This is a genomic window from Alkaliflexus imshenetskii DSM 15055, assembly GCF_000517065.1.
Lineage (GTDB): Bacteria > Bacteroidota > Bacteroidia > Bacteroidales > Marinilabiliaceae > Alkaliflexus > Alkaliflexus imshenetskii.
Map to the genome: position 1 here is coordinate 1,628,104 of NZ_KI912105.1, position 230,686 is coordinate 1,858,789.

General features: G+C 43.3%; 203 protein-coding genes, 6 tRNA genes and 3 rRNA genes (2 of these 212 running past the window's edge). 78 read left to right on the forward strand and 134 right to left on the reverse strand.

Annotated features, from left to right (window positions below):
• The 3 genes in view from ALKIM_RS0106600 to ALKIM_RS0106610 are tightly spaced (at most 57 nt apart) and all read right to left on the reverse strand, a layout consistent with a single transcriptional unit that may run on beyond the window.
• Positions 1-344, reverse strand: the 5' portion of a protein-coding gene (locus ALKIM_RS0106600; protein ID WP_026473952.1) for a lysozyme. 88 nt of this gene lie to the left of the window's left edge; only the first 344 of its 432 coding nucleotides appear in the window; its start codon is at positions 342-344; the stop codon falls past the left edge of the window.
• Between the two features lie 57 nt (positions 345-401).
• Complete coding sequence (locus ALKIM_RS0106605) at positions 402-1,307, reverse strand: P22 phage major capsid protein family protein (RefSeq protein ID WP_026473953.1); 906 nt, start codon at positions 1,305-1,307, stop codon at positions 402-404.
• Positions 1,308-1,359: 52 nt separating this feature from the next.
• On the reverse strand, positions 1,360-2,328 hold the full coding sequence (locus ALKIM_RS0106610; protein ID WP_026473954.1) for an HK97 family phage prohead protease: 969 nt from the start codon (positions 2,326-2,328) through the stop codon (positions 1,360-1,362).
• A 140-nt stretch (positions 2,329-2,468) separates the two neighbouring features.
• Between ALKIM_RS0106610 and ALKIM_RS0106615 the strand changes: the two genes are divergently transcribed.
• From ALKIM_RS0106615 to ALKIM_RS0106640, 6 genes are all read left to right on the forward strand, one after another.
• Positions 2,469-2,915, forward strand: a complete 447-nt coding sequence (locus ALKIM_RS0106615) for a helix-turn-helix domain-containing protein (RefSeq protein ID WP_026473955.1) — start codon at positions 2,469-2,471, stop codon at positions 2,913-2,915.
• Positions 2,915-4,450, forward strand: coding sequence for a hypothetical protein (locus ALKIM_RS0106620; RefSeq protein ID WP_026473956.1), 1,536 nt, complete (start codon positions 2,915-2,917; stop codon positions 4,448-4,450). Before ALKIM_RS0106615 ends, ALKIM_RS0106620 begins: the two co-directional genes overlap by 1 nt.
• A 3-nt stretch (positions 4,451-4,453) precedes the next feature.
• On the forward strand, positions 4,454-4,864 hold the full coding sequence (locus tag ALKIM_RS0106625) for a phage protein Gp36 family protein (protein WP_026473957.1): 411 nt from the start codon (positions 4,454-4,456) through the stop codon (positions 4,862-4,864).
• Between the two features lie 2 nt (positions 4,865-4,866).
• On the forward strand, positions 4,867-7,371 hold the full coding sequence (locus ALKIM_RS0106630) for a phage head morphogenesis protein (RefSeq protein WP_026473958.1): 2,505 nt from the start codon (positions 4,867-4,869) through the stop codon (positions 7,369-7,371).
• Positions 7,372-7,506: 135 nt separating this feature from the next.
• The gene (locus ALKIM_RS0106635; RefSeq protein ID WP_044117786.1) at positions 7,507-7,968 is read left to right on the forward strand and encodes a phage virion morphogenesis protein; all 462 of its coding nucleotides are present in this window, start codon (positions 7,507-7,509) and stop codon (positions 7,966-7,968) included.
• 12 nt (positions 7,969-7,980) lie between these two features.
• Positions 7,981-8,406 (forward strand): hypothetical protein, encoded by a 426-nt coding sequence (locus ALKIM_RS0106640; RefSeq protein WP_157363814.1) that lies wholly within the window; start codon positions 7,981-7,983, stop codon positions 8,404-8,406.
• Here ALKIM_RS0106640 and ALKIM_RS0106645 read toward each other — a convergent pair.
• The 15 genes from ALKIM_RS0106645 to ALKIM_RS0106715 all read right to left on the reverse strand — a co-directional run bounded on the left by ALKIM_RS0106645 (position 8,403) and on the right by ALKIM_RS0106715 (position 16,841).
• Entirely contained in the window at positions 8,403-8,609 is a 207-nt protein-coding gene (locus tag ALKIM_RS0106645) for a hypothetical protein (protein WP_026473961.1), read from the reverse strand. The two genes, ALKIM_RS0106640 and ALKIM_RS0106645, sit on opposite strands and share 4 nt — an antisense overlap.
• An 88-nt stretch (positions 8,610-8,697) precedes the next feature.
• On the reverse strand, positions 8,698-9,159 hold the full coding sequence (locus tag ALKIM_RS0106650; protein WP_026473962.1) for a hypothetical protein: 462 nt from the start codon (positions 9,157-9,159) through the stop codon (positions 8,698-8,700).
• Positions 9,160-9,268: 109 nt separating this feature from the next.
• The gene (locus ALKIM_RS0106655) at positions 9,269-9,529 is read right to left on the reverse strand and encodes a hypothetical protein (RefSeq protein WP_026473963.1); all 261 of its coding nucleotides are present in this window, start codon (positions 9,527-9,529) and stop codon (positions 9,269-9,271) included.
• Positions 9,530-9,579: 50 nt separating this feature from the next.
• Positions 9,580-10,026, reverse strand: a complete 447-nt coding sequence (locus ALKIM_RS0106660; protein ID WP_026473964.1) for a hypothetical protein — start codon at positions 10,024-10,026, stop codon at positions 9,580-9,582.
• A gap of 82 nt (positions 10,027-10,108) precedes the next feature.
• The gene (locus tag ALKIM_RS17835) at positions 10,109-10,375 is read right to left on the reverse strand and encodes a hypothetical protein (RefSeq protein WP_052345451.1); all 267 of its coding nucleotides are present in this window, start codon (positions 10,373-10,375) and stop codon (positions 10,109-10,111) included.
• Positions 10,365-10,625 carry a hypothetical protein gene (locus ALKIM_RS0106670; RefSeq protein ID WP_026473965.1) on the reverse strand — a complete coding sequence of 87 codons (261 nt, stop codon included), beginning with the start codon at positions 10,623-10,625 and terminating at the stop codon, positions 10,365-10,367. Before ALKIM_RS0106670 ends, ALKIM_RS17835 begins: the two co-directional genes overlap by 11 nt.
• Entirely contained in the window at positions 10,622-10,816 is a 195-nt protein-coding gene (locus ALKIM_RS0106675) for a hypothetical protein (protein WP_026473966.1), read from the reverse strand. The genes ALKIM_RS0106670 and ALKIM_RS0106675 overlap by 4 nt, the downstream gene beginning before the upstream one ends.
• 77 nt (positions 10,817-10,893) lie before the next feature.
• Entirely contained in the window at positions 10,894-11,037 is a 144-nt protein-coding gene (locus ALKIM_RS19840; protein WP_157363816.1) for a hypothetical protein, read from the reverse strand.
• The gene (locus ALKIM_RS0106685) at positions 11,034-11,717 is read right to left on the reverse strand and encodes a DUF3164 family protein (RefSeq protein WP_026473967.1); all 684 of its coding nucleotides are present in this window, start codon (positions 11,715-11,717) and stop codon (positions 11,034-11,036) included. Before ALKIM_RS0106685 ends, ALKIM_RS19840 begins: the two co-directional genes overlap by 4 nt.
• 368 nt (positions 11,718-12,085) lie before the next feature.
• Positions 12,086-12,508, reverse strand: coding sequence for a hypothetical protein (locus tag ALKIM_RS0106690; protein ID WP_026473968.1), 423 nt, complete (start codon positions 12,506-12,508; stop codon positions 12,086-12,088).
• Between the two features lie 4 nt (positions 12,509-12,512).
• Positions 12,513-12,950, reverse strand: coding sequence for a phage protein GemA/Gp16 family protein (locus tag ALKIM_RS0106695; RefSeq protein ID WP_026473969.1), 438 nt, complete (start codon positions 12,948-12,950; stop codon positions 12,513-12,515).
• 15 nt (positions 12,951-12,965) lie between these two features.
• A complete protein-coding gene (locus ALKIM_RS0106700) occupies positions 12,966-13,577 on the reverse strand; it encodes a DNA repair protein RadA family protein (RefSeq protein WP_026473970.1) in 612 nt (203 codons plus the stop codon).
• A 27-nt stretch (positions 13,578-13,604) separates the two neighbouring features.
• Complete coding sequence (locus ALKIM_RS0106705) at positions 13,605-14,459, reverse strand: AAA family ATPase (RefSeq protein WP_218916678.1); 855 nt, start codon at positions 14,457-14,459, stop codon at positions 13,605-13,607.
• Positions 14,460-14,525: 66 nt separating this feature from the next.
• A complete protein-coding gene (locus ALKIM_RS17840; protein WP_052345452.1) occupies positions 14,526-16,544 on the reverse strand; it encodes a DDE-type integrase/transposase/recombinase in 2,019 nt (672 codons plus the stop codon).
• Positions 16,545-16,631: 87 nt separating this feature from the next.
• Positions 16,632-16,841, reverse strand: coding sequence for a hypothetical protein (locus ALKIM_RS0106715; RefSeq protein ID WP_026473972.1), 210 nt, complete (start codon positions 16,839-16,841; stop codon positions 16,632-16,634).
• A 55-nt stretch (positions 16,842-16,896) separates the two neighbouring features.
• Between ALKIM_RS0106715 and ALKIM_RS19190 the strand changes: the two genes are divergently transcribed.
• Positions 16,897-17,358 carry a helix-turn-helix domain-containing protein gene (locus ALKIM_RS19190; protein WP_052345453.1) on the forward strand — a complete coding sequence of 154 codons (462 nt, stop codon included), beginning with the start codon at positions 16,897-16,899 and terminating at the stop codon, positions 17,356-17,358.
• A gap of 568 nt (positions 17,359-17,926) precedes the next feature.
• Here ALKIM_RS19190 and ALKIM_RS0106725 read toward each other — a convergent pair.
• The 3 genes from ALKIM_RS0106725 to ALKIM_RS0106735 all read right to left on the reverse strand — a co-directional run bounded on the left by ALKIM_RS0106725 (position 17,927) and on the right by ALKIM_RS0106735 (position 21,239).
• Positions 17,927-19,171, reverse strand: coding sequence for a SusC/RagA family TonB-linked outer membrane protein (locus ALKIM_RS0106725; RefSeq protein ID WP_026473973.1), 1,245 nt, complete (start codon positions 19,169-19,171; stop codon positions 17,927-17,929).
• Between the two features lie 237 nt (positions 19,172-19,408).
• Positions 19,409-20,416, reverse strand: a complete 1,008-nt coding sequence (locus ALKIM_RS0106730) for a FecR family protein (protein WP_026473974.1) — start codon at positions 20,414-20,416, stop codon at positions 19,409-19,411.
• A 226-nt stretch (positions 20,417-20,642) separates the two neighbouring features.
• A complete protein-coding gene (locus tag ALKIM_RS0106735; protein ID WP_026473975.1) occupies positions 20,643-21,239 on the reverse strand; it encodes an RNA polymerase sigma-70 factor in 597 nt (198 codons plus the stop codon).
• Between the two features lie 180 nt (positions 21,240-21,419).
• Here ALKIM_RS0106735 and ALKIM_RS0106745 point away from each other — a divergent pair, with 180 nt between their 5' ends.
• Positions 21,420-24,275, forward strand: coding sequence for a bifunctional fucokinase/fucose-1-phosphate guanylyltransferase (locus ALKIM_RS0106745; protein WP_026473976.1), 2,856 nt, complete (start codon positions 21,420-21,422; stop codon positions 24,273-24,275).
• Here the strand turns inward: ALKIM_RS0106745 and ALKIM_RS0106750 are convergent.
• Positions 24,264-25,499 (reverse strand): 3-deoxy-D-manno-octulosonic acid transferase, encoded by a 1,236-nt coding sequence (locus ALKIM_RS0106750; RefSeq protein ID WP_026473977.1) that lies wholly within the window; start codon positions 25,497-25,499, stop codon positions 24,264-24,266. The genes ALKIM_RS0106745 and ALKIM_RS0106750 overlap by 12 nt on opposite strands.
• 128 nt (positions 25,500-25,627) lie before the next feature.
• Between ALKIM_RS0106750 and ALKIM_RS0106755 the strand changes: the two genes are divergently transcribed.
• Positions 25,628-27,328, forward strand: coding sequence for a glutamine--tRNA ligase/YqeY domain fusion protein (locus ALKIM_RS0106755; protein ID WP_026473978.1), 1,701 nt, complete (start codon positions 25,628-25,630; stop codon positions 27,326-27,328).
• Positions 27,329-27,417: 89 nt separating this feature from the next.
• A complete protein-coding gene (locus tag ALKIM_RS0106760) occupies positions 27,418-27,993 on the forward strand; it encodes a flavodoxin family protein (protein ID WP_026473979.1) in 576 nt (191 codons plus the stop codon).
• Positions 27,994-28,118: 125 nt separating this feature from the next.
• On the opposite strand, the gene ALKIM_RS0106765 is transcribed toward ALKIM_RS0106760, so the two are convergent.
• The 5 genes from ALKIM_RS0106765 to ALKIM_RS0106785 all read right to left on the reverse strand — a co-directional run bounded on the left by ALKIM_RS0106765 (position 28,119) and on the right by ALKIM_RS0106785 (position 35,659).
• Entirely contained in the window at positions 28,119-28,904 is a 786-nt protein-coding gene (locus ALKIM_RS0106765) for a LytR/AlgR family response regulator transcription factor (protein ID WP_026473980.1), read from the reverse strand.
• 112 nt (positions 28,905-29,016) lie between these two features.
• Positions 29,017-30,066, reverse strand: coding sequence for a sensor histidine kinase (locus tag ALKIM_RS17850; protein ID WP_044117788.1), 1,050 nt, complete (start codon positions 30,064-30,066; stop codon positions 29,017-29,019).
• Positions 30,067-30,084: 18 nt separating this feature from the next.
• Positions 30,085-31,434 (reverse strand): TolC family protein, encoded by a 1,350-nt coding sequence (locus ALKIM_RS0106775; RefSeq protein WP_044117789.1) that lies wholly within the window; start codon positions 31,432-31,434, stop codon positions 30,085-30,087.
• A 106-nt stretch (positions 31,435-31,540) separates the two neighbouring features.
• Positions 31,541-34,615: an efflux RND transporter permease subunit gene (locus tag ALKIM_RS0106780; RefSeq protein WP_026473982.1), complete on the reverse strand. Its 3,075-nt coding sequence runs from the start codon at positions 34,613-34,615 to the stop codon at positions 31,541-31,543.
• 12 nt (positions 34,616-34,627) lie between these two features.
• The gene (locus tag ALKIM_RS0106785; protein WP_026473983.1) at positions 34,628-35,659 is read right to left on the reverse strand and encodes an efflux RND transporter periplasmic adaptor subunit; all 1,032 of its coding nucleotides are present in this window, start codon (positions 35,657-35,659) and stop codon (positions 34,628-34,630) included.
• Positions 35,660-36,056: 397 nt separating this feature from the next.
• On the opposite strand from ALKIM_RS0106785, the gene ALKIM_RS0106790 reads away from it, so the two are divergent.
• Positions 36,057-37,286 carry a hypothetical protein gene (locus ALKIM_RS0106790; protein WP_026473984.1) on the forward strand — a complete coding sequence of 410 codons (1,230 nt, stop codon included), beginning with the start codon at positions 36,057-36,059 and terminating at the stop codon, positions 37,284-37,286.
• Positions 37,287-37,370: 84 nt separating this feature from the next.
• Here the strand turns inward: ALKIM_RS0106790 and ALKIM_RS17855 are convergent, their stop codons facing one another.
• Together ALKIM_RS17855 and gltX are read right to left on the reverse strand one after the other, a co-directional pair.
• Complete coding sequence (locus ALKIM_RS17855; RefSeq protein WP_052345454.1) at positions 37,371-37,976, reverse strand: hypothetical protein; 606 nt, start codon at positions 37,974-37,976, stop codon at positions 37,371-37,373.
• Positions 37,977-38,152: 176 nt separating this feature from the next.
• Positions 38,153-39,685: a glutamate--tRNA ligase gene (gene gltX, locus ALKIM_RS0106800; RefSeq protein WP_026473985.1), complete on the reverse strand. Its 1,533-nt coding sequence runs from the start codon at positions 39,683-39,685 to the stop codon at positions 38,153-38,155.
• A gap of 150 nt (positions 39,686-39,835) precedes the next feature.
• Between gltX and ALKIM_RS0106805 the strand changes: the two genes are divergently transcribed.
• Complete coding sequence (locus ALKIM_RS0106805; protein WP_026473986.1) at positions 39,836-43,600, forward strand: CotH kinase family protein; 3,765 nt, start codon at positions 39,836-39,838, stop codon at positions 43,598-43,600.
• 200 nt (positions 43,601-43,800) lie between these two features.
• Here ALKIM_RS0106805 and ALKIM_RS0106810 read toward each other — a convergent pair whose 3' ends face one another.
• Positions 43,801-46,362 carry an adenosylcobalamin-dependent ribonucleoside-diphosphate reductase gene (locus ALKIM_RS0106810; protein ID WP_052345455.1) on the reverse strand — a complete coding sequence of 854 codons (2,562 nt, stop codon included), beginning with the start codon at positions 46,360-46,362 and terminating at the stop codon, positions 43,801-43,803.
• A gap of 689 nt (positions 46,363-47,051) precedes the next feature.
• Between ALKIM_RS0106810 and ALKIM_RS0106815 the strand changes: the two genes are divergently transcribed.
• The 7 genes from ALKIM_RS0106815 to ALKIM_RS20380 all read left to right on the forward strand — a co-directional run bounded on the left by ALKIM_RS0106815 (position 47,052) and on the right by ALKIM_RS20380 (position 51,659).
• Positions 47,052-48,446, forward strand: a complete 1,395-nt coding sequence (locus ALKIM_RS0106815) for a sugar transferase (RefSeq protein WP_026473988.1) — start codon at positions 47,052-47,054, stop codon at positions 48,444-48,446.
• A gap of 87 nt (positions 48,447-48,533) precedes the next feature.
• Entirely contained in the window at positions 48,534-49,406 is an 873-nt protein-coding gene (locus ALKIM_RS17860; protein WP_052345456.1) for a DUF4296 domain-containing protein, read from the forward strand.
• A gap of 12 nt (positions 49,407-49,418) precedes the next feature.
• Entirely contained in the window at positions 49,419-50,030 is a 612-nt protein-coding gene (locus ALKIM_RS0106825) for a hypothetical protein (protein ID WP_026473989.1), read from the forward strand.
• A 3-nt stretch (positions 50,031-50,033) separates the two neighbouring features.
• A complete protein-coding gene (locus ALKIM_RS19850) occupies positions 50,034-50,315 on the forward strand; it encodes an FIG domain-containing protein (protein WP_157363820.1) in 282 nt (93 codons plus the stop codon).
• Positions 50,246-50,872, forward strand: a complete 627-nt coding sequence (locus tag ALKIM_RS17865) for a 3'(2'),5'-bisphosphate nucleotidase CysQ family protein (protein ID WP_162148800.1) — start codon at positions 50,246-50,248, stop codon at positions 50,870-50,872. Before ALKIM_RS19850 ends, ALKIM_RS17865 begins: the two co-directional genes overlap by 70 nt.
• 69 nt (positions 50,873-50,941) lie before the next feature.
• Positions 50,942-51,310 carry a dihydroneopterin aldolase gene (gene folB, locus ALKIM_RS0106835; protein WP_026473990.1) on the forward strand — a complete coding sequence of 123 codons (369 nt, stop codon included), beginning with the start codon at positions 50,942-50,944 and terminating at the stop codon, positions 51,308-51,310.
• Positions 51,311-51,314: 4 nt separating this feature from the next.
• The gene (locus ALKIM_RS20380; RefSeq protein WP_084555825.1) at positions 51,315-51,659 is read left to right on the forward strand and encodes a cysteine-rich CWC family protein; all 345 of its coding nucleotides are present in this window, start codon (positions 51,315-51,317) and stop codon (positions 51,657-51,659) included.
• On the opposite strand, the gene istB is transcribed toward ALKIM_RS20380, so the two are convergent.
• The gene (gene istB / locus ALKIM_RS0106840; protein WP_026473110.1) at positions 51,602-52,339 is read right to left on the reverse strand and encodes an IS21-like element helper ATPase IstB; all 738 of its coding nucleotides are present in this window, start codon (positions 52,337-52,339) and stop codon (positions 51,602-51,604) included. The two genes, ALKIM_RS20380 and istB, sit on opposite strands and share 58 nt — an antisense overlap.
• A gap of 10 nt (positions 52,340-52,349) precedes the next feature.
• The gene (gene istA, locus ALKIM_RS0106845; RefSeq protein WP_026473111.1) at positions 52,350-53,897 is read right to left on the reverse strand and encodes an IS21 family transposase; all 1,548 of its coding nucleotides are present in this window, start codon (positions 53,895-53,897) and stop codon (positions 52,350-52,352) included.
• A 347-nt stretch (positions 53,898-54,244) separates the two neighbouring features.
• Between istA and ALKIM_RS0106850 the strand changes: the two genes are divergently transcribed.
• From ALKIM_RS0106850 to tnpC, 4 genes are all read left to right on the forward strand, one after another.
• A tRNA-Cys gene (locus ALKIM_RS0106850) sits at positions 54,245-54,315 on the forward strand.
• Between the two features lie 247 nt (positions 54,316-54,562).
• A complete protein-coding gene (tnpA, locus tag ALKIM_RS0106855) occupies positions 54,563-54,916 on the forward strand; it encodes an IS66 family insertion sequence element accessory protein TnpA (RefSeq protein ID WP_026473991.1) in 354 nt (117 codons plus the stop codon).
• Between the two features lie 6 nt (positions 54,917-54,922).
• Positions 54,923-55,288 (forward strand): IS66 family insertion sequence element accessory protein TnpB, encoded by a 366-nt coding sequence (tnpB, locus tag ALKIM_RS0106860; protein WP_026473992.1) that lies wholly within the window; start codon positions 54,923-54,925, stop codon positions 55,286-55,288.
• Positions 55,289-55,351: 63 nt separating this feature from the next.
• Positions 55,352-57,025 carry an IS66 family transposase gene (gene tnpC, locus ALKIM_RS17870; protein ID WP_044117791.1) on the forward strand — a complete coding sequence of 558 codons (1,674 nt, stop codon included), beginning with the start codon at positions 55,352-55,354 and terminating at the stop codon, positions 57,023-57,025.
• A gap of 157 nt (positions 57,026-57,182) precedes the next feature.
• Here tnpC and ALKIM_RS17875 read toward each other — a convergent pair whose 3' ends face one another.
• The 23 genes from ALKIM_RS17875 to ALKIM_RS0106980 form a co-directional block, all read right to left on the reverse strand.
• Positions 57,183-58,058 (reverse strand): glycosyltransferase, encoded by an 876-nt coding sequence (locus ALKIM_RS17875; RefSeq protein ID WP_052345458.1) that lies wholly within the window; start codon positions 58,056-58,058, stop codon positions 57,183-57,185.
• 80 nt (positions 58,059-58,138) lie between these two features.
• Positions 58,139-59,365, reverse strand: a complete 1,227-nt coding sequence (locus ALKIM_RS0106875; protein ID WP_026473993.1) for an O-antigen ligase family protein — start codon at positions 59,363-59,365, stop codon at positions 58,139-58,141.
• Positions 59,355-60,191 carry a glycosyltransferase family 2 protein gene (locus tag ALKIM_RS0106880; protein WP_026473994.1) on the reverse strand — a complete coding sequence of 279 codons (837 nt, stop codon included), beginning with the start codon at positions 60,189-60,191 and terminating at the stop codon, positions 59,355-59,357. The genes ALKIM_RS0106875 and ALKIM_RS0106880 overlap by 11 nt, the downstream gene beginning before the upstream one ends.
• Before the next feature lie 61 nt (positions 60,192-60,252).
• A complete protein-coding gene (locus ALKIM_RS0106885) occupies positions 60,253-61,530 on the reverse strand; it encodes an oligosaccharide flippase family protein (protein WP_026473995.1) in 1,278 nt (425 codons plus the stop codon).
• A gap of 53 nt (positions 61,531-61,583) precedes the next feature.
• The gene (locus tag ALKIM_RS0106890) at positions 61,584-62,318 is read right to left on the reverse strand and encodes a LicD family protein (RefSeq protein ID WP_026473996.1); all 735 of its coding nucleotides are present in this window, start codon (positions 62,316-62,318) and stop codon (positions 61,584-61,586) included.
• Positions 62,319-62,328: 10 nt separating this feature from the next.
• Positions 62,329-63,456 (reverse strand): phosphonoacetaldehyde reductase, encoded by a 1,128-nt coding sequence (locus ALKIM_RS17880; RefSeq protein WP_052345459.1) that lies wholly within the window; start codon positions 63,454-63,456, stop codon positions 62,329-62,331.
• A 35-nt stretch (positions 63,457-63,491) separates the two neighbouring features.
• Positions 63,492-64,628: a phosphonopyruvate decarboxylase gene (aepY, locus tag ALKIM_RS0106900; protein ID WP_026473997.1), complete on the reverse strand. Its 1,137-nt coding sequence runs from the start codon at positions 64,626-64,628 to the stop codon at positions 63,492-63,494.
• 12 nt (positions 64,629-64,640) lie between these two features.
• Positions 64,641-65,960, reverse strand: coding sequence for a phosphoenolpyruvate mutase (aepX, locus tag ALKIM_RS0106905; RefSeq protein WP_026473998.1), 1,320 nt, complete (start codon positions 65,958-65,960; stop codon positions 64,641-64,643).
• A gap of 184 nt (positions 65,961-66,144) precedes the next feature.
• Positions 66,145-67,233, reverse strand: a complete 1,089-nt coding sequence (locus tag ALKIM_RS0106910; protein WP_084555826.1) for a Wzz/FepE/Etk N-terminal domain-containing protein — start codon at positions 67,231-67,233, stop codon at positions 66,145-66,147.
• Positions 67,234-67,273: 40 nt separating this feature from the next.
• A complete protein-coding gene (locus ALKIM_RS0106915; RefSeq protein WP_026474000.1) occupies positions 67,274-69,694 on the reverse strand; it encodes an SLBB domain-containing protein in 2,421 nt (806 codons plus the stop codon).
• 288 nt (positions 69,695-69,982) lie between these two features.
• Positions 69,983-70,564, reverse strand: a complete 582-nt coding sequence (rfbC, locus tag ALKIM_RS0106920) for a dTDP-4-dehydrorhamnose 3,5-epimerase (protein ID WP_026474001.1) — start codon at positions 70,562-70,564, stop codon at positions 69,983-69,985.
• A gap of 5 nt (positions 70,565-70,569) precedes the next feature.
• A complete protein-coding gene (rfbA, locus tag ALKIM_RS0106925; RefSeq protein WP_026474002.1) occupies positions 70,570-71,454 on the reverse strand; it encodes a glucose-1-phosphate thymidylyltransferase RfbA in 885 nt (294 codons plus the stop codon).
• Between the two features lie 167 nt (positions 71,455-71,621).
• Positions 71,622-72,356 carry a WecB/TagA/CpsF family glycosyltransferase gene (locus ALKIM_RS0106930; protein WP_044117792.1) on the reverse strand — a complete coding sequence of 245 codons (735 nt, stop codon included), beginning with the start codon at positions 72,354-72,356 and terminating at the stop codon, positions 71,622-71,624.
• Positions 72,357-72,493: 137 nt separating this feature from the next.
• Positions 72,494-73,693, reverse strand: a complete 1,200-nt coding sequence (locus ALKIM_RS0106935) for a CDP-glycerol glycerophosphotransferase family protein (RefSeq protein WP_026474004.1) — start codon at positions 73,691-73,693, stop codon at positions 72,494-72,496.
• 56 nt (positions 73,694-73,749) lie between these two features.
• Positions 73,750-74,799, reverse strand: a complete 1,050-nt coding sequence (locus ALKIM_RS0106940) for an NAD-dependent epimerase/dehydratase family protein (RefSeq protein ID WP_026474005.1) — start codon at positions 74,797-74,799, stop codon at positions 73,750-73,752.
• Positions 74,800-74,817: 18 nt separating this feature from the next.
• Positions 74,818-75,540: an IspD/TarI family cytidylyltransferase gene (locus tag ALKIM_RS0106945; RefSeq protein ID WP_026474006.1), complete on the reverse strand. Its 723-nt coding sequence runs from the start codon at positions 75,538-75,540 to the stop codon at positions 74,818-74,820.
• Positions 75,537-76,625 carry a polysaccharide pyruvyl transferase family protein gene (locus ALKIM_RS19195; protein ID WP_026474007.1) on the reverse strand — a complete coding sequence of 363 codons (1,089 nt, stop codon included), beginning with the start codon at positions 76,623-76,625 and terminating at the stop codon, positions 75,537-75,539. Before ALKIM_RS19195 ends, ALKIM_RS0106945 begins: the two co-directional genes overlap by 4 nt.
• 31 nt (positions 76,626-76,656) lie before the next feature.
• A complete protein-coding gene (locus tag ALKIM_RS19200; RefSeq protein ID WP_052345460.1) occupies positions 76,657-77,580 on the reverse strand; it encodes a glycosyltransferase in 924 nt (307 codons plus the stop codon).
• Positions 77,577-78,836 carry an O-antigen polymerase gene (locus ALKIM_RS0106960; RefSeq protein WP_026474008.1) on the reverse strand — a complete coding sequence of 420 codons (1,260 nt, stop codon included), beginning with the start codon at positions 78,834-78,836 and terminating at the stop codon, positions 77,577-77,579. The genes ALKIM_RS19200 and ALKIM_RS0106960 overlap by 4 nt, the downstream gene beginning before the upstream one ends.
• A 3-nt stretch (positions 78,837-78,839) precedes the next feature.
• Positions 78,840-80,288 (reverse strand): oligosaccharide flippase family protein, encoded by a 1,449-nt coding sequence (locus tag ALKIM_RS0106965; protein ID WP_026474009.1) that lies wholly within the window; start codon positions 80,286-80,288, stop codon positions 78,840-78,842.
• 947 nt (positions 80,289-81,235) lie between these two features.
• Entirely contained in the window at positions 81,236-81,394 is a 159-nt protein-coding gene (locus ALKIM_RS20155; RefSeq protein ID WP_157363822.1) for a hypothetical protein, read from the reverse strand.
• A 118-nt stretch (positions 81,395-81,512) separates the two neighbouring features.
• The gene (locus ALKIM_RS0106975) at positions 81,513-82,652 is read right to left on the reverse strand and encodes a GNVR domain-containing protein (protein WP_026474010.1); all 1,140 of its coding nucleotides are present in this window, start codon (positions 82,650-82,652) and stop codon (positions 81,513-81,515) included.
• A 28-nt stretch (positions 82,653-82,680) separates the two neighbouring features.
• The gene (locus tag ALKIM_RS0106980) at positions 82,681-85,137 is read right to left on the reverse strand and encodes an SLBB domain-containing protein (RefSeq protein WP_044117793.1); all 2,457 of its coding nucleotides are present in this window, start codon (positions 85,135-85,137) and stop codon (positions 82,681-82,683) included.
• 245 nt (positions 85,138-85,382) lie between these two features.
• Between ALKIM_RS0106980 and ALKIM_RS0106985 the strand changes: the two genes are divergently transcribed.
• Positions 85,383-85,610 (forward strand): hypothetical protein, encoded by a 228-nt coding sequence (locus tag ALKIM_RS0106985; protein WP_026474012.1) that lies wholly within the window; start codon positions 85,383-85,385, stop codon positions 85,608-85,610.
• A 249-nt stretch (positions 85,611-85,859) separates the two neighbouring features.
• Here ALKIM_RS0106985 and ALKIM_RS0106990 read toward each other — a convergent pair whose 3' ends face one another.
• The 6 genes from ALKIM_RS0106990 to ALKIM_RS0107015 form a co-directional block, all read right to left on the reverse strand.
• Complete coding sequence (locus ALKIM_RS0106990) at positions 85,860-87,152, reverse strand: NCS2 family permease (protein WP_026474013.1); 1,293 nt, start codon at positions 87,150-87,152, stop codon at positions 85,860-85,862.
• Positions 87,153-87,198: 46 nt separating this feature from the next.
• Positions 87,199-87,852 (reverse strand): DUF5020 family protein, encoded by a 654-nt coding sequence (locus ALKIM_RS0106995; RefSeq protein WP_026474014.1) that lies wholly within the window; start codon positions 87,850-87,852, stop codon positions 87,199-87,201.
• Between the two features lie 410 nt (positions 87,853-88,262).
• Positions 88,263-88,373: ribosomal RNA gene (gene rrf / locus ALKIM_RS0107000) — 5S ribosomal RNA — on the reverse strand.
• 155 nt (positions 88,374-88,528) lie between these two features.
• A 23S ribosomal RNA gene (locus ALKIM_RS0107005) occupies positions 88,529-91,348 on the reverse strand.
• A gap of 158 nt (positions 91,349-91,506) precedes the next feature.
• Positions 91,507-91,580: transfer RNA gene (locus ALKIM_RS0107010), tRNA-Ala, on the reverse strand.
• A gap of 91 nt (positions 91,581-91,671) precedes the next feature.
• Positions 91,672-93,190: ribosomal RNA gene (locus tag ALKIM_RS0107015) — 16S ribosomal RNA — on the reverse strand.
• The 16S, 23S and 5S rRNA genes sit together here with 1 tRNA gene alongside, the layout of an rRNA operon.
• 512 nt (positions 93,191-93,702) lie before the next feature.
• On the opposite strand from ALKIM_RS0107015, the gene ALKIM_RS17900 reads away from it, so the two are divergent.
• Positions 93,703-95,094 (forward strand): S41 family peptidase, encoded by a 1,392-nt coding sequence (locus tag ALKIM_RS17900; protein ID WP_052345461.1) that lies wholly within the window; start codon positions 93,703-93,705, stop codon positions 95,092-95,094.
• A 62-nt stretch (positions 95,095-95,156) separates the two neighbouring features.
• Here ALKIM_RS17900 and ALKIM_RS0107030 read toward each other — a convergent pair whose 3' ends face one another.
• Both ALKIM_RS0107030 and ALKIM_RS0107035 read right to left on the reverse strand, forming a co-directional pair.
• Positions 95,157-95,912, reverse strand: a complete 756-nt coding sequence (locus ALKIM_RS0107030; RefSeq protein WP_026474015.1) for an ABC transporter ATP-binding protein — start codon at positions 95,910-95,912, stop codon at positions 95,157-95,159.
• Positions 95,909-96,649, reverse strand: coding sequence for an MlaE family ABC transporter permease (locus ALKIM_RS0107035; RefSeq protein ID WP_026474016.1), 741 nt, complete (start codon positions 96,647-96,649; stop codon positions 95,909-95,911). Before ALKIM_RS0107035 ends, ALKIM_RS0107030 begins: the two co-directional genes overlap by 4 nt.
• A 284-nt stretch (positions 96,650-96,933) precedes the next feature.
• On the opposite strand from ALKIM_RS0107035, the gene ALKIM_RS0107040 reads away from it, so the two are divergent.
• On the forward strand, positions 96,934-98,022 hold the full coding sequence (locus ALKIM_RS0107040) for a mannose-1-phosphate guanylyltransferase (RefSeq protein WP_026474017.1): 1,089 nt from the start codon (positions 96,934-96,936) through the stop codon (positions 98,020-98,022).
• Positions 98,023-98,104: 82 nt separating this feature from the next.
• Here the strand turns inward: ALKIM_RS0107040 and porN are convergent, their stop codons facing one another.
• The 7 genes from porN to topA are packed head-to-tail and all read right to left on the reverse strand — an operon-like array spanning position 98,105 to position 107,743.
• Positions 98,105-98,956: a type IX secretion system ring subunit PorN/GldN gene (porN, locus tag ALKIM_RS0107045; RefSeq protein WP_026474018.1), complete on the reverse strand. Its 852-nt coding sequence runs from the start codon at positions 98,954-98,956 to the stop codon at positions 98,105-98,107.
• A 51-nt stretch (positions 98,957-99,007) separates the two neighbouring features.
• A complete protein-coding gene (gene porM / locus ALKIM_RS0107050; protein ID WP_084555827.1) occupies positions 99,008-100,558 on the reverse strand; it encodes a type IX secretion system motor protein PorM/GldM in 1,551 nt (516 codons plus the stop codon).
• 38 nt (positions 100,559-100,596) lie between these two features.
• Positions 100,597-101,568 (reverse strand): type IX secretion system motor protein PorL/GldL, encoded by a 972-nt coding sequence (gene porL, locus ALKIM_RS0107055; protein ID WP_026474020.1) that lies wholly within the window; start codon positions 101,566-101,568, stop codon positions 100,597-100,599.
• 30 nt (positions 101,569-101,598) lie between these two features.
• Positions 101,599-102,927, reverse strand: a complete 1,329-nt coding sequence (gene porK / locus ALKIM_RS0107060) for a T9SS ring complex lipoprotein PorK/GldK (protein WP_026474021.1) — start codon at positions 102,925-102,927, stop codon at positions 101,599-101,601.
• 47 nt (positions 102,928-102,974) lie between these two features.
• A complete protein-coding gene (locus ALKIM_RS0107065; protein WP_052345462.1) occupies positions 102,975-104,159 on the reverse strand; it encodes a PorP/SprF family type IX secretion system membrane protein in 1,185 nt (394 codons plus the stop codon).
• On the reverse strand, positions 104,102-105,283 hold the full coding sequence (locus ALKIM_RS17905; protein WP_044117795.1) for an arginase family protein: 1,182 nt from the start codon (positions 105,281-105,283) through the stop codon (positions 104,102-104,104). The genes ALKIM_RS0107065 and ALKIM_RS17905 overlap by 58 nt, the downstream gene beginning before the upstream one ends.
• A gap of 6 nt (positions 105,284-105,289) precedes the next feature.
• The gene (gene topA / locus ALKIM_RS0107075; protein WP_026474023.1) at positions 105,290-107,743 is read right to left on the reverse strand and encodes a type I DNA topoisomerase; all 2,454 of its coding nucleotides are present in this window, start codon (positions 107,741-107,743) and stop codon (positions 105,290-105,292) included.
• A gap of 338 nt (positions 107,744-108,081) precedes the next feature.
• Here topA and ALKIM_RS0107080 point away from each other — a divergent pair, with 338 nt between their 5' ends.
• Positions 108,082-110,439, forward strand: a complete 2,358-nt coding sequence (locus ALKIM_RS0107080) for a transglycosylase domain-containing protein (protein ID WP_026474024.1) — start codon at positions 108,082-108,084, stop codon at positions 110,437-110,439.
• A 64-nt stretch (positions 110,440-110,503) separates the two neighbouring features.
• Here ALKIM_RS0107080 and radA read toward each other — a convergent pair whose 3' ends face one another.
• From radA to panC, 3 genes are all read right to left on the reverse strand, one after another.
• Positions 110,504-111,877 (reverse strand): DNA repair protein RadA, encoded by a 1,374-nt coding sequence (gene radA / locus ALKIM_RS0107085; RefSeq protein WP_026474025.1) that lies wholly within the window; start codon positions 111,875-111,877, stop codon positions 110,504-110,506.
• 340 nt (positions 111,878-112,217) lie between these two features.
• On the reverse strand, positions 112,218-112,568 hold the full coding sequence (gene panD, locus ALKIM_RS0107090) for an aspartate 1-decarboxylase (protein ID WP_026474026.1): 351 nt from the start codon (positions 112,566-112,568) through the stop codon (positions 112,218-112,220).
• A complete protein-coding gene (panC, locus tag ALKIM_RS0107095; RefSeq protein WP_026474027.1) occupies positions 112,565-113,419 on the reverse strand; it encodes a pantoate--beta-alanine ligase in 855 nt (284 codons plus the stop codon). Before panC ends, panD begins: the two co-directional genes overlap by 4 nt.
• Positions 113,420-113,770: 351 nt before the next feature.
• Between panC and ALKIM_RS0107100 the strand changes: the two genes are divergently transcribed.
• The 12 genes from ALKIM_RS0107100 (at position 113,771) to ALKIM_RS0107155 (ending at position 129,231) form a co-directional block, all read left to right on the forward strand.
• Positions 113,771-114,571 (forward strand): glycogen/starch synthase, encoded by an 801-nt coding sequence (locus tag ALKIM_RS0107100; protein ID WP_026474028.1) that lies wholly within the window; start codon positions 113,771-113,773, stop codon positions 114,569-114,571.
• A gap of 50 nt (positions 114,572-114,621) precedes the next feature.
• Positions 114,622-116,067, forward strand: coding sequence for a DUF4270 family protein (locus tag ALKIM_RS0107105; protein WP_026474029.1), 1,446 nt, complete (start codon positions 114,622-114,624; stop codon positions 116,065-116,067).
• Positions 116,068-116,245: 178 nt separating this feature from the next.
• Positions 116,246-117,037 carry a glucosamine-6-phosphate deaminase gene (nagB, locus tag ALKIM_RS0107110; protein ID WP_026474030.1) on the forward strand — a complete coding sequence of 264 codons (792 nt, stop codon included), beginning with the start codon at positions 116,246-116,248 and terminating at the stop codon, positions 117,035-117,037.
• Positions 117,038-117,143: 106 nt separating this feature from the next.
• On the forward strand, positions 117,144-119,708 hold the full coding sequence (locus ALKIM_RS0107115) for a LamG-like jellyroll fold domain-containing protein (protein WP_026474031.1): 2,565 nt from the start codon (positions 117,144-117,146) through the stop codon (positions 119,706-119,708).
• Between the two features lie 234 nt (positions 119,709-119,942).
• Complete coding sequence (locus tag ALKIM_RS0107120; RefSeq protein WP_052345463.1) at positions 119,943-121,481, forward strand: SUMF1/EgtB/PvdO family nonheme iron enzyme; 1,539 nt, start codon at positions 119,943-119,945, stop codon at positions 121,479-121,481.
• A gap of 14 nt (positions 121,482-121,495) precedes the next feature.
• Positions 121,496-122,842 (forward strand): Gfo/Idh/MocA family protein, encoded by a 1,347-nt coding sequence (locus ALKIM_RS0107125; RefSeq protein ID WP_026474033.1) that lies wholly within the window; start codon positions 121,496-121,498, stop codon positions 122,840-122,842.
• A 53-nt stretch (positions 122,843-122,895) separates the two neighbouring features.
• Positions 122,896-124,245, forward strand: a complete 1,350-nt coding sequence (locus ALKIM_RS0107130; RefSeq protein ID WP_026474034.1) for a Gfo/Idh/MocA family protein — start codon at positions 122,896-122,898, stop codon at positions 124,243-124,245.
• A gap of 19 nt (positions 124,246-124,264) precedes the next feature.
• The gene (locus ALKIM_RS0107135; RefSeq protein WP_026474035.1) at positions 124,265-124,993 is read left to right on the forward strand and encodes a 3-keto-disaccharide hydrolase; all 729 of its coding nucleotides are present in this window, start codon (positions 124,265-124,267) and stop codon (positions 124,991-124,993) included.
• 31 nt (positions 124,994-125,024) lie between these two features.
• Positions 125,025-125,873 (forward strand): sugar phosphate isomerase/epimerase family protein, encoded by an 849-nt coding sequence (locus ALKIM_RS0107140; protein ID WP_026474036.1) that lies wholly within the window; start codon positions 125,025-125,027, stop codon positions 125,871-125,873.
• A gap of 125 nt (positions 125,874-125,998) precedes the next feature.
• Positions 125,999-126,913: a glycosyltransferase family 2 protein gene (locus ALKIM_RS0107145; RefSeq protein WP_044117797.1), complete on the forward strand. Its 915-nt coding sequence runs from the start codon at positions 125,999-126,001 to the stop codon at positions 126,911-126,913.
• Positions 126,914-126,916: 3 nt separating this feature from the next.
• Entirely contained in the window at positions 126,917-128,932 is a 2,016-nt protein-coding gene (locus ALKIM_RS0107150; protein WP_026474038.1) for a tetratricopeptide repeat protein, read from the forward strand.
• A 29-nt stretch (positions 128,933-128,961) separates the two neighbouring features.
• The gene (locus ALKIM_RS0107155) at positions 128,962-129,231 is read left to right on the forward strand and encodes a hypothetical protein (protein ID WP_026474039.1); all 270 of its coding nucleotides are present in this window, start codon (positions 128,962-128,964) and stop codon (positions 129,229-129,231) included.
• A 111-nt stretch (positions 129,232-129,342) separates the two neighbouring features.
• Here the strand turns inward: ALKIM_RS0107155 and ALKIM_RS0107160 are convergent, their stop codons facing one another.
• The gene (locus ALKIM_RS0107160; protein WP_026474040.1) at positions 129,343-129,948 is read right to left on the reverse strand and encodes a riboflavin synthase; all 606 of its coding nucleotides are present in this window, start codon (positions 129,946-129,948) and stop codon (positions 129,343-129,345) included.
• 275 nt (positions 129,949-130,223) lie between these two features.
• On the opposite strand from ALKIM_RS0107160, the gene ALKIM_RS0107165 reads away from it, so the two are divergent.
• The 4 genes from ALKIM_RS0107165 to ALKIM_RS19860 are packed head-to-tail and all read left to right on the forward strand — an operon-like array spanning position 130,224 to position 134,190.
• Entirely contained in the window at positions 130,224-130,628 is a 405-nt protein-coding gene (locus ALKIM_RS0107165) for an OsmC family protein (protein ID WP_026474041.1), read from the forward strand.
• 16 nt (positions 130,629-130,644) lie between these two features.
• The gene (locus ALKIM_RS0107170) at positions 130,645-131,661 is read left to right on the forward strand and encodes an NAD-dependent epimerase/dehydratase family protein (RefSeq protein ID WP_026474042.1); all 1,017 of its coding nucleotides are present in this window, start codon (positions 130,645-130,647) and stop codon (positions 131,659-131,661) included.
• Positions 131,654-134,023: a penicillin-binding protein 1A gene (locus ALKIM_RS0107175; protein WP_026474043.1), complete on the forward strand. Its 2,370-nt coding sequence runs from the start codon at positions 131,654-131,656 to the stop codon at positions 134,021-134,023. Before ALKIM_RS0107170 ends, ALKIM_RS0107175 begins: the two co-directional genes overlap by 8 nt.
• Positions 134,023-134,190, forward strand: coding sequence for a hypothetical protein (locus ALKIM_RS19860; RefSeq protein WP_157363824.1), 168 nt, complete (start codon positions 134,023-134,025; stop codon positions 134,188-134,190). The genes ALKIM_RS0107175 and ALKIM_RS19860 overlap by 1 nt, the downstream gene beginning before the upstream one ends.
• Before the next feature lie 81 nt (positions 134,191-134,271).
• On the opposite strand, the gene ALKIM_RS0107185 is transcribed toward ALKIM_RS19860, so the two are convergent.
• The 7 genes from ALKIM_RS0107185 to metK form a co-directional block, all read right to left on the reverse strand.
• The gene (locus ALKIM_RS0107185) at positions 134,272-135,294 is read right to left on the reverse strand and encodes a hypothetical protein (RefSeq protein ID WP_026474044.1); all 1,023 of its coding nucleotides are present in this window, start codon (positions 135,292-135,294) and stop codon (positions 134,272-134,274) included.
• A gap of 6 nt (positions 135,295-135,300) precedes the next feature.
• Positions 135,301-136,590, reverse strand: coding sequence for a nucleotide sugar dehydrogenase (locus tag ALKIM_RS0107190; RefSeq protein WP_026474045.1), 1,290 nt, complete (start codon positions 136,588-136,590; stop codon positions 135,301-135,303).
• A 78-nt stretch (positions 136,591-136,668) separates the two neighbouring features.
• Positions 136,669-137,736: a Gfo/Idh/MocA family protein gene (locus ALKIM_RS0107195; RefSeq protein WP_026474046.1), complete on the reverse strand. Its 1,068-nt coding sequence runs from the start codon at positions 137,734-137,736 to the stop codon at positions 136,669-136,671.
• A complete protein-coding gene (locus ALKIM_RS0107200; protein WP_026474047.1) occupies positions 137,729-138,325 on the reverse strand; it encodes an acyltransferase in 597 nt (198 codons plus the stop codon). Before ALKIM_RS0107200 ends, ALKIM_RS0107195 begins: the two co-directional genes overlap by 8 nt.
• 92 nt (positions 138,326-138,417) lie before the next feature.
• On the reverse strand, positions 138,418-139,560 hold the full coding sequence (locus ALKIM_RS0107205) for a DegT/DnrJ/EryC1/StrS family aminotransferase (protein ID WP_044117798.1): 1,143 nt from the start codon (positions 139,558-139,560) through the stop codon (positions 138,418-138,420).
• Positions 139,553-140,614: a polysaccharide deacetylase family protein gene (locus ALKIM_RS0107210; protein ID WP_026474049.1), complete on the reverse strand. Its 1,062-nt coding sequence runs from the start codon at positions 140,612-140,614 to the stop codon at positions 139,553-139,555. The genes ALKIM_RS0107205 and ALKIM_RS0107210 overlap by 8 nt, the downstream gene beginning before the upstream one ends.
• A 279-nt stretch (positions 140,615-140,893) precedes the next feature.
• Positions 140,894-142,141, reverse strand: a complete 1,248-nt coding sequence (metK, locus tag ALKIM_RS0107215) for a methionine adenosyltransferase (protein ID WP_026474050.1) — start codon at positions 142,139-142,141, stop codon at positions 140,894-140,896.
• A gap of 515 nt (positions 142,142-142,656) precedes the next feature.
• Here metK and ALKIM_RS0107220 point away from each other — a divergent pair.
• From ALKIM_RS0107220 to upp, 6 genes are all read left to right on the forward strand, one after another.
• Positions 142,657-142,728, forward strand: a tRNA-Glu gene (locus ALKIM_RS0107220).
• Between the two features lie 37 nt (positions 142,729-142,765).
• A complete protein-coding gene (gene rpsT, locus ALKIM_RS0107225) occupies positions 142,766-143,017 on the forward strand; it encodes a 30S ribosomal protein S20 (protein ID WP_026474051.1) in 252 nt (83 codons plus the stop codon).
• Positions 143,018-143,032: 15 nt separating this feature from the next.
• A tRNA-Glu gene (locus ALKIM_RS0107230) sits at positions 143,033-143,104 on the forward strand.
• 251 nt (positions 143,105-143,355) lie between these two features.
• The gene (gene radC / locus ALKIM_RS0107235; protein WP_026474052.1) at positions 143,356-144,054 is read left to right on the forward strand and encodes a RadC family protein; all 699 of its coding nucleotides are present in this window, start codon (positions 143,356-143,358) and stop codon (positions 144,052-144,054) included.
• A 17-nt stretch (positions 144,055-144,071) separates the two neighbouring features.
• Positions 144,072-145,082: a hypothetical protein gene (locus ALKIM_RS0107240; protein WP_157363826.1), complete on the forward strand. Its 1,011-nt coding sequence runs from the start codon at positions 144,072-144,074 to the stop codon at positions 145,080-145,082.
• A 233-nt stretch (positions 145,083-145,315) separates the two neighbouring features.
• Positions 145,316-145,969 carry a uracil phosphoribosyltransferase gene (gene upp / locus ALKIM_RS0107245; protein ID WP_026474054.1) on the forward strand — a complete coding sequence of 218 codons (654 nt, stop codon included), beginning with the start codon at positions 145,316-145,318 and terminating at the stop codon, positions 145,967-145,969.
• On the opposite strand, the gene folK is transcribed toward upp, so the two are convergent.
• Both folK and ALKIM_RS0107255 read right to left on the reverse strand, forming a co-directional pair.
• The gene (folK, locus tag ALKIM_RS0107250) at positions 145,966-146,469 is read right to left on the reverse strand and encodes a 2-amino-4-hydroxy-6-hydroxymethyldihydropteridine diphosphokinase (protein WP_026474055.1); all 504 of its coding nucleotides are present in this window, start codon (positions 146,467-146,469) and stop codon (positions 145,966-145,968) included. The two genes, upp and folK, sit on opposite strands and share 4 nt — an antisense overlap.
• Positions 146,470-146,678: 209 nt before the next feature.
• Entirely contained in the window at positions 146,679-148,004 is a 1,326-nt protein-coding gene (locus ALKIM_RS0107255) for a Gfo/Idh/MocA family protein (RefSeq protein WP_026474056.1), read from the reverse strand.
• Positions 148,005-148,298: 294 nt separating this feature from the next.
• Here ALKIM_RS0107255 and sppA point away from each other — a divergent pair, with 294 nt between their 5' ends.
• From sppA to ALKIM_RS0107270, 3 genes are all read left to right on the forward strand, one after another.
• Complete coding sequence (gene sppA, locus ALKIM_RS0107260; protein WP_026474057.1) at positions 148,299-150,059, forward strand: signal peptide peptidase SppA; 1,761 nt, start codon at positions 148,299-148,301, stop codon at positions 150,057-150,059.
• Between the two features lie 88 nt (positions 150,060-150,147).
• A complete protein-coding gene (gene lpxK / locus ALKIM_RS0107265; protein WP_026474058.1) occupies positions 150,148-151,209 on the forward strand; it encodes a tetraacyldisaccharide 4'-kinase in 1,062 nt (353 codons plus the stop codon).
• Positions 151,193-152,005 carry a purine-nucleoside phosphorylase gene (locus ALKIM_RS0107270; protein ID WP_026474059.1) on the forward strand — a complete coding sequence of 271 codons (813 nt, stop codon included), beginning with the start codon at positions 151,193-151,195 and terminating at the stop codon, positions 152,003-152,005. The genes lpxK and ALKIM_RS0107270 overlap by 17 nt, the downstream gene beginning before the upstream one ends.
• Positions 152,006-152,119: 114 nt before the next feature.
• Here ALKIM_RS0107270 and ALKIM_RS0107275 read toward each other — a convergent pair whose 3' ends face one another.
• The 4 genes from ALKIM_RS0107275 to ALKIM_RS0107290 all read right to left on the reverse strand — a co-directional run bounded on the left by ALKIM_RS0107275 (position 152,120) and on the right by ALKIM_RS0107290 (position 155,393).
• The gene (locus ALKIM_RS0107275; protein ID WP_026474060.1) at positions 152,120-152,902 is read right to left on the reverse strand and encodes a hypothetical protein; all 783 of its coding nucleotides are present in this window, start codon (positions 152,900-152,902) and stop codon (positions 152,120-152,122) included.
• A gap of 32 nt (positions 152,903-152,934) precedes the next feature.
• On the reverse strand, positions 152,935-153,471 hold the full coding sequence (locus tag ALKIM_RS17910) for a L,D-transpeptidase (protein ID WP_218916680.1): 537 nt from the start codon (positions 153,469-153,471) through the stop codon (positions 152,935-152,937).
• Between the two features lie 137 nt (positions 153,472-153,608).
• A complete protein-coding gene (locus ALKIM_RS19205) occupies positions 153,609-154,736 on the reverse strand; it encodes a L,D-transpeptidase family protein (RefSeq protein WP_052345465.1) in 1,128 nt (375 codons plus the stop codon).
• 63 nt (positions 154,737-154,799) lie between these two features.
• Positions 154,800-155,393, reverse strand: a complete 594-nt coding sequence (locus ALKIM_RS0107290; RefSeq protein ID WP_026474061.1) for a DUF4398 domain-containing protein — start codon at positions 155,391-155,393, stop codon at positions 154,800-154,802.
• Between the two features lie 170 nt (positions 155,394-155,563).
• On the opposite strand from ALKIM_RS0107290, the gene ALKIM_RS0107295 reads away from it, so the two are divergent.
• Both ALKIM_RS0107295 and ALKIM_RS0107300 read left to right on the forward strand, forming a co-directional pair.
• Positions 155,564-156,127 carry an RNA polymerase sigma factor gene (locus ALKIM_RS0107295; RefSeq protein ID WP_026474062.1) on the forward strand — a complete coding sequence of 188 codons (564 nt, stop codon included), beginning with the start codon at positions 155,564-155,566 and terminating at the stop codon, positions 156,125-156,127.
• Positions 156,128-156,163: 36 nt separating this feature from the next.
• A complete protein-coding gene (locus ALKIM_RS0107300; RefSeq protein WP_026474063.1) occupies positions 156,164-156,568 on the forward strand; it encodes a hypothetical protein in 405 nt (134 codons plus the stop codon).
• 28 nt (positions 156,569-156,596) lie between these two features.
• On the opposite strand, the gene ALKIM_RS0107305 is transcribed toward ALKIM_RS0107300, so the two are convergent.
• Entirely contained in the window at positions 156,597-159,461 is a 2,865-nt protein-coding gene (locus ALKIM_RS0107305; RefSeq protein WP_026474064.1) for a lamin tail domain-containing protein, read from the reverse strand.
• Positions 159,462-159,581: 120 nt separating this feature from the next.
• On the opposite strand from ALKIM_RS0107305, the gene ALKIM_RS0107310 reads away from it, so the two are divergent.
• Positions 159,582-160,592: an aspartate-semialdehyde dehydrogenase gene (locus tag ALKIM_RS0107310; protein WP_026474065.1), complete on the forward strand. Its 1,011-nt coding sequence runs from the start codon at positions 159,582-159,584 to the stop codon at positions 160,590-160,592.
• Positions 160,593-160,663: 71 nt separating this feature from the next.
• On the opposite strand, the gene ALKIM_RS0107315 is transcribed toward ALKIM_RS0107310, so the two are convergent.
• On the reverse strand, positions 160,664-161,086 hold the full coding sequence (locus ALKIM_RS0107315) for a DUF3788 family protein (protein ID WP_026474066.1): 423 nt from the start codon (positions 161,084-161,086) through the stop codon (positions 160,664-160,666).
• A 283-nt stretch (positions 161,087-161,369) separates the two neighbouring features.
• Here ALKIM_RS0107315 and ALKIM_RS0107325 point away from each other — a divergent pair, with 283 nt between their 5' ends.
• Entirely contained in the window at positions 161,370-163,040 is a 1,671-nt protein-coding gene (locus ALKIM_RS0107325; RefSeq protein WP_026474067.1) for a formate--tetrahydrofolate ligase, read from the forward strand.
• Between the two features lie 223 nt (positions 163,041-163,263).
• Here the strand turns inward: ALKIM_RS0107325 and hflX are convergent, their stop codons facing one another.
• The 3 genes from hflX to ALKIM_RS0107340 form a co-directional block, all read right to left on the reverse strand.
• Positions 163,264-164,484, reverse strand: coding sequence for a GTPase HflX (gene hflX / locus ALKIM_RS0107330; RefSeq protein ID WP_026474068.1), 1,221 nt, complete (start codon positions 164,482-164,484; stop codon positions 163,264-163,266).
• A gap of 142 nt (positions 164,485-164,626) precedes the next feature.
• On the reverse strand, positions 164,627-165,310 hold the full coding sequence (locus ALKIM_RS0107335) for an energy transducer TonB (RefSeq protein WP_026474069.1): 684 nt from the start codon (positions 165,308-165,310) through the stop codon (positions 164,627-164,629).
• 226 nt (positions 165,311-165,536) lie between these two features.
• On the reverse strand, positions 165,537-166,208 hold the full coding sequence (locus ALKIM_RS0107340) for an energy transducer TonB (protein WP_026474070.1): 672 nt from the start codon (positions 166,206-166,208) through the stop codon (positions 165,537-165,539).
• Positions 166,209-166,567: 359 nt separating this feature from the next.
• Here ALKIM_RS0107340 and ALKIM_RS0107345 point away from each other — a divergent pair.
• The 4 genes from ALKIM_RS0107345 to ALKIM_RS0107360 all read left to right on the forward strand — a co-directional run bounded on the left by ALKIM_RS0107345 (position 166,568) and on the right by ALKIM_RS0107360 (position 172,018).
• A tRNA-Ala gene (locus ALKIM_RS0107345) sits at positions 166,568-166,641 on the forward strand.
• A 144-nt stretch (positions 166,642-166,785) separates the two neighbouring features.
• Positions 166,786-167,859, forward strand: coding sequence for a lysylphosphatidylglycerol synthase transmembrane domain-containing protein (locus ALKIM_RS0107350; protein ID WP_026474071.1), 1,074 nt, complete (start codon positions 166,786-166,788; stop codon positions 167,857-167,859).
• 188 nt (positions 167,860-168,047) lie between these two features.
• Positions 168,048-168,866 (forward strand): substrate-binding domain-containing protein, encoded by an 819-nt coding sequence (locus tag ALKIM_RS17920; protein ID WP_052345466.1) that lies wholly within the window; start codon positions 168,048-168,050, stop codon positions 168,864-168,866.
• Positions 168,863-172,018 carry a PAS domain-containing hybrid sensor histidine kinase/response regulator gene (locus ALKIM_RS0107360; protein ID WP_026474072.1) on the forward strand — a complete coding sequence of 1,052 codons (3,156 nt, stop codon included), beginning with the start codon at positions 168,863-168,865 and terminating at the stop codon, positions 172,016-172,018. Before ALKIM_RS17920 ends, ALKIM_RS0107360 begins: the two co-directional genes overlap by 4 nt.
• Here ALKIM_RS0107360 and ALKIM_RS0107365 read toward each other — a convergent pair.
• The 4 genes from ALKIM_RS0107365 to ALKIM_RS0107380 form a co-directional block, all read right to left on the reverse strand.
• Complete coding sequence (locus ALKIM_RS0107365) at positions 172,015-173,001, reverse strand: LTA synthase family protein (RefSeq protein ID WP_026474073.1); 987 nt, start codon at positions 172,999-173,001, stop codon at positions 172,015-172,017. The genes ALKIM_RS0107360 and ALKIM_RS0107365 overlap by 4 nt on opposite strands.
• Before the next feature lie 10 nt (positions 173,002-173,011).
• Positions 173,012-174,283 (reverse strand): phosphoribosylamine--glycine ligase, encoded by a 1,272-nt coding sequence (gene purD / locus ALKIM_RS0107370; protein WP_026474074.1) that lies wholly within the window; start codon positions 174,281-174,283, stop codon positions 173,012-173,014.
• Positions 174,284-174,466: 183 nt separating this feature from the next.
• A complete protein-coding gene (locus tag ALKIM_RS0107375; protein WP_044117799.1) occupies positions 174,467-175,129 on the reverse strand; it encodes a polysaccharide deacetylase family protein in 663 nt (220 codons plus the stop codon).
• On the reverse strand, positions 175,089-178,166 hold the full coding sequence (locus ALKIM_RS0107380; protein WP_026474076.1) for a glycosyltransferase family 117 protein: 3,078 nt from the start codon (positions 178,164-178,166) through the stop codon (positions 175,089-175,091). Before ALKIM_RS0107380 ends, ALKIM_RS0107375 begins: the two co-directional genes overlap by 41 nt.
• A gap of 265 nt (positions 178,167-178,431) precedes the next feature.
• On the opposite strand from ALKIM_RS0107380, the gene ALKIM_RS0107385 reads away from it, so the two are divergent.
• Together ALKIM_RS0107385 and ALKIM_RS0107395 are read left to right on the forward strand one after the other, a co-directional pair.
• Positions 178,432-178,502 (forward strand) — tRNA-Gln (locus ALKIM_RS0107385).
• Positions 178,503-178,633: 131 nt separating this feature from the next.
• The gene (locus ALKIM_RS0107395; protein WP_026474077.1) at positions 178,634-179,110 is read left to right on the forward strand and encodes a hypothetical protein; all 477 of its coding nucleotides are present in this window, start codon (positions 178,634-178,636) and stop codon (positions 179,108-179,110) included.
• Positions 179,111-179,168: 58 nt separating this feature from the next.
• On the opposite strand, the gene ALKIM_RS0107400 is transcribed toward ALKIM_RS0107395, so the two are convergent.
• The 3 genes from ALKIM_RS0107400 to ALKIM_RS0107410 all read right to left on the reverse strand — a co-directional run bounded on the left by ALKIM_RS0107400 (position 179,169) and on the right by ALKIM_RS0107410 (position 180,974).
• Positions 179,169-179,774, reverse strand: a complete 606-nt coding sequence (locus ALKIM_RS0107400; protein ID WP_084555832.1) for a TlpA family protein disulfide reductase — start codon at positions 179,772-179,774, stop codon at positions 179,169-179,171.
• Positions 179,775-179,922: 148 nt separating this feature from the next.
• The gene (locus tag ALKIM_RS17925) at positions 179,923-180,519 is read right to left on the reverse strand and encodes a hypothetical protein (protein WP_157363828.1); all 597 of its coding nucleotides are present in this window, start codon (positions 180,517-180,519) and stop codon (positions 179,923-179,925) included.
• Between the two features lie 80 nt (positions 180,520-180,599).
• The gene (locus ALKIM_RS0107410; RefSeq protein WP_026474079.1) at positions 180,600-180,974 is read right to left on the reverse strand and encodes a PDDEXK family nuclease; all 375 of its coding nucleotides are present in this window, start codon (positions 180,972-180,974) and stop codon (positions 180,600-180,602) included.
• A 122-nt stretch (positions 180,975-181,096) separates the two neighbouring features.
• Between ALKIM_RS0107410 and ALKIM_RS0107415 the strand changes: the two genes are divergently transcribed.
• The gene (locus ALKIM_RS0107415) at positions 181,097-181,510 is read left to right on the forward strand and encodes a hypothetical protein (protein WP_026474080.1); all 414 of its coding nucleotides are present in this window, start codon (positions 181,097-181,099) and stop codon (positions 181,508-181,510) included.
• A gap of 19 nt (positions 181,511-181,529) precedes the next feature.
• Here ALKIM_RS0107415 and pyrH read toward each other — a convergent pair whose 3' ends face one another.
• A complete protein-coding gene (gene pyrH / locus ALKIM_RS0107420) occupies positions 181,530-182,237 on the reverse strand; it encodes a UMP kinase (RefSeq protein WP_026474081.1) in 708 nt (235 codons plus the stop codon).
• A 272-nt stretch (positions 182,238-182,509) separates the two neighbouring features.
• On the opposite strand from pyrH, the gene ALKIM_RS19210 reads away from it, so the two are divergent.
• Positions 182,510-184,444: a tetratricopeptide repeat protein gene (locus tag ALKIM_RS19210; RefSeq protein ID WP_162148801.1), complete on the forward strand. Its 1,935-nt coding sequence runs from the start codon at positions 182,510-182,512 to the stop codon at positions 184,442-184,444.
• 161 nt (positions 184,445-184,605) lie between these two features.
• On the opposite strand, the gene tsf is transcribed toward ALKIM_RS19210, so the two are convergent.
• From tsf to bla, 7 genes are all read right to left on the reverse strand, one after another.
• A complete protein-coding gene (tsf, locus tag ALKIM_RS0107430; RefSeq protein ID WP_026474082.1) occupies positions 184,606-185,433 on the reverse strand; it encodes a translation elongation factor Ts in 828 nt (275 codons plus the stop codon).
• 27 nt (positions 185,434-185,460) lie between these two features.
• Complete coding sequence (gene rpsB / locus ALKIM_RS0107435; RefSeq protein WP_026474083.1) at positions 185,461-186,309, reverse strand: 30S ribosomal protein S2; 849 nt, start codon at positions 186,307-186,309, stop codon at positions 185,461-185,463.
• A 103-nt stretch (positions 186,310-186,412) separates the two neighbouring features.
• Positions 186,413-186,799, reverse strand: a complete 387-nt coding sequence (gene rpsI / locus ALKIM_RS0107440) for a 30S ribosomal protein S9 (RefSeq protein ID WP_026474084.1) — start codon at positions 186,797-186,799, stop codon at positions 186,413-186,415.
• Positions 186,800-186,804: 5 nt separating this feature from the next.
• Positions 186,805-187,260, reverse strand: coding sequence for a 50S ribosomal protein L13 (gene rplM, locus ALKIM_RS0107445; protein WP_026474085.1), 456 nt, complete (start codon positions 187,258-187,260; stop codon positions 186,805-186,807).
• A gap of 400 nt (positions 187,261-187,660) precedes the next feature.
• Positions 187,661-188,275 (reverse strand): NAD(P)H-dependent oxidoreductase, encoded by a 615-nt coding sequence (locus tag ALKIM_RS0107450; protein WP_026474086.1) that lies wholly within the window; start codon positions 188,273-188,275, stop codon positions 187,661-187,663.
• Positions 188,276-188,617 carry a hypothetical protein gene (locus ALKIM_RS0107455; protein WP_026474087.1) on the reverse strand — a complete coding sequence of 114 codons (342 nt, stop codon included), beginning with the start codon at positions 188,615-188,617 and terminating at the stop codon, positions 188,276-188,278.
• Between the two features lie 30 nt (positions 188,618-188,647).
• Positions 188,648-189,397: a subclass B1 metallo-beta-lactamase gene (bla, locus tag ALKIM_RS17935; RefSeq protein WP_044117801.1), complete on the reverse strand. Its 750-nt coding sequence runs from the start codon at positions 189,395-189,397 to the stop codon at positions 188,648-188,650.
• Positions 189,398-189,541: 144 nt separating this feature from the next.
• On the opposite strand from bla, the gene ALKIM_RS0107465 reads away from it, so the two are divergent.
• On the forward strand, positions 189,542-190,234 hold the full coding sequence (locus ALKIM_RS0107465) for a response regulator transcription factor (protein WP_026474088.1): 693 nt from the start codon (positions 189,542-189,544) through the stop codon (positions 190,232-190,234).
• Positions 190,235-190,361: 127 nt separating this feature from the next.
• Here the strand turns inward: ALKIM_RS0107465 and ALKIM_RS0107470 are convergent, their stop codons facing one another.
• From ALKIM_RS0107470 to ALKIM_RS0107500, 6 genes are all read right to left on the reverse strand, one after another.
• Complete coding sequence (locus ALKIM_RS0107470) at positions 190,362-191,627, reverse strand: TolC family protein (protein ID WP_026474089.1); 1,266 nt, start codon at positions 191,625-191,627, stop codon at positions 190,362-190,364.
• Between the two features lie 3 nt (positions 191,628-191,630).
• Positions 191,631-194,708 (reverse strand): efflux RND transporter permease subunit, encoded by a 3,078-nt coding sequence (locus tag ALKIM_RS0107475; RefSeq protein ID WP_044117802.1) that lies wholly within the window; start codon positions 194,706-194,708, stop codon positions 191,631-191,633.
• Positions 194,709-194,749: 41 nt separating this feature from the next.
• Entirely contained in the window at positions 194,750-195,895 is a 1,146-nt protein-coding gene (locus tag ALKIM_RS0107480) for an efflux RND transporter periplasmic adaptor subunit (RefSeq protein ID WP_052345470.1), read from the reverse strand.
• Between the two features lie 47 nt (positions 195,896-195,942).
• Positions 195,943-196,518, reverse strand: a complete 576-nt coding sequence (locus ALKIM_RS20110) for a magnesium transporter (protein WP_026474092.1) — start codon at positions 196,516-196,518, stop codon at positions 195,943-195,945.
• A gap of 205 nt (positions 196,519-196,723) precedes the next feature.
• Positions 196,724-198,130, reverse strand: coding sequence for a HAMP domain-containing sensor histidine kinase (locus ALKIM_RS0107490; RefSeq protein WP_026474093.1), 1,407 nt, complete (start codon positions 198,128-198,130; stop codon positions 196,724-196,726).
• A 330-nt stretch (positions 198,131-198,460) separates the two neighbouring features.
• Positions 198,461-198,664, reverse strand: a complete 204-nt coding sequence (locus ALKIM_RS0107500; RefSeq protein ID WP_026474094.1) for a hypothetical protein — start codon at positions 198,662-198,664, stop codon at positions 198,461-198,463.
• 37 nt (positions 198,665-198,701) lie between these two features.
• Here ALKIM_RS0107500 and ALKIM_RS0107505 point away from each other — a divergent pair, with 37 nt between their 5' ends.
• Entirely contained in the window at positions 198,702-199,172 is a 471-nt protein-coding gene (locus tag ALKIM_RS0107505; RefSeq protein ID WP_026474095.1) for a nucleoside deaminase, read from the forward strand.
• The gene (locus ALKIM_RS0107510) at positions 199,172-199,717 is read left to right on the forward strand and encodes a DNA-3-methyladenine glycosylase (protein ID WP_044117803.1); all 546 of its coding nucleotides are present in this window, start codon (positions 199,172-199,174) and stop codon (positions 199,715-199,717) included. The genes ALKIM_RS0107505 and ALKIM_RS0107510 overlap by 1 nt, the downstream gene beginning before the upstream one ends.
• Here the strand turns inward: ALKIM_RS0107510 and ALKIM_RS0107515 are convergent.
• Together ALKIM_RS0107515 and ALKIM_RS0107520 are read right to left on the reverse strand one after the other, a co-directional pair.
• Positions 199,686-200,831, reverse strand: a complete 1,146-nt coding sequence (locus ALKIM_RS0107515) for a hypothetical protein (protein ID WP_157363830.1) — start codon at positions 200,829-200,831, stop codon at positions 199,686-199,688. The genes ALKIM_RS0107510 and ALKIM_RS0107515 overlap by 32 nt on opposite strands.
• A 98-nt stretch (positions 200,832-200,929) precedes the next feature.
• Positions 200,930-201,727 (reverse strand): cation transporter, encoded by a 798-nt coding sequence (locus tag ALKIM_RS0107520; protein ID WP_026474098.1) that lies wholly within the window; start codon positions 201,725-201,727, stop codon positions 200,930-200,932.
• A gap of 88 nt (positions 201,728-201,815) precedes the next feature.
• Here ALKIM_RS0107520 and ALKIM_RS0107525 point away from each other — a divergent pair, with 88 nt between their 5' ends.
• Complete coding sequence (locus tag ALKIM_RS0107525; RefSeq protein WP_044117804.1) at positions 201,816-202,265, forward strand: YqaA family protein; 450 nt, start codon at positions 201,816-201,818, stop codon at positions 202,263-202,265.
• A gap of 44 nt (positions 202,266-202,309) precedes the next feature.
• Here ALKIM_RS0107525 and ALKIM_RS17945 read toward each other — a convergent pair whose 3' ends face one another.
• From ALKIM_RS17945 to ALKIM_RS0107575, 10 genes are all read right to left on the reverse strand, one after another.
• Positions 202,310-202,783, reverse strand: coding sequence for a CAP domain-containing protein (locus ALKIM_RS17945; protein ID WP_052345471.1), 474 nt, complete (start codon positions 202,781-202,783; stop codon positions 202,310-202,312).
• Positions 202,784-202,902: 119 nt separating this feature from the next.
• Positions 202,903-204,213: an MFS transporter gene (locus ALKIM_RS0107535; protein ID WP_026474100.1), complete on the reverse strand. Its 1,311-nt coding sequence runs from the start codon at positions 204,211-204,213 to the stop codon at positions 202,903-202,905.
• Between the two features lie 70 nt (positions 204,214-204,283).
• Positions 204,284-205,312: an ACR3 family arsenite efflux transporter gene (gene arsB, locus ALKIM_RS0107540; protein WP_026474101.1), complete on the reverse strand. Its 1,029-nt coding sequence runs from the start codon at positions 205,310-205,312 to the stop codon at positions 204,284-204,286.
• A 56-nt stretch (positions 205,313-205,368) separates the two neighbouring features.
• Complete coding sequence (gene arsM, locus ALKIM_RS0107545; RefSeq protein WP_026474102.1) at positions 205,369-206,160, reverse strand: arsenite methyltransferase; 792 nt, start codon at positions 206,158-206,160, stop codon at positions 205,369-205,371.
• Positions 206,157-206,582, reverse strand: coding sequence for an arsenate reductase ArsC (locus ALKIM_RS0107550; RefSeq protein WP_026474103.1), 426 nt, complete (start codon positions 206,580-206,582; stop codon positions 206,157-206,159). The genes arsM and ALKIM_RS0107550 overlap by 4 nt, the downstream gene beginning before the upstream one ends.
• A 12-nt stretch (positions 206,583-206,594) precedes the next feature.
• Positions 206,595-206,975 (reverse strand): ArsR/SmtB family transcription factor, encoded by a 381-nt coding sequence (locus ALKIM_RS17950; protein WP_044117805.1) that lies wholly within the window; start codon positions 206,973-206,975, stop codon positions 206,595-206,597.
• 669 nt (positions 206,976-207,644) lie between these two features.
• The gene (locus tag ALKIM_RS19215; protein WP_026474104.1) at positions 207,645-208,364 is read right to left on the reverse strand and encodes a hypothetical protein; all 720 of its coding nucleotides are present in this window, start codon (positions 208,362-208,364) and stop codon (positions 207,645-207,647) included.
• A 17-nt stretch (positions 208,365-208,381) separates the two neighbouring features.
• A complete protein-coding gene (locus ALKIM_RS19220; RefSeq protein WP_084555833.1) occupies positions 208,382-209,260 on the reverse strand; it encodes a S8 family peptidase in 879 nt (292 codons plus the stop codon).
• Positions 209,245-210,147, reverse strand: coding sequence for a hypothetical protein (locus tag ALKIM_RS19225; RefSeq protein WP_026474106.1), 903 nt, complete (start codon positions 210,145-210,147; stop codon positions 209,245-209,247). The genes ALKIM_RS19220 and ALKIM_RS19225 overlap by 16 nt, the downstream gene beginning before the upstream one ends.
• Positions 210,148-210,156: 9 nt before the next feature.
• The gene (locus tag ALKIM_RS0107575; protein WP_235714393.1) at positions 210,157-211,032 is read right to left on the reverse strand and encodes an AAA family ATPase; all 876 of its coding nucleotides are present in this window, start codon (positions 211,030-211,032) and stop codon (positions 210,157-210,159) included.
• 573 nt (positions 211,033-211,605) lie between these two features.
• Here ALKIM_RS0107575 and ALKIM_RS0107580 point away from each other — a divergent pair.
• The 4 genes from ALKIM_RS0107580 (at position 211,606) to ALKIM_RS0107595 (ending at position 215,953) form a co-directional block, all read left to right on the forward strand.
• Positions 211,606-212,307 carry a succinate dehydrogenase cytochrome b subunit gene (locus ALKIM_RS0107580; protein ID WP_026474108.1) on the forward strand — a complete coding sequence of 234 codons (702 nt, stop codon included), beginning with the start codon at positions 211,606-211,608 and terminating at the stop codon, positions 212,305-212,307.
• 22 nt (positions 212,308-212,329) lie between these two features.
• Positions 212,330-214,270 (forward strand): fumarate reductase/succinate dehydrogenase flavoprotein subunit, encoded by a 1,941-nt coding sequence (locus tag ALKIM_RS0107585; RefSeq protein WP_026474109.1) that lies wholly within the window; start codon positions 212,330-212,332, stop codon positions 214,268-214,270.
• A gap of 40 nt (positions 214,271-214,310) precedes the next feature.
• On the forward strand, positions 214,311-215,066 hold the full coding sequence (locus tag ALKIM_RS0107590) for a succinate dehydrogenase/fumarate reductase iron-sulfur subunit (RefSeq protein WP_026474110.1): 756 nt from the start codon (positions 214,311-214,313) through the stop codon (positions 215,064-215,066).
• Between the two features lie 179 nt (positions 215,067-215,245).
• Positions 215,246-215,953, forward strand: a complete 708-nt coding sequence (locus tag ALKIM_RS0107595; RefSeq protein ID WP_026474111.1) for a DNA alkylation repair protein — start codon at positions 215,246-215,248, stop codon at positions 215,951-215,953.
• Between the two features lie 56 nt (positions 215,954-216,009).
• On the opposite strand, the gene ALKIM_RS17960 is transcribed toward ALKIM_RS0107595, so the two are convergent.
• Together ALKIM_RS17960 and ALKIM_RS0107605 are read right to left on the reverse strand one after the other, a co-directional pair.
• Positions 216,010-218,697 (reverse strand): PAS domain S-box protein, encoded by a 2,688-nt coding sequence (locus ALKIM_RS17960; protein ID WP_052345472.1) that lies wholly within the window; start codon positions 218,695-218,697, stop codon positions 216,010-216,012.
• A 238-nt stretch (positions 218,698-218,935) separates the two neighbouring features.
• Positions 218,936-219,451 carry a Spy/CpxP family protein refolding chaperone gene (locus tag ALKIM_RS0107605; RefSeq protein ID WP_026474112.1) on the reverse strand — a complete coding sequence of 172 codons (516 nt, stop codon included), beginning with the start codon at positions 219,449-219,451 and terminating at the stop codon, positions 218,936-218,938.
• Between the two features lie 123 nt (positions 219,452-219,574).
• On the opposite strand from ALKIM_RS0107605, the gene ALKIM_RS19230 reads away from it, so the two are divergent.
• Together ALKIM_RS19230 and trpS are read left to right on the forward strand one after the other, a co-directional pair.
• Positions 219,575-220,276, forward strand: coding sequence for a phosphatase PAP2 family protein (locus ALKIM_RS19230; protein ID WP_052345473.1), 702 nt, complete (start codon positions 219,575-219,577; stop codon positions 220,274-220,276).
• An 83-nt stretch (positions 220,277-220,359) separates the two neighbouring features.
• Positions 220,360-221,349, forward strand: coding sequence for a tryptophan--tRNA ligase (trpS, locus tag ALKIM_RS0107615; protein ID WP_026474113.1), 990 nt, complete (start codon positions 220,360-220,362; stop codon positions 221,347-221,349).
• A 27-nt stretch (positions 221,350-221,376) separates the two neighbouring features.
• Here the strand turns inward: trpS and ALKIM_RS0107620 are convergent, their stop codons facing one another.
• Together ALKIM_RS0107620 and ALKIM_RS0107625 are read right to left on the reverse strand one after the other, a co-directional pair.
• Positions 221,377-222,138, reverse strand: a complete 762-nt coding sequence (locus ALKIM_RS0107620; protein ID WP_044117806.1) for a LytR/AlgR family response regulator transcription factor — start codon at positions 222,136-222,138, stop codon at positions 221,377-221,379.
• Complete coding sequence (locus tag ALKIM_RS0107625) at positions 222,131-224,143, reverse strand: tetratricopeptide repeat-containing sensor histidine kinase (protein WP_044117807.1); 2,013 nt, start codon at positions 224,141-224,143, stop codon at positions 222,131-222,133. The genes ALKIM_RS0107620 and ALKIM_RS0107625 overlap by 8 nt, the downstream gene beginning before the upstream one ends.
• 397 nt (positions 224,144-224,540) lie before the next feature.
• Here ALKIM_RS0107625 and dusB point away from each other — a divergent pair, with 397 nt between their 5' ends.
• Complete coding sequence (gene dusB, locus ALKIM_RS0107630) at positions 224,541-225,557, forward strand: tRNA dihydrouridine synthase DusB (protein WP_044117808.1); 1,017 nt, start codon at positions 224,541-224,543, stop codon at positions 225,555-225,557.
• On the opposite strand, the gene ALKIM_RS0107635 is transcribed toward dusB, so the two are convergent.
• The 5 genes from ALKIM_RS0107635 to ALKIM_RS0107655 all read right to left on the reverse strand — a co-directional run bounded on the left by ALKIM_RS0107635 (position 225,517) and on the right by ALKIM_RS0107655 (position 229,190).
• On the reverse strand, positions 225,517-226,755 hold the full coding sequence (locus ALKIM_RS0107635; RefSeq protein ID WP_026474117.1) for an ABC transporter permease: 1,239 nt from the start codon (positions 226,753-226,755) through the stop codon (positions 225,517-225,519). The two genes, dusB and ALKIM_RS0107635, sit on opposite strands and share 41 nt — an antisense overlap.
• A gap of 172 nt (positions 226,756-226,927) precedes the next feature.
• Positions 226,928-227,746, reverse strand: coding sequence for a class I SAM-dependent methyltransferase (locus ALKIM_RS0107640; RefSeq protein ID WP_026474118.1), 819 nt, complete (start codon positions 227,744-227,746; stop codon positions 226,928-226,930).
• A 4-nt stretch (positions 227,747-227,750) separates the two neighbouring features.
• A complete protein-coding gene (gene rbfA / locus ALKIM_RS0107645) occupies positions 227,751-228,089 on the reverse strand; it encodes a 30S ribosome-binding factor RbfA (RefSeq protein ID WP_026474119.1) in 339 nt (112 codons plus the stop codon).
• 105 nt (positions 228,090-228,194) lie between these two features.
• The gene (locus ALKIM_RS0107650; protein WP_026474120.1) at positions 228,195-228,635 is read right to left on the reverse strand and encodes a VOC family protein; all 441 of its coding nucleotides are present in this window, start codon (positions 228,633-228,635) and stop codon (positions 228,195-228,197) included.
• A 48-nt stretch (positions 228,636-228,683) separates the two neighbouring features.
• Positions 228,684-229,190 (reverse strand): hypothetical protein, encoded by a 507-nt coding sequence (locus tag ALKIM_RS0107655; RefSeq protein ID WP_026474121.1) that lies wholly within the window; start codon positions 229,188-229,190, stop codon positions 228,684-228,686.
• 505 nt (positions 229,191-229,695) lie between these two features.
• On the opposite strand from ALKIM_RS0107655, the gene ALKIM_RS0107660 reads away from it, so the two are divergent.
• The 3 genes in view from ALKIM_RS0107660 to ALKIM_RS0107670 are tightly spaced (at most 19 nt apart) and all read left to right on the forward strand, a layout consistent with a single transcriptional unit that may run on beyond the window.
• Positions 229,696-229,962 carry a hypothetical protein gene (locus ALKIM_RS0107660; RefSeq protein WP_026474122.1) on the forward strand — a complete coding sequence of 89 codons (267 nt, stop codon included), beginning with the start codon at positions 229,696-229,698 and terminating at the stop codon, positions 229,960-229,962.
• A gap of 19 nt (positions 229,963-229,981) precedes the next feature.
• A complete protein-coding gene (locus tag ALKIM_RS0107665) occupies positions 229,982-230,320 on the forward strand; it encodes a PadR family transcriptional regulator (protein ID WP_026474123.1) in 339 nt (112 codons plus the stop codon).
• Positions 230,317-230,686 carry the 5' end (the start) of a PspC domain-containing protein gene (locus ALKIM_RS0107670; protein ID WP_026474124.1) on the forward strand. Its footprint extends 581 nt past the window's final position, so the window shows 370 of its 951 coding nt (coding positions 1-370); its start codon is at positions 230,317-230,319; the stop codon falls past the right edge of the window. The genes ALKIM_RS0107665 and ALKIM_RS0107670 overlap by 4 nt, the downstream gene beginning before the upstream one ends.

The window sequence follows — 230,686 nt, forward strand, 5'->3', positions numbered from 1 at the left end:
ATAAATTCATCAGCAATCAAAGGGTTGTTGGCATTTAGTTTAATCATGCTAAGGAGTGTTGACTTTCGGAAATTACCAGGACCAACATTGAAAACAAAGCTAACAAGAGCGTCAAATTGATTTTGACTGAGTCTTAACAGTTGATTGTTGACGGCGTTTTCAGCAGTTTGCAAATCATCTTTCAAGAGTTCTTCTGCCCTTTGTTTTGTGATTGTCATGCCTTGCTTGGCGGTGCGAGTGTGTCCATAACCAATCGTCCAAACGCCCGCCGGACATACATAGGCATTAAGCTTTAAGCCTTCGTGAGTAGTTATTAGTTGTACGCCTTTCTCTGAAGTTTTCATGAAGCGAGGAAATTAAAGGGGCAGTTGCTAATCACTGCCCCTTGAGTGATTTCTTTATTATGTGGCAGAGTCCTGGAGAATAGCCAACAAACCTTCTTTTCCATTCCGCATGGCTCTACCGCCGCAACGCAACAGAAATGAGTAGATGTCGCCGTAGTACAACGGGTCATTCTCACTGTCAAACACGTTGATTTCACCAAGTGCACGGCAAACACTGTTGTGGTGCCACGCCAGTGCTGCGGCCACATCGGTTCCAGCGCCGTTGGCCGACCAATCTTTTTTAGCTGCAGCTGCTGTGTATCTGGCTACGCGACTGCGCATCAGAATGTTGAAACTGTCAAGTTTGCCCACGATGCCATTTTTCACATCTACATTGCTATGAAATGCTTGTGCCTCATTGGCAGTCAAGCTGTCGAGCAACTGTCCGTACATTTCGGCATCCAATAACATGTAACGGCCTTCTTGTGGAATGTTCTGCTTGTTGAACTGGTTCATAGCCTTGCGAACATCCGCCTTCGTGATTAACTTGCGGTCGCCCGTGGCATCAGGCACGTGTGCACCTACTGCAGCGCCTGAAGTACGAATGGTGTTTGCTGCTGCAGGAAGCCACGCGTAGAGAATCCCCTCAGCAACCTCCTCGTGAAGCTTTGCGCGATCAGTTCGAATCACGCTTTCACGCTTATTGTAACTTAACTCAACCGTATCGGCATGCGGAATACGGATTGGGTCAGTAGTGTATTCATCCAAGTTGAACGTGAGGTCAATGTCGGTACGTGTTTCGACAGTTGCCGGGAACTCAGTCCTGTTTTTCTTCACTCCGGAAGCAGCTCCTGCATTGGGTATGTGAACAGTGCGTCCTTGGTTAACAAACTCATCCGCACTGAATGCTTTTGACAAGAAACTATTGTCGGCAAAAAGGCCTTCCACAATAGAACTCATCCAAATCTCTCTTTGAATTGCCATCTTTATTGGTCTTTTAAAAGGTTTTTAACTGCGAAAAAAAACGTTGCCCGGGCTAAGGTTTTTTTCCAAATTTTTTCTCAAACTTTTCGGCATACAAGTCCGGGTGCTTGTCTTTAAGCATTACCAGTCTGCCGCTTTTGTCCAGCTCATCCCATGAGGCTTTTTGCATATCGGAGAGTTCGGTCTTTTGCTGCTGTTCAATTTGCTGTGTCACGCTGGGACGTTTTGGCAAACCTTCAAGGATGGCTTTAGCCTGACCAAAATCAGAATCAAAGAGCTTAATAAAATGCTCACGGGCATCGGCATTAATGCGTCCATCTTTAATAGCCTCATCAGTTAAAGAGATGGCCTTAGCCTTTTCTTTGGTTTTTTCAACTTGACGGAACTCTTCCAGACGTCTGGTTAGTTCTGTGTTGTTGTCGGTCAATTCCACGTTGCGGTTAATCAACGCCTGTACGGCCTGTTCACGCTCATTTTCGGGCGCGTTGTCGGCCAGATTTAACATTTTGTTTAACAATACACTCATCTTATTTTTAGTTGGTTCTTGCAAATCGAAAAGCTTTATCAGCTGAGATGGGTCTTTTAGATCCATTTTGTTGCCTTTGTGGTCGTAAAACACAAGCGCGTTGTGATTGCCTCCTATCGTAACAATACTGGCCTCACGCACTTTCCATTTGGTTACAGTGGGATGTTTTTGACCCGGCAACATGTGCTCTGGAGCGTCTGAAAGTTCAGTGGGAGGCCATGCCCCAATGCTTGCAGCACGTAAAAAGTCATCGGCCACTTTTTGTGAAACCTGTTTGCCTCTGTCATCCTTGAGGTCGAAAACCGGGTCGGCCAATATCTTTCCATCCTCTTTACGAATGTTTTCCCATCGTCCAATCGGTAGTGACCAGTCGTCATGGTTATATAACATCACGGGGTTTTTAAGAAACTCGGTAAGGTCAGCACCATCGGTCAGCATTCTAAAACCATGGGTGTTTAGAGTTTCATCGTGAAGTATGAATGATTTTTTAGGCATGTCTCGCTCTTTTTCCGGCTAAGAAAAATAACCGCTCGCAGCGTTACAAAAAGTAGTGCAACGCATGCACTAATCAGTGCAACGTATGCACTGCTTTTCCCAAAAAACAGGCTCATAATGTAGTTTAGCCACAAAAACAGATGTCAGGACTAACGAACAATCAAAAGAAGGAGTGGGCGCAACAGTTATACACTCGAGAAAACCTAACTCAAAAAGAGATTGCGGAAAGGGTAGGTGTTAGTGCTGTTACCATTAACAAGTGGGTAAAAAAGGAGCGCTGGGAGGAAATGAAGGTGTCCATTACTTTGACAAAGGAGGAACAACTTAAAAATCTCTACCGCCAAATTGCCGAGCTTAACAAGTCAATTCTGGAGAGAGAAGACGGTAAGCGGTTTGCTACACCTTCTGAGGCTGATTCGATTGGTAAACTGGCCAATGCCATCGAAAAGATGGAGACTGATGTTGGTGTGAGCGACCTGGTTGAAAGCTTCCGGGTGTTTACCAATTGGCTGCGCACGTTTAACCTTGAAATGGCAAAAACTTTAGTGCCCCTTATGGATTCATTCATTAAAACACGCATCAGGTAATGGCCAAAAAGAGAATTAAACAAGCTGACCGTGCAGCTCTCAGTAATTGGGAGGAGTTCCGAAAAGAAATTATGGAGTCTACCATGGTAGACAACAATGAGTCGGAAGCGGACAAGCGTGCTCGTATTGCAAAACTTGAAGCCGATGATGAAGCGTGGTTCAAGTATTACTTTCCCAAGTATTATAAAAACGAACCTGCTCCCTTCCATAAAAGAGCCACTAAGCGCATTATGGTAAACAACCGGTGGTACGAGGTACGTGCGTGGAGTCGCGAGCTCGCTAAATCAGCCCGCGCAATGATGGAGTTTACAAAGCTGGCCATGACAGGAAAGCTTAGAAATATTCTTCTGATTAGCAATAGCCAGGATAATGCAGAGCGACTATTAATGCCGTTTATGCTGAACCTTGAAAGTAACGGGCGATTAATAAACGATTATGGCACACAAGAGAAGCCCGGCAACTGGGAGACAGGTGAGTTTACCACCTTGCAAGGTGTAGCCTTTCGTGCCCTTGGTGCCGGACAGTCTCCAAGGGGAACACGAAATGAAGAAATAAGGCCTGACGGCATATTGGTTGATGATATTGACACGGATGAGGAATGCCGAAATCCAGACCGCATCAAGAAGAAGTGGGCGTGGATTGAAAAAGCGCTTATCCCAACTGTGTCAGTAAGCGGAAATTACAGGATACTCTTTAATGGCAATATAATAGCAAAAGATTGCTGTATTACCAGGGCTATGGAGAAAGCCGACCACGTTGACGTGGTAAACATTAGAGACAAAGATGGTAAAAGCTCCTGGCCACAGAAAAACAGCGAGACTGACATTGATAAAATACTAAGCCTTATATCATCCATTGCAGCCCAGCAAGAGTATTTTAACAATCCGGTGAGTGAAGGGGATGTGTTTACCGAAATGGTGTGGGGCACAGTACCACCACTTAACCGGTTTAAGTTCCTGGTTGCCTATGGCGACCCTGCACCCAGCAACAGTAAAAACAAAAAAGGCTCCTTCAAGGCAAATTTTCTTATCGGATTTTATCAAGACAAATATTACGTGGTAACCGGATTTCTCGACCACCCTACCAATGCAGAGTTTGTTGAGTGGTATTATGACATTAAAAGCGCAGTGGGCGACAAAACACAGGTGTATAATTACATCGAAAATAACACGCTACAAGATCCATTCTATGAGCAGGTGTTTATTCCACTGTTTGCCACTGCTGCAAAGGAACGGGGCTTTATAGGCATAGTGCCCGACACACGCAAAAAACCAGACAAATTTAGCCGCATCGAGGGCAATCTAGAGCCACTGAACCGCATGGGCAAACTCATTCTTAATGAAAAGGAAAAAAGTAACCCACACATGCAAAGGCTAGAAGACCAGTTTTTAATGCTTGACGCAAAGCTGAGCGCTCCGGCTGATGGCCCCGATTGTGTAGAGGGAGGTGTGTGGGTTATCAACCAAAAAATGGCCGAGTTATCTCCAGGCAATTTCAGCATTGGCCAAAAGGCCGCTAACAATAAACGCTTTTAGGATATGTTTCTCACAATTGATGAATTAAAAACACACCTGTATCAGGAGAACATCAACGTGATTGCACGTGATGATGAGGCTTTGGTTATGGCTGCCATTGACGGAGCCGTGCAAGAGGCCAGAGGGTATTTGGCCGACTATGACCGAGACGCCATATTTTCTGCTTCAGGAAACATGCGTAATATGCTGCTGTTGATATTTGTTAAAGATATTGCAGTGTGGCACTTTATTAATCTTTGCAATGCAGGCACTGAAATGCAATTGCGACAAGATAGATACGAACGTGCTGTAGATTGGTTAAAAGCTGTTCAGAGCGGAAAAGTTTCACCAGACCTGCCGCGAGCAATTGTTGACGGAAAACCAACAGGAGGCATTATTCATGGAAGCAATCCAAAACGCAATCAACATTTTTAGAGATGGCAAAGAAAACAGCAGACCAACAAAAGCTGGTAATTAACCAGCTAATTGTGCGCCCTCCTCAGCGTAAAACAAGTGACGTGGGATTGTGGCGCAATGCACTTCAAAGTGCTGACAACGGAAGATTAAAACAGCTATTTGAACTATACGAGGACTTAAGTATCGATGGTACATTAAGCGATGCTGTAAGTAAGCGAATAGAGGCTGTAACTAATAGTGAGCTGGTGTTTCAAAATGCCAGAGGCGAAGAGGTATCAGAAATAGTTGATTTAATGGACACACTTGATTTTGAAGAGCTGATAACTCAAATTATGCATGTCAGGTTTTGGGGGCGTGCAGGTGTAGAGTTCGACTTTTCACAGGGATTCAAAGTGACCGAAATTCCCAAGAAGCATATTGATGTATCTCGCGGAATCATTCTCATTAATGATACGGACGAAACTGGAATTCCCTATTCACTTGATGACAACCTTTTGGTGCTTGGCAAAAAAAGAGACTTTGGGTTATTCCTGAAAACTGCACCATTTGCAATTTGGAAACGCGGCGGATTTGGTGATTACGCTCAATGGCTGGAGATATTTGGCATGCCCCAACGTGTGGGCAAATATTCAAGCCATGACCCAGAGAGCCGAAAACTCCTCGAAGAAGCAATGAAAAAAGCAGGCTCAGCACCCTGGATAGTAATACCAAAAGAAACGGATGTTGAAACTGTAAACAATACCGGTAACGGTAGCAGCGGCACAAGCTTTAATGACTTTCGCAAAGCGTGCAATGAGGAGATTTTGATTTCAATACTTGGGCAAACACTCACTACCGTGCAGGGTGAAAAGGGCGCCCGGTCGTTGGGCGAAGTGCACAAAGAAGTGGAAGAGGGAAAAAACAGAAGCGACCTGCGTTTTGTTCAGCGTGTACTCAACCAAAAGGTATTGCCTATACTTGAGAAAAGAGGCTTCCCAGTTAAAGGAGGCTGGTTTGTTTTTCCCAAAGCTGCCAGGGAGCTTGATGTAAATGAGATAGTGCAATTGAGCGACATCATGGAAATACCGGCTTTGTTCCTGCATGAAAAATTTGCCATCCCAATGCCTAAAGATGGTGAGCCTATAGCCAGAAGGCACCAACAACCTCAAGTTGTTATCCAGGAACCACAATCGGAGCCAAAGGGAAAGGAGCCTGATGCGGACAAAAAAGAGGTTAAAAACAGTGACCGCTCATTTTTATTGCGCTTGTGGGATTTTTTCGCCTACGCCCCGGCTCTGACCGGGGCTACCGCAAACCATCTCACGCAACTGATTGACGGCGATTTTAATGACCGCCTGATTGGCCGTATTGACGGCAAACAAACCTTTGATGTGGAACTGTTCCAATTCATCAGCAGTGACCTTATTAAAGCACTGGACGATAAGCCCCAGCAAATGGCTGATTTTGGGTTTGTATATCAATACCAAAATGATGCGTTTCGCACAGCTCAGGAACTGAATGTATTTCAGTTTTCAGCAGCCAAAACCATTGCCGAAATCAGGCTTCTTAACCAACTTTACCGTGAAAGCAAATCGTTTGAAGAATTTCACCAAAAGGCTTCAAAAGAGGTTGATGTTTTCAACAAGAAATGGCAGCGCACAGAGTATCAGACAGCTACTAATGTTGCGTCTTCATCAGAAAATTATCACAGGCTTATCGCGAAATCAAACCTTTTCCCCTATTGGGAATACAAAACAGTTGGTGATGATAAAGTAAGGAAGGAGCACGAAAAGCTGGACGGAATTATTTTGCATTACAGAGACCCGCGATGGGAAAAAATTTGGCCTCCAAATGGATGGAAATGCCGTTGCTATGTAATTCCAAGAATGAAACATGAGGTGGAAGGTATTGTAAACATCAAGGCGAACCAAATTAAGGTTGACCAATACCTGCAGTCGAAAGAGTGGGATAAGATTGATAAACAGGGGTTCGGCGGAAACAAGGCTGTTACGGCACAAATTTTTACTGCCAATCAGAACTATATTGCTAAATTCCCACAACAGGCTCAAAAGCTTTTAAAGAATGTAAACTTTAGGACTTTTGGTCTTGGTTCCTTTGAAAAGAACAGGGCTAATAAAACAGATAGTTACGAGCCGTATAAAGGTGATGCAAAGAGCTTCTTAAACAACATGGAACATGAGGGGGATGCAATACTCTTCCGTGATTTCAATGACAGGAAGATTGCATTTTTTGAAGCTGATTATCTGTCCGGGCATGCGGACAAATACTCTGAACGTATTGCTTATTTTCCGGCATTGAAAAATGCCTTAAAAGAGCCAGATGAAGTGTGGATAACTACCACCAAAAACAATCTGAACACATACAGTTTTATCAAGTATTACAACAATGTGAGCGTGGTAGCAATTGCTGAGGTAAAGCATGGAAGTGTTTACAGAATACGAACATGGTTTCCTATTAACGAGAATAATAACAAGGCTCTCCAGTTGCGCCAGGGATTGTTAATCAAAAAAGAGAGACAGCCTTAGACTACCTCTCTTTTTAATCGGGATTGTTGGCAATACGCTGGTCTTATTCAGCTGTCAGTGCCCCTCCTCCCGTGGTTTATGGAACTTCCTTACCCGCACTGCCAACTGGTACAAATATAAACACAATTCACCGATATGTCAACATTTGCCGACCTTGAAAAGTACCTGGAGCAATTACCCGACAGGGTAATGGATGATGTGTCACACCTGGTAGCAGAAACGGCTACTGAATATTTCAAAGAATCATTTCGAACCAAAAGTTTTGATGGTAATCCTTGGAAAGATGGAGTACCTAAACCCACAGGTTCGCTAATGATTGAAAGTGGCAACTTGCAAAACAGCATAACACCGGCTATAATAACACCTGAACGCGTAGTGATTAGCGCCGGAAATGATAAGGTTGATTACGCCCGACCACACAACGAAGGATTCAATGGCTCAGTAACTATCAATCCTTTTCGGCGCAAAAACGGACAGGATGTGAAGCAGCATACCAGACAAATGAACATTCCGCAACGCCAATTCATGGGTAATGCAAATGAGTTGGCAACAAGGCTGATTGAGCGCATTCAGCAATATTTAAAAACCATTTTATAAATGTTTAAAGGCATGAAAAGAATTTATATCCCGATTAAAAACAGGCTGAAAGCAGAGATAAGTCAACTGCGTTGGATTGATATGGATACAGACCAGATGAATTCAGCTTCGCGACCGGCTATTGCTTTGCCAGCTGCATTAATAAATATTGACATTGGCGACTGCCAAAGTTTGGCAGATGAAATACAGCTGTGTAGGGGCACTGTTTCAGTAACCTTGGTGTTTGACAACCCTGGGCCAACATCAGCCAATACACCTGAACACGTGATTGATTTAAGCCTTACACCTTATGATATAATTGGTGATGTGCATAAGGCTTTGCAGGGGTTTGATACGGAAGAGTTTGAGGCATTAAGCCGCATAAAGCAAGGTAAAGTGCGGAATCGGCATGGGTTATTTCAATATGAGATAACCTACCGTACTGTATTTGAAGATTAATGTGTACTGTAGCTTTTTTGCGAAAGCTCCTTTTTGGCATTGGTTGCGAGGTATTTGTAATAGGTGCGGCGACTAATGGCAAAGGCCGGGGCGATGTATGACCGGTAAACATGCTCCTGGCTTACGCCGTTACGAGTGTGTTCAACCGTTATCTCCTGTATTTTTATGATGCGTAACAGTCGGTTTTTGTGGTTATAGGCCATTTGCTTGTAAGTCTTTATACAAATATAACAAAACTAAAAAGAGGCTGCCTTTTTAGACAGCCTCTTTTTATGTATCTGAAAAGAATGTTTACTTCATAAAAAAATTAACATTGTTTGAATTTTTGGTGTTTACCACAACCCAACTCTTTTTCCCATTAACATTATTGCTTTCTGCAACAACGGTATGATTGCTTCTGGGGGTGTTTGTAAACTTAACTTTACCCAAGGCGTCAGCTATCCCTTTCTTGGTGTAAATTACTTCATCTCCTGTCGTTACATGTTTAAAAACACCTTCACCAACATAGTTGTAATGAACAGTAAACAACCCTTCCTGATCACCTCCGTTTAGTGTTCGAAACTCAAAGTTTTCAAAATAGTAAACATTTGAGCCACTATCTCCAGTTTTCACTTTGTTAGCCATTAAGTCCATTTCATATTCAACGGTAACGATTAACACTGTAGGGTCTCCTTCTATTAAGTTTATTTCATCAGTATCTGTAGAACATCCTAAAAACAACAAGACACTAACAATTGCAAATAAATTTCTCATATCTAATAAAATAAAGGGTTAAACTAATATTTAAATACGAATATTTAAGAAAAAGGTTCAAAAAACTTCATCTTAATTGGGTTAATGTGCCAACAAAGTGTATAGCGCATTAAAACGTCGCTATACACTGCTGGTGGCGGTTCCTCTTGCGATGTTTTGTGCGCCTAATATCTTTTATCAATTTCTTTACTTCTGTGTAATGCGCATCTGTCATTCTAACAGCATCAGCATCGTGGTTGTCTATCATTTCTTCGAGCAAACTAAGTGAACGTATAAGCAACGAACCGTTAACAACAGGTTTATTCAATTGCTTGCTTTTGTGCTTATTAATAATCTTATCTGCTTCTTTGAAAATTTCTTCTTTATTCATACTTCATCGTTTTAAAATCGCAACTAAATAAACCTGCGAACCGTTAGCATTCAGCTTAAAGACAGCATCACATCAGTTATAGTGTGATAAAAATTTTGAAGCTCATGGACATATTTTAACTTTATAAAGCGATGACCTTCAAAACCGAAAGTATAAGTATCATTCCATTCGCCTTTTTCAAAAGGTTTTGATAATACAAAATCTAAAATCATTCCACCGCTTTTAAAATCTTTGCCTATGTAGCCGTTTTTGTAATCCTTATCGGAAAAGCCAAACTTTAACAACCATTCTTCTGTTAGTAAGATTGGCGAATGGTTTTTATTAAAATCATCTGGATTTTCAGTTAACCATTTCAAATCTTGCCAATCAATTATAGTGTGAGAAATTCCTTCTCCTGTATCATAATTTAAAAGACTTCCTATTCTTAATTCATGGACAGAAAAAGCCGAAATGCTAACACTATGTTTATGCAATTGGGGTTTTTGTGGTGTATTCATCTGTTTTACAATTTATTAAGTTACTACTGTTTTGACAGTGCAGTGGTTTCTATTCCCCAACTGCACAAACATTTACCGTTGGCTAAAACAGCGTGGTTAAAAAATCAAGTATAAAAGCTCCACTTGCCAGTCCGCTTACTGCGCCAACCGATGCACCTCCGGCATATAGAAACCGGTCAGCCCAAGTGCCCAGGGCGGTGCGCTTCACGTTTAGTGTCCATACCAGCGAAATGGTAAAGGAGGCTAAGAACACACCTAAATAGATTGCTTTGGCAGTGAAGTAGGTGTTTACCACCACAAAAAACACCTGAATAAAACCGGTGATGAATACTGATATTTTAGATTTCATTAGCGATGTGTTTTGTGTTGTAATCTATTTCAATTATGCTCAGACCCCGATAAAAAACTCCTAGAGAGCGTTGAGCTTTGGCGGCCTCTTCAGGTGTGTCGAACCGCCATGCGCGGGTACGGTCAAGGGTAAAATCTGCTACACCTTTTATGCACCTGCTAAAATAGAGGTTGCCGTCAGGGGTGTGTTTCACAAGAACATAACGAAAGTTTTTGACGTCCTTTGCGCCAAAGAGAGATAGTAGTGTCATAGCTTTTCAAGTTTTCGGTATATCTCAACGCGTTCCCTGGTTAGTTTTATCCGCTTGCGCAGTGTCCGGTTAAAAGCTTCGCCCGGCATTGCGGGGAGCCTTAACATTTTTAATTTCTCTGTTATTTCGGTAAGCCTGTCATGCAACTCTTGCGATGAAAGTGGCTTGTTATTTGTATCTGATTTATTCATACATTCGTGTTTTAATTGCCTGTTATGGGCGTTTGCTGTTCCAAAATGGCCGGTGCGCTGCCTCGCACCGGCTTTTTTTAGTCTTCATAAGTTTTATCCCATGGTTCGGGACGATGGTGTGTAGGTTGGTTTGGTCGTTTGGATGCTTTGATGTCGCCAATGATGCACACCGCTAAAACAAGCACAGCTCCTGCCAGTATTATTATCTCAAAAGTTGTCATAGCGCATCGGTATTGATATTTTCTCCTTCCGGGAAATCAACACTTGTAATAGAGAGCGGCACCCCTTGTGCTTTTCCGATACTGTCTTTTACCGATGCTTCGATAAAGTAGGCACTACGCACCGGCTTGTAAGCTTCGGATATGATTTTTACGCCATCCCGAAATGTTTCATCGTTGATGTCATCGGCCATTTTCTGAAGCTCCAGAACACGGTTTGCTTTAAGGTTGCCTTTGGCGTCCTTTTTTAACAGGTTCTGAATGATGCGCACCAGCTTTGCAGTGTCCTCATCTTTTGCCAGGCTTTCTATGTAGCTGTTCACTTTGCTTATACCGGCCTCCACGGTATCGTCCCATCCGTCAACTACCCGGCATCCAATGGTGATGGTGTGCCCGGCATCATCAGTAAAGGCGTGTGATTGCTGCCCGTCTTTATAGTTGTAGAGGTCTTTTTTCAACTCTAACAAGGCGGTGAAACTGTTAAACACATCGGCTTTGGCGCGGCTCAACAGCGATGAGATGTTCTGAAGCTTCAGAATGTTTTCGCTTACTGTTTTTGCAACCAGGTCGCGGTAATTCTCGCGCTCTTTGCGGCGGTGTTCCCTTTCGGCCTGTTCCTGCGCCTGTAATTGTTCCATTAGTTTAGCCCGCTCCTGGGGGCTGATGGTGCTTACATCTATCATTTTCAAAATTTTTAAAGGTTATACTTCGAACATTGGGTTCTGGACACAATATCCCATTGATATAAGTTGCTTACAGTATTTTTCAGCAATTGGGGTCATTTCTCTCGACTGTTTCACGACATAACGTTGGCTTGTCACAATCTTACAGCCGTGTTTTCTTAGTTTGTGATGAAGGCGATATCTGAGCCTATTTCGCTTTGTATCTTCCATTTTCTTAGTCTTTTACATACATCGAAGGCATTGCTTTGCATAATCGCTCTATGGCATCTTCGGCGGCAGCTTTACTCGGGTACCCGGTTGACGCGCCAAATTTTGCCCAGCCTCCGGTTATGGTGTATTTAACTATTCGCCATATTCCTTTGCGCGGGTCATATTGAGCTCGCAATGGTTCTATACCTTGTAGCCTCATTTGGTGTCGCTGCTCTTTGTTCATTTTGTTGTTTCTTTAGGTTTAACTCCATGATTATTTTCTCGTAAGTTTCTTTTGTGGGCCAGGGATTTTTCTTGAGAAACACTTCCAAGATGTTAACCCTTTTAAATGTAGTGTGAAGAAACAATTCACATCCACGCATAAACGATTGTGCCCACCAGTACCAAAACACGTTGGATGTCATAAAATCTTTTGCGTTATAGCCCTGAAACTCTATGCCACTCTCAACATAAAACCGCTCTGCAGTTTCGCATCCTGTTTCAAAAAAGAGCATCAGATAATCCTCACCGCTCAATCCTGTGCGATTGCATATTGCAGCCTCAATGTTGTTGGCTCGTGTTACTATTTCATCTGTTTGCATAAGGTTAGTTTTGAAATTGCATAAAATCCATATCGTCATTCATCAGCTCGCCGGTGCGCTTGAGCGTTTTTTGCTTATCCAGAAAAGCGTAATAAAGAACCTTTAGTTTGCTTACCGGAATCTGGTTAAAACTGGCATACCCATCACCCGCACTGCGCATTGCAATAGCCTTCACGTACTCTGTATTGGCTTTTCGTCCGGTTAATTGCAAGTAGCCATAAATCGAAGCCATTACACGTTTGCGCCATTTGTCTGAATCGTTGTTTAATTGCTGTTTAAGAAGCCTACAAACCTCCTGCAATTGGTCTATGGTCATTTCCTTTGAGCTCTCCACGCCAAAGGCCGCAAGCACTCCCATCCGAGCCTCATCACTCATATTGAGTTTTGTGGCAAGTGTATGATACAAGCGTATAAGTTGATTTTTTGCGGCAAGCTTTTTCATGATACATGTTTATTGTTACCAATATCTGGCGGCTCCCTCTTCCCAAATGGTGTAAGGCTCGCCGCCGCCGTACCGAGATTTTGCAAAGGCCTTGAAGCCTTCAACTCGTATTTTAACGTTAGCCAGATACTCGATTGCTTTACCAACACGGCCGGCAGGCTGTTTGCCTTCTGCATGTGAGATAAATACAAAGAGTTTCCGGGGGTTCTCATCAATAATTTTCTTTAGTTGGGCGTAGGTTTTGAACGTGAACTGCAAGCTGTCGATAAACATGATATCGGGACTTCGTTGTTTTTTTATCCGCTTCACTAATTCATCAATGGGTTCTTTATCTAATAGCTGGATTCGATTTTCAACATCTTCCATTCCCTCTTCTATGAATGCTTTCTGTAGTGACAAGCTTAACCCCTCCTCAATACTATCATATGCCACTCGGCCAAAGCGCGTCATATACTTAGCCAACCTTACAGATAATCTGGTTTTTCCATTGGCAGGCGGCCCAGAAATAATCCAACATCCTGTTCGCTCTGGCCTTCCAAAACACGCCTCAAATTCACCATCAAAGGGCATCGAATTAAACCGCTTTGATTGAAGTTCTTTAATACTTACTGCTCGTTGGTTTGCCATTTATAACACTGTTTAATGCCTGTTTAATCAGGCGCTAAGAACATATTTAAGACCTTGTATTTTTCTCTTTACTCTGCGCAAATCATACTCGCTGTCTTCAATCACCTCACGTATGCGTACTTTATCTGTAATGCCATTGGCCACACAAACGGATGTGATGTCTGATGTGTTTAATCCCTCCAGTTCGATAAATTTTCGCCCAATGCGGCTGTAGATTTCCTTGTAGCCTTTTTTATTGAGTTTGAGCCCTCGTTTGATGCGTTTTGCCAAATGGTCAGTGGCGCATAATACTATTGCGCAATGGTCTTCCAATTGGTTGTAAAGGGTGATGAAAAAGTATAATACCTGGTCGCTGAGCTTATCGGCCTCATCCATTATTATGAGCGGATGTTGTTGGGTTTTAAGTGCTCTTACCACTTCGCCCATCATCTCGTTAACGGTGTAACCGGAATAATCGCGACCCATTGCTGAGAGTAGCTCCTGCATAAAGGTTTTGCGATTCCAAAACTCATTGCATTGCAGCAGATAGGCTCTTTTGTGTGTTTCTGCATAATTGCGCAATGCAAAGGTTTTCCCGGTTCCGGCATCGCCTACCACGGCAAATACGGTACTGCTGTTTCGTGCCCTCTCTAAAATAGTGTTGAGCAATCTAAAATCGCCTGTCTCAACAGAGACCCACTCGCTTGCACTGTAACCAATCTGACTGGCTATATTGCGCCACATCTCATCGGCAATCAAATCCCACTTATAGTTTAATACCTGTGAGATGGTGGCCGAGCTCACATTTTTTAGGCTCTTCGACGCCTTATTTTGGCTCTCGAACCGTTCTACATAGCATGCCAGTTTTGTGGCAATTGCTTGTTTTTCCTTTTCATTCATCATAACTTTGCGATGTTTAGTTGAACCCTCGCGTGGTGTGCGGCACCAATATCGCGGGGGTTCGGGTTTTTAATATAGTTTGCTATACAATTTTTCCTCGTCATTCAAATCGGGCACTTCGTTGCTAATGGCTTTCTCTATTTCGCCAATATCAATCTTTGCCACTTTTCGTTTTTGTTTTTTCGGGTTCCTTTTAGCACTTTCAATGCCTTTTAGTGCCGGAGACACCAAGCCGTGTTGTTCGGGTAATAGGTTAAATTGCTCCAGTACTTCATTGGTTTTATCGCGTGTGGCTATGCGAGCGGCTTTGTTGGCATTGTTTACCTGTGCCAGGAATGAAGCTTCGTGCGCTTCGGCCTCCTGCTTGCCACGGTGAACTGTGATTTTTTCGTCTAATATTGTTACATATTGCAAGCCGGTAGGCGTTTCTTTAAACACACAAATGGTGCTCATATCCTCGGGGTCGAACTTCACAATAAATTTGCGGTCGATGTTGGAGCGGTGCCACTTCATATCTGGCATGCGGTTTTCATCGTATTTGACGTAAGTATGTTTGCGCTTTTTCTCAGTAATGGTTAATCCATAAGCGGTGTACATAACTGTGTTGTCGCGCTGAATCCAGAACAAATCAACCATTTCGATAAACCCTATGGCCGGTGCTTTTGGGTTATGGCTTTCCAGGTACATCTCGATTCTGGGACGGCCTGTGAGTGGGTGTGGTGCATGGTTCCACTCGTTGCGAAGCTTCACATACTCAGCCATCATTTCGTTATAAGAGGGCAGCATGTGTTTGTTTGCCAGGATAAACTCTAAATTAGCCTTGCTTTCAAGCTTTTTAGCTGTGATATTCTGTCCTGTAAAAGACCATTTGCGGTTCAAAAAATGCTGCTGAAAACGTCCGAAGGCACTCTCAATTGTTTTCGATTTACCGTTATATGGCTGCGTGCGTATGCTTAGGTGACTTAGTTTTGTGAGGAAATCGCCACTTTGTAACTTCTTGTGTCCTCCCTGGTTGTCGTACCGGCACTCGTAAGGTCTGTGGCCTGAAAACTGAACAGCCATCTTAAAGGCCGAAAACTGTGCGGAAAAATCTTCGCTTTTTGATACATGATAACCGAGAAACACCTCACTGTACGCATCCATTACCTCGTAAACCTGTGTGGTTTGTATTTTACCATCCTCCATGTAAAAGAGGTTCAGCTTTGTTCCATCGCTGTACCACAAACTGTCGCGCATGGTTGGCAATTTGGTTGAGTGCTGATAGCCATATTTTTCTTTAGCTTTTAGTTCGCCGTAGCGGTGGCCATACCACTGTTCTTTTATTTCCGGCTGATAGATGTAGTTACGTATTGTTTTCTGGTCATCTACGGCTTTCCATCCGCGCTCATCGGCCAGTGAATTGAACTCCTCCCATAGTTGCGTCATGGTTAGCTTCTCTATAGGCGATGCCCAGCGAGCCAACAACCATGCCTTTGCCACAGGTGTGAGTTTTTCTGTGTTCGCATTGCCGGTACCGCCATGCACCAGTGAGGGATAGCTTTCTTTCATATACCTGTCAAACTTATTGCGCAATGGGCGTGGTTTCTTAGGTAGGTTATGAGGAATCTCATCTGAACGAATATCATTAACCATCTCTGATATGGCATCCCACATGTTCTGTTTCCGACCTCCCATCGTGCGACGCCATGCATTCTTTGTTTTTATAAACAAATCGATTGCGTTCAGCACATTAGCATTCGCATTGTACTCTCGTCTCTTTTCTACACTTAGTGGTTCTCCATCCGGCTTCACATAACCATTAAAGTATTCCAACGCGTTTAAATCCTGTTCAATCAAAGTTTTAATTCTGTTTTGCAAGGCAAGTTCATAAGGACTTTTACCTGCACAATTTTTCCTTATGCGCATCCTTAAGTCCTCTGGCATACTGGCATAATCTATCATAGCACGTCGTCCGTTGCCACCTCTTACCACTAATTTGAGTTTATCTCTGACAACCATTTTCTTGTAGTTATCATAAGAACACAACTCCAAGTCATCATACAAAACTTTGGCAGGAACACACAGTGTATTATCTATTAACTCGAACATAGCCAGTCATTTTTTGAGGAGTACGAATGGTTGAGTTTACTATCTGTTTGGCATAGTGAAGCAATTGTCAACTTATTGATTAAATACTTAGCAATTAGATTCATCATCACCCAAGGACATCAATAACTCTTCTCTTGCTTCGATAATCTTTCTTAAGGCTTCAATCGCTTTTTTGTGTTTTCGAGCCCCTGGCCGGCGCAATATTCTGTCGGTGTTACTATGAGTTTCGCCAATCATTTCTGCTACTACTCGTATATCACCATATTTTTTTTTGTTTAAAAGTTGATTTTCATCCATAAATCATCGTAGATTTGTTTTAACATTAACACAAAACTACAAAATATTTCGCCAGTTGCAAGAGAAAAAACAAAATATTTCGCCAATAAAGCAAAGAATTTTGCTCTTTATATCTGAGCTCGGCATCAGTAAAAGAGAGTTCTATGCTATAACTGGTATAAGTAGAGGGACTTTGGAGAGTGATACCGGAATCACCGAAGACACGTTGGCGAAATTTCTCGCCGCTTATGGTAATGTAAATGTAGAATGGCTAATAAATGGTTCTGGCGAAATGTATTGCCAACAAGAAAATAGAGTCTCTGATTCTCCTTATCAACTGTTTTCAGACGAAAATACCGTTGTGTCAGAACCTTTTAAAATACAAGATCCCGCCAATCGTAATGCATCTCATGACTTTAACCTTCAATCATTCATATTGTATATCGAAAGAAAAGACCAGAAAATTGAATCTTTGTGCGAAGAAATTGGCCGATTAAAGGAAGTAATACAATCTCTAAAAGGGAATATTGCTGAATGACTACTTCTAGAGTAATTATTTTATTCTCTTCTCAAATAAACTAAAACGCATTTTACTCAAATCCGCACACAACCACCTTTGTTTTGGGTATCATGATTTACACCTAATCACCTAATAAACATTTACTTACATTGATAATTTAAATGATGTTAATGCGTGCTTTTTGCATCATACCCGCCCAAACTCAAAGCAGAATCCAACAAACTCAACACTCTTCTATCCATCTGGATATAACACTCAGCAGACAAAAACGGTTAAATTGTCCCCCCAACTGTCCCCCCAACTGTCCCCCCAATCAAACAACAGAGCGATAAAGCGAGTTATTCAAGAGTAACGTATTTGGCGTAATAGCAGGGTCGTTTATTTGGCATCAGGAGAACGTTTTTTTGATGGTTTTACCTTGATAAATAAAGCATTTGGTCTACATTTAGTCAGCAATTAAAGAGTGTAAAAAAAGGGGCTATATTAACCCCTAAGTAATTAAACCCATATTAAACTTAATTAAACTGTTTTGCACAATTCGTTTTTACAACAATCTTGTGAATCTGCCTGTTTCTGCGGCATTCAATCATTGGCGGTTTGTACAATTCGTTTTACCCCCTTTACAGCCTCCAGAAATATAATAAGACGTTTTCTCATTTTTCCCCGACACGGAAAACTGATAATTCTGCGAACGTCCGTTCTGAAAGATTTCTTTTTGCCAGTCAGTATTTTCAGTGTATCGGCTCCAATCCGTATTTCGGCCAAGTTCATACATCAGATCCCGATACTGTTCACTGTTTAACACATCGAGCGTTCTCCAAACACTTGAAAACCCTTGATAAGAACTAAACTCAAATTTAGGTGCTCCAGCTTGGCCTTTCTTTGTGGTAATAAGCACTACACCATTTGCACCTTGAGCGCCATATATGGCCGCTGAAGCAGCATCTTTTAACACGGTGATGCTCTCAATGTCTGCCGGGTTTACAGCGCGGGTATCCGAAGTAGGCACTCCATCAATCACATACAAAGGCTCACTATTAGCTGATATAGAACTGGTTCCCCTCACGCGAATACTAAAACCTGCAGATGGTTTTCCTGATGGCATCAGCACCTGAACACCCGCAGCTTTCCCCTGAATTAGGTTTCCAAACTGCGTATTAGGGCGCGATTCAAAAGCCTCTTCGGTAATTACAGAAACGGCACTTGTAATATCAGCCCTGCGTTGCGTCCCATATCCTACCACAACCACTTCGCTTAAGCCAAGTATGTCATCCTGAAGCACTATATTAAGTGTGGTTTGGCTTCCAACGATAACTTCACGCGATTTCATTCCAATAAAGGTAAATACCAGCACCGTCTCATCTGTCAAACCTGAAAGAGAGAAATATCCATCTGAGTCAGCAATGGTTCCTGTAGCGGAGCCTTTCACGATAATTGTAGCCCCGGGCACCGAATTACCAAAACTATCCGTAATTCTCCCTGAAACTGTTTTCCCAGATTGCTGAATCGCAGGTTTTCCTGCTACTTCCTCATCGGAGGTGATTAGTATATGCTTACCAACTATCCGGTAACTGCTCCCAGTTTCTCGAAGCAACTGTTCCAGTACCTTTTCAACCTCTTCATTTTTCAGGTTTATGTCCACTTTTCTGGACAAATCTATACGATCCACATGATAGAAGAATTCATAACCAGATGTTTCTTCTATCTTTTTCAGAACATCCTCCAAGGAAGCCCCTCGACTTTCAATCGTTAACTTGTTGTTTTGGGCATACACTGACACAGCCAGCATATTAATGTTCAAAACAAACACAAACAGAAATAGTAGTTTCATGACCTTCAAAGTTTTGGTCGTAACATTTGCATGCAGATTAAATCTGCAACACCGTTTTTTTTTCATAAATTTGAACGTGTTTAGGTGAATAATAAAGTCGTTCCTGACTTGTTATTTTCGACACTGGATTATGTGGAGGCATAATCCGGATGGAGAGTGTGGAGGCACTCTCCATTTTTTTCAATTTGATTTTATCCCATACCGTTATATTTAAAGTGATAGAATCAAAAAACTTAATTAGCGATAATCGGCAGATATTGTAAGAACCCTGTTTGACAAGCGATATCTCAAAGGAAAACCAGAGGTTATTACAAGCCGATTCATCACATCTGTTACATGTTCGTTTACGTCGAGGCTTCCGGTGTAACGCTCTTCTTTCACCTGCTCGGTTTCAAACTCAACGCGGATATCATAAGCCCGCTCCAACGTACGGGCTATATCGGCCAATTTCTCCTGTCGGAAAATGTACCTTCCTTCCTGCCAGGATAATATTGCTCTCTCGTCCAATCCTTTGATGGTTTTTAATTGGCCCTGACCTAAAAACTCTACTTTGTCGCCTGGAAGGATTTTTACGGCATTCATACCAGGCATTTCAATTTGTACACTTCCCTCAACCAAATATGCAGAAGCCAAATTATCATCCTTATAAGTCTTTATATTAAAGGAAGTGCCCAACACCCGTATATCAAAATTTTGCGTTTCAACCACAAATGGGTTACGACTGTCATGTGCCACATTAAAAAAACCCTCACCCGACAAATGAACTCTTCGCTCGGTATCGCTAAGATGAATCACGCGAAAGGTGGTGCCAGAGTTGAGCGCTACACGGGTACCGTCAGGCAAAACAACATTACTTCTCTGGCCATAAGGAACTTCAACAACAAACCCCGTGAAATCCTCTTTACTGTTTTGATGAAATAAAAACCACGATACAGCTAAGGTCAACAGCACCATTGCGGCATAACGTGTAATGCCCCACAGTGTTTGACGAAAACGAATGGCGTTCTCATGTTTTTTCTGCAAATCAAACCAACGGCTAAAAGTACGCCATGCAGGTCCGGGCTGAAACCTGTCGGATTTATTGGCCAATTCGGTAGCGCACCACACCTCACGAACCTCATCAAAATATCGCCTGTTCTGACGCGACTCAGAGGTCCAAGCTTCAACATCCCGCATCTCCTCATCCGATGCATTTCCACTAAAATAGGTGACCAACCGCTCCCAATCTTTCTCGTTCACATCCATAACCAAATATTAAACATTGACAATTAACTCAGACTATGCCTATCAGGTGATTCACTATTATTGTTTCTATATAGACACAAACAATCGATTCTACCGCCACAAGAAACAATGAAAAAATATCACAATATTTAACATACAATGACAGTCAGGCGAATACAATGAAAAAAAACTCATCACTTCCCATCTTCTTAAAAACAGAAACAGGTCTAAAGAGCTTCTTAGACAATTAGTGTATTCCCGAATGAATTAAAAATAAAAATAAGGTAAGATAACTGCCCAGTGCCGATCTAAGCTTTTTCAAAGCCCTGGACATTTGTGTTTCAACTGTATTTACAGAAATCCCAAGCTGCTCAGCTATTTGCTTATAGGTTAGTGATTCGAATCTGCTCAGCATAAAAACAGTACGACATTGTTCTGGTAGTGTTTCCAGCGCCTTATTAACAACCTCTTCTACTTCCTGAGCCATAAGAGAGCCTGACATTTCCTCCTGAACTTCGAAATGATAATCACCTGGTCCAGAAACACTGTTTATTGTATCGAGAGAAATATGCTGGCGGTTGTCCCTTAAATAATTAATTGCTGAATTGCGTACAGCCCGAAATAAGTATGGAGCCAGCGAACCAACTACAATCTCGTCTCTACGAAGGTATAACGTGCAAAACAACTGAGAAACAACATCTTCAGATGCATGGTCGTTCTTCAGGTATTTATTGGCATAATGACACAGCGCAGAATAATATTTCTTAAAAAGAAACTCATAAGCTTCCTTTTGACCGGCCTTCAGATCCTTAATCAATATTATCTCTTCAGTGTAGATAGCCATATCATGTTTTATTCAATCAAAATTACATCAAAATGTTAATTTAGCTATTTTATTGAAAAAAGAATCCCTTGTTTATTAATTTGCCAAACTGCCGGCGAATTAGACTCTACACCAAAAAGAGAAACGAAAATTCTGGCATACAACATATCAACAAACCTCATATAATTTAAATCTTCATCCATGCAAACGCTGCTTTCAGTTCCGGAGAATCTGGTATCCGTTTTCGACCAACTTATTCCGCAGGGAAAAGAGAACCGGTTGGTATTGGCCGACCCTGCAGGTGTAAAGGTAGGCTCGGGAGGCGGCACCGCCTGGCTTTTGGCAAATCATTACCAAAAATCCGGACATAAGCGCTTTGACAGCTATTTGTCATTCGGAAAAAAAATAATTATTCATGCCGGAGGGCAAAGCAGACGCTTGCCAGCCTATGCACCTTCCGGCAAATTACTTACGCCCATTCCGGTGTTTCGCTGGAGCAGAGGCCAAAACCTGCATCAGAACCTTCTGGATTTGCAGTTGCCACTGTATCAGCAATTGATGCTGGCTTCGGATACTCAAAGCAACACCCTGATTGCAAGCGGCGATGTGCTTATACTGAACGAATCGCCGATACATGCGCTTCCCAAGGCCGATGTGGTATGTCTGGGTATCTGGGTAGACCCACACCTGGCTTCGCGACACGGCGTATTTTTCACCCCTCGTAACAATACCGGCCAACTGAGTTTCATGCTCCAAAAGCCATCGCACAACCTGATTGAAAACCTTGCCATCAGCCATCTGTTTATGATGGACATTGGCATCTGGATTTTGAGCGATAAGGCCGTTCAGGTTCTGATGCGAAAATGTGGGTGGAATGATGCTAAATTCAAAAACGGCACCCCCGATTTTTATGACCTTTACAGCACCTTTGGCACCTGCCTGGGCACCGAGCCCCAAAATTCCGATGGTGAAATATCAGAATTATCGGTAGCCATCGTGCCACTGGACAAAGGAGAATTCTATCATTACGGCACAAGCCTGGAGCTCATCACCTCCACCGAAAAAATTCAAAACCAGGTGAAGGATCAGCGTGCCATTTGGCATCATCGCGTAAAGCCGCATCCATCAATGTTTGTGCAGAACGCAGTAACTGAAATGCCCCTCAACAGCCAAAATCACCATGTCTGGATTGAGAACAGCTACATTCCGGCCTCATGGCAACTAAACCATCACCACATCCTAACCGGAATTCCTGAAAACAACTGGCATATCAACCTGCCATCGGGCATCTGTCTGGATGTGGTTCCAGTGGATGAGGATAAATTCTGTCTGCGCCCTTACGGTATGGACGATGCCTTTAGTGGACAAGCTGCGGTTGCCGCATGGATGGGCATCCCATTGTCACAATGGCTCGCCGAACGCACTTTCACTTTCGAGGCATCGGGCATAAATCCACAGGAAGACATCCAAAACACACCATTATTTCCGGTGGTGGATGGCAAAACGCTCAATCAGGAGTTGGTTAACTGGATGTTGACGCATGAACCCCTTTCGGAAACAATGGCGGCAGTTTGGCTTCACAGCGAACGGTTATCGGCCAACCAGATAAGCGCCCGGGCCAACTTGAGCCGGCTGTTTGCCATGCGCGACAAATTTGCATGGAAGACCATACCGAAGTTGGCCGAAAACCACAAACGCAGCGTTTTTTATCAAACCGATTTGAAAGCACTGGCCATTGGTTTTGGGGAAGGGAAAGCCCCGCTGCCATCACTCCCTGACAGCGACGAGTCACCACTGACCAGAGCACGCGACCTGATGTTGCGCGCTGAAGTGGACCGGATAAATGGGAAAATAGCTGGTGCCAACGAATTGATGGCGTATAAAGTGCTCCAGGATGCTATCAGGGAAACCGGAGAAAACCAGGAATTACCAAATCTCAGTGTATTTCCCGACCAGATTGTTTGGGGACGCAGTCCAGCACGGCTCGACATGGCCGGCGGATGGTCCGACACCCCACCCTATTGCATTCAGTCGGGCGGAGCAGTGGTGAATCTGGCTGTTGACCTCAACGGTCAGCCGCCTCTTCAGGTATTCGTGCGCTTGTCAGACCAGCCTGACATAACCTTACGCAGCATCGACAACGGCGTATCAGAAAAAATTACCACGTACGAAGAACTGGGTGATTATGCCAATGTAGGTTCCGCATTTTCGATACCCAAAGCCGCATTGTGTCTGGCAGGGTTTCATCCTGACTACTGTCGGGAAAAATTCAGTTCACTGAAAACACAACTTCAGGCATTTGGTGGCGGCATTGAAGTGTCACTGCTGGTGGCGATTCCCAAAGGTTCCGGTCTTGGAACAAGCTCCATTCTGGCCGCCACCATCATGGGTGCACTTTCAGATTTTTGCGCACTGAGCTGGAACAACCAGACCATCTGCCATAAAACACTCATTCTGGAACAAATGCTCACCACAGGCGGTGGATGGCAAGATCAGTACGGCGGTATTTATCCGGGCATCAAACTATTAACTTCACAACCGGGCTTACAATCAGACATCACAGCCAACTGGCTGCCCGATCTGCTCTTCAACCTGCCGGATTACCGCGAAAACTGGTTGCTCTATTATACCGGCATCACCCGCGTGGCAAAAAACATCCTTTCAGAAATTGTACGCGGTATGTTTTTAAATGAAGGTTCGCGCCTTAGAATTCTGGACGCCATAAAAGCCCACGCCGTCACCACGTATGAAGCGGTTCAAAAATGCGATTATGAAGCCACATCAAAAATGATACTCCATTCGTGGCAGTTAAACAACTTGCTTGACCCCGGCACGAACACACCTGAGATACAAAGCATCATCAACAAAATAAGCGACCTGACTTATGGATTAAAACTTCTGGGTGCAGGCGGTGGCGGTTACTTGCTGATATGTGCCAAAGATGCCTCAGCAGCCCAACGCATTAAAGAGGTGCTGACAAGTGAGCCACCCAATAACCGCGCCCGGTTTGTGGATATGCGCCTGAGTATGGCTGGCCTACAGGTGTCACGCTCCTAAGATCTCACGCATGATGAGGGGTGTGGCGCCACACATGCTCTTTACATAAGCACCGGCAGCTTGTCCGGCCTGTATGAGATTCTCTGAAGCGTGGGCATCCCATAATTTCGCCATTACCATATTAAAATCATTTTGATTGGCAATGGTGAAGCCCCCGCCAAGGCTAAGTAAATCAACAGCTTCCTTAAATTTTTTGTGGTTGGGACCAAAAATTACAGGCATGTTGTAGGTGGCAGCTTCCAGCGTATTGTGAATCCCTTTTCCAAACCCACCACCAATATATGCCACACTGCCATAACGATAGATGGATGACAGCAGCCCGATGGTATCGATGATTAAAACTCTGGCGCTGGATGGCACTTCGCCCTGAAGCTGTGAAAATCGCACAACAGGCACGGTGAATCGCTTTACCAGTTGAGATACATGACCATCGTGCACTTCATGGGGCGCAATGATGAACTTTACATTGGCAGGCGCACCATTAATGTAGTCGGCCAGAATGGCCTCATCGGCAGGCCATGAGCTGCCTGCCACAAGCACCCGCGCATCCTTTGAAAAAGCCTCTGCAACTGGCACATCTGCAGCCGACTTTGCAATGGCAGATACCCGGTCGAATCGCGTATCGCCGGCCACAACGGTATTCTGAAGCCCAATGCTGTGAAGCAGTTTCTCCGACTTTTCATCCTGCACATAAAATCTGGTGACGCATCCCAAAATCTTGCGAAACCATGCACCATAAGATTTGAAAAACACCTGATTATCTCTGAAAATGGCTGACACCATGTAAAGTGGAATACCTGCTTTCTTCAACTCGTTAAAGTAATGAAACCAATACTCATACTTTACAAAAAATACCTTTGAAGGATTTACTGTTTTTATGAATCGGAGTGCATTGCTTTTGGTGTCCGAGGGAAGATACACCACTGCATCGGCCATGTTATAGCTTTTGCGCACTTCATATCCCGACGGAGAAAAGAAAGTAAGTACAATTTTTACGTTAGGATTCTCTTTTCGGATGGCTTCGATGAGTGGGCGTCCTTGCTCAAACTCACCCAGTGAAGCACAATGCACCCAAATCACCTCGCCTGACCAATCGATGGCAGAGAGCTTCTGCCAGGTTTGTAAACGGCCTTTGTTGATGAGCGCAGCACGCTCATTGAATGGTGAGGCCAGTTTGGTGGCCAGAGAAAATAACCGGATTCCGGCATCGTATAATAACTTCATATAATTGTTTGTAGAATCTGCACAAAAATACAACATCGCTCCTGACCGCCTTACATTTTTAGTCGAAAAAAGCTGGATCCGTGTAAAATCTTTTACTTTTGTAGGTTGAGAAAAAACATAGCGAATATATGAGCAGCGAATCGCCAAAAAACAGCGAAGTAAAGAACTTCATCTATCAGGAAATAGACAGGGATCTTGCCGAAGGTAAAAACGGCAAAAAAATACTTACCCGCTTCCCTCCTGAACCCAATGGTTATCTGCACATTGGACATGCCAAATCCATTTGCCTCAATTTTGGCATTGCGCAGCACTACAATGCAGCCTGTAACCTGCGTTTCGACGACACCAACCCGGTGAAGGAAGAGGTAGAATATGTTGACTCCATACAGGAGGACATAAAGTGGCTCGGCTTTAAATGGGAAGGCGAACCCAAATATGCATCCGACTATTTTGAGCAGTTATATGAATGGGCCATCAAACTGATAAGAAAAGGGAAAGCCTACGTATGTGAGCTCACGCCCGAAGAGATTGCCGCTCAAAAAGGCACTCCCACCGAACCCGGCCAGGAGAGCCCATACAGAAACCGTTCGTTGGCAGAAAACCTGGATCTTTTCCAACGCATGCGCAATGGCGAATTTAAAGACGGTGAGAAAATATTACGCGCAAAGATTGACATGGCCTCATCGAACATGCACATGCGCGACCCCATCATGTACCGCATCATTCATAAACCACACCACCGCACCGGCGACAAATGGTGCATCTACCCCATGTATGACTACACCCATGGGCAGAGTGATTTTATTGAAGAGATAACACATTCCATCTGCACCCTCGAATTTGAGGTTCACCGCCCGCTTTACAATTGGTTTTTAGACCAGATTCTGGAGGATGAAGCCACGCCGGAAGTACGCCCACGCCAGATTGAGTTTGCCCGCCTGAATCTCAATTACACTGTGATGAGCAAACGGAAATTGCTCGAGCTGGTGCAGAAAGGCATTGTTTCAGGTTGGGACGACCCACGGATGCCTACAATCTCAGGACTAAGGCGAAGAGGTTACACCCCGGAATCAGTTCGCATGTTCGCCGAAAAAGTTGGTGTGGCCCGTCGCGAAAATGTCATCGACATAGGTCTGTTGGAATATTGTGTACGTGAAGACCTGAACAAACGTGCCATGCGTGTCAATGCCGTACTCGACCCGGTGAAACTCATCATCACCAACTTTCCGGAGGATAAGGTGGAAATGATGGAAACCATCAATAACCCCGAAGACGAAAGCATGGGCAGTCGCACCATACCTTTCAGTCGTGAGATTTATATTGAGCGGGATGACTTTATGGAGGAGCCGCCAAAGAAATTTTTCCGTCTGGGCCCCGGACTCGAAGTTCGTCTGAAAAGTGCTTACATTATTAAGTGTGAGGATTTCAAAAAAGACGAAAACGGACACATCACCGAAATATATTGTACCTACGACCCCGAAACCCGAAGCGGAATGCCGCAGGCCGACCGCAAAGTGAAAGGCACACTGCATTGGGTATCGGCCTCACATGCCATCGATGCCGAAGTGCGCCTTTACGACCGTCTCTTTATGAATGAAGAGCCCGACGGTCATCGCGATGTGGACTTTAAAGAGTATCTCAATCCGGACTCATTGAAAACACTGGCCGGTTGCAAACTGGAGCCCATGCTTGCTGATGCCAAACCGTTAGGCAGCTTCCAGTTTCAGCGTCTCGGCTATTTTTGCGTTGATAAAGACTCAAAAAGCGACAGACTCATTTTCAATAAGACGGTAGGGTTGAAAGACAGTTGGGCCAAAGCCAACAAATAACGGAGCAATACACTTCAAAACAGTTAACAGATAAGAAGAATGGTGCAATATTTACGCCGGGATTCTTATCTGTTTTTTTTCGAAAAGCTATGAAAGTACTCGCCATCAATGGAAGCCCGCGAAAAGGCGGCAACACAGAAATCGCGCTCAGAGAGACACTAAAAGTGCTGAGTTCACATGGCATCGAAACTGAGCTTTATCAATTGGGTGGCCGGCAAGTGCATGGATGCACTGCCTGCAACAAATGCCGACAGATGGCCGATGGCAAATGTCACATAAAAAATGAGGTCATACAGGAATGCATCGACAAGATGCGTGAGGCTGACGGCATTCTGCTCGGTTCACCGGTCTATTTTTCAGATGTAAGCACCGAGATGAAGGCTCTGATGGATGTGTCGGGATATGTGATGCGGGGCTGCGGCAATCCTCTTCGCCGCAAAGTGGGGGCGGCGGTGGTAGTGGCACGTCGCGCTGGTGGTACCAATACGTTCGACAGCATCAACCACTTCTTTCTAATCAACGAGATGATTGTGCCTGGCTCATCATACTGGAACATTGCATTTGGCAAGGAGAAAGGCGATGTGCTGAATGACACCGAAGGCATTAAAACCATGCACACCCTGGGCGAAAACATGGCGTGGCTGCTTCAAAAGATAAACAGATGACAACTAGAACTGCACACCAAAAATGCGCCGAGCCAACGGCTCTCGCATAGAGCGTGGCATCACAACCAGAATGGACTAAAGTCCATCCTTACAAGATGGTTCGAGCCTATGGCTCTGGCAAACGCTTACCTATCCAGCCATTTCTTGAAAATATTGGCTTTTTTGCGACTTACGATGATTTTTTCAGCTGCAATGGTATTGAGCTTCAGGATTAATTTACCCCCAAAATAGTTCTCAATCTGCTTAATAGCCTCTATGTTGACAATATACTGGCGGTTAGCTCTAAAGAATGAGTCGCTGTATAGCTCCTCCTCCAGTTTTTCGAGTGAGAAATCGATGGCATGTACTTTACCTGTGAAAGTGTATGCAAGCGTAACTTTCTCATCTACTTTAAAGAAAGCCACATCGTCCACCGCCAACTGAACATAGCCATCGACCTTGGTTACCATGATGCGTTTACGGTATCTGGGACGCATCTGCTCAATGAGTCTGGCCAGTTCGCCATACTTTTTCTGTCCATTTAACTGGTTGAATGCTTCAAAGGTTCCCGCAATGTTTCCGATTTTATCAAACACCTTTCGCAAATCGTCGGGTTTAACGGGCTTTAAAAGATAAGCCAGACTATTGTATTCAAAAGCATTCATCACATACTCATCGTATGCGGTTGTAAACACTATGCCTTTGTTGCTTACATCTACCGCATCAAATATGGAAAAGCAAATGCCATCAGACAATTGGATGTCCATAAAAATAAGACACGGTTCGGGATTGGCATTGAGCCATGCCACAGTATCCTCTACCCCGGTAAGTTCGGCCACAATCTGACAATCGGGATTTATCTCCTCAATCATGCGACGTAACATACGTGCCAACAAGGGCTCGTCTTCAACAATAATGGCGTTAAACTTCATAATATAGATGCTAGATGATTAGATGTTAGGTGGCTAGATGTTAGATGATTAACTGTGATTGACTGATTAAGGTTATTATCAGATGCTTAGATTCAATTCAAACTCTGAACAGCTAAAGCATTGGCACTTTTACTTTAAAATAGTCGGCTCCGCTATCCACCTCAACATCGGCATTAGAATCCAAAAAAGCATATCTTCTGGATAAGTTTGATAGTCCGGTGTTGGTGGAATAGGTGGATGTTTTGCGCTGCAAATTATTGGTCACGCAGAGCTTGTTCCCTTCCACAGATATATCAATTTGTAACGGTTTAGTAGATGTGGCCACATTGTGTTTAATGGCATTCTCCACCAAAAACTGCAAACACAGGGGCGGCACTTTGCGCGAAAGATACGCGTCATCCACATGGATTCCCACCAGAAGCCCCTCGCCCAGTCTCTGACCGTGCAGCCCCAGATAGGAGCGGATGAATTCAACCTCCTCGTGAAGGGTTATTGTTTTATGACGGGTACTCATCAACACATATCGGTACACATCGGTAAAATCGCCTGCAAACTTAACAGCAGCATCTGCATCCTGACGAATGAGTGCCATCAGCGTACTCAGGTTGTTAAACAGGAAATGTGGATTTATCTGATCCTGAAGTGCCGAATAGTCAAGTTCCAGTTTTTGACGATTCAACCGCTCATTTTCTACAATGTACCTGTTGAGCGTAACGTGAAAGTTATGACCAATGAGTACAATCACATATATGATGGCAAAAAGGATGTAGATGGTGATGGCCACATTTATTCGCTCCGGCTCCGGCTCATGACCTACAGGGACAAAAAAATATGCTGCAATTAACTTCGCAAAGAAACCAATTACGGCCAACCAGGTCATTGCAAAGATAAAGAGCGATGCCATTCGCTTGCGAATTGCCTCATGCCATGGAAAGCGCTTTGAAATAATGGCATCGAAAATAAAAATACCCTCGCAAAGCAGCACCAGCACAATGGCACTAAAGGTTACCCCACGTGCCTGAAGCGCCACCGGACTATCCTCATCTCTAAGTATAAGAATCATCAATACAGAGATAAGAAAGGCGGACAACAACTCTATAAGGATGCGCCGATAGTCGAACATCCTTGCTTTGGGGCACAATTGTAATACTTTCAACGTCATATCTATTCAGAATAAATGCTATAACAAGCCAACCGATTTCATATAAGCCGATTTAACGATTTCGAGATTGGCTCGTGCCTCAACCTGTGCTGCTGATGCCCGTTGCCAGGCTACGCGGGCATTGAGTAAATCGGTGATATTATTTAATCCTGCATTAAAGCTAATCTCCACCTCGGAGAGTGTTTCCTCTGCCTGCTCCAGATTGACAGCCGCCACATCCACTTTTTGTATGGCTGTTTCGAGATTGAAGCGGTTTTGTTGCACTTCCAGACTAATTTGTTCGTGAGCATCCTTAAAATTCACCTCTGATTTCATCTGGTTGATGCGCGCCATGTCGGTTCGGTGCTTTTTATCGCGCCAATGAATGATTGGTATTGAGACACCCGCCCCAACAGTTAAATTCCAACTTCCGGAAACCAGGTTGGGGACATCAATGTATCGATAACCAGCCGATACCCCAATCTGCGGCAGGTATTCGCCGCGTACCGAAAGTTTTTCGAGTCTTGCCAGCTCACTTTTCTGCTGCAAGATACGAAGTTCGGGACGGGCAGAGAAATCATTTTTAATCTCGAATTGCGACAGGCTTTCTGCGGGCGCCTCGTAAACCGCTGTGAGTGGTTCATCGAGGGGACGACCTGTGAGCCTGGCGAGGTTCATGCCGGCAATTTTCTGCATATTTTTAACTTCCAGCAATTGCAATCGTGCTTCATTTCGCTGAACGGTGACTTTAAGCAGTTCGCTGCGAGGCAAAAGACCCAGCTCAAAATGAACTGCCAGTTGAGATTCGAGAGAATCAAGCGCTTCCACATATTTTTGAAGCACCACAACCTGCTCCTGAATGGCCACCAACCCCCAGAAGGCACGGTCGGTGCCGTGGACCACCTCGGCACGGGTCAAACTGAGCGCTTCACGGGCAATTTCAGCGCCCCGGTCGGCCATCTGATTGCCGGTTCGCAGGCGTCCTCCGGCATAAACCGGCTGCTGCAGCGATACTTCGGCCATGTAAATTTTCAAGTCATCCATAACCAAATTAAAACCGGGAAAATAGGCATCACTGGTGCCCGAGTAGTTTCCAGCGGCAGCAGCTTCGGCACTTTCGGCCGTTGGAAGAAAGAATCCGGGTAATGCAACACCGCCAAAATCGGGCAGAAACATGAACGAACCCGAGCCATCAACCTTAGGAAGATAAGCAGTACGTGCCGACTTAACAGCCGCTTCGGCATATTGCACATCCATGCGAGCCAAATCGAGCGACCGGTTATACTCCAGCGCACTCACACGACTCTCCGCAAGTGTTACGGGTGTTTGAGCCTGCCCGGCAGCAATGCAGGCAACTAAACCAATCAAAATATTATAGATACGATTCATAACCAGATAATATAAACGGCGGGGAAAACGGGGAAGCAGCCAGTGCCGTTGCACCGCACACTTCCCCAACCTAACCCAAGCATTAACGAAAATGAAAAAACAAGACTTAATAGGCTTTCTTTTTACCGATGATGGCTAGCTTGCCAGTATCGATGCGATAAAATAGCGCATAAAGCACCGGCACCACCAACAATGTGATAATGGTTCCGAACAGAAGCCCAAACATGATGGCCACTGCCATTCCCTGGAAAATAGGGTCGAAAAGCAATGGAAACATGCCCAAAATTGTTGTGAGCGATGCCATTGACACAGGTCTAACCCTGGAAACAGCTGCACGGATAATGGCAATCACCGGCATCTTACCCGATTTTATTTCGATGTTGATTTGGTCGAGCAACACCACTGTGTTTTTAATCATCATCCCGATGAGTCCAAGCCCGCCAACAATGGCGATGAAACCAAAATTCATCCGCGTCACAAGAAAGCCGAATATGATACCAATAAAAGCAAGCGGCACAATCAGGAAAATGATAACCGGCTGTCGGAAATTATTGAATAGCCCAATGGCAATAAGTGCCATTAAAAGGAGAGCCAGTGGCAAATTTTCCAAAAGCGCCCGGTTTGCGGTGTTGCTGTCCTTGAACTCCCCATGCCACTCCAGTTTATAGCCATCGGGCAACGGAAGGTTCTCTATATCGGCTCTAAAACGTGCCAACACAGCCGGTGCGGTAAGACCGTGGGCAGGGTCGCACTGCACTTTTATGGCCCGCTCGCCATTGTATCGTTTGATGAGATAAAACTCACGGTCCACACCCAAAGTATCGATAACCTGCGCAAGCGGCACACTGCTCTGCGAATAGTTGCCCCAAACAGGTATAGTCGCCAGTGTGGCCGGATTACTTTTCGCCGGACTGTCGGTTTTAAGCACCACCGGCATCTTTGTGTTTTCTTCGTAGAAAAGCCCTATTGGCATGCCATCGGTAGCAATTGCAAGCGCCGAAGCCATGGCTCCACGGGATATATTTAGTCTCTGCGCCTTTGCCGGAGAGTAGACAGGCATCAGCGTTTTCACCTCATTTCCCCAGTCATCGTTTACAAATATGGCTCCCGGCTCATGGTGCATAATCTCCTTAGCCTGATTGGCCAATTGAAGCAGCACATCGGTTTGAGGTCCCGAAAACACGGCTTGTATTTTATAATCTCCGCCAATGGCAGAATACTGCCTGCACCGAATAACTGCGTGGGGATATTTATCAGGAAAGTAATCCTCGATACGTTCGATAAGCTGCTGCGCCACCTTGTAATCTGAAGCATCCACAATCAGCTCGCCATAACCCGGACTGAAACTGTTCATAGGGCGCGAAAGTGTATAGCGTACCGGCGAACTTCCCAATGAACTTGTCACATGACGAACCTCATCCCAACTCAGCAACTCCTCCTTTATTTCGCGTAAATCACTTTCAACCTGATAGATATCTGCACCCTGCGGCAAACGGTACTCAACCATAAACTGGTTGTAGTTTGAACCCGGGAAAAAGTCTTTGTTCAGCCATCCAAAGGCGCCAAAAGAAGCTACCAACACAACGCCTGTGGCAATTATAAAAACCAGCTTATGCCAAAGAGCAAAGCGGATGATGCCGCCAAAAACTTTATAAACCGGTCCGTTGTAAATCTCTTTGGATGCTCCGGTCTTCTTCTCATTTTTCTTCCCCTTTTTATAGAATAAATTAGCCATGAAGGGCACTTGTATGATGGCCAAAATCCAACTTAAGCTGAGCGATATAGCCAACACAAAAAACAGAGGCTTTAAAAACTCCCCGGCAGCTGTTGTATTAAATGCCAGCGGCATAAAAGCCAGAATGGCAACCAGCGTAGCGCCTATGAGGGGAATTGCATTCTGCCTGGCTGAATTCACAACAGCCTTCCTGCGCTTTACACCGCGCTCCAAATCGGCCAGAATCCCATCCACAATCACAATGGCATTGTCGACCAGCATTCCCATGGCAATGACGATGGCACCCAGCGAAATTTTGTCGAGTGTCATGCCCATGAAGCCCATCACAATAAAAGTCCCCAAAATGGTAAACACCAGACTACTGGCGATAAGCAGACCGGCCTTCAGCCCCATGGCAAAAAGCAATACCACAATTACAATTGCCACCGATTCGGCTAGGTTAATGGTAAAATCGTTAATGGAGCTTTGAACTTTTGATGGCTGGTCATATATCTTGTGCACCTCAATACCCACGGGGATTTCGCCAATGAGACGAGCCACCGCAGCATCCACTCTTTCGCCCAACTTAATGATGTTATCACCCGACTCCATAGCAATGGCCAATCCAAGGCTCTCACGGTTGTTGTAAGTTAACCCGCCCCTCTTGGGTGTGAGATAACCGCGTTGCACTTCGGCAATGTCGCCCAGCCGAAAACTCTTTCCATTGGCTCCCTGAATGTTCAGTTGTCGAATCTCATCCAACGACTGGAATTTATTACCAACACTAATGCGCAACCGTTGTGACCCTGCCACCAATGTTCCGGCATCGGCCACTTCGCCCTGGTCATTGAGCGTTTGAACAATGGCCATGGGATTTACGCCCAACGCGGCAAAACGCTCAGGTGAAAAAACAATGTCGACCGATTCGGTGCGCTGGCCAATCATTTCGATACGCTTAACACCATCAACCAACAGAAGCTGGCTTTTGAGATAATCGGTATAATTTTCAAGCTCTTTATAGGTGTAGCCATCGCTGCTCACCGCCATAAAAATGCCATATACATCGCCAAAGTCATCATTAATAATGGGCTCCAAAGCCCCCGGCGGAAGCGATGAACGCGCATCATGAATTTTGCGGCGCAGGTGATCCCAAACTTGTGGAATCTCATCCATGGTGATATAACCCTCCATGTGTACCGTAATCTGCGACATGCCGGGCATCGACCGTGACTCTATGTAATCGATGTGTTCCAGTCGCTGAAGGGCTTTTTCGAGCACGTCGGTCACTTCCATATCCACCTCCTGAGCCGAAGCTCCCGGGTAAGGTGTAACGATAACCGCCGCTTTAACGGTAATTTCAGGATCTTCCAATTTACTAAGCCCGGCAAACGAACCGATACCTCCTAACACCATGATGATGAGGAAGGCAGCCAGCAAGGCTTTTTGTTCCAATATCTTATCAAGCATCTCTTCCAGCTGTTATAATGAACTAACTCTCACAAATTGATTCTCGTGAAGTGAGTGCGTACCTGCAACCACCACTTTATCGCGCGTCTCTAATCCAGATAAAATCTCTATCTGTCCGCCATGCAGCAACGCTCCGGTTGATATGGCACGTGATGCAACTTTACCCAAAGCCTCATCATAAACCCACACATGTGGTGCGCCCTGCCTGTAAAAGACAGATTCAACAGGTATGCTCGGATGTGTAACGTCAGCAGCTCCACCATTTACCAGAACTCTTGCACTCATTCCGGGACGCACCAGTTGCGTATCGGGATTTTTCATTACAAGTCTCACCTCAAAAAGATTGTTGCTGTTGGATTTTCCGGCCACCGACTTTACCGCAGCATCAACAGAAATACCCGACACCACAACAACGGCCTTTTGCACAGTTGCCATACGAGCAACCATTGATTCGGGAATTCCAAATACAACCTCCACCTCATCCATATTTAAAATGGTAAAAGCCGGCATACCCGGGGCAATGGTTTCATGACGGTTGATGTTTCGCTGAAAAACATGACCTGAAAAAGGTGCTGTTAATCTGGTATCGGCCAGTGCATTTCTTGCATTTTCCCAGTTGGTTTTAGCGGCCAGCCAGGCTGTCTCCAGCTTATCGATGGTATTTGCAGGTAATTTTCCCTGATTGTAAAGTTCCAGGTAGCGTTCATACTCACCTTTTGCCTGATTATATTGAGCTTCAGCCGCCTGAAAGCGGAGTTGAAAGTCTCGCGGATCGATGGTAGCCAGCACCGCACCAGCCTTCACATAATCGCCCGGCTCAGCGTATAGCCCAATAACCGGCCCACCCACACGAAAGGGCACCTCGGCCGTGAGGCTCTCTTCAATATATGCGTTAAACTCTGATACAGCTATCTGCCCACCGTTATGTGGCATAGCAACTTTTACAATTCGGGGTTGCTTAACCTCCTCAACGGCCTTGCGACCGCATCCAAAAGAGGCAAACAACAAACCAGCTACAAAGAGAATAATAGGTACTCGTTTCATTTTTTTACATTTTATTACAATCACCTGAGGGTCAACATTTTTATGTCAACAAAATTAGTGCGTGAAAACCGGCAATTACAATTTGTGTTCTGGAAGTGAAAAAGCAGGGGGGTTGAAAGGAACAAATGACGGCCTGAAGTGAATGTGGATTGAACAGAGATCTTAATCTTCTCAAAACTTAAGCTGCACTCCCTACGGCTTTGAAACCGCTTCCACAATGCCCGGAATGTAGTATATGTGTACGTTGCATATGTTATATTTAAATCGTGACTTCCAGATTTTGAACATCCGACTCTTTGACATAATAATTTCCCATTAAGTCACCTCTGAAACAAACTATTTTTCTATATTTGATGGCTAATAGCAATCAAAACCTTAGTAACCAACTCAATTCTCAATGAAACATCTTCTACTATCATTCTTGTTTACAATAATTGCTCTCAGCAGCCATTCCCAACGATTTTCAACAGGATATTTTATTAACAACTCGAACGAAAAAATCGAATGTTTAATAAGAAATCCCGGATTTAAAAACCCAAATTCTATCAGTTACAAGCTAACTGAAAACGCACCTCAGGTTAAGGCCCCTATCGATTCCATTAAAGAATTCGGGATTTACGACGAATCAAAGTTCATTAGAAGTGTGGTAAAAATAGACAGGTCGAGCGTGGATATAAAGACGATGAGCATTGATCCAAATCCAGAGTTCAGCGAAGAACAACTCTTTTTGAAATTATTAGTTGAAGGAAAAGCCAGTTTGTACGTATATGAAGAACCCGGCTTAATCAGATTTTTTTATCAGGTAGATGATTCACCAATTGAACAGTTGGTTTACAAAGAGTATAAAACACATGGCGGACAGATTGGAAAAAACATTGCCTTTCAGCAACAAATCGCGAACAGACTCAATTGCCACTCGTTTACATTTCAAACGTTTAGCGAGATAACCTATGAAACGAAAGCATTGGTAGATATTTTTTCTGAGTATAACAAATGTACATCGAGCAACTATACCAATTGGAGGGAAAAAAGAAGGAGGGGCACTTTCAACATTACCTTCAGACCCGGCTTAAACAATACAATGTTGTCAGTTTCAAACTCAAGTGCAAACAATCAGGATGTAGATTTTGGCAGAAAACTGAGTTTTAGACAGGGCGTTGAATTTGAATTTGTTTTGCCATACAATGATAGAAGTTGGTCGGTATGCGTTGAGCCAACTTATCAGCAGTTTGTCTCTGAAAAACAAATGGAGCTTACCTCTGCCATCTTAAACAGAGACTACACGGTAAGTGTTGATTATAAATCCATTGACCTTCCAATAACATTGAGACGTTACTTTGAACTTAACAACGATTCAAAACTTTTTGTAAATGCATCGATTATTGGCGATGTGCTATTCCCATCCTCAATTGATTACGAAAGAAATGGTGCTGAACTTTATAGCCCGCTCAAAATATCCACCGGATTCAATTTTGCCTTCGGAGTTGGGATACAACACAGCAAATATAGTTTGGAATACAGACACCATACCAATCGCCACATTTTAGAGAAATACCAGAGTTGGTCCACCAACTATAAAACATCCTCAATTGTTTTTGGATACAAAATACTCTCCAAAAAGCTATGATGGTTTTAACTATGGCATGCGATGATGAGAAATTAAGTTGTTATTTTTTGGGCAAAGGCCGGTAGTGGCGTGTTAAAAAACGAGCTAAAAAGGATACACTGTGACGCCAAACATCAGCGTCCATATTTCATCAAAATCGACAAAACGGCTTCTGGAAAAGTCCACAAGGTAGCTATCCAGCGTAGATAATTCGGCATATAATCCATACTTGCGCCTCCGCTCCTTGCGGCTATTCAGCAACCACTCGCCACCAAAATAGGGCGACACATAAAACCTGTTCTGGAAGTAGGGGCGCCTTTTGTTGTACACAGGAATTTTCTCGAAAGTATTCTCCGATAGCGCGAGATTGAGACTCAAGCCTGCTTTTAGATTAAACCTGTCGGGAATGCTTCGTCCATAAATATTAAAACTGTTTTTTAATGAAACTACCGGAGCGTTGCGGCTTTTGCCTTCAATAAACTGATGCATGTAGCCAATTAATAGAGTTGGCTCATATACATTGCCCACATTATAGCCTGCACCGGCAGAGATGAAGCCGGCTCTTGTCAGATATTGCATTTTGTAATGATGTGGCGCCCACTCCACACTTTCTGTAGAATGGGAAGTCCGAACCGGCTCCGGTGTCTCGCCCGCTATCGATGTGAAGGCAGCCAAAACAAGCTTTATAATCACAAAAAACGGTCTGTACATTCGTATCTGAACATTTTAAAAATTCAGAAACGAAAGTACAAACCGTGAAAGCCCTTTTTCCTCAATAAAAATACAGGGGCAATAAAATCACTTCCGGGGTGACGATATCAGCGACTAAAGCGAAAGCGCATAAATGATGTTGGTATGCGCTGTTCGTCACCTGCACAAGTTTCGGTTTACGATGCGGGAATCACTTCCACAGCCTTGCGCAGTCGGCTCACCGTTTCATTTTTGCCCAACAACTCGATAATGGTAAACAGGTCGGGGCCAAAGCCGCCGCCAACCAATGCCAATCGCAGCGCATTCATAACGCCTCCAAAATTTTGTTCCTTGGCGGTTATCAAGTCAGAAACCTGTTGCTTCAGTTCTTCGGCCTTCCATATGGTAGCCGTCTCAAGCAGTGCAGCCACTTCTCCAATAAATGCAGGCACATCGCCCTTCCATCGTTTCTTCACCACCTTGTCGTCGTAGTCCGATGGCGCCTCAAAAAAGAAATAACTCTGCTCCCATAGCTCCTGCACAAAATTCACACGCTCTTTTACCAGACCGGTAATTGTGGTAACTGTTTCCAATGATGGCTCAAAACCTTTCTCTCTGATGATGGGCAAGTACAATTGTGCCAGTTCTGCATCGCTTTTATTAACGAGGTATTGATGGTTGAACCACTTGGCTTTATCCGGATCGAACCGCGCGCCTGACTTGTTCACCCGCTCAATGGAGAAGATGTTGACAAGTTCATCGAGAGAGAAAATCTCCTGCTCCGTGCCGGAATTCCAGCCCAGCAAAGCCAGCAGATTGTTAACGGCTTCGGGAAAATAACCCGACTCGCGATAGCCTGATGCCACCTCCCCTTCGGGCGAAACATACTGAAGCGGAAACACCGGGAAACCATCCTTATCGCCATCGCGCTTACTGAGCTTTCCTTTCCCACTGGGTTTTAGTATGAGCGGCAAATGGGCAAACTGGGGCATTTCCGATTCCCATCCGAAGGCACGATATAGCATCACATGAAGCGGCAGTGAAGGAAGCCACTCTTCGCCACGAATGACATGACTGATTTCCATGAGACGGTCGTCCACGATATTGGCCAAATGGTAGGTTGGCAGTTGGTCGGCCGATTTGTACAATACTTTGTCGTCGAGGGTATTGGTGTTGAATGTCACCTCACCCCGAACCAGGTCGCGTGCTGTCACGTCCACATTTTCGGGCATTTTAAACCGAATCACATAAGATTCTCCGGACAGAAGACGCGCCTTTGTCTCTTCATCCGAAAGCGACAATGAGTTATTCAAACTGTTACGGGTAGAGATATCGTAGGCAAAAGTACTTTTCTCGGCTTCATGTTGTGCCCGCAGTGCATCCAGTTGCTCGGGTGTATCAAAGGCGTAATAAGCCCACCCGCTGTCGATAAGCTGTTGCGCATACTGCTTGTAGATTGCTTTACGCTCCGACTGCTTATAAGGGCCAAACGGACCACCTTCTGCCACGCCTTCGTCGAGTGTCAGTCCGAGCCATTTGAGTGACTCGTTGATGTAAGCTTCGGCCCCCGGAACAAAACGGGTGCTGTCGGTATCTTCGATGCGTAAAATAAACTTGCCGCCATGTTTTTTGGCAAACAGATAATTAAACAAGGCGGTGCGTACCCCGCCAATGTGCAACGGCCCGGTGGGACTGGGTGCAAAACGGACTCTTACTTCGCGTTGACTCATAGTTATGATTTCTTGTTTGATGCAAAGATATACAAATCACCCGTAGTTGAGACCTGCAATCCCTTAACCATCGGGTCGATTAATCGGTTATTCCTTTTATTCCCAAAACTATTTTGCTATTTTTAACAACTCACAATCAAATAAGTCACGATGTTAAAATCTACTCGCATAATTCAGACTATCACAATTCTGATATCCTTCGCGTTAGCCACATACAGTGTAAACGCACAGTCGCACACAGTGGTTGTAAATGAAATAATGGCATCCAACTCAAACACAATTGCCGATGAAGATGGTGATTATTCTGACTGGGTTGAGCTATACAACCATGGGGATGAACCAGTAAACCTACTGAACTGGGGTCTATCCGACAACGACTCCAATCCTTTCAAATGGATTTTTCCGGATGTCACCATCCAACCGGGCGAGTATCTGTTGGTTTGGGCATCGGGAAAAGACCGCAGACCTGCTGTTAACTCCTATGTGAATGGAATTCGTCAGGAAGTATTTCTGGATATGACTGGCACCTCTATAAACCATCTATTGAATCACCCACGATACCCTAACAGTCCATCGTACACAAGCATCATCACCGATTTTTTTGAAGCACCTGTTGATTTTGCCGACAACTACGGGCAACGCATGCATGGCTTAATAAAAGCGCCAATGACCGGAAATTACACATTCTGGATTGCGAGCGATGACAATGGCCAGTTACTGTTGAGCACCAGTGAAAATCCTGCCAACGCCGTGATTATTGCAGAGGTTCCGGGTTGGACCAATTCACGTGAGTGGGAGAAGTACAGCCAGCAACGCTCCGCACCGATACATTTGACAGAAGGGCAGTACTATTACATTTCAGCATTAATGAAAGAAGAACAGGGTGGCGACAACCTGGCCGTAAGATGGCAACTTCCGAATGGCACGATGGAAGCTCCCATCGCGGGGCAGCACCTCTTTGTAAAAGATACCGAGCTGCACACCAACTTTTCAATATCTGCATCGGGAGAGCCCATTCTTCTGACACACCCCGATGGCGAAACAGTGCACATTGTAGATGCCATACCCATACCCGGTGATATATCGTACGGACTAAACCTGACGCGTGATGCGCTATTGTTTTTTGAAACTCCCACTCCGGCTGCTACCAACTCAAATAAAGGCTATTCTGAAGTACTTACGCAAATCCCGGTATTCTCGCATACCGGAGGATTTTACACCCAGCCATTTGAACTTACCATCACTGCTGATGAGGATGTGGATATCTATTATACGCTTGACGGCTCAGAACCTGATCCGGACAACGTGAATGGAACAACTTATCAATACAAAAACATATACCCACACGGCGCGCTGCTAAACAGGCAATTCAGGACATTTTTATATGAGACTGCAATACCTGTTACCGACAGGTCGTCTGATGCATATCAAATTGCCGCCATTAATACTGCTTTTAGCACCAGCACGCGCCTGCCAGCATCAAACATCTTTAAGGGAACCGTAATTAGGGTAAAGCCGGTAAAAGAGAATGCGCTCTCACTTCACACATATACCCACACCTATTTCATTACGCCCGAAGGTGAAAATCGATTTGACCTTCCCGTTTTTTCAATTGTAACCGACGAACCAAATCTTTTCGACTACGAGTTGGGCATTTACGTGCCCGGAAAAGTGGCTGTTGACTGGCGTTCAAATAACACCGATGAATGGAATGACGGCCGACCTGCCAACTACAATCAGCGCGGCCCCGAATGGGAGAGGTCGGCACACATTGAGTTTTTCCCGGGCAACGGCCTACCCGCATACGCTCACAACATTGGATTGCGCATTCACGGTGGCTGGAGTCGCGCGCACTATATCAAATCATTGCGCTTATATGCCCGAAGTGCTTATGGCACAGGCAACACTTTTGAATTCCCGTTTTTTGGTGAATTACCCGCTAAAGGAGACCCAGAGCAGACTGTGGAAACGTTCCGTCGACTGATACTTCGTAACTCCGGCAACGATTTTTACAGCACCTTTTACAGGGATGCCCTCATGCAGGACCTTGTTAAGCATCTGCCTTTCGAAACTCAGGCCTATCAGCCGGTGGTTCATTTCATCAACGGAGAATTCTGGGGCATCATTAACTTACGTGAAAGGTACGACCAGCACTACATTGCTTCGCACTACAATCTCGACCCCGACGATGTGGTTATCATGGAGGCTTGGGGCAGTATTGATGTGGGCATATCACAGGACAGGGCACTGTTTTATGACATCCTGAGTTATGCCGAAGCAAACAACATGGCACTTCCAGCTCATTACGATTGGGTTAAGCAAAGAGTTGACATTGAAAGTCTCGCCCAGTTTTATGCGGCTCAAATCTATTTTCAAAATACCGACTGGCCGCAAAATAACATGACCTTCTGGCGCTCCCGCTCAGCCGAATGGCATGAAAACGCAGCTCCCGGGAAGGACGGCAGATGGCGATGGATGCTCTACGATGTAGATTTTGGCATGAATCTTTATGGCAGTAATCAAACGCATAATGGATTGAGCCGGGTAATGTCCTCATCGGCTTCAGACCCCTCGTCCATGTTGTTTAGACGATTGCTGAACAACGCCGATTTTAAAAACTACTTCATCAATGCTGTGGCCGACCAGCTTAACACCTGTTTTAATGCGGCATACATAAGCCAAAAAGTTGATGCGTTCAACGCGCGTTTAGCAAATACCCGCAACGAACATTGGAATCGCTGGCGAAGTGGTAACGATCTGGGCGGTAGCATTAAAACGTTTGCCAGCCAGAGACCCGCCAATTACCGCAGCCATGTAATGAGCGAGTTCGGCATCAGTCAACTCCAAAGTCTCACCGTGAACCGTCAAGGAAATGGCGGTAAAATTCGTGTTAACACCATCGTTATAGATGACGAAACTCCTGGCATCATAAATCCATCCAATCCATATCCTTGGAATGGCCTCTACTTTGGGAGTGTTCCGGTAACTCTTGCTGCCATTGACACACCGGGTTTCAGGTTTGTACGATGGACCGGTGTGAACGGTGTAGATCTCAACGCCAGAGAAATCACCTTTGCACTTAGCGGCACCATATCGGCAACAGCCATATTTGAGCCAGCACCAACATTGGAACTTATTCACTACTGGCACTTTAACTCGCTGGACGATGGTCACATCCAGGAAATATCAGCCAATCTCTCCCTTACCGATGAACCCGCAATCATCAGTTATCCCGGAACGGGCAATGGCTACATGGATCGTGTCAACGACGGATCTGCACTCAATGCAAGAAATGATTTTCCGGCGGAGAGAGGTTTACGTGTTCGAAACCCTGCCAATACAAGGGAGTTGATGATAAAACTGCCTACCACAGGGTTTGAGGAGATTGTGCTCAAATATGCCGTTACCAGAACAAACAATGGCGCTAAAACACAAGCCATCTATTATCAGGATGAACCAAATGCCACATGGACACTTTTTAAGGACAACATTGAAATAACTGAAACATATTCTATTGTCACCGTTGATTTTTCAGGATTAAGTGCTGCCAAAAACAATCCGGACTTTGCCGTGAAAATCTTATTCACTGATGAAAATGCCGCCAACACATCGGGCAACAACCGTTTTGATAACATGACCGTAGAGGGATATGCCGTAAAAACAGATGTAAAAGACGTGGAAGCAGGAGAATCAGTGAGAATATGGCCCAACCCTGCTGTCAGTCATCTCAATATTGAATCTCAGCATCCGGCTGAATCGATTAAGCTGTTCGATATCAACGGAAGAGTGGTCTTTTCATCATCAGGTAATGACAACATTAGGCGCATACCGACAGATAAATTTACTCCTGGCATATACCTGTTGCACCTGCAAACATCCAAAGGCATAGTGATAAAGAAAATAGTGGTTAAATAATTCCTTTGCATAGTGAGACAATTGGAGTCCATCCTCCTATTTTAAATGATGCGTGGTGATACCCAAAAACAGCAGGTTCAATAAACTAATAGCTTTTGGATGTTTTCACCAACTATTTTTTACCACATAGGCCTCGCTAAAAAAGGGCCCGTTCATATCGAACGAGCCCTTTTCCTTCTTTACATTATTGGCACATCAAATCATCCACATTTTGAAGAACCACAGTCCTGACAAATCAGACATCCCTCCTGGTAAACCAGGTTGTCGGAGCTGCAGTTTTCGCAATGTCCCTTCCGAGCTTTGGTTCCGTTGGGGATATATTTTTTAAGGGCTCTCTCTACACCATTTTTCCAGTTGTTGATATTCTCGTTGTCGAGCTGCAAGCCCGAAACCAGATGCAGCACATCCTCGATGGGCATGCCATGACGCAACACACCGGAAATCAGCTTGGCGTAGTTCCAGAACTCCTTGTTAAACTTGAACGACAATCCTTCGATGGTAGTTTTATACCCTCTCTTATTCACATATTGGAAATCGTAACGTGACGAATCATCTTCCTCAAAATTCTTAATAATATTGCCCTTCAGCACCGACTTGGGAAGCAAAATTCCTTCATCGTCATCGGCCAAACCGGTAAAAATCTCATACGGCCGACCATCTAACAAACCCACAAATGCAATCCACTTCTCTTTGTTGTTCTGAAAACGAACCACATCAGCCTCAAGTATCTGCGGGCGTTTTTTCGGGAACTTAGAGGGCTCCTCCTCTTTCTTCTCTTTGGAACTTGCTACGAGCACACCTGCACGCGAGCCATCACGATACACGGTAACACCCTTACAGCCACTCTTCCATGCTTCCACATATAGCTGCCCAACCAACTCCTCAGTGGCATCGTTTGGCAGGTTGATGGTCACACTGATGGAGTGATCCACCCATTTTTGAACCTGACCTTGCATGCGCACTTTGCTCAGCCAATCCACATCATTGGATGTTGCTTTGTAATAGGGCGACTCCTTAACCAGCTCATCCAACTCCTCTTGTCCATAATGACGTGTAATGTCATGGCCATTGGCATCCATCCATGTCAGGAACTTATGGTGAAACACGTTGTACTCCTCCCAGCTGTCGCCAACCTCATCCACAAAATCTACCCGCACCTGCGGATCATTGGGATTCACTTTGCGTCTGCGTTTATAAACAGGGAGAAAAACTGGCTCAATACCACTTGTTGTTTGAGTCATCAAACTGGTTGTTCCTGTTGGGGCAATGGTAAGTAATGCAATGTTTCTGCGACCAAATTTTGACATACGTGCATACAACTCCGGATCAGCCTCCTTGATTCTCTGAACGAACGGATTGTTTTTTTCACGTTCCGTATTATAGATAGGAAATGCACCCCGCTCGGCAGCCAAATCAACTGATGCGCCATAAGCTGCCAAAGCAAGATTCTTGTGCACCTCTACCGAAAACTCGGTAGCAATATCGCTACCATAACGCAAGCCAAGTGCAGCAAGCATATCCCCTTCGCCGGTAATGCCTACACCGGTACGGCGTCCTTCGGTTGCTTTTCTGCGAATGTTGAGCCAAAGGTTCTTCTCAACCCGTTTCACCTCTTCCTCTTCGGGGTCGTGGTCAATTTTTTCGAGGATGGCGTCAATTTTCTCCAACTCCAAATCGATGATATCATCCATAATACGCTGAGCTGCACCCACGTGCTTACGAAACAGGTCGAAATTAAATTTCGCCTCTGGTTTAAAAGGATTCTCAACGTAAGAATAGAGGTTTACGGCTATCAACCGGCAGCTGTCATAAGGACACAACGGTATTTCACCACACGGATTTGTGCTCACCGTTTTATATCCCAAATCTGAATAACAATCGGGCACCGACTCACGAATGATGGTATCCCAGAAGAGAATACCGGGCTCGGCAGATTTCCAGGCATTGTGAACAATTTTAGTCCATAAATCCTGAGCATTAATCTCCTTCTTATATTTAGGATTGTTGGCTTCAACGGGATACTGCTGAATATAGGGACGCTCCTCAACAACCGACTTCATGAAGTCATCATCAATTTTTACCGACACATTGGCACCGGTAATTTTTCCCTGCTCCATTTTTGCATCGATAAACTTCTCTGAGTCAGGATGCTTAATTGAGACACTCAACATCAGTGCGCCGCGTCGGCCATCTTGTGCCACTTCGCGAGTAGAGTTTGAAAAGCGCTCCATAAACGGAACAATACCGGTTGACGTGAGTGCGGAGTTTTTAACCGGCGACCCTTTGGGACGGATATGCGACAAATCGTGCCCCACACCACCCCGGCGCTTCATCAGTTGCACCTGCTCCTGATCTATTTTCATAATGCCTCCGTACGAGTCAGATGAGCCATCATTGCCAATAACAAAACAGTTGGATAGCGAAGCTACCTGAAAGTTATTGCCCATGCCGGCCATAGGCCCCCCCTGCGGAATGATGTAGGTAAAGTTTTTAAACAAGGCAAAAACCTCCTCTTCCGACATGGGATTGGGGTAACGCTTCTCGATGCGCACAATTTCACGGGTCAATCGCCAGTGCAGATCATCGGGCGTAAGTTCATAAAGATTGCCATCCGAATCTTTAAGTGCATACTTATTTACCCATACGCGAGCTGCCAATTCATCGCCTTTGAAATACTCCAAAGCTGCCTTAAAAGCCTCTTCGTTGGTGAAGAGTTTTTCAGCTCCGCTTTCGGTTCGTTGTTGCATCGTTGTAACTTCCATCTCAATTGTTTTTTTTTAATTCCCTGTTAGGGTGATGATTATATTTTTTCCTTTTGGATAATTTTAATGATGGCAAGTTAGAAAAGGTTATCCCTTTCGGCAAATATTTTTTATCAACAACCCACCAAAGTTGTCCAAAACAAAAACCCTATTCACTTATTTCCAATACACTAACAACAATCGTACACCTCAAAAGTTTTCCAAAAAGAAAAACTTATGAATGTTTTAGCTTTTTTAAATTCCAATTCTTGGAAAATTCATTGACTCTGAAAACAGGCGAGATAAACAGTTAAAAACAACCTTTTTTAACAAAAACAGAGGCGCAAGAAACGGTCTATTCCAAAATCTGGAAAGATATCAACAATCACATCTAACATCCTACAATCTTATATATCCCCTTCTGCTCTGATGCCTGGTTTTATCACAAACCGGTTGTGAAAATAAAAAATGACACTACCCAACCACAATTAAAAGCACATAATACTCTTATTTAAGAAATACCGGCCTCTCCCAAATCTCAAGACAAACAACTACACTCTCTCAACCAATACTTTACATCCAACACACCATCACAACAAACGTCCGCATCATACATTAAAACAATGTGAAATTAGGCTTCACGATGTTGCACTATTATTGGCGGGTTAAACAATAAAATATTATATTCGTGACCACAAATCAAATCAACGATGCTAAAGGAGAAAACCAAGGCAATCAACGCACTAATGACAATGGTCGACATCCTGCTCGCCATCATTAGCTTCAACATAGCCTTATATCTTGAATTTGGACGGTTTTCCGTTCTCCATCACAAAGACAGTGTCATTCTTCAGCTGCTCATTGTAATTTTCTGGACACTGCTTAGCAACGGCATGGGAACAAATATCATGTACCGTTCACGTCCGTATTCAATCGTGCTTTTCAACTGCCTGGGACTGACATTTGCAGGCACCTTACTTCTTATCCTCTCTGCCTGGGCATTCAACCTTTTCTATCTGGGCATACACCTCTTCTTTATTTTCGGATTGGTACACCTGTTCTTTACCTTTAGCGCTAAAACATTTACCTATCAACTACTTAAGTCGGCACGTAAAAAAGGATTAAACTACCTAAATATTTTGCTTATTGGCGACAATACTTCTATCCCTTTTGTGCGCCAAATACTAAAGCACCCTGAATGGGGCTATCGCATTACAGCAGTTATTGGAACTGACAAACTGGAGTCTGAATGTTCATCGGTGGCTCCATTTCTTCCTGAAGATACTGATATAGAGCAATTGCTCAGACAGAAAGCCATCGACGAAGTTGTAATTTGTAAAGAAAATCTGGTTCCCAAACAGTTGGAATCCCTGGTTCAGATATGCTCAGAAGTGGGTGTGGTTTTCAGATTGTATTCGCCATTTTTTAACATGCTGGCCAACCGTACACAGCTCCATTTTTTCGGCACCACTCCCTTCCTTACCATTTCAAGTACGCCAATGAACTATCTGGCGTTGAAAACAAAAGATTTTTTCGACAGATTATTCTCCGCATCGGTACTTATATTGCTATCTCCGGTGTTTCTTGCTATTGGCCTGGCTATCAAACTCGACTCCAAAGGACCTGTTTTCTTTAAACAGAAACGGGTTGGACTGCGCGGCCGTAAATTTTTAGTTTACAAATTCCGAACGATGGTTGTAAACGCCGAAGAGTTGCGCGAAAAACTGCTGGAACATAACGAGATGGACGGCCCTGTATTTAAAATCGCCGACGATCCGCGCATCACAAAAGTTGGAAAGTTTCTGCGCAAAACAAGCCTCGACGAATTGCCTCAATTCTTTAACGTGCTGCTTGGCGAGATGTCGGTAGTGGGGCCACGCCCCCCCCTGCCCGACGAAGTAAAAGAGTACGAGCGCTGGCAGCTCAGACGCCTCTCAATGAAGCCAGGCATCACCTGCATCTGGCAGGTATCCGGCCGTAACAACATCCCTTTTGATGAGTGGATGAAGATGGATTTGGAATACATAGACAATTGGTCCATTAAGCTGGATTTTGTACTTTTCCTGAAAACAATTCGCACCATGGTGCGTGGCGATGGCAGATAAAAACCAGATACAGTTGGTGTCATATACGACAACTTTGTCTAACTCACAATTGTCTGACATCAAGCAATGTGATATAAATTAAACATCATGACACCCATAAGAAGCTCCAAATACATACTACGCAGAACGATGAACACTTTGCTCATCCTCATTTTGCTGATGTTTATGGGTTGTAATAAATACAACATTCCGCGAGGTTTTCCCAACCCGGACAAGATGGCCGATATCCTTACCGACATACTCATCCTCGAAAGCACAATCACCTATGCACCCGGAGTTTCAGCCTATCGCGACCGCAACATTGCCGGATATTATGCCTTCGTGCTTAACCGCCACGGCATTGCACCCGAACAATTCGATACAATTCGCAAATGGTATAACAACAACCCTCAACTCTATCAGTTGGTATATGAAAAAGTACTTGCCCGACTCAGCGAACGGGAGGCCGATGTGAGAATTTTAATTGAACGGGAACAGGAAGACCGGCTCAGACTTTCCAACCTACCTGACATCGACGTGAACCAGCCCCTTAATCTTTGGAGAGATACCTCGACCATACATTTAAGCCTGAGCGATACGATCGATGCAAGATTGCCATTTCGCTATACCACCGACACGCTTGAGTTGTCAGGGCTAATAAAACTGGCAGCATCCTACAAGTTTTTGAGGAATGATGCCAGCCGTTCGCCGCGCATGATGCTTTCAGCGTTTTACCCCGACAGCACTGCGGATACGGTTTACCATAGCATTACGCACTCGTTCCACCGAACCAATGCTCTTCTTGAACTTAAATTAAGGAGAGACACTTTCCCGGTAGAAATTTACGGCTTCATTCTGCTGCAAGACTCCACAATAAGACCGGCTGTTGAAATCACGAACATCTCCATCAATGTTATTCAGGATTCAATTCCTGTGAACGAACCTCACAAAATATTGTTGCCCGAGGAGTTGATTCGATAAAACCAAAGAACTATGCGAAGCCGAATGTTTGCTTCCCATTTCATCCTGCTTCCGGGCGGAAACGTTGGCAAATGGCCAATAATACAACTATCGCCACAGGGAGCTATTGAAAAAGTAGAAGTGCATCCCGAAGGATTGCGTGAACGCCCGGGACTGGAGCTACATGGCGGCCTGCTGATTCCCGGGTTACTCGATATCTGCCTTGCTGATCAACAGATTATACCCGAGCCCCGTTATCTGAATATGCACTATGCATGGGGCACTGCACTGCTGGGCACAAACAACTACCAAACCTCAGAGCGACCACCGGCCCTGATAAAAACCAACGACAGCATTGCGGCACCGCACAAGGTACTAGACCGATGCGGCAACAACCACGAAATGCCAATTCTTGAAAGGATAAAAAAACACCTCTCGCTCACTGCTACAGATAACCTGATAGAATTATTGTATCTTGCAACTGAATGGAGCGCTTCATCCATTCACATGTCACACCAAATAGGTCTGCTGGATGAGGGTAGAACACCGGGTGTTATTGTAATTCAAAATCTAGACCTCACAACCTTCAGCTTCACACCACAAACCCGCATCAAGTGGCTTATCTCACCGTCTATTAAATTTTGACACATGCTCAATAACGATTTCTTAATAGCCATAAACGCCGCCATAAAGGCAGGAGAACTGATAATGAGCGTCTATCGAAGTGATGACAAATCGGTATCCAGCAAAGAGGATCTCTCACCAGTTACCCGTGCCGACATGCTCAGTCACAAGTATATTGTTGACACACTGTCACACACGCCATGGCCGGTTCTCAGCGAAGAGGGAAACCCCACACAGTGGAGCGAAATAAAAAAAATAACCGATACTGGCTCATCGACCCACTGGATGGCACCAGGGATTTTATAAATGGGAATGACGAGTTTACCGTTAACATCGCACTTGTTGAGAACAACCGACCCACCACAGGCATCATTTATGTGCCGTGCAAAGCTGAATTATTCGCCGGAATAAAGGGCAGTGGTGCGTGGCATCTTAAAAACATCACACCTGATACATCTGTATCATCTGAGCGATTTATGCAAGAAGCGCAAAAGCTCCCATACCTAAAGCAAAACAATGACTTCACCATTGTGGGCAGCAAAAGCCACTTTACACCCCAAACTGAAAGCTTCATAGCCCGAATAAGCCAATATGTTTCTCCGGTCTGTTTTGTGAGGGCTGGAAGTGCTCTTAAATTCTGCCGGATTGCCACCGGAGAGGCCGACCTCTATCCACGTATGGACAGCATCATGGAGTGGGATACTGCTGCCGGACAAGCCATAGTGGAAGCTGCCGGTGGACATGTGCGCCGCTGGCCCGATGGAGAACCATTAATGTGTAACAATGCGGACATGCGAAATTCTGAATTCATCGCCATTGCACCGGGGAGAGATATCAGCATGTTTTTTGAATCTCTGGGATAAACGCTGCATATTTGCACTTCCATTTTTATTCCCAAAACAATCTATTATCAATCAAGAATCACAAATAGAATGACATCCAACAAACAAACTGCCATTATCGACCTCGAAGAGATGGTTTTTTACGCATACCACGGCTGCTTTAAAGAGGAACAGGTTGTTGGCAACAGCTTCATTGTAAACATATCACTGGAAACTGAAGTGAGTAAACCAATGCTGACCGATAACATAAAAGATGCGCTAAATTATGTGAACGTATACAACGCTGTGAAAGAGGAGATGGCCATCAACTCCCATCTTCTGGAACACCTCACGGCACGCATCATCAACCGCCTTTTTGAACAGTTCTCTGCCATATTACATGCTACCGTGAAAGTGTCGAAAATGAATCCCCCCATGGGAGGTCAAATGAAGAGTGTCAGCGTAACCCTGAAGCGTTAGTTTTATGACGGGAAGTCAGATTCTGGAAACATGTCCGAAATGCGGCAAACGTTTTGAGTGTTGTCACAGCAGTCAAAACACCTGCTGGTGTAAGTCTGTCAAAGTAAATAAAGAGACCTTATCATCCATCGCCATGAGATACGACAGGTGTCTTTGTCCCGATTGTCTGAACCTATTCGCACCTGACACGCTTCAACAGAATGAGTCATTGGGTATTTCGGTCATATTTGTGCCAGGCATTTCGGTCAAAATGTGCCAGTCTGAGAGATGGTGCAATAGTACAAAAAAATGCTATTCGCTTGCTAAAATGCCCTTCCTTAATGAGGGTCCATTTAGGTCAATTCGATGAGAGGAGTTTACCAGTCGGTCGAGTATTGCATCCGCAATCGTTCCTTCCCCGATAATGTCGTACCAAACCGAGACAGGTATTTGTGAAGCCACAATCGTTGTTTTCTTACCGTGTCTGTCTTCTATTATATCCATTAGCGACTCTCGGTCCTGCTTATCAAAAGCTTGCAGCCCAAAATCATCTAATATGAGAACATCCGTTTTGGCTAATTTATTGATGTCATTCATATACGTCCCATCCATTCTTGATATCTTAAGTCGCTTAAATAATCTGGATGTAATTGCATAAACCACCTTGTATTCCATCATACAAGCCTGATGGCCAAGAGCCTGAGCAAGGAAGCTCTTTCCAACCCCTGTTAGCCCGGTTATTATAACGTTTTCGTTTCTCTTGATAAAATCAAGCGAGGCCAGCCGTTGGAACATGTTTTTATCAAGCGTTCTGGTGGCACTGTAATCGATGTCTGCAAGTGTGGCATTTTGTCTGAACCCGGCATGTTTAATAAGTCTGTTGATTTTCTTATTCTGACGCTCCTCCCATTCATGATCGGTAAGTAAGGCCAGGTATTCATCCGCAGTCAAAGTGTCTAACTGATTATTTTTGACGTGCTGTAAATGCAAGTTTGCCATAGCGTTGATTCGCATATGGCGAAGTTTTTCTACTGTTTGATTGTTGTTCATGTTTATTGGTTTATTTATAGTTAGTTGCCCCTCTTAAATTGCTATGAGTGGGTATATGAGATGCTCTTTGATTATCCGGCTCCTCAACAAAAACGTCCCGTTTATTCTTAAGAATGTTTTTAAGTCGTCCATAGGAGTGTATGCCGACATCAAGAGCCAATTTACAAGCATTGTTGAGCCTTTCGACACCATAGATCCGATGCAATTGGATTACGCCCATGGCTCTCTTGTAAATGACTTCCGGATAAGATTGATTATCAAACAAACTGGCTACAAAATCATGGACGTTAACTCCATGCTTTAGTGCCTTGTTCTTAAAAAATTCAGGGCTCCACTCAAGATAGGCTTTGTGTGTGCTACACAAGTGGCTTTTATCGGTATTGTACTCGCCTGGAGAAGGGTTTCTTTGGTGGTAAGCAATACGCTGTTGATTGTAAAAAACCTCAACACTCGATCCGGCATAATGGATTTGAGTTCTTTTACCGATATAACGATAGGGAACGCTGTAGTAATTGTTGTCCGGAGAGAAATAAACATATCCGGTTTTTTGGACCTTAGCCCTGCGATATCCTTTTATCTCATATCGTGTTGAAGGAAGCGGCTTAAGGTGCTGCCTCTCTAATGTTTGGAAAAGCTCTCGCCTACTGCATGAGCGCCGTTGTAACAACATGTTATTATAGCCTACAAGGTGTTTTTGGATCTCTTTATTAAGGTCATCCAGAGAAAAGAAGGTCATGTTGCGTATGGGGTAATAAATTCGTTGATAGGATAAGTTTACGGCATTTTCCACTAATGCTTTATCCTGCGGGGCGTATCCACGAGCCGGATTTACTACGCTGTTGTAATGACTCGCAAAATCTAAAAATGATCGATTGATACGAGGCTCGTATTTACTGGCTTTAGTAACTGCTGACTTTAGATTATCTGATACAATGGCCTGGGGAACGCCCCCAAAGTATGACAAGGCATTGGCAGTGCACTTTATTAAGGATTCCATAGTTTGGTCAGGACAAGCCTCAACGTAAGTGTACTGACTGCAGGGCAAAATAGCCACAAACACCTCTACGGCCTGGATTTCCCCGGTATACTTATCAACTATTGTAAGCTTCTTGCCGGCGAAGTCAATGTAGAGTTCATAACCGGGCTTGTGGGGAAGTTTCATCGAGCCCTTCTCTTTAGAGTACTTCCTTTGGTAGTGCTCGACAAATTGAGTGTAACTGTATGGCTCTTTAGCTGATGACTTATATTCAGAGTAATGATGCAGTAGCGTAAACCCAGGATGATTTGGTTCTGCATGCATATTAGTGAAGAACTGCATCAGTTCATCAAAGCGAGGATTCTTTATGGTGGTGTGGCCCGGGAATAGCTGGGCAAGCTCATAATTGGAAAGCTTTAGGAGTTCTTCTATGCCATGCTTGCACGCCTTAAACTGCCTTACATAACTGTTTATAGTGTTGCGATGAATGCCTAGAGTATCAGATATCCGACGATTACTTATGCCATCAATGTGCAACCGTAAAATTTGCTTTAGTTCCATAAGATCAAGAATGTGTGCCATATCGCTTTTTATGGCGATATAGAAAATTAAACTTGATCTCTCAAACTGGCACAAATCAAACCGAAATCTTGAGCCTTAAGCGGCTCTCCAAAATGGCACAGTTCGAACCGAAATAATTGGCACAGTTCGAACCGAAACAGAAAGGGGCAATCCTGTTGCGACTTTTTCAAAACCTGGCCTTGGCTCGTGGCACATTTTGGCCGAAATTAGTGGCACATTTTGAACCGTTTTATCCAGTCATCTGAACCGAGGCTCAGTTCTTCAAAAAATCCCATCAATAACAAATAAAAAACACCCCACCATTGCAGGCAAACCAAATAATTTTGTATTTTTGTGCCACCTGAAAGGGTCGGTTGGCCGAGTGGCTAGGCAGCGGTCTGCAAAACCGCGTACGGCGGTTCGAATCCGCCACCGACCTCAACAAAAAAACTCCATTACAACGCATCGCTGTAATGGAGTTTTTGATTTTTCTGAATCAACCTGAAACCGGCCTTAAACACCTATTTCCGGACTATCCAAATATCCTGAGGAATAGATTTACCTGATTGTAATGCTGGCTCAATATCTGAACATTGCCTGAGTTCAGCTTTAAAACGTAAGCATTCGGCCTAGTACATATTGTCATCAAAGCTAAGCAGTCGTTTCTTTGAAGGCAAAAAATGAGGATGACACATACGACCTTCAAGCAACTCTATCAAGAGTATCAGGAATCCAGTTTAAGCGTACGAGACTTCTGCTCCAATCAGGCTTTATCCCCTTCTACTTTTTATTACTGGAGAAAGCAGTTGGGGAATACAGCGCAAGAAGCACCTGAGCGCTTTGTTCCACTGGTAATCGACTCGGCACCGACGCAAAAAACAAAACACAACAAGCACGTTGCGATAGCCACGAACAAAACCGATGGTTTAAGCATTTCACAGGCACCTGTTGAACTTGTCTTTCCCAACGGAACAAAGATGGTAATCCGCGAAAACATCGACCTGCGATTATTAAAAGCAATTGTTCACCTCTTTGATTAATGGCCGATGTTTCATTTGCATGGAAAACTCAAATACTTTCTATATCCTGCAGCCGTTGATATGCGCAAGAGTTTTTACACCCTCAGCGGTATCGTCACCTCATTAATGAAGCGTGAGGTACAAAGTGGCGAGGTCTTTATTTTCGTCAACAAGCGACTTACCACTATGAAGATACTGCACCTGGAGCATGGCGGTTTAGTAATCTATCACAAGAAGCTCGACAGTGGCGTTTTTAAGTTGCCCACCTTTGATGACAGCTTGCCTTCTGTTGCTATCGACTGGCAGGATTTAATGATGATAGTGAAAAATGTTACCCCCAGAAAACGACGTTTGAAACCGCGACAAAAAGAAGCACTTTTTCAGGATTATTAGCTTGTTAAAATTGGCTGCAAGCCTTGGTTTTACTACCTTTAAGCTCGTAATCAAACAGGGATAATGAGCGATTTATCAAGCGACAACGACAAGTTGGTTCAGGCGCTTCTTCAGGAAAGAGACGAACTCTTCCAGGAGCTTTCCCGGCTGCGAAAAATCGACAATGGTACCCTGGACACCCTCGAAGCCCAGAACCAAAAACTGAGCTCTGAAGTCGTTCAAAAGGATCAGGAAATTAAGAAGCTCACCGATCAACTGGCCTGGTTTCGCCACAAGTTTTTTAGCAAGTCCTCAGAGAAGTTCATAAAAGAAGACCCCAACCAAAGAAAGCTTGACTTTGATGGGATTGATGCTCTGCCCCAAGAGAAGATCGCTATTGAAAAAGCTGAAATGGAGTTGATCGAGTACGAGCGTCGTAAAGTTGTTCGGGAAAAGAAGAGCGCCGTTCGTCTTCCTTTGCCAGAGCATCTCAGACGCGAGATCGAAGTCATAGAGCCCGAAGACCTGCGAGCCAACTGGGTTCGTATTGGCATAGAAGCAACTGAAATCCTCGAGTTTAAGCCCGGAGAGCTGTATGTGCGTCGCATAGAGCGTCCCAAATACGCCGTTAAACCCATAGCCGCCCAGGCACAAGACCAATCCGAACAAGAAGAAGCACCTGCCGTACGTATCGCACCTATGCCTTTGCTGCCGTTGCCCCGCAGCAATGCCGGTGCTTCTTTGTTGGCAGAACTGTTGATGAACAAATATTTTTATCATTTGCCATTTCATCGGCAGATTGCTATGCTCAAAATGGTCGATGTTAAGCTGCCTGCATCAACGGTTAATGGTTGGTTCCAAGGAGGGAGTGATTTACTTCGTGCCCTTTATCTTCGTTTAAAGGATCTTGTTTTAGAATCGGACTACATTCAGGTAGATGAGAGCACCATACCGGTGGTAGACAATGAAAAACACAAAGCCACTAAAGCCTATCTATGGATGGTTCGTTCCGTTATGAACAACCTTGTATTCTTTCACTACGACAAAGGCTCCCGGGCCCAAAAGGTAGTCGTGGATCTCTTAAAGCATTTTCAGGGAGCCGTTCAAACTGACGGGTACCAGGCATACTCCATCTACGAGCAAAAGAAAGGTGTTTTGCTGCTTGGGTGCTGGGCACACGCACGCCGTAAATTCACCGAAAGCTTCCTGGAAGACAAAAACGGAGCAGAGTATGCTTTGGCACAAATTGCCAAATTGTACCAGGTGGAGCAAATGGCCAACGATGAATCCATGACGTACGAACAACGTTCAGAGCTGCGAAAAAGGTTGGCTTACCCAATCATGCGTGGATTTGAGAAATGGATTGTGGCTTATCACCCCAAAGCCATACCCGGTGGCCGCATGAGCAAGGCCTTGAGCTATACCTACAATCTCTTTGAGCGCTTATCTCGCTATCACTTGGATGGTCGATACCTTCCAGACAACAATTTGGCCGAAAATGCCATCCGTCCTTTGGCTGTGGGTCGAAAAGGATTTCTGTTTTGCGGCAACCACGAGTCGGCCGAAAATGCGGCCATTATGTATTCGTTGCTGGGCTGCTGCAAGGCCTGCGATGTGAACCCCAGAGAATGGTTAACGGATGTCTTTAGTAAGATTGCTTTGTACAACAACAATTATGAACTGGACTTAGCAGATCTTTTGCCACACAATTGGAAACTCTCAAACAAGTGTCAGAATTTTCCAAAGGATTCCAACTAAATCCAACTTATTCCAAAAGATTCTAATAGATTCCACTACACTTTAGAACACTTCACCACCCTAGGTCGGCCTTCCGGCTTAGGGATTTTTCTTACTTTTACAATACGTGGCAGACCGAATGCATACTTTAAAACTGCTATCATGAATGGGAAAATAATTACAGTAAGAAAATTGTGAAAGCAATTGACATTAAGTTTTTTTGAGCTCTCGGATTAGAATCGTAAAACTTAAGTTTTTTCAGCGTAGAATTATTAATTCGCTTCCTCTCCCTATCAAATAACCATCCCCATTTATTAAAATACTTAAAAGCCGATTTTAGATGCACTAAAGTCAGATTCAAATGATTTCTGGATGCCATCGCATAAACATGGAAAATTGACACATGGGGATAAAACATAACCCTATGAGTTTGAGACACCCGTCTGCAAATGTCCACATCCTCTAAATAAAGAAAGTAACGCTCATCAAACCCTCCAATTGCTGCAAAAACAGATGTCCTGAAAGTCATAAAACAACCTAAGACAAAAGGGACTTCCATGGTTTTATTATATTGTGTAAACCTCAACTCAATCATCTCATTTCGCTTCTCCTTATAAGCTCGAAACATTGACCTTCTCACAAATAAATCGATTGGCGTAGGCAGAAGACGACAGGAAAATTGCAGTCGGCCATCAGGATAAAAAACTTTGGGGCCAACGACACCAACATCAGTATTAGTTTGCAAGTATTCCACTAACTTGTTTAACTCTTCCTTTTTAAAATAGACATCCGGGTTTAGTACAATGTGAAAATCTGCTTTCACAGGACAACATTCAAATGCCTTATTATGCCCCTTCCCAAATCCTAAGTTGGAGTCTGAATGGTTATATGTTACATTTTGCAAGCTCGTAAACAGACTTGACAAAGCATCATCAGGTGAATTATCTATAACCGATAAAGCCATTATATCTAATGGAAGTGACTCCAATAGTTGAATAAGCTGATTTTCGGGATTTCTATATAAAACAAGACTTGCAGTAAGTAAAATTTTCACATTTAATTCGTTTACATATTAACAACATGCGAAGACTATTCTCCATGCAATAAACGTACGCCTATCAAAAAGATTGTGTTTTAGCCTTCGTTTATTAAACCCACAACTGATTCTGGCTCTTTTTGCGCAGAAGAAAGGAATATAGCCAAAGAAACATATACTACAATATCACTATCATAACCAAGATATTGAACCATTAAAGAAAGTAGAAAAGGTAACCCAACTATAAAGAAAAAAGCCATATTGTTTTTTAAACTGCGAAATGTCTGAAACATTAAGAATAAAAATAAGAATAAACCTACGATACCCATATCAATCCATAAGGTAGCATAAACGTTGTGAATATTTGATTCAGAAAACCTGTCCCCAAAGAAATAATCAAGGAATAAAATTCCATTCCCGGAAGTTGTGTTGATCAAATCAATATTATCTATTAGATATGCCCACAAATATAGACGGGCTTTAAATCCATCTCCAGTATGTCCTGATTCAAGATTAAATACAGATTCATCCAATCGTAACAACCTTTCATAAAACAAAGGCGTAATGTACCACACTAATGCAAAAAATACTATTATGACAAATAACCTTGCATATACAGGAACATTTTTAATATAGCGGAACCAAGTCCAAACAACAATGAATACAAACAATGACACCTGAGCTGTTCTGCTACTTAAATAAAACAATGACAATATCCAGGTGAAAAACATAAGGATATTATATAATCCTTTTCTTTCAAATACGCCCAAATAGGTACCTCCAAAGTAGATAAATCCGATAAACGCTACCTTTGTTGCCCAAATATTTTTATGGTTATTTCCAAAAAAAGTAATCCACTCGTCAATAGCAAAGGCCATCTGTGAGGTTTCATATTCGAAAGGGGCAAACCACAAATTTAAATAGGCAACCTTAATCAATACCTGAATAAACGAAAGCATCAGAATGAGTCGAAGTAACCAACCTAATTTCTCTGTGTATCGGGAGGGGTCCACACGACCAATAAGTAACAAAAACGAAATAAGAAATGTATAGTTGGTAAGAATCTTAAAATAGACCTGGAAATTTGATTGGTAACGATAACGTACAAAAATATAAGTTGCAAGAAGGATAAAAAACCCAGTAGTCAGTATTGTAAAAAAGGTTTTGACGTTAATCTCATACTGGGATTGCAATGCCACGTGGAGAATGACAACAAATGAAAAAAGCCAAAAAACAGGCACATAAATCGGTACCACAGCAATGAACACCGAAAAACAGGATAAAAAGAATAACCCAACGATACCGTCTTTTACATCAACCTCCATATTTCACAAAGCCTTCTATTCGTGAGCATACATACAAGAACCTCTTACTCATTGTTGCCACATCACCTTTTAGTAATGAAACCATACCCCGCAACACATGATAACACATGAAAGCAATAAAAAAAGATACGTTAACTACCGAAGGATGTTTACGTATATAGGCACCAAAACCCTGGCCATAACTTCGGATCTTGTCACTTTGCAGATCCGATATATCCTCATGCGGGTGATAAACCTTTATCAACGGCATATAAGCCATTGAGGCGCCAGAACTTAATATCCGATACATGAGATCCACATCTTCGCATGCTCCAAAGCGGGCACCAGCCCCTAACTGTTCATCAAAGCCAACCATTCGGTTGCGTTTAATAAACATGGTGATTGACGAGGTTAGTAACAAAATATGCCGCCTCTTTATCGTGAAAGGTTTTTTGCTCCATTTTTTTAACGAGTCTCCTCCATTTTCATCTACAATACGCCCCTTTACTCCCGCCAGCATTTCATTCTCAGAAAGCAACTGATTCACAGCTTGAAGCGTATCGGGGAAATAACGGCAGTCATCATCAGGGAATGCGACCACATCTCCTGTGGCAACTTTTAAACCTGCATTTCGTGCCGCAGATAAGCTCTGAGGCAAAACCTTGAGGTGTATTAATCCTGGCAGTTCAGCCTTATAACTTTGAATGTTTTTACTGATACGATCATCTGAATTTTGATCGATAACTATTACCTCAAAATCATTATAAATCTGACCTTTCAAACTATCCAAAAATCTAAATGGCTCCTCAGTTCGCCTTATCGTTGCCATTATCAAAGAAAACTTCATATCATAAATCTTTTTCCGTAGTCTAAAAACTATCAGCCCTTCGTCTTACGAATCTTTTACTCTAGCAATTATTTCCTGCTCCAGTTTTCATGTTTAGTAGCTTTAATTTCTTCACAAAATAATAGCGATAACCCACATCAAACAATCCAACTAAGACAACTAAATATGCATAAAGATGTAACGAATGCAGGTCGGCAATTATTATTATGGAGACCATCGCGGCATAAACTAAAAAGCTAAAAATGATACTTTGATTAAAAAACCGGGAGTGATTTTTCACCACTAGCACAGTATTTCCCAGAAAAAAGCTGGTTCCATTCAAGGCGATTGTCAACCCAAGGATGTTAATCACCAGCTTAGCGTGAGACATCTCTTCACCACCCAGTAATCGGATAATAAAATCACCCCAGAAAAAAATACCCACATAAGCGCCAATGCCTCCAAAAAAAGCAAAGCGGATCACCTTCTTCACCAAAAGCATATCTAAAGTGCGTGCTATATATGGAAACAAGGTTTGGTTCAATATATTGTATGGAATCAGCACTATTTGCACCACCTTGCGTGCCAAATCAAAATAACTTACCTCTTTCATCCCAATAAATGTCCCAATTAAGATTGAACTGGACTCCTGAATTGCAACGGCAGAGATTCGGGACAGGAAGAATGGGACACTTTTTCGGAAACTGTCAACAACCTGATTAAAAGATGGAAGTATCAGTGACAATTTCAGCCTCCCAAAGATGATATAGAACGCCACAGCTCCTGCTACAATAGTTCCTAACAGCATCAAAGCAGGAACCCGAACATAATGGTGGGGTTGGTTGATAAAACTGAACACCAAAATGGTGTAGACCAACTTGGATGATAGCGAAATCAGTGTGATATACTTCATGCGTTCGATTCCCTGAAAAAACCAAACCGGCAGTAACACTTCCGAGATGGCCGTAAACAACGCGAGAATCAAGAGCGTGGCATGTCCTTCAAATCGGGGAATAACTGCGACCAATGTAAGGCCGGCCAATAAGCCCACCGTAAACAAAACAAACTTAACAATCAGAACTGCCGCAAAAATCTCTGCTACCTTCTGCTTGTCCTGACGATTCACTGACACATCTTGTGTCCCCGAGATGTTAAATCCAAAGTTTATTAAAATCGAAAAAAATGAGGCTATGGAAATTACATATACCACCCAGCCATAATTATGACTTCCCAACACTCTGATCAAATATGGGTAGGTCACCAACGGCAATGCCAGGTTAAACAACTGAATGAGCGACAAGTATGAAAAATTCTGTACCAGTCGATTCTTTTTCAGTTCTTTTATTGTTTTTATCTGCATCGCTTTTGGCTGTGGTTTATTTGCAATGGAATCTCCGGTTTATCGCAAACAGCTCATTTAAACTCTCTAAACACAACACCTACTTTATCGGGTAGATAACAGGCATTGAGATTATCTTTTTCAACATTTGCATAATCCCAACTACGTGGAATCATATAATCATTCCCGTAATGATAAGCCAGGTACTCCTCAACATTTGATGGGATATTGAAAGTCTCGCCTCTAAACTCACAACTCTTCAATCCATCCAGAATCATATACTGCTCAATAGGACGCAACCCTCCGTACTTTTTAATAGATTGCTTCTCTCCACAACCCGGGAAATTTACAAATAAATGAACCCGATATCTGTTTGCTTCAATTTGGCTATAAAAAAACAAGTCAATCTTGATGTCATTTTTAATATATGATAACTCCATCCCGTATTGACCGCCATCAAGCGAAATTCCACGAAACAACTTAAAACCTTCCTCTCTCATGCATCTATCGATGATCGAGTAGTCAGTCTGAATGTAAATTCCCAGGTCGATGTCTAAATCATTCTTGATAAACGCTCCATTCCGGTGAATGCCTAACAGCGTGCCGAAATCAAGCCAAAATTCCACCCCTGCATTGTTCAATGCTTTTTTAGCAGAACAAAGCACATCGAACGAGTTCGCTTCAAAATGCTTTTTAAAGAACATTTCCTTCCATAAACGAAATGTAACCAACAGATACAAAAAACGCAACGCCTTAAATACCAGTGGAATATTGTTAATTCTGACAGATATGGTTTCTTTAATACTCATTTTTCCAAAGTCAATTACAATGTTTATTCTTTAGATACTCTAAAAAAGTTTCATCAATCTTTACTGGATGATTACCCAATCGCTCCAGATTAACCCCATGGAAGAACTGGTCAAACTGAATCGGTTCAGTCATCCCAATCTCTTGAAATGTCATATCGATCCCACCCAATTTCATTCTACGTTGAATAATATCAGACAGTCCGCCAAAACCAGACACATTAAACAGAGCAAGCAACTTCTCATATTCTCTTCCTAGACACATTTCCAACTCCCATCCTGCTTCGTTATAAAAATCAAAAAAAACTGACAACAGAAATCCAACAGCCTGGCCATGTGGTACATCATACTTTTTTGTCAGATGATATGAGAATGCATGAATCGCGGTAGTTTTGGTTACATTAATGGCACAGCCGGCTAAATATGAGGCTTTCAGCATTTTCTCCCTGCATAAAGCATCCGCATGAATAACTGCCCCTTCAAAAGCCTCCAGGTTTAGCTGAATCGATTCACTCGCATAGCGCAAACTATCCGGAGTGCACTGAAGTGACCAAAAGGATTCTATCGCCTGACTTAATGCATCCATTCCAGAAATGGCCGTAAGTTGGCGACTCATGGTTCGCGTAAGCGCCGGATCAAGCAAAACAACTTCAGGCAACAAGCGGGCATCACCTACTGAATACTTTTGGTCATTAATATACACTACGGCAAAATGAGTTGCTTCGCTTCCACTTCCGGCAGTTGTTGGCAATACAATAAGCGGAATACTTTCGCAATCTGGCAATACACCATTTCTTACTGTGTCATATACATCTGAATCAGCATTACCTAAAGCAGAAATCAACTTGCCGGTATCAATCACACTGCCTCCACCAATGGCAATCACAACATCCGGCTTAAACTGCTGAAGCTTCCTTAATCCATCAATTATTTCAAAACATTGCGGATTGACTTGGAATCCATGGTGTCTGTATACTTCGCACCCTCCGATAAGTTTTCTGAGTTGTTGGCCTGGAAACAAATTGTCGAACGACTGACTTCCAGTCACCAGAAAAACCTTCCTGGCATTCAATCCTTCAAGGATATCAGGTAGTCGGGATGACACACCGCTTCCAAAATGTATCTGCTGTTTCTCAAACATTAATTCATCGTATAAATCTCATTTCAGACTTATGATCAAATCCCTTTAATGAAACGCATAAATGCCTCTTTATTCATCGCCGGTGATTCTTTCGGACGGCCTAAATCAGCACGCGATGCCAATGAAACCATTACTTCAATAAAAATGGGCCCGGAAAACTTAGGCAACTTTTGGAACAACCCGGATAAGTCGCTTTTGTTATCGATGCGAAACACCTGTCTATAACCACACGAAGCAGCAATACCACACAAATCAACTTTAAAGGCTGCTGTGGGATGACCACCAACAGATTCATGGGCGCCATTATTCAGAACAATATGAATCAAATTCTCCACACCGGAAGCTGTTGCCACTGTTGCCAAGGCTCCCATATGCATAAGCACAGCCCCATCACCATCAATACAGTAAACCCTTTTCTCCGGTTTTTCCTGAGCAATGCCAAGGGCAATCATAATTGAATGCCCCATTGACCCGACAGTCAGAAAATCGCAGGAATGCTTTTGAGACCTCTTCTCCCTCAGTTCATAAAGCTCTCTGGAAATCTTACCCGTGGTAGCAACAACAATTGAATCCTCATCCATCTGGCTTGTCATCGCTTCAATTGCATCTTCTCTGTGCAACTCATATAAATTCTGGTCTCCGCGGGATGTCCTTTTATAAGGTGTAAAAGTGTCTTTACGAACTACTATGGCAGCAGGGCAACTACGGGCAATTGCAGTTGTGTGCAGTTCGTCGATAACAGAAGTAAAGTTGGGCGTATTCCCGTCAATTATTCTGAAAGGAATTCCCAGTAAATCTAAAAGTTCGTTCTGAATCTCCCCTTGTTTCAAATGTTGCGGTTCATCTTTAACTCCTGGTTCACCTCGCCATCCAATCAACATCATCATCGGAATGCCATACACCTTGGTGTCTGCCAGCGATATTAGCGGATTAACGGCGTTGCCCAGCCCGCTATTCTGCATATAAACAAGAGGCACTTTCCCAGTGGCCAAATAATGCCCGACAGCTAAACCGATGGCGCTGCCTTCATTCACTGTTATTTGATGGTTGCCATTATCAATACGATCGAGTACACAACTACCAAAATCTTTAAGCAGTGAGTCAGGAACTCCACAAAAATAATCCACCCCGCGGTGGATCAAATGGGCAAGAAAATCGCCTGCGTCAATCATCGGTAAAAATTATTAGCTCAGTTCCACATCTGGAATATCCAGATCCGGTATCAGGGTCAGTATCTCTTTTATCGACATCATATTGTCCCTGGCCTCAAAAGCCCTCTGATTAATTAATATTTTTCTGGCCGTATCGACCATCGCAGGATAAGCACTTCGAAGCAATTGATTGGCATAAATCACTACTTTGACGCCTTTGGCTGCCAACTCATCCTCATAGATGGCATCGTAGCTGGTTGGCACAACCACGAGAGGCACCTTAACCTCAAACTGGTTAAACAAACTGCAAAACTCAAGAATTTCATCAGGTGTATCCTCCTTAGAATGAATCATTATCGCATCTACACCCGCTTCGATATATGCCTTCGCTCTTTGTATGGCATCCTCCATTCCGGCCTTAAGAATCAAGCTCTCGATACGGGCAATAATCATGAAATCATTGGTCACCTGTGTTTGCTTTCCTGCGCGTATCTTAGAGCAGAAATGCGGTATTGAATCCTGCGTTTGTGACACATCAGTACCAAAAAGGGAGTTTCGCTTTAGCCCTGTTTTATCTTCGATGATTATGGCTGATACACCCAGTCGCTCAAGGGTGCGAACAGTAAATACAAAATGTTCAGTTTTTCCGCCTGTATCACCATCAAAAATAATTGGCTTGGTAGTCACTTCAAGCAAATCATTAATGTTACTCAACCGGGCGGTGATGTCTACAGCCTCAATATCAGGCTTCCCCTTTACTGTTGAATCAGTCAAACTGCTGGCCCACATCCCGTCAAACTCACGAATCTGTCCGTTTATCGTAACGCTTGTGCTCTCTACGATACGGCCTGTTAGTCCATTGTGTGCTTCAATAATTCTGACAATAGATTTGGAATTCATAAGGCGTCTGAGTCGCTTCAATCGTATCTCCGGCGTTGTCCCAACTTCTTTAAGGGAACGATTCAGCTTAGTTGAGGATATTCCTTGTGTATAAGGCACTTCCACTAGTTTTCCGCCCCACTCCTGTAAAGTGTCAATCACTTGCTGCCGGGTTTGTTTCTGCACTCCCTCCTGCCAATCATCACCATGTACCACAATATCTGGCTTAAGCTTATAAAGATTCGGGCGATAATCCAATGTTTCTTGCGGCACTACACGATCAACTCCTTTGATGTTTTCAAGAACAATTTTACGCTGTTCGTATTCCAGATATGGTAAACGTTTGTAACTGGCTATCGCTTCATCGGTTAAAAGTCCAACGGTTAAAGAGCCTAATTTAGCAGCTTCCCTAATCACATTCAGATGTCCGGGATGTATTAAATCTGCACTCATCCCGATATATACAGTTTTCATGTGTTTCTAAATTCTTGTTTAAAAATCAATACTCTTCAATTTAAATGAATAAAAACAAAAACCAACCATTAACTATTTGCAAATTAATCAAGATCGCTAGAATGAAAAACCAACTATTCTCTCCAGCTTAACTTTACAATAGTTTTGCTTCCTAATATGCATTCAGCATTATTTCTATGCAACCCTACAGTTTTAAATAAAATCTCACGATCTTGAAAACGATAGCCATTACCCCTACAATTGCCCCAATAACAAAACCTATCACCAGATTTATGCTATGGCGTGGAGAGGTTTTTCTTACTGGAACTTTTACAGGTTCAATCACAGAAAACACAGGCGTCTCATTCTTTACTGCCAGACGTGCCTGCTCCAATTGCTGAGCCAAAGTCTGATATAGACTATTTGCTAATGCATAACGGTTTTCAAGATCTGCCAATCGCAACTCAGCCCTTTCTGCCACCAAAAATCGGTTGGCATCCCTGAAGGAAAGCAACTCATGACGTAAACTGTCGTGTTCCTTTTTCTTCTCCTCAAACCGTTCCTCTATAAACTGTAAATTTTCACTTACACGTCGGGTCTTATAGCGAATTACATACTCCTGCAACAGTATACGCGCCCTTTCAGCAATCTGTGCCGCAACAAAAGGCTCATCAGCTGAAATGTTGATTGAGATCAGCTTATTCCTTCTGTCTACTCGTACGTCCATTAACCCCGTTAGTACATCCAAAACAGCCTGCTTTTCTTCATCATAAAAAACAATCTCATTCCCAAACGAAACAATGGTCCCTTTTTTCCCTCCTATGATCAAATCCTTTATTGTCCAGGGCAATAATATCGTATAACTTTTTATCAGTTTAAATGGATTTCGCTCTAGCTCTTTGCGGATTCTATCATACAGCAAAATGCTATCTGTTCTATCTGCAGAATAAACAATCGTTGACAGCAAATCATTTAAAAAAGGATAACTCCCCATTATATATGGGTATATCTCTGGAGCTATTTCAGAATTACCACCCAACATCGAATTGATATCAACGCCGGCTAGGGAAGCAAGGCTCCCCAATTGTCCAATTGATGCCATCCCATCGGTTTGTGGTAACAATACAGCTCCAGCTTTATATCTTACTGGCATGCTAAAGGTTATAATTAGCGCTAAAAACACTCCTGTCAAAATAGCATAAACTATCCACTTTCTTTCGAACCAGAAGGTGTTTAACAATGCAATCAAATCTATATTATTACCTCTCTTTACTTGTCCTATAGGGTTATCCATAACACTTAACTTAACTATTCTTTTATATTGTGTAGGTAACTTAAAGATTGTTGATAATAGTTACAATGGTCAGCGCAATTGTTGACAGCCCACTGCTTATGCCAATCCATGCCGTGGCAGGCAGTGGCGTGCGTTCCGGTTTTTGCGGCACCACGATTTGACTTCCCGGAGTCACTTGTGGGTAGGACGTGAAAAGAAAATAACTTCTGGTAGCAGCTGCAGTTCCATTGGGATACACCACATACGCCTTCCTACGCTTGGCCCGTACGCCAAAACCGCCACTCTGATCGATATAGAAACGAAGTCCGCGTCCCTCTATATAAGGCATACTCAGCGGGTTTAAGACTTCTCCTTCTATTTTAACAGTTTGCAGTCTGCGCGGAACAATTAGTTCATCTCCATCCTGCAGGAATATATCATCACGACTTCCTGGACGCGTAATTGCACGAGACAAATCCACTCCTACTACCTCAAAATCCATATCGCTAAATGTAACGCCGTCTTCAGATTTTTCCAAAGAGGCGCGCAACCTCAATGTTTTAGCATCTTGCTTTACCACCCGCGTTAGCATTGCACCCTGGGCGTAAGCCTCTGTTGTTAATCCACCTGCACGTTTGATAATATCAGAAAGGCGTTCATTTCGCCCAACCAAGGCATATTGACCTGCATAATTCACCTCGCCACCAATTTTAACTTTCGAAGTCTCGACATACCCCGGAGCTTTACGCACAAAAATCTGGTCGTAGGGTTCCAATTTAAACGCAGCATCTTTACTTCCGAGTGTCAACGATCGAGGCACTGTAAACTGAAAAAGGTGCCCTGTCTTCTCTCCTGATTTTGCTGCTTCGTCATAAGACAATCTGCGCGTAACCTCAACATAGCTTTCAGAGGCGGATTCCTTCAGTCCTCCGGCTAAAGCCACCATATCTCCTAGGGTCATTTCATCACGAAAATAAAAAATGCCGGGACGCTGCACTTCTCCATCAACACTTACTGTGCGATCTTCGCGCATATCGCTAATGAGTGATATGGTGACCACATCCTCGCGCTTCAGAAATATCTCCTTACGACCTGACACAACATCTGACACATTGAAAGATATATTGGAAGGCGTCAAATCATCATTTAATCTAAAAATCATGCCACGTTCAAGAAATGCATCCTCTCGCACACCGTCGGCCCGGGTTAAAAGCTCATTAAGAGTGAGCCCGTCGGTAAGTTCATAAGTGCCTGGACGAAATACGCCTCCTTCCAAAACTACCCTATTGGTAAACCGACTTAATATTTCACCAGCATAAAGGCTGTCTCCATTTTGTATGATAAAATCATCAAACATAGCACTAAAAACATCTCTGACTTCGCTTTCTCTTCCCGTGTTACGATGCAGTTCAATCCGCTGCCGATAAGCCTTTTCATTAAACCCTCCGGCATACTCAATGAGCTTCCCGATGGTCTCATTATGAGCAGCTTCAAATATACCGGTACGTATGAAACTACCCCCCACGCGCACTCTGTTCCGAAATGTTGGAACCAATATTACATCTCCATCATTTAATGAAATGTTAACTGCACTATTGCCGTTAATGAGATAATCATACACATCAAGCGTGCGAACAACTTCGCCGTTGCGAATTACCCTTATCTCCCGAAACGACCCTCTGATGTTAGGCCCTCCTGATAAATACAGTGCATTGAAGGCGGTGGCGGTTCCTGGCAAAGTATAGGTTCCCGGAGCAAACACCTCTCCTACCACATTGACTGTTATTGGCTTTATGGCGCTGATCTGAATGCTAACAAAAGTGCGCGGGGTAGCTGCCACCATGTCCCGATAAATCACTGCCAACTTATCAAAAATGCGCCTTTCAGCCTCTTTTAAGGAAAATCCCCCTACCATTATCGGACCTACATTTGGAATATTAACCCTCCCATTTTTGTCTACACTCTGCACATAGCTTTGCTGAGAGGCGCCATATACATCAATAATAAACTCATCGCCCGGGCCTACCACATAGCTCCCGGTAACAGGATAGTTCACGCCTGGTTGAAATGTCAGATTATCTGAATTAAAAAGATGGTACCCAAACAAACGCTCCTCCTCGCGCGTGGCAACAAAGAAGGACTTCTCAGAATAGAACGCATTGTCTTTCCCAAATAACTCTTGATCAACTGAAAACCCAACATCAGACCCTCCCTGCATACTACCTCCCACACCAGACTGACTCGCCTGAATACGTTGACGCAATTGTAGTATCTGTGTCTCTGAAACACCTCGGGAACGAGCCAATGCGATGGCCTGCTCTTCACTCATGCCTCTGCGTTGCATCTCAGTGATGAGTCGTGCTATCTGAGTCTCACTCAATGAGGTCACATCCACGGTTGCCGGATTCACATTTTGACTCTGTGCCAATATTGGCAACATTAAAACTACCAAAGTGATGAAAAAAAGTAAATATTGCCTCATATCTATCTTATATACCTATCAAATTATACTGTTACAATGCCGGTAAAAAACTCAAACCTGAGTCCTGCTTAAAAAAGCAGTTATTCATAATGCCTTTTACAAATATACAGCTACATACCTTAAACTCAAATCAAACAGATTACACCACAACTTTCACAGATGCTTATTTATAAGAAAAGTTGCGCTGAATGGGTGGCGCAACTTCTAATATGAACGAAAACAGCTTGATTAAATTGTATGTAAGCCCGAAATCTACTCCATAAAAAGTAGGGGAAAATTAATCGTTAATCAACCCTCAGTAAAGGCGCATAACTCAGAATATATAAATGGAGCTGTTATGTCTCGAAGTCTTTTCAGTCTTTTATCTTTATCAGATAACAAAATTTGTTCATCCTTGAGAATCCAGTCAATACTCAAAAAGGGATCATTATAAGCTATCCCTGAATCATAATCTGGTGCGTATGCATTGTCTACCTTATATGAAAAAACTGCTTCTTCTGATAAAACAACAAAACCGTGAGCAAAGCCCCTAGGAATATACATCTGGCGTTTATTGTCTCCTGATAACAACACAGCAACATGTTTCCCAAAAGTTGGAGAACCAATGCGTATATCAACTGCCACATCTAACACCTCACCAATGATACAACGAACCAACTTTGCCTGCTCAAAAGGTGGCCTCTGGAAATGCAACCCTCGTAAAACGCCTCTGGTTGAACGAGATTCATTATCCTGTATAAAATTTACAGAACCGATATGCTTCTTGAAAAACGTTTCATTGTACGATTCAAAAAAATAACCACGAGAATCACCAAAGACCCGTGGCTCTATTATAACTACTCCTTCAACTTCAGTTTCTACTATTTCCATAATTACTATTTAACTCTCCTTTCCGAAATTGACAATAAATATTGCCCATACTGGTTCTTAATCAACTGATTTGCCATTCCGAGTAGCTGATCTTTTGAAATCCATTTGTTTGAATAGGCTATCTCCTCAGGACAAGCAACTTTTAACCCTATTCTTTTCTCCAGTGTCTCTATGAAATGACTAGCTTCAAGAAGTGATTCATGCGTACCAGTATCAAGCCATGCAAAGCCACGGCCCATCAATTCAACCTTTAAACGTCCTTCATCCAAAAACTCCTGATTAACTGATGTTATCTCTAGTTCTCCTCGCGAAGATGGTTTTATTTGCTTTGCTGTTTGAATTACGCTATTAGGATAAAAATATAGCCCCACGACAGCATAATTTGACTTTGGATGCTCTGGCTTCTCCTCTATACTGGTCACATTACCTTCATCGTCAAAAGTACAAACACCATATCGCTCTGGATCTGAAACCCAGTATCCAAAAACTGCAGCTTTATTCTCTTCACTTACAGTTTTTACTGCGCTATTTAACAACCCTGTTAAACCATGACCATAAAAAATATTATCGCCTAACACTAGGCAAACGTTGCTATCTCCAATAAAACTTTCTCCTAATATGAATGCTTGAGCCAAACCATCTGGCGATGGCTGAACCACATACTCCAACGATATACCCCACTGTGAGCCATCACCCAATAATCTTATAAAACCGGATTGATCTTCGGGTGTTGTAATTATCAGAATTTCCTTAATACCAGCCAACATTAAAACTGATAGTGGATAATAAATCATCGGTTTATCATAAACCGGCAACAACTGTTTTGAAGTTGCCAGAGTTATTGGATGCAATCGTGTGCCGGAACCACCAGCTAGAATTATGCCTTTCATATTTAATGTTTTACCCATCATTCGCGTGAATTAACCCTAATTCTTTGCAAGCTAAGCAGCCGATCCAAGTGAGAATACAATATGGCGCTTCCCTACAACAGAACTCGTGTCAAAATCTTTATTGATATCAGCTTTAGGAGCGGGTTGAAAACTCTAGCTTATCAAACTTACTCCTCAAGATTCTCTCCAACTTGGAAACTCTTCCTAAACAATAGCGCTTTAAGCACATCAATAAAAAATAGGGGCGAATAAATAAAGTAGCGCTTCCACAATCTGCGGGGTTCCTTAACAAATCGAACAAACCACTCCAGATTAGACTTAATCCAAAATGAAGAAGGGCGAGAAACCGTCCCCGCATAAAAATCGAATACTGCCCCTATTGAACAAATAATGGATGTGTTTAAACTAGCTGCATTCAAATAAACCCACTTCTCCTGTTTAGGTGCAGTCATCCCAACAAATAAGATGTCAGGCTTAAAGTCATTTACTTTAGATATCATTATTTGATTCTCTATATCAGAGAATTCATTTTTGAACGGTGGAGAAAAGAAATCTGTTGTTACTTGGGGGAACTCCGCGTTAATTCTCTCCGAGATCAAACTTAGAGTTTCTTGAGATGCTCCGAGAAAAAAAACTCTTTGAGATTGCTCATTTGCCCTCTTAAGCAAATGGAAAAAAATATCAGCACCCGCAATCTTTCGAATCCTCCTTCCATTTAAAATGCGATGAGCCCAAACGACCGAGAACCCATCAGGAAGTAAAATGTCTGATTCTAGAAGTGCTCTACGAAACAAGCCATCTGATTTAGCAACCACATAAGAATATGCATTTATAGTGCTAATCACAATCTTTCCAGAAGGTAATTGCACTAGTTGTCTATCAAAAACATTATAGCCCAACATAACGAAAAGTCTTAATTGAAATCCTTAAGATTAGAATAGGTCAGAAAATCCGAACTGGTATCTTAGCACAAAAACTAAACAAAAAAACGAGAGGAAGATAAGAAACTACCAATAAACAGCATTAAACATATTGAAAATCACATGTGTGATAGAAGTATTTCACATACCGTTTTTGTAGCTGTACCTTGCTCAAAACTACCTAAGCTAAACAAATGATTATCTACCTTCTTGAGGTGAGCATCGTAATCAAATCTCTCAATCAAACGACTAAGTTCTATATTTGTTCTTGCATATGGGAATGCCCATTCATCTATTGGGGTATAGAAACCTCTATCATTATTTAAGTAATAATCTAAATCTGGAGTGAACAGAAAAGCTGGCTTTTTAGTTAGGGCAAAATCCCACATCGACGAAGAGTAGTCGGTAATAAAAGCATCTGCTAAACACAACAATTCTTGCATCTCCTCATATTGCGACGCGTTAATAATATATTCATTCTCTAATTGTTCGTGAAATCCCAATACATGCCCTCGAAACACGAACACCCATTCACTATTCCATCGTTGTTCAAGACTTTTTAGGCACAATTCAATATCTAAATTAATCACCGTCTTCTGGCTCTTCACATTTCCTCGATAAGTAGGAGCATACAGTACGATTTTTTTATCTTCAGCGATACCCAGTTTGCTCTTTGCCTTTTGCGCGAGATTTGAATAATCCGAGAAAAAAACATCATTACGAGGCATGCCGGTTTCTATATAAGCAGAACCTGGTAGTAGTTGCGACTCCATCATCACTTCAGTAAATCTTTTACAACTCGAAACAAAAAATGTAGTATCCTTAGCGTTGTATATCGCTTTATATTGTTCCCACGCTTGATTATTTTTATCTTCGATTGTTTTGAGTCTTATGCCTTTTGATTTCTTGACCAAAGACTCCTGTTTTGGGCTTAATAGACCCACTCTTTTATATGCTCCTCCCCCATGCCAGGTATCTATCATGATTTGCTTTCTTCGAAGAGGTAGATATATAGGACTAGGGATATTTGAAACAATTATTTTTGAAGTCATCTGATAATAAAAATAAGCCAAACTATTGTATCTGACTTTTATTATATTGTCATAAGCTTCTAAATCCGCCGAAGACTCATTTATAACCCAAACAAAATCAATGTTGGTTTTATTATTAAAATAAAAATATTCAAAAAGTGCTCTGGGATTACAGGCAAACATTTTCCCTTTTTGACTAATAAATAAAATGCTGTTCTTTCTTATTGGGAATATACAAAAAACGTGCATTAACAACCGCACTATTTTATGAATTAATTGAGTTATCATAGTCTAAATAAACAGATACTAACTACCGAAAAAAGGTTGTAACGAAACCAAAAAAATTATGCGTTGATATTAATTAAACTTAGAATTAACCTTCTGTAGGATTCCTCCAAGGAGAACAACGCCTTCCATCCAAGACTTTCTAATTTTGCCGTGGACAAATTAAGCATAAGAGCATTGTTGTGAGCGTACATACTATTGACATCGTTTTGACATCTTACCTCTATCCTCCCTGCTGCAATCTTATTTGCAATCATTATGGCTGTATCCTTAATTGACAAAAAAGAATCTTTATCTGCAACATTATAAGCCTGACCTGGACGGCCTTTTAGCATAATCGTTAATATTGCCGAAACGGCATCCGCAACGTATAATGTGTTCCTTGTTGTGCTTCCGTCTGTTTTCAGAACAATGTCCTTTTCTTCAATAACAGCCCTCGCAAATTGTCCCGCCACACGAGTATCTTCGTATGACATCCCGGGGCCAATAGTTTGAGTTAAACGGGCTATCTTCACCGGCATATCAAATTCCTTACTATAAGAAACGCACAAACACTCAGCCAATCTTTTGCTTTCAGAATAGCTACTTCTAACATCTAAAATATCAATATAGCCATAATCAGATTCTGTAATAGGCTCAGCATTTTGAACAAACCCAAAAACTTCCATACTAGAAAGAAAGACAAAAGATCTTACACCGGCTCGCTTTGCAAACTCTAAAACACTTTCAGTTCCCTTAACAATTGTATTAATGGTTTTAACAGGATGTTGAATAAAATCAAAGGATGAAGTTACACTAGCTCCATGAACAATGTAATCAATTGAGAAAGTGATTGCTGGCAAATCTAATACGTCTCCAATAACAACCTCAATTCCAGCCAAAATATGCTCAGAAAAAGCACTCTTTATCCGATCCAAATCACGTGACAAAACAATAATCCGAACGGGGGAGTTAGCCTTTGTATTATACATGACCAGAAACTTAACTAAAAATGACCCTATAAGTCCAGTTGCCCCAGTAATTAGGATAGTTCTCCCTGCAAGCTCAGAAATAGGGACAGAACTATCCAAAATTGTTTCAATATCTTCAAAAATAATCTTATCTCTCATGGCTTTAACAATCTCAGACTAAATCCCAAATATTTGAGAATTTTCCTTGGCTTCATAAAGCGCTCTGAAAATATAGAAATCACTTGGTGTTGTAATTTTAATGTTTTCCGGACCACATCTAACCACCTTTAGCTCATACCCATACTGAACCATTAACGAAGCTGAATCAATAGTGTCTAACACTCCATCCTTAATGGCTTTATTATGAACAGTCCATAAATCTCCAAACTTAAATGACTGTGGCGCTTTAGCATAAAATGAAATTGACCTGTCGATAATATTTCCAACAATATCTTCATTCTTTAAATTAACTATAGTTTCAATAGCAGGACTAACTGTAATAGCAGCACCATATTTGCCTGCCACGTCAATATTCTCATTAATTAAATCCTTAGTCACTAAAGGGCGTACCCCATCATGAACCAAAACAAGAGAATTATGCTCACCTATGTCATTAATTACCTTTAACCCGTTAAATATTGACTGCTGACCATTTCTTCCTCCAGGAACAATTTTGACTATTTTTTTCAATTGATATTTCTTTATTAATTCTTCTAAGAATCCTATCCAACTCTCAATACATACAACAATAATATGGTCTATTCTAGGATGGAACTCAAATTGCTCAATTGTATGAATAATTATCTCTTTATCATGTAAACAAAGAAATTGCTTAGGCCTTCCACCACTGCTCATTCTTGTACCTGATCCTCCTGCAAAAATTAGTGCTATATGTTTCATCTTTTAAAGTGACTTTTTATGAAGTTCTCACATGTTTCAAAAAGTTTCCGTTTAACATCTATATGATTATCTCTATTCCTTAGAATAGTTTCATGATTAATAAAACTGGGTAAATCTCCAGAAGGTTTCAATCGATAATTATCATATTTTATGACATTAAAAAAATCTATTAAACCACCAAAACGCCCGCCATTTCTTCCAAGCACGACAGATTCGTTTAAAAAATCACTAGTAACAAATATGGTTGGCGTGTTCATCCCAATAGCCGGCAGTGCTGCATGTATTCTTGATGAGACTAAACACTTACACGATGAATACAAGTAAAGCAAGTGTCTAGCATAATCTAGTTTATCCTTTTCTTTTGGATAATCATTCTGCTTAATAATATGGGTTAAGTACTTTGCATTAAACAAAACGGAATCAGAAAAAGTGTTTGAATATGCTCTGTAAAAAGCTGCGATTTGAATAAACCGCTCTAATCTCCTAAAAAATGGTGCCAAAAAAGACAACTTTGAATTATAATTAAAGACTGAAAACAGTGGCTTGATTCTATGAAAATTCTTTATCCCATATATCAAAGGGACAAAGGTGTTCTTAAAAGAAAAGAAAGTCTTTCCAGAAATACACTCGTAATATGGGTCAACAAAAATAAATTGGTCACTTCTATTCTTTGAGAAGAACTTTTCTCCGAGTGTTAAAGTCAGGCATCCAGAGAAGTATGAATCAATCCCCTTGCTTTTAAAAATTTCCAGTGTAGAATAGTCTCTACAACCTATTGGCTCATGGTTTTTAAAAAAATCATAACCTTTACCTTGAAGCATCTTTTCTTTAGATGCGAAGTTTATATGAATAGATGTCAATAATGGAATGATATCACCACTGGGGGGCCAATGCTCAGGATGCCACATATACCATGCATTCATTAGAAGAATAGTCTTTTCTTTAGATGCGTATGTATCCAATGCTTCTCTTTCAACCAAAACATCAATTTCATCAAAAAAGACCTCCGCTACCAGGCTCTGTATATAATCCCCAATATTCTTTGTAGCTCCGGACCCGGAGCAAATTAACATCCCCACCTTCATAATCCATTATTTTTGTTTAATAAAAACCTTCTCAACTCCTTCCGAACAGAAGAAACAATAGAGTTTTAAAAAAACGATTTTTATTATTAAGATACATATAGTTAAAGTAAGCAAACCATGTCTTTAGAAACCTAAGCCTAAATAGAAAGCGCCTTTTATTTTTGTGGAATAAAATTGCTTCATAAATAAGATTAGTAATATCTTCATCAAAAGACAGATTGTTCACAGCATAACTTATTTGATGCAGCTTAGCATCACTCTGTCTTCCAAACAAACCTCGCAGTCTTTTCTCAATCCCTTTTCCAGTCCTATCAATCACATTCGAGTCATGCTGTCTATAGTAAGTTATTATTACAGGAGAAAAAACAAGACTTTTTTTACAGATTGCTGCCATGGCATACCAAACATCATGTACTTCAAAGACGTCAGGAACTTGATAGATGGATTTTAAAAAATTGGCTTTAAACATCATGCTAGCTCCTTGGCAAAAATTTCCAACAAAAAGAACCCGAATAGCTTTACCGATATCGCTATCAAGATACTTAGTCATTCCATTCAGGGATTCAATATGCGTTACGCCTAAAGACTGCAAGTTTTTATCAACGAACAATGCATTTCCAATACTTGCATCTTTGGTTCCAATCGAAGTGTGCAAAACCTCTAGGTGATTAGAAACCCATATATCATCCTGATCACATAAAGCTATATACTCACCTTCACATAGCTGGATCGCTATTTCAAAATTCTTCTTAAATCCAAGATTCTTGGGATTTTGAAATACTCGAATTCGGTTATCCCTACTTTGAAACTCTTGTAATATTTTCCAAGTAGAGTCATTAGAGTTGTCATCACACACAACAATCTCAAAGTCCTGAATCGTTTGATTTAATATCGATTCCAACTGATCTTTTATAAAATGCTCACCATTATAGGCGGCTAATGCTATCGAAATCATTTGAATGCTAGACCTAATTTAATCCTATACCTAATAAAAACATAAATCAGAGAAGTAAACACAATCAACTGAAAAAGGAACTTCCCATGCCACAATAAGTCAAAAACGCCGATAAACACCAACTCATAATAATAAAGGAAAGGTATTAATGAGGAGAACCTTATTGTATTCTCAAAACGAACAAACTTTATAAATAATCGTGAAATCAGAAAGAGAATTAACGCACCCAAGACTATTCCAAATTCAACATAAAAATCTCCCACGATAGTCTTAAAAAGCAGGACATTTGTACCAGTCATGTCAGAAAAGAAACTATACTGATCTGATCGTGATAAAAAAGTACGTGGGATATCATAAAATTGATATAAAAATGGGAACTTGAATTCACTCATTGGGTGCTCTTGTATGTTGCCCCAAAAAGTGCTATTAAAATTCAAAAATGATTCTCCAAAATATTTAAAGACACTCATGAGCGGCCCGAAGGCAGAGTTCCCAAACCTTGATGCAGTAAAAATTACAACAACTGAAGTTAGTAGAGCTACTATAAAAAGTGAACCAACATACAACAACCGCTTCGTCCTTTGAGGAATGAACCTTCTAAAAATCAAAAAACAGGTCATAAGTTCAATTATTATAAAGAACAATCCTCCCCTCGAAACTAAAACTATTGAAACAAAAACTTTGGGAATAACCGCAGCAACCAATAACAATATTGTCTTAAATCTAAACTCACTTTTGAAGGATAGATAATAAAATCCTAATAATAAAATAAAAGGGTACAACAACCGATGTAGTGTGTAAAGCCGATAAAGAAAAACAGGCATAGCTAACTCTCCATCTTCACTATCTCTGTACACTTCAGAAGCATTCTCTAAAGATGCATTATAATCAACAAAGAGTAACAAAAGTACTAGAAGACCTAAACCAAAAACAATACATAATTTGCCTAATATTTCAATTCTAAATTTATCATCAAGAACGACCATTTCAATTTTACTCTCGTTAAACTTTTTTATAGGTTCAAAGAGAAATATAAACGTTGCAAATAGATAAAGAAATGGATAAATTGATATCTCATTTGTGATTATATGGTTTCTATGTAAAAAACTATAAATACCACTCTCCCATATAAATAGGCTTGATAAAGAGACAAACATATACATCATCAAAAGAGCCTTGAATAAAAGACCCGTCCCTTTAACATTAAAAAGAAAATAAATGAAATACAACAGGAAATTAGCGATGAGAACACCCATGTATTATCGCTTTAATAGAATTTCGCACTTCTGCAAAGCCATACTTATATATTTATATGAAAATTGATTTCTAATGTAATAGTACTGCATTACTAAAAAAAGAATGCCGTTCATAACTATAGCAGTAGCAATTGTTAAAAAACTACCTAACTCCAATACAACTAAAAGTGCATTAACAGCGATGTAAGGCAATATACTAACTAAGTGCTTCTTTATCAATAAAAATGGGAAAGATATAATCTGCTTCCTAATAGCAAAATAGACGTAATATAAAGTGACAGAAGTTTCTGAGAACAAAAGAACAGAAGCTGTTCCAACACTTCCAAAACTTTCAACAAAAAGAACATTCCCGACAACCCCAACAATTGCTCCAATAATTGAAGCACGTAGGATCTGACCATCTTGCTTCAAAGGAATTAAAACTTGAATCGCAATAATCTGGGCAACACCAACAACCAATAATAGAGGCATTATCAACCTCATTGGTCTAATTGCGCCCTCAAAACCAGATCCTGATAATACGAAAATCAAATGTGACGTTAGTATAATGCCAACAACTATCACCGGCAAAACAAAGGACAACAATAAATCAAAAGACTTCTGTATCATTTCTTTAAACTTATCCAATTCTTTTCCCATTACCATACCACTCATTCTTGGTAACATAACACCAGTAAAAGCTGTATAAAACCCCAGCACAATAGTGTAAATCTTCAAAGCAGTCCAATAGTATCCCACCTCAGCGGAATTACAAACAAATCCTAAATACATTATATTAAAAGTTGTATACATGGAAGTCAGTATTGAATAGGTTCCAATATAAACAACCTGCTTAACAAATGGCTCTATTCTAATGTTTTTGAGTGAAAAGGTCACAAATTTCCTGGAATAGACTATATTAATTATGGAACTTACAACAATACTTAGAACTGTCAAAAAAAAGTATAATTCAATATCATTTTTTTCCTTAACAAACAGAAACAATAATAATAAATAAACAACTTTCACTACTCCATTCCGGATGCTTATAAACTTGAAATTTTCAATTCCTTTATAGAACCATTCAATCGAATATACTGTAAAAATCAGTTTTGCGCTACCAATCAAGAACAAAGCTCTGTGCGTCTCAAAGGATGGAACTGAAAAAATCAACACGAAATACAATACAACAACAATTATTAAAAACAGGGACGACAAAGATAATAAGCTACTAAACGCTGAATTTAATCTCTCTCTATCTGTCTTAACTCGTGCAATTTCTCTAACCCCTATAGTACTTATACCTAAAGTTGCGAAAAGGATAAAGTAGTTAATGGAGCTATCCACGAACCCCACGATTCCAACATTAACCACACCAAAAACTCTGGAAATATATGGAAACACAACAAGACCTACAAGGTAGTTTGCTAAAGTAAGAAATAAGTTATATAAGAAGTTTACCCTTAATCCCATAAAAAAAACCTATCAAACCAAAATCATCAAGTTTTCAAAAAAAATCAATGTTATTTAAAACCATTACTTCATATACGAAACCCTCATTAACTATATTTCTCATCTGCTAGAACAATCCTACTATCAAACACTACCAAAGACTTCATCATATACTCATAGCCTCGCTGCGAGCGTTGGTAATTAAATTCATCCTAATCATTAAGGATGACAAAGGCGAGTACATAGTCCAAGGCTTCGTAAGAGTTTTTGACTACTTTAACGCGGGGACGATTTCGGTATTATTTCAGTAGTTTAAGGAGTCAAGACAGCAAACACTTGTCAGCCTTAAATTTGAGTTTGTTCTTCCATAATTCGGCTTATTCGAACAATACCTAGTCGGTGGCTTCGGCGAGGCACTAACTAAGGGCTATTTTATCCAAATTACCTATCTCCCCCTAAAAACAAGAGGAGCCAAAGCTATCGGAGGCAATCAGAAATTTGTAACCAGTTTAGAGGTTCAAACCAATAGCGAAGGTGAATAAATCATCATTAACAAACCTCTAATCACAGAGAGCATAAATAGCGTTGATTCAGTACACGCACTGACCCAGAAAACATTGGAGGTAAGTTTGGATAGATATCCACAAGTGCTTGGGAAATGGACTAACGGCCTTGCCTAGTCCGATGAGTCAGTATGCAGTAAGGCTAGTGCAATTATGAAAAGCTGTGTCTCCGCCAAAAACTAGGAATTGTAAAGTACTTGGAACTGCTGTCATTTGATTTCAGCATACTATATGGTGCTTATGCTTTGTGCTGCTTGCACCGTGAGGAGCGATTATTTTATTATTTTATCGATTGTGGCTACCTGGACAATTAGTAAGGAGTAAATCTCTCCATGTACTTCAAATTGGCGGTCATGCCCTTACCTATACCTTAGGTCTTGGTGCGAGTATTCGCCGAAATGAAGATTATATCTCCGCGGTAATGGCGCCTTCCGCATCAGTACTGATAAGAAGGTTGAGGTTGCGTATATTTGCTACCACTTTGAGTAGTCCGGGTTTATAATTGGTCAGGTTCTTTAGGTTGTCCTCCCAGTGAGCTATGCACCGCTTGTTAAAATTTACCATGTTCAACTAAAAAGCAGGACACTTATATGCAATAACGGACATGGTGAAACTGATTACGTAACTGGTATCTATGCAGGCAATGTGCCTTATGGTTAAAACTTCTGTCATGCTTCTGCTTTTACTTTTTATTTGCTAAGAACTCTGCCAAAATATTGTTCAAAATACTCCTGACAAAATATAGACCGATACCTAAAATACCACCAACAAAGACAGAGAGGATCATTAGTCTTATCCTTTTCGGGGAACTTTTTTCGTCTGGAACAACGGCTGGCTGAATAATCTTAACGACAGGGGTTTCTTCCTGCAATTTAAGACGTGCCTCTTCCAACTGCTGAGCCAGTGCCTTATAAACATTAAAGGCCAAATCGTAGTCACTTTGAAGGCGCTGCTGGCGCGTTTGGGCTAGTGCGGTGAGATTTCCATGACTGGAATCGCGAAAGCGAGCCAGTGCTTCTTGGGCTGTCTCAAAACGCATTTCAGCCTCAAAATATCTATCCTGCACAAACTGCAAATCTTCTTTACCTTTATCAGTTCTAAAACTTACAGCGTAATCAGACAAAAGCATAGCCGCGTAGGCGCAAACTTCTGCCGACAGCTCAGGAGTAGGCATTTTTGTCGTAAGAGTTATCATCCCAATTTGCTTATCAATAGTAAGCGACAACTCATTCTGCAACCACTCAAGCACTTCTCTTTCTTCCTTCGTCAAGCGTACTATCGAACTACTGCTGTCTCCAGAGGTCATCATTTCTTCGGGCTTACCCTTAATCCAGTCAAGGATTACGCCAGGGAGGCCGATGGTATATTTTTTAATATTTCCCTGCCAAGATCCAGCAATTTCAGATTGATAGTAGTCATAGAGCGTAACAGACCCAATTTCAGGCAGTTCAAAGGGCTGCTGCATCAAAAGTTTGAGGTATGGCACACTCTTAACAATTTCGGGGTAGTAATCCGGTGGAATGCCGCCACCTTCGGCAGCTGCTGAAACACTACCAAAACCAAACTGGGCGGCAAGGCCACCTAGGGCTCCGAGACTCATACTTTTATTACTCTCTGGAATAAGTTTTACGATTGTTGTGTAGCGAACTGGACTAGTCAAGGCAATAATAAGACCTAAGGCTACAAAAACAGCTACAGTTTTCAAAATCAAAACCCGGCCATTCCATATATGCAGCATCAACGCCACCAAATCAATCTCATCATCCTTAATGATGGCAGGCAACTGCTTTTCTGATGATTCAATATTTTTAAATTCTGTCATAATAACGAACCTGAATTGAGACTGAAAACTAAAATCTTGACATGGCGGTGATAACAACTGCAGCCATGGAAACCACGGAGCTAAAAATAGAAATGCGCTCTCCCGGAGTCATTGGTGGACGCTCCACACGTTGAGGAATGATGATTTCGGCTCCCGGTGTTATCTCAGGAGAGATGCCAAAGAACAGATACCGCGACCGCGTATTCACATCACCATTTGCATAAACCACATAAGCTCGGCTTTTGCGTGCATTCTGGGAAAACCCGCCAGAACCTTTTATATAATAACGAAGATCTTTCCCTTTTATATAGCGAATTTCAGAATCACGTAAAACGCCACCAGAAACACGCACTGTTTGTAACTCTGCTGGCACTTTGATAACGTCACCGGGTCGTACAAACAAATCGTCACGCGTACCTGGCTTAGAAAGGATGGTTCCCAGATTTATGCCTATGAAGCTCTCCTTGTCTTTGGTTAGATCCACCACTTCACTCAGACCCGTCTCAAGCACTGTTTCAACACGCTCCAATTGCTGAGATGTACGCATAAGCGTAGCGCCGGGCACAAAAGCTTCGTCTGTAAGTCCCCCTGCACGGCGGATAACGTCAGAAATGCGCTCGTTACGATCCGTAATGGCATAGGTGCCGGGAAACATTACCTCTCCCTGTATGGTAATGGTTTGTTGTACTTGATAATCAGGCCTGGCTCTAACAAAAACCTGGTCATAAGGCTGTAACTCAAAGCGCCGGGCTTCCTCCCTCAGCGCGAGGTTGCGCTCTACACTAAATACAAATGTCTCAGCCAGACGGGTGCCTCTGCGTGCCGGAGCTGCTTCGCCAATGATTCGACGGTTTATCTCGATACGGGCTTCGGATGCGGAAGACTTAAACCCCTCTCCTATCAATATCAAATCCTCCAGCGTCATGCCATCACGAAACTGATAGCTGCCTGCCTTACGAATCTCTCCGCCCAGATAAACCATACGCTCTTCACGCATCTCATGAATGCTTCGGATTATCACCTCGTCTTCGGGCTGGAGTACAATATCATAGTACTCAGGCTGACTGAGAACTTGATCAACATTAAAAGCTACCACAGAGAAATCATGACGTTCATCGAGCCGGTTAATTACGGCACGCTCACGAAACACATCAGGCTTCACACCTTCAGCTTGTTGGATAAGTTGTGAAAGGGTAAACCCCTCCGTTAGCTCATAGTCACCCGGACGCCATACGGCGCCTGAAATGGTTACCCGGTTTGCAAAGCGGTTAAGGATAGGATCCACACTTACCACATCACCGTTTTGCATTGCGAATGAGCCATATTTATCGCGATTCACACTCACCATCATGCGCTCCGTTTCGGTATTTCTTTGAACAGTGACCTGTCGCGTATAGGCCGAATCGGTAAAGTGTCCCGCAAAGCCAATCAAATCTGCCAGCGTCTCATTTTCAGCAGCCTCGTACAGTCCTGGACGCTTCACCTCTCCTCTTACTTCAACTCTTGTAACCAGAGGACTCACACGAACAATGTCCTGATCATTTAATCTGATGTTCTGTCGCTGATCGCCACGCAGCAACAAGTCATATACATCCAAACGGGCAACAACCTTGTTACCCCTTATCACTTCTACATTTCTGTATGATCCTATACGATTTGGACCACCTGATTTATATAGTGCATTAAATACGGTTGCCAATGAAGATACAGAATAACTTCCGGGCACATTTACCTCACCCATTACGGTCACCTGTATGGTACGAACCCGCCCGAGGCTTACGCGCGCAAACGTGGTTTGATCAGCCTGACCTGGGCGTAACCCGCGATACAACTGCTTAAGTTTTTCAATGATACGCTTATCAGCCTCCTCGATAGACAGGCCGTGCACATAGACTGGCCCAAGATTGTCAATGGTGACTGTCCCCTCAGGACTAACTGTCAACTGGTGCAAATTGGTTGTGGCACCCCAAATATCAACCACCAACTCGTCGCCGGGGCCCAATACATAATTCAGAGGGGTTGGAATATTCATGGATGGCTCAAATCCGGACATTCCTCTTTTAAAAAGCGTGCTGCCAAAAATAAATGGCTTATCATCCTCAACAAACTCAATGGTGTCAATCAAATCTGCCGGCTCAGAGTTGTCACTTCGCAGATGAGTCTTTGCGCCATTTGACGCCATCCCCTCAGTCTCCAGTGCGCGCATGCGTTGCATCAATTCATTGGCCACGGCAGGTGACAACCCTCTGGCACGCGCCATATCCATGGCCTGCTGAGGAGAAATCCCTTCTGAACGTCCGCGAACCATATATGCTCTTAACTGCGCATCACTAATATCAGCTGATTTAACAGTGGATAAATCCTGCGCATTTAAGCTCTTTGCCTGCGCATGAATTTCTGTTACACCAGCGATAAAGCAGGTGAACAGAATAATGAAAAAACTGTAAACAATTTGCCGGAATTGGGGTTTGATAGTACGAAGCATTGCCTGAGTAATTGAATTATGAAGTGTAATTGGAAATAAACCTAAGCGACTGTATAAAAACAGAATCTAAGTGATAAATTAAAAATCATTAGAACAAGATGCAATTAGCTTAAATCCTCGGATAGATATCAAATAAGATGGCTTTAAAGTGGTTCAGTTTCCTTTACGGACAAATATAACTGTCAAATTATCGCGCTACCTATCTACCTTGATTAAAAATGCCAATAGAGTTTTAAACAGAAGTCATGAAGCTTTCGGAGATGGGCGAACAAAAATTAAGCATTGGGAAATTAAAAGGCTCTATCCGGTGGGTGATGATGCGTATTGAGATTGTAATCCCTTCATACTTTTCCACGCTACCGCTTCCTGACTCACAAATCAGCATGTTTGTAACTCAGCAAGTCGGGATTAAGAGGACTTTTCTTCGTTTTCAGAAAATAGAAAACGTCGTATATACACATGTAAACTTTTAAAAGATAATACAATAATCAATTAAAATCCAGTAGCTTCTACCCAACCGATTTTGAGATCAATGTACATCCCGTTTTATGCGCCTGCAAAAGTACCAAATATGATTCTCATATCAAATTATAACGAGCCATTTTAGTCAGAAAAATACACCCGGAAGCCGCATTGAATCTTATATATAAGAAGAAACCCGGTTTGCAAGCCTCTTGCAAACCGGGCATCATCGTAATAGTTTACGATTGGCTTCCACTCAATTAAAAGAAGAACTTTGCTAAAAACAATACAGCCAAAATATACATCACCAACGAAACTTGTTTGTATCGGCCGGTGAACAATTTTAGAAATACGAATGAGAGCATTCCAAACACAATACCTTCGGCGATACTATAGCTCAGAGGCATCATTATTACAGTTAAAAATGCAGGTATAGATTCAGTAAAGTCCTCAAAATCTATCTTCATAATGGGTGTTAGCATGAATGAGCCCACCAATATAAGTGCAGGAGCAGTAGCAGCCCCCGGAACCATTAAAAATAAGGGCGACAGAAACAATGCAATGGCGAACATACCTGCCACAGTAAGCGAGGTAAGTCCTGTTCGTCCACCTTCTGCTACACCCGATGCACTTTCTACATAGGTGGTTACAGTTGATGTGCCCAACATTGAGCCTACAGTTGTACCCACGGCATCGGCAAAAAGTGCCTGCTTCACTCTGGGCAACTTTCCGTCTTTATCAATCATATTAGCCTTATCAGCTACACCCACTAACGTTCCAACAGTATCAAACAAATCCACAAAAAGGAAAGTAAGCAATACTATCACCATGTCGAGTGTAAACACCTGACTGAAATCAAACTTAAAGGCAATCGGCTCAAGCGATGGAGGTAGGGATATGAGATGTCCTTCAGGCAAATGAGTTACACCAAGCGGAATACCCATGATGGCAGATGCAAAAATGCCAATAAGCAGCGCACCTTTAACTTTTAGTGCCAAGAGAACGCCTGATACCAGCAATCCGAACATCGCCACCCAAATCGTATGAGAACCCATACTTCCGAGAGTCACCATGGTGGCCTCGCTCTTCACTATCAGTCCGGCATTTTGCATGCCAATAAAGGCAATAAACAATCCGATACCTGCAGATATTGAGTGTTTAATGTTTCGGGGTATCGCGTTCACAATGCTCTCTCGCACGTTGAAAGCAGTTAACAACAGAAAAACAATCCCTTCAAGAAAAACAGCTGTAAGCGCAAACTCCCAGCTATACCCCATGGCTATTACCACCGTAAAGGCAAAGAAAGCATTCAATCCCATACCAGGAGCCAAAGCAAAAGGTAATTTCGCCCATAAAGCCATAACCAGTGTGGCAATTACTGCCGATAGGGCTGTTGCCGTAAAGATGGCATTCTTATCCATCCCGGTTGAGGAGAGAATGTCGGGGTTCACCGCCAGAATGTAAGCCATTGTCATAAATGTGGTTACACCGGCCACCAACTCCGTGCGGATATTGGTTCTATTATCTTTAAGTTTAAAGAATTTTTCTAACATCGTTTTGTATTCAGAAGTTATTAATACCAATCGCTTGATAAAAGCGTTAGAAAGTCCATTTAACAGCAACAGTAGGACAAACTTTAAAACCCTCTACACCAGCAAAATTCGAAGCTATCTCAACTTCTCCTCCCAACGATAAATGCTGATTTACATTGTACCACAACTGCGGCTCAGAAAGAAAAACGAAATCAGTGGTCTTATTTCCAAACACACTTTCTTCGCGCCAGAAATCAGCAAAACCCATAAATGTAAGCTTCCTTTCAAAAAAATGCATAGTCCATACGCCGGTAATTTGAAAAGATGCATCATGCTTATCCTTTATGTACTTATACAAACCTTGAAGCGTAAAAATACGGCTGTAGTCGGCATTGTTCCAGGTATACTGAGCACCGGTAAGCCATGCGTCATTCAAAAAAGTACCGCCATTGTACTCAATCTGTGCGGCCCAGGGCGAATCCCAAAATCTTAAGGCACGAGAGATCTCCATGTAAGCAAAAGAGACAGAATTTCCAAAGTCCCTATTATAATCAAAATCCACAAAAAAGAAGGTACTTCCCCATTGGTCAGGTTTGAACATTTCAAGAGTCGTAGTTACATACCCACGGTCTTTACCCATATCATAATGCATCTGTAGGTTTTGAGCACTAACCGATGCAATTGTAAGTACCATTAATACTGCTGCAGTAAATTTTCTCATGAGTTTAAATTGTTTTAAAGCTGTTATACAACCAATACATAAAAATAGCAAAGACCTGCTATAATTGCAATTAGATGCACACAACCATTAGATTTGTAATGGATAATCAAAAATAACGCGGCAAAAGTAGAAAAAAAACAGAAACGGAATTGTGAATTATGTCAACAATATGAAGAAATGGCGTACCTCAATACAATTAAATGTATATCGTCATTTAACTGTATTGGCAATTGATTTAAAAAGAGAGTGTAAAAAGTAAATTAACTCGAGTACCATATGAGAAAATCAGAATTGAAAGTATTAAAACCCTCAGCGCCTTTGTGGTTAATTGCAGTTTTACTGCATACGCACCAACGGGCTTAAACACAAAAAGGAGTAGCTGATTGCTCAACTACTCCTTTGTCTTAAAAAATCGGCGGCGACCTACTCTCCCACTGTTACGCAGTACCATCGGCGCTGTAAGGCTTAACTTCTCTGTTCGGAATGGGAAGAGGTGGAACCCCTACGCTATAGCCACCTGAATACCTTACCAGATGATTAAAGATATAGATTTTTAGAGGTATAGATGAAGCGCTTTATCTCTTTCATCTTATCTATCTGTCTTAATATCTCAATATCTAATTCTATGTTATAGATATATTGACCTCGAAAAAGAAACAGCCACAAATAAACCTTGCTCAGAAAGTTTCGGGTAATTAGTACTGCTCGGCTTTGATGTTGCCATCTTTACACCTGCAGCCTATCAACGTCATAGTCTCTAACGCCCCTTATATGGAGATCTCATCTTGAGACAGGCTTCGTGCTTAGATGCTTTCAGCACTTATCCCTTCCAAACGTAGCTACTCAGCTATGCTCCTGGCGGAACAACTGATACACCAGTGGTTTGTCCATCACGGTCCTCTCGTACTAATGACAGGGTCTCTCAAATCTCCTACGCCCACAACAGATAGGGACCGAACTGTCTCACGACGTTCTGAACCCAGCTCGCGTGCCACTTTAATGGGCGAACAGCCCAACCCTTGGGACCTTCTCCAGCCCCAGGATGTGACGAGCCGACATCGAGGTGCCAAACCGCCGCGTCGATATGAGCTCTTGGCGGCGATCAGCCTGTTATCCCCGGAGTACCTTTTATCCTTTGAGCGATGGCCCTTCCATACGGAACCACCGGATCACTATGCCCTGGTTTCCCACCTGGTCGACTTGTCGGTCTCGCAGTCAAGCACCCTTATACCATTACACTCTGCTGACGGTTACCAATCGTCATGAGGGTACCTTTGGGAGCCTCCGTTACGCTTTTGGAGGCGACCACCCCAGTCAAACTACCCACCAAGCAATGTCTTCCGCGTTGCGGAATTAGACTCCAGGCAAGCAAAGGGACGTATTTCAAGGATGACTCCACGAATCCTGGCGGACCCACTTCATAGTCTCCGTCCTATCCTACACATCACTTACCCAAAATCAATGCTAAGTTGCAGTAAAGGTTCACGGGGTCTTTCCGTCCCGTTGCGGGTAAACGGCATCTTCACCGTTACTACAATTTCACCGAGCTCACGGCTGAGACAGTGCCCAGATCGTTACACCATTCGTGCAGGTCGGAACTTACCCGACAAGGAATTTCGCTACCTTAGGACCGTTATAGTTACGGCCGCCGTTTACTGGGGCTTCAATTCAATGCTTCGGGTTACCCCTAACATCTCCTCTTAACCTTCCAGCACCGGGCAGGTGTCAGGCCATATACGTCTTCTTTCGAATTGGCATAGCCATGTGTTTTTGCTAAACAGTCGCCTGGGCCATTTCTCTGCGCCCCTCACATCGCTGCAAGGGGACCCTTTCTCCCGAAGTTACAGGGTTAATTTGCCGAGTTCCTTAGCCGTGAATCACTCGAGCGCCTTAGTATACTCAACCCAACTACGTGTGTCCGTTTACGGTACGAGCTGCTATACTCGCTTTTCTTGGAAGCGGCTGCTTATCTTCGCTTTGGCCGAAGCCTAGGCTCAGCGGGCTATTCCGTCAGCCCCCAGATATCTCACCTCTCCGTCACTTTTAGTGTATAGCAGGTGCAGGAATATTAACCTGCTTCCCATCGACATCGCCTTTCGGCTTAGCCTTAGGACCCGACTAACCCTGATCCGATTAGCGTTGATCAGGAAACCTTAGTCTTTCGGCGAACAGGTTTTTCACCCGTTTTATCGTTACTTATGCCTACATTTGCTTTTCCAAACGCTCCAACAAGTCTCACAACTCATCTTCTGCGCAGTTTGGAATGCTCCCCTACCACTTGTACTGTTGTACAAATCCATAGCTTCGGTAGTATGCTTATGCCCGATTATTATCCATGCACGGTCGCTCGACTAGTGAGCTGTTACGCACTCTTTAAATGAATGGCTGCTTCCAAGCCAACATCCTAGCTGTCTGTGCAACCATACCGCGTTTGGTTCAACTTAGCATACATTTGGGGACCTTAGCTGATGGTCCGGGTTCTTTCCCTCTCGGACATGGACCTTAGCACCCATGCCCTCACTCCTATAAAACATTTTGCAGCATTCGGAGTTTGTCAGGAGTTGATAGGCGATGAAGCCCTCGCGTCCTATCAGTAGCTCTACCTCTGCAAAACTATTATAAGGCTGCACCTAAATGCATTTCGGGGAGTACGAGCTATTTCCCAGTTTGATTGGCCTTTCACCCCTACCCACAGTTCATCCAAAAACTTTTCAACGTTTACTGGTTCGGTCCTCCATCCCGTGTTACCGGGACTTCAACCTGACCATGGGTAGATCACAAGGTTTCGCGTCTATCCCTACCAACTATAGCGCCCTATTCAGACTCGCTTTCGCTTCGGCTCCGTAACTATTCATTACTTAACCTCGCTGGTAAGGTATAACTCGTAGGCTCATTATGCAAAAGGCACGCCGTCACCAAATAAATTGGCTCCGACCGCTTGTAGGCGCACGGTTTCAGGTACTATTTCACTCCCCTGTTCGGGGTGCTTTTCACCTTTCCCTCACGGTACTGGTTCTCTATCGGTCTCTCAGGAGTATTTAGCCTTACCGGATGGTCCCGGCTGATTCACACAGGATTTCTCGTGTCCCGCGCTACTCAGGATACTACCTTATATATCATACTTACATGTACGGGATTATCACCCTCTGCGATGCAACTTTCCAGTTGCTTCCATTTCGTATTAATATATAGTGATGGTAGTCCTACAACCCCGTAAATGCCGAAACATTTACGGTTTGGGCTGCTCCCCGTTCGCTCGCCACTACTTAGGGAATCACTCTTGTTTTCTCTTCCTCCGCCTACTTAGATGTTTCAGTTCAGCGGGTTTGCTTTCCGATAAATCGGAATACTTGGCCTTCAACCAAGTGGGTTGCCCCATTCAGATATCTGTGGATTAACGGTTATTTGCACCTCCCCACAGCTTTTCGCAGCTTATCACGTCTTTCTTCGCCTCTGAGAGCCTAGGCATCCTCCGTACGCCCTTATTTACTTTCTTATTGCCACGTAGTTTGTGGTCACAATGCTCGCGCATTGCGCACGTTACTTACGTCCTAAAAAATCCCCTCGCGGGAATCTCTTAATGGTTCGTTTCGTGTCTATTTCTTTTTCGATTTCGGTCAATATGTCAATGAACGTTTGTTACCGAAGTAACTGTGGAGAATAAGGGAGTCGAACCCTTGACCTCCTGCGTGCAAGGCAGGCGCTCTAGCCAACTGAGCTAATTCCCCGAATGATGCAATACCGCCAAAGTTACTTGGCTTTTGAGCAGGTTATCCTCTCTTTATTTGAAAACTTCTCTTGCGTGAAAAGCACTTCCAGAAAGGAGGTGTTCCAGCCACACCTTCCGGTACGGCTACCTTGTTACGACTTAGCCCCAGTCACCAGTTTTACCCTAGGACGCTCCTTGCGGTTACATACTTCAGGTACCCCCGGCTCCCATGGCTTGACGGGCGGTGTGTACAAGGCCCGGGAACGTATTCACCGCGCCGTGGCTGATGCGCGATTACTAGCGAATCCAGCTTCATGGAGTCGGGTTGCAGACTCCAATCCGAACTGAGACCGGTTTTTGAGATTCGCATCCCCTCGCGGGGTAGCTGCCCTTTGTACCGGCCATTGTAACACGTGTGTAGCCCTGGATGTAAGGGCCGTGCTGATTTGACGTCATCCCCACCTTCCTCACGGTTTACACCGGCAGTCTCGGCAGAGTCCCCACCATTATGTGCTGGTAACTACCGATAGGGGTTGCGCTCGTTATGGGACTTAACCCGACACCTCACGGCACGAGCTGACGACAACCATGCAGCACCTTGAAAAGTGTCCGAAGAAAAACCTGTTTCCAAGTCTGTCACTTCCCATTTAAACCCAGGTAAGGTTCCTCGCGTATCATCGAATTAAACCACATGTTCCTCCGCTTGTGCGGGCCCCCGTCAATTCCTTTGAGTTTCATCGTTGCCGACGTACTCCCCAGGTGGATTACTTAATGCTTTCGCTCAGTCACTAACGGTATATCGCTAACAACCAGTAATCATCGTTTACAGCGTGGACTACCAGGGTATCTAATCCTGTTTGATACCCACGCTTTCGTGCATCAGCGTCAGTGACACTTTAGTAAGCTGCCTTCGCAATCGGTGTTCTGTGGTATATCTATGCATTTCACCGCTACACACCACATTCCGCCTACCTCAACTGTACTCAAGACTGGCAGTATCAACGGCAATTCTACAGTTAAGCTGCAGTATTTCACCACTGACTTACAAGTCCGCCTACGCACCCTTTAAACCCAATAAATCCGGATAACGCTCGGATCCTCCGTATTACCGCGGCTGCTGGCACGGAGTTAGCCGATCCTTATTCGTATGGTACCGGCAAATAGCTACTCGTAGCTAACTTTCTTCCCATACAAAAGCAGTTTACAACCCATAGGGCCGTCTTCCTGCACGCGACATGGCTGGTTCAGGCTTGCGCCCATTGACCAATATTCCTCACTGCTGCCTCCCGTAGGAGTCTGGTCCGTGTCTCAGTACCAGTGTGGGGGACCTTCCTCTCAGAACCCCTAGACATCGTAGTCTTGGTGAGCCGTTACCTCACCAACAAACTAATGTCACGCATGCCCATCTGTAACCTATAAATATTTTACCACTGCACCATGCGATGCCGTAGTCTTATGCGGTGTTAATTCCCCTTTCAGGGAGCTATCCCCCAGTTACAGGCAGGTTGCATACGCGTTACTCACCCGTGCGCCACTCTCAATAGTATTGCTACCATTTTACCGTTCGACTTGCATGTGTTAGGCCTGTCGCTAGCGTTCATCCTGAGCCAGGATCAAACTCTTCGTTGTAGAAAAGATTTTAATATGTTTTCCTGTGCTCCTCAAAGAAATTTTCGAAAGGACGTTGCTTGTTTTAACCTTGTTTCTTTTTTGGTATTGCATCAATATTTTCAAAGAACTTTTTCTTTTGTTTTTCTCAGTTTGTTTCCCTGATTTTTTCAGCGAAACGGCTGCAAAGATAAAACTTTTCTTTCCAATCTTCCAAATTATTATTCAAAAAAAATATTTATCTTTTTGTTTTAATCTGAAACTTGAAGTGTCGAAGACTTGACCATTTAGATTGCTCATCATCTTTAGACATCTTCCCTCGTTTGGAAAGCGGATGCAAAAGTAGGGGTTCAACCGGTATTCTCCAAACTTTTTATCTATTCTTTTTTGTTAAAAAAAATAAAGCCACTCATAATCAAAAATCAACGATGCAAATTTCGGCACTCTTTTTGATTATTTCAAGATTTGAAAGCAACTGTGTCATCAAAATAACTAAATTTGAAGGTTAAATTTTACCTTAACACGTATAAAGTATGTCCGTAAAAACAAAAGGCTTTGCAATACATTGGGCTTATATTCTTATTGTAGCCCTATCCTTAGCATCGTGCAAAAAGGATGATCCCATTAACCTGGAAGAGGCTCAACAGATTCCAAGGAGTGTACTAACCATCAATCAATTCATTTATGACTATATGGACTTAGGCTATTTCTGGAGTGCCGAAATGCCTAAGATTAACCATAAAAAAGAACCTGACTCAGAAGCTTACTTTTATAAACTACTGAAACAACCTGACGACAAATGGTCCTTTATTACTGATGATGTGGAAGCTCTTGAGAAATATTTTTCAGGCGTGACCAAAAGCAAGGGATATAGCATTGAACTTTATCGGCTGTCGGCAAACTCCAATCAGGTAATCGCCATTATTGAGTTTGTATATCGTAACACACCAGCAGAAGATGCCGGATTAAAACGTGGGGATATTATTTATCGAATCAATGGAAATTTCCTTACGGTAGAAAATTATCAGGAGCTGTTGCGTCTGGATAACATGGTAATAACACTTGCCCATATCAATCAATCCGGCGATGCAACAGAATTGTCTCCTTCCATTAGCATATCAGCTGTTCAGGATCTGGTTCATCATCCCATCGTTGCCACATCTGTTATTGAATTAGGCGATAAGAAAGTAGGTTACCTGGCGTACACATCCTTCATTGCCAACTATGACAACGAATTGGCCGGTGTGTTTCGGGAGTTTAAAGCTCAGGGCGTATCAGAATTGGTGTTAGATTTGCGCTATAACGGAGGTGGTTCAGTGAACACGGCGCTTATGCTGGCAGAAATGATAGCTCCCGCATCGGCAGTAGGTGATGTGTTTATTCGTGAAAAATGGAACAACAATCTACGTGGATACAATGAAGATCTAAAGCTTAAAGCCCATGCAGAAAATCTGAACCTTTCAAGATTGTTTGTTCTCACCACTTCTGCCACAGCTTCGGCCAGTGAGATGATTATTTACGGTTTAAAACCGCACATGGAAGTAGTGCAATTGGGCGAAACCACACATGGCAAATATTATGCTTCTGTTATGCTAACCGATAACAACGCAGACCCTTCTAAACGCCAGCACAATTGGGCCATTCAGCCCATAGTTCTTCGTTCAGAAAACAAAGACAACAGCATAAACTATCAGGAAGGATTGCCCCCTACTTTTGCACTAACAGACAACAGATACAACGCCCAGCTTGGCGAAGCAGAGGAACATTTTTTAGCCAATGTGCTCACATATATCGAAACAGGGTCTTTTCCGGTTCAGGAAACTACTAAGTCTGCATCAGACAATTTCCGCTCCATCAGCGGATTTAAAGATAACATGGATCCTTTGCGAAACGTAATGCTCACAACATTTCCGGAGCAGCGTTAACAGCTATTAAACCAAACTCCCCGGGAACTTTTTAAGAAGCAACCGGGGAGTTTGGTTATTGACTATTTCTCGCCACTCATAATCTTTCTAAAAAACTTCGAGGCAAAAATAAAATCGTTCAGTTCCTGATTCTCACTACTGAGTATTTCATCATTGGAACCTTCCCACTGCTTTTTCCCTTTGGCTATAAAAATGATGTGCTCACCTATGCCGAATACAGAATTCATATCGTGGGTGTTTATTATCGTTGTCATATCATATTCGCGAGTGATTTCCTGGATGAGTTCATCTATAACGATGGCTGTTTTAGGGTCCAAACCAGAGTTAGGCTCGTCACAAAAAAGATATTTGGGATTGAGCGCAATGGCCCGTGCTATGGCAACACGCTTTTGCATCCCGCCACTAATCTCCGATGGAAACAGATGGTTGGCATTCTCAAGGTTTACACGCTTTAAGCAGAAATTGGCTCTTTCGCGTCGCTCTTCCAGCGAAAAACCTGAAAACATATCGAGGGGGAAACGCACATTTTCTTCAACAGTAAGATAATCGAAAAGCGCAGAACCCTGAAACAACATGCCAATCTCTTGTCGAATGCTTTTCTTCTCTTTGCGATGCATCTCTGTAAAATTCCTGGAATCATAAAGAATCTGTCCCTCATCCGGAACATGGAGTCCTACGAGAGATTTCAGCAGTACTGTTTTTCCTGATCCGCTCTGGCCGATAATCAAATTGGTGCATCCTGTTTTAAAGGTAGCCGATATATCTTTTAATACAGGAACCCCATCAAATGACTTGCTTAAGTTCATTACTTCAATCATGCCAATAGCAATTGGGTTAACAACAAATTAAAGAGCAAAATCTGCACACTACTCACAACTACAGCTTTTGTGCTACTGCGTCCAACTTCCAGGGAACCTCCTGATGCATAGTAACCCCAATAACCGGAAATGGTGGTTATCAGAAAGGCAAAAACCACAGCCTTAATCAGTGAATAAATCACGTAGAACGGGATGAATCCATACTGTATTCCATAAATATAATCAGCCGAAGGAACCACTCCAGTTGATGTTCCGGCTATCCAACCGCCAAAAATACCAACTCCCATACTTATCATCACAAGAAAAGGATTCAGCACAACCAGCGCCACTACCTTGGGCAACACTAAGAAACCTGCTGAATTTATTCCCATAACATCAAGCGCATCAATTTGCTCAGTAACACGCATGGTGCCAATTTCAGATGCGATATGAGAGCCTACTTTACCAGCCAGAATCAAGCTTACAATTGTACTTGAAAATTCAAGCAGTATAGAATCACGTGCCGCTAAACCAACGGTATATTTCGGAATAAAAGGCATTTCAATGTTATAGGCTGTCTGTAATGTAATTACCGCACCCATAAAAAATGAGATTATCACAACAATGCCTACTGAGCTAATACCCAGTGCCTCCATTTCCTGCGCTATCTGATTGAAAAAAATGCGATGATTGACAGGCTTACCAAATACCCGACGGACAAAGAGCGCATAACGCCCCATGTGGAACAAAAAGTTCATAGAGTAATTTTTTTTTAAAAATAGTAACTAATTTAGTAGGTTGAAATGAAATCGGGAAAAAAGAGTAATATGCATTCGAAATGAGCGGGATGTTTTTAAAAAGCAGCCATCTGCAAAACAGTGTATCAACTTAAATTTTACCCACATGTACCAAATAGCTTAAGTCGGTAATTATAGCGATGCGTCCTTGATTAAATCAACAAAAAAGTAAAAAAAGAAGTCGAATAAAAAAAGGCATCATTTCTTATAGAACAAACACATAAATTAATCAAAATATTAGACCAATGAAGGAGAATACCTATTGTGTGATAATGGCTGGTGGAGTTGGAAGCCGTTTCTGGCCTTTAAGCAAAGCCTCAACACCAAAGCAGTTTCTGGATATCCTTGGCACAGGCAAAAGTCTGCTACGTCAAACATTTGACCGTTTTGCACCCATCTGTTCCCCAGAAAATTTTCTTATTGTTACCAGCGCGGAATACAAGGAGAAAGTTATTGAACAAATACCTGAACTTAAACCTGAACAGGTGCTACTCGAGCCATTTCGAAGAAACACGGCACCATGTATCGCCTATGCCAACGCATTCATTCGCTCAAGGAACAAAGATGCACAAATAGTAGTTACCCCGGCTGACCATTTAATCATCAATGAAGATGAGTTTATTAACTCCATTAACAAAGGTCTGGCTTTTGTAAACTCAAAAAATGCGCTGCTCACTCTGGGTATAAAACCGCATCGCCCCGAAACCGGATACGGCTATATTCAAATAGGTAAAAACGACGACACAAAATATCCCACCTTCAGCGAAGTAAAAACATTTACCGAAAAGCCAAATTTGGAACTGGCGAAGGTTTTCTATGAGAGTGGAGAGTTCTTCTGGAACAGCGGCATTTTCATTTGGTCATTAAAGGCCATTGATGAAGCTTTTGCCGCTCATCTGCCTGAAGTACAGAACCTATTTACAAAACTAGACGGTAAAATTGGTTCTCCCAACGAAAAGCAAGCAGTTAATGACACATACGTTGAGTGCAAGAACATCTCAATTGATTATGGCGTGATGGAAAAAGCGGCAAACGTATTTGTTCAAACGGTAAATTTTGGCTGGTCAGATTTAGGCACCTGGTCTTCGTTATATGAATATTCTGCACAAGATAAGAGCAACAATGCTGTCATTTGCGGAAAAACCCTACTGTACGATACAGAAAACAGCATCGTGAACATACCAAAAGGCAAGGTAGCTGTAATACAAGGACTTAATGACTACATCGTCGTTGATTCAGGTGATGCCCTGCTTATCTGTCCAAAAACCAATGAACAACAAATACGTCAGTTTACTGCCGATATAAAAACAGAGTTTGGAGACAGTTCGCTATAACAATCAATTAAAAACAAAAAAAACCGGATGAGAAATCATCCGGTTTTTTTAATCAGTTCAACTCTGAGAAAACATCAATCTTTTAGAACTCCCAAAGATCGTGCTCGAATGTGAAAATCTCGTTGCGGATTCGCTGCGATTCAAGCAGAGCTTCTACGCCTACGGCATAATCCTGTATTCCGCGGTTATACACGTTAGATTCCTGCACTATATAGCTTCCAAAGAAACGCTTAATAAAGATGTCGTCAAAAGAGCGACGTTGGGCATCGTTTCCGGTGTTAAATACTTCGTAACGGGCAAACAAATCACGTGCTTCAGGATAGTTAATCCAGAAAGTCTGACGCTTCAATACCTCACCGGCAAGGTTAGTGTACTCGCGAATTGGGCAAATACCCAGAATGCGAACATCCATACGTGAGTAGTTTCGGTCGAAATACCAAACTTCCTTCACCAAAATTTGCTTCACTTCGTCTACACGTTCATCACGCATAACCTCTACTTCCTCCTCTATTCCAGTATCGGGGTTAATTACCCTGGTAATTTCAAGGGTAGCACCCATCGCCTCATTTACATCATCACGAGATATTCGTACTTTGAACTCATCGTCGTTGATAGAGTAAGCATTTAAACCCTCATACTTGATGCCATGAAGCAATAAGCTGATTAGGCTGAAGCGATCGTCGCTAGGGGTAACCGGATAGTAAAGCGGTAAATTAACCTTTTCACGAAGATCAATGATGCGCCATACTCTTTTTGACCAGATGATGTCAGCTTCGCGAATGGATGGATAGGGAATTGGTCGCTTGTTGCGGATATGTTCCTTATCGAATATGTTATCCAAAGGCCTTCCATCCCGCTGAGCACGCACCTCTGTAAATACCGAACTAAGTCCGATAATTAGTATACCTAGAAAGAATAAAACCTGTTTTCTCATTGTTGTATGTTTTAATATATCTGATAATTAAACCCAGTGACAGTTACCTGTTTAGTCGATGGTCAAAGTAATTGACCCTAATGCCCGGGTACGTCCGTCAGGTCCTACAGCCCTGATATTCTCAATGTAAACCCGTTGTCCACGCACAGTACCTCTGATAAGATCTTTCTGTTCTTCGGTAAAGCGGTTTGTATTTGATGTTGCATCAACCATGTATTGTCCCCTGAGTGTAGCTACGGTAAATTGTGTGATTCTAAAGTTAAGGTCAAAATCAAAATTCTCCATGTCGGCAACAACCCCTAGCTGTGCGAGCAAAATAGCCCTTGGTATGGTACCTTCTCTTTGATTATTAACTTTAGCAATAGGGTCAGGTACACGATTAACACGGAAATTTCTGCTTCCCAGGCTTCGTTCCCTGCCATTTATGTTAGCGGTAACTGTGACAACTGCTTCACGTCCGGCAGAACCGACGTTAGGTTCTACCACATAACCAGCACCTCTACGGGTGATTTTGGCGTTATTGATGTTTACGCGAAGATTCTCACTAGGGATACCTGGTGCTGAAATTTCTACCGGGTTCTCCACACCTTCATAAAACACATTCATCTTTGTAGGCGAAATTACCACGTTAGGTTGCGCTACAACAAAGCTACCCTGTACAGGATAATTTCTTGAAGAGCCATCAGGTCCCATCACGGCAATATTGCCTCTCCAGCGTTGCTCCCCTACATTGTTAGCGGGAATCCTGAGAATACCGCGTCCTTCGCGGGTTTGCAACTCCCCTCTTCCGTCAACTGTGACCACAGGTGGCTGAGTGGTATCTCTCGCAGCTACCATAATCTCTGCGTAATATTCATCGCCCTGAATAACATAGTCCGAACGGTGTATTACAAGAGGCTCGATGCTGTTGAACTTAAATGACCCTTCATCAATACGCGTAAAAAGATAGCGAACCACATCGGCTTCCATATTTCGCACATCGGCCTGTATCTGGCTTAACAAAGCCATAGAAGCTGACAGCGGTATATAAGAGAACTTCTCATCTTCCCAGGCTCTTTTAACGTTATCCCTAACTGGAGGATCCTGAGTTGAGAGCGCCACATCAAGTGTTGAAAGCAAGTTTGAGTCATTTTCCACCATGCCTTTTAGCAACTCCCGATACTCATTAATCTTTGTTTTTAATTCCAGACTACGACGACCCTGCAACTCGGTAAGCATAACCTGAGCAGCGATGTTCTGATTACTGGCAGAACGATAGTTCTCAACTGTATAATCAGGTCCGTCGGCTTTAAAAACAAATAGCTCCTTTAAGCTTTGTATATGGCGATCCAAACTATCGGCCGCTTCTTGAACCAAACGGCTGTTATAGTAATAGGGACCAACCCTAGTTTGGTTCATCGCGTAAGCACTTTCAAAATCGGAATAGAGATGGAAGTTTTTGGCTTCCACAGATTCCTTAGCTTGTAAAATGCTTCGGTCCACCAAAATAAATGCGTTCAATAATTCACCTGAAACGTTCAATGCCATAAGGGCTGTCAGGAAGAGATACATCATCCCAATCATCTTTTGCCTCGGCGTTTCAGGACAGTTACCACCACTCATAGTTTAAATTCTTTTGGTTCTGTAATTATTGGTGTAAACTACCGTCCACCTACACTCATGGCACTAAGCATGTTTCCGTAGATTGAGTTCAACTCGCCAAGTGTTTTTGACAAATTGGCTACTTCTTGCTTATATACAACAGTGTCAGCAACAGACTGGTTAAGGTGTTGGCTGATTTCGCCAAGACTTTTGGAAAGATCTTTGGATGCATCAACCTGAGAAGTTAAACTAGTAAGCTGTAACTCATAAACAGAATTGATTGAGGAGAGCTTCTGATTGGCAACAGCCAGTTCCTGGGTATATTTAGAACCATCGGCAGCAACTTTTTCAATTTGCTGATTCATGGATTCACCCATTGCCTGATAAGACTTAACCAACTGTTGGCCACTTTCCTTAATGGTTTGCACAAATCCTTCGCCTGTGTTGCTCAGTTCCTGAGAGAACCTGGTGCCACTGTCGGCCACCACTTTAGCCGTGCTGGCATAGCTGCTGGCGAGGGCTTCTGCCGATTGTCCCAGCTGCATTTGAACATTAGACAAATTGCCTACGCTCTCCGATGCAACCTTCATGGTTTGAAGGTAGGACTCAGTGGCATTGCTGACATCGCTCAGGTTGGCTAAATGAGAAGCTGTCAGCGACAGTTTCTTAATACCATCACTTAACTTTTGTACTGTATCGGCATCGAGGTGTCCACTTTGGATAAGCGCAGTGAGTTCACTTCCACCACCGCCACCACCTGCAATGGCGCCAACAGCCCTTTCACGAGGCTCCAGTCCAACCAATTCAGGATAGACCAGACTCCAGTCGGGCATCTCGTGCGGAGGTTCAAAAGCAGACAGGAAAAATATAATCGCTTCGGTACCCAGACCGGCAATCAACATCAAGCTAGCTCCCGGTAGGTGCAAAATCTTCCAAAGTGCTCCAAGAATCACTACTGATGCACCAATCCCGTAAACCTTAGACATCACCTTCTTATAGGCGGGACTTGCAAAAAAACCACTTCCACTCATGATATATAGATCTAATATTTCTATGCAAAATTAATTTCCGATATAATCACGGATACAACGGAATCCGATATAGGATTTGGCAGAATCCTGATATTCGTATGTACGCGTGCTGTTTTGGAGGAAGAAACCGATATCCTTCCAGGAGCCACCCCTGACAACTTTACGTTTCATCACGTGATGGTCGCCGGGCAAAGCGTTATACTTATACGTAGGGCTCATGTCGTGCATAAAGCTGTAAGACGTTTCGTCAAAAGCACTGGAAGTCCACTCAGCCACGTTACCAGCCATATCATAGAGTCCGAAATCGTTTGGAGAGAATGATGCAACAGACATTGTGTACATACCTCCATCGTCGCCATAACGACCGCGCAGCGGTTTGAAGTTGGCAAGGAAACATCCCTTGTCGTTACGAGTATATAATCCACCCCATGGATAGATGTTTTGGTTTAGACCACCTCGCGCAGCATATTCCCATTCAGCTTCGCTTGGTAAGCGGTATGCCATTACTTCTGGTTGTCCTTTTGAGCGCAGGAAGTTGTTAAGCAACTGTGTACGCCAAATACAGAAAGCCGTAGCTTGTTTCCAATCCACACCCACAACAGGGTATTCATCGAAACCGGGGTGCCAGAAGTACATTTCTGTCCAAGGCTCATTGAATGAATAGGTAAAGTCTGCAATCCAAACAAGAGTATCAGGATATACATTGACGCGATCTTTCATGATGAAAGCTGAACGATCCTGAATTGGGATGCGTTCTCCGAACTGGTTGTAAACCTCTCCTTCATACGAGTTGGTTTCAAAATTGTATCGGTTGGTCTTTTTTGCTGCCTGTTGCAAGTCAACCCACTCATACTCGTAAATAAGTTTACGTGTATCGATTTCTTTTCTGCGGAAAAAGCGCTCGTTTTCAGGCAGGAAAAGATCATCAAGAATTTCTGCATATTCTTCATTGGTCCACTGCAGGCGGGTACGCCAGTTGATAAATGGTGGATCAATTTCATTTCCGTAGCGGTCTTCTGAAATCAGAAATTCATCGAACTGGTCGCCAAGCATTCTGCGTGCGATACTGTCGCGCACCCAGTATACAAACTGGCGATATTCGCTGTTAGTAATTTCAGTTTCATCCATCCAAAAGGAAGGAATTGAAACCGTACGGGTTTGGGTGGTCATCGAATTGGCGATGTCCTGGTCATTGAGCCCCATGTTGAAACTTCCCTGTGGGATAAACAACATACCAAAAGGGTCAGGTTCATAGAACGAAGCACGACGTGGCACCCCAACAAGCTCACCGTTGCCGGATTTACCGCATCCGCTCAAGATTGTGAGTAAAACGAAACTCAGGGCAAGTACTTTCTTCATAGTTATCGTATATTCTTAAACTGTACTATTTTAATTCATTCTCTGTATCATAAAAACCGAATGCTTCTATATCTTTTTTCTCTCTTTTCGAAGGAGAGGTCAAACGTGTAACCGACCATTATCTCGTGACTGCCGTCGCCGACTTTTCGGAGTTGTGAGGTGGTGAGGTCATAACTGTAACCAATCCGAACCCCGTTTCGCAACTCAACTCCGCCTAAAAACACCACAGCATCTTGAATTCTGTATGAAATTCCGCCCCAGTATCTTCCTTGAAACTCAAACAGTGCATTGACATCGAGTTGCCAGGAATTTCCTGAGTTTTTCAGGAAAAATGAGGGTTTGAACATCACTGGAGCCTCGATGAAGGCGTAGTTATAACCACCCGTTATAAAAAAAGAACGTGGGATATATACGTTCAATTGATCGTTAAAGTTTGGTTTTGGCTCAAATAAATGTAAAATTGATATTCCGGCATAGAAATCTGATCTGCTAAACCACGCGCCAAGGCCTGTATCAAAGGCAGTTCCACTCTCCTCGGTGCCTGGGACAAGATTATCTGTGGCATTGTGGTATGATCCTCCGCCCCCCGGGGTAGTGACCGCCTTGGTACCATCAAAAACCTGGTTTAAAATCCCAAGAGAGAACCCAATTCCCAATGTGCCATCAGCTACAAAATACCTCTGGGACAAACTAGCCTGAATGAAGATATTACGAAAAAACCCGATTTCATCATTCATTATTGTGAGTCCAACTCCGCCTGGATTTCCAAACACATTTTTTATTGCCATATCGGCGCCCACAACCGTTGTTCTGGGAGCTCCCTGCATACCAATCCATTGATGCCTGTCCATTGCGACCACATTTATCCTGCCGGAATTACCTGCAAAACCAGGATTAACCACGATGGGGTTAAACATATTCTGGCTAAATTGTGGCTCCATCTGTGCATAGACCAACGAATTGTTGCAAAATAACACAAAAAAAATAAAACTCCACGACCAAAAAGATCGAAAATGAAAAAAAATACCTCTGGCCGTATCCGACAAAGAAGCATTTTGCAATGCTCTGTTCGGATGGAGAAATAGCTTCAAAGAGCGTTTATTCGCATAATTAAAAACTGACTCCATATACTTATTTTCGGCTTCAAAGGTTTCATTTTTTTTGAAAGGAACCTTTAACAATTTGTTATATCTTTTGTTACCGGCATTCTTCTCATGAAGGAACGCCACCATCTGTCCGGATACTCTTTTTTAAGGGCCTTTCGATAATCGTCGCGGCTGCATGCCATTACCACAGAACCGTTGTCTGCCGGCACGCGCATCCACCAACGCCCATTCTCCTGATTGTGAAAGAATTCGAGTCCTGGATCCTCACCCTCAAAAGGCACCACATAATACTTATAAGCATCGATGGAACGATTTGGATAGTCGCCAAAGCGTCCCGCTAACCCTTCAATAAAATGCCACACCAGTTGTGCTGCCAGCAGGTCATTGTTTTTCAACTCTGATTTTGAGCCGGGAACATCGAACAGCCCGAATACATTGATTTGCTCACCCATTCCGGCATATCGGCATATCCGACAAGCTTCATGTGGTTCCAGTCCATGTGGCGATAAAACCTCATCCATTATTTGTGGCTGCTCTTTTATCACTCTAAAATCAAATGAAAAAAAATGGGCATCACGCAATGGTACCTCTGTTTTATCAATATCGTTTCCACGTATCTGACCCAGACGGAGAATCTCAAAAAAACGATTTGTAACAAACCCCTCCTGAGAACCAGACACGATATAATTCTGTATGCCAATAACCGAAAGGTTGCTTAAAGATGTTGCGTAATCGGCAACAAGATGGCTCAACCATGATCGGGATGAAAAATCTTCGTTAGCTACATCCACATCCAGCATTGCATCGGCCGCCACCAGATTCACGTTGTCAGATATACCTTTCAACGCCTTAAATATGGGCATTGATAAATCCTGCGAGCCGCCGAGAACCACCACAATGGACTTCAGGTTTCGAAAATATGTAATTACATCGCTAAGGGCATGGTAACGATCGTTGATGCTTTTTCCGAGCACATTGCCGGCATCACCTATGGTTACATCCAGATTGTCGCCCCGATGGGCATACAACCATCTACGTATCTGATTGGGAGCTGCATCACATCCCCGATTATCGGCACCATTTCGCGATTCGGGCACACCTATTATAACAATCTGGAAGTTTGCATTCCTGAACCAATCTTCACCTCCTCCGAAAAACGAGACGCGTTCAGCCAGCGACTCCTCCTGACTGATTCCGGGGATTGTTGTCCGAATTGGTTTATATGGTTCCAGATAATGAACGATGTCCACGTTATTCTATTTCTTTTTGGCCTTTGTTGTTTTTGCTGCCGTCTTTGTTGTTTTTGTGGCAGTTGTTTTCTTTGCGGTGGAAGTTTTGGTTCCGGCACCCTTTTTAGCTACTGCCTTACCCTTTTTCACACCTCCTTTTTTATCTGCCTCATCAACCAACTTCAAGCAATCTTCAAGTGTTAGCGACTCTGCTTCAGCACTCTTTGGTATCTTGTAGTTGGCTCCCTTGTAACCAATATAAGCCCCCCACCGACCATTTAAAATCTGAAGTTCCGGCTCTTTCTCAAACGACTTTAAAACTTTTTTATTGTCTCGCTCCCTTTTTTCTTCAATCAATTCAATGGCTCTGTCAAGAGATATCTCGAGTGGGTCGTCCACATCTTTCTTTAGCGAGGCAAATTTCCCATCATGACGCACATAAGGTCCAAATCGACCAACACCAACAACTACCTTCTTATCTTCATAAAGGCCAAGTTCACGGGGCAGTTCAAACAACTTCAGAGCAGTCTCAAGTGTAATGGTTTCGATGTGTTGTTCACGGGTAAGCGATGCAAACATCGGTTTCTCTTCTTCGTTGGTGCTGTCGCCGAGTTGAGCCATTGGCCCATAGCGCCCTATCCTTACGCTCACCTGTTTACCTGTTTTGGGGTCGTTGCCCAGAATGCGTTCGCCGGTATTTCTGTCCGATTTTTCGAGCGTTTCTTCAACTTGCTTATGAAACGGCACATAAAATTTGTGAATTGCCTCGTTCCAGACAAGATCGCCTGTGGCAATGAGGTCAAACTGCTTTTCCACTTCAGCAGTAAAATCATAACTCACCACATTCGGGAAGTACTTGACAAGAAAGTCATTCACAACCATTCCGATGTCGGTAGGAAAGAGTTTGGAACGCTCGGCACCAGTATTCTCTGTCTTCTCCTTACCGGCAACTTTACCATTTTTGAGCGAGATGTAGCGGTAGTTTCTTGGTGAGCCGGGGCGATCCTCTTTAACCACGTATCCTCTTTGCTGAATGGTACTAATGGTAGGTGCATAGGTTGATGGGCGTCCGATGCCAAGTTCTTCAAGCTTTCGCACCAGACTTGCTTCGGTAAAGCGGGGCGGTTTTTGAGTCCACCGTTCTCTGGCCTCCATGATGTCGAGATGAAGGACATCAGCCGGTTTCATGGGTGGCAGGAAACCGGGGTTATCTTCATCCTCCCTTTCCTGGTCGGTAGATTCGATGTAAACTTTTAAAAACCCATCAAAGAGAATCACTTCACCTACTGCCTGAAAATGATAGGGCGAACCTTTCACGTCGATGGTAACACTGGTTTTTTCAATTCGAGCATCGGCCATTTGCGATGCCAGCGTGCGTTTATATATTAACTCATAAAGCTTTTGTTCTGCGGCACTTCCCGAAACCGAATCCTTATCAAGATAGGTGGGACGAATGGCTTCGTGAGCCTCCTGAGCCCCTTTGCTTTTTGTCTTATACTGTCTAACCTTTACATAATCTTCACCCATCTCCTTTTTAATCTGCGCAACAGCCATTGATACGGCGGAGTCAGCAAGATTTACCGAGTCGGTACGCATGTAGGTGATTTTTCCCGCTTCATACAATCGCTGCGCCACCGACATGGTTTGACCAACAGAAAACCCCAGCTTACGGGCAGCTTCCTGTTGGAGTGTAGAGGTAGTAAAAGGAGCCGCAGGGCTTTTGGTATATGGTTTTCTGGACACATCGGCTACCACAAATGATGAGTCTGCGCAATGCTGAAGGAAAGCTTCTGCGTCCTTCTCCGTTTTAAACCTTTGATTCAGCTCTGCGCGAACCTCCTGTTTCTTTCCGTCCACAGCATCCACAACGAAAACAGCCGTAACCCTAAATGCCGATTCAGCCTGAAAGGCAAATATTTCACGCTCGCGCTCCACAATCAGGCGAACAGCCACTGATTGCACACGACCGGCAGAAAGTGACGGTTTCACTTTTTTCCAAAGAACCGGAGACAACTCAAACCCCACTAGGCGGTCGAGCACCCTGCGTGCCTGCTGTGCATCAACCAGATTAATATCTATACTCCTGGGATTCTTAATGGCTTTAAGGATGGCCTCTTTGGTGATTTCATGGAACACAATTCGCCGGGTGTTCTCGGGCTTGAGTTCCAACACTTCGGCAAGGTGCCATGCAATGGCCTCCCCTTCACGGTCTTCATCGGAAGCCAGCCATACGGTAGAAGATTTTTTAACGAGATCGCGCAATTCCTTTACCACCTCCTTTTTATCGGGTGATACTTCGTACTGAGGCTGATAATTTCCGCTAATGTTGATTCCGAAATCTTTCTTTTCCAAATCACGGATATGTCCGTAACTGGATTTCACCAAAAAATCCTTTCCCAGAAATTTTTCAATGGTTTTGGCTTTGGCTGGTGACTCTACTATCACCAGATTCAATTCGTTATCTTTAGTGTTTTTCGCCATCTCAAAAAATAAAATCGGTCATTGTATCGACCTTGTCAATAAAACATCGTTACGGAGAATCGGTTCGTGAGCAGCCTACTGAAACGCTCTCTAATAAGTCATTACAGGCAAATTGGCTATGTGGGCTGGCATTATTTTTGTGTGATTCAGCACCACAATCCCATTCCCGTTTCGGGTCGCAAATTTATAAAATAATGTGTAACACAGTCAAATATTTAAGAACATCTTGATTTATAATATTCCCGGACACCATTCACGCTTCTTTCTCAAATTTAAATGGTATTACTTTCATTTTTACTAAATTTACGGCGAAATCCATTATCAGACATTATATTTATATGGAACAGAAACCTTCGGTAAAAAAAATCCTGTTTTGGCTTTATGGTATTTTTGCAGGGACTATCTTCATGGTCTTTCTACTGTTTTACCTCTTATCTGCCGGAGCATTAGGCTTCATGCCCAGTTTTGAAGAGCTGGAGAACCCACACAGCAATCTGGCAACAGAAATATACTCTGCTGACCATATCATTCTTGGAAATTTCTTTCAGGAGAATCGCAGCCGAGCCGACTATGAAGAGATTTCACCCAATGTAATCAATGCTTTGGTAGCCACCGAGGATGTGCGTTTTTACAATCACTCCGGTATAGATGCCCGTGGATTAGGGCGCGTACTGGTTCGCACAATACTTCTGCGCGAAGAGGGTGCAGGAGGAGGTAGCACCATCACCCAGCAGTTAGCTAAACTCCTATTTCACGAACCCGCTAAAAACATCTGGGAACGAAGTCTGCAGAAGCTCAAAGAGTGGATTATTGCCGTGAAACTGGAACGAAGCTACACAAAGGAGGAGATACTCACGATGTATCTGAACAAGGCGCCATTCATTTATGACGCTTATGGCATAAAGTCGGCAGCAGCAACCTTTTTCAGCACATCGGCCGATTCACTTAAAGTGGAAGAAGCCGCGGTTTTGGTTGGGATGTTAAAGAACCCTTCACTTTTTAATCCTGTTCGCCGTCCTGAACTTACCACGAACCGACGCAATGTGGTATTAGGACAAATGTTTAAAGCAGGTCACATAAACCGGACAGACTTTGACTCGCTCAAACAGCTACCGTTAGGTTTGGACTTTAAGCGCTCAGACCACATTGGCGGTTTGGCTCCCTATTTTCGCGAATACCTGCGGTTAACACTTGCGGCACAGCAACCACGCAGAGAGAACTACGCATCGTGGCAGAACCAAAAGTTTTTGGAAGATAGTGTTGAATGGGCCACAAATCCTCTGTATGGATGGGTAAACAAAAACCTTAAAGCAGATGGCACCAGATGGGATATATATCGCGATGGACTAAAAATATATACTACCATTGACTCGAAACTTCAAATCTCGGCAGAGGCGGCTGTTATTCAGCACTTGGGAAAGGATTTGCAGCCCAAATTTTTCAATGAAAAAAGAGGTCGCGCACGTGCACCATTTTCCAGACATGTAACTCAGGAACAATACGAAAACATCATAAACCAAGCCATTCAGCAAACAGACCGGTTCAGGGTTATGCGCCAGCAAAATGTACCGATGGATTCGATTCGGCAGGTTTTTAACAGGCCAGTAGCCATGCGTGTATTCACATACAAAGGAGATGTGGACACAATAATGACTCCGCTGGATTCGATTCACTACTACAAGTCGTTTTTACGTGCAAGTCTCTTCTCAATGGATCCACAATCCGGCCACGTGAAGGCCTATGTAGGAGGGCCAAGTTATCGCCATTTTAAGTATGATATGGCAACCATGGGTAAGCGCCAGGTAGGTTCAACCATTAAACCATTTGTGTATACCCTTGCCATGCAGGAAGGGTTAACGCCATGTGACATGGTTCCCAACATTCCACAAACATTTTATCTGCCCACAGGACAAACCTGGACACCTAGAAATACAGGCACCGCACGCATGGGCGAAATGGTTTCACTAAAATGGGGTCTTGCACAGTCGAACAACAACATCACGGCCTGGATTATGAAACAATACAACCCTGAGGCAGTTGCCCGAATGATACGTACTCTCGGCATAAAAAGTCCGATTGATGCCGTTCCGGCGCTTGCTTTGGGTACTCCTGATTTTAGCTTAAGTGAGATGGTAGCTGCCTATGCCACCTATGCCAATAAAGGCGTACATTCAGAACCTTTATTTGTGACCCGCATCGAAGACCGCTACGGCAATGTAATAGCCACTTTTAATCCCCGCCGCAGCGAAGCCATTGACGAGTCGAGTGCATTTTTAATGCTCAACCTGCTTGAAGGAGTAGTAAACACGGGAACTGCAGTAAGATTGCGCCTCAGATACAACCTGAAAGGTGCCATTGGCGGCAAAACCGGAACTACACAGAATAACTCTGATGGATGGTTTATAGGTGTAACGCCTAACCTGGTAACCGGGATATGGGTTGGAGGTGAAGAGCGTGCCATTCATTTCGACAACCTATCCATGGGACAAGGTGCAAACATGGCTCTGCCGGTATGGGCTTTGTATATGCAGGGGGCTTACGCAACACCGGGCATTGGCATCAGTTTGGATGATGAATTTGAACGTCCACTCAATTTCAACATCAACCTGAAATGCCCGGACGAAAGGACGCCAAAATCCGAAGATGAGATAGAGATGGAGATATATTATCAGCAGGCCAGTGATGAATTCTTTTAATCACAAGCTGTGTTAGTGACTTACATAAAAAAGGTTCAGGCAAAACGTCCTGAACCTTTTTTCTTTAAGCGAATAGTTGTTTAAAGGCTTCTTCCAGTTTGCCAGCCTGAACCACTCTGATATCAAACTTCTTAAAATCGATACCCTTGTTGTAACGAGGCACTACAATGGTTTTAAAACCCAATTTTTCAGCCTCTCCAATGCGCTGTTCGATACGGGTCACGGGGCGTATTTCTCCGGATAGCCCTACTTCACCGGTAAGGCACACCTCTCGTGATACCGATAGGTCGGTATTAGACGACAATACGGCACTCACCACCGATAAATCGATTGCCGGATCACTGACACGCAAGCCGCCTGCAATATTGAGGAAAACATCTTTGGCAGCCAGTTTAAACCCGGCACGCTTTTCCAACACTGCCAACAACATGTTTAAGCGGCGCAAATCGAATCCCGTAGAAGAGCGTTGCGGCGTACCGTATGCAGCAGTACTGGCCAATGCCTGGACCTCAATTAAAAATGGCCGCATACCTTCGATGGCAGCAGCAATGGCAATGCCACTCATATCCTCATCCTGATGCGCAAGAAGCATCTCACTTGGATTAGTAACTTCACGTAATCCATTGCCTTGCATTTCGAAGATTCCAATTTCCGATGTTGAGCCAAACCGGTTTTTAATTGACCTTAATATCCGATACATGTAATGTCTGTCTCCCTCAAACTGAAGCACCACATCAACCATGTGTTCAAGCACCTTAGGTCCGGCCAGACTTCCTTCTTTGTTGATATGACCTATAAGCAATACAGGTAAGGATCGCTCCTTTGCCACTCTCAAAATTGCAGCTGTACACTCCCTGATTTGTGACACACTGCCGGGCGCCGATTCAACCCCTTCGCGCTCCATCGTTTGCACAGAGTCTATAATTAGTAAACCCGGATTGGTGTTATCGATGTGATTGATGATTTTCTCGAGGGATGTTTCACTCACTACAAGACAATGTGCACCTTGATCCTTAGATAACCTATCGGCACGAAGCTTAATCTGCTGCGGACTCTCCTCTCCTGAAACATACAGCACGGTATGGGAAGTTAACTGCATCGCCATCTGCAATACCAAGGTTGATTTTCCGATGCCAGGTTCACCACCCAAAAGCACCAGTGCTCCTGGCACCATTCCGCCACCAAGAACACGGTTAAACTCACCGATTCGGGTGTCGATGCGCGGCACCTGGTCAACAGCCACTTCGTTTACCGGCACCGGCTTGGTTCTCGCAGATGCGGATGATGGAGAAGCTGAGAGCGAACCCGATTGCTTTCCAACAATGGCTATCTCTTCCACATAAGTATTCCATTCACCACAAGAGTAGCATTTTCCTATCCATTTAGGAGATTCAGAACCGCAATTCTGACAAACGAATACTGTTTTGCTTTTTGCCATTAAAATTTTGTTGATGTGGAAATACTAAATAAACTGGAAACAGTGACAGCCTTGATATGGTCATCTCCTTTCATGCATACACCATACACAAACATGGCAAGTGGCCGCACTTAAGGATATAAATCTCCTCACAAACTTAAAAATCTTGTTGTAATGCTGGATGAACAGACTTCATACTCTTTGATTGGTGATACAAATATCACTATTCTTAAAAAGTGAGTCTGCTATCTTCTGTATTTTATACAAAAATGTAAAAACTTTTCGGATACGCACTAAAAAACCGGCCTTCGAAAGAAAACCGGCTTTATGATTTAGCATTACTTAATGCCCTTTTGAGCGATTAAATAAGTTTGTTTGTAGCTGTATCGGGAAAAATAAAGATTGGCGAAAATGTTTTTGCTTCTTCATAGGACATGATAGCATAGGTAATGATGATAACCACGTCTCCGACAGCTACTTTACGGGCTGCTGCGCCATTAAGACAAATAACACCAGATCCCCGCTCCCCTTTAATGACATAAGTCTCGATTCGCTCCCCGTTGTTATTATTAACCACCTGAACCTTCTCGTTCTCCAGAATGTTGGCCGCTTCCATTAACTCCTCATCAATGGTGATGCTTCCCACATAGTTCAGATTGGCCTCCGTTACAGTTACATTGTGTAACTTTGACTTCACAACATGAATGTTCATGACATGTTTTTTTTGTAAATCACGTTATCAATAAGCCTTATTTCACCGGCAAAAACTGCGATACAGCCTACTATGTAATCGCTTTCTTCCCAGTTTTGCACAGACTGCAAAGTATCTCCATCCACTATTTCAAAATACTCAACTTCCAGTTCCGGTGCACTGTTTATGCTTTGAGTGACAAATTCCACAGTACCGTTTATACTGTTGGACTTTGCAAAATTACAAGAATCAAACAATGTTTGTGCTATTATTGGTGCATTTTTTCGCTGTGCGGCCGTCAACAGCTGATTTCTTGAGCTCATTGCCAAACCGTCGGGTTCCCGAATAATGGCACATGGCACTATTTCGATATCGTATTTAAGCTGTCGCACCATGTCATTAATAACTGCAAGCTGCTGAAAATCCTTTAAACCGAAAAAGGCTTTGTCGGGTTTCACCAAATCGAACAAACGGCTGACAACCTGTGCCACACCATTGAAATGTCCGGGACGATAAAATCCTTCCATGACCTTATCGATAAGGCCAAAGTCAAAAAACCGATTATCAGGTTCAGGGTATATATCTTTAACAGTTGGCGCAAAAACAAGTTCACACGGGGTGGGTTTCAGCAAGTCAAGATCCTTCTGCAAATCTCGCGGATACCGTTTTAAATCATCTGGGTTGTTGAATTGTGTGGGATTCACAAAAATGCTGACCACAACCACATCAGACTGCATGCCGGCTTCTTCCACCAGAGAGATGTGCCCTTCATGCAGGGCGCCCATGGTAGGCACAAAGCCAATTATTTTACCTGATGCTTTAAGTTCTCTAATCCTATCTGCCAATGCAGCGGACGATTCCAATACTTCCATTACTTTAGGAATAAAAAAACGGGGCAAAATAAAGGAATAAATGTCAAACAATAAAAAAATGAAACCTTAAAAATCCTTTCATTATGAATAAAAAAAGAGCCTAAACCACCCGAATCAGGCGCAAATAAGCGCATACACCGTGATAACTCTCTTTGTTTTAGAACCATATTTTTTATATTTTTGCAAAGTCATTGCTTTAAAATAGCATTTGTGGTGGATAGATTGTCCCCACAAGTAAACAACAGAAATGGTTTCTGCCGGTAAGTATGCCGTTGCTTGCAACCATTTTATTTTTTGGTCGTCGTATCATAAAAGGCCACCACAACCAGTATCAACTTTTTCTAAAAAGAAATGGAAAAAACCAAAGTCTTATTCATCTCCCAGGAAATTACACCTTATCTTCCAGAAAACGCAATGTCGGTTTTAGCGCGCAATCTTCCACAGGGAATTCAGGAAAGGGGGAAAGAAATAAGAACATTCATGCCGCGCTTTGGATCCATTAACGAACGACGCAACCAGCTTCATGAAGTCATCCGTCTTTCCGGAATGAACCTTATTATAAATGACACGGATCATCCACTTATCATTAAAGTAGCTTCCATTCAGGCAGCCCGAATGCAGGTCTACTTTATCGACAATGAAGATTATTTTCAAAGAAAAAACACCATTGCCGACGACGATGGCACTGAATTTGATGATAACGACGAGCGTATCATCTTTTTTGCACGCGGGGTATTGGAAACCACAAAAAAACTCAGATGGGCGCCAGATTTGGTTCATTGTCAGGGATGGTTTACAGCATTGGCACCCTTGCTGATAAAGAAAACCATGCATGATGACCCATTCTTTTCGGAAGCCAAAGTGGTTTACACCGTTTATGACGACGCATTTAGCACAACGCTGGACAAAAAAATGAAACAAAAAGTAAAAGCGCTCGGCATAAATGAAAAGGAGATAAAACTGTTGGAAGACCCTACGTATGTGAACCTCACCAAGCTGGCCATCAACATGTCAGACGGCGTGATACAGGGGAGTGAGCAGATTCATCCGGAGATTGCCCAATACATCAGCGAAAGCGGGAAACCATTTCTAGGATATCAGAATGAGGAGACTTATGTAGATGCATATAAAGACTTCTACGACACAATTTAAACGCACAATTTTATTCCAATAAAGGAAATAACAACATTTTTAACAATTGTATGCAATACAAAAAAAACAGGCTGACAACCATTTTATTTATCGGATTAATTTCAGCCCTTTTCACCACTGCGTGCGATAACGATCCCGCAACCCTCGGTCTGGAGATACTTCCACCCACCGATTTGATTGATGCCAACACACAAAGTGAGATATTGCGGGGCACCAACATACATCCAGAACGTATTATATCAGATGGCAGCTCTCAGAATCCATTTGCCGTTATCGGGTATTTTAACGACCCTCTGTTTGGACATACCAAAGCCGATTTCGTAACAGAAATAAACATAACGGAATCGTACCCGGGTTTCCGGTTCAATCCGGAATCGTCAAAAATTGAGCCTGAGAAATTCGCTGTTGATTCGCTGGTTTTATACCTGACATACACCAAAGACATGTGGTATGGCAACAAAAATGCCGAACACACCATACAGGTATATGAACTAAATGACAGACTAAGCAGTACGCAGCGCTACTTTAGCAATGAGCCAATGGATGGTCGCTATTTCCCGGAACTGCTGGGCGAAAAAACCACCTCAGCCTATGCAGGACTTACCGACTCCATCTGGAACCAGGCCAATTTCAGACATGAATTGGCCATTCGCTTAACCGACGAAATGGCGGAGCGTTTCTTTAACTTATCGGCAAAAGACTTGGCGCACAGAGATTCAATTAAGGATGCGTTCAACGGGTTTTACATCACATTGAAAGACCCTTCAAACCCATCATTACCCGGTTCTCTTATTAAAATTGATTTAATGAATGACCGCTCGAAGCTTGTATTACACTACCGTCGCGAATACTGGGAAAGAAGAGACAATGGCTCTGAAGTACTCCTTCAGGTTGACCCAATGGCATATAATTTCCCTATAAACATAGAGTCCCGTTTTTTCAATCGGTATACGCATGAGCATGGCAGCAAAATACCGTTTAATACGCCATCGGCAGATCGCTTATACATTCAAGGTATGGCAGGAAGCAGGGTTGAGCTAAACCTCGATTTTCTGTATACGGCATGGAAAGATTCACTTATCAGCACGGATAACAGTCCGTCGAAGTTTGGAATTAGTGGTGTTGAGTTGGCATTTTTTGCAGATACGCTTGCTATGAAAAGCACAGAAATACTGCAAACTCCATTTGCCACCCAGCTAATTATTCAACAATTAGATGAAAACGGCAGATTGGTATTCCCAACAGGTAAGGATAAAAACGGGGTGACACATGCCGCTTTTATAAACGCAGGAGCCACCTATAATGCCTTACAAAACCGCTATTTCTTCAGAATGAATCAGGCTTACTTTGAAAAAGTAGTAAAAGGCGAAATTGAACCTACACCATTCTATCTGGGCATTTCACAACCCGAATATAACTTTAACAGGGTAATACTATTCAACGATATTGAAGAGTTAAACCCAAAGGTTAATGTGAAGTATGTGAAGTTTAAATAGACTTATACAAATAAAATTGGAAACTCCGCCGGTACCATTCCTGCGGAGTTTTTTTGTTTGTCGCACATCTATTGTTCGGATGATAAATTGAAAAAACAGGGTTATATTTGTGTGGTCACCCCCATTTTCGACAAAAAACATTGAAAATTTCCCTTTTAGTAAACACAAAATCAAAATCATGCGACTAATTATTCAACCGGACTATCTGGCCATCTCGGAGTGGACAGCAAGCTATGTTGTTCAAAAGATTAACAACCATAAAGGATCCGGACCCTTTGTGCTTGGACTTCCAACCGGCTCATCGCCACTGGGAACCTATCAAAAACTCATCGAATATCACAAAGCCGGGAAAGTTTCATTTAGCAATGTGATAACTTTTAATATGGATGAATACATTGGGATACCACAGGATCATCCGCAGAGCTACCACTCCTTTATGTGGAAAAATTTCTTCAGCCACATAGACATCCGTCCGGGCAACGTGCACATTCCCAATGGCAATGCCGCTAATCTGGAAGAGGAGTGCAAACAATATGAAGAGAAAATGGCCGCATTTGGAGGAGTAGATCTCTTTTTGGGAGGAATAGGCCCCGATGGCCATATTGCCTTTAATGAGCCTGGTTCATCACTAACATCGAGAACGCGAATAAAAACACTCACCTACGACACCATTCTGGCAAATTCACGTTTTTTTGACAACGACCCGTTAAAAGTGCCTACAACTGCTTTAACTGTGGGTGTAAGCACGGTGATGGATGCCCGTGAAGTATTAATCATTGCCAATGGTCACAACAAAGCGCGTGCTTTGCGGCAAGCCGTTGAAGAGGGCGTTAACCACATGTGGACCATTAGTGCATTGCAACTGCACCCCAAAGGCATTATTGTGTGTGACGAAGCTGCTACAGCAGAACTCAAAGTAGGAACTTACAACTACTTTAAAGATATAGAGAAACACAACCTGATGATTTAATCAACGAGCCAAAACAGCCCGTTGCGAGATAAAACTACCGCGTTAAATATTGTAAATTGCGCTGCGAATCGTTACATTCACAGCGCAATTTTGCAATCTTGCTAAAATGACCAGACAAAGGCTCCGTGTTCTTATATTGATATTTATATTCGTCATCGCTAATATAGCAACAGATGCGCAGCGTAGACGAAGTGGGCCTGCCATGTTCTCAGACCAGATTTTTCTGGTTTCGAACTACTCAGACCTCAACAACCACCTCGAAAAAGAGAATCTGCATCCCGACGCGCTTCTGCAAAACGGCGTACGTGGTTTTCAATTGCGGTTAGTTGTAGATACAGACTCTGCCATTATCCGAATAATTACCCCTCAACAAAAAGAGTTTCCCTTTTCCACCTTTTTGGAGCAAATCAGACATTTTTTGTATGAACGCCCCGAGCAAGCTCTGATTCTTTTTTTAGACTATAATTTTCCTTTTTTCTATCTGGAAACGGCACTGAAAACCCATCAGCTGTTTGATAAAATTTATGTGGCAGATGGGCATGACGCCTGGCCATCTACACACATCATGACAGAGAAAGGAAAACAGATTGTTTGTTTCACTTTGCAACGAAATCAGGATGCGCCCACTGGTTTTTACTATCTGTGGGATTACGCTGTGGAACCCCACTTTTCGACCGCATTGGAGCCAGAGTTTCACGGAACCTATGCCCGAGGACGTGCTAGCAATCCGTTTATGTATTTTTCGGGATACAACCTGCCACGTGACACCACCGGCCTCGAAATCCCATTCCTAAAACTCAACATCAATGAAAATCCCTATCTCATCTCGCACCTTATCAATTTATGGAAGAAAACAGGTAAGCGACCAAATTTCATTGTGCGAAATTTATATCACCCGGTATTTGAAGCACTTATTTTTAACCTAAACTCTCACAACTCCATTAGCGGAAATGTTACTTACAACCTACAACCGTTATCACATGTAAGTTGGGATGGCTCCTATCAAGCCATCACCAGCGGGCACTATTCTTTTCCCTTTTTAGCCGGCGAAGACCTCTATCTGCAGCCATTGAAACCCGGCTACCGGTTTATACCCGAAAGAGCCAAACTCACGAATGTGCGCGATGACATGTCTCAAAATTTCATTGCGATGCCACTTGATTTGAACTATCGTCTGGTGGCCTATTATCCATTTAACAACAGTGCCAGAGATGAAGGACCCCGGCGTTTTCATGGAAACAATTCGGGTGTTGAATTTATTGAAGACCCGATAAGGGGGCAAGTAGCTATTCTTCAGGACAACACCTTTATTCAACTGCCCGATGCGGAAAAAATGGGACTTCACAACAATGACTTTACTGTGAGTGTATGGCTAAAAACCACTCCTCCACTTGAGGAACGTCGCGATTTAACCATTTTGGGTACCGAAGAGGTGACTTACCGGCAAGGTTTGCACTTACAGTTACGTTACGGCTTACCCTATTTTGGATTTTATGCCAACGACATTGTAGGAAGCAACGTTGTTCGGGCCAACGAATGGGTGCACGTGGTATGGCGATATACCAAAAGTACGGGCGAACAGGCAATTTTTGTGAATGGCCGTCCTGAGGTTGTTTCGCAAAAACACCCTTCGTATATGGGAAGGGGGAAACTACACGTTGGACGTGCCATACAAATGTATAACTACATGAGTGGCTATCTGGATGATTTGGCCATTTGGGACAGGCCTTTGGGAAATGAAGAGATATGGAAACTTTATCAGGAAGTGGTACCAATTTACCAGCCACCACCATTTCACCGACAGTGGATGTGGGTGATTCCGGTATTAGTGATACTGTTTCTTCTGTTTTGGTTTATAAAGCGAAAAAAACAACCTGCTGTTAAGGAAACCGTTGCAACCACGAAAACAACCAACACCATTGATATTTCGATGCACGATGGAAAGTGTAACAGCATAAGGGTATTTGGTGAGTTTGAGGCCATCCAGCGCGACGGTACCGATATTTCCATTCAGTTCACACCCAAGGTGCGCCAATTGTTTATTCTATTGTTACTTTACAGTCAAAAACCAAAACGAGGAATCTCGTCCGATGAAATAAATCAGATACTTTGGCACGGACATACAAAGAAAAACGCTACCAACAACAGAGGCGTTAACATGAGTAAGCTCAGGCAGGTTCTGAGCCTGATGGATGGGATCAAAATAGAAAACCAGATGGAAAACTGGCTACTCACCATCGACCGAAAGGTAGTTTTCTGTGATTATATTGAGGTGCTACGGATACTCAAAAACAAATCGACAATTGGCGATCCAGAAGCCTTCAGTGTTCTTTTTGAGATGATTGAACGCGGGACATTGCTAATGGATATGGAAGAGGAGTGGCTTGATGAATTTAAAGGACACATGGCGTCTGAAGTAATTGACACCCTGTTAAGACAAGCCACAGAGGCACCACTCTCCGAAGATACAGATATGATACTAAAAATATCTGACCGCATCTTTATGGGCGACCCATTTAACGAAGAGGCTCTCGAACTTAAAATAACTGCACTTTTGAAACAAAACCATGTGAACCAGGCAAAATACACCTACCAATGGTTTGCCGACAACTATGAAAAAGCACTGGGAGAGCAGTTTTCCAGACCATTTGATGCGTTTTGCAATCGTTAACAAAGGTTGGTTTTTATACTTTATTCCACTTTGCTCAAGGCTGTAAAACGCTAAAATTTAGACAAATTCTAAAATAGCCACCAAACATCGCCATGAAGCTCAATACCAACATATTAACCTCGTAAAAACAACCTTGTTAATACAGAATTAATACCCTTGTAATTGACCCCTAAGCGCCTTTTAACAAGAGCTTAGCCATTGTTACGTAAATTTGTGGTTCTAATTTATTAAATAATGCCTGGGAGAAAATTCATAAACCGACTCGTCGGATTTTATCAGCGAAGAAAACCACTTGTCTGGTTTACCGCAGGAGTTATTGCCATGCTGCTCGCAATTTATCCTTTTAACAAAGCGGTTCACTATACCGGCACCAATGAATATTGTTTTTCGTGCCATGTGCATGACCATGCGGAGGAGAGCTGGCGCCTATCGCCGCACGTCAACAACCAATCGGGTGTTGTCGTAAACTGCATTGATTGCCACTTGCCCCCAAAAGGACAGGGACATATATGGGCAAAAATAAAACATGGTGCCAAAGACGTATATGGCTTCCTGTTCAAGGACTCGGCAGATTACAACTGGGAGGCCAAACGCACAGTGGCCGCAGCCAATAAGTTTACCTATGAATCGTCGTGCGTAAAATGTCACAGCAACCTGTTTCCCGTTGGTTTAAGTGTAGACGGTGTGGACAGTCACTTGCACTATGAGCGTAACCGTGATGAAATGACCTGTTTGAATTGTCACATGCACACCGGCCATCACAACCCGAACTACGTACATGCTCAAAATGTTGGTTTTGGCCAGCGCGATGAGACCGGTGAAGCTTTCGCCTATGCTGCCAAAATAGATACATTTAAAAACTTCACTGAGTTTATTCCTGGAACCTCCGTCTCTTTTGAGATGGTAGCCATTCCGTCCGGCACCTTTATAATGGGAAGTCCGGAAAACGAACCTTACCGAAGAGACGACGAAGGGCCGCAGAAAAAAGTTCATATCAACCGCTTTTTTATGGGCAGGATTGAAGTTACATGGGATGAGTTTCTGGCATGGTTCAACGCCACTTCATCGGAAGGAAGGCTAACCACAGAGGAGCGGGCTCAGATTGATGGATTCTCAGGAGCCACACCTCCCTGGGGCGCACCCGACCAGGGCTGGGGAACAGGACAACGACCAGCCATCACCATGACCCATTACGCTGCGGTGGAGTATTGTCGTTGGTTGTCGGCCGTGACTGGTAAGCGATACCGATTGCCCACCGAGGCAGAGTGGGAATATGCAGCAAGAGGTGGCACGCAAACGCCCTATTTTTTTGATGGCAGTCCTAAGAAATACTCCACACGTTTTTGGTGGAATAGAATTTTTGGTCCAGAGACAAGCAACATATCAGAATATGCCATCTACAAAGAGAATAGCCAAAATAGAACTGCTTTGCCACATGACATCAAAGAGAATCCCTTTGGATTGGTGAATATGCTTGGCAATGTGGCTGAATTTTGTCTGGACTACTATGCCCCCGACGCCTACGCCCACTATGAAGAAGAAGTGTTACATAATCCTCTGGCTCCTCGTCGTGGACGTGAGAGGGTGGTGCGAGGCGGTTCATTTATGGATGATGCGGCAGAACTTAGAGTGGCAGCACGCAGCCATACAAGAACCGAAGACTGGCTGCGCACCGACCCCCAAATTCCAAAGAGTGTATGGTGGTATTCCGATGCCCGACATGTAGGCTTCAGGGTGGTGTGTGAAGCAGACCCAAATGTGATTTCTGAATAATTAATCAAGACATCATGGAAAACAAAAAACATATCGACAGAAGAAGTTTTCTTGAGCGCACAGCTATTGCCGGCACAGCAGGAGTGATTGGTGCTGCCTTTTTATCGAGTTGTTCTAAAAAGAGAAGTGCCAAAGAACTGGGACTCCCCCTTCTGGATGACCATGCGCCACATGGCCGAAAACTTAAAGCAGGACTTATTGGCTGCGGACACAGAGGAACCGGTGCCCTGCTCAATTTTTTGAGCGCCGGCCCCGGACTTGAGGTAGGAGCTCTAGCCGATGTTTTTCCTGAGAAAATTGCCGATGTAAGACAACGACTGGAGCGCTATAACATCACAGTACCTGATGACAGATGCTTTGCAGGATTGGATGGATACAAAAAAGTGATGGAGTCCGATGTGGATGTGGTTCTGCTGGTAACACCCCCCTTTTTCCGTCCTGAACACTTTAGAGCGGCCGTAGAAGCAAAAAAACATGTTTTCATGGAAAAACCAGTGGCTGTTGACCCGGTTGGCATACGTTCTGTGATTGCATCTGCCCGTATGGCTAAAACGCTCGGATTAAATGTAGTAACCGGCACTCAACGACGGCATCAGCGCGATTACATAGCCACCTACGAACGTATTGCCAATGGCGCCATCGGAAAACCAGTGGCTGCTAAAGCTTTCTGGAATCAGGAACATGTTTGGTTCAGACGCAGACAGGAAGGCTGGACGGATATGGAATATATGCTGCGCAATTGGAACAATTACACATGGTTAAGCGGCGATCACATTCTGGACACCCATATCCATAACATCGACATTGTAAACTGGTTTATGGAAATGACGCCTCAGGCTGCCGTTGGCTATGGCGGAAGGCATAGACGTGTTACGGGCGACCAATATGACTTTTTTAGCATAGATTTCAACTATGGCAACGGCATATCATCGCACAGTATGTGCCGCCAAATAGATAATTGCGCCAATGGTGTAGGTGAGATTATCATGGGAACCAAAGGGTATACAAACTGCTTTAACACCATCTACAATCTGGATGGCAGCATCAAATGGCAATATCAATACCCGAAAGATAAGGATGGCAACCAGATGACAACCGTTAAAATTTCGCCCTATATACAAGAACACATACATCTGGTTACCGCTATACGAACCAACCATTATGTAAACGAAGGAGAACAAACAGCATTGTCAAACCTGACGGCCATTATGGGCCGGGAATCAGCATACACCGGCAAACGAATCACATGGGATGAGATATACAACTCAAATCTCAAACTGGGGCCAGAAGATCTTACTATGGACAATGTGGATATGTCGAGATTTGTAACGCCCATCCCTGGAACCGCTGTAAGAGGTTAAAATAGGCACTAATATTGAAAATATTGATTCGAAAGAACTGAAAAAATAGCATCATGACACAAACGAGACGAAATTTTTGCAAAACCAGTGCCGCCGTAATTGCCGGAGCCGGTCTGGTTTCATCAGTACCAGGGCTGGCAGGATGTTCCTCTCCTGTAAAGAAAGTGCGTTACGGGGTTATTGGGGTAAATGGAATGGGATTGACCAATATTATGCGTTTCATGGAGCAGCCCGACACGGAACTGGTATCCATGTGTGATGTAGACCAAAACATCCTTAACCGAAGAGCCAACGACGCCAAAGAGTATTTTAAGAAAGTGCATGAAAAAAGTGGCGACGCATCTGTTCAGGAGCCCGACATCAAACTATATACCGACTATCGGGAGCTTATTAAAAATGACAACCTTGATGCCGTAATAATTGCAACGCCCGATCACTGGCACTGTTTGCCATTTTTGGAAGCGTGCGAAGCCGGGATAGATATTTATGTTGAAAAACCGCTTGCCAATACCATTGGTGAATGTATGGTGATGGACGCTTACGCTAAAAAACACTCCCGTGTGGTTCAGGTTGGTCAATGGCAACGAAGTGGGCAACACTGGATTGATGCAATGGATTATGTGCATTCGGGACAACTAGGTAATATACGCACGGTAAAAACATGGGCATACCTCTCATGGCTTAAACCAACACCACGACCCGATGGTACACCTCCAAACGGCGTGGATTATGACTTCTGGTTAGGCCCTGCCCCATTAAAACCATTCAATCCCAACCGATTTCACTTTCATTTCAGGTGGTTTTGGGATTATGGCGGTGGCCTGATGACCGATTGGGGTGCACATCTTATTGATTTTGCTCTCTACGGAATGAAAGCCCACATGCCAAAATCAATCATGTCGTTGGGAGGTAACTACAGCATTGACAAAGCTGCAATGGAGACACCCGATACCCAGATGGTGCTTTATGAGTTTGATAACTTTGTGCTGCAATGGGAACACGCCATTGGCATCGACTTAGGTCCATACAATCGCGGACATGGCGTTGCGTTTATCGGTGACCGTGGTACATTGGTGGTGGATCGCGGCGGATGGGAGGTTATTCCGGAGAAACCCGGACAGGAAGGTTCTTTGCAAGCAGTTCCCAGAAAATCTGGCGACGGAAACGATGCAGCCAACCATGTGCGCGATTTTCTCGATTGTATTCGCAGCAGGAAAACACCCAGAGGATCCATCGAAATTGGCAAAAACATAGCCATCATCTCACACATGGGAAATATTGCACATCGAACGGGCGATAAACTATATTGGGACGATGCTAAAAAAGTCTTTGCAAATAACGAGAAAGCCACCGAACTAATCTGGCCACAGTATCGCACACCATGGAAACTTCCACGCATCTAAAAATAAAATCCAACAACTAATGAAAACAATTGCTTTCACAATTCTGTCAATTCTTTTTAGTATGACATTACATAGCCAAAAACCTGAAGATACTGAGGATTGGTCGAGAAGGCCAGAAATAGTAACTCCCGGACATAACAACGCACCGCCATCGGATGCCATTGTACTTCTGGGTGGGAATGAAACACTTTCCAACTGGCAGCATCAGGATGGAAGCGCCATAAATTGGGAAATAAATGATGGCGTGCTCACTGTAAAAGCTGGCACAGGCGATATCCGCACCAAATCGGGCTTTGCAGATGTACAGTTACATATTGAGTGGCAATCGCCTGCCGTTATTCGTGGCGAAGGCCAGGGGCGTGGTAACAGCGGGGTGTTTCTGATGGATAAATACGAAGTGCAGATCCTTGACTCATACGAAAATGAAACTTATTACAATGGTCAGGCAGGAAGTATCTATAAACAATACATTCCCTTAGTGAATGCCGGCCTAAAACCCGGAGAATGGCAAACCTATGACATAGTTTTTACAGCACCCCGGTTTGGTGAGGATAAAACCCTTGTTAGCCCTGCTTATATGACTGTATTTCACAACGGCATACTTATACAAAACCATGTGGAGTTAATGGGGCCTACCATCTACATTGGGTCGCCTGAGTATGAATACCATGAAAAGAGACTGCCCATCAGACTTCAGGATCATGGTGATGCTGTTTCGTATAGAAATATTTGGCTGCGGGAACTTTAACAAAAGAGTATAACCCTTAAATAGATCCAATATGAAAAAAATCACAGTATTACTATTATCCTCACTATTGCTTATGACAATTTCGTGCCAACAGCCTCAAGTCAACAAATTTCCATGGGAGGATTATGGATGGAAACTAGCCGTTCAGGCCTATTCATTTAATCGATTCACTTTTGAGGAAACATTGAATTTTGCCAAGGAACTGGACCTGAAATATATTGAAGCCTATCCCGGACAAAAAATTGGTGCCGGCAGCGAGGGTACTACCCATTTCAATATGAGCAATGACGATCGTGAACTGGTTCGTTCGCTGCTAAAGAAACACCAAATTGAGATGATAAATTATGGTATTGTTGCTGCCAACTCGGAAGAGGAATGGGAACAACTCTTCTCATTTGCGGCCGACATGGGCATACAGACCATTGGCAGTGAGCCAGATCCAATCTGGATGGATCTGATTGATGAGCTAACTGTAAAATATGACATTCAGTTGGCCATTCACAACCATCCACCTCCAACTCGCTATTGGAATCCAGAAACAGTAGCCGAAACAATAGCCGGAAGAAATAGCCTTATTGGCGCTAGTGCCGATAATGGCCATTGGATGCGCACGGGTATCGACCCCATAGTTGGATATAGTATTTTAGAGAGCAGGATTAAATATCTGCATTTTAAAGACATGAGCGCATTTGGTGAAATGGATGCCCACACAGTGCCTTTTGGAACCGGTGTGCTTGATATGCCAGCAACTCTGAAACATCTGCGACAGATTGGTTTTAAAGGAGTTATAACCATAGAATATGAGTGGGATTGGGATAACCCTACACCAAAAATTGCAGAATCCATTGCTTATCTGAAAGAGATAACTGCAAATCTGTAATTTGAGAAAGGGGCTAACGCCTTGTTTCATCTCAACACATTTGCGAGTTTTGATTCATACTAAAAAAGCACCGGATTCTCATTAAAAATGAGAATCCGGTTGCTCTCCAAAACATTTACAAAGTCATGCTGTCAGTAATCATCCCGGTATATAACGAAGTCCAAGTTCTGCCCGTGCTTTTGGAAAGGCTGAAGGCGTCTCTGGAAACAATCGGAGCATACGAACTCGTCTTTGTGGACGATGGCAGCATTGATCACACACTTCAAATTCTCACACAGCATCATCAAGCCGATTCACGGATTAAGATTATTGAACTGTCCAGAAACTTTGGGCATCAGGCAGCCATCACCGCCGGGCTTGAACATGCCAAAGGTGAATTCATTGCGATGATGGACAGCGACTTGCAAGACCCACCTGAATTACTTCCTGAAATGCTTGAGATATTGCAGCAGGGAAGATTTGATGTGGTAAATGGTTTCAGACAAAATCGCGAGGAAGAGAGTTTTAAAAGGCGGTTTATGACGCGGCTCTTCCACAAAATTTTCAGTAACATAAGTGGCCTCGAAGAGATTGAAAATACCGGGCATTTCTCAATGATAAACAGGGAAGCACTGAATGCTCTGCTGGCGATGAAAGAGAAAACGCGCTACATCCCCGGGCTGCGACATTACATCGGATTTCGCCAGACTCAGATAGAATATTCCCGTCAGGAGAGGCTATCAGGCAAATCTAAAATGCGATTTTCAGCACTTTTCAGACTTGCGCTCGATGCCATGTTTGCATTTTCACGCTTCCCGTTAAAGCTATGTCTTTGGCTTGGTATCACCGGGGTATTCGTCTTTTTTCTGGCAGGCATACATGTACTGTTATCCAAATTCACCGGATGGGCACCCGTTGGATGGTCGTCAACCATGATAAGCATCTATTTTCTGGGTAGCATTCAACTCACCTTTCTTGGTGTACTTGGCGAGTATATCTATCGCACCTATCGCGAAAGCCAAAACCGACCTATCTATTTTATCCGTAAAAAGTATTTGTAAAAGATGACCGGAAGCCGCTCTGTTAGATATGTAACCCTGCTGATTCTCGTTATTCTGTTGCCCATCATGCTTTATCTCTCGCTCGATGCCGGCATCTCAGGTGATGAATATCTGCATTTGGAGCAGGCCGAGGCGGTGGTTGATTTCTACACCTCCTTCGGAAAAGACACAACAGCACTTCACACACCTGTAACCAATCTGAAATATTACGGACAAAGCTATGACAACCTCGCATCGCTCATTGCCCGCATCACAGGCGTTGAAGATATCTTTACCTTACGCCATCTGATGGCAGCGCTTGCAGGATGGAGCATCATCCTTTTGGTGGTTATGGTTTCGGTGCGTTTGAGCGGATGGCGCACAGCGCTCGCTGCGCTGGCATTCATCGCACTATCGCCGGGATTCATCGGCCACTCCTTTAACAATCTCAAAGACATACCGTTTGCATTGAGTTATCTGGCATCAATCTATTTTCTTTCGCGATGGATTGACGAATGGCCCCTACCTGATAAAAGAACCATTGCAGGACTAATCTTCAGCATCGCTTTTGCAATCAGCATCAGGCCACCGGGACTCATCGTAATTGCCTATCTGGGATTGATTACCTTGATAATGTTCCTGAAAAACCAACATTTAATAATCCGGGACCGTTCTCTCTTGAAAAAAACAGCAGTTACCATTGCAGGAATATGCATTGCAGGCTATTTTCTGGGATTGATATTCTGGCCGTTTGCATTGTTAAACCCCATTAAAAATCCAGTTGTTTCGCATTTCCTGATGGAATCCTATCCAGTTACCATACGTCAACTCTATATGGGGAAACTCGTCTGGTCCGATATGCTTCCCTGGCACTACCTTCCCTGGATGATGCTTATTACCATTCCGGTAATGATTCCGGTATCAATGCCGGGACTATTCATTAACCTGAAAAAAAGCAACAACCGCCCATTGCTCTTTCTGCTAATATTCAGCACAATATTTCCACTTGTATACATCATCCTAAAAAATGCCAATGTTTATGGTGGATGGCGACATGTATTGTTCATATACCCGCCAATCGTTATACTGTCAGCACACGGTTTGTCTCAAATCCGTGATTGGATTAAAAAAAAATGGGGGATTGTGTATGCCAGGCTTTTTCTGGTTATTCCAGCCATGCTCCTCATTCATCCATTATCTTTCATGATAAAAAACCACCCACTTCAATATCTTTATTTCAATCAAATAACAAGTGGTTATCATGGCGCTTTTGGGAAGTATGAGGCAGATTACTATTTCCACAGCATCAGGCCAGCAGCCGAATGGCTGCAACAGCATCTGGAAACAAATGACCTATCAGGTAAAACCATCGCATCCAACTTTGAGACAGCCTGGTTTTTCAGACATAGCAAAGCAGCCACATCGCACAAACACACATCTTTCTACAACAGGAGCTTCGAAAACTGGGATTATGCCATTTTTTCGGCCACATACCTACATGCGCATACCCTTAATGAACAGTGGCCTCCGGCAGGAACAATCCATACCATTAACTTAGAAGGCCGTGCCGTATGTGCTGTTGTAAAGCGCACTACTTTGAACGATTTCGATGGATGGATAAAATTGCAAGAGGGAGATACTTTGGAAGCCATTCGATTGTTGAAGCAAGCCACTGAAATAGACCCTTCACTCGAAGGCGCCTGGCTTAACCTCGGCCGTTCATATCTCCGAATTAAGGATCACGATGCCGCCCTTGAAGCGTTAAACAATGCCCTAATGATACACCCGGCCTTTGAACCGGCATTGTTCGAAAAAGCAAAAGTTTTCTTTGAAATTGGCAAGGATGAGCTTGCTGTTGCCACGCTTGAAAAAATTCTCGGTTCAAACCAAAAGTATCTTCCGGCATACATTCTGATGGCCGACCATCTGGAAAAAAACGGTGACAAAATAAAAGCCATCGAATACCTCCAACAGAGTCTTAAAATACAGCCGTCTTATCGTCATGCCAGAGAAAGACTTTTACAACTCACTAAAAATTAATAATTTTGTATAACTAAAATAAGCAGATTATGAAGAAGTTTTGGATGACTTTCATGTTGGTTGGCGCACTGATTTTTGGTGCTGCAAGCCTCAATGCCATCATGGCGCAGTACGACTACGAATACGAAACCGTAGCTCCTGACACAATTTCAATTGACGATGCCGACCCGATACTATTCAGTGAAGAGAATTTCACGGTAACACAGGAGAAGAGCCGCACAACAACTTACATCGTTGTGGTTGCCCTGGCAATAGTAGCAGGCTTTGTGGTTTACAGAGTTACTTCAAAGAAAAAATAGCGATTTGGCTCCTGCAAAAGCAGAGAACCAAAACTGTTTAGGCATTAAAACGAAACAGGCAGCAACTCCTTCACATAAGGTATTGCTGCCTGTTTATATTTTCTCTGATTGCTACTCCTTAAGGCCCATCAGTCGACTAATGTATTTACCCAAAATATCAAATTCAAGATTTACGATTGACCCTGGTTTAATCTGATGAAAATTGGTAAACTCATAAGTGTATGGAATGATGGCAACAGAAAATCTGTCATCACGGCTATTTACTACAGTCAAACTCACACCATTAACACATACCGAACCTTTCTCAACAGTCATGTATCCCTGGGCAGCCTTTGCCTTATCCACATCATATCTGAAAGTATAATACCAGCTACCATCGGCCTCTTTAAGCTCGACACATTCAGCAGTCTGATCCACATGTCCCTGAACAATGTGTCCATCGAGTCGTCCGTTCATCACCATGCTGCGTTCAAGATTTACCTTATCGCCCACTTTTAAATTTCCGAGGTTTGATTTGTCAAGCGTTTCCTGAATGGCTGTTACGGTATAAGTGTCACCCTCCTTTTTAACCACCGTAAGGCAAACCCCATTGTGCGCCACGCTCTGGTCAATCTTCAGCTCATTGGTAAACGAACATTTTAGCGTAAGGTGAAGGTTTGATTTGTCTTTTTCGAGACCTACCACCGTGGCGGCTTCTTCAACTATTCCTGAAAACATATATTTTGTTTTAATTGGTTTCGGATGGTATTTCAAAGTTGAACTTCGGAACAAAATCTGCCATTATCAGTTTCAACTTTACCAGAACAAATTAGATTATATTCGCATTGATTGTGCTAATTTAGTAACAATTTCCGAAATGATGGCCTCAGGTTTGTATTGAGGTTTCACTCGCAGGCAAATTGTTTTCGGTATTGCTTAACCAGCTTGATTGCACAGCATTATTGATATCGGTTTCAAAACATCTGAAACCCGCACCTTTAAACAACATTAAAATGATAACCGTAAAGACTACCTATTTGGGCAACCTGCGCACTGAGAGCATCCATCTTCAGTCAGGCACTAAAATAGTGACCGATGCACCAACCGACAACCGAGGTAAAGGTGAATCATTTTCACCCACGGACCTGCTGGCCACCTCATTGGGCACCTGCATTCTCACCATTATGGGCATCAAAGCCATGGACCACCACATCGACATTGAAGGAACCCGTTTGGAAATCACCAAAATAATGGCCAATGACCCACGACGTGTATTTGAAGTGGTGATGGATTTTCACTTCCCGGATAAAAACTACTCAGAGGAAGAGCGGCAACTCATTGAAAGCGTTGCAGGTATCAGCCCCGTTCCGCTAAGTGTGCATTCAGAACTGAAACAAACCGTTCGTTTTCATTGGTAAATACTAAATTTGCAGAATGATATTAGTAACAGGCGGCACCGGTTTGGTAGGTTCTCACTTGCTCTACCACCTAACCGGCAAAGGACACACGGTAAGAGCAATATACCGTAAAGAGAGCAATATTGAAGAGGTTAGAAAACTGTTTCGTTTTTACGACCCGCAGTCGGAAACCTTATTGGAACGTATCCAATGGGTTGAAGCCGATCTATCGGACTATTTTGCACTCGAAGATGCACTGAAACAAGTCAAACAGGTATATCATGCAGCTGCGATGGTCTCTTTCAATCCGGGAGAGTCGGACAAAATGTTGCAGGTAAATACCGAAGGCACAGCCAATTTGATGAATGCCTGTTTGCAATGTAAAGTTGAAAAGGTTTGTTATGTAAGTTCCATAGCGTCATTGGGCAAACAGATTGACGGCAGACAGGTAGACGAAATGGTTGAATGGCAGCCCGACGACCATCGCTCGGCATACTCATACAGTAAGTTCAGAGCCGAGATGGAAGTGTGGCGAGCCTCGAAAGAGGGTATTCCGGTTGTCATTGTTAACCCATCAGTAATAATTGGTCCTGTTAACTGGCTGCGTAGCAGCGGACGGCTCTTCTACTCTCTGAAACGCGGCATGCCATTCTACACCAATGGAGGTACCGGCTTTGTAGATGTGCGTGATGTGGCCAAAGCCGTTGTTCTGTTAATGGAGAGTGATGCGGTGAACGAACGATTTATCCTGAATGGTGAAAACCTAACTTTTAAAGAGTTCTTCACGCTGGCTGCCAATGAAATGGGCAAGAGACCTCCATTTATTAAGGTATCCAAAGTGATTACAGAAATTGGTTGGCGTGCCAACCTTTTGCTCTGCCTTATTGCAGGCAAAGCGCCGGCAATTACAAAAGATACTGCCCGCACCGCCCAAACCATATCAAAATACTCAGCTCAAAAATTTGCCAGCAAATTTGATTATACATTTATTCCGGTAAAAGAGTCCATCCAGAATGCTGTTAGGTGGTTCAAAACAATTGAAAAGAATGACTAAATCATCCCCATCCAAAAAAGGACGTAAACAAGCGCCAGACAACAACCTGAAGAAAACCATATTAAACTGGAGTATAAAAATTTCCGTGGCCGCAATCAGTCTTCTGGTGATTTTTGTATTGCTGGTATATCTTGGTTTGTTTGGACGCATTCCGGCACAAAGTGAACTTCGCAACATACGCAACCATACCGCATCACTTGTTTACTCCGCTGATGGGATAATGATTGGCAAGTATTTTATACAAAACCGCCAAACTATCAACAATGAGAACATTTCGATACACGTAAAAAATGCCCTGATAGCCACCGAAGACAACCGTTTTTTTGAGCACAAAGGGCTTGATTTTGTGAGCATGGGCCGGGTGTTTGTAAAAACACTGATTCTGCGTGACCGCAGTCAGGGAGGCGGCAGCACCATCAGTCAACAATTGGCAAAAAACCTCTATCCAAGAAAAGATAAGGGACTCTTCTCAATTCCAATCAACAAAACCAGAGAGATTTTCATTGCAGCGCGGTTGGAAAAGGTGTTTACAAAAGAGGAGATACTTGGACTTTACCTTAACACCGTACCATTTGGAGAAGATGTGTTTGGTATTGAAGCTGCGGCACATCGTTTTTTTGGCAAATCCTCATCCCTACTCTCTATTCCCGAAGCAGCCACTTTGATTGGCATGCTTGCAGCCAACACTGCCTATAACCCGCGTATCAACCCCGAACGTTCCATGCAGCGACGCAATGTTGTCATCGACAGAATGGCAGCTCAAAACGTTATCACCGTTGACGAAGCCGATGCATTTAAGCGAACACCTATACAAACCGCATACACCCGATTGGATCACAATCACGGCCCAGCCCCCTACTTTATGGAGCAGGTTCGAATACAGGTTGAAGCCATCCTTAAAGAAAAATATGGCGATACATACAATATATACACCGATGGGCTCCGCATCCACACAACCCTTGATGCCACACTTCAGGGATTTGCTGTTACAGCCCTTAGAAACCACATGGCATATCTGCAAAAAACATTTGACGAGCATTGGGCGCAACGTGAACCATGGCACGCCAATCCTGATATTTTCAACAATGCACTGCGACGTACAACCCGATATCAGACATTAAAAGCGCAGGGACTCACCGATAGCCAAATCACTGAAGAACTTAAGAAACCTGTCTCCACCACGGTTTTTTCACATGATGGAGAAAAAAGGGTTACCATCTCTCCCATCGACTCATTAAAAAATACGCTACGCACATTGCACGCCGGGTTTGTGGCCATTAACCCGGCAAACGGCCATGTTCTGGCCTGGGAAGGTGGTGTAAATTTCAGATTTTTCAAGTACGACCATGTCACAGCCAGACGACAGGCCGGATCAACATTCAAGCCCATTGTATATGCTACAGCAATAAACAAAGGCTTTGATCCCTGTGAGTTTATCTCAAACGAAAGAAGAATTTACAGCCGTCACAACGATTGGTCGCCAACCAATTCGGATGGAAACCATCATGGTTACTATTCATTAAAGGGCGGATTGATAAATTCGGCCAACACCATTGCAGCAGAGGTTATAGACAAAACCGGAACTGGTGACGTCATTCAAATGGCACGGAAAATGGGCATCCAAAGTCCCATCCCAAATGTGCCTTCTATAGCCCTCGGCACAGCTGATCTTTCACTGCTCGAACTCACCACCTCCTACACCACTTTTGCCAACTACGGCAGAGCTATTCAGCCCATAATACTTTTACGTATTGAGGACAACAACGGCAACCTGCTATACGAGGCACCCGAGAACCATGCCGGACAAGAAGCCTTTAATGAAGAGACGGCCAGACTAATGGTTCAAATTATGCGCGAAACCATTGAACGGGGCACTGGGCGCTCACTCTACTCCAGATATAACCTTCAGGGAGATTATGCAGGAAAAACAGGCACCAGTCAAAACAATGCTGATGGTTGGTTTATTGGCTACTCACCTACGATTGTGGCCGGAGCATGGGTCGGAGCCGAAAATCCTGGCATCCATTTTCGCTCAACAGCTCTGGGACAAGGAGCACATACCGCTTTGCCCATTTTTGCCCGATTTATGCAACAGGCAGAGCGTTCACCAAACCACAGAGCGCTGCGTAGTCAACGATTCTATCCACTTCCCGAGGAGCTTTACGCCATGCTTGATTGCGAAGATTTTACCGAAACTACGCCGCTTGAAGAGGAACGAAGCTTCTTCCAGCGATTGTTTCAAAAACGTGAGCCTGTAGAAATTGCACCCATAGAGAAAATCGAGACTGAAGACCAAACCGATGAGAAAGACCGAAACCTGCTAAACCGAATGAGAGACATATTCCGTAAAAAAGAAGAGTAATGATACGTAGAATCCTATTCCCATTGATACTGGCAATATTAGCAGGCATCCTGCTTTTCATTACAAAAGCAAATCCAGAATTGTTCAGAATAAATGTAATGTTTCTGGTGGTTTTTCTGGCGGGGCTTATCATTAAGCTCTTTAACCTGAAAAGACTTGACGAATAAGCAGTTGAAACGATTTCATACAGCTAAATCGTGCTGGCTTTTGTAGAATATGGTGTGTATATATTCTTCACCATGCTGCACCTAACTACCCCAAATTACTTCTGCTTTCCGGCCTATTACAAGAAACGATAAGGCCATGACAAAGAAAAACAACGATGCCGGCAGCGGCTCCCAAAGAAAAAGGAAGTACTGTGTGTACACATCTGCGAACAGGGCTATGCTGCCCATCCAAATCCACTCTTTATGATGTCGTTTCTTACCCATAAACCAGAAAATGAAGGCCACCACCCCCATTAAAACACCCCATGGCAGCAATTGAAACGCTGAAGCATTGTCCCACGCCTCCATTGACGAATAATTGCCAAAAAGAGCCGTCATCCAGAGTGAAACCCACATCATCATCAGAAAAAAATGGATGGAGATGTCGCTGTAGCGTCTGAATTTCTCAAACAAGGACAAGGCATTTGATGCCAAAGCCAAAAATGAGGTAAATATCAGGAAACGGACAGGTAGGTTTAAACCAAGAAAAGAGGTCTCCCAATTACTCAGCCGTACCGTCTCCACGCCAAACCACAACATAACGCCCACTAAACCCAACAGCCACATCAATTTATCACGAAAGAGAAAACTTACAACCAGCGTGTAGGCAGATACCACCAGTATTAATAAAACCTTTATCACACTCACAGGCTGAAAGACGGCATTGGTATAATATGCAGCACCTGAAAAAGCCAGCAACCCTAATAGCAAAAACGTCTCTACCGAAAGGTTTAAACCATGTCCCTTGCGGTGAAAATATCTGGCCAGGAAAGGAAATACCATCGATAAAGAGAGTAATAAAACAAGAAAGAAAGCATCTGACATGGCGAAAAAGCTCTCTAAAAACTGTATTACCCATTTATCGGCAACCAGATGCAGAAAAGCAATAACCATAAAAATTATGGCAAGCCCAAGCATGTTTCGGGCTACCCGTTTCCAATTGAGTGTCTTCTGTGAGATGGAACTACTCAACCGGTCTGCATGTTCGCGCGTAAGCAACTCCTCATCCACCCATGTGGACAACAGGCGCTCGGCCAAGATTCTTTGCTTACGCGATAACCTCATATACTCTTAAAGACTCCAGTATTCCAACTGCTTGATGGTATGTCTGAAAATGCCTTTTACATCTACAAAAAGTCCTTTCTCTTCGAGGATTGACTTAAAATAGGTCTCAGAAAGTCCCACATATTCAGCATGGTTCACGGCAACAATCACTGCGTGATACTTCCCTGAAATGGCATCTGTCAATCCAAAACCATACTCGTGCAACAACTCTTCGGACGAAGCGTGTGGGTCAACCACCTCAACATTAACGCTAAAGGATTTTAGTTCGTTCACCAAGTCGGCCACCTTTGAGTTACGGATATCACTCACATTCTCCTTAAACGTGGCTCCCATAATTAAAACCCGCGCCCCATTAATGGGATACCCATTGGATATCAATTTCTTAACAGTTTGCTTGGCAATATATGGAGCCATCCCGTCATTGATGACACGTCCGCCGGTAATTATTTTTGAATGGATGCCCAACTCATTGGCCTTGTAAGTGAGGTAATAGGGATCTACACCAATACAATGACCACCTACTAAACCCGGAAAGAACTTCAGGAAGTTCCATTTGGTACCTGCAGCCTCCAATACCTCGTATGTGTTGATATTTAACTTATTAAATATCAATGAAAGCTCGTTCATCAGAGCAATGTTAACATCGCGTTGGGTATTTTCGATGATTTTGGCAGCTTCTGCAACCTTTATTGAACTGGCCTTAAAAATTCCCGCCTTAATAATTGAACCATATACATCGGAGATAACAGCCAGAGATTCGGCATCGCTACCCGAAACAATTTTCAGAATTTTTGTAAGCGTGTGCTCTTTATCCCCGGGGTTTATGCGCTCAGGCGAGTAGCCTACTTTAAAGTCGACATTAAATTTCAAACCAGACTCCTGCTCAAGAATCGGCACACAATCCTCCTCGGTACAGCCGGGATAAACTGTTGATTCAAACACAACATAATCGCCCTTTTTAAGCACCTTTCCTACGGTATGAGTAGCACTTAACAATGGATGCAAATCGGGAAGATTGTGTCGGTTGATGGGGGTTGGTACAGCAACCACGTGAAAGGTAGCTTCGCGCAAATCGTCAAGGTTGCAGGTGAAATGGATGTCGCACCCGTCAAACGCTTCTGATTCAAGCTCTTTACTTGGGTCTATTCGGTTACGCATCATCTCTACGCGATCCTCTTTTATGTCGAAACCGACAACACTCATTTTACGGGCAAATTCCAACGCAATTGGAAGTCCCACATAACCCAGTCCGATAACCGATAGCTTTGTCTTTTTGTCTAATAACTCCTGATACATAGGGTTGGATTTTTTATTGTTTCGTACGCATTCGGCATTCCGTGCGTTCCCATTATTTAGTTGATTCAATTAATAACTTCAAACTTTGCCTGAGGCCTCATTTCCGGCCATGATTGATATTTCAAACCCTGCTTGGTTTCGAACCTGATATATCCGTTCAATAATATCAACCACTTTTAACCCTTCGAGGGCATTGGTCGCCACCTCTGTTTTGCCCTTAAGTGTACTTATTACATTGTTGATTACTGCTCCATGATTGGAAGCAGATCCTTTGTAACCACCATAATCGTTAGGCGGATTAACGGGTTCCAGCTCCGGCATCGCATAACCGGATACGTGACAACAGGTAACCTCATCCATGTATTGTCCGGCAATTTTAACGGTTCCTTTTTCGCCAATAATGGTGGTGCTGCTTTCGAGGTTACGATCCCATACCGCAGTGGAATAGTTGATTGACCCCACACCGCCATTCACAAAATCAAACACAACACATCCGGCATCTTCAAAAGTTGTGGAGTGTTGGTGAGCGAAATTTCTGAAATTTCCTTTTATGTTACAAATATCACCAAACAGCCAATACATTATATCCACAAAATGGGAGAACTGTGTAAACAGCACGCCTCCGTCGAGGTCGGTAGTTCCATGCCAGCTGCCTGATTTATAATAGCGATCATCACGATTCCAGAAGCAGTTCATCTGTACCATAAAAATCTTACCCAACTTCTCGTCGCTGATGATTTGCTTTAACCATTTCACGGGCGGGGAATACCTATTCTGTTTCACCACAAAAACCTGACGCGACATTTGCAGCGCCTTAAATATAATTTGTTCTGCATCATGCCTTAGAAGTGTCATGGGTTTTTCCACAACAACATGTTTACCGGCATTAAGCGCCAATAAGGCTTGAGAGGCATGCAATCCGTTGGGTGTGCAAATATTAATCACATCTGCCATGGGAGCCTTCGCCAACATCTCCTCCAATGTATTGAAAAAAGGTATGGACTCATCGCTCCAACCCAATGATACTGCATCAAGAATATCACAAACGGCGACCAATTGTGCTTCTCTATTTCCTTGAATCATGGCCGCATGCCGTTTGCCGATGTGGCCAAGCCCAACCACTGCAAATTTTATAGGTTCAGACATTCTTATCTACAATTTTCACAACTTTACCTTTGGTAAAAAGATACACTTCACCGCTATCGGGACACTCGGCCAATCCATCCGGCTTAAAACGCAAACGGTATCCCGACTCGCTCACCCATCCCACCTGGCGTGCAGGTGTGCCAACAACCATGGCATAAGGTAAAACTTCAAGTGTCACCACCGCACCGGCACCCACAAATGCATAAGCGCCAATCTCAATTCCACACATCACGGTGGCATTTGCTCCTATCGTGGCTCCCCGGCGTATAATCGTTTTTTTATACTCATGCTTTCGGCTAATGAAACTTCGGGGGTTGGTTACATTGGTAAAAACCGCCGAAGGACCAATAAACACATCATCTTCGCACTCTACACCCTCGTAAATGGAGACATTGTTCTGTACCTTCACATTGTTTCCAAGTTTCACACCCGATGCAACCATTACATTTTGGCCCAGAGAGCAGTTTTCACCAATCTGGCAACCGCTAATCAGATGACAAAAATGCCAAATCTTTGTACCACTGCCTATTACACAACCCTCATCCACAACTGCGGTTTCATTAATCATGATATTTTCCCCTGAACTCATTTCTCTGTGTGTTATAGTATTGATTAAAGTATGAAAGTAATCATTATTCAAAAAGCAGGATGCACCATAAATCAAAATAGTTGAATGGTTCGTCACTTAAAAACGCGATTAAGCGTTTCTGCCACATAAATAGCCTCTTGTTCTGTCATTTCAGAATGCATCGGTATGGAAAGCACCTCATGGCATAACATTTCAGCAGTCGGACAATTTGTATCACCATTATTATATTTGGCGAATGCTTTTTGAAGATGCAATGGCTTTGGATAATATACCCTTGAAGGAATACCGGCGCGTTCAAGATGCCCCATCAGTTCGTTTCTGCGCTCATTCATCACCCTTATGGTATATTGGTTAAAGGTGTGAGATGCTCCCGGCTGTAACCCGGGCAATCTAAGCCCACTAGTGTTGGCAAGTAATTGATTGTATATACCCGCTATTATATTTCTGGTATGTATAAATTCATCCAGAAACGGCAACTTTACACGTAAAATGGCTGCTTGCAAGGTGTCGAGCCTTGAGTTTATCCCTATATAATCATGAAAGTACCGCTTGGATGACCCATGCGATGCGATTATCCGGATTCTCTCAGCCAATGCTGCATCTGAAGTAAAGCACGCACCTCCGTCACCAAAACAGCCCAGATTTTTGGATGGGAAAAAAGAGGTGCATCCGATATGACCAATGGTGCCCAGCTTTTGCTCCTTATCGTTATACAGATAATTTGCACCCAATGACTGGGCCACATCCTCCACAATATATAAACCATGATGGTTGGCTATTTCCATCAAAGCATCCATGTTAGCTGCCTGCCCAAACAGATGAACCGGCAGTATCACCCGTGTACGCCCTGTTATAAGCTTTTCAACGTGCTGGGGGCAAATATTATATGTATCGGGATTCACATCAGCGAATACAGGTCTTAGTCCGAGTAAAGCAATCACTTCGGCCGATGCCACAAAAGAGAATGATGTAGTGATAACCTCATCGCCAGGCTCTAACTCCAAAGCCATTAATGCCAGCTGAAGTGCATCGGTACCATTGGCACAAGGAATTACATGAGGTACATTCAGATAATGTGCCAATTCTGATGCAAAGAGATTTACCTCAGGTCCATTGATGTATGCTGTTTGTTCCATTACCGCATGCACAGCCTGATCAATCTCATTTTTCAAACGTTGATACTGGCGACCCAAATCTACCATTTCGAGAGATATGGATTTTTGGACACTATTCATTGTTTGGCAGCATTACATCGGGATAAATATTCAGCTCATTTATGCGTTCTAGCAGAGAACGGAAACGCAGATGGCGATTCTCGAGAAACTGATGCAGCATTTGTATGGTGAATGGACTCATGTTTTTGGTATGGAGCACAGCCAACGCGTTTTCCCTTGCATGGGCCACAAGATATCGCCACCTTATAGGATCCTTCTCCTCAGGCGTTAGCAGATAATAACGTGAACCCAACCGGGTCCACATGTGGCCTGTCTGCTCCTTTTTGGTGAAACTTAATCGCTTGCCATCACCAAAATGACCTTTCTCGGTATAGAAAAAGTTACGTAAAAAATAAAAAAGAATCCTGCCATACCAGGGAACTTTCACGCTCTCTTTGGGAAACTCCCAAAACTCGCCCTCCTGGCTATGTGTGAGTATCGACCTGTCGAAACGATAATGCAAAAAACCCGGCATTCTGGTATAATCAAACGGAAAATCGACCGAGCGGCTTTTCATCCCAAATGAAGCGGTTGAATCCACCTTTATCCCATTGGCACGCAAGGCATCGGCCAATCTCTCGAAAGGTTCCACACGGTATCCTCCGGCTCTGAACACACGCACCTGATATTCGGGATCTTCTTTTCTGCAAATCTCCTCCATCAACAGACGGCTTTGGGTGATGCAGCCAAGAATTGTTTCAATATTATTGGGATCGGCCTCATCCCAAAGTCGGTGTAACGAAAACCGGGTGTGGTTGAATCGCCACTTCTTATTTACCCATTGTGCATCAAGCCAGTGGGGGTGTATATGCATTTGCACATCGTGTCCCTGCCGAACAAGCCATCGAATCTGCTTCTCAATCAGCTCACGATCAATCTTTAAATCCTTCACATCTTCTTCGAGCTGGCGCAATCGATAAAAATGGAGAATATCCCAGAAAACCGTCATCCTGCAGTTATACTCACCCAATACTTCGGCCAAACGGCGTGTTGGTCGTATCATGCAATTCTCTACCGTTCCGGCATCGCTACCGAAAAAAAGTTCATAATCTACGGTGAGTATAAGTTGTTTCATGAATAAAGAAAACGTTGAGATTGTAATCTGCAAATACCGGAACTATTTTAAGCCGAAAAATAAGACATTTTTTGCTCATCAGACCAACCTGCCACCTAATGTTTTAAGCCATTAGCCAAAAATAAGCACCTGTTTATACTTTTTTTTGCTTTTTGATGAAGATGCCACTGTCAAACAGCAGCCAATTGAATATGAACTACGGAAAAAAAAACGCCATCTCCTGCACTACATTACAGGAGATGGCGACAATTTTGTTGCTATTGATAGGGAAGAGACTGCTTACAATCCAAACTCTGATTTAATGGCGTCCATGTAATCGAGCTTTTCCCATGTAAAAAACTCAACTTCTTTATCCACTTCCACACCATTCTCAATAACTTTTACGATGTCCTTATAGGGCTTCCGTCCCATGTGGCCATAGGCCGCAGTGGGTTCAAAAATTGGATTCTTCAGACCCAACCTGCGAACAATTATCCCCGGACGCAAATCAAAAAGCTTTTCAACTCTGCGGGCAATCTCACCATCTGATATTTTCACCTTTGAAGTGCCATAGGTATTCACATATACGCCAACAGGTTCTGCTACACCAATGGCATAGGCCAACTGCACGAGCACCTCATCGGCAAGCCCGGCGGCAACCATATTCTTCGCAATGTGACGTGCCGCGTATGCCGCTGAACGATCTACCTTGGAGGCATCTTTACCTGAGAAAGCACCTCCGCCATGAGCTCCTTTACCGCCATAGGTGTCCACAATGATTTTTCGTCCGGTAAGGCCGGTGTCGCCATGTGGTCCACCAATCACAAACTTTCCGGTGGGATTAACGTGAAGAATATAGTCGTCGAACAGACCAGCAATGTTGGAGTTCAATATTTTTTTAACTCTTGGGATTAAGATGTTACGTACATCCTGTTTTATGGTCTCAAGCATCACATTTTCCTCAGCAAAAGGATCGTGCTGAGTTGACACCACGATGGTATGTACGCGAATGGGGCGGTTATCGTCAGCGTACTCCAAAGTAACCTGAGATTTGGAATCGGGACGAAGGTAAGTCATCTCCCTGCCTTCGCGTCGGATGGCAGCCAGCTCCTGTAACAGGATATGAGAAAGATGGAGTGGCAGCGGCATGAACTCTTCGGTATCACGGCAAGCATAGCCAAACATCATACCCTGATCTCCAGCGCCCTGGCGCTCCTCACTCTCCCGTTCAACACCTCTGTGTATGTCTTCTGATTGCTCGTGTATGGCCGATATTACGCCACATGAACCTGAATCGAACATATATTCAGCTTTGGTATATCCAATGCGCTGAATAACGCGACGAGCCACCTTTTGTACCGGAACATATCCCGTAGTATTAATCTCTCCACTTGTAACCACGAGTCCGGTAGTTACCAAGGTTTCGCAAGCCACTTTGGAGTTCGGGTCCTGACGCAGCAATTCGTCCAATATCGCATCTGAAATCTGATCGGCTACCTTATCGGGATGCCCTTCGGAAACCGATTCTGACGTAAATAAATATCCCATAATAATAGATACAATTATTGCCTGTTTCCCATTGAAACAGACATCTGTTAAACACTAAAATAGAAACACACCACAACTAATTGCGTGTTATAATCGACGAAAAATTATAAAGGGAATTGCCAAAGGTAAGTCAAAAACATGCGTTTTAGCACTTTTTTTGAGTGGTTGCAATCTGCCAAATCCCTCCACTTTTAATCTCAACAAAGAAACGAAATATATTTATAATAGTTCAACCGGCCTCCAGTTTTTTTTCAATTTCACTTAATATTTATATCTTTGATGCTTAATGCGAATACATACACGAGAACTTTTCGCGGAAAGGGTTTCCATATTTAAACAAGATTGTTCTGTATATGCCTATTCAAAAAGATTGTTTGCAGCCTGACTTTTAATCAGATAAGTTTAACCAACTATACAAACATATCTTTTTCACATTTTTTTTGAATCAGATATTTGGAGCTAATATTTTTTGCTCTATCTTTGCATCCGCAATTCCAAAAATTGAATTGTGATACGGTCCCTTCGTCTAGGGGTTAGGACGCAAGATTTTCATTCTTGAAACAGGGGTTCGATTCCCCTAGGGACTGCAACTAAAAACATTAAGAACTTTTTATATTTATAGCGATGGCAAATCATCAATCGGCAAAAAAGAGAATCAGACAAACTGAAACCCGCAACCTACACAATAAATACTATGCTAAAACTGCCCGTAACGCAGTAAAGGCATTGCGTAGTACTACCGATAAGGAAGCAGCTGCTACCCTTTATCCAAAAGTGGTTTCGATGATTGACAAACTGGCCAAGAAAAACATCATCCATAAAAACAAGGCTTCGAACTTGAAATCAAGCCTTCAGTTACACATCAACAGCCTTTAATTAAAGGTTGCTCACGGTCCCTTCGTCTAGGGGTTAGGACGCAAGATTTTCATTCTTGAAACAGGGGTTCGATTCCCCTAGGGACTGCTAAAGCCTCTCCGCAACGGAGGGGCTTTTTTTGTGTTGAAACAACAAGAAATATTTCTTTAGAATACATCTAATATTCAGCTCATTTCAACCAAATCTCACTCTCCAATTCTCATATTCTGATATATGGGCTTAACCAAAACACCATCGCAAGCCAATAAAAAGAGTGATGAAAAACATCAATCGTGCGCCAAACTATTTGTCAGGTCTTATGAAATCCATAATTTTAGGGTAAAACCTTAATCACAACTATGGAACCATACAACCGCTTAAGCATTAAAGAATGGGCTCTTGAGGATCGCCCCCGTGAAAAGCTTTTGGCAAAGGGTCTGACCTCCCTATCCGATGCCGAACTGATTGCAATCCTGATAGGATCAGGAAGCAGCAAAGAATCGGCCGTTGATTTATCAAAAAAAATACTGAAAGACCACCAGAATAACCTTAACATACTTGGTAAAAGTACAGTTGAAGAACTTGTAAAACGATATCACGGCGTTGGTGAAGCCAAAGCAGTAACCATTGTAGCAGCAATGGAGCTTGGACGCAGGCGTACGCTTCAGGAGTCGCTCCAAATGCCTGTTGTAAAGGGTAGTGAAGATGTGTTCAGGCTCATGAAACCTATTCTAGGCGATCTGCCGCACGAAGAGTTTTGGATTTTGATGCTTAACCGGGCAAATAAAGTGCTGCTGCGTTACAATGTAAGCAAAGGCGGACTTACAGGCACCGTAATTGATGTGCGCCTCATCATAAAGAAGGCATTGGAGTGTTATGCAGCATCGATAATACTTAGTCATAACCATCCATCAGGAAATCTTCAACCCAGTGATGCCGACCGCCAAATAACAAAAAAAATTGCCGAAGCCGGAAAACTGATGGATATACCGGTGCTAGACCATGTAATAGTTGCCGAGAATGGCTATTTTAGTTTTGCCGATGAAGGTATGTTATAATTTTCAAAGTTTCCAAGATGCCATCTAACACGATGTTCACCATAAGTCCTAAAGCTTTTAATGTTAGAATACTGAACCGCAAGGAAATTAGCGATCAAAAATGGGATCTATGTGTAGGGAGTGCTTTCAATGAAACGCCATTGGCTTATTCTTGGGTGCTCGACATAATTGCCCCCGGATGGCATGGAGTAATTGTAGATGACTATTTAGGCGTGATGCCATTGACGGCAGTAAAACGTGCAGGTGCATCTGTTCTGCAAATGCCATCAGAAATTCAATATCTAGGATTGCTTTCTGCAAGTGCTGATGTTGTATCTCTCTTCCCATCAATACTCAAACAAGACTATTTTACCAAATATAGTTTTATAGCACAAAGTTCGGTGCCAAATGACCAATCCATTGAATTGCCTGCCTTTGGGAAATGGCGCACAACGTGTGAATTGAACCTTTCATCGGACTATGAGCGACTATATAGCCAATACACGCCATCACATAAGAAAAATATACGGCGTTTTGAGCGTCATAACTTTTTTATTGAACAAAACCAGAAACCAGAAGCATATACTTCACTCAAGCAGGAATTTGCAAAAATTCGTCCCGAAGTGTATGTTCCCTCATCACATTATCAGCGATTTAATGATTTAATCAAAACCTCTATCCAGAATGGCAGCGGAACCATTTTGTCCATCGATAAAAATGACAAAACCATTGGGGCTGTCTATTTTCTTTGCGGCAAACGCCGCTGCATCCTATTTCATTCCGCTGATGAAACCGGCCGCCAAAAGAAAACCACCTTTGGCCTTATCGATAAATACATTCAACTTCAAGCAGGAAAGAACCTGATACTTGATTTTGCCGGATCGGACATAATAAGCATCTGTGAGTTTAACACCGGCTTTGGTGCTCAAAAAAAACAATATATGAGCATCACCATCGACAATTTACCTTGGCCATTGCGCCTGGCGAAAAAAATAAGGCTAAAATATAGAATGAACCGACTAATTAGTATTGTCACAAACAAAACGTAATCACTCAACCATTGAATTATCCTTGTTTTTACCTAATAATACTCGAAAGCCACCCAAAACATTCACTCCAAATGGTGAAACAAAACAGATATGCTGACACTTAACTTCAGAGAAAACAATATAACCCCCCAGCACCTGAATGAAATTCTTTTATCTTAATTATAAAGATTCTCAGACATAAATCAGATAAATATTGGTTGAGAAATTTTACTTTTGCGATAAAATAAACCCCCATGGATATCAAACTAATTAATAGACCTGCTAGTCTATTGAACAACTTTGTTGCAGAAATAAGAGATCAGAAAATTCAACAGGATCCGTTGCGTTTTCGCCGCAACCTTGAGCGTATTGGAGAAATATTTGCCTATGAAATAAGCAAAACTTTCAATTACGAAGAAAAAGAGATTCAAACACCGCTGGGTATCGCCAAAGAGTTTATCCTACAGGAACAAGTGGTGCTAGCGTCTATTTTAAGGGCAGGCATTCCGCTACACAACGGACTGCTAAACTACTTTGACCGCGCCGAAAATGCATTTATCTCTGCGTATCGCAAATATACCGATGATGGCCACTTCGATATCCACATCGAGTATATCTCAGCACCAGACCTCACCGGTAAAACGTTGATACTGGCGGATCCCATGCTGGCCACTGGCTCATCCCTGGAGTTGGCCACCAAAGCGCTCAAATCAAACGGAAAGCCAGCCCATGTGCACATGGTAAGCATCATTGCAAGCCAGGCAGGTGTTGATTACGTAACCAATATGCTGGCTGGCGAACCGGTAACCTTGTGGTTGGCTGGAATTGATGAGGAGTTAAATGCCAAATCGTATATCATTCCCGGACTTGGGGATGCGGGTGATCTGGCTTATGGCGCTAAGCTTTAATCACAACGCCTTACGAGACCTTCGTCAGGACATTGTGCCAACAACTCTTTCACAGTTTTACCAATGGTCGGATGCATCCTGTCCGGCCATTGTTCATTTAATGGCAGCAATGTAAATCGTCGCAGATGAAGGCGTGGATGAGGCAGCGTCAGATCCTCAGACACAAAGCTGGCATCATCAAAAAAAAGCAGATCCAAATCAATGCTTCTGGAAATGTATCCACCACTCTGCTGACGTACGCGCCCCAGCTCTGACTCTATACTTAACAACACTTTCAGGAGCCCCTTGGCATCCATTCGGGTGCTCACTTCAATCACTCGATTCAGAAACAATCCCTCAGCCTCAAAACCCCAGGGCGTGCTTTCATAAACTCCTGATACCTTAACAATTGTTCCGGCAATCTCTTCTATGCGGGCAATGCCTTTTTCAAAAAAACTACGGGTTTCAGGAGTGTTTCCTCCCAAAAGGATAAGTGCTGAATGTGACTGTTTCTGTGACATATAAAACATTAAAATAGCATCGAATTTGCATGCCTTAAAAAGGCAGTATTTTTAAAGCTGTAAAACTAAATAACCTTTCAGAACTATACAAAAACTCCCCTTTGCGCTGTTCAGTACAAAGAGGAGTTTAATGTTAAGTATTGAAATTCATGTCTCCATCGTGCCAAATGCCGATGGCTGACTAAGCTTACCAATTTTGAATTAGTACTTTAAACCAACGACCACCCATCTCTATATTGGTAGTGCAGCATTTTTGTGGCAGCTCCATCTGAATCGCCAACAAAAGTTTCTGAAACAGGATCCCATTTCAGTGTGCGTTTCAATTCACATGCAATGTTGCCCAAGGTGCAAACCGTACAGGTACGGTGACCAATCTCCACCGGTACAATTGGGTCGCGACGCAACTTAACAGCATCAATAAAATCCTCAAGATGGGCTACGCCTGTTTCATAAGCCAACTCGGCGGCACCTTCGGCTACTTTGGGGAGCAGACTTTCATCCGAAGCCTTAAAGTGGCCTCGCGAAACTTCGAGCCAGCCATCTGTTCCTATGAATTTAAGGCCTTTGGTCCAGGCTTCGTCGAATGGTTCAGAAGTCATCACGGTGCCATTGGCATATACAAACTGCATGAACTCGGTGCCATCGCCAATGGGAGAAATCTCAACCGGTCCGGAGCCATCCATACCTAAAGCCCACTGCCCAACATCAAACATGTGCGCACCCCAGTCGGTTGTAAATCCACCTCCCATCTCCTTGTACCAGCGCCAGGCACCCCACAGCTGCTCGTCTTGCAATGGGTTTAACGATATTGGAGGATTTAACTGATGGTTAAAATGAATGCTGTCGGGCAGACAGGCAAGCCACATATCCCAATTTAAATCAGCAGGAACAGGCTCCTCTGGAAGGTTATATGGCGTTGGAGGCGCTCCTACATAAGCATGTATCTTCTCGATTTTACCCAGAGCACCGCTTTGCACGACCTTAACCGCATGCTGAAAATTGGGGTCTGACCGCTGCTGACTACCCACCGATAGAATACGGTTATTCTGACGTACAGCTTTTACAAGTTCCTGCCCCTCCTTAATGGTAAAAGTCAATGGTTTTTCCAGATAGACATCTTTACCTGCTTTGCATGCAGCAATAGCAATCAATGCGTGAGAATGATCCGGTGTTGCAATTACTACTGCATCAATATCGTTACGTTTCAGCAAATCAACATAGTTCTCATAGGTTTTAACCTCAACTTTTTTACCGGCCTGTTGATACCAGGCGTTAACCCTGTTCTCAAACCGCTGCCGCTTTGATCCGTAAACATCACAACCGGCAACTACTTTTACACCCTCAATACCAATAAAACCATCGAGAAGGTACATAGCCTGACGCCCAACTCCGATAAAGCCCAGTTTGAGATCCGTATCTGGCTCGCTCTTGCGGCATGACAATAAAGATGAGAACATCGCTATTCCGGCCACTCCGGCCGCTGTGGCTCCGATGAAATGCCTACGGGATATTCCCTTGGCAGATAATTTTTTCATAGATATAATTTGATTTAGTTTAAATTTTCATAACGGAACTAAAATTACCTTTTTGAACGTAAATTCGCAAAACAATAATACGTGATGAATGTCTCAACTGACACTTGTTTTGTTATTAAATTGTATAAATAGTTGGTAAATCCAGCTATTCTATCAGCGGTTTATGGGTTCGTCAAGAATTTGTTATTTTTCAATACATCCAATACATTATTACCATTCCTTTTCGTAATTTAGCCAGTAGAATTTGAAAACGTAAAACTTTAATACTTAACCATCCCATAATTTCAAAAAAATATGAGCAAATTTTTCAAGTATTTTCTAGCAGTAGTGCTGGGTTCAATGGTGTCAGCATTCTTTTTTCTGATTGGCATTGTAATGTTCATCAGCATCTTGGCCTCCTCAGCAAGTAAGGATGTCAAAGTGGATAAAAACTCTATCCTTGTGCTTGAGTTAAGCGGCCCCATTGTGGAGCGCGCCACCAGCGACCCGCTGCAATCACTGGTATCTGAACTGTCGGGTCAACCCTCAACCACCGGCCTGAACCAAATTTTAGCTTCCATTAAAAAAGCCAAAATTGACGACCGCATCATGGGTATCTACATGGAACCGGGGCTCGCCATGGGCGGTTGGGCCACTATTGAAGAGATTCGTAATGCACTGATTGATTTCCGTGAGTCAGGAAAATTTGTACACAGTTTTGGTTCAGTCTATACTCAAAAAGGATATTATCTGGCCAGCGCGGGTGACAAAGTGTACCTGAATCCGGCAGGAATGCTCGACTTTCAAGGATTGAGCTCCACTTATACCTTTTACAAGGGAACACTTGAAAAGCTTGGTGTTGAGATGCAGGTGTTCAAACATGGCGAGTTTAAATCGGCTGTTGAACCCTTCATTCTGTATAAAATGAGTGATGCTGCCCGTCTGCAAACAGAAACCTTTCTGAACTCTATGTGGCAGCATGTTTTGAACCAGGTGGCTGAATCACGCAACATCAGTGTTGAAGCCTTAAACCAAACAGCTGAGAACCTGCCTGCTTTTATGGCCGACTCAGCATTGCTTGCTTCGGGACTCATCGACTCATTTAAATACAAAGATGAAGTAATTGAAGAGCTAAAATCACTCACCGGCATCGAATCAAAAAAAGATTTGAATGGTGTTACCCTTGCAAAATATGATCAGGTGTATCTCCCGGGCAAGAAAAAAGGTCTTGAAAAAAATAAAATCGCAGTGATATATGCACAAGGGGAAATCGATGGTTCATCAGGCGGCATAAAATCGGGCGAACTATCCCGCACCATCCGCCAGGCACGCAGAGACAGCTCAATCAAAGCCATTGTTTTCCGCATCAACTCGCCAGGTGGTTCCGGATTGGGTTCTGAAATAATCTGGCGCGAGGTGAAGCTGGCACGTGAAACAAAGCCTTTTGTGGTATCGATGGGTGATTTGGCCGCATCTGGTGGGTATTACATTGCGTGTGCTGCCGACACCATACTGGCACATCCAACCACGCTGACCGGAAGTATTGGCGTCTTTGGCCTGATTCCAAATACCCAGGGATTGCTCAAGAAAATTGGCATCACCACAGACCGGGTAAAAACCAATACCTTTGCCGACATGCCTGCACTTGACCGGGCATTCACGGCCGATGAAAAAAGGATTCTGCAAGCTTACATCGAGCGATTCTACACCTTCTTTTTGCAGCGCTGTGCCGATGGCCGAAACACAACCGTTGAAGCCATAGACGAGGTTGGCGAAGGACGCGTGTGGAGTGGTGAGAATGCACTTGGCCTGTCACTGGTTGACAAGCTGGGTGGCATTGACGATGCCATAAAAATTGCAGCAAATATGGCAAACATCGAGTCATATCGAATTGTGGAGCTTCCAGAAATGCTTACACCCATCGAACAAGTCATGAAAAGTCTGTCCGGCGATGCTTCAGCCAGAATAGGGAACATCCTTTTTGGCGAAGAATTCCGGATATTCCAGACCATTCGTGACTTACAAACAGCCTATCCCGTTCAGGCAAGAATGCCTTTTGAAATAAGTGTCAACTAATTCAACTCTCGCAATACCGTTTCTGTTAATCGCCTGCACAGGTGGTTAGCAGAAACTTTTTCCCATCACAAACGGCATCATCCTATCTATGTCAAAGTTACGCCTGTTGCTTCTTCCTTTTTCCTGGTTATATGCAGCAATTACTGCCATACGCAACAGGCTTTTCGATACGGGACATCTGTCTGTTACGCAGTATCAGTTACCTGTTATCTCCATTGGCAATCTAACGGTTGGTGGTACCGGCAAAACCCCTTTAACTGAACACTTGGTCAGACTTTTATCTCCCAAGTATCATTGTGCCATCTTGAGTCGCGGCTACGGAAGAAAAACAAAGGGTGTTCTTATTGCAAATGACAATACCGGATATGAGTCCATAGGTGATGAACCCATGCAGATGAAAAGTAAGTTTAAACAACTTACGGTGGCTGTATCGGAAAAGCGGGTTTTAGGTCTAGAGCGACTACTCTCGCAAGAACATCCTCCACAAGTTATCTTAATGGACGATGCCTATCAGCACAGGTATGTAAAACCTGGATATTCTGTATTGGTGATGGATTATTACAGGCCGATATGGAAAGACCATTGTCTGCCGGCCGGAAACCTTCGTGAACCCCGCTCAGGCATCAAACGTGCCGATTTGATTGTGATAAACAAATGCCCTGAAAATCTTACTCTTTCAGAGGCTGAAGAGATAAAAAGAAGATTAAAACCAGCGAATCATCAGGAGCTGTTTTACACCGCCATTGCCTATAAAAACCCGGTCCCGCTTAACGAGAATTTAAGCGCTGATGAGTTTGAATCTTTACTAGATCCAGACGCGCCGATTATTGCCCTTGCAGGAATTGGTAACCCACTGCCGTTCTTCAAGATGGCAGCTAAATTTAGCACAAAGGTTATCCCTATTTCTTATCCGGATCACCATCATTTTACGCAAAACGACCTACAACAAATTCAGAAAACATTGATAAAAGAGGGTGCCAACTCCCACATCCTTACAACCGAAAAGGATGCCATACGACTAAATGCGACTCAGGGAATGACAGACCAACTGCAATCACGCATTTGGTATATCCCAATAGAACTAAAATTTCTTTTTGATGCACAACCATTGTTTGACAAAAAAATAACCGATTATGCTGGAAAAAATTAAAGAAACAGCCCAATTTCTGATGGCTGCACAAAAAACCAAGCCACAGGTAGGAATCATCCTGGGAACAGGTCTCGGCGGACTTGTTAAAGAGATTGACATCGAAAAAACTATTCCCTACGGAGAAATCCCAAACTTTCCGGTGTCCACCGTAGAGGGTCATCAGGGACAGCTCATCTTCGGTACTATAAAAGGTAAGCCTGTGATGGCCATGCAAGGCAGGTTTCACTACTACGAAGGTTACACGATGCAACAGGTAACTTTCCCGGTACGCGTAATGAAACTGATGGGAATAGAACAGCTAATTGTATCAAACGCCAGCGGAGGACTAAACCCTGATTTTAAAGTTGGTGATATCATGATTATTGATGACCACATAAATATGTTTGGCACCAATCCGCTATTGGGTAAAAACATGGCAGAGCTGGGGCCACGATTCCCGGATATGAGCCAGCCGTATAGCCACGAACTCATAAAGAGAGCCAATGCAATTGCAAAAAAAGAGGGAATAGAGCTGAAGCAAGGTGTTTATGTGGGCACAGCAGGTCCAACATTTGAGACGCCAGCCGAATACAAGAATTTTCGCATCATTGGTGGTGATGCCGTGGGCATGTCAACAGTGCCAGAGGTAATTGTTGCCCGTCACATGGGCATGACCTGTTTTGGTGTTTCCATTATAACCGACTCTGGTGTACCCGGACAAATTGTTGAAATATCGCACGAAGAGGTTCAACAAGTTGCAGCTGCAGCTGAACCCAACATGACGCGTGTTATTGCCGAATTGGTGAATACTTTGTAAGAGTATAATACAACTGCCATGTAGCAAATCTTATCAGGTTTGCTACATGGCAGTTCTACTAGTCTGTTTGCTGAATTTTATATCCCGAACGCAAGGTTCAGAAATAAATCTGTTTTAATGGGTGAAATTCAGAACCGCGTATCCATTTTCGGGTATGGCTCTAAAAATAACCAAGGCGTCGTGAGGTGAAAGGTCTACGCTTATGACTGGAGTATATCGTGGCATTTCGCCTTTAAAAACAGAGCCTAAACTATTTGTTATTACATTGAGATTTTGGCGAGTCAGCCACAACCACTTTTTAAACGAGAACCCTTCATGGTGGGTGAAAACCAACCGAATTCCTGAATCCAAATCCAGTGTAAAAAACGCATCGTACCTTTTATTTTCCGGCACTTCAAAAGCTATTGCTTCTGCCTCTTCGGGTGTGGCAGGAGCCTGGAGAATGGTTATCGGTTCCTTCTCGACCGATGCCTCCCACCTCACTATCCTCGATGGTTCTCGAGCCAAAGCCACCAAAGACTTTGAGTCCAACTTCCGGATTACCGGCGATGACTTCACATTATCAATTAATGCATCATACACCACTACACCACCCATTTCGAGTGTGACGCGCTTCTGCGGCAAATCAAGTACCAGTGAAACAGAGTCCAACTTAGAAGCAGCCAGACGACTCTCGAGGAAGGCCGTTGATGGCGCAGCAACAGTTCCAAACTCTTTATCTGCATAAGTCTTGTTAAGGTTGCTCATGGCAATAAAAACAGAAATGGTGCTGAGGGTTAGAAAAACCAATGCCAGCAAAAAAACACTCACACCCCCAACCAAACAAACCGTTCGCCACCTGATGGTGCTATCTGTGCCACTTTGCGAATCACTGCTATCTACTTTCGGAAAATCCATATACTAATTTCAATTAACCTTATCACTACATATTAAAAAATATACACGCGTGCACCTACCGGCATAGTTTTAAAAATCGACTCAAGATCCTCATCACCAATTCGCACGCACCCATGCGTAACCGAAAGACCCAGGAATCGCTGATATAAGGTGCCGTGAATCAGATAACCACTGCCAAGACTCAGAGCATAATCACCTAAAACGCCATATTCAAACCTGGATGGATGCCCCGCCGGTGGCACAGGCAGACCAGATTCAACAAAGTACCAGTCAGGCTTTCGCCAAAGAGGGTTGGTGATTTTGCTCTGGATGCGAAAAACGCCTTTGGGCGTTTTAAACAACCAGGACTCCTCATCACTCTTAACCAATTTGGTATAACTGCCGGTTGAGCAAACCCCCTCGCGCACCAACTCGCGCTTGTTATACAGCTGAAACTGATTTAAAGTAGTGTTGATTACGAGATAGGCACCAGCCGGTCTGCACCTTTCCAGTTTATCCATCAATAACAGCTCACTTTTAACCAGAGATTCATTGTCAGGAACCTCTCCTTTTACGGAAGAAGTTAACAAAATGACCTTTTCTGATAGCGTTGGCGTGATTATTAAAAGCAAAAAACCGCCGAAGAAAAAGCTCGAAACTAAAACAGCAAATGACTCTCTGCTTAAACTTAAGTATTTCTTAAATATCATCTTAAAACAATAAATTGTTATCTGCGCGGCCGAATGGAGCCAATGTTATAAAGTTCGTTTAATGATTTGAGCGAACCCACAATGTATACAGGCGTGTTAACCTCAACCAATCTGAACAACGTGTCCATATCGTGATTTTCAAGTGCAATGCATCCTTTTGTCCAATCAACTCCCCGTCCGCCTGAACCATGAATCTCTATAAGGCTGCCGATACTGGCATTTCTGGGAATCAGACCCTTTTGCTTATTATCTTCGAATCGCTGCTTATCTTGCTCATTGGGATAATTTAGAAGCAACGCTTTATAGTATATGGTTCTGTTTCCTTCCTTCTTCTGACTAACGAGGTACTTTCCTTCAGGAGTGGTCATGTCCCCCTCCCGGTATTTATCGCCTACCCAGTTTGATCCAAGTTCTGAAGCCATTTCGTGCACAGGCTTTCCATTTTTGTACACATATAATATCCTGGCCACTTTATCAATCAAAATTACTTTTTGAGAGAATGAAGCACGAAGCGCCTCCCCATTCAACCGTCTCCACTCCTCATGGGCACCAAAGTAGTCTTTAAGCATTTCATCCCCAAAATAATAAGCCCCTCCAACCAATGCAGCAGACCTATTCATCAGGCTTTGGGCGGTATTAAGAACGCCTTTACTATATGCCAACCCGGCCTCGTCATATATCAGTCTGCCCTTAACAAATCCGGCCCTCACCTCTTCCGGTAAAGGCAGATGGGAGTAAAACGCTTCATATCGATGAATCATTTGCCCCACCTCAGAGTTTTGTTTTTGGTAATCTTCATTTATCCTCTGAATCTTATCCACAGCCCGGACTCCTGCGTCTGACACAATCAACTGAATTTTTTCAAGCAGCTGCGCCACTTCAGAGTAATCACGCCTCAAAATCCATTTATCACTTTGATGCTTGCATTTGGCAAGCGCTTCGTTGTATAATGCTTCGGCCAACAAAAACTCATCGGCTGCATAATGGTTTAATTGATTGCTACGCGCAGTTGACAAACTCTCATAGGCAGCAGCCAATTGGCGAAATATTGCGGCATGTTTCTCCTGCTTGTTTCTGAGCAAAAAAACCAGAAAACATGCACCCATCAACAAAATAGCTATGCCCAAATATATAATTCGCTTCATTTTAGCTGTCATAAAAAACCCCGGGCTCTATTACAACCCGGGGCTTCTATTCAGGTTAATGAACTATCGTTTTTTGCTGCTACGGGCAATGGCTGTTTTAAGCTCTTCATTGATGGTCAAAGCCTTTTCGTAAGCGGCATTTGCCTTGTCGGTAGCTGAAGCGAATTCGCCAGATTCAACCAGTTTATTTGCTTCAGATAAAGCCGTTTCGAGCACACCTAATTCAGATTTAATAGCTTCCAGTGCAGCAGCACCTTCTTTTCCTTTGGGAGCCTGAATAAGTAACTCAAGATCCTCCTTCACCAACACATCGAGCTGCGAAATTGCAGCTAAAGCCTGTTGTCTGAACTCTTCCTTACGCTCGGCTGTTTTGGCAACCAAACCTCCTGCCACAGTTGAAACCTCAGCCAGTTTGAGTTTGGCATTTTCATAGTTTGACAAGAAACGGGCTTTTTGTTCTTCAACCAGCAGAGTTGCCACATTAAATGAGTCCACAGCGGCATTAAATTCCTCAGACACATAAATATCAGCTCCGGCTTCGCGGGCAGAATCCAGAGCTGCTTTGGCAGAATTCAATTCAGCTTGAGGATATTGACCACAAGAAGTCACAAAAATTAGCATGAACAAGACAGCAATACCGGAAAAAATGTTTTTCATAATTAGATTCCTCCAAAAAATTGTGTTTATATTTATTTTCGATTTTACATCCGGACTTCCGGATTTCGGTATTAAGACGCATCTATCTTAAAAAGTAACCGCTTTTTCAAAAAAAAAATCATCGTCATAAAAACCTGATATTAAAAACCATCACATTCTTCAAAGCAACCATGCAGATTAACCCACATCAAAATATCAAAGACGAAGAGTTGATCCGGAAAATAAAAAATGATGGTGATTCAAGTTTGTATGAAGTGATATACAGTCGCTACTATGCCCGGGTAACTGACAAATGTTACAGCCTTCTAAAAGACAAATCACTGGCTAAAGAGATGGCCAGAGATGTGCTATCCAAGGCATACGAAAAACTCGACAGTTTTAAGGGACAGTCATCTTTCTCGTCGTGGCTATACTCAATTACATACAATCAATGTATCGACTATTTAAGATTCAAGAAGAAACTTCACTACCCTGCCTGGAACAAGGAAAATGAAATTCCTGAGATTATTGATGAAGAAGAAGAGACGCCTGAAGTAACACTTGAACACCTCGAAAAAGCCATGGAGCAGATTCACCCCGAAGAGAAAGCGCTCTTACTGATGCGATATGAATACAACCTTAGCTTTAAACAGATTGGCGTTTCACTCCGAATAACTGAGAGTGCTGCCAAAATGAGAATGAAACGTGCCAAGGCTCGTCTTCTTTATGTTCTAAAAGAACTCGAAAATGAGTAATGTGTGTCACACCAATATTTTTCACAAAATTGTACAATGGACAATCTATTAAATAAACTATTCAAAAAACCTTCTGAAAAGCCATCCAAAGTGATCCAGAAGAGCCTTCTGTCACACTTTAAGGGATGCAGAAACATTGAGTGGAACACTTCTGAAAACAGTCTGCATGAAGCCATTTTCTTCATAAAGGGGCAAGAGTATCTGGCCAGGTTTTCTGCGGATGGCAGCCTTGTGGAGTACAAAAAAAACCTTTTGCTCAGCAACCTTCCTGAATCAATACAGAAACTTACATTAGAGCACGGCGAATTGATGAATGCGATAGAAATTCACAAAGCCGGTGTGCCTACCCTTTTCGAACTTATTGTTCGCGACAGCCAACTGACACGTTTCGACCTGATTGTATCCGAAAATTTGACTCTGATAAAAAAGGAGAGGCTATAACCTATATCAGCATCAAACAAAAAACTGACTATCTCGAACTCACACCCAGCACCGTAACCAGTTTTTGTTCCGTCACTTTTCCCTTCAGATTAAAATACCGGATTAACACGATATAGATGCCGGAGTTACACCGGCGGCCTGAATCATCTGTCCCATCCCAGGAGAAGAAACCCTCGCGTCCGGCGAGTGAGTTATTTGCAATATGTCTGACCGGATGCCCTTCCCGGTTGAACACTGTCACCGTGCAACTGTAGCCAGGCTCCTTAAATCGGTATCGGATAAACAGCAGATCGTCCACGCCATCCTGATTTGGTGTAAAAACCTCGGGTTCAAGAAAAATTGAACTTTCTGTTACCTGCGATTGATTGCCCGCCTGAGAGTTTCGTCGTGCCGGAGTTGCATAATTGCTTTGTGCCGCTGCCGAGTGCCAATTGAAAACATCACCGGATGGGGCTCCCACATCGATACGCTCCAATGAAACCCCTTTGGTAGAAGTGAGCAATGAGAAATGCATCTTATCACTGTAATCCAACCTATCGAACACCACCCCGGCCACATCCGTTAAGAATACGGTACCTCCTGCATTCACAAAATTGGGTAGTGCGGTCAGGTTTTGCACCAGAAGCCGACACGGAATATCGTAAGAAGACAAGAGCCAATCGCGACCCGAAGTAAACACAAGGTGATCGCCGGGGAAGAATGGCCGTGTTTGCAACGACAATGACACCAGTTTCTCGGGCAGACCATTGTCCCCATTGCGCGACAAATAGTACTTTGACAAATCCAACACCTTATCTGAACGGTTAAAAAGCTCCACAAAATCTTCACCACCGGCCGGGGGATCAAACATCAATTCATTGATTACAGCATCGAAAGGTTCAGGATCAACAGGATTAGCAACCCTTACCACATTTGGCGATTGTAGCATATTGCCTGCCAAATCTTGCGGCAAACTTTTAAACCCAAGTTCAAAAACTTCATTGCGGGGTAAAGCATCAGCAAAACACATTGTGATGGCGTTATGAAAAATCTCCTCTAAGGATACGCGCGCTGCCTCCCTGTATGGTGAAACTTGGAGCCCCTCTATAGTAAGCCTCGCATTGTCTGCCATCGGTTCAGAAAACTGAACCACCACGCAACTGTCAGACAGCAAAAAAACATCAATAACCGATGGATTAATGTTATCAGGCATGGAACCGGAAATAGAATTTGACATTCCGGGAGTTCCCCCGGATGGTGAATCAGAATAGCCCCAGTTATCCCAGTCACTTGAAAGGTTATCCGTATCAATCACTTCAAGAGACCAGCCTCCATCGCTTTTAAAACCTGCCTGCCCCATATTGCCATTGTAACTTAACGATGCAATCACCGTTTTTCGAGGACACCTCAATACGATGTCGCCTCCGGTATTTGGGAGTATGGGCCAAGAGGTCACTGCCAGTTTGTTATCCACATCAGCCCACCATACTACTTGTGTAGATGGCACAAGCAGAAGGTAATCGCCCGGAAAAATCAGTGAGCTCCCCAAAGTGGCTGTTCTACTCCCCACACCTAGCGTAAATCCCGCCAGATTTATAGGGTTGTTGCCACGGTTAAAAATTTCAATGTATTCCGAATCGGGCAATCTTACCGGCGGTGAAGGGTCATGCATCACTTCGGTAAAAACCAAATCGTAGCGCTGCGGCTGATAAAAATAGAGCACATAAGGGCCGGAAGGATACAAATCCCCATTGACTGCATATACCGGTCCAAGCGTCATATTCAACACCCTGCCATTTGGTATATCATCCGCAAAAAGCACCTCAACACAACCATCCGATAGTAAGACCACATCAGCCACACGTGGACCGGTATCTTCCCAGTTAAAAGAGGAGAGTCCAAGCGTGCCCCCATCCACCGGTCTGCTGAAGCAGATTTTGGCTCTGTTTGGCTCAACCATGCCAATGGAACTAACCACCGATGGCTCATAGAAATAGGGAAATCTCGTTTCAGGCATCTGGTTGCCATCTTTATCAGCAACTCCGGATATCGTTAAACTGCTCCCTTCGCTAACAGGTAATTCCGAATTAAATCGCAAGTTTAAAACAAAGGGATTGGATTCTGATGGCTCAATTTGGGGGATGAGACTGCCCGGATGAATGGTGAAGTTTGAAGCCGAATACAAAAGATTGGCAACTGGCTTTGAGAACTGAACCTCGAGCCTGTGGCGGCTCACCACGTGTAAATGCTCCACGAGTACAGGAATTGTATCGCGATAAGGCTGGCCGGTAACCAAAATGTCATCAAACCAAAAGTGGCTGTTGCGTGTGGCAGTATAATGGCAACTAAAACCGAACCATTCTGAAACATGCCCTACCGACAATTCGCTTCGGCCCTCCTCTATCCAGCCATCGCCCATATTGGTTTCGAGGGCAAAAGCCCCTCCTATGTTGCGGGTGACGCGCACACGTCCGTTCACATTGTTAAAATCCAAACGCTTGGCAACCCCTTCGATTAATCGGGTATGTTTACCACCGATATTTTGCCACAACGACACATTGTCGGCAGTAGTTCCAAGTACGAGGTAATAGGAAGACGTAATGAGATTGATGTCCGGCGCATTGGCCGTAAGGTAAACCCTCGCGTAGTTATTGGCCGATGGATTAAAACCCATTCGGAAAGAAAACTCCCAAACAGCCTCTTCAATTGCAGATGATCTGGTGAAAATCCAGGCGTTTCCGGCCTCGGCTGGCGCATACAACTGAAGTGCACCAGATTGCGGATCAATTCTGAAATAATCAGTCATTCCGACCCAAGTCGGATTATCCGTAAAATCACCATCGGAGAAAGATTCTACAACCTGGCCAAAAAGCATGGAAACAGGCAGAAATAATAAAATAAATAGGGTACGCATGGGGTAAGGTTATAATTAATTATCTATTTTTGTTGCAATTATGAGATGCGAAATGATAAAAATCATGTCGTTAAAATACGCAATTTTCATCTATTGTAAAACAATTAATTAAACCAGGAAATGAGAGTAGCAATTGTTGGCGTCAGCGGAGCCGTGGGACAAGAATTCCTGCGCGTTTTGGAAGAGAGGAATTTCCCAATGGACGAACTGGTTTTATTCGGTTCGGCCAGAAGTGCAGGAAACACATATACCTTCAAGGGAAAACAACTTACGGTGAAGGAGCTGAAGCACAACGACGATTTTAAGGGAATTGACATTGCCTTGACTTCAGCAGGAGCATCTACATCCAAAGAGTTTGAGAAGACCATCACCAAACATGGCGCCATCATGATTGACAACTCCAGTGCTTTCCGCATGGACAATGATGTGCCTCTGGTGGTACCGGAAGTAAATGCTGCAGAATGTGCCAACATCCCCCGCAAAGTGATTGCAAATCCCAACTGCACCACCATACAGATGGTTGTTGCATTGAAACCCATCGAAAACCTGTCACACATCAAGCGCATCCATGTGTCAACTTATCAGGCAGCCAGTGGTGCCGGAGCCACCGGAATGGAAGAACTTGAAACTCAGGTACACCAAATTGTAAAAGGTGAAAAACCAACTGTAAGCAAGTTCCAATATCAGCTGGCCATGAACATCATTCCGCAAGTGGATGTGTTTACTGACAATGGCTATACCAAAGAGGAGATGAAGATGTACAACGAGACCCGCAAAATAATGGGTTCAGATGTGCAGGTTAGCGCCACCTGTGTGCGCATACCGGTAATGCGTGCCCACTCAGAATCCATCTGGGTAGAAACAGAGCGGCCAATCTCAGTGGAAGAAGCCAGAGAAGCTTTCCGCAAGGCCGAAGGTGTTATCCTTATGGACAATCCTTCGGAGAAAGAATATCCAATGCCACTGTTCCTTGCCGGACGTGATGAAGTTTTTGTAGGACGTGTTCGCAGCGACCTCTCAAACCCCAATGGCCTTACATTCTGGACTGTTTCAGATCAGATAAAAAAAGGCGCGGCTTTAAATGCTGTTCAGATTGCTGAGTACATGATTAAAGCAGGTTTGATAAAATAACAAGCTTATAAGTAATTATTCTGATCAAAAACGGCTTTCCTTTTGTCAGGGAAGCCGTTTTTATTTAGCCACTATTTCAACTGTTTCTTATAATCCATCACACATAACACATCCTGAAGTTGCTCCATGCAATACACGTTGACTACAAGTGGCCACAGTTTACCAATGAGGTTAGCCTTCTTAAAATCTTCCTTGAGGCAATCAGAGATGTTCAACGCATCTATCCCTGGCCCTGTTTTAGCCGTGAAATAGAACCCAATCTTAAAAAACCCTTCCCAAACCGACAGCCAACAAACTGTTTTCTTCTTATGGCAAACCTTACATAACCATGCCTTGCCATCCATATAATAATGCCAATCAGCTGACAAACCTGAATCGTCATACGTGATGTATTTCATCAATTCAAGGTAGGCACTGAATGCTTGGCTTAATGCAACTTTCAACACCTCGTGGGTTGGTGCAATTTCGGGGTCTTTGAGCAATTGAATCTCCATTAGACAGAGTATTTGGGTGAGGCTTACACTGGCGTAATAAATATATTAATTTGACAGGTTAATATCAATGCTCAGAGGTATATGGTTGTGAACAACAGAAAACCCTTAACAAACAACATTTGGCTGGCGCCTCTGACCATTGAATTTGCGAATAGATATGAAAAGTACTATTTTAGAAAATATACAGAAGCCTGAAAAATGACATAATCTTCTACACCCTAAAATTGTATTTTTGGGACTTCGTTTCAGCAATATGTTATTGTAATTTTTTATTTAACCAGATATGAAATCAGACATCGAAATTGCTCAAAGCACAAAGCTAAAGCCTATCAAGGAAATTGCTGCCAGGCTGGGCATTACCGAAGATGTGTACGAACCCTATGGCCATTACAAGGCCAAACTGCCACTCAACTTAATCAACCCTGACAAAATTAAGGGCAAAAAACTGATATTGGTATCAGCCATCTCTCCAACACCTGCCGGCGAGGGCAAAACCACCATCTCAATTGGATTGAGCGAAGGCCTGAACAAAATCGGAAAGCAAACCACCGTAGTTTTGCGCGAGCCCAGTCTTGGGCCTGTGTTTGGCATAAAAGGCGGTGCTACAGGTGGCGGTCACGCACAGGTGGTACCCATGGAGGATATCAACCTGCATTTCACAGGTGACTTTTCGGCCATCGAAAAAGCCAATAACCTGCTGGCTGCGCTCATCGATAACAACATACAAAACAAAAACAATTCGCTGGGCATCGACCCGCGCACCGTGCACTGGAAACGCGTGATGGACATGAACGACCGCTCACTCAGAAATATAATTGTAGGATTGGGTGGCACAAGCTCCGGCGTACCTCGTGAGACCGGATTTGACATCACTGCTGCTTCGGAAATCATGGCCATCCTATGCCTTTGCGAAAGTTTTGACGACCTGAAAAAACGTATAGGCAATATATTTGTTGGCTTTACATATACCAAAGAACCTGTTTTTGCCCGCGACTTAAAAGCCGAAGGCGCCATGGCAGCACTGCTCAAAGACGCCATCAAACCAAACCTGGTGCAAACCCTCGAGGGCAATCCGGCCATTATCCATGGCGGCCCTTTTGCCAACATAGCGCAGGGCACCAACTCCGTATTGGCCACCAAAATGGGTCTGACCCTTTCAGATTATGTGGTGACTGAAGCCGGATTTGGTTTCGATCTGGGGGCAGAAAAATTCCTCGACATTAAGTGCGTTTCAGCCGGACTACAGCCCGACGCTGCCGTATTGGTTGCCACCATACGTGCTTTAAAATATCATGGCGGTGTACTCTTGTCTGACATCAAGCAACCAAACCCGGCTGCCGTAGAACGGGGCATCGAGAACCTTGAAAAGCATGTGGAAAATATGCGTAAATTCAATGTATGCCCGGTGGTAGCCATCAATCACTTTGCCGACGACACCGAAGAGGAGATAAATGTGATTAAAAACAAATGCAAACAGTTGGGAGTGAAAGTTGCCGTTGCCAAAGTACACGCTTATGGCGGAGAAGGAGCAATAGAACTGGCCACCATCGTTTCTGAAGTGGCTGAATCGTGCGCTTCGGACATGACGCCTCTTTACGACTGGAGTTGGAGCATCGAGAAAAAAATCGAGACCATCGCCACACGCATATATGGTGCATCGGCCATTGATTATGCGCCCCAGGCCAAAGCCGATTTGAAGAAGATTCAAGGGTTGGGTCTGGACCACCTTCCCGTTTGCATCGCCAAAACACAGAAATCACTGTCAGATAACCCAAAGCTTTTGGGACGCCCCGAGAATTTTGTGGTAACAGTTCGCGAAATCGAGATTGCGGCCGGTGCCGGCTTCATTATCCCCATCACGGGCAATATCATGCGTATGCCCGGATTGCCGGAGCACCCTGCCGCCGAACACATCGATATTGATGACAAGGGAAAAATATCAGGGCTTTTCTGATATCTTTCAGTATTAACAACATGCATTAACGCCGCAAACTGAAAATTTTCAATTTGCGGCGTTTTCGTATTGATAAGATTACCCTTGAAATATCAGCTATTATCTCTGTTCACTGATCATGTCAAAATAAAAGCAATCCGAGTTTTTTACCTGAGTAATTGTTGATTGTAAAACATGGAAGTCCCCATTTCAATTGATAATTGCACATTGAGATAACCGGGAACTATTCCTCAAAATCGTCGTCCCCCTCAGGATAGAGAAAATCATTATAAGGGAAACGGGTTACATGTACTTTCAACACCTCCTGATAGAGCACATCTCTAAACTCATTGAAATTTGTCTTCTCCAATGCAGAAATAAAAATACAGGGCGTATTATTAGCCATCCAGGTCATTTTTAGCTCCTCGAGAGAGATGTTCATTTTGGTGGCCGGCGTTAAATCATCCTCCTCTTTGGGCACATGATTATATGCGTCAACCTTGTTAAATACCAGGATGGAGGGTTTTTCACGATCGTCAATCTCCCGCAATGTGGTGTTTACCACCTCTATTTGCTGTTCAAAACCCGGATGCGAGATGTCAACGATATGCAGCAACACATCGGCCTCACGCACTTCATCCAGTGTCGATTTAAATGACTCCACCAGGTGGTGGGGTAGTTTGCGGATAAAACCAACCGTATCGGCCAGTAGAAATGGCAAGTTACCAATCACAACTTTGCGAACGGTAGTGTCCAATGTAGCAAAGAGCTTATTCTCAGCAAACACTTCGCTTTTGCTCAACGCATTCATCAAAGTTGACTTCCCAACGTTGGTATAACCAACCAATGCCACACGCACTAGTTTACCCCGGTTTTTGCGCTGGGTAGCCATTTGCCTGTCAATTTTCTCCAGATCCTTCTTTAGTTTTGAAATGATGTCTCGAATGATACGGCGGTCGGTTTCAATCTCCTTCTCACCCGGACCACGCATACCAATACCTCCCCTTTGGCGTTCGAGGTGTGTCCACATACGCGTAAGCCTGGGCAACAGGTATTGATACTGAGCCAGTTCCACCTGAGTTTTAGCATGGGCAGTACGAGCACGGCTCGCAAAAATATCGAGAATAAGATTGGTGCGATCCAGAATGCGGCGTTTGAGTGCGCCCTCGAGGTTTCTCAGCTGCGAAGGTGACAACTCATCATCTATGATGACACCCATAATATCTTCGTGTACCTTGAGATACTCCAGAATCTCCTCTAATTTTCCACTACCAACATAGGTGCGCTTGTCAGTCATCGTGAGATTCTGCGTAAACCGGCGAACCACCTGCGCGCCTGCTGTCTCAGCCAGAAACGCCAATTCATCGAGATGATCCTTCACGTCGCTTTCCGATAAGTCGGGAGTTCTTACGGCGACAAGAACAACCTTTTCGAGTTCTTTACCGGTAGAAATCAAATCATTCATTTATAAGAGTGTTTAGAGTGCAAAAATAATGGATTTTTAATCACCCTTCAATTTCTATGCTGAAACCGTAAAACAAAAGCGTCCAGAAACAGAAAAACCCGGCGCAAACCGGGTCTTTCCTAAAAAAGTTGTATCAGATAAATTACTGAAGAACAAAGTTAATGGGCACTGTGTAGGAAACACGTACCGGACGGTTCCGCTGTCTACCTGGTTTCCATTTTGGCATTGCCTGAACCACGCGTAATGCTTCGCGGTCGAGACTGGGATCCACACCACGCAGAATAACTGCATTGGTCACTTCGCCCTGCTGGTTAATTACAAACTGGATATAAACACGACCCTGAATACCGTTTTCCTGAGCAATAACCGGATATCTGATAGAAGTGGCAAGATAGCGCTGTAATGCGGCATCACCGCCGGGGAATTCAGGCATCTCTTCTACAATCATAAAGATTTCACCGGTGTCACGCTCTTCTTCCTCAACTACAATGGCAGAGAAATCGACCATTGAATTCTGGTCCATTTCAGTATCCAAAATCTCAAGTTCTACATCAAGCTCCACATCGTCGTCAACGATATTAAGGATATCGGTCACTGCCGGTGGTGGTGGCGGTGGTGGTGGTTGTACTTCCTCCTGACGGGTAATTGGAATAATCTCTTCTTCCACCTCTACGTCAGCCTCCATGAAGTCAAGATTTATCTTCACGTCAGTGGTAGTCCACTCAAAGGCAATTAAAACCAAAGAAAGAGTGACAACAAGACCAATCTGCATAAATACAGTTTTCTTGCTTTCGAGATCTGCTTTGGGTGATTTTTTAACTTCCATAACTACTGGTTGCTGGTTATTAGTTACTTAAATATAATACGTAAACCGTATTTTCACAAGCATTTTAAAACAAATTAACAACGAAACAGAGAGGTAAAAATAAGTTTTTCTCATGAAATAAAACAAGCTTTTCTCTCTTTATTCCTGAACATTATATTTTTTTAAAAATTTTAACGTTTGGCACCTTCCTGATTCGTTGTCAATTCAAACAAAAACTAAGGGTGCATCAATTTTGCAATTGAAACAATATTGGCACTGTAAATGAAACACTTACCCTTCTTCCATTCTGTATTCCGGGCTTCCATGCAGGCATCGACTCCACCACGCGTAATGCTTCACGGTCGAGTGATGGGTGCACTCCTCGTGCTATCTTTGCACGTGTAACCATCCCTTTGGCGTCAACAACAAATTCAACAAAAACCCGCCCTTCCACTTGATTTCGAATGGCTTCATTGGGATATTTAACAGCGCTGGCCAGAAAACGTCGAAGAGCTTGCTCACCGCCTGGAAATTCGGGCATCTCATCAACAAAATAGTGCACCTCATCGCGTTCCTCTGGCTCTATTGCCATTGCAAGTAGCCCAAAGTGCCCTTCCTCAGGTAATTCACTGTTTATAAACTCGATGGGCAGCTCCACATCAATGGGTTCATCTGTAATAACCAATTGGCTGATAAGCCTTGGAGGTTTGGGCAACTCTGCAGGTTCAATTACTGTAACAGGAATAATTTCGACAGGAACATCCACTTCGGTGCCAAAAAATTTAATATCGGCAGCCTCTTGGGATGAAGACCATTCAAAGGCGATCAGAGTCATCGACAGAGCCAAGATGAAACCAACCTGAAAAAACAAGGAGCGCTTGCTCTCTAAATCTGCTTTAATCGTTTTCCTGGTTTCCATATACAACAGTTTATGTGGTTATATTAAATAAGTTATGACCCTCTTTTAAGGAATTCAACCTATTTAATATGACTTAACTTAAGTTGTACATACTAAACAATTGCAACAGATACTAAAGCTCTCACAACCAGTTTTTTAACCTTCGAATCGAAATAAGCAGGTGTTAATTTTAACCCTGATAAAGCATTGTGAGGTGATGCGATAAATTGAGAGTCATAATTACCATGCATCTCACATTTAGCTGAAAACAAATAGAATATTTTAAGGCAATGGCCAGCGTGGTAAAAAAGCAGACGTTTTTTTGAAAAAGGTTTGGAAGATTGTTTTAAAAACACCTATATTTGCAACGCTAAAAAAACGGGGGCATAGCTCAGTTGGCTAGAGCGTTTGACTGGCAGTCAAAAGGTCAGGGGTTCGACTCCCCTTGTCTCCACAAAGAACCGGATTAAATTCCGGTTTTTTTTTGTATTCTTAACATCAAATTCTACCGGAAGAGTTTTCCCATCTCTGCTCAATGACTTAATTTTGTATCTGTTAAAACAGATGCAAGAGTGCTCACCCCGGTTAATCACAATTCATGACAGACAACTCAGGAAAGATTCTCAAAAGCATTCACCCTGCCCGTATTGTACTACCGATTCTCATTGGCATTGCAGTAACCGGTTTTATGCTCTACAGGGAATACCAGCCCGGCAGTCTGTCGTTGCTTAGTTTCACACTTCAATCGGTATTTTGGTTGTTTCTGGCCTTTGTGATGATGGGCATACGCGACCTGGGATACATCATACGCCTGCGGATTCTTACTCAGAACAAATTGTCATGGCGCAAGACTTTTAACATCGTGATGCTTTGGGAGTTTACCTCAGCCATCACACCTTCGGCAATTGGAGGAACAAGCGTTGCCATTTTCTTTATTAATAAAGAAGGAATTTCTCTGGGACGCAGTACTGCGGTTGTCATGGTCACCTCATTTCTTGATGAGCTTTACTTTATCCTCACCTTTCCGGTGATTCTGCTACTCATAGGCCGTACCGATATTTTCTCACTAAACCCGGAAGAGGTAGCTATTCCATGGTATCAGAACCAGTTTTTGATATTTGCCTTGGTGGGATACTCCTTGAAACTTCTTTATACCCTGGTCATCTCCTACGGTTTGTTTATCAACCCGCGAGGATTGAAATGGATTCTCCTTTGGATTTTTAAGTTACCCATTATCAAAAAATGGCGACCTCAGGCCAACGAATCCGGCACGGAGTTAATTCAGACCTCCAAAGAGTTCAGAAACTGGCCGTTTAGCAAATGGTTACAAGCATTTGTGGCCACATTTTTTAGCTGGACAGCTCGCTATTGGGTGGTGAACGCGCTAATTCTTACCTTTTTTGGCATGCACTGGCTGAGTTGGAGCGATCACATTCTGGTTTTTGGCAAGCAACTGGTAATGTGGATAATGATGCTTGTGAGTCCCACGCCCGGAGGCAGCGGATTTGCTGAATATGTTTTCAGAGGATTCCTTGCCGCATTCATTCCATTGGGCACAGGTGTAGCCATGGCATTTTTATGGCGTCTTATCAGCTACTATCCCTACCTCTTCATAGGGGCATTTGTCATACCCAAATGGGTGAAAAAGCACTTCGTAAGTAGGAAAGCATAATTCTTTTTGATTAACACATTCAAAACTGTGACAAAATTCGGGCAATTGGTTCATACCTTTCTTAATTTGCAGGTTATGGCCGATATTGTCTGACAATGCCATCCATTGACGTATACCCCGGCAGACAACAATAAAGGTTTTACATGATTTTTAAATCGTTACACGTCATCGTGGGAAAAACCGGTTGTATGAAAGCGTCTTTAATTCTAATCAGTCTTCTATTGCTTGTTGGATGTCGACAAAGGTTGGCAAACAACCATCCTTATATTGAGGGTCCGCCAGAGCTTATCATTTATTGTGAGAATGGCATGGTGGCACCCGTTATGGAGATAACGGCATGGTTCGAATCACATTATAAATGTATTATCCGCATACAAAATGGCAACGCGCGGGATCTTACCGGGCAAATCATTCAATCAGGGAAGGGAGATATTTTTATTCCTGACAGCTATTTTGGACTGCAACAACTGCGTATGGATGCAGGGCATATAATTCTGGATTCTATTTTTTTGGGTACCAACAGCCTAATTTTAATTGTTCCACCAGGCAATCCGGAAATGGTAAATGGCGCTCTGTGTGCACTTATCAACAACAACCACGTTGTTATGATTGCCAATCCGGAATCGAGCTCACTGGGACATGAAACCCGGCTTCTGCTCGAACAGGACAATTTATATAATCAGGTAATTGCCAATGTTTCACAACTGGCACCCGACAGCAGACGACTCATACGCAGTGTGAACAACAAAGAGGCTACCTTAGCCATTGACTGGCGTTCCAGCTATCTTACCAATCACCACTATACACTGGTTGATACCATCTCCTTACATGCTGCTTATCCATCGCCCAAAGTTTATGCATCAATACTAAAGCACACCGAAAACCCGGGATTGGCATATTCATTTATGGCTTTTCTTAGTTCCCCTCAGGGAATCGATCTTTTTGCCAAATATGGAATTACGCGGGCCAGAAATGCGGCAATTAACTTATATCAAACAGCACAATGAGATTTAATTTTCCGGAAAAAACAGCCACTCGATTAAAAAGATACCTTCCGGGTAATTTACAACCCGAGTTTTCCCAATTCATTAAAGAGCCTGTTATTAATAAGCTGTTTGGACTGCTCGGGATTTTCTTCGTGACCATTCTTACCATTCTTACCATCGAAAACTATTTTGACAAAAACTACACGCTACGCTACCAGCAAACCATTAGAAATCAAGAGCAAAAACAAAAACTGGCATTTATTCTGAAAGAGCAGCTTATGAACATACAGCTCGACTTCAGATATTACCAAACCGCAAACACCCAGCGCCAGCTGAGCACGCTTCACGAACAAATCAGAAACCGCATCGAAGAATCATACTTTATTCTGAAGATAATTGATGAAGGCGGCACCTTCACATATCGTAATACGGTAAACCTGCCGATGAACGATGAGATAACGGAAATCATATCTTACACAAACGATTACTATACAGGCTCCATTTCGGAGGTGCGCGACCTTTTTCCACCAATAAGTGATTTGCAATCGCTCTCAACAAGGATATCCACAACCATAAGAAAATGGATTGAAAGTGAGGATTTTTCGAAGGAAGAGATGGGAGCTACCATCGATTTCTATCTGAAACAGGCCGACAGCATTTTTGAGCGCATCTATGAAACAGAAAGGAAAATTGCATACGACATACAAAAAAACGTAGTTGCAGTTAACAACACCAGTGTAAATGTGTTGGGACGATACAACAAGCTGAAATATATCAGTCTGATAGTTTTTAGTCTTTTCGCCGGATTTATAACTTACATACTTATAATTCAGATTTCACGTATCATTCTTTTCCGCAAACGTGCCGAGGAGGAGAGCAAGAAACTATTGATGGCCGTAGAACAAAGCCCGGTGGCAATAATGATTACAAACACCAGAGGCATCACAGAATATGTGAATGAATCGTTTGTTAAGAAAACCGGATATGAAAAGCAGGAAGCCATTGGCCGTAAGCCCTACTTTTTTAGTAATCATGGGATATATGACTTTTCGCAGGTGATGATGACCACCATACAAGCGGGCAATGTTTGGTCGGGCGATGTGGAGACCCGCAACAAAACCGGGCGGCTCTACTGGGAAAGAATCCAGATATCGCCGGTTTTTAATGAGTTCAACACCATTTCTAACTTCATAATTATACGGGAAGATATAACCGAAAAGAAACAACTTACCCAGTCGCTGAACGAATCACTGAACAATCTGCAAACCATAACAGAAAACCTTCCTGTGGGAATTTTAATCTCAGATGACAACCAGGAGATTATTCAAATTAACCAGACCGCAGCAGACATAATGGGGTTTCTCACTCCCGAAAAAGCGCTTGAATATATTAAACTTAAGGGTTACAGCCAGCTATTTGAAAAGACCAATCACAAAACCGAAACAAAAACCATTGGCGACATAGAGGTTGTTTCTCAGGAAGAGCGGCTCTCGATTGCGCAAAACAACGTATCACGCACCATTCTAAAAAATATTATCCCAATTAGCCTTAACAAACGTTCAGTGAAGCTGGAAGCATTCATGGACATTACTGCCCAAAAAGAGATGCAGCGAAAAGAAACAGAAGCCAACAAAGCCAAGTCGGATTTTCTGGCAAACATGAGCCACGAAATTAGGACGCCGATGAATGGCATTGTGGGTGCTGCTGAACTGCTTTCGCAGAGCCGACTTAACAACGAGCAGCGCAACACACTCGAGGTTATATCCAAATCGTGTGACAACCTTCTGAACATCATCAACGATATACTGGACTTCTCAAAAATAGAAGCCGGTAAAATGAATATTGAAAACTATCCGTTCAACCTTAAATCTACCGTAGAATACCTGACGGATCAAATATCGTTTAAAGCAAATAAAAAACAGCTTGAGGTTGGGGTGTCAATTGATGATAAAATCCCTTCGGTGCTTATCGGCGATGAAGGACGGCTAATCCAAATTTTAATAAATCTGTTGGGCAATGCTGTCAAATTTACCAATCAGGGAGAAATCCTTCTTCGCATTGACTCAGAAAAAAACGGCGACGATACATGGTGGCTTCATTTTAGGATTGAGGACTCAGGTATTGGCATACCACCTGAAAAACTCGAGAAAATATTTGAATCATTCACACAGGCCGATGGTTCAACCACTCGCAGATACGGTGGCACAGGCTTAGGAACCAGCATCTCAAAAATGCTTACCGAACTAATGGGTGGTCGCATTTGGGTAGAGAGCCCCAACCCCAGGATAGAAACACCTTCAGACCAGCCGGGAACCATTTTCCACGTTGTGCTCCCTTTTAGATGCGACATTCAAAACAGTGAAATAGAGAAATTCCCGGAACAGTTCAACGCGCTAAAAATCCTTTTACTGGAGAATCATCACACCAACATATTGCTGATGAACAAGACCCTGCGTAATTGGGGTTTGAAACCCCGAATTTCGGTACATCGTGACGAAGCACTCGACATTCTCAGAAGCGAGCAGGACTTTGACCTCATTATTGCTGATTGCAGTCTATTGCAAGGATTCGAAAAGGCTTTTCATGATGAACTGTTGCAAGTTTCAAAAAAAACGAAGCAGATACTACTGGTTACAGAGTTTAGACATGTTTATAAATGCTTTGACAAAACAATTCTGAAACCCATAAAACAGTCGGCACTGCGAACAGCAATTTTTGAACTCTTTTACCCGCAGTGGGGTAACAACACAGAGGATAATTGCCAAAATAACTCACCGGATGATTGCCAAAATGGTCACAGAACCATTTTACTGGTTGAAGACAATCCCATAAACCAGAAAATTGCAGAAAAAATGCTTACCCGTCTCCATTATGAAGTAATCATTGCCCAAAACGGACAAGATGCTGTTGATTTTATTGCCACCGAAAAAAAACAGATCGACCTGATTTTAATGGACATTCAGATGCCTATGCTTAATGGTTTGGATGCGACACGGATATTGAGGAACCGGGGAGTATATATTCCCATTGTAGCCATGACTGCTAATGCTTTAAAAGGCGACCGAGAGGCTTGTATCGATGCGGGGATGAATGATTATCTGGGTAAACCGGTGAAAATGGAGATGCTTGAAACAACCTTAAAACGTTGGCTCGGTATGCAAAAAACAGATTAATAAAGGAAAAACTGCCCGATAACGGTTAAACAAACCAATAAAAGAAAACCGATCTCCTTTATCCATACAGACTTAATCCTTTCGAGCCAAAACGCCACCGTGACGGAGGCTCCAACAGCGGCCAAAGGAATCAGCTCCATACTGAAAAAGGGCGTAAGCACTGCGGCTCCGGCAAGTAGAATTATCCAGATAAACACTCTGAAGTAGAAGCGCACAATCACCTTCTGAACGGACATATACCGGACAACTGAGAGTATGGAAACAGCCAATATGGCAATAACAAAACTCATGTAAATGTGCGAAACAACAGTATGGTTATACTGACCGGGGTTGGTGATGAGATTCTCTTTTAACACCAGAATAAACCAAACGCCCTTCTCGAAATAGAAGTAATAAACAAAACTGGCTACAAAGGGGAAAAGTAGCCCAAAAAACGAGGCCACAAGACTTGACAAACTGCCAATCCTGAGAATACCAATGGTTACTATCAATATTGGGAGAAAGAAAAGACCTTTGGCGTAAAACAAGCTGCCAACGCCCAACAGAAATGCAGCATCAAAACATCCTACTGCATGGTTTCTCTGGTTAACTGTGGCAAATAACCGCTCAATGGCCAACACAAAAAAGAATACAAAAAACCATACCGGATTTAACTTCTGCACAGATAAAAAGGCGCCTGATAACAACCCAAAAATCAACAGCGGCATCATGCTTTGGTGCTGTAACATGCCATATCGGGCCACCATCCGGTTTACCGAAAAACCGGTGAGTAAGGCTAGCAGAAAAGTGCCGGTAGCTGCAGTGTATTTTGAATAACCAAAATAGGGCAGCACAAATGCATCCCACAGCGGCATTGCCGGATTGTCGAGCGATGTGATGTGGACGATATCCACGAAAAAAAATCTCAACCACAATGCCAGCACCAGAAAAGGTGCCAGTATTACGATTGAAATGTCATTTTTATGTAAAAATCTGAATAGCATACGCACTCATTTACATCAGGTCAAACCCAATATCTTTACGGAAATATTTTCCCTGATAATGAATTTTTGACGCATTCTTGAGAGATAATACGCGGGCCTCATCGATTGAGGGAGCCATTGATGTTATCGCAATTACACGCCCTCCGGCGGTAACAACTTTATCAGACTTGATGGCGGTACCGGCATGAAACACATGACTGCCATCCACTTTAGCCAAATCTGAAATTTCTATACCCTTCTCATAATCGCCCGGATAACCGCCTGACACCAATACGACAGTAACCGCTTTGCGACTATCTGTTTCGGTTCTATGAGATTTGAGCTTGCCCTTGTGCAAATCGATGAAGAGTTCAACAATGTCATTTTTCAAGCGAGGCAAAACAGCTTCGGTTTCAGGGTCGCCCATACGCACGTTGTACTCAATCACATAAGGATCATTGCCAACTTTTATAAGCCCGAAAAAGATAAAACCACGATATGAGATCTCCTCCTCCTGAATGCCATTTACCGTTGGCCGGATGATACGGTTCTCGATCTTCTCCATGAATGCTGCATCGGCAAAAGGAACCGGTGAAACTGCGCCCATGCCGCCTGTGTTAAGACCTGAGTCGCCTTCGCCTATACGCTTGTAATCTTTGGCTTCGGGTAAGATAAAGTAATCGTTGCCATCGGTGAGCACAAAAACAGATAATTCGATGCCGCTCAAAAACTCCTCGATGACCACTGTATTGCCTGCCGCACCAAACTTTCCGCCAAGCATCCTGTCCAGCTCTGCACAAGCTTCATCATAATCATCGATGATTAGCACCCCTTTGCCAGCAGCAAGCCCATCAGCCTTGAGGACGTAAGGAGCCTTCAGCCCCTTCATGAAAGCCTTCCCGTCGCTGCAAGTTTTGGCCGAAACAGCCAGGTAACGTGCTGTAGGAATATCGTGACGCATCATAAATTGCTTGGCAAAATCCTTGCTGCCTTCGAGCATGGCACCTTGTTTCGAAGGGCCAACAACCATAAGCCCCTTCAGTTCAGGATCGCTCTCTAAAAAATCAACCACTCCTCTAACCAAAGGCTCTTCGGGGCCAACAACCACCATTTTTATGCCCTTTGCAATCACCACATCCTTTACAGCCTGAAAATCATTGGGGTTGACAGCCAGATTTTCGCCGATAGCGAGTGTGCCTGCATTTCCAGGTGCAAAATAGATTTTATCGCATAGGGGACTAAGTTTAATCTTCCATCCAAAGGCATGCTCTCTGCCACCGGAGCCCAAAATCAGAATATTCATCCGTGTATAATTTGTTTAAGTTATTGGTTAGCACGATGTTTCATGAACAGATTCACATCTGCATCAAGATGCTATCGAACTCGGATATTTTATACGTCTTTAACCATCTCATTTAATGCAATTAGACTTAACTGTAATGTGTTAAGATGTAGTCTAGTCTTGCCAAAAAAAGTACAACACCTTTCATTTGATTACATCCATGGTGTATCCTTGATCACTTAGAGACTTAAGAATACGAGGCAAGGCATTCTCGAGTCGCGGCCAGGCTTTAAGCGAATCGTGAAATACAATAACAGATCCTGGCTTAACACGAGTGACTACATTGTTGAACACATCATCGGCAGTCAAACTGGCATCATAATCCATCGACAGGATATCCCACATAACAATCTTACTAAACTTACGTCGCAGTGCAGGTATCATCCACGGAAAAAGCTGCCCATGCGGCGGACGAAACAAATTTGAATTCACCAAACTTGTGCACATATCGATGCTCTTATGATACTCTTTCAGTGATACGGACCATGCCTTTGAATGGTAAAAAGTATGGTTTCCCACAGCCATGTCACTATCAGCCAGCAAGCCAAAAACGTTGGGATGCTTCTGCACATTGTCGCCAACACAAAAAAAAGTAGCCTTGGCTCCATACTGCCTGAGTTTATCCACAACCCAAGGCGTAACTTCTGGTATGGGGCCGTCGTCAAAAGTGATGAACACGCGCTTACTGTTAACCGGTATGCGCCAGATTGTAGAAGGAAACAACCACCTGAAAACAAGTGGTGGTTTAACCTTCCAACTATGGCTTTTAACCTTGGAAGAATCCAAGTCTCTGGAAAATAACTTCATACTTTCCTTCCAATTCCCTGATTAGTTCATCTCGTCCAAAATATCTGAGGGTACGCATCACTTCGGAATAGATGGCAATGTTGCGTTGAATTTCGCTCATTGAACCGGCACGCAACGCAGGACGCAGAGATGTGAAGAAACCAAGCTCCTGAAGGTTTTCGATTGCCAAATCGCGGGTAATGTCATCACCTTTTTCCATTTCATCAGCTTCAAAATAGGCTTCGGCCAGGAAAAGTGAGAAATAGTTGTGAGGCACACGCGGATGCGGCAACACCTCCATGGTTTTGTCCAGAACCTTAACAGCTTTCTCTACCTGTCCTTCTTCGATTAAGGCGGTTGCAAGGCGCGAAAGGTTGTTGCGTATATTCATTGCCATTCTCAAATGGTTCTCATCCAGATATACTCTGGGGTCGTTCCATCCATCAAAAATGAACTTGTTCATCACATTGTCATACATTTTCTCTGTATCAACCCGGCCTGTTTGACCATCAGAGCCTTCGGCACGGATGGGCACTACCTGATAACCAAAACCTTCGAGCTGAAAATAGGGCTCCAAACCCACATAGTTTTCTGTGCCAACAGTTACAGCAAAATAGATAGGACGCTCCCACTCCATGTGTGCCAGCAAATCGAGCACCATCACCTCATTCTTCAGAATGCGTTCCTTGTTAACATCCACATACATGAGCGAGTCAATAAGATGCTCGTAACGTGGGCTTACCAGTCCGTTATCCATGATTCTATTGCGGTCAGCACGAAACAAGAATGATTTTGAAGGCAGATACTCAACTCTTCCGCTGTAATTAGGAACCTGCTTGGTTCGAGGGTTTTCACTGGCCAGAAACTGCATGGCCTCCTTCATATCCACATAGCCCTCAATACGATCGAGCATATACACTATGTCGCGCGTGCCAACCCGGTATTGTGATTTTTCGAGTGAAAATGGCAATGGATCTGACAGATAAGCTCTACGCTTCATCTGATCGATGTACCAGTCCGTTTGCAGGTAACTTAAGTTACACACACGCACGTCGGTACGAACGCCTTCAACCTCTTGTGCATACCACAACGGGAAGGTGTCATTGTCGCCATTGGTGAAGATAACACCGTTTTCGCCAACAGTATTGAGATAGTTAAAAGCCAGGTCACGTGCAATGGTACGATGCGAACGGTCGTGATCGTCCCAGTTCTCCATGGCCATGATACCCGGCACCAACAGCAATGAGCCGGTGAATGCGATGGCAGTAGCAGGAATGCCGGGAAGTACCCTTCTTAATCCGTCCACAAGCGCTAGCACACCCAAACCAATCCATATTGCAAAGGCATAAAAGGAGCCTGCATAAGCATAATCCCTCTCACGAGGCTGCAATGGTGTTTGATTCAGATAAATTACAATGGCCAGTCCGGTGAAGAAAAACAGCAACATTACTACCCAAAAATCACGCTTACCTTTTTTCCCGGCACCATATTGAAAGAGAAGTCCAAGAATACCTAGAAGCAGAGGCAACATATAATATGTATTACGTCCCGGATTATTCTTTAGTGTATCAGGTAGTTTTGACTGATCGCCGTACATCAGGTTATCCAGAAATGGAATTCCTGAAATCCAGTTACCACGGTGTATCTCGCCATGCCCTTGAATGTCATTTTGACGACCGGCAAAATTCCACATAAAATAGCGGAAATACATGTAGCGAACCTGATAGTTGAAAAAGAACTTAAGATTTTCGTAAAAAGTAGGAAGCTGAATGGTTGTAGGACGACCCGAATCATCGGTTACCGAAACGGGGCGCCCTTTAATGTCGGCCCACCGCTTGTACTCGTCAATGTGTCTGGGATCGCGACTGTGCATACGTGGGAAAAACGTGGTTGTGCGATCATCAAACTTATAATTGGGACGCGAATCCACAATCTCATACTTACCATCTATTTGTGCATAAATGGGACGCCCCTTATCTCCTTCCATGGCATTCCAATCGAGTGGCGAGTTATAATACTGGCCAACAATTAGGGGTCGGTCACCATACTGTTCACGGTTTAGATATGACATGAGCGTGAAAACATCCTCGGGCGAGTTTTGATCCATGGTTGGGTTGGCTGCCGAACGTATCACAATCATCGCAAAAGAAGAATAACCCATGATGATAACGGCAACACCGGTCAATATGGTGTTAAAAATGGGCTTCTGCTTCTTATAGGTATAGTATATACCATAACACAAGAGACTGATTCCCATAGTAGCGTAAACTATTACCCCACTCTTGTATCCAAACCCTAAACCATTCACAAAGAACAACTCGAACCAGGAGGCCACCTTAACAACTCCGGGGATAATGACATACAGGATAGAGCCTAAAAGAACTGCTGCAATAGCCAGCGCCTTAGCTGTATTTTTGCGGGTTATCTCATACTTCTTGTAATAATAAACCATTACAATAGCCGGAATGGCCAGAAGGTTGAGCAAGTGCACCCCGATGGACAAACCCATAAGGTAAGCAATAAGAATTAACCAGCGGTTTGAGTGCGGCTGATCAGCTACATTCTCCCATTTGAGGATGGCCCAGAAAACAACCGCAGTGAAGAGTGACGACATGGCATACACTTCACCCTCCACGGCCGAAAACCAAAAAGTATCTGAAAAAGTATAGGCCATAGCACCCACAAATCCGGAAGCCAATACCGCCCACATACGCCAGGATTCCTCCTTCGTCTCTTCGTCCATAAAAATTTTACGTGCCAGGTGGGTAATGGTCCAGAACAGAAATGCAATGGTAAAAGCACTGGCCAGTGCCGACATAATATTTATGGTAATGGCCACTTTGGTAACATCAGGGGCAAAAAGTGTGAAAAATCTCCCCACAATCATAAAAAACGGGGCTCCCGGGGGGTGCCCAACCAGTAATTTATACGATGCGGAGATAAACTCACCACAGTCCCAAAAACTGGTTGTAGGTTCTATGGTAAGAATATAAACCACGGCCGAAACCAGAAAGGCCAGCCATCCAAAAAGATTGTTGTAACGAGAATATCTTTGCATAACACTTAAATTTCAGTCTCTTAAACCAGAGTGTAATTATCCTGATTGCCAAAAATACAATAATCTTATAAAAATCAGGTTAAAAATCGATGTCATATATGGGAAAGAACGTTTAAAATCGGACAATTAAATGACAATAAACCACTTATTATCCAGCGAAACAGAAAACCACAATCTTTTTGATTTTTTTGGTTCATTTTTTTGGTGAATAAGGTGAAAAGATTCTATATTTGCATCGCTTTTGAAAAGACAAAGCACGTGAGTTTGTCCTGTGGTGTAACGGTAGCACAGATGGTTTTGGTCCATCTAGTCAGGGTTCGAATCCTTGCGGGACAACTAAAAAAACCTCCAGTAATATGGAGGTTTTTTTTTACCCGTTAGCCAACATTATATTGATGGCATAGGATTTGAGCAAAAGAAGCCATATTTTGTTAATCTTAATAATTACAAACATAAACTATAATACAATGAAAAAGCTGGGATTAATTGCACTTGTTTTTTTACTTCTAGCACCAATAGCTTCTGTAGCCGCTCAGGACAGAGCCATCGGTCTTCGATTTGGTGGAGGAAACTTTGTAGGCGCTGAAATTTCTTATCAGACTCCATTTGGCCGTGACCGATTGGAACTTGACTTGGGAATTAAAAGCACAAACCACTGGAGCTATTGGAATCTAACCGGTATTTATCAGTGGGTAATGCCCATTGAAGCAGGTTTTAACTGGTATCTTGGCCTTGGCCCTTCGTTGGGAAACAGTAGTTATTCCGGGCCATACGAGAGAAAAGATGGCGTTTATCTGGCTTTGGCACTTAATGCCGGTATAGAATATAACTTTGCTGAGATACCTCTTCAACTATCTATTGACACCCGACCTGAATTGGTTCTTGTTGATGTAGATTCAAGAGGATGGTTTGGACTGGCGCTTGGAGTGCGCTACAAGTTCTAATCATCAAGCGAAGCAAACAGATAGAGCGCAGGATTGAAATCTCAATCCTGCGCTTTTTTTATTGCTGACTAAGACGATCCATTAGCCTGAAAACCTTTTTTGAATCCCAGCGGGCTGCACCGGTTTTATACAACACAATGCGTCCGCCAGCACCTATCACAAACGTTGTTGGCAACACAGAAGATTCAAAAGCATCGGGCACAGGCCCTGCGTGTGCATACAAAGGCAAATCGTACCCGCGCCGTTCCATAAAGGCCTTTACCACATCCGGGTTTTCATTGCTGATAAAGATAAAATGCACTTTATCGCGATATTGATTATAGAGATTTTGAATTGATGGCAGCTCGGCAATACAGGGGGGACACCATGTGGCCCAATAGTTTATAAAAACAGGCTTGCCTTCAAAATCCTTCAGATTAAAGAATTCACCATCATAACTCATCACACTAAACTGCCAATCATCGTCATCCAGAAAAATGGTTTTAGCCGATTCCCGAGGCGATATTAAGGTCTGGCGCACCACAAAGGAGGACATAGTGCGCCGGCTGGCCGGAATCACCATCGCCAGTATCAATAAAAGGAAGAGAAAGTCGAACATTATGCTCCACCAACGTTTTCTACTTTTATAGCTTTGCCACTTACGGATAAAGAAGTCTCGTATCATGTATCTAAAATTTGGATTTTAATTACCACAACTTGTCCCGACTTATCGGGAGCGATCAGCGGATAAACGCTCCACTGTATGCATATAGTTTACGCAGAGCTCGTTTCAGAGAATCACTGTTCTAATTCAACAAGATACCAAAATTGTTTCACTTAAAAACCAACCATTGTGGCCAGGCAAATGTTTTGTATGTTTTGCCGTTAACTTGCTCAATGCCTGCCGAAACACGGTTGTATCCTTTCAAATCGCCAACTTTATCATAAAACTGGCCCACATCAACCACCAGAGCATGGCTGATGCCCGGCATCAAGGTAAGCGGAAAAAATTCATTGTTGATTCTAAAAGTACGAACTTTTGAGCCTTTCCTGAAATATATCTCGGGCTGCTTAAAAGTTCTGCTTTCTGATGTGTTGTTGCAAATGGTGATTCGAATACGCAAACTGCCTGTGGCCTTATCGCGAAACAGCTTTGTTTTAAACGAGACCCACTGTGGCAATATAAGAGAGAACCATCCCTTTAGATAGATAAAACGAATGGCATAAATCAAACCGGCCAGAAAAATCACCAAGGTCAACAGTGAACTGCCACGACCTCTGGTTGAGATGCCGCGCTGTTGGATAATTTCATCATAGCTTTTTAACTTACTGCCATCAACTTCAGGTGAAGCTACTAAACTTTCAGTGGTAACTGATTCGACTGTGGATTTGCCCTGACGAGGCATTATTACGCGTCCGCATTGGTGCATGACAAAGAAAAAAACCAACACAGACAACACAAACAATCGATTTCGTCTCCAAATTCGCTCAATTTCTGTATCATCGTTACTTATTGTGGAAAAGGTAACAGACCATTGTAGTTGATATAGAATTCGCCACCAAGCTCAGGACGACCCATCTCCTCGTCCGTTTCACCATTGGCATTGGCAACGCCAACGCTGGCAAAACGGCACACTGCCTTGTGGCGCAAAGCGTGCATAGAGACTTTTGCGGCCACTTCGGGCGTAAGCACTCCCATTTGCGGATAGGTAGCTGTTCTAACCACAATGAAATAGAGCGTATCACTCTTGCGTGCCAGAATCTGAGGATTCACATCCATCTCCTTACGTACATTGAGCACTTCATAACCTTGATCAACAAGATCCTTATAAACTACTCTTATTCCAAAAAAATGTAGCTCCTCCCCGTTCATTGGTTTTCCCATTCTTTACTGATTATTTGCTGCGTTTCAATCAATCATTTATAAATTAATATCTGAAAAACGCTCTTTGGTTTTTTTAACGCTGGCCACCCATTTATAACAATAAAGCTTTGTAACTTTGCCGCATGTGGATCATCATTTTAAGTATAATAGTGGTTTTTGCGCTTACCTGGTTTGGAACCCGAATGGCCTCATCAGGTAAAAAAGAACAGACTGTCGAGGTTGTGCAAGTTCCCGATGCCGACTGCTGCGGCGCCCATGAGGTTTGCGACAAAGAAACCCTTCTCTCCTCATCTGATGAAATTGTTTATTACGATGACGAAGAGTTGGATGCATTCCGATTTAAACCTTCATCAGACTACGCACCCTCCGAAATAGAAACCTTCAGAGAGGTTCTTTACACCATGCGTGATGATGATGTTGCAGGCTGGCTCCGGAGTTTACAACTTCGCAACATAGCCCCTCCGGCCATTGTCCGCGAAGAGGCGCTTATGATTGTGGCCGATATCCGTGACATTATTCGTCGAGGGCGTCAATAACAATCTGTTCAGCCTTACTTTATGGATGCACCAGTGTTCCAATCTTTTCGCCGGACAACACCTTTTTAAGGTTGCCCTTCACATCCATATTGAACACCATCACAGGCAGATTATTTTCCTTACACATGGCAGTGGCTGTGAGATCCATAATCTTTAGCCCACGGTTATATACCTCATCAAAACTTATGGTGTCAAACTTAACAGCAGACGGATCCTTTTCGGGATCGGCGGTGTAGACACCATCTACCCGGGTACCCTTCAGCATCACATCGGCCTCAATTTCGATTCCTCTGAGCGAGGATCCTGTATCGGTGGTGAAATATGGATTTCCGGTACCTCCGGCCAATATCACAACTTCTCCATTCTTTAGCGCCTCCATGGCAATAGGCTTAGCGTAATACTCACCAACTGGTTCCATTCGAATGGCTGTAAGCACCCTTGCTTTTATATTTAATCCATTAAGTGCCGATGCAAGTGCCAATGCATTAATTACTGTAGCAAGCATTCCCATCTGATCACCTTTGTATCGGTCAAAACCCTTTGAGGCACCACTTAAGCCGCGGAAAATATTGCCGCCGCCAATCACGATTCCAACCTGAATGCCCATCGCATTAACTTCGGCTATCTGCTCTGCATAATCGTTTAGCCGCACCGGATCAATGCCATAACCTTGTTCGCCCATCAGCGACTCACCGCTGAGTTTTAATAAAATTCGTTTAAACTGCATATCGCACGATATTTTCCTGGTTTGCAAATTGCTTCAAAAATAGGGTATTTTTTTTGAAAAGAACATCAATATGCCAATTTCAGACCATCCCTAAACACTTTGACATCCATCAACCTATCTACTTATACGACTTTTTATCAATCATCTGATAGCCAATATTAAAAGAGATTCAAAAAAATGTAACATTTTGGTTCTCAACCAAGTTTAAATAACAGACAAATCATCATGATATGCGGGTGAGATTTAGAGATAGGTTTGTATTTGTTTGTGTTTTGATTCTATTTGCAATCAGCATTGATACAGTAAATTCGCAAATAGTTTTAAGAGATAAACATCACGGCACTTTCAGAAGAGGCATAGCCGCTGCTGATCAAAGGGATTATGGCAGGGCAATTGAGTTGTTTTCACAGATACTTACTGAATCGCCAAACCATGTTGACGCGTTGACTCAACTTGGAGTAACATTTATCGACTCCAACCAAAAGCTTGATTCTGCCATTACGGTATTTCGTAAAGTCTTAAACATTATTCCAGAACAAGATCATTTTGACCCATTTGGTATTTACGTGCAACAAATGATGGCACGCGCCTACAGTTTGCGCCATGAACCGGACAAAGCCCTGGATATTTTGCATTACTTAAAAGATTCGACAAGCTTTGATGATTTGCTGCTGGAAATAACCCATGACATAAAACAAGCAACCAATGCAAGAATCCTTTTAAACAATCCGATAGCACTGAAAATCACAAATCCAGGCGACAATATAAACTCATTTTACGATGATCACAGCCCGCTTGTATGTCTTACCGGCAAACGGATGTTCTTTACCTCTCGCCGTCCGGTAGGTAGAGACAGACTGCTACCCGACGGTCAATACCCGGAAAACATCTTCATGTCGGAATTTGATGGCGAAAATTGGCAAACACCAATACCAATTCCGGAACTAATCAAACGTAACGAACACGCATCTATCCTATCCTTATCCCCTGATGGGGAACAGTTATTCCTTTATAAAACCGAAGGTGGATTAACAAAGAACATATACGTTAGCCAACTTATCAACAACAAATGGCAGGAACCGGTAAAACTTCCGGCACCAATTAATTCTGCCTGGGACGAAACCCATGCCAGCCTCTCACCCGACCAAAGCACACTCTATTTCACAAGCAATCGGCCAGGTGGATTTGGCGGTCTGGACATCTACAGCGTGCGTAAAGATGTGTATGGCAACTGGGAAGAACCGATAAACATGGGTCCAAACATCAATTCACCTCACGACGAAGAGACTCCGATGATGCACCCCGATGGACAGACGCTCTATTTTATATCGGATGGACATGCCTCGATGGGCGGTTTTGATGTGTTCTACAGCCATAAGCTTGACGACGGACAATGGGCACAGGCCGTGAACCTTGGCTACCCCATAAACAGTGCCGATGACGACCTCTTTTTTCTTCCTACGCTCGATAAAAGCCAAGCATATATGTCGTCATACCGCTTTTCTGAAGGACATGGCCATTCCAATATTTATCAGGTAAGCTTTAGCAATGAAGAGTCCGGTTCACTTGCTGTAATTGAGGGTACAGTTAAAAATCAGGGTAACCTGCCTGTGTCACAACTGCGGATATTGGTGTGGCGCGAATCAGACAATGCCCAGGTAGGCGATTACCGACCCAACCCTGTGAGCGGAAAATACCTTTTGGTGCTTAACACAGATGAGCGTTACCGAATTCAGGAAGCAACACCAGAAACGGTTCAGGATATAGAGACCATATACCTTTCACCTGAACTTGCCTTTAACAGGATTAACAGAATCATCCTTTCGGAGGATATAAAGATGCTCTCTCCGCTCATCCCACAGAGAAACTTAGCCGTTGAAGCGCCAACCACACATGGCAGTCAAACTTCTGAAATAGTTGAACAAACGCAGAAAGCACCTGCATTTACAATCCAGATTCTTGCCTTAAGTAAGCAAAAACGGGCGCACACAACGTATTTACGCGGGCTGGAGGCTGAGCTTATAAAAACCTTTCGAGGCGATGATGGCTATCTTCGTTACGTATATGGGCAATTCGAAAGTGAAACCGAAGCCAAAAATCATCTTGCCAGAATACAAAGAAACGGCCGTTTTCAAGATGCCTGGATACGTGAACTATCAGTTCTTGAAGAGCTTTCATCCAAACAGGATGTAGCGCTGGTTAAATAACCAGTTGCATACATGATGCCCTAATTGGGAAAATTACAGCTCACATTGAAGATTGATTGACGACTACATCCAGCGCCGTTCAATTACCTGGAGCGTAGACAAAATAAAACCCCGCAAACCGAAAGAGGCTGCGGGGCTTTGTACTATAACAGTGGACTGTATTATGCGTTGAGCGAAAAACGCTGAAACTCAGTAACAGTCAACGCTTTATCAACCTTCTGAAGATATTCGCGAATGGTAATTTTACCATCTTTCACAAACACCTGCTCCAGAAGCGTGCTCTCTTTGAAAAACTTGTTCAAACGACCCTGAGCAATTTTCTCAAGCATCTCTTCGGGTTTACCTTCAAGACGCGCTTGCTCTTTACCAATTTCAAGTTCTTTCTCGATAACATCCTGTGGAACAGAGTCACGATCAACAGATACAGGACTCATAGCAGCGATTTGCATAGCCACGTCGCGACCAATTTGTACATCAACACCGTCTTTGTTAAGTCCAACCAGCGTAGCCAGTTTGTTGCCCGGGTGAATGTATGCTACAACTGTTTCAGCGTTAATCACGCCAAAGAAAGCCAGGTCAAGTTTCTCGCCAATCACACCAATTTGCTCAGTGATAACGTCCTTAACGGCTACGCCATTGAGTTGAAGTGCAAGCACGTCGTCAACGGTATTGGCGTCGCTGGCCAAAGCCAGGTCAAGGATAGATTCGGCAAGAGCCACGAAGCTCTCATTTTTTGCAACAAAGTCAGTCTCGCAATTTAGCACAATCAGAGCGCCTTTTTTGTTGTTGGCGTTAGATTTTGCAAGAACAGCACCTTCGGTGGCATCACGGTCGGCACGCTTGTTAGCGATAGCCTGTCCTTTTTTGCGGATGATATCGGTAGCTTTTTCGAAATCGCCGTCGGCTTCAACGAGGGCCTTTTTACAGTCCATCATACCGGCGCCGGTCATTTGTCTCAGTTTGCTTACGTCTGCAGCAGATATAGCCATTTTCTTCAGATTTTGTTGGTTAGAAATTTATTCTTCGCCTTCTTCAGACACAGAATTTTCAACTTCGCTCACCTCGTCATCAATCTCCTCGTCCTCATCTCTGCGAGCTTTTGTGCGGGCACGTCCATCACCTTTTCTTCCTTTTCCGGCACCTTTTTCTTTGGCACCTTCATCGGTATCTTTATCGGCTTTGCGCTCAGACAAACCTTCTTTAATGGCATCAACCATTGCGCCTAACACAATTTCGATTGATTTTGAAGCATCGTCGTTGGCAGGGATAACGAAGTCCACATTACCCGGATCAGAGTTTGTGTCAACCATTGCGAACACAGGGATGTTCAAACGGATGGCCTCTTTAACGGCAATGTGTTCCTTCATCACGTCAACCACGAACATAGCAGCCGGAAGGCGGTTCAAGTCGGCGATGCTACCCAGGTTTTTCTCCAGTTTTGCACGCTGACGGGTAATCTGCAATTTCTCACGTTTAGAAAGACTGTTCCAACTTGCATCGGTGATAAGGCGGTCGATAGATGTCATCTTTTTAACCGCTTTACGAATGGTTGGGAAGTTGGTAAGCATACCACCAGGCCAACGCTCCACAACGTAGGGCATGTTCACTGACCCTGCCTTGTCGGCGATAATGTCTTTAGCCTGCTTTTTGGTAGCAACAAATAATATTTTCCGTCCAGATTTAGCAATTTGCTTAATTGCATTTGCAGCCTCATCAATTTTCACGGCTGTTTTATGCAGGTCAATAATGTGGATACCGTTGCGCTCCATGAAAATGTAAGGCGCCATGGCTGGATTCCACTTTCTTTTAAGGTGACCGAAGTGTACTCCGGCTTCCAGTAACTGATCAAATTGTACTTTAGGCATTTTTGTTTTTTTAAAGTCGTTTACTTTCTTATTTCAGGCAACCAATAAGTAGTTCTGTTTCAGAAATCTCGTTGGTTTAGATACTAAACGCACCTGAGGTATCTTAACGCTTGCTGAACTGGAATCTCTTCCTTGCTTTTGGACGACCCGGTTTCTTCCTTTCAACCACACGGGGGTCACGGGTGAGAAATCCTTTGGCACGCAAAGCGGGTTTGCTGTCGGCATTAATTTTTACAAGTGCACGGGCAATGGCAAGGCGCAGCGCTTCAGCCTGACCTTTCACACCACCTCCATCAAGGTTTACTTTGATGTCATAGTTACCTGCTACTCCAAGAAGATCCAGAGGTTGTTTCACAACATACTGCAAGGTAGCTGCAGGGAAATAATTCTCAAGCTCTCTCTTGTTGATGGTGATCTTACCTTTTCCTTCGCTCAGATAGATACGGGCAACAGCAGCCTTTCTTCTTCCAATGGCATTTATAACTTCCATAGCGATTATTTAATAGTGTTTAAATCAATGGCCCTTGGTTTTTGAGCTTCTTGCTTGTGCTCAGGACCGGCATACACAAACAGGTTTCTAAAGAGTTGACGTCCCAGTTTGGTTTTTGGAAGCATCCCTTTAACGGTTCTTTCAACCAGTCTTTCGGGACTTTTCGCAAAAAGCATTGCTGGAGTCACTTCTCTTTGTCCGCCGGGGTAACCGCTATGGTAGAAAAACACTCTGTCTTCCCACTTTTTTCCGGTAAGTTTTACCTTATCGGCATTGATGATAATTACGTTGTCACCACAATCCATGTGGGGCGTGTAATTTGGCTTGTGCTTCCCTTTCAAAAGCTTAGCCACTTCTGAACCCAAACGGCCAAGTACTTTGTCAGTAGCATCCACAACCAGCCATTCTTTCTGAATGGTAGCCGGCGTGGCCGATTCGGTTTTGTAACTTAAAGTATTCACAGTCTTTCTTTGTTTGAAATTAGACCTACAAAAATTAATTAAAACAATTTGCTGGTGTACGAACGGTATCAGATGGGCACCCACGCGGCCGGGCATGACCACTTGGGCGGTGAACAATTTCCTGAAAACAATTCAATTACACCTTTTTAACGGATAATAATCGGCCGCAAAATTAGACTATTTTTTTATAACTCACAATGGTTGAAGGCATTTTTTAAACGCATTCTGTAAGATGATGAGATTCATCGAGTGTGTTTTGCTTGGGGAGTGTTTAGTTTTCAACGCTGAATATACAATTATACTTCAGACAATAGAGTTGTTTGTTTTCTGTTATATCTGACAATGGCAATATCAATTTAAATTAGCGGATATTGCAAGGCATCAATAATCGTTAGCGATTTTAATCTATGCCATTTATTAAGCCGTCCAAATTAGCACCAATCTCATAGGCTTTGTGAATATGTTGATCCATTACCTCATTAACATTTATGGTTCCACCAAAAAGATGCATCTGTTTGCTTTCAAAGCGGGGTCCCAGCCTGTCATCAATCATTACTTTTCGCATACTTTCTGCTATTCCGGTTTGCAGCAAGAATTCATTTGAATGGCCGGCTGTACAGAGGACAAGACCGAGTTTCTGCCTTTTCATTTTAATCTGCTTATGGCCTTGGGCATCGTAGCCATACGCGAAGCCAACCGAATAGACACGATCGAACCACCCTTTGAGTTTTGCCGGACAATCACTCCACCATACCGGATAGATAAAGACGATTGAGTCTGCCTGTTGAATCTTTTGCTGTTCTATACACACGTCATCGGACAAAGGCTTTTCAATGCAGGCAAAACCTTCTCTGTTATACTCCTCCAAACTCATGTCGGTCTGAAAATTCATACTGTATAAATCAGATACAACCACGGAATGATTGGCTGTGCTTAATCCTTTTAAGAAACTCTCGAAAATCCTGTAAGTAAACGACTCTTTACTCGGATGGCAATAAACTACCAATACGTTCATCTATAATTCTATTAATGTAGATTCTCCTTTGCTGCAATCTGCACACGTCCATTGCCAATACTCCTTTAGTATTACTTTCCCTGAATCTACGATTTCGGGATACGACCGACACACACCAGTTCTAATTTCACCATTTACATTGGTGTGACGGTATTCAAATTCAAGATGGTTGTTGTTAACTATTTTGCCAACAATGGTTCCCATCACAATTTCTCCGCCTTTATATTCAGCAGTTATTAAATCGTCGGATTGTTTGTAATAAAAAAGTGTGCTGTCTGACACTTCGCCATTCGGGGAATTTGAGAGTGCTCGAAATATCCGATTGTTTAAATTGATTTTCACAGGCATTAAAATTTGACATTAGAAATCGTGTCATTCAGACAGAAAAAACGCATCAACAAGGTCGATGGTATGGGTCAGCAGTTCGGGGCCTCCGGGCTGCCCATGACCTGGAATCACCCATTGTACATTAGGGCAGTGACGTATCACATTCTCCACAGTTTCTTTCCAAAGCAGCGGAACAGCGTCGGAGAGGTTTCCCAAACCTCTTGATTCCAATGACTTTATCAAGCATCCTCCAAAAAGCAATTTCTCCATAGGAAGCCACACTATGATGTTGTCAATTGTATGCCCGCCACCCAAATAATAACAAATTACTTCGGTATCATGAAAAGGAATCACCATCTGGTGAGAAAAAGATCTGTCCGGCATCGGCAAATTTAGTTCTTTACACTTGCCGATGGTGAGATTTCCGGATATGGATTCAACACCGATGCTTTGAATGTATTCCAACCCTCCCATACAATCGGCATGGAAATGCCCAATTATAAGCCGCGATAGCCGAACATCCCACTCCTGCTGAATAAATTCAACCAACTGACGGGTCTTTTGGTTATTAGTAGGTGTATCAACCATAATGGCTTCACCTTTACGGATTATTATAAGACCATTGGATGTATAACGCCCCCAAACCAAATCCTCATCCAAAGATTCATGTACAAAAATTGAGTCGGTAATGTGAATAAGTCGAAGATCAGAATTAATTTGCACGATGGAATCAGGCTGAGCCGACAGCGCGCTGCATAGGCAAAGTGCGCATAAGTAAAAAAAGAGATGCTTCATGACAATGAGTGGTTAGGAATAGTTCTATCACAAAAGTACCTGAAATGCAACAATAATATCTGTTTAAAACCTGAAAATCGCACACAGTTTTTCAAACAATAAGGAAAAATGTAAATTGCCCTACTGATATCAAGTCTCAACACAATGAAGATTCTAATAATTGAAGACGACAACCGACTGGCTTCACTACTCCTGCGGGCATTGCACGAGAATGGCTACGAGGCCGATGTGGCTTATGATGGACAAATGGGTCAAAAATTGGCTCTTAATAACGATTATAAACTTGTAATTACAGATATCATATTACCAAAAAAGGATGGTTTGGAGGTGTGTAAAGAAATCAGACGACAAAAATCCTCTCTGCCAATTATCATGCTCACAGCCCTTGGTACCACCGACGACAAAGTTGAAGGATTTGATGCAGGTGCAGATGACTACCTTGTGAAACCCTTTGAGATGCGAGAACTTCTGGCCAGGGTAAAGGTGCTTTTAAACCGATATGCCAACCTTAACAGCAACACCGCCTCAACACTAATATATTCAGACCTTGAACTAAATCTCAACACCAAAACGGTTGTTCGAAATAATCAAAGCATTCATCTCACCCCAAAAGAGTTTAAATTGCTTGAGTTTATGATGCGCAACTCTGAACGGGTTCTCTCAAGAACCGAAATTGCCGAAAAAGTGTGGGAAACCCATTTTGACACCGGCACCAATTTCATCGATGTGTATATCAATTATCTGAGAAAGAAAATAGACAAAGGCTTTGATACAAAACTGATTCACACCAAATCGGGCATGGGGTTTATTCTTTTAAATGATGAAAGTGAGGCCTGAGACACTACTCAAGTCAAGTTCGCAGACTTAACACAATGAAGAGCAGGCCAAGGAACTTTGTCCTTAGCCTCTCACAAAACCGGACATGAATCTGTCAGCACTTCCGGCGCTAAAATGGGTGTTGTGGTTACATATCAAGCATCCATAGATAAGCTGATCTGGATAACTCTATTAGTGACAGCTTGTAATTGGCCAGAGTGTTGTAATAGTTCAGAAATGTTTCGTTGCTTGTTCTTTGAGCCTCAATAAGTTCGAGCAGCGATGCTTCTCCTCGCTGATAGCTGTATAAAATGGCCTCTCTTACTCGTTCAGAATCTTTTAGTATCTCTTCACTAAAAAGGGTGCGCTTTTGCAACATAATACGGTGTAACTCCCACGCCGTTCTTAATTCATTTTCGACCTGAAAAGTAGCCGATTGAAATGCGAGCTTGGATTGCTCATATTGATACAAACCTTGACGGTAGGCTCCTCTGTTGAGTCCTGAAAACTGCAAAGGAATTCTCACTCCTACATAGGAGTAGCGCAAACCGGGCGCTGGCCTAATGGCTTCGTCGTTGTGGTAACCGGCAATAATGGCTATATCGGGATATCTTTCTGAGCGAGCAAGTTTCATATTATAAAAAGCGGCTTTTTCCTCAAATTTAGCAGCAAGAATATGGTCGCTATGAATTAAGGCATGCTCTTTCAACTCATTGTAATTTTTGACCGGGTAAATTGCTTCAATATTACCGGTGAAAACAATAGATTTGGCGGGAATACCTCCGATAAGATAATAGAAATCTGCCATTATTTCAGCCATCTCTTCTTGCTCGCCAAAGAGCTCGGTTTCAAAATTGCGGGCTTCTAATCTTGTCTGCAACACCTCAATTTCGCCTATTTCACCGGCTTCGAAAAGGGTTTGATTGATTTGTATCAACTGATTAAGCTGTTGAAGCGTCGTATTCATGCGGTCAATCACCAATTGTTTCGCAATGGCACTTGTGAATACAGTTGCCACGTCCATTCTTAGTTCGTGCAGAAAGCCCTCTAAATTGGCTTCGGCAGCAAATTTTTCGGCACGAGCCTGGCGGATACGGTTTTTGCGCTTCCCAAATAATTCGACAGGGATTTCCATTTCAAAAGCGATGTTACGCGGCATGTCTGCAAACTCTTCATCCACAAAACGGGGCAGTATGATTTCCAGCTCCGGATTCTGAAAAACTTTTGACGCTTGCAATGCAGCATCGGCTATCGACACCTCAAATTTTTCGATGAGATAATCAAAATTATTGCTCAGCGTAAGTTCCAGAAATGTCTTGAAGTCAATCTCCTGCACATTTCTGTCGTGGCTCTGCGGGTATGCTGTAAAACAGATGGTTGTCAGAAATGCTACTATTATTTTAATTGGTTTCATTTTCTAGATATTTTTTTGGTTCAATTTCTTTTCAACAAGGAAGTATATCACCGGAAGCACAATCATTGTAAGTATGGTAGCAGAAATTAATCCTCCCATAACCACTGTGGTGAGTGGGCGTTGAATATCGCTGCCAACGCCAATAGCATAAGCTGCCGGCAACACACCAAATAACGTCGTCATAGCGGTTATTAATACAGGTCTGAGGCGCTGTACCGAGCCATTTAAAACCGCATCCTTTAAACTGCTATTTTCCTTTTTGCTTAACCTGTTGATGTTTGAAATTAAAATGACCCCGTTTTGCACTGCAAGACCCGATAAAGCAATAAAACCAACGATGCTTGCCACATTAACTGTCATACCTCTGAACTGAAGGGCAAGTAAACCGCCCAGAATTGCCAGAGGCAATGAAGCCAAAATGATTGATGGATGTCTTACTGTTCCAAATTCAGCATACAGCAAAAGGAAAATAATGCCCAGCACCATTGCTAAAATAATGAGTGCACGGCCTTCGGCTCGTTCTTTATTTTCGAATAATCCACCCCACTTTAGCGTGTATAAATCTTTGTCGAACTGAACATTTTCTTCGATGGTTGCCTGCGCCTCTTTGTAAAAGTGCGAAAAGTCGCGTCCGCGTATGTTAAGTTTTACCGTAGTGTGCCGCTGGTTCATTTCACGTGAAATGGTGCTTTCACCGGTAGTTAATCTTATGTCAGCCACTTGCGAGAGTGCAACAGACGCACCTTCGGGCGTTGTGAGCAAGAGATTACCAATTTTCGCGGGGGTATTTCTCACATTTTCGGGATACCGAAGAATAACGTCATACCTGCGTTGTCCGAGAAATATTTCAGAAACGGCAAGACCGCCGATACCTACTTCTATCAGTTGCGATATTTGAGAAACATTGATACCAAACCGGGCTGCGGCATCTCTGTCGATCTCAATTTGCATCTGTGGCAACGGAGGCTCCTGGTCGATTGCCAGGTCAACGGCGCCTTCAACCGTTTCGAGCACGGCCATAATATCTTCGGCTATTCGCCGGGTCTCAACAAAATCTTCACCAAATACCTTCACCACCAATTCACTATGTGCTCCTGCTACTTTGTCGTTTACACCATCTATCATGGGTTGAGAAAAGCCGACTACCATGCCTGAGATTTGTTGAAACCGTTTGTCCATCTCATCAATCAGCTCCAGCTTGCTGCGCTTTGGTTTCCATGTATTGTAAGGATGCAAAACCACCATCGACTCGATGTGAGAAGGGGTAAAAGGGTCGGTACCATCGTCGTTTCTGCCCAACTGGGTAACTATGTGCTTCACTTCGGGGAATTCGCGTGCTACACTTCTGAGTTCAGCCGCCATTTCTGTTGCCTTCTCCAGAGATATGCCGGAAGGCATCTTCACCTGTAACCATATTGAGCCCTCATCGATGTAGGGTAAAAACTCTTTGCCTATTTTGGTGAACACGAAGCCGGTGAGCAACACAGCAATGATTGCCGGTACAATGGCATATTTAGGAGCGTTGAGCAAAAACGACATAAACCGGCTGTATCTGTTTTTTAGCCATTCCATTGGTTTGTTTACAAAAACCTTTGAGGGTTTTTTATAGGACCAAAGCATAAGAGCGGGTATTACCGCCAATGAGAAAAGCAGCGCTCCGCCCAAAGCGTATGCTACGGTATAGGCCATTGGGATAAAAAACTTTGCTTCAATCCTTTCAAAAGCAAACAGTGGCAGATGCGCCGCGATAATGATGAGGACAGAAAAAAAGATGGGTTTTCCAACTCTAATGGTGCTCTCGGCCACCCGCTCTTCGGTGAAAACTTCGTTGGGGTTTTTCTCCCTTCGGGCCTGCAACGACTCCACAATAACTATGGCGGCATCAACCAGAATACCAAAACTAAGCGCCCCCAGTGAAAGAAGGTTTGCCGGAATCTCTGTAAGATACATGAGCGCAAACGAAACCAGCATGGCAAATGGAATTGCGCTTGCCACAATAAATGCAGCCTTCACGCTTCCCATAAACAGTAGCAGAATTAATACCACCAATGCAATGCCTTGCAGCAACGTCAGCGATACCGACCGGGTGGTTTGCTGAATAAGCTCGGTGCGATCGTAGTAAGGATCAATCCAAACGCCCTCGGGTAAAATTTTGGTGTTTAACTCCTCCACTTTTTGGTTCACGTTAGCCAAAACGGGTGATGGATCCTGGTGCCGAAGGAGTACGACGATACCTTGCACCAGATCATCTTCATGGTCGCGCCCAAGCATGCCGTTGCGCTCCATGGCACCTAACTTCAATTCTCCCAAATCACGTAAAAATATGGGAGTTCCATTTACCGAGCTAACAACCACTTTGCCCAAATCATCGAGCGAACGCACCAGACCGATACCTCTTATCACATAAGCCAAATCGCCCCTGACCACGCGGCCTCCACCTGCATTTGAGTTGTTTATTTCTACCGCTTCGATAACTTCTTCGAGGGAGAGTCCATACTTTTGAAGTTTTTCAGGATCCAGTTCGCATTGAAACTGGGTGGTTTCGCCACCGTGTGTTACAACTTCGGCCACACCGAAAACTTCCCGCAATTTTGGGATGATTACCCAATCCTGAAGCTCTCTTAATTCGCGCTGACTGTATATATCTGAGTGTATAGTATAGCGGAAAATTTCGCCTGTCGGACTTGTCAATGGTTCCAGTTCAGGATTTGCTCCTTCGGGTAATTCTGCATCAAGCAGGCGTTCACGAATAAGCTGACGTGCAAAATAATCGTCCATGCCATCGGCAAACACAAGGGTTATCATGGAGAGCCCGAAGGTGCTTTTTGAACGCATCACCAACAATCCCGGCATGCCGTTAAGTGCCCTCTCAATGGGTATGGTTATTTGCTCCTCAATGGTTTCGGCAGCGTGGCCTGGATACTGTGTAATTACCATTGAAGTAACATCCGCAATATCGGGGTAGGCATCGATTTCAAGTTTGGTGAATGAATAATACCCAAAGAAGCCAAGCATTACGAATAAAGCCGCCATAATCCCCCTGCGGGAAAGGCAAAATCGTATAAATTTTTCTATTGTCATGTTTTCCTGTTTTTACGGTTATGCAAGTTTCTGATTCAATACTATGGCAACATAACAGCATTCTTATTTACAACAATTTCATTTTCGGCAAGCCCTTCAAGAATAACTATTTTCCCATCAATCAAGTCACCCGTAATCACCTTTCTCTTTTCAAAGGTGAAGGGTTCATTCTGCACGTACACATAGTTATATTCTCTGCGTTGCAGTACAGCTTTTTGGTCAATCACAATCCGGGGTGCCGGTTCCGACAGCAATCTTACCGAAGCAAACATGCCGGGCTTTAACTTCATGTCAACATTATCAAATTCAATAACAACACGGGTTGTTCGTGTATCTTCATCTAAAATATCGTTGACAAACAGTACTTTCCCCTCATATTCTTCACCCGGATAAGCCGCGAATGATGCGTAAACATCGCTATCGGGCTTTACAAATCGGATGTCTTTTTCCTGAATGTTGGCAGTAACCCATACTTTACTTAAATCGGCAATAATCATAAGCGGCTCTTCAGGTTCTGCAATAAATTCGCCAGGAGCAACATTTAAATTAACCACTCTGCCATTGATTGGTGAACGAACCACAAGGGGTTTACCAATTTTATCCTCATCAATACCCATAATTTTTAATTTCAGCAAGGCACCTTCCATCTCGCTCTGGGCTATTTCATGTACTGTACTTACTTCTTCAAGCTCTCGCAAAGGGGCAATTCCTTTCTTGTGCAAATCCTCTTTTCGTCGTAATTCTCTTTCGGCCTGCAACAAAGCACTGCGGGCGCTGATAAATTCAGTTTGTACTTCGGCTATTTCGGGTGAAAATATTTCAAACAAAGCCTGACCTGTTCTAACGTTCTGACCCATATTGATAAACAGTTGTACTATACGCCCCCCCGCAGGTGGAAAGATGTTTGCACGCATAGATGGTTTTGCCGCCACAGTTGCAGGAGCCGAAACCTCTGTCCTGATTATATTAGTTAGTGCTGCGCCTGTTTCAATATTCTCTCGTAACGGAGACGTTTCAGGAATAAAAATAGAACCCTCCAATTTTATATATTGCGGAACAGCCTCATCGCCTATAATTTGGCGTCGCAACTGCGGTATCAACAATACTGCCAACAGTATCATTGTCGCCAATCCAATGATGATTATGCGGTTGCGACCGGCTATTGAATTATTAGATTTCAGTATCATAACCTTAAATTTTTAATGTTGATTACTATTTATTTTTGACTGTTTCGTTAAAAAAACATCAGCATTGCTATTCTTATGCCCGATATTAAACCCACAACAACAAGACTCGCAATCCAGACAACTCTTTTCTTAAAGTGCTGCCACACAGGAGTTCTGCTGTAATCCATCAGGCCTTTCCCGGGTATCATACCCATGAACTTCTCAAGATCCTCAGTATGCTCAGCCCTAATTACTTCAATGGCTTCATCATGTGTAACAATGCCCACCAAAGTATGCGGATTGGCAATTATCAGATCCTTAAGCGTAATAAATCCCCTGCATAAGCTGCTTGTCATCCACCACATACACGTAATAGATGGTTTTTTTGATGGTGAGTCACTCCGCACTTTATTGATGGCCTCGGTACACGTCATGCCTTTATGAACCGTGGCAAAATCGGTACCCATGATGCCACCGGCAGTTTCGGGCGGATAGCTGCTAAGTTTGATAACATCTTCACGAACCTTCTTTGATAAATAAGGCAGCAAACCGGCACTTTTTTGTCGCCACTGGCGTTCAAGGCCAATGGCTGCCCCAAGTAGAAGAGCCCATAAAAGCCGTGATCTAAAGTCTAATAAGGTCATTTCTCTTTCGGTTTGTGCAATTCACCAATCAGCTATGCACAGCCAAAAGCACTGTGCCGGTTAGAAGATTAAACTGCCTGTTATCCTATCAGGACCTGCATCCATTGGGTTTAATTTTAAATTCAACGCCACAAAATTAAAACAGCCCCCGCATGGGAGCTGTTAGAGACGTATTAGAAAAAATTAGAATTTTATTAGAGTCGATTTAGGCGTGCGGCAATTGGATATGGAAGGTGGTACCTTCATCCTGTTTTGAAGATACTGATATTGTTCCCCGGTGCAGTAAAATGATTTTTTGTGTGAGAGCGAGCCCTATGCCGTTACCATCAGTATACTTCTTATTCTCGCCACGATAAAACGGCGTGAAGATATTTTTAAGGTCGCTCTGGGCAATGCCAATACCTTTGTCTATGAACTTAAGCGTGATATATGCAGGGTCATGCGTTGCGGATTTTAGATTCCCGGTATCGGGTTGAGGCGATGAAATAGAGACCATACAGCTTTTATCTGCTGAAAACTTACATCCGTTTTCAAACAGATTTGCAAATGCCACCTTCAGAAGATATTCATTCCCTTTGACTGAAATTTGATGATCATTCTCAAAATCATTCTCAAAGTGAATGTCAATTTTAAAATTGGGATTCGCTTGTTGCACTTGCTGCATGGCATCCAATAGTGCTTCATCAATGCGCGTTTGTTTAAATGATATTTCGGACGAGTCGTAACTGGCTTTGGCAAGATCGAGCAAATTATTGGAAAGACGCACCAGTTTTTTTGCGTCCGATAAGGTTTTTCTTAATGCTGATTTATACGCTTCAACACTTCGATTATTGTTTACTGCCAGTTCAAGTTCTGTAATAATTGCAGCAAGAGGTGTTCTGAGTTCATGTGAAATATTGGAAACAAAGTGTTTTTGTGAATCAAACGAATTTTCAAGCCGCTCAAGCATAGCATTGAATGTGTTTGCCAACTCGGACAGTTCATCTTTACTTCCTTTGGGAGCAAGCCGTAAATCAAGGTTTGTGGCCGATATGCGCTTCACCTTTTCAATCATCTCTTTTACAGGATAAAATGCTTTTTTTGAAAAGAACAAACCTGCAATGCCGATGAATAAAATTGAGACGATAAAAACAATGATGATATTTTTCTGCAAGTTGTTAAGTTTATTATGCCCATATTGATCAAACGCCGCGGCTGTTAAAATGTACACTTCATTTTGAAATTCATAGCGCAGACCAATGACCTGCCAATCATCCTGAAAAAATGCCATCTCTTTATTTTGGTAGATATTGGTTATCATTTCATGGGTCTCTTTTACAATATCGATATCTACGGCATCATGGTAAAGCAAATTAAAACCGGTATCGTATATGGCAACCTCTACTTCGTTAAGTATTTCCCTGTTACTTCGATAGATGTCTTGCAGGACTTTAACCTCCACTTTAGCATTAAAATAGAGATTGGCTTTAGTAATAGCCTCTTTCTTTAAAAGCGAAAAGAACTCCTTCTCCCTGTTTTGCTTCGCTGAAATATAGATTATAGAGGCAAATATTACTAAAATAGTGGCCGTTATGATGGTAAATAATATGGTTAATTGTGTACGTATTTTCATTTCTGCAATTTTAAGATAAACTCCATCCACGGTATGGTGTGAATAAACTCTTTACCAAATTTCGTTTCAATCTTCTTCATAAGATGATTGGTTTAATCATCAATAAAAATAGACCCTTTTTTGAAATCTTCATCCACGATGTTCGCGGGAAAAGTTATTCGCTGTTTCGCCATATATAGCAGTAACAGGAACCAATAGTATGGAGCATCAAATAAGTTTCACCGATAAGTCATCTGCCCAGCAACCAAACTCATGCTTTTGCAACCCAAAAACGCAGTTTCAGCAATCCCTGCGACAGCTTCATTCGTTAAAACTCTCATCATTGCAAAGTTACATTTTTATATTCTCCATATCGATGAGTGTAAGGTGAAAACCTTTCTCCATATAATTTATGTTCATTTGGTGTATGGCACTCCGGCAACCTTTGGCGCTTTTTGACGGCTCAATCGCAACGCGCCACCTGATTTTTGAAGTGAGACAACCTAACTTCTCCGATAAGATGCCGTTTTTTGCCGATCCATATTTTTTTTGCATTTTTAGGCTCTTTTGCAAACAGATGAAATCATAAGATATGGATAACCATTCTGACTTTATGCGCATGGCCATTGAAATGGCCGACGAAAACATAAGAAACGGAGGTGGCCCTTTTGGTGCAGTGGTAGTTAAAGATGGAAAAGTTGTTGGGAAGGGTGCTAATCAGGTTACCAATCACAATGATCCAACAGCCCATGCCGAAGTGTTGGCCATACGTGCAGCATCACGCGAATTAAACACGTTTAATTTAAGCAACTGTGTGCTTTATACATCCTGCGAGCCATGCCCCATGTGCCTTGGCGCCATATATTGGGCGCGCATACCGCATGTGTATTATGGCAACAACAGAGAAGACGCTGCATCTATTGGTTTCGATGACGATTTTATTTACCGTGAGTTAAGCATGCCCATGGCAAATCGCAGCATATTAATGCAACCTCTGCTTAGTGAGGAGGCTCTGAATACCTTCCGTGCCTGGTCTGATAAAAGCGATAAAATAGATTATTGATGCAGTGCACAGGCCGTGTGAATGAGGACTTTTTTCATCAGGATGCCCTTATTGTGGCTCCTGAAATGCTCAAAATGCAGCTTGTACGCCATTTTGAGAGTGGCGAAACACTTGTGCTCGACATCACCGAAGTAGAGATATACCGCGGTGAAGAGGATCTCGCCTGCCATGCAAGCAAAGGACGCTCGCCACGCACCAATGTGATGTACTTACAAGGGGGGCGGGTTTACGTGTATCTGATATACGGCATGTACTGGCTGTTAAATATCACCACCGGCCCCAACGATCATCCTCAGGCCATTCTTATTCGGGGCACGCAGCAGATAAAGGGTCCGGGGCGTGTGGGTAAAGCGCTGCAACTCGATAAAAGCTTTTATGGTGAGAATCTTAACGATTCAAACAGATTGTGGCTACAATGGCAAACGCACAATGTCACATCTGGCTATACTACATTGCCTCGCGTTGGTATTAATTATGCCGGAGAGCACTGGGCAGGAATCCACTGGCGATTTCTTACCACTGAGCCATTGGAAGACGTGCAATGAAAAATTCAGGACTAAACCGAAGCATCACCCCCATACCATAGTCAAACCATCCTTCAGACACATCATAAAAACCTTCAAAAAGGAATGAGAAACCGATATGTGGTGAGAAGGTTTTTTGCCACTGATATTTGCCTACCATCATTTGCCTGCTGTTAAAAACCGCTTTGCTGCCATCGATGACTGAAGCAGAGCCGTACATAGGATTGCCCAAAGGAGCTACAAAATTGCGGGCACTCCAGTATGACACGAGCAATTTGCTGTGTGTGGATGCAGCAGTAACGCCAGTGTAAAAACCATGACCTTTATGCAGTCCGCTCAAATTGGAATCTTTCAAGTCTCGATAATACATGGCATTGCCAAACCAACCGATGCGATTGATTTTCCCAGGTAATACTTTATCGATTTCCAGACCGGCTGCCAAATTCACCGGAGAGTGCGAAGGGGATAAATAATTGCTTATTTGGCCGCCTTCGTGCCATGCTAAAAATGCCAAAGGTGCTACCACTGACCATCCTTTGGTGCTATTCAATAGATTTCGTCTGAGGCTTAAGCCTGCCGTGAACACTTCCGGTATCGTATCTCCACTGCGAATATACTGTTGCCAGTTTATCCATGTATCTACCCATAATTTCTCTGAGTTGTATTTTACCTGCAGGCCATTTTCTACCGGACGAAAAACTTCCCTCTCAAAATGATACATCGCATCGGGTAAACGGTGGTTGTTATTCCCGTTAAGGGTTCCCAATATCAAGTCCAACTCATCCGTGAATCGTAACCGTGCTGACAAAACCGGACGCACCTTCAACTGTTCATTATCCCCGTAGAATTTAACCATGCTGGCTCCTCCCTTAAATCTCAAGCGGCTGCCGGCATAATAGGTTATAGATGGCTCAAAAATATGACCCGGGAGTGTATAACCCTCAACCATATTGCCAAAATACTCGTTATTAAGAAAAAAATGCGAGCTCTCAACAGAAAACAGAAGCGCATCTTCCCTGTCGGTTCTAAATGAGTCGCGTGAGGTGATATGCCAAAAATCGCCCTGTGCATTTAACGATAAAAATATGGTTGAGAAGAGAATTGCAGATACAAAAAAATTGAGAAAACGATTCATGTCAGTAATTGGTTTTGTATAAAAGCAAATATACCATTTGCCAAACATTTTTGAATCAAAGCCGAGTGATTTTAAATCAACAAAACCCTATACATTCCTCATCGGGCCAAGGCCAAAATGCGCCAGGCGCCCCGCATTACAATCAGAAAAACGATGCTGCCAACAATCAGGTCGGGTATTGGGGTTTCGAGAAACCAAACCAGCGCACCTGCCACAATCACCCCCAGATTAATCGCTATGTCATTGGACGTAAAAATCATGGATGCCTGCATGTGTACATCCTTGCTATTAACCCGATGCAAAAGAGCAAGACAAATCACATTGGCCACAAGAGCCAGGGCCGACACCATCATCATAATCCTAAAGTCAGGTATGATTTCGGCTCCAATAAACCTGCGTATCACCTCGCCAAAACCAATAAGAGCAAGAAGCAGTTGAAGATAACCGCTTATTTTTGCCACGCGCTTTTTGGTGCGAAGAGCTGCTCCAACGGCCATCAAAGCCAAAGCATATACAAATGAGTCGGCAAGCATATCCAGTGAGTCGGCCACCAGACCCATTGAACCTGAAATCAACCCAAACAACATTTCACCGGCAAAGAAGAGCAAATTAATTGCAAGCACTATCCACAACACGCTTCTTTCGCGGTGTTGGTTCGTTGTTTCTTTCACCTCATTCACTTCCATGGTTCGAAACATGACTGCACCCATATTTAAGGCATCCAACTCGCCTAAAATCACTTTTTCATTTAAATCACGGTGGTACACGTCCAAACAACGGGACTTCAGATTAAATCTAAGCAGCTCAATTCCAAATCGTCCCTCAAGCTTGAGTCGTATGATATGCTCCTCCGAAGGACAATCCATTCCGGGTATATGAAAAGTAGTCAATCGCATGATAGGCTGTAATTAAATCGCTATTAGCAATGAAACTTATACAGGCACCCGATTGTTCATTAACAGGTTGATTGATTACTTTTGTAGCATGTATACAGAATTAGGATATCTCGCGCTGTTCACCACTTGCTTTTTGGCTGCGACAGTGCTTCCATTTAGTTCCGAAGCCGTTTATGCAGCCATGCTGGTGGCCGGATATGATCCTTATCTAAGTCTGTCTGTGGCATCAATAGGCAACTGGATGGGGGGCATGTCCTCCTTTTGGATTGGATGGATTGGCAAATGGGAATGGATAGAAAAATATCTGCGCATCAAGGCAGAAAAAATTGCGAAAATACACAAACGCATTGCCGGGAAAGAGGGTTGGATTGCCTTTTTCACCTGGCTGCCCGGCATTGGCGACCCACTGGCAGTGGCGTTGGGACTCATTAAAGCCAATCCTGCTAAAACAGCGGTATGGATGCTTGTAGGCAAAACAATGCGCTATGTGGTCTCGGGATTGATTACTCTAAAAGCTATTGATTGGCTTTCAACATAAAGCAAAAAGCCAATCAACGAAATCATCTGCCTGAATGTCTGTAGTTAATCCTCCATGTGGGTTCCGAACACCTGCACCCAGTACTTTCCATCGCGGCTCACGGCCACCCCAATGCGGGTAAATTCAGGATTCATGATGTTTTTACAATGGCCGGGGCTTCCCATCCAACCCTCCACTGCGGAGGCCTCATCGTTAAAGCCCAGCGCCAGGTTTTCACCAACAGCACGCCACTTAAAACGCTCGCGATCAACCCGCTGACTCACAGACGATTTATCTGAACCTGTGTGACTGAAAAAATTCTTTCGCATCATGTCGTTGGCATGTTTTTGTGCTGCACGCGTAAGAGCCGCATCCCAAATCAAAGGCCCGGCCGCTTTCATTGAATCATCGCCACACATGCAATCGGCACTTCGGGCTTCATTTACCAACCGCAACATTTCGTCGGCATCCACTTGTTTTTGGGCATAAAGGTTCATCCCTGCAACCAATCCCACTAAAACCAAAAACCTTCTAATCATAATGTCAAAATAATATGAAGTTGTACGATGGGTTGATACGATGCTTTAGCATATAAGGTTTGGCTACCATATCGTCTCAACCAAATGTCAATATCCCAATCACAACAGATATTGATTCTCTATGTTAATCTTGGATTGTTGGCCTTCACTGAAGCAATGGCCACAAAAAGCATAAAACAAAAACTGAGCCAAGCCACCCACACATACGAACCCAGCCATGTGAACGACAAGCTGAAAACCATTGGCGCTAGTGCACTGGCAAAAACGATGAATGACATGGCTTTGCCGGATATGGTGCCTATGTATTTGCGACCAAAAAGTCGCGGCCAGGCCACCGCATTAAGCACCGAAAATAGTCCTCCCATAATACCCAATCCGGCCACCACAAGGTATAAGCCCCAACCCAATGTAAGCCCCATTAAACCACCAACGGCCAAAAAGCCACCAACAATCATCACATACAAAATTATTTTCAGCTGGAGCCAGTCAGAGATAAAATTGAAAAATAAACTGAACGAAACAGATACTGCCGCTATCGGAATAAATATGGAAATGGCCTCTGACCTGGGAAATCCGGATGTCTCAAAAATCGACACCACATGAAAGGTAAATCCTGTAATAAAAAAGGAGTTAAAAGAAAGCATCAGGGCATACATCCAGAAAGCCCGGGTACGAAAAGCCTCGCCTGGCTCAAAGCTTCGCATTACACGACCTTCAACCGCCTTACAGTCACCTTTGGGAGGCTGCCCATCGGGTAGCAGACCATGTGCCTCCGGACTATCTCTAAAAAACAGGATTATAATAAAAAACATCACCAGTAGTGCCAAACCCATAAACTGCCATGCTCCTGACCAACCAAAAGATTGAATTAACTTATCGATAAGCACCGGAGCGATGGAAAAACCCAACGAAATGCTCAAGGCACTAAAAGCATTTACCCGACCGCGAAAGCGCTCAAACCACTTCATCACCATGTTACGCGATGACATGGTGAGCACCCCTTGTCCCGAAAACCGAAACAAAAAGAATATCACAGCCATAAAAACAAAAGGGACAATCCAATGATAGAAAGAGATAAAACGCTGGATGGTGGACACAAGCACATCAGACAGAGAGGCCATGAAAAGCGCAAAAGCAAGCACTACAGCAGCCATTGCAGCCACTTTGCGAGCTCCAAATCGATCAAACCAGCGGCCGGCAGCACTTATAAGCAGTGAGCTCATAATTGTACCAATCATGTAAGCTGCACTAAACTGATTGCGACTTAAACCTACCGCCTCTTTTACCGGCTCAGTAAATATTGAGACACCCACCGTCTGCCCGGGAAGACTGGCCCAAACACCAATGGTACCAACCACCATCACCAGATATCCATAGAAAAATGGAAAGCGTGATGGATTTATATACTTATTGAACACATTAATTGACATGCCGGCAAAATTATTAATTATAATCGCCGGCATGTAATTATTGCGAAACTTTATGAATTGTCAACAAAAATCAATATTTGTTTCGATTGGCAAACCACACCAACGACAACATTACAGGTACTTCTACCAATACGCCCACAACAGTTACCAATGCAGCCGGCGAATGCAACCCAAACAACGCAATAGCTACTGCCACAGCCAATTCAAAAAAGTTACTGGCACCAATCATGGCCGCCGGAGAGCATACTGCATGGGGCAGTTTGAGTTTTTTGCCGCCATACCATGCCACAAAAAAGATGAAATAGGTTTGGATAACCAACGGTACAGCTGCCAAAAGAATAATCAACGGATTGTTAATGATGTTTTGTCCTTGAAAGGCAAACAGCAGAAGCAATGTGATCAGCAATGCAATGATGCTCACCGGACGCAGACGATGCAAAAACACATTCTTAAACCACTCCTGCCCACGCGACTTTATCAATATTCGTTGCGTAATTACTCCTGCAACCAAAGGCACCACCACAAATATTACCACACTTGCCACTAAGGTATCATACGGTATGGTGATATTGGTAATACCCAATAGCAGACCAACGATAGGCACAAAAGCGACCAATATAATTAAGTCATTAACCGACACCTGCACAAGTGTGTAATTTGGATCTCCATCGGTCAGGTAGCTCCACACAAAAACCATGGCAGTACATGGCGCTGCACCCAGAATAATGGCTCCGGCAATGTATTCGCCAGCCAGTTCAGGAGAGATAAAAGCACCATAAAGCTTGGAAAAAAACACCCATGCAAAAAATGCCATGGTAAAAGGCTTAATGAGCCAGTTAACAACGAGGGTCAGGATAACCCCTTTGGGTTTCTGTCCCACCTTTTTTACGCTGGAGAAATCAACCTGCAGCATCATGGGATAAATCATGAGCCAAATTAAAATGGCCACGGGGATGTTTACCCTTGCAACTTCCCAGCTGCTCATCACTTCAATGGCATCGCCCACCAAAAGACCTATAATCACACCGCCAATGATACACAGTGCCACCCAAAGGGTTAGATATTTCTCGAAAAATGCGATTTTCTTTGTTGATGACATACTTAATTTTTAAATGATAATAGAATAGAGACCACCAGAAGGACGGTCCAATTGTCTTAAATCTGCTTGTGTTTAATTCCCGAAACGGTGAGGCTGTATATTCCGACACCGGACGCCACAAGATCAGCCAACTCGTCCTGATTCAGATAGTGCTCCAGAATCTGTTTAGGAATCTCAATCAATCGCTCCTTATGAACAATTACATCTGAGAAGCCTGTCTCATCAATAATTTGCATGTATGAATCACGGGCTAAGGCACCTGCTACGCATCCCACGTACATTTCGGCTGACTCCCTGAGTTTTGCAGGCAGTTCGCCTACAAACACCACATCCGACACGCAGAAATGAGCGCCTGGCTTCAGAACACGCATAATCTCAGCATAGGCCTTTCGCTTATCGGGTACCAGATTCAGCACACAATTGCTGATAACCACATCAAACATCGAATCCGTCAAGGGCATAGATTCAATGTCGCCTTGAACAAACTCCACATTGGAGAACCCCAATTTTGAATTGTTCAGTCTGGCTTTCTCAATCATCGACTCTGTGAAATCGATGCCAACCACACGGCCACTGGCACCGGTGAGGCTTCGCGCCACGAAGCAATCGTTCCCGGCTCCTGAGCCCAAATCGAGTACGTGATCGCCCTCCCGGATGTTGGCAAACTGCGTAGGCACACCACAGCCAAGACCCAGATCGGCCTCAGCCACATGCCCCTTCACAAATTTGTAATCCTCACCAATCATTGAAAACTCAAGCCCGCCATCGCCACAGCAAGATGAACCTCCTTTGGCAATAAGCCCGTATTTTTCAATCACTTTGCGCTTAATGTCGCTTGACTGGGTCATAATTGCGGCTTTAAAGTCTCATTGTAGAAACTCTCAAATTTGGCTTTGATTTCATCGCGCACACGGTAAAATTCGCTCATGATATACTCCTGAGTGCCCTGTACATGCGAAGGGTCGTCAAACCCAAAATGCAAACGGTGCTTCACTTTTCCCATAAAAGCAGGACATGATTCGTTGGCACCTCCACATACAGTAATTACATAGTCCCACTCATCCTTCAGATACTTATCAACCGAATCGGAAGTGTGGTGGCTTATGTCAAGCCCTATTTCCTTCATTACTTGCACAGCTGTGGAATTGAGACGACCTGACGCCTCGGTTCCAGCGCTGCACACATTCAATCTCGAATCAAACGACTGTAAAAAGCCGTGTGCCATTTGGCTGCGACAACTGTTTCCGGTACATAAAATCAATACTTTCATTTTTTCTTTTGTTTATAGGTTAAACTTATTTATTCTACAAGAATCTGAATGCCCATCTGTTTGGCAATCGGAACCACCATTACAACACAATGACTCAAAAAATGGTGAAGCAAACTGCTTGAGCAACTCTATTTTATCGTTGTTGATGCAATAATTTACACGTGCTCCGGCAACCTCGCCCTTAATCAGGCCGGCCTCTTTTAATTGCGTGAGGTGCTGTGCCACTGTGGTGCGGCTTAATGGCAGCACATCCGAGATGTCACCGGTGATGCAGGTCTGAGTTGCAGCCAAGTACCTCAATATTGCCAACCTCGCAGGATGACCAAGGCTTTTAAAAATAACGGCAGCGTCCTGAAGTTCAACATCAAATAGCTCTTTTTTTGCTTGTGCCATATCTGAATGGTTTAATGACGTAAAAATACGACATATTTTAATGATGTCGTATTTTTACGTTACTTTTTATTGAAAAAACATAAAATCATTTCATCCCATACTTAATCAGCCTGCAACATCAGGTAGTTTAATCAGTCGCTTGAATAATTGAGACTGATGCATAAACAACTCTACCTGATACTGAATTCCATTAACAGTATTAGAACAAAAGGAGCCATGAAAATCAAGAAGTGTTGTGACTGTTTAAAATAAAATCAATCTGCTTTGAAGATTCCTAGACTATTAAATGCAGATCAAAGCGAAGTCCCGTAATGCGGGATAAGGTATTTATACCGATAGATAATATCAATCTTACTATCTTTCTAAACTAAGCTATCTGTCTAAAATCTAAAAGTTTTCGCATCTACATCATATTTTACAAATTAAATTGTAAGAGTTACTTAATCTCTCCCAATTAACAAACATGATATTAATTTTAACGGATGGGTATATGAAACGTTTGGCATTTTAAAGCGATTTCTGTCAAACCGTTGCTATGTTAATTAAATGTACCGCCCTTAAAATTAGCACTTTCTGCCAAATATTTAATATACCGTGTATCGCCTGATATTTTGTCATACACTCCTGAAAGTCATTGCTTTATCATGATTTTCCTCAGAATTTATGTTATTATGTAGTCTTAATTTCTATCGGCACTTCAATTATATTTTTAACAGTTGTGTATAATTGAACATCTTGTGCTGGTGTGTCAAGTGAGATAATTAATGAATATCGTGTTCTATTTTCAACTTTCCCTAAATGTTTTCTTTCACGCCACCAGCCAATAACAGGATAAACTGCAATGTGGTTACAGGTTGCTAAATCTGCTGCTGTACCATCCCAAAAATCAGAATGAATGGAACCGTTACTGCGACTATTTGTTCCAATTGACCATCTGTTGCTACCAGCATTACCTGCTACTTCTTCGTTTTCTTCTCTTGCAGCAATATTTACCCGTCTTCTGAAATCATCTTCTCTTTCACCGACATTATTTAAATCAAAGCGTAATCCATGAGATTGATAACGGTACTTATCTTTCCAACCTATTTCACCAGCACCTGGCTCAATAAAATAAGATAGGGTAATTCGCAATTTTACAGGCATTTGCCCCATCCCCAACAATAAGTCGGCTGGCCAAGGAAGATTGAAAAAGTGAATTTCGTTTGTTTCTGCCTGACTGCTTCCTTCTTTGTAATTAAAAGGCTGAATAGTTTCCTGGGCAATAAAAGTAAAAGCACTTTCCTGACTATATAAAGCACGGTCTAATTGAGGTACTCCAAAACCAAAAACTTTCAATAAGTTCCTAAAACTAGTTCTGTTGCCTTGTTGTACATTCATTTGGTTGAGCATTGCGGGATTCCAATTGGCTAATGAACCATCAAGCCTCTAATGGTTTCCGCCCATGCATCGGGATATTCATATGCAATTTTTGCAGCGAACCAAGAAGCCTGAGCTGCTGCCGCACTTGTAGCATTAATTGTGTCAAATGGTTTAATATTGAATGATTTTGAAGTTGATAGCAATTCTAAATCATCATGTGGAGTAACATTGTCGTCAGGAGCTTTCAGTAAATTGCCACCTTCAAATACCACATCGGGTTTTACAGGCCACTTTTTCTCCCAGGCTAAAGATGTTGAACTGTATGGAGACAATTCACCTTCGTTGGCAACAGGTGTATATTTCCGATAATTATCATCATTTACCAGAGTTTTTTCAGTGTATGCCCCTGCAACTATTGCATTCCATGATTGAGCCGGATTTTGAACAGAAGAAGTAAAGTTTGAATCAGGATAATTTCTCCAAGATTCTTCATCACGAATATTACCTGCAGAAATTATTATAAGTCGCTGATTTTCACCTTCACCAAATACTAAATTATCCATAGCCCCTGACCATGAAGAAGGCCGTCCTTTGTCAGTATCTTCTGTTGATGTTACTGACATACAATAGACCAAAACCATATCGGGATTTTGGATTTCAGCCCTTGCAATTCCTTGTGCTATAACATCACCCCAAAGTTCCTTTGGTGTTTCTTCCTGATTAGGACGTGGTAAAATTTTCACGGAACACAACTTATGTGTGAGTGAAACAATATTTCCGGTCATTAAAGCACCTTCAAGTTTCCCATAACCCGCTATTCCGGCCATTAAAGTGCCATGTCCCCCTCTCATGGGTGAATGGTCATTTGTACCCCAAGAATTATCGACTGTTAAGGTGTTTGCATCATTAATTAAGGGCTCCAACAACTGATGTCCATTATTTCTCCACTATCCAGCAAGCATATTTTTATATTTGAATCAACTATTTCAATTCGTTGAAGTAAATCTTCAACCCAATTTTGTTGTTCTTTGGAACTTTCATTTACCCAAAATCCTGCGGGTTCTTGTCCTGCCCTGAACTCTGCAAGCAAATCGCTTTGAAGCATTAGTTCAATAAGGTTTTGCCGGTTTGCATTTATAAGCAAAACAGCTCTTTCAGGAAAAATGATACTGTTGTGTTTAACCTCAATACCAATCGTTTCGAGTGTTGTGAGAAATTGTGCAATTTGTTCCTGTTCAAGGTTTTCTTTTGTATTAACGTTCAACCATACTTCACACCATTTAGAATTATCAGCAGGAATCAGTTGCAGGTTGTCTGTCCACAAACCTTCTAACAAAGCAATGCTTACATCTTCAATACTATTGACTAATGAAGCGTTTTTAGGTTCTCCTTTAGCAGTTTCCTCCTGTTGGTATTTTTTGATTTTTGAAATGAAATGCCCTTCTTTTCCGTTTGGGACATATACTGTTGCCCTTATCTGTGTTTGATTTTCCCCAACAGGAATCTCTTTAATATTCAGTAAGCGGATTCCTTTTCGAAGGTCTTCCAAACTTTTAGTAATTAAATCGTGGTCAGCTGCACTGGTAAAAGAAATATAAGTCCCTTCCCTTGTGGCGATTTGTTCTGCCTCACGCTGTTGTTGTAGTTGTGCTTTGGTCTGCCAAATGGCATCAAATTGTCTTAACAGCTTTTGGCTTTGAGATTCCCGGTCACGAACAGGAATACGTGGCTGTCCACCCATTGATGATGGGGCTTTGTATTTTTCACGGTTTACATTTCCTTTTATAAAAATGTGTTTATATGATTCTGCCATGTACTAAAATTATTTATGATATGCTGCATTGCGGTCTTTGATTGCTTTTAAAATAAGTTGATTATTCATTTGCAGCTTTTCATTCAAGACCGTTTCTTTAATAGCATCAATACATGCAAGCGATATTTCGGCATGGCTTAATCCGTTTATATTTGAAAGAAGGTCATTAAATTTTAGTTTTTTTGAAAATTGTGATAGCCTGTTTTTCAATAAAGCCAATTTTTCATCCCCATCGGGCAAATGATACAGGATTACATCATCAAACCTACGAAAAAGAGCCTGGTCTAACAAAGCCTTGTTGTTGGTAATGGCAATAATCAGGCTATCAGAATTATCCCGTTCAATAAATTGGAGGAAGGAATTTAAAACCCTGCGCATTTCGCCTACATCGTTATCCCTGCTTCGTTCCCCGCCAATGGCATCAAACTCATCAAACAAGTACACGCCCTGTCTTTGCTCAATTAAATCGAAAACCTGACGTAGTTTTGCACTGGTTTCGCCCATGTACTTCGTAACCATCTTATCCATTAAGATGGTGTATAAAGGTAGGTTCAATTCATTAGCAAGAATGGAAGCAGTTAAAGTTTTTCCAGTTCCCGGAGGGCCTGAGAGCAAAATCTTTCTTCTGTTTTCCAAGTCATGTTTTCTAAGCTTATCCCTTTGAACAAATTCTGTAACAATCCGAACGATTTTGGATTTTATATCTTCCGATGCAATGATATCCGATAAATTAACTGCAGGTACATTTTCAAGTATCAATCCTTGTAATTCGGGGGCAAAAGTTTTTGTTTTGTATTTCGTTTCCTTTGCTTTGTCAATAATGGATTTAATTTCATTGGCAACAAGTGTATGCCCAAGTTTGGCTTCGTGAGCAGCTATTTGCAAAGCAATGGTGGTAAACCTTTCAGGTTCATTGCTGTAATGCGATTTTATTAACGATATGATATAGTCTGCTTTTGCCATACTGCAAATTTATCATTTTTTAATGATAGTTTACTTCTTTATTTTTCAAATTGTAGTGACACTTTCCCTACACTTGGCCGAACAATTAGCTATCGGCAAGCTAACCAGAATAGCAGTTTATTGTGCCGTAAAATCGAGTTTCACCAAAATCATTCTGGTTAAATTTTAATCCCATCACTTGTAAAACAAGATTAAAACATCCATTTTTACATTTTCATATTAATCTGTTACACAGAGATTACAAAACATGGCTCAAAAACGCATTTGTTAACATCACATAAAAAAGAAAAATACATCTGCACCTGCAAATTAGACATGTTATAAATAGAGAGATTTTTCTTTATTTTGTTGGTGAAAAACCGCCTAACCAACTACATTTGCAGCTCCGTTTGAAAGCCTGAAACAGCTTGTTTAATCAGCGAATCAGATATACAATTCCGACGAAAGACTTAAAAATATTAACAAACAGATGCAATTAATTTTAAAAGAAACCTTATGAGCAATTTATTCTGTTCTTCCATTGGGAAGAAGCTCCTGATGGGTTTATCAGGACTTTTTCTGATGATGTTTCTGCTTATGCACCTTGCCATCAACGCTTTGTTGCTGGTTCCGGATAGCGGAGAGACATTTAACGCGGCGGCACATTTCATGGCCACCAACCCGATGATTAAGATTATGGAACCTGTTTTGGCTGTTGGCTTTCTGGTTCACATCATCTGGGGCTTTATGCTGACCATCCAAAACCGCAAAGCGCGTGGCAACGACCGGTATGCATCGGGCAATAAAACCCTTAGCGTGAGCTGGGCATCGCAAAATATGCTGATTCTGGGAATTACCATTTTGGCGTTTTTGGTGCTGCACATGGCACACTTCTGGGTAAAAATGAAAATTACCGGCGACGACCTTCTGTCGCACACAACCATCACCATTGGCGGTGTTGCCACCGAAGTAGAGAATGCCTACGCATTGGTTAACTACACTTTCTCCTACCTTTGGATTGTGGTGGTGTATGTCATTGCAGGTGTTTTCCTGGCTTTACACTTGTCGCACGGTTTCTGGTCTGCTTTCCAGACAATCGGTTTCAGCAACACCATCTGGCGCCAGCGCCTTACTGCAGCGGGTAACGTGTATGCCTGGTTTGTAGGCATCGGATTCGCACTGATTGCGCTGCTGCAATATATATTCTATCAAGGTTAATCACATTCAATCCGTAGAGATTATGGCAAAGATTGATGCAAGAATTCCCGAAGGGCCATTGGCTCAGAAGTGGACCAAGTATAAGGCTAACCAGAAACTGGTTAACCCCGCAAACAAAAGAAAACTCGACATTATAGTGGTAGGAACCGGTTTGGCCGGCGCCTCTGCCGCAGCCTCGTTTGGTGAGATGGGTTTCAACGTGAAAATTTTCACCATTCAGGACTCTCCTCGTCGTGCGCACTCCATTGCTGCACAAGGTGGTATTAACGCTGCCAAAAACTATCCCAACGATGGCGACTCGGTACACCGACTGTTTACCGACACCGTGAAAGGTGGCGACTACCGTGCCCGCGAAGCCAACGTTTACCGTTTGGCCGAAGTGAGCAACTCCATCATCGACCAGTGCGTGGCGCAAGGTGTACCCTTTGCCCGTGAATACGGCGGTTTGCTCGACAACCGTTCGTTTGGTGGTGCGCAGGTGAGCCGTACCTTTTACGCCAAAGGACAAACCGGTCAGCAGTTGCTGCTGGGCGCTTATCAGGCTCTGATGCGTCAGGTGGAAAAGAAAACCGTAAAGCTATACACCCGTAACGAACTGGTGGACATCGTAATGGTGGACGGCAAAGCACGCGGTATCATCTCTCGCAACCTGGTAACCGGCGAATTTGAGCGCCATTTTGGCCACGCCGTAGTAATTGCTACCGGCGGCTACGGCAACACCTTCTTCCTGTCGACCAACGCTATGGGCTCAAACGGCTCAGCAGCATGGCAGGCGTACAAGAAAGGCGCCATGTTTGCCAACCCCTGTTTTGCTCAGATTCACCCCACATGTATTCCCGTTCATGGCGAGTTCCAGAGCAAGCTTACGCTGATGTCTGAATCACTGCGTAACGACGGTCGCATTTGGGTACCTGCCAAAAAAGAGGATGCTGAAGCCATCCGTGCCGGAAAACTCAAACCCACGCAGATTGCCGAAGAGAACCGCGACTACTTCCTGGAGCGTCGCTACCCCGCTTTTGGTAACCTGGTGCCACGCGACGTGGCCTCACGTGCCGCCAAAGAGCGTTGCGATGCAGGCTATGGTGTAGGTGCAACCGGTTTGGCTGTTTACCTCGATTTCAAATCGTCCATCGAGCGTTTGGGCGAAGATGTGATCCGTGCCCGTTACGGAAACCTCTTCCAGATGTACGAAAAAATTGTGGACGACAACCCATACCAGACACCCATGATGATTTACCCCGCCATCCACTATACCATGGGCGGTATCTGGGTAGATTATGAACTGCAAACAACCATTCCTGGTCTGTTCTGCGCCGGCGAAGCCAACTTCTCCGACCACGGAGCCAACCGCCTTGGTGCTTCGGCACTGATGCAAGGTTTGGCCGATGGTTACTTTGTGTTGCCATATACCATTCAAAACTATCTGGCCGATGACATCCGCACACCGCGTATGACCGGCGAAGAGAAAGAGTTTGTGGAAGCTGAAAAAGCTGCCAAAGACCGCTTTAGCAAATTGCTCAACATCAACGGAAAACGTTCGGTTGACAGTCTGCACAAAGAACTTGGTCTCGTGATGTGGGATTTTGTAGGTATGGCACGTAACAAAGAAGGTTTACAGCAAGCCATTGAAAAAATCCGCGCCATCAAGAAGGAGTTCTGGACCAATGTACGCATTCCCGGTGATGCCATCGGCATGAACATTGAACTTGAAAAAGCCAACCGTTTGGCCGACTTCATCGAAATTGGCGAACTCATGGCCATCGATTCTTTAAACCGTGAAGAGTCCTGCGGTGGTCACTTCCGTGAAGAATTTCAAACCGAAGAGGGTGAAGCCAAACGCGTAGACGACAAATTTGCCTACGTAAGCTGCTGGGAATATAAAGGTGATGACCAAGAACCAGAGTTGCACAAGGAAGAGCTGCAATTTGTAGATGTGAAGCTCATTCAGCGTAACTACAAATAATGGTTTGCAGACAAGTTCAATTTATTAATGGAGTTATATCATGGAAAAAAATATAAATCTCACACTCAAAGTCTGGAGACAAAAAAACGCCCGGGAAAAGGGACGTTTTGAAACCTACAAGGTTGCAAATGTATCTACCGGCAGCTCTTTCCTGGAAATGATGGACATCCTCAACGAGCAACTCGTGAACGAGGGACAGGAGCCAGTAGCTTTTGACCACGACTGTCGCGAAGGTATCTGCGGTATGTGTTCACTTTACATCAACGGCCGTCCGCACGGACCCGATGATGACATCACCACCTGTCAGCTACACATGCGTAAGTTCAACGATGGCGAAACCATCTATATTGAGCCTTGGCGCTCGGCAGGTTTCCCGGTTATCAAAGACCTTATCGTTGATCGTACTGCTTTTGACAAAATCATAGCAGCTGGTGGCTACGTGTCGATTAATACCGGCGGTGTGCCCGATGCCAATGCATTGCCAATCCCCAAGGATGATGCCGACGAAGCAATGGACGCCGCATCCTGTATTGGTTGTGGAGCCTGTGTAGCTGCCTGTAAAAATGGTTCGGCCATGTTGTTTGTGTCGGCCAAGGTGAGTCAACTGGCTCTGTTGCCACAAGGTCGCGTGGAAGCTGCTCGTCGTGCCAAAAACATGGTGGCCCGCATGGACGAACTGGGTTTTGGTAACTGTACCAACACCGGCGCCTGCGAAGTGGAGTGTCCCAAAGGCATCTCCATCGCCAACATTGCCCGCCTCAACCGCGAGTTTCTCAAAGCCAAAATTCAGGACTAAGCATTTTGGTGAATCCATATCTAAGGGGCTGTCTGATAAGGCAGCCTCTTTTTTATTGCGATGGCCGGAATATTCACTTTTAACCTCGAAGCGAACCAGGGGGTTGTTGACATTTCAACTGAAACAGCCGAATTTTAATGGCTATAATAGAACTTAGTGTTTATCAAATAAGCCCGACAATGGAAAACATCATCGCCCAAATTCGCGAGGAACTCATTACTCAAAGCGATGAAAAAACACGCGCCACCAGTCAAAATTTCTTCAAAGAGAAGATAATGTGTCATGGTGTTAAAGTGCCGATTGTAACACAGATTGGCAAAACCTACTTTCAAGCCATCGCCCCGGCCACCAAACAGGAAATCTTCAGCCTTTGCGATGCCTTGTGGCAATCGGGATACATCGAAGAGTCATTTATTGCCTGCAATTGGTCCTATAACATCCATAAACGTTACGAACGCGAAGACTTTCAGATTTTCGAAAAATGGGTTTTCAACTATGTGAACAACTGGGCATCGTGTGACACACTTTGCAACCATACGGTAGGTGCTTTTATTCAGATGTTTCCCGAATACTTAACAGCGTTGAAGACCTGGGCCGTTTCAGACAACCGATGGGTGCGCAGAGCCGCTGCGGTATCTTTGATTATTCCGGCAAGAAAAGGAAAATTCCTCAGTGATATTCTGGAGATAGCCGACATCCTGCTCTTAGATACGGATGATTTGGTGAGGAAAGGCTATGGATGGATGTTAAAGGCCGCCAGCCAGTCGCACCAACAAGCTGTGTTTGACTATGTGATTAAAAATAAAAGTGTGATGCCCCGTACCTCCTTAAGATATGCCATCGAAAAGATGCCTCAGGAATTGAAAGCAAAGGCCATGGCAAAGTAATTTTAACGTTTGCATAGTTGAGTAATCCTTGAGATTTATCCCAATTGATGCATTACCTAAAGCGGTACAGTAAAAAAGAAGCAACTCCCTTCACCGGGTGATGAGACAACCCAAATTCGCCCGCCCATAAGTTCTACCCAGCTCTTACAAATCGGCAGGCCCAATCCGGTACCGCCACTGTTTTTAAGTCTGGGGTCAGATATCTGGCTGAAACGATCAAAAATCATGGCATGATGCTCTTTCGCAATGCCAATCCCATCGTCTTTCACAAAAAACAAGATCTCATTGGCGAGACACTCACATCCAACCTCCACATTACCGCCAGCTTTTGTGAATTTTATGGCATTTGAAATGAGCTTATTAAGCACCCTAGTCAGTTTTTGGGTATCACACTCCAGCACAAAACCCTTTTCACAGTTAACCGATGCTCTGAGGCGAATTTGCTTCTCAGCGGCCGCAACGCCAAAAGTGTCGGCAATGGAACTGACAACATCTGACACCAAATTGTTTGCCCTTACAATAGAGACCTGACCTGTTTCAATCTTAGATATCTCTAACACATCATTGATAATCTCCAATAACTGATGTCCGCTCTTTACTATGATATCGAGGTAGAGCTTTCGGTTTGTGGCGGATAAACTCTCATCTTTCAGCAATTCGGCAAAACCCATGACACCATTCATTGGCGTACGTATTTCATGGCTCATATTGGCCAAAAACGCTGACTTCAGGCGATCGCTCTCTTCGGCACGTTCCTTCGCTTTCACCAATTCCGTTTCGATGCGTTTAGCCCGCGTCACATCTCTCACAATGCAAATGGTTTCATCCTCTTTAAAATAGACCATGCGTGCCTCAAACACACGCTCTTCATCCTCATTTCCCAGAACATAATTGTAGGTTTCAATTCTTCGGGTTGTCAATACCGAAGCAATTTTATCGCGGGTTAGTTTGGCCAGTTTCGGCGTGAGTACCTCTTCCACTTTTCGGTTCATAAAATCGGCCGATGGATGCAAGAGCTGATTCTCATTCACCACATGGAAATCCCTGAAGTATCCTTCTTTATCAAAAACAAAAATGAGGTCAGGAATCATGTTGAGCAAGCTCTTGATTTTGTTGTGATTTATCTCGGCCTTATCCAAAGCATCGCGCAAATTAACTACCAGTTGTTTCTCTTTGGTGATATCGGTAACGGTACCATACGCTTTGAGATGGGTTGACTCGCTGTTTTCAAGGATGCCCCGCCCCATTAAATGCTTTACAGCACCATCGGGCAGAACAACACGAAATTCCTCTTTCCAGAACCTTGCCTCGCCATTTGCCGGTTGCCATGCCTGTAACAAGCGTTTCCTGTCATCGGAATGTATCAAGGCCAGCAGAGAACGGATATCCGGCGGTCCATCCATATTACCAATAATAGCCTTTAGGTTACCATGCCAGACAAACTCTTTGTCAATACCATTCCACTCATAAATCACATCGTTGGTATGCATGGCCACCAACTGAAACCGCATCTCTTTCTCCTTAATTTCCATCTCGGCCTGCTTGCGGGCAGTAATGTCACGACCAAGCACCACTAGGCCTTTACGTGAACCATCTTTATTAAATAACGGCACTTTTATCACATCAAACACTCTGACACCACCTTTGGGTTGAGGAATGTGCTCTTCGATGCGGATGGGACGACCTTTCTTCCATGCCATGTTATCCGTTTCATGGCAAAACGTAAGCACTTCTCTTTTAGAAGGCATCAACTCAATCAGCTGTGCATAGTCCATCCCCTGATAATCTACCCCCTTGAGGTCAAAAAGATCAACCAACGTATGATTTGCTTCAACCCATCTGCCCTCGCCATCTTTGAAACAGATAAAATCAGGTGTTGAGTTTATAAGAGTACGCAAGCGCATCTCGCTCTCTTCCAACGCGCGACGGGTAATGATGGCTTCACTAAAATCCTGAATAATGCCTATTCCGCCGGAAATTTCATGGTTACGGTTGTATATGGGGGCAGTCTTAAGCAGCAGACTCACCTGTTTTCCGCTCAAAGTTGACATGTAAACGCCTTCAAACATCCCTTCGCGCCCTTCAAGGGCAGCATGCACGGCGGGCAAAATGCGGCGATCCATAGCCGATTTTAAATTAAATCCCTCTGCCTCGTTGGCCTGAACTCCAAGAATTGAACAAAAACGAGCATTTACTTTGGATATTGTGAGTTGGCGGTTAAAATAGAAGATGCCAACCGGAGAGTTCTCAAACAACATTCTGTGCATGTCGTGGCTGGTGGCAAAGCTTCCAAACTCAGCCGACTCTTCATCTGAAGTATCTGATGCAAGAGCCAAATCCTCTTCTATAATACGTTTGGTTTGAGATATAAGCAGTTGTTGCAGTTTATCAGGATTTGTGTTCTCTTTGAAGATAAGAATAAGGAGCAGACGACGAGACTCAGTGCGACCTAACTCATGTGTCACACACTGCATGGTTCCATTCAGATGTTTTACAGGAAACCAAATGCTATTATTTGCATCGGGATTTAACGAAAGAGCGGTTCTTCCGGCAGCTTCCAAAAGAGAATCTGCTGACTTTGTATTTTCTGTATTGGTTTGAGTGCTTCGAAACCACCACCGAATTACATTGTTTCTATATTCCAATAAACCTACCGGAGATTGCAGCGTGCCGGAAAGCAATGTCAGACTGTTTTCCCAGTCGGGCACGCTTGTTTTTTTGGGGATATGTTCACTTATTTTCATGATCACAGGTTAAGGGTTATCTGTGCATATATAAAGTTAAGTCGTTTGTAAACAAAAAGCAAATACTTAATATTCTATTGTCATAAATAACAGTCGAAACAGTTTATTTATCAAAGAAAAAAAGGCAAAGGCAATCGTCTCCTGTTAACATAAAACAAAAAGCAACTTTCCTGAAACAGAGATAACTGTCTCAGGAAAATTGCTGTCTAATTCAATTTAAGTTAAAAAAACCAATTATTCAATAGGTTGTATCACTTTTTTTGCGAGGGGACTTTGGCACGTCGGATTTTTTGGTTGTTTCATCCAGTCGGTTTTGCTGCTGCTGGCGACGGTCGGCCATACGTTGACGGGCTTCTGCTGCCCGCTCCTGCCTTAGTTGGTCGTAACGTAATTTCTGCTCCTCGGTAAGCAGCGCTTTTATCTCTTCGTCATGCAGCTGCATACGCTCACGAGTTGCCTCTGCACGGGCTTTCTGTTCGGCACGGCGAGCCTCCATCTCCTTGCGGCGCGTTTCTCTCATGGCTGATGCTTCGCCACGTCTCTTTTCCAAAACAGCTCTCAACTGGGCCTCCTGCTCGGCGGTTAACGACAACTCTTTGCTCAGGTTTTCAATATGCCGCTCCTGCCATTCAACCACTTCGGTGCTGGTTGTGGCACGGGGCTTTATCTCTTTTTGCCTTTTTTGTGCAGCAACATTCATTGCCAAACAAAGCACCAAGGCCAAAGAATAAATACGAATTGTGATTGTATTCATAATTCCAGATTTAAAATTACATAAATTACGAACTTATATGCGTTAGACCACGCATTCAGTCAAATGTTTAACGATATCAACGTACTTTGTTGCTTTCTTAAAAAGCATATCTTTACAGAAAAAATGCCAAAATTTTTTACAGGAATTGCGCTCTGGATGACATTCCTGATGCCACTCTCAGCCGCCGATTCCGATTCATTAAACCTCAACAACTCCAAAGAATTAAAGACATGGCGCGTGATATCGTTGCTGACCATTGCCTCAGGCGCTGTTTTTTTGGCCGACCAGCCAGTGCAAAACTTTATTGTGAAAAACCAGACCGGCTTTCTTAACGATATGACCAACATAACCGATGTAGCAGGCGAAAAAACCATCATTGTTCCGGCACTGCTGCTAACCTATGGCACCGCCCGGTTCATCATTCGTGACGAGAAACTTTGCCACACAAGCACAAACGCCATTCAGTCCGTTTTTGTAACAGCTATCGCCACCGAGGCCCTTAAAATCACTGCTGGCCGCGCCCGCCCATTTACAGATGAAGGACCCGGCTCGTTTCAGCCATTTCCGGGCAATCGTGATGAATATAAATCGTTGCCATCAGGCCACGCTTCGCTGGCCTTTGCAGTATTCACCCCTTTTGCCGAAACATACTCAAGGTGGATTTATTTGATTCCTGTTTCGGTAGCTGCCGGGCGCGTTTACCAAAACAAACACTGGCTTTCGGATGTGGCGGTAGGAAGCAGCCTCGGCCTTATAAGTGGTCTGCTTTTCACACACAAGCAAAATGTTCAGATTATTCCCAACGGTATTCGAATCTGTTTCTAACTTTATACGGTATAAATTCTCCCTATCCCATATTCTTCATTATTTTTGCACTTGAATTAATCACGCGATAAAATTATCATTTCATGGAAACTGTAGTAAGCGGTATCCGGCCCACCGGAAATCTTCACCTTGGCAATTATTTTGGCGCCGTCAGAAACTTTTTGAAGATGCAGAACGACTATAACTGTTACTTTTTTATAGCCGATTACCATTCGCTTACCACGCATCCTACGCCGGAAGATTTGCACGGCAATGTACGTCAGGTGCTCGCTGAGTATCTGGCTGCAGGCCTCGACCCTGAAAAAGCGACCATCTATATACAGAGCGACCTTCCGGAAGTGGCCGAGCTCACCCTTCTGCTCAATATGAATGCCTATCTGGGTGAACTGGAAAGAACCACTTCCTTTAAAGATAAGGCACGCCAACAACCCGACAATGTCAATGCCGGATTGTTAACCTACCCTGTATTAATGGCAGCCGATATTATCATACACCATGCGCAAAAAGTGCCGGTTGGTAAAGATCAGGAGCAGAACCTGGAGATGACTCGTAAATTCGCTGCTCGCTTCAACCGCATATACAACAGAGAATATTTCCCAATACCACAACCTTTTAACTTTGGAGAGGCGCTCATTAAAATTCCCGGATTGGATGGTTCGGGCAAAATGGGGAAGTCGGAAGGAAATGGCCTTTACTTGATTGATGAACCTGCGGTAATACGTAAAAAGGTGATGAAAGCAGTCACCGATACAGGGCCTACAGAACCTAATTCAGAGGTGAGTGAGTCGGTTAACAACCTGTTCACCATCATGTCGGTAGTTTCGAAACCTGAAACGCTCGATTTTTTTAAAGAGCAGTATGCCAACTGTTCCATCCGCTATGGCGACCTGAAAAAACAACTGGCTGAAGACATCATAATCTTCACCGAACCCATTCGTGAAAAAATCAAGGCCATTTATGCCGATGAAGTATATCTGCAAAAGGTAGTTAACATGGGTAAAGAGAAAGCACATGCCAGTGCTTCAAAAACCATACGCGAAGTAAGGGAATTAATCGGTTTCCGAAGTTTTTAATCACCTTCAAAAACTATTAGGCACGCATCATCGAACGCTGTGCAACTCATTGTAGCGTTTGATGAGTGCTTCGGTACGTCTTGACTCGAAAGGTGCGGCATGCCCCGAAACAAACATCACCTGCTGTATGTCCACATCAATACGGATGATCAATGAAAGGTTGATTAAAAACAGCGGGTGACATCGAAAAAAACCGGTTGCAGCCAACAACGACTCAAATCGGCGCAAGGGGCGCGACACTTTTAACACTTCCCCATTGGTCATGTAAAACAGGGAGCCTCCGGTAATGGATTCTCCATATTCAATGTCGCGGACTGGGATGATACGCGTTCCATTTTCGGTGGCCATCACCAGCGAGCGGTTTCCAGGTGTTCCTACAATATTGGAAAATAGCACATCGAGCCTTTGTGCATATTCGGCGTCGGTAAAAGTATCGAGGGCCTTGTCCAGAGCCATCACAAAATCGCTCTCATCAAAAGGTTTTTGAATGAAATCAACAGCTGCAAACTGAACAGACTCCTCCATATAGCTCTGATAAGAAGACATAAACAGAACCTTAAAAGGTATCGGTTTCAACTGTTCGAGCAACTCGAAAGCATTTCCATCCTCCAGCTGAATGTCGAGAATAACCAAGTCGGGTTTGCTCTCCTGAATTAACCTAAGGGCCTCACCTAAAGAGCCACAGCGCCCCACAACTTCCATCTCAGGAAAATGGTTTGTAACTATTAGTTCAACCACACGACGCGTAAACCGATCATCCTCTACAACTAATACCTTAAAACTATCCATTGGCAGCCGGTTTGGATGTATTAACTGCCACAATGGGCAGAATTATGCGAACAAGCGTCCCCCGGTCAAAAGGATTAATGCTTCGCTTATCAATTATTTCGAGACCTACCTTACCTCCTGAGTCGTTGCGGATGACATCCAGACGCTCTTTTGTTATTTTTAGTGCCATGGACTCATGTGTGCGCGCTTTATCGCTTTTTTGTTGCATTGACGAATTGATGCCCACACCATTGTCCTCTACCTCTACTATCATTTGAGAATCTACCCGCTTAAAACGTATGTCTAAACGTCCGCTTCCGTCAATCGCTTTGATTCCATGCTCCACGGCATTCTCAACAAACGGCTGGGTAATCATGGGCGGCACAACCACCATATCGGGTGCCATCACCTCATCCACATGAATATGGTAATCAAATGGTGTGTAAAACCTTAATTTCTGCAATTCCAGATAGTATTTCAATATCTCCGTCTCTTCCTTCAGCGAGATATAGTCGTAGTGAGATATTTTTAGAACCATTCGCATGAGCTTGGCAAAATCGGTAAGAAAGCGTGTTGATTTTTCCACATCGTGCTCCAACACATAAACCTGAATGGCACTCAGCGCATTAAAAATGAAATGGGGATTCATTTGCGAACGTAGCAGCTTGTGCTGATTTTTGAGATTGTTATACTTTGAACGCAAACGATATTGATACACCAGCAATACCACCACCAAAACCATTACCACCACAAGAGTCACAAATATGGTAAGAAAGAGACGCTGACGCCCCAGAACAGATTGCTGCCGCAACGACTGCTTACTCAACTGACTGATTTGTTCCTGTTGTGCCTCCACATCCATAATGGCCTCCATGGTGGTGAGGTGATACATGTTTTTTTCGTTGAGGATGCTGTCCTTGTAGGCCGATGCCATCTTAAAGTAAGATAGCGCCTGTGAATAGTTATGCTGCTGTTCGTTGAGCAACGACAAAAGACGAGCCGACTCTTCGGCCTGAAACCGGCTGCCAATGCGTTGTGCAATTTCAAACGACTGCTGTATATAATTACCTGCTGTTTTGTAATCTTTCATCAGCAGATACACCTCACCTACTTTTGCCAGACTTATGGATGTTTGCATCAAATCGCCCAGACGCTGGTTGATTTGAAGGGCTCTCTCGAGAAAGTCGAGCGCGGTGGCGTAATCCTGCATGGCAATATGCGCGGTGCCTATGCTATTAAAACAGATGGCTTGTCCGGGCCTGCTTCCTACCTGTGTGTTGTATTCCAATGATTTAAAATAAAACTGCAATGCCAACTCAGGCTCGTGCAATTTGAGGTAACACTCACCAATATTGTGGTTATTGATGGCAAGCCCAAGAGTGTTTCCGGTAGATGCTGAAAACTCCAGTGATTTTCGGAAATATTCGATAGCAGAATGGTAACGCCCTAAATTAAAATTGACGTTACCAATGCTGTTAATGGCAACGCTAATGTTAAAAGTATCCCTTATCTCTTCGGAAATACGAAGCGCCTTAAAATGCATGTCGAGAGCCAGCGCGTTGTCATCGGTACGCCTGTAAACCACTCCAATCTGGTTGTAAATATCGGCAAGCAAAGATTTGTTCTCAATTGCCTGGGCCAATCCAAGCGACCGGTTGTGATACCTGAGTGCTTCGCCGTAAAGAGATCGGTTACGAAGTCGTTTGCCTACCAGATTATAGATAAACGCTTCCTGCGCCACCAAATTGCGACGAACGGCAATATCCAACGCCTCGGCCAGAAAGTGATCCAAGGCATCCGCCTTTGTGCCTGTTTCATCAAGGAATGCATTTGAGCGCTGAATAAGCTGTTCTACCACCAGCGAATCGGTGTGAGCAGAACCAGCAGATTGAGACATCGCAACGCTGTCGCCGTCGGTTGCCGGGTCGCACTGCTCAAACAGAAGCATAGATACTATCAAAAGAGAAACGACCCCAAACCAGTAGTATTTTGGCTTGAATATGGTTTTAAACCAGTTATGCTGCATTTTTTATTTTCACTTGTTCCGTTAACGCATATTAAAACTACGTTGCAAATCTCACACGTTTTTACAACTAAACGTTTAACTCCCGGACAATCAGTAACCGCTACCTATGTGGAATTATAACTTACCCAATTTATGAAAAAAATAATTATAACAAAAATTCATTTTAAGCCCCAAAACCCACATATCCATTCCATACCCGGGTATTGATTTCGGCACATGTATTACAATTGGCCGGCAAAAGGAGCAGGAATCTCTCATTTTTAAGTTTATATAACCCCCAAAAGGAGTCATGTCTTACAAGAATGCGATATCTTTGCAGCCAACCAAAAAGGTTCGTTACGTCTGAAAAAACGAGAAAATCATTGTGGCTTAGTCCACACGGAAATTGACAAACAGAGTGAAGATAGGGAATATTGAATTACGCAAAGAGCCATTGCTCCTGGCTCCCATGGAAGATGTGACAGATCACATGTTCCGCAGTTTGTGCAAGCAATTTGGAGCCGATTTGATGTACACAGAGTTTGTATCGTCAGATGCTTTGGTGAGAGAAGTGGAGAAAACACGGCGGAAGCTGACCCTGCTTGATGAGGAGCGGCCGGTAGCCATACAGCTTTACGGCAAGGATCCGGAAGCCATGGCTGAGGCAGCACGCATTGCCGAAGCAGCAGGTCCTGAAATCATAGATCTCAACTTTGGCTGTCCGGTGAAAAAAATTGCCAATAAAGGTGCCGGTGCCGGATTGCTGCGTGACATACCCCTCATGGTTAAAATTACCGAGGCCGTAGTTAAAGCCGTTAACCTCCCTGTGACAGTGAAAACCAGACTTGGCTGGGACGAGCAATCAAAAATTATCGTGGATGTAGCGGAACAACTTCAGGACACAGGTATTAAAGCGCTTACCATTCATGGGCGCACTAGGGCGCAAATGTATGCCGGAGAGGCCGACTGGACGCTAATTGGTGCCGTGAAGAACAATCCGCGAATGCAGATTCCGATAATAGGTAACGGAGACATCAATAATCCGCAAAAAGCAAGGCTCTATTTTGACCGATACGGCGTTGACGCGTTAATGATTGGCCGTCCATCCATTGGTCGCCCATGGATTTTTAAAGAGATACGCCATTATCTGGATACAGGCGAGTTGTTGCCTCCGCCCTCCATGACCGAACATGTGGAGATGGTACGTCAGGTTTTGCATAAATCAGTAGAGTGGCTGGGCGAGCGAAGAGGCATCATTCACACCCGACGTCATCTGGCTGTGAGCTTTAAAGGCCTGGAGAATTTTCGCAGCACAAAAATAGAGATGCTTCGAAGTGAAAGCATGGCAGAAATTGATGCCATACTGGATAGGATAAAGCACGATTATGCTGATTTTATTTATCACCCAACTCCTGAAAGTAGCGACGAACAATAACCCTTACGGGATACCACGCAGCCAGAAAACCGCTGAGCGAAACGGTGACAAAAACAGTAACAAGATCAGGCCAACGCAACACTACCGGATAGGCATCGACCACAAAATTGCCGGCGCCATGAAAGCGGATGAATCCGAACGTTTGCTGCAACCATACCAGTAGAGAGCCAAGAAGCAACCCCCCTGCCATGCCAGCAAGGGAAATAAGCCATCCCTCAAATAGAAATATCCGGTTGATAAGTTGCCGGTCAGCACCCATACTCCGCAAGGTGCCGATGCTCTCTCTCTTCTCAAAAATCAACATCGACAGGGTGCCAATTACATTGAAGATGGCGATGAGCAATATAAAGGAAAGTATGAGGTAGGCCATTAGCTTTTCTACTTTCATCATGCGGAAGAATGTCTCATGCTGTTCTTCACGGTTACGAACCCGAAAGTCGTTGCCAAGCAGCTTTGAAACAGCCTGTTTGACACTCTCAACTTTGCGTCCATCAGCTATTTTAATTCCCATCCACGAAAATGTGGATGCATCGTAATCAAACAAATCCCTTGCCTGATCGATGTGTGTAATGGTATATGCAGCATCGTAATCCAGCTGGCTTACCATATAAATGCCTGATGGTTGTAAATATCTGCTTCGAAAAGATTGATCGGGGCGCGCCGGATTGATGCGTCCGGTACGCTCGGGTGCATAAATCATGAGGGGTGTCACAAAATTGAGCCGAACGCCCAATTGGTCAGCCAGTGCATAACCCATTACGCCTTCGTACATACCATGATACATTAACCTGAACTGACCATCCACAATGATGGAATCAATTGAAGATACACGATTAAACAGAGAATCAACACCCATGATACGCCCTGGCACCTGTCGCTTTCCAAACCTGAACAACACATGATCTTCCACTACTCCGGTTATGGCATCAACGCCTTCGATGGCAACAAGTGAAGAGTAATCCAGCGAATCGATGCTAAACACCTTACCACGAAGGGGTTCGATTTTCAAATCCGGATCAAATGAACTGTACAGAGAACCTATAAGCCCATGCAAACCATTAAAAACCGACAACACAACCAGCAAGCCCAGCGAGCCGGTAAGCACCCCTGACACAGATATCCAGGAGATGATATTGATTATGTTCTGGCTCTTTTTGGCGAAGAGGTATCTGATGGCAATCTGAAGAGACAGTTTCATTTGTGTCGGTATTTTGTTATTTGCTAAAAATAGAATCCGAATCGATGCAAGGAAACCACTTAACACTCTCTTTTATATCGATATAAAATAAATCACTCTTTGCCACATGCCTATAGCCGCATGAAGTAAAACTGCGATGAACACATCTGCATGCCCAGAATCGGTAACCGTTTTACCTTATGGCTTTCACCATCAATCCGGTACCTGAGGTATGTATTTGCATCACATCCAAATAGTTTAAAATGAACGTTACCGGAAAGGTGATGAAATAATAGAAAGGCAACAGCAAGAAAAACAGTTTGCTTTTATTAAGCAGGATGATGGGGATTTTCATGGAGAGCTTCCATGCCATGCTTCCGGGCTTTCCGTAGGTATATAGGGCCTCCACGTGGTTAAACCCTGCTTTAAATAGCTTTACGCGGATGTCTTCAATATTGTATCCGTCGCGCACATGTTCGTCGATAAAACCAGTAGCACCTTCCCCATCATGGTGATGTGTGTCTGAACCTCCCTTGTCAGATGGGGTTGATATTAAAAGCATACCGCCGGGCTTAAGCGATTTGCAGAGATTCCGCATCACCAATTCATCCTCGGCAATGTGCTCCATTACGTCGACCGACAACACTAGGTCGTATGTTTCAGGTTCGAGAAATTGGGTTAGGTCAGCTTCACGAAATTTCACGCGATGGCCAAGTTTCAGTTGCTCAAAAAACTGATTGCAATCGTCGATTTGCTCCTGTTTCACATCCACGCCAACCACATGAAATGACTCATGTATGCGCGCCATTCGCCACACATACTGACCAAAACCCGAACCGGCATCTAAAATGGCAGCACCCTTGGGGGCCGATTTTTTCCATAACCTCAGTTCGCGTCGGATGTGCCAGCTACGAAGCAGTAAGAGATCCAAAAGTCTGTAAAACAAGATACGCAAAAACGGGTTGCGATTAAAAACACTCCCCAAAGCCCGCTTGATAGGATCATACTGCATAGGGCTAATCCTTTAAGAGGTTATCCAGCCTCTCAACATAATCCAGACTGTCGTCGATATAAAACTGAAGTTCCGGGATGATGCGTAACTGTTTGCCAACCCTTTGTCCGAGCATAAACCGAATGGTAGAATTGTTCTGGGAAATATTTTTAAAAACCTCATCCTTATGTTCGGTTGGAAAGATGCTGAGATAAACCTTCACATTCCCCATATCGGGCGATACTCTTGCATTGGTAACACTCACCATTGTACCCATCACTATTTCACGCACTTCGCGCTGAAATATCTCACTCATCTCCTTTTGGATAAGCCTCCCTATCTTTTTTTGTCGTGTAGAATCCATACAGTTATCTGTTTTAACCTGCGAAATTACTGTTTTTCCATGGAATATACACGTTTTCGTGCATATAGCGACGTATGACAATCTGATAATGCGAAAAAACCAATATTAACGGGCTTTAGCATTCTCAAAGCCAATCATCCAGTTAATCCCAAACTTGTCGGTAAACATGCCAAAATAGTCACCCCAGAAAACCATTTCCATTGGCATGGTAACTTTTCCTCCTGCCGATAGCTCTTTGAATACCCTGTCGGCCTCTTCACGGCTTTCGACACTCACTGAGATAGAAAAATTGTTGCCCACAATGAACCCTGGAGCCCAATCATTACCGGTATCACTGCCCATCAATATAGTCTCTTTGCTAATGGGTAATGAGATGTGTAAAATTTGGTTCATCATCTCTTCAGGCATTGGAGGCATCCCTTCCTGAAGCGGCATATCCTTAAATCTGCTTAGATAAGAAAACTCTCCACCAAACACCGATTGGTAGAACAGGAAAGCTGCTTCACAGTTTCCAAGAAAATTGAGGTAAACGTTAACTGTTTTCATTTGTATAATCTGTTTTAATCATTGATCCCATGAAACTCAAAAGAGAGTCTATTTGTTGAACAATGCCCATGCAGGACATCCGGCATCTTTTTGGTGACAAAATTTACAGGTTAACTCCTTTCTTACGATACCACTTACTGTTGTAGAAAGTACCAGGAGTAATAGCAATGAAACAATCAGTAAAGTATCAGGATTAAAAGGCAGCATTACAATACCTGAGATAAAAGGGATTGCAGGAACCAGCAAATCAGGTATCATCTGCTTCCATGTAAAAGTATCCTTACAAAATTGCGATTGTTTTCCGCTTTTAAACAACAAGGCGCTCAATCGTCCTTTCCCGAACGCACATCTCTTGTTCCAATAGTAGCACTTTGTGCAATGCAGTTTCAACAACCTGAATTCCAATACAAACACATAAGCAACATAGGGTATTGCCAAATGCCAGGTAATGCGACTAAGAATGTACACTCCTAACGCATAAATAATAATCGAATGCATATTGGTAATTACAACAATCCATACCGGATAATTGTCATGGTGACGAAGCATGGTCATACTGTCGCATTGATAAACGGTATTCGAAAACATTTGCCAGGCGAACGATCACACAGCAAAGGCAACCACCACCTCAAATCATTATTCACAACAAGTTATTGAAAAATATTCCGAAAAAAAACCAAGCCGTAAATTTTTCGAAATAGCAGAATCAAAGATTTCCATTACGCAAGCCATCTGGTTCAAATTTTTAGGTTCATTTTACATTGACCCTTGTACCATTCCATCACAAAACAAAAAAACACAATAGAGACATGCGTCGTATATTCCTCATTTTAAATTACCTACAAAAAAATTTTCACAAAAACCGAAAAAAATTAGTACTTTGTATTGCATAGTACTAAAATATCTTCATATATTTGCATTGCCAACAACAGTGTATAGAAAGGTAATCTATAATCAGAAGTATCGAACCGAGAAACAAGAACCGGCTGACCAAGCAATCTGACATGAATAAAGTTGAATTTGCCGTTGGTAATACAAAAAAGATTTTAAACAGGGCACGATGAAAAAACTAACCATAACAATTTTACGAAACCAGGTGGCCATGCTAACTGCTATTGCGTTAACAGCTATCCTGATGCAATCGGGACACGGCACACTAAATGATTGCTGTAACGATTTTGCAGACAAAATGGTGACAACAGAGAAGGTTGAAGTTACAAACAATGACACCATACCAACAAGCGACAATCAGGAGCAAAATAAAACAACGGGAACAAAATTATTACCTGCCATTTCGATAGGCAGGGTACCATCAATAATACTATAAAACACTTAAATTTACAGATATGAAGTTGGAAAATGCAAAAGCGCAAATGCGTAAGGGTGTTTTGGAATATTGCATTCTTTCCATCCTTTCGGGAAATGATGCCTATGCATCAGACATCATCAATGAGCTTAAAATGGCACAGATGATTGTTGTCGAAGGGACATTATACCCTTTGCTCACACGGCTTAAAAATGCCGAACTGCTCAGCTATCGCTGGGAAGAGTCAACCCAGGGGCCACCCCGCAAATACTATGAACTGACCGACAAAGGCCGGGACTTTTTGAAAGAACTGGATCTCTCCTGGGCCGAACTGGTTGATGCCGTAAAGTTAATTCACGATAAAAGCCAACAAAAATGAAGAAGACAATATCCATCAACATTGCTGCAACCGCCTTCTACATTGATGAGGATGCATACGAAAGACTGCAACAGTACCTTAAAAAACTGGAAGCATGGTTTAATGGCAAAGAGGGCGGCCAGGAAATCATCACCGACATTGAAAACCGATTGAGTGAGCTCTTTTCTCAACGCATCAACCCCAAAACAGGTGTGATCACGGTAGCCATGGCCGAAGAGGTTATCTCCATTATGGGTCAACCTGAAGATTTTTCGCCACAAGCAGGCGCTGAGCCAGAGGATTCAACCGAAGCGGGTGAAAAAGAGACATATCAGAATTACGCACGCCGTCGCCGCTTATACCGCGACCTCGACAACAAGGTGCTTG

Bases quoted from the DNA above. Each gene is read 5' to 3' on its own strand.
- ALKIM_RS0106605 (WP_026473953.1), bottom strand. From the start codon at position 1,307: ATGGCAATTCAAAGAGAGATTTGGATGAGTTCTATTGTGGAAGGCCTT.
- ALKIM_RS0106610 (WP_026473954.1), bottom strand. From the start codon at position 2,328: ATGCCTAAAAAATCATTCATACTTCACGATGAAACTCTAAACACCCAT.
- ALKIM_RS0106615 (WP_026473955.1), top strand. From the start codon at position 2,469: ATGTCAGGACTAACGAACAATCAAAAGAAGGAGTGGGCGCAACAGTTA.
- ALKIM_RS0106620 (WP_026473956.1), top strand. From the start codon at position 2,915: ATGGCCAAAAAGAGAATTAAACAAGCTGACCGTGCAGCTCTCAGTAAT.
- ALKIM_RS0106625 (WP_026473957.1), top strand. From the start codon at position 4,454: ATGTTTCTCACAATTGATGAATTAAAAACACACCTGTATCAGGAGAAC.
- ALKIM_RS0106630 (WP_026473958.1), top strand. From the start codon at position 4,867: ATGGCAAAGAAAACAGCAGACCAACAAAAGCTGGTAATTAACCAGCTA.
- ALKIM_RS0106635 (WP_044117786.1), top strand. From the start codon at position 7,507: ATGTCAACATTTGCCGACCTTGAAAAGTACCTGGAGCAATTACCCGAC.
- ALKIM_RS0106640 (WP_157363814.1), top strand. From the start codon at position 7,981: ATGAAAAGAATTTATATCCCGATTAAAAACAGGCTGAAAGCAGAGATA.
- ALKIM_RS0106645 (WP_026473961.1), bottom strand. From the start codon at position 8,609: ATGGCCTATAACCACAAAAACCGACTGTTACGCATCATAAAAATACAG.
- ALKIM_RS0106650 (WP_026473962.1), bottom strand. From the start codon at position 9,159: ATGAGAAATTTATTTGCAATTGTTAGTGTCTTGTTGTTTTTAGGATGT.
- ALKIM_RS0106655 (WP_026473963.1), bottom strand. From the start codon at position 9,529: ATGAATAAAGAAGAAATTTTCAAAGAAGCAGATAAGATTATTAATAAG.
- ALKIM_RS0106660 (WP_026473964.1), bottom strand. From the start codon at position 10,026: ATGAATACACCACAAAAACCCCAATTGCATAAACATAGTGTTAGCATT.
- ALKIM_RS17835 (WP_052345451.1), bottom strand. From the start codon at position 10,375: ATGAAATCTAAAATATCAGTATTCATCACCGGTTTTATTCAGGTGTTT.
- ALKIM_RS0106670 (WP_026473965.1), bottom strand. From the start codon at position 10,625: ATGACACTACTATCTCTCTTTGGCGCAAAGGACGTCAAAAACTTTCGT.
- ALKIM_RS0106675 (WP_026473966.1), bottom strand. From the start codon at position 10,816: ATGAATAAATCAGATACAAATAACAAGCCACTTTCATCGCAAGAGTTG.
- ALKIM_RS19840 (WP_157363816.1), bottom strand. From the start codon at position 11,037: ATGACAACTTTTGAGATAATAATACTGGCAGGAGCTGTGCTTGTTTTA.
- ALKIM_RS0106685 (WP_026473967.1), bottom strand. From the start codon at position 11,717: ATGATAGATGTAAGCACCATCAGCCCCCAGGAGCGGGCTAAACTAATG.
- ALKIM_RS0106690 (WP_026473968.1), bottom strand. From the start codon at position 12,508: ATGCAAACAGATGAAATAGTAACACGAGCCAACAACATTGAGGCTGCA.
- ALKIM_RS0106695 (WP_026473969.1), bottom strand. From the start codon at position 12,950: ATGAAAAAGCTTGCCGCAAAAAATCAACTTATACGCTTGTATCATACA.
- ALKIM_RS0106700 (WP_026473970.1), bottom strand. From the start codon at position 13,577: ATGGCAAACCAACGAGCAGTAAGTATTAAAGAACTTCAATCAAAGCGG.
- ALKIM_RS0106705 (WP_218916678.1), bottom strand. From the start codon at position 14,459: ATGATGAATGAAAAGGAAAAACAAGCAATTGCCACAAAACTGGCATGC.
- ALKIM_RS17840 (WP_052345452.1), bottom strand. From the start codon at position 16,544: ATGTTCGAGTTAATAGATAATACACTGTGTGTTCCTGCCAAAGTTTTG.
- ALKIM_RS0106715 (WP_026473972.1), bottom strand. From the start codon at position 16,841: ATGGATGAAAATCAACTTTTAAACAAAAAAAAATATGGTGATATACGA.
- ALKIM_RS0106725 (WP_026473973.1), bottom strand. From the start codon at position 19,171: ATGAAACTACTATTTCTGTTTGTGTTTGTTTTGAACATTAATATGCTG.
- ALKIM_RS0106730 (WP_026473974.1), bottom strand. From the start codon at position 20,416: ATGGATGTGAACGAGAAAGATTGGGAGCGGTTGGTCACCTATTTTAGT.
- ALKIM_RS0106735 (WP_026473975.1), bottom strand. From the start codon at position 21,239: ATGGCTATCTACACTGAAGAGATAATATTGATTAAGGATCTGAAGGCC.
- ALKIM_RS0106745 (WP_026473976.1), top strand. From the start codon at position 21,420: ATGCAAACGCTGCTTTCAGTTCCGGAGAATCTGGTATCCGTTTTCGAC.
- ALKIM_RS0106750 (WP_026473977.1), bottom strand. From the start codon at position 25,499: ATGAAGTTATTATACGATGCCGGAATCCGGTTATTTTCTCTGGCCACC.
- ALKIM_RS0106755 (WP_026473978.1), top strand. From the start codon at position 25,628: ATGAGCAGCGAATCGCCAAAAAACAGCGAAGTAAAGAACTTCATCTAT.
- ALKIM_RS0106760 (WP_026473979.1), top strand. From the start codon at position 27,418: ATGAAAGTACTCGCCATCAATGGAAGCCCGCGAAAAGGCGGCAACACA.
- ALKIM_RS0106765 (WP_026473980.1), bottom strand. From the start codon at position 28,904: ATGAAGTTTAACGCCATTATTGTTGAAGACGAGCCCTTGTTGGCACGT.
- ALKIM_RS17850 (WP_044117788.1), bottom strand. From the start codon at position 30,066: ATGACGTTGAAAGTATTACAATTGTGCCCCAAAGCAAGGATGTTCGAC.
- ALKIM_RS0106775 (WP_044117789.1), bottom strand. From the start codon at position 31,434: ATGAATCGTATCTATAATATTTTGATTGGTTTAGTTGCCTGCATTGCT.
- ALKIM_RS0106780 (WP_026473982.1), bottom strand. From the start codon at position 34,615: ATGCTTGATAAGATATTGGAACAAAAAGCCTTGCTGGCTGCCTTCCTC.
- ALKIM_RS0106785 (WP_026473983.1), bottom strand. From the start codon at position 35,659: ATGAAACGAGTACCTATTATTCTCTTTGTAGCTGGTTTGTTGTTTGCC.
- ALKIM_RS0106790 (WP_026473984.1), top strand. From the start codon at position 36,057: ATGAAACATCTTCTACTATCATTCTTGTTTACAATAATTGCTCTCAGC.
- ALKIM_RS17855 (WP_052345454.1), bottom strand. From the start codon at position 37,976: ATGTACAGACCGTTTTTTGTGATTATAAAGCTTGTTTTGGCTGCCTTC.
- gltX (WP_026473985.1), bottom strand. From the start codon at position 39,685: ATGAGTCAACGCGAAGTAAGAGTCCGTTTTGCACCCAGTCCCACCGGG.
- ALKIM_RS0106805 (WP_026473986.1), top strand. From the start codon at position 39,836: ATGTTAAAATCTACTCGCATAATTCAGACTATCACAATTCTGATATCC.
- ALKIM_RS0106810 (WP_052345455.1), bottom strand. From the start codon at position 46,362: ATGGAAGTTACAACGATGCAACAACGAACCGAAAGCGGAGCTGAAAAA.
- ALKIM_RS0106815 (WP_026473988.1), top strand. From the start codon at position 47,052: ATGCTAAAGGAGAAAACCAAGGCAATCAACGCACTAATGACAATGGTC.
- ALKIM_RS17860 (WP_052345456.1), top strand. From the start codon at position 48,534: ATGACACCCATAAGAAGCTCCAAATACATACTACGCAGAACGATGAAC.
- ALKIM_RS0106825 (WP_026473989.1), top strand. From the start codon at position 49,419: ATGCGAAGCCGAATGTTTGCTTCCCATTTCATCCTGCTTCCGGGCGGA.
- ALKIM_RS19850 (WP_157363820.1), top strand. From the start codon at position 50,034: ATGCTCAATAACGATTTCTTAATAGCCATAAACGCCGCCATAAAGGCA.
- folB (WP_026473990.1), top strand. From the start codon at position 50,942: ATGACATCCAACAAACAAACTGCCATTATCGACCTCGAAGAGATGGTT.
- ALKIM_RS20380 (WP_084555825.1), top strand. From the start codon at position 51,315: ATGACGGGAAGTCAGATTCTGGAAACATGTCCGAAATGCGGCAAACGT.
- istB (WP_026473110.1), bottom strand. From the start codon at position 52,339: ATGAACAACAATCAAACAGTAGAAAAACTTCGCCATATGCGAATCAAC.
- istA (WP_026473111.1), bottom strand. From the start codon at position 53,897: ATGGCACACATTCTTGATCTTATGGAACTAAAGCAAATTTTACGGTTG.
- tnpA (WP_026473991.1), top strand. From the start codon at position 54,563: ATGACACATACGACCTTCAAGCAACTCTATCAAGAGTATCAGGAATCC.
- tnpB (WP_026473992.1), top strand. From the start codon at position 54,923: ATGTTTCATTTGCATGGAAAACTCAAATACTTTCTATATCCTGCAGCC.
- tnpC (WP_044117791.1), top strand. From the start codon at position 55,352: ATGAGCGATTTATCAAGCGACAACGACAAGTTGGTTCAGGCGCTTCTT.
- ALKIM_RS0106875 (WP_026473993.1), bottom strand. From the start codon at position 59,365: ATGGAGGTTGATGTAAAAGACGGTATCGTTGGGTTATTCTTTTTATCC.
- ALKIM_RS0106880 (WP_026473994.1), bottom strand. From the start codon at position 60,191: ATGAAGTTTTCTTTGATAATGGCAACGATAAGGCGAACTGAGGAGCCA.
- ALKIM_RS0106885 (WP_026473995.1), bottom strand. From the start codon at position 61,530: ATGCAGATAAAAACAATAAAAGAACTGAAAAAGAATCGACTGGTACAG.
- ALKIM_RS0106890 (WP_026473996.1), bottom strand. From the start codon at position 62,318: ATGAGTATTAAAGAAACCATATCTGTCAGAATTAACAATATTCCACTG.
- ALKIM_RS17880 (WP_052345459.1), bottom strand. From the start codon at position 63,456: ATGTTTGAGAAACAGCAGATACATTTTGGAAGCGGTGTGTCATCCCGA.
- aepY (WP_026473997.1), bottom strand. From the start codon at position 64,628: ATGATTGACGCAGGCGATTTTCTTGCCCATTTGATCCACCGCGGGGTG.
- aepX (WP_026473998.1), bottom strand. From the start codon at position 65,960: ATGAAAACTGTATATATCGGGATGAGTGCAGATTTAATACATCCCGGA.
- ALKIM_RS0106910 (WP_084555826.1), bottom strand. From the start codon at position 67,233: ATGGATAACCCTATAGGACAAGTAAAGAGAGGTAATAATATAGATTTG.
- ALKIM_RS0106915 (WP_026474000.1), bottom strand. From the start codon at position 69,694: ATGAGGCAATATTTACTTTTTTTCATCACTTTGGTAGTTTTAATGTTG.
- rfbC (WP_026474001.1), bottom strand. From the start codon at position 70,564: ATGGAAATAGTAGAAACTGAAGTTGAAGGAGTAGTTATAATAGAGCCA.
- rfbA (WP_026474002.1), bottom strand. From the start codon at position 71,454: ATGAAAGGCATAATTCTAGCTGGTGGTTCCGGCACACGATTGCATCCA.
- ALKIM_RS0106930 (WP_044117792.1), bottom strand. From the start codon at position 72,356: ATGTTGGGCTATAATGTTTTTGATAGACAACTAGTGCAATTACCTTCT.
- ALKIM_RS0106935 (WP_026474004.1), bottom strand. From the start codon at position 73,693: ATGATAACTCAATTAATTCATAAAATAGTGCGGTTGTTAATGCACGTT.
- ALKIM_RS0106940 (WP_026474005.1), bottom strand. From the start codon at position 74,799: ATGAGAGATAAGATTATTTTTGAAGATATTGAAACAATTTTGGATAGT.
- ALKIM_RS0106945 (WP_026474006.1), bottom strand. From the start codon at position 75,540: ATGAAACATATAGCACTAATTTTTGCAGGAGGATCAGGTACAAGAATG.
- ALKIM_RS19195 (WP_026474007.1), bottom strand. From the start codon at position 76,625: ATGAAGGTGGGGATGTTAATTTGCTCCGGGTCCGGAGCTACAAAGAAT.
- ALKIM_RS19200 (WP_052345460.1), bottom strand. From the start codon at position 77,580: ATGATTTCGATAGCATTAGCCGCCTATAATGGTGAGCATTTTATAAAA.
- ALKIM_RS0106960 (WP_026474008.1), bottom strand. From the start codon at position 78,836: ATGGGTGTTCTCATCGCTAATTTCCTGTTGTATTTCATTTATTTTCTT.
- ALKIM_RS0106965 (WP_026474009.1), bottom strand. From the start codon at position 80,288: ATGGGATTAAGGGTAAACTTCTTATATAACTTATTTCTTACTTTAGCA.
- ALKIM_RS20155 (WP_157363822.1), bottom strand. From the start codon at position 81,394: ATGGTAAATTTTAACAAGCGGTGCATAGCTCACTGGGAGGACAACCTA.
- ALKIM_RS0106975 (WP_026474010.1), bottom strand. From the start codon at position 82,652: ATGACAGAATTTAAAAATATTGAATCATCAGAAAAGCAGTTGCCTGCC.
- ALKIM_RS0106980 (WP_044117793.1), bottom strand. From the start codon at position 85,137: ATGCTTCGTACTATCAAACCCCAATTCCGGCAAATTGTTTACAGTTTT.
- ALKIM_RS0106985 (WP_026474012.1), top strand. From the start codon at position 85,383: ATGAAGCTTTCGGAGATGGGCGAACAAAAATTAAGCATTGGGAAATTA.
- ALKIM_RS0106990 (WP_026474013.1), bottom strand. From the start codon at position 87,152: ATGTTAGAAAAATTCTTTAAACTTAAAGATAATAGAACCAATATCCGC.
- ALKIM_RS0106995 (WP_026474014.1), bottom strand. From the start codon at position 87,852: ATGAGAAAATTTACTGCAGCAGTATTAATGGTACTTACAATTGCATCG.
- ALKIM_RS17900 (WP_052345461.1), top strand. From the start codon at position 93,703: ATGTCCGTAAAAACAAAAGGCTTTGCAATACATTGGGCTTATATTCTT.
- ALKIM_RS0107030 (WP_026474015.1), bottom strand. From the start codon at position 95,912: ATGATTGAAGTAATGAACTTAAGCAAGTCATTTGATGGGGTTCCTGTA.
- ALKIM_RS0107035 (WP_026474016.1), bottom strand. From the start codon at position 96,649: ATGAACTTTTTGTTCCACATGGGGCGTTATGCGCTCTTTGTCCGTCGG.
- ALKIM_RS0107040 (WP_026474017.1), top strand. From the start codon at position 96,934: ATGAAGGAGAATACCTATTGTGTGATAATGGCTGGTGGAGTTGGAAGC.
- porN (WP_026474018.1), bottom strand. From the start codon at position 98,956: ATGAGAAAACAGGTTTTATTCTTTCTAGGTATACTAATTATCGGACTT.
- porM (WP_084555827.1), bottom strand. From the start codon at position 100,558: ATGAGTGGTGGTAACTGTCCTGAAACGCCGAGGCAAAAGATGATTGGG.
- porL (WP_026474020.1), bottom strand. From the start codon at position 101,568: ATGAGTGGAAGTGGTTTTTTTGCAAGTCCCGCCTATAAGAAGGTGATG.
- porK (WP_026474021.1), bottom strand. From the start codon at position 102,927: ATGAAGAAAGTACTTGCCCTGAGTTTCGTTTTACTCACAATCTTGAGC.
- ALKIM_RS0107065 (WP_052345462.1), bottom strand. From the start codon at position 104,159: ATGGTGGCGTTCCTTCATGAGAAGAATGCCGGTAACAAAAGATATAAC.
- topA (WP_026474023.1), bottom strand. From the start codon at position 107,743: ATGGCGAAAAACACTAAAGATAACGAATTGAATCTGGTGATAGTAGAG.
- ALKIM_RS0107080 (WP_026474024.1), top strand. From the start codon at position 108,082: ATGGAACAGAAACCTTCGGTAAAAAAAATCCTGTTTTGGCTTTATGGT.
- radA (WP_026474025.1), bottom strand. From the start codon at position 111,877: ATGGCAAAAAGCAAAACAGTATTCGTTTGTCAGAATTGCGGTTCTGAA.
- panD (WP_026474026.1), bottom strand. From the start codon at position 112,568: ATGAACATTCATGTTGTGAAGTCAAAGTTACACAATGTAACTGTAACG.
- panC (WP_026474027.1), bottom strand. From the start codon at position 113,419: ATGGAAGTATTGGAATCGTCCGCTGCATTGGCAGATAGGATTAGAGAA.
- ALKIM_RS0107100 (WP_026474028.1), top strand. From the start codon at position 113,771: ATGGAAAAAACCAAAGTCTTATTCATCTCCCAGGAAATTACACCTTAT.
- ALKIM_RS0107105 (WP_026474029.1), top strand. From the start codon at position 114,622: ATGCAATACAAAAAAAACAGGCTGACAACCATTTTATTTATCGGATTA.
- nagB (WP_026474030.1), top strand. From the start codon at position 116,246: ATGCGACTAATTATTCAACCGGACTATCTGGCCATCTCGGAGTGGACA.
- ALKIM_RS0107115 (WP_026474031.1), top strand. From the start codon at position 117,144: ATGACCAGACAAAGGCTCCGTGTTCTTATATTGATATTTATATTCGTC.
- ALKIM_RS0107120 (WP_052345463.1), top strand. From the start codon at position 119,943: ATGCCTGGGAGAAAATTCATAAACCGACTCGTCGGATTTTATCAGCGA.
- ALKIM_RS0107125 (WP_026474033.1), top strand. From the start codon at position 121,496: ATGGAAAACAAAAAACATATCGACAGAAGAAGTTTTCTTGAGCGCACA.
- ALKIM_RS0107130 (WP_026474034.1), top strand. From the start codon at position 122,896: ATGACACAAACGAGACGAAATTTTTGCAAAACCAGTGCCGCCGTAATT.
- ALKIM_RS0107135 (WP_026474035.1), top strand. From the start codon at position 124,265: ATGAAAACAATTGCTTTCACAATTCTGTCAATTCTTTTTAGTATGACA.
- ALKIM_RS0107140 (WP_026474036.1), top strand. From the start codon at position 125,025: ATGAAAAAAATCACAGTATTACTATTATCCTCACTATTGCTTATGACA.
- ALKIM_RS0107145 (WP_044117797.1), top strand. From the start codon at position 125,999: ATGCTGTCAGTAATCATCCCGGTATATAACGAAGTCCAAGTTCTGCCC.
- ALKIM_RS0107150 (WP_026474038.1), top strand. From the start codon at position 126,917: ATGACCGGAAGCCGCTCTGTTAGATATGTAACCCTGCTGATTCTCGTT.
- ALKIM_RS0107155 (WP_026474039.1), top strand. From the start codon at position 128,962: ATGAAGAAGTTTTGGATGACTTTCATGTTGGTTGGCGCACTGATTTTT.
- ALKIM_RS0107160 (WP_026474040.1), bottom strand. From the start codon at position 129,948: ATGTTTTCAGGAATAGTTGAAGAAGCCGCCACGGTGGTAGGTCTCGAA.
- ALKIM_RS0107165 (WP_026474041.1), top strand. From the start codon at position 130,224: ATGATAACCGTAAAGACTACCTATTTGGGCAACCTGCGCACTGAGAGC.
- ALKIM_RS0107170 (WP_026474042.1), top strand. From the start codon at position 130,645: ATGATATTAGTAACAGGCGGCACCGGTTTGGTAGGTTCTCACTTGCTC.
- ALKIM_RS0107175 (WP_026474043.1), top strand. From the start codon at position 131,654: ATGACTAAATCATCCCCATCCAAAAAAGGACGTAAACAAGCGCCAGAC.
- ALKIM_RS19860 (WP_157363824.1), top strand. From the start codon at position 134,023: ATGATACGTAGAATCCTATTCCCATTGATACTGGCAATATTAGCAGGC.
- ALKIM_RS0107185 (WP_026474044.1), bottom strand. From the start codon at position 135,294: ATGAGGTTATCGCGTAAGCAAAGAATCTTGGCCGAGCGCCTGTTGTCC.
- ALKIM_RS0107190 (WP_026474045.1), bottom strand. From the start codon at position 136,590: ATGTATCAGGAGTTATTAGACAAAAAGACAAAGCTATCGGTTATCGGA.
- ALKIM_RS0107195 (WP_026474046.1), bottom strand. From the start codon at position 137,736: ATGTCTGAACCTATAAAATTTGCAGTGGTTGGGCTTGGCCACATCGGC.
- ALKIM_RS0107200 (WP_026474047.1), bottom strand. From the start codon at position 138,325: ATGAGTTCAGGGGAAAATATCATGATTAATGAAACCGCAGTTGTGGAT.
- ALKIM_RS0107205 (WP_044117798.1), bottom strand. From the start codon at position 139,560: ATGAATAGTGTCCAAAAATCCATATCTCTCGAAATGGTAGATTTGGGT.
- ALKIM_RS0107210 (WP_026474049.1), bottom strand. From the start codon at position 140,614: ATGAAACAACTTATACTCACCGTAGATTATGAACTTTTTTTCGGTAGC.
- metK (WP_026474050.1), bottom strand. From the start codon at position 142,141: ATGGGATATTTATTTACGTCAGAATCGGTTTCCGAAGGGCATCCCGAT.
- rpsT (WP_026474051.1), top strand. From the start codon at position 142,766: ATGGCAAATCATCAATCGGCAAAAAAGAGAATCAGACAAACTGAAACC.
- radC (WP_026474052.1), top strand. From the start codon at position 143,356: ATGGAACCATACAACCGCTTAAGCATTAAAGAATGGGCTCTTGAGGAT.
- ALKIM_RS0107240 (WP_157363826.1), top strand. From the start codon at position 144,072: ATGCCATCTAACACGATGTTCACCATAAGTCCTAAAGCTTTTAATGTT.
- upp (WP_026474054.1), top strand. From the start codon at position 145,316: ATGGATATCAAACTAATTAATAGACCTGCTAGTCTATTGAACAACTTT.
- folK (WP_026474055.1), bottom strand. From the start codon at position 146,469: ATGTCACAGAAACAGTCACATTCAGCACTTATCCTTTTGGGAGGAAAC.
- ALKIM_RS0107255 (WP_026474056.1), bottom strand. From the start codon at position 148,004: ATGAAAAAATTATCTGCCAAGGGAATATCCCGTAGGCATTTCATCGGA.
- sppA (WP_026474057.1), top strand. From the start codon at position 148,299: ATGAGCAAATTTTTCAAGTATTTTCTAGCAGTAGTGCTGGGTTCAATG.
- lpxK (WP_026474058.1), top strand. From the start codon at position 150,148: ATGTCAAAGTTACGCCTGTTGCTTCTTCCTTTTTCCTGGTTATATGCA.
- ALKIM_RS0107270 (WP_026474059.1), top strand. From the start codon at position 151,193: ATGCTGGAAAAAATTAAAGAAACAGCCCAATTTCTGATGGCTGCACAA.
- ALKIM_RS0107275 (WP_026474060.1), bottom strand. From the start codon at position 152,902: ATGGATTTTCCGAAAGTAGATAGCAGTGATTCGCAAAGTGGCACAGAT.
- ALKIM_RS19205 (WP_052345465.1), bottom strand. From the start codon at position 154,736: ATGAAGCGAATTATATATTTGGGCATAGCTATTTTGTTGATGGGTGCA.
- ALKIM_RS0107290 (WP_026474061.1), bottom strand. From the start codon at position 155,393: ATGAAAAACATTTTTTCCGGTATTGCTGTCTTGTTCATGCTAATTTTT.
- ALKIM_RS0107295 (WP_026474062.1), top strand. From the start codon at position 155,564: ATGCAGATTAACCCACATCAAAATATCAAAGACGAAGAGTTGATCCGG.
- ALKIM_RS0107300 (WP_026474063.1), top strand. From the start codon at position 156,164: ATGGACAATCTATTAAATAAACTATTCAAAAAACCTTCTGAAAAGCCA.
- ALKIM_RS0107305 (WP_026474064.1), bottom strand. From the start codon at position 159,461: ATGCGTACCCTATTTATTTTATTATTTCTGCCTGTTTCCATGCTTTTT.
- ALKIM_RS0107310 (WP_026474065.1), top strand. From the start codon at position 159,582: ATGAGAGTAGCAATTGTTGGCGTCAGCGGAGCCGTGGGACAAGAATTC.
- ALKIM_RS0107315 (WP_026474066.1), bottom strand. From the start codon at position 161,086: ATGGAGATTCAATTGCTCAAAGACCCCGAAATTGCACCAACCCACGAG.
- ALKIM_RS0107325 (WP_026474067.1), top strand. From the start codon at position 161,370: ATGAAATCAGACATCGAAATTGCTCAAAGCACAAAGCTAAAGCCTATC.
- hflX (WP_026474068.1), bottom strand. From the start codon at position 164,484: ATGAATGATTTGATTTCTACCGGTAAAGAACTCGAAAAGGTTGTTCTT.
- ALKIM_RS0107335 (WP_026474069.1), bottom strand. From the start codon at position 165,310: ATGGAAGTTAAAAAATCACCCAAAGCAGATCTCGAAAGCAAGAAAACT.
- ALKIM_RS0107340 (WP_026474070.1), bottom strand. From the start codon at position 166,208: ATGGAAACCAGGAAAACGATTAAAGCAGATTTAGAGAGCAAGCGCTCC.
- ALKIM_RS0107350 (WP_026474071.1), top strand. From the start codon at position 166,786: ATGACAGACAACTCAGGAAAGATTCTCAAAAGCATTCACCCTGCCCGT.
- ALKIM_RS17920 (WP_052345466.1), top strand. From the start codon at position 168,048: ATGAAAGCGTCTTTAATTCTAATCAGTCTTCTATTGCTTGTTGGATGT.
- ALKIM_RS0107360 (WP_026474072.1), top strand. From the start codon at position 168,863: ATGAGATTTAATTTTCCGGAAAAAACAGCCACTCGATTAAAAAGATAC.
- ALKIM_RS0107365 (WP_026474073.1), bottom strand. From the start codon at position 173,001: ATGCTATTCAGATTTTTACATAAAAATGACATTTCAATCGTAATACTG.
- purD (WP_026474074.1), bottom strand. From the start codon at position 174,283: ATGAATATTCTGATTTTGGGCTCCGGTGGCAGAGAGCATGCCTTTGGA.
- ALKIM_RS0107375 (WP_044117799.1), bottom strand. From the start codon at position 175,129: ATGAAGTTATTTTCCAGAGACTTGGATTCTTCCAAGGTTAAAAGCCAT.
- ALKIM_RS0107380 (WP_026474076.1), bottom strand. From the start codon at position 178,166: ATGCAAAGATATTCTCGTTACAACAATCTTTTTGGATGGCTGGCCTTT.
- ALKIM_RS0107395 (WP_026474077.1), top strand. From the start codon at position 178,634: ATGAAAAAGCTGGGATTAATTGCACTTGTTTTTTTACTTCTAGCACCA.
- ALKIM_RS0107400 (WP_084555832.1), bottom strand. From the start codon at position 179,774: ATGATACGAGACTTCTTTATCCGTAAGTGGCAAAGCTATAAAAGTAGA.
- ALKIM_RS17925 (WP_157363828.1), bottom strand. From the start codon at position 180,519: ATGCACCAATGCGGACGCGTAATAATGCCTCGTCAGGGCAAATCCACA.
- ALKIM_RS0107410 (WP_026474079.1), bottom strand. From the start codon at position 180,974: ATGGGAAAACCAATGAACGGGGAGGAGCTACATTTTTTTGGAATAAGA.
- ALKIM_RS0107415 (WP_026474080.1), top strand. From the start codon at position 181,097: ATGTGGATCATCATTTTAAGTATAATAGTGGTTTTTGCGCTTACCTGG.
- pyrH (WP_026474081.1), bottom strand. From the start codon at position 182,237: ATGCAGTTTAAACGAATTTTATTAAAACTCAGCGGTGAGTCGCTGATG.
- tsf (WP_026474082.1), bottom strand. From the start codon at position 185,433: ATGGCTATATCTGCTGCAGACGTAAGCAAACTGAGACAAATGACCGGC.
- rpsB (WP_026474083.1), bottom strand. From the start codon at position 186,309: ATGCCTAAAGTACAATTTGATCAGTTACTGGAAGCCGGAGTACACTTC.
- rpsI (WP_026474084.1), bottom strand. From the start codon at position 186,799: ATGGAAGTTATAAATGCCATTGGAAGAAGAAAGGCTGCTGTTGCCCGT.
- ALKIM_RS0107450 (WP_026474086.1), bottom strand. From the start codon at position 188,275: ATGAACGTATTGGTAGTTTATTGCCATCCGAGTAAAGAGTCGTTTACT.
- bla (WP_044117801.1), bottom strand. From the start codon at position 189,397: ATGAAGCATCTCTTTTTTTACTTATGCGCACTTTGCCTATGCAGCGCG.
- ALKIM_RS0107465 (WP_026474088.1), top strand. From the start codon at position 189,542: ATGAAGATTCTAATAATTGAAGACGACAACCGACTGGCTTCACTACTC.
- ALKIM_RS0107470 (WP_026474089.1), bottom strand. From the start codon at position 191,627: ATGAAACCAATTAAAATAATAGTAGCATTTCTGACAACCATCTGTTTT.
- ALKIM_RS0107475 (WP_044117802.1), bottom strand. From the start codon at position 194,708: ATGACAATAGAAAAATTTATACGATTTTGCCTTTCCCGCAGGGGGATT.
- ALKIM_RS0107480 (WP_052345470.1), bottom strand. From the start codon at position 195,895: ATGATACTGAAATCTAATAATTCAATAGCCGGTCGCAACCGCATAATC.
- ALKIM_RS20110 (WP_026474092.1), bottom strand. From the start codon at position 196,518: ATGACCTTATTAGACTTTAGATCACGGCTTTTATGGGCTCTTCTACTT.
- ALKIM_RS0107490 (WP_026474093.1), bottom strand. From the start codon at position 198,130: ATGAAAATACGTACACAATTAACCATATTATTTACCATCATAACGGCC.
- ALKIM_RS0107500 (WP_026474094.1), bottom strand. From the start codon at position 198,664: ATGCAAAAAAAATATGGATCGGCAAAAAACGGCATCTTATCGGAGAAG.
- ALKIM_RS0107505 (WP_026474095.1), top strand. From the start codon at position 198,702: ATGGATAACCATTCTGACTTTATGCGCATGGCCATTGAAATGGCCGAC.
- ALKIM_RS0107510 (WP_044117803.1), top strand. From the start codon at position 199,172: ATGCAGTGCACAGGCCGTGTGAATGAGGACTTTTTTCATCAGGATGCC.
- ALKIM_RS0107515 (WP_157363830.1), bottom strand. From the start codon at position 200,831: ATGAATCGTTTTCTCAATTTTTTTGTATCTGCAATTCTCTTCTCAACC.
- ALKIM_RS0107520 (WP_026474098.1), bottom strand. From the start codon at position 201,727: ATGCGATTGACTACTTTTCATATACCCGGAATGGATTGTCCTTCGGAG.
- ALKIM_RS0107525 (WP_044117804.1), top strand. From the start codon at position 201,816: ATGTATACAGAATTAGGATATCTCGCGCTGTTCACCACTTGCTTTTTG.
- ALKIM_RS17945 (WP_052345471.1), bottom strand. From the start codon at position 202,783: ATGATTAGAAGGTTTTTGGTTTTAGTGGGATTGGTTGCAGGGATGAAC.
- ALKIM_RS0107535 (WP_026474100.1), bottom strand. From the start codon at position 204,213: ATGTCAATTAATGTGTTCAATAAGTATATAAATCCATCACGCTTTCCA.
- arsB (WP_026474101.1), bottom strand. From the start codon at position 205,312: ATGTCATCAACAAAGAAAATCGCATTTTTCGAGAAATATCTAACCCTT.
- arsM (WP_026474102.1), bottom strand. From the start codon at position 206,160: ATGACCCAGTCAAGCGACATTAAGCGCAAAGTGATTGAAAAATACGGG.
- ALKIM_RS0107550 (WP_026474103.1), bottom strand. From the start codon at position 206,582: ATGAAAGTATTGATTTTATGTACCGGAAACAGTTGTCGCAGCCAAATG.
- ALKIM_RS17950 (WP_044117805.1), bottom strand. From the start codon at position 206,975: ATGGCACAAGCAAAAAAAGAGCTATTTGATGTTGAACTTCAGGACGCT.
- ALKIM_RS19215 (WP_026474104.1), bottom strand. From the start codon at position 208,364: ATGCTCAACCAAATGAATGTACAACAAGGCAACAGAACTAGTTTTAGG.
- ALKIM_RS19225 (WP_026474106.1), bottom strand. From the start codon at position 210,147: ATGGCAGAATCATATAAACACATTTTTATAAAAGGAAATGTAAACCGT.
- ALKIM_RS0107580 (WP_026474108.1), top strand. From the start codon at position 211,606: ATGAGCAATTTATTCTGTTCTTCCATTGGGAAGAAGCTCCTGATGGGT.
- ALKIM_RS0107585 (WP_026474109.1), top strand. From the start codon at position 212,330: ATGGCAAAGATTGATGCAAGAATTCCCGAAGGGCCATTGGCTCAGAAG.
- ALKIM_RS0107590 (WP_026474110.1), top strand. From the start codon at position 214,311: ATGGAAAAAAATATAAATCTCACACTCAAAGTCTGGAGACAAAAAAAC.
- ALKIM_RS0107595 (WP_026474111.1), top strand. From the start codon at position 215,246: ATGGAAAACATCATCGCCCAAATTCGCGAGGAACTCATTACTCAAAGC.
- ALKIM_RS17960 (WP_052345472.1), bottom strand. From the start codon at position 218,697: ATGAAAATAAGTGAACATATCCCCAAAAAAACAAGCGTGCCCGACTGG.
- ALKIM_RS0107605 (WP_026474112.1), bottom strand. From the start codon at position 219,451: ATGAATACAATCACAATTCGTATTTATTCTTTGGCCTTGGTGCTTTGT.
- ALKIM_RS19230 (WP_052345473.1), top strand. From the start codon at position 219,575: ATGCCAAAATTTTTTACAGGAATTGCGCTCTGGATGACATTCCTGATG.
- trpS (WP_026474113.1), top strand. From the start codon at position 220,360: ATGGAAACTGTAGTAAGCGGTATCCGGCCCACCGGAAATCTTCACCTT.
- ALKIM_RS0107620 (WP_044117806.1), bottom strand. From the start codon at position 222,138: ATGGATAGTTTTAAGGTATTAGTTGTAGAGGATGATCGGTTTACGCGT.
- ALKIM_RS0107625 (WP_044117807.1), bottom strand. From the start codon at position 224,143: ATGCAGCATAACTGGTTTAAAACCATATTCAAGCCAAAATACTACTGG.
- ALKIM_RS0107635 (WP_026474117.1), bottom strand. From the start codon at position 226,755: ATGAAACTGTCTCTTCAGATTGCCATCAGATACCTCTTCGCCAAAAAG.
- ALKIM_RS0107640 (WP_026474118.1), bottom strand. From the start codon at position 227,746: ATGCAGTATGATCCTATCAAGCGGGCTTTGGGGAGTGTTTTTAATCGC.
- rbfA (WP_026474119.1), bottom strand. From the start codon at position 228,089: ATGGATTCTACACGACAAAAAAAGATAGGGAGGCTTATCCAAAAGGAG.
- ALKIM_RS0107650 (WP_026474120.1), bottom strand. From the start codon at position 228,635: ATGAAAACAGTTAACGTTTACCTCAATTTTCTTGGAAACTGTGAAGCA.
- ALKIM_RS0107655 (WP_026474121.1), bottom strand. From the start codon at position 229,190: ATGACCATGCTTCGTCACCATGACAATTATCCGGTATGGATTGTTGTA.
- ALKIM_RS0107660 (WP_026474122.1), top strand. From the start codon at position 229,696: ATGAAAAAACTAACCATAACAATTTTACGAAACCAGGTGGCCATGCTA.
- ALKIM_RS0107665 (WP_026474123.1), top strand. From the start codon at position 229,982: ATGAAGTTGGAAAATGCAAAAGCGCAAATGCGTAAGGGTGTTTTGGAA.